At 58.3% G+C, this 227398-nt stretch carries 214 protein-coding genes, 2 tRNA genes, 2 other RNA genes, 7 pseudogenes and 1 other annotated feature (2 of these 226 cut by a window edge); of the genes and pseudogenes, 123 read left to right on the plus strand and 102 right to left on the minus strand.

Features of this window, described 5'->3' with window-relative positions:
• The 7 genes and pseudogenes from KB892_RS25655 to KB892_RS25675 all read left to right on the plus strand — a co-directional run.
• Positions 1–179 carry the 3' portion of an IS5-like element ISKpn26 family transposase gene (locus KB892_RS25655; protein ID WP_000019473.1) on the plus strand. The gene continues 802 nt to the left of window position 1, outside the view, so only the last 179 of its 981 coding nucleotides appear in the window; its start codon lies beyond the left edge, outside the window; its stop codon occupies positions 177–179.
• Positions 161–358, plus strand: a complete 198-nt coding sequence (locus KB892_RS31565; protein WP_309354868.1) for a hypothetical protein — start codon at positions 161–163, stop codon at positions 356–358. The genes KB892_RS25655 and KB892_RS31565 overlap by 19 nt, the downstream gene beginning before the upstream one ends.
• Before the next feature lie 40 nt (positions 359–398).
• Positions 399–1379: an IS5-like element ISKpn26 family transposase gene (locus tag KB892_RS25660; protein WP_000019473.1), complete on the plus strand. Its 981-nt coding sequence runs from the start codon at positions 399–401 to the stop codon at positions 1377–1379.
• Positions 1361–1615 carry a hypothetical protein gene (locus KB892_RS31715; protein ID WP_369776212.1) on the plus strand — a complete coding sequence of 85 codons (255 nt, stop codon included), beginning with the start codon at positions 1361–1363 and terminating at the stop codon, positions 1613–1615. Before KB892_RS25660 ends, KB892_RS31715 begins: the two co-directional genes overlap by 19 nt.
• Positions 1521–2039, plus strand: a pseudogene (locus tag KB892_RS25665) (enolase C-terminal domain-like protein); the annotation flags it as partial. The gene KB892_RS31715 and the pseudogene KB892_RS25665, both read left to right, overlap by 95 nt.
• Positions 2040–2216: 177 nt before the next feature.
• Positions 2217–3554 (plus strand): MFS transporter, encoded by a 1338-nt coding sequence (locus tag KB892_RS25670; protein WP_021440944.1) that lies wholly within the window; start codon positions 2217–2219, stop codon positions 3552–3554.
• 51 nt (positions 3555–3605) lie between these two features.
• Positions 3606–4826 carry a DUF3748 domain-containing protein gene (locus KB892_RS25675; RefSeq protein ID WP_004151525.1) on the plus strand — a complete coding sequence of 407 codons (1221 nt, stop codon included), beginning with the start codon at positions 3606–3608 and terminating at the stop codon, positions 4824–4826.
• A 1-nt stretch (position 4827) separates the two neighbouring features.
• On the opposite strand, the gene KB892_RS25680 is transcribed toward KB892_RS25675, so the two are convergent.
• Positions 4828–5160, minus strand: coding sequence for a YceK/YidQ family lipoprotein (locus tag KB892_RS25680; protein WP_004151524.1), 333 nt, complete (start codon positions 5158–5160; stop codon positions 4828–4830).
• 245 nt (positions 5161–5405) lie between these two features.
• Positions 5406–5481, plus strand: a sequence feature (ROSE (Repression Of Heat Shock gene Expression) occurs in the 5'-region of heat shock genes and acts as an RNA thermometer to modulate expression.).
• On the opposite strand from KB892_RS25680, the gene ibpA reads away from it, so the two are divergent.
• The 4 genes from ibpA (at position 5475) to KB892_RS25700 (ending at position 9157) form a co-directional block, all read left to right on the plus strand.
• Positions 5475–5888: a small heat shock chaperone IbpA gene (ibpA, locus tag KB892_RS25685; RefSeq protein WP_004151523.1), complete on the plus strand. Its 414-nt coding sequence runs from the start codon at positions 5475–5477 to the stop codon at positions 5886–5888. Its footprint overlaps the feature before it by 7 nt.
• Positions 5889–6004: 116 nt before the next feature.
• Positions 6005–6433, plus strand: a complete 429-nt coding sequence (ibpB, locus tag KB892_RS25690; RefSeq protein ID WP_004145074.1) for a small heat shock chaperone IbpB — start codon at positions 6005–6007, stop codon at positions 6431–6433.
• Positions 6434–6569: 136 nt separating this feature from the next.
• Positions 6570–7394, plus strand: a complete 825-nt coding sequence (gene dinD / locus KB892_RS25695) for a DNA damage-inducible protein D (protein WP_004151522.1) — start codon at positions 6570–6572, stop codon at positions 7392–7394.
• Positions 7395–7495: 101 nt separating this feature from the next.
• A complete protein-coding gene (locus tag KB892_RS25700) occupies positions 7496–9157 on the plus strand; it encodes a putative transporter (RefSeq protein WP_004151521.1) in 1662 nt (553 codons plus the stop codon).
• On the opposite strand, the gene KB892_RS25705 is transcribed toward KB892_RS25700, so the two are convergent.
• Positions 9149–9871 (minus strand): GntR family transcriptional regulator, encoded by a 723-nt coding sequence (locus tag KB892_RS25705; protein ID WP_004151520.1) that lies wholly within the window; start codon positions 9869–9871, stop codon positions 9149–9151. The genes KB892_RS25700 and KB892_RS25705 overlap by 9 nt on opposite strands.
• Positions 9872–10169: 298 nt before the next feature.
• On the opposite strand from KB892_RS25705, the gene KB892_RS25710 reads away from it, so the two are divergent.
• The 5 genes from KB892_RS25710 (at position 10170) to KB892_RS25730 (ending at position 14409) form a co-directional block, all read left to right on the plus strand.
• Positions 10170–11792 carry an alpha-glucoside-specific PTS transporter subunit IIBC gene (locus KB892_RS25710; protein WP_002923307.1) on the plus strand — a complete coding sequence of 541 codons (1623 nt, stop codon included), beginning with the start codon at positions 10170–10172 and terminating at the stop codon, positions 11790–11792.
• A complete protein-coding gene (locus tag KB892_RS25715) occupies positions 11789–13111 on the plus strand; it encodes a 6-phospho-alpha-glucosidase (protein WP_002923306.1) in 1323 nt (440 codons plus the stop codon). Before KB892_RS25710 ends, KB892_RS25715 begins: the two co-directional genes overlap by 4 nt.
• A 101-nt stretch (positions 13112–13212) precedes the next feature.
• Positions 13213–13560 carry a YidH family protein gene (locus KB892_RS25720; protein ID WP_002923305.1) on the plus strand — a complete coding sequence of 116 codons (348 nt, stop codon included), beginning with the start codon at positions 13213–13215 and terminating at the stop codon, positions 13558–13560.
• Positions 13550–13912 (plus strand): DUF202 domain-containing protein, encoded by a 363-nt coding sequence (locus KB892_RS25725; RefSeq protein WP_002923304.1) that lies wholly within the window; start codon positions 13550–13552, stop codon positions 13910–13912. The genes KB892_RS25720 and KB892_RS25725 overlap by 11 nt, the downstream gene beginning before the upstream one ends.
• A 74-nt stretch (positions 13913–13986) precedes the next feature.
• Positions 13987–14409, plus strand: a complete 423-nt coding sequence (locus KB892_RS25730; RefSeq protein ID WP_002923302.1) for a radical SAM protein — start codon at positions 13987–13989, stop codon at positions 14407–14409.
• 3 nt (positions 14410–14412) lie between these two features.
• On the opposite strand, the gene dsdA is transcribed toward KB892_RS25730, so the two are convergent.
• A complete protein-coding gene (dsdA, locus tag KB892_RS25735; protein WP_002923300.1) occupies positions 14413–15741 on the minus strand; it encodes a D-serine ammonia-lyase in 1329 nt (442 codons plus the stop codon).
• A 16-nt stretch (positions 15742–15757) separates the two neighbouring features.
• A complete protein-coding gene (dsdX, locus tag KB892_RS25740; protein ID WP_002923299.1) occupies positions 15758–17095 on the minus strand; it encodes a D-serine transporter DsdX in 1338 nt (445 codons plus the stop codon).
• Between the two features lie 91 nt (positions 17096–17186).
• Between dsdX and KB892_RS25745 the strand changes: the two genes are divergently transcribed.
• Positions 17187–17321 carry a hypothetical protein gene (locus KB892_RS25745; protein ID WP_004145063.1) on the plus strand — a complete coding sequence of 45 codons (135 nt, stop codon included), beginning with the start codon at positions 17187–17189 and terminating at the stop codon, positions 17319–17321.
• Positions 17321–18244: a DNA-binding transcriptional regulator DsdC gene (gene dsdC / locus KB892_RS25750; RefSeq protein WP_002923298.1), complete on the plus strand. Its 924-nt coding sequence runs from the start codon at positions 17321–17323 to the stop codon at positions 18242–18244. The genes KB892_RS25745 and dsdC overlap by 1 nt, the downstream gene beginning before the upstream one ends.
• A 159-nt stretch (positions 18245–18403) precedes the next feature.
• Here dsdC and emrD read toward each other — a convergent pair whose 3' ends face one another.
• The 5 genes from emrD to KB892_RS25775 all read right to left on the minus strand — a co-directional run bounded on the left by emrD (position 18404) and on the right by KB892_RS25775 (position 21941).
• The gene (emrD, locus tag KB892_RS25755) at positions 18404–19588 is read right to left on the minus strand and encodes a multidrug efflux MFS transporter EmrD (protein ID WP_002923297.1); all 1185 of its coding nucleotides are present in this window, start codon (positions 19586–19588) and stop codon (positions 18404–18406) included.
• A 175-nt stretch (positions 19589–19763) separates the two neighbouring features.
• Positions 19764–20597 carry a DMT family transporter gene (locus KB892_RS25760; protein WP_002923296.1) on the minus strand — a complete coding sequence of 278 codons (834 nt, stop codon included), beginning with the start codon at positions 20595–20597 and terminating at the stop codon, positions 19764–19766.
• A gap of 67 nt (positions 20598–20664) precedes the next feature.
• On the minus strand, positions 20665–21111 hold the full coding sequence (locus KB892_RS25765; RefSeq protein WP_002923294.1) for a GNAT family N-acetyltransferase: 447 nt from the start codon (positions 21109–21111) through the stop codon (positions 20665–20667).
• Positions 21112–21201: 90 nt separating this feature from the next.
• On the minus strand, positions 21202–21321 hold the full coding sequence (gene tisB, locus KB892_RS25770; RefSeq protein ID WP_004145059.1) for a type I toxin-antitoxin system toxin TisB: 120 nt from the start codon (positions 21319–21321) through the stop codon (positions 21202–21204).
• A gap of 452 nt (positions 21322–21773) precedes the next feature.
• A complete protein-coding gene (locus tag KB892_RS25775; RefSeq protein WP_014343455.1) occupies positions 21774–21941 on the minus strand; it encodes a hypothetical protein in 168 nt (55 codons plus the stop codon).
• A 12-nt stretch (positions 21942–21953) separates the two neighbouring features.
• Between KB892_RS25775 and ivbL the strand changes: the two genes are divergently transcribed.
• The 8 genes from ivbL (at position 21954) to KB892_RS25815 (ending at position 29842) form a co-directional block, all read left to right on the plus strand.
• Positions 21954–22049 carry an ilvB operon leader peptide IvbL gene (gene ivbL / locus KB892_RS25780; RefSeq protein WP_002923286.1) on the plus strand — a complete coding sequence of 32 codons (96 nt, stop codon included), beginning with the start codon at positions 21954–21956 and terminating at the stop codon, positions 22047–22049.
• Positions 22050–22153: 104 nt separating this feature from the next.
• Entirely contained in the window at positions 22154–23842 is a 1689-nt protein-coding gene (gene ilvB, locus KB892_RS25785) for an acetolactate synthase large subunit (protein ID WP_004198592.1), read from the plus strand.
• Between the two features lie 3 nt (positions 23843–23845).
• Positions 23846–24133, plus strand: coding sequence for an acetolactate synthase small subunit (gene ilvN / locus KB892_RS25790; protein WP_002923283.1), 288 nt, complete (start codon positions 23846–23848; stop codon positions 24131–24133).
• Between the two features lie 150 nt (positions 24134–24283).
• Positions 24284–24877, plus strand: coding sequence for a transcriptional regulator UhpA (gene uhpA / locus KB892_RS25795; protein WP_002923282.1), 594 nt, complete (start codon positions 24284–24286; stop codon positions 24875–24877).
• A gap of 17 nt (positions 24878–24894) precedes the next feature.
• Positions 24895–26376, plus strand: a complete 1482-nt coding sequence (gene uhpB, locus KB892_RS25800) for a signal transduction histidine-protein kinase/phosphatase UhpB (RefSeq protein WP_004151519.1) — start codon at positions 24895–24897, stop codon at positions 26374–26376.
• 11 nt (positions 26377–26387) lie between these two features.
• Positions 26388–27716 carry an MFS transporter gene (locus KB892_RS25805; RefSeq protein WP_004145056.1) on the plus strand — a complete coding sequence of 443 codons (1329 nt, stop codon included), beginning with the start codon at positions 26388–26390 and terminating at the stop codon, positions 27714–27716.
• A 145-nt stretch (positions 27717–27861) separates the two neighbouring features.
• Positions 27862–29253 carry a hexose-6-phosphate:phosphate antiporter gene (uhpT, locus tag KB892_RS25810; protein WP_002923280.1) on the plus strand — a complete coding sequence of 464 codons (1392 nt, stop codon included), beginning with the start codon at positions 27862–27864 and terminating at the stop codon, positions 29251–29253.
• Positions 29254–29389: 136 nt separating this feature from the next.
• Entirely contained in the window at positions 29390–29842 is a 453-nt protein-coding gene (locus KB892_RS25815) for a DUF1198 family protein (RefSeq protein ID WP_002923278.1), read from the plus strand.
• A gap of 129 nt (positions 29843–29971) precedes the next feature.
• Here KB892_RS25815 and KB892_RS25820 read toward each other — a convergent pair whose 3' ends face one another.
• Positions 29972–30295, minus strand: coding sequence for a helix-turn-helix domain-containing protein (locus KB892_RS25820; protein WP_002923240.1), 324 nt, complete (start codon positions 30293–30295; stop codon positions 29972–29974).
• Complete coding sequence (locus KB892_RS25825) at positions 30279–30638, minus strand: type II toxin-antitoxin system RelE/ParE family toxin (protein WP_004151518.1); 360 nt, start codon at positions 30636–30638, stop codon at positions 30279–30281. The genes KB892_RS25820 and KB892_RS25825 overlap by 17 nt, the downstream gene beginning before the upstream one ends.
• A 210-nt stretch (positions 30639–30848) precedes the next feature.
• Here KB892_RS25825 and nepI point away from each other — a divergent pair, with 210 nt between their 5' ends.
• Complete coding sequence (nepI, locus tag KB892_RS25830) at positions 30849–32042, plus strand: purine ribonucleoside efflux pump NepI (protein WP_002923205.1); 1194 nt, start codon at positions 30849–30851, stop codon at positions 32040–32042.
• Here the strand turns inward: nepI and phnX are convergent.
• Positions 32039–32848 carry a phosphonoacetaldehyde hydrolase gene (gene phnX / locus KB892_RS25835; RefSeq protein WP_002923203.1) on the minus strand — a complete coding sequence of 270 codons (810 nt, stop codon included), beginning with the start codon at positions 32846–32848 and terminating at the stop codon, positions 32039–32041. The two genes, nepI and phnX, sit on opposite strands and share 4 nt — an antisense overlap.
• Positions 32849–32857: 9 nt before the next feature.
• Positions 32858–33961: a 2-aminoethylphosphonate--pyruvate transaminase gene (gene phnW / locus KB892_RS25840; RefSeq protein ID WP_002923201.1), complete on the minus strand. Its 1104-nt coding sequence runs from the start codon at positions 33959–33961 to the stop codon at positions 32858–32860.
• Between the two features lie 141 nt (positions 33962–34102).
• Here phnW and phnR point away from each other — a divergent pair, with 141 nt between their 5' ends.
• The 5 genes and pseudogenes from phnR (at position 34103) to phnV (ending at position 38792) form a co-directional block, all read left to right on the plus strand.
• Entirely contained in the window at positions 34103–34822 is a 720-nt protein-coding gene (gene phnR / locus KB892_RS25845; protein WP_002923196.1) for a phosphonate utilization transcriptional regulator PhnR, read from the plus strand.
• Between the two features lie 178 nt (positions 34823–35000).
• Entirely contained in the window at positions 35001–36014 is a 1014-nt protein-coding gene (phnS, locus tag KB892_RS25850; protein WP_002923195.1) for a 2-aminoethylphosphonate ABC transporter substrate-binding protein, read from the plus strand.
• Between the two features lie 5 nt (positions 36015–36019).
• Positions 36020–37132, plus strand: a complete 1113-nt coding sequence (phnT, locus tag KB892_RS25855) for a 2-aminoethylphosphonate ABC transport system ATP-binding subunit PhnT (RefSeq protein ID WP_002923193.1) — start codon at positions 36020–36022, stop codon at positions 37130–37132.
• Entirely contained in the window at positions 37132–37992 is an 861-nt protein-coding gene (gene phnU / locus KB892_RS25860; protein ID WP_002923191.1) for a 2-aminoethylphosphonate ABC transporter permease subunit, read from the plus strand. Before phnT ends, phnU begins: the two co-directional genes overlap by 1 nt.
• Positions 37993–37994: 2 nt before the next feature.
• A pseudogene (gene phnV / locus KB892_RS25865) lies at positions 37995–38792 on the plus strand (2-aminoethylphosphonate ABC transport system, membrane component PhnV).
• A gap of 379 nt (positions 38793–39171) precedes the next feature.
• On the opposite strand, the gene KB892_RS25870 reads toward phnV, so the two are convergent.
• From KB892_RS25870 to KB892_RS25885, 4 genes are all read right to left on the minus strand, one after another.
• Positions 39172–40551 (minus strand): carbohydrate porin, encoded by a 1380-nt coding sequence (locus KB892_RS25870; RefSeq protein ID WP_004151517.1) that lies wholly within the window; start codon positions 40549–40551, stop codon positions 39172–39174.
• 144 nt (positions 40552–40695) lie between these two features.
• Positions 40696–40998 (minus strand): PTS lactose/cellobiose transporter subunit IIA, encoded by a 303-nt coding sequence (locus tag KB892_RS25875; protein ID WP_002923158.1) that lies wholly within the window; start codon positions 40996–40998, stop codon positions 40696–40698.
• Between the two features lie 97 nt (positions 40999–41095).
• Positions 41096–42418: a PTS cellobiose transporter subunit IIC gene (locus KB892_RS25880; protein WP_002923156.1), complete on the minus strand. Its 1323-nt coding sequence runs from the start codon at positions 42416–42418 to the stop codon at positions 41096–41098.
• 11 nt (positions 42419–42429) lie between these two features.
• The gene (locus KB892_RS25885; protein WP_002923155.1) at positions 42430–42744 is read right to left on the minus strand and encodes a PTS sugar transporter subunit IIB; all 315 of its coding nucleotides are present in this window, start codon (positions 42742–42744) and stop codon (positions 42430–42432) included.
• Between the two features lie 293 nt (positions 42745–43037).
• Between KB892_RS25885 and KB892_RS25890 the strand changes: the two genes are divergently transcribed.
• The 3 genes from KB892_RS25890 (at position 43038) to KB892_RS25900 (ending at position 46837) form a co-directional block, all read left to right on the plus strand.
• On the plus strand, positions 43038–43979 hold the full coding sequence (locus KB892_RS25890) for a LacI family DNA-binding transcriptional regulator (protein WP_002923154.1): 942 nt from the start codon (positions 43038–43040) through the stop codon (positions 43977–43979).
• Positions 43980–44190: 211 nt separating this feature from the next.
• Complete coding sequence (locus tag KB892_RS25895) at positions 44191–45561, plus strand: MFS transporter (protein WP_002923153.1); 1371 nt, start codon at positions 44191–44193, stop codon at positions 45559–45561.
• 13 nt (positions 45562–45574) lie between these two features.
• A complete protein-coding gene (locus KB892_RS25900) occupies positions 45575–46837 on the plus strand; it encodes a gallate dioxygenase (protein WP_002923152.1) in 1263 nt (420 codons plus the stop codon).
• Here KB892_RS25900 and KB892_RS25905 read toward each other — a convergent pair.
• Complete coding sequence (locus KB892_RS25905) at positions 46834–48060, minus strand: LysR family transcriptional regulator (RefSeq protein WP_002923147.1); 1227 nt, start codon at positions 48058–48060, stop codon at positions 46834–46836. The two genes, KB892_RS25900 and KB892_RS25905, sit on opposite strands and share 4 nt — an antisense overlap.
• Positions 48061–48187: 127 nt before the next feature.
• On the opposite strand from KB892_RS25905, the gene galB reads away from it, so the two are divergent.
• Genes galB through KB892_RS25925 form a run of 4 tightly spaced genes read left to right on the plus strand, consistent with a single transcriptional unit; the run spans position 48188 to position 51590 of the window.
• Complete coding sequence (galB, locus tag KB892_RS25910; RefSeq protein WP_002923146.1) at positions 48188–48928, plus strand: 4-oxalmesaconate hydratase; 741 nt, start codon at positions 48188–48190, stop codon at positions 48926–48928.
• Positions 48925–49638 carry a 4-carboxy-4-hydroxy-2-oxoadipate aldolase/oxaloacetate decarboxylase gene (locus KB892_RS25915; protein WP_002923144.1) on the plus strand — a complete coding sequence of 238 codons (714 nt, stop codon included), beginning with the start codon at positions 48925–48927 and terminating at the stop codon, positions 49636–49638. The genes galB and KB892_RS25915 overlap by 4 nt, the downstream gene beginning before the upstream one ends.
• Complete coding sequence (locus tag KB892_RS25920; RefSeq protein ID WP_002923142.1) at positions 49639–50724, plus strand: 4-oxalomesaconate tautomerase; 1086 nt, start codon at positions 49639–49641, stop codon at positions 50722–50724.
• A 2-nt stretch (positions 50725–50726) separates the two neighbouring features.
• Positions 50727–51590, plus strand: a complete 864-nt coding sequence (locus tag KB892_RS25925; protein WP_004199125.1) for an NAD(P)-dependent oxidoreductase — start codon at positions 50727–50729, stop codon at positions 51588–51590.
• Between the two features lie 3 nt (positions 51591–51593).
• Here the strand turns inward: KB892_RS25925 and KB892_RS25930 are convergent, their stop codons facing one another.
• The 7 genes and pseudogenes from KB892_RS25930 to eefB (KB892_RS25960) all read right to left on the minus strand — a co-directional run.
• Positions 51594–51884, minus strand: coding sequence for a YicS family protein (locus KB892_RS25930; RefSeq protein ID WP_002923120.1), 291 nt, complete (start codon positions 51882–51884; stop codon positions 51594–51596).
• 106 nt (positions 51885–51990) lie between these two features.
• Positions 51991–52893, minus strand: coding sequence for a DMT family transporter (locus tag KB892_RS25935; RefSeq protein ID WP_002923118.1), 903 nt, complete (start codon positions 52891–52893; stop codon positions 51991–51993).
• Positions 52894–53044: 151 nt separating this feature from the next.
• Positions 53045–54478: a PTS N-acetylmuramic acid transporter subunit IIBC gene (gene murP / locus KB892_RS25940; RefSeq protein ID WP_002923111.1), complete on the minus strand. Its 1434-nt coding sequence runs from the start codon at positions 54476–54478 to the stop codon at positions 53045–53047.
• Positions 54479–54502: 24 nt separating this feature from the next.
• Complete coding sequence (murQ, locus tag KB892_RS25945; protein WP_002923109.1) at positions 54503–55405, minus strand: N-acetylmuramic acid 6-phosphate etherase; 903 nt, start codon at positions 55403–55405, stop codon at positions 54503–54505.
• A 162-nt stretch (positions 55406–55567) separates the two neighbouring features.
• Positions 55568–56731 carry a multidrug effflux MFS transporter gene (locus KB892_RS25950; protein ID WP_002923107.1) on the minus strand — a complete coding sequence of 388 codons (1164 nt, stop codon included), beginning with the start codon at positions 56729–56731 and terminating at the stop codon, positions 55568–55570.
• Positions 56732–56776: 45 nt separating this feature from the next.
• Positions 56777–58141, minus strand: coding sequence for a multidrug efflux RND transporter outer membrane subunit EefC (gene eefC, locus KB892_RS25955; protein ID WP_004151515.1), 1365 nt, complete (start codon positions 58139–58141; stop codon positions 56777–56779).
• A 3-nt stretch (positions 58142–58144) separates the two neighbouring features.
• A pseudogene (gene eefB, locus KB892_RS25960) lies at positions 58145–59968 on the minus strand (multidrug efflux RND transporter permease subunit EefB); the annotation flags it as partial.
• A gap of 65 nt (positions 59969–60033) precedes the next feature.
• On the opposite strand from eefB (KB892_RS25960), the gene KB892_RS25965 reads away from it, so the two are divergent.
• The gene (locus KB892_RS25965) at positions 60034–60738 is read left to right on the plus strand and encodes an IS6-like element IS26 family transposase (RefSeq protein ID WP_001067855.1); all 705 of its coding nucleotides are present in this window, start codon (positions 60034–60036) and stop codon (positions 60736–60738) included.
• Positions 60739–60790: 52 nt separating this feature from the next.
• Here KB892_RS25965 and eefB (KB892_RS25970) read toward each other — a convergent pair.
• Positions 60791–61975, minus strand: a pseudogene (eefB, locus tag KB892_RS25970) (multidrug efflux RND transporter permease subunit EefB); the annotation flags it as partial.
• Entirely contained in the window at positions 61975–63099 is a 1125-nt protein-coding gene (eefA, locus tag KB892_RS25975) for a multidrug efflux RND transporter periplasmic adaptor subunit EefA (protein ID WP_002923067.1), read from the minus strand. The pseudogene eefB (KB892_RS25970) and the gene eefA, both read right to left, overlap by 1 nt.
• A gap of 206 nt (positions 63100–63305) precedes the next feature.
• Between eefA and KB892_RS25980 the strand changes: the two genes are divergently transcribed.
• A complete protein-coding gene (locus tag KB892_RS25980; RefSeq protein WP_004150240.1) occupies positions 63306–63428 on the plus strand; it encodes a hypothetical protein in 123 nt (40 codons plus the stop codon).
• On the opposite strand, the gene KB892_RS25985 is transcribed toward KB892_RS25980, so the two are convergent.
• On the minus strand, positions 63388–63504 hold the full coding sequence (locus KB892_RS25985; RefSeq protein ID WP_014343452.1) for a hypothetical protein: 117 nt from the start codon (positions 63502–63504) through the stop codon (positions 63388–63390). The genes KB892_RS25980 and KB892_RS25985 overlap by 41 nt on opposite strands.
• Between KB892_RS25985 and KB892_RS25990 the strand changes: the two genes are divergently transcribed.
• Entirely contained in the window at positions 63479–63895 is a 417-nt protein-coding gene (locus KB892_RS25990) for a GNAT family N-acetyltransferase (RefSeq protein WP_002923062.1), read from the plus strand. The two genes, KB892_RS25985 and KB892_RS25990, sit on opposite strands and share 26 nt — an antisense overlap.
• Positions 63896–64524: 629 nt before the next feature.
• Here KB892_RS25990 and KB892_RS25995 read toward each other — a convergent pair.
• Complete coding sequence (locus KB892_RS25995) at positions 64525–65172, minus strand: TetR/AcrR family transcriptional regulator (RefSeq protein WP_002923038.1); 648 nt, start codon at positions 65170–65172, stop codon at positions 64525–64527.
• A gap of 80 nt (positions 65173–65252) precedes the next feature.
• Between KB892_RS25995 and KB892_RS26000 the strand changes: the two genes are divergently transcribed.
• The gene (locus tag KB892_RS26000) at positions 65253–66746 is read left to right on the plus strand and encodes an MDR family MFS transporter (protein WP_004151512.1); all 1494 of its coding nucleotides are present in this window, start codon (positions 65253–65255) and stop codon (positions 66744–66746) included.
• Here the strand turns inward: KB892_RS26000 and KB892_RS26005 are convergent.
• Entirely contained in the window at positions 66743–67714 is a 972-nt protein-coding gene (locus KB892_RS26005) for a LysR family transcriptional regulator (protein WP_014343450.1), read from the minus strand. The genes KB892_RS26000 and KB892_RS26005 overlap by 4 nt on opposite strands.
• Positions 67715–67752: 38 nt before the next feature.
• Between KB892_RS26005 and KB892_RS26010 the strand changes: the two genes are divergently transcribed.
• Together KB892_RS26010 and KB892_RS26015 are read left to right on the plus strand one after the other, a co-directional pair.
• Positions 67753–68379 (plus strand): pyridoxamine 5'-phosphate oxidase family protein, encoded by a 627-nt coding sequence (locus KB892_RS26010; RefSeq protein WP_002923018.1) that lies wholly within the window; start codon positions 67753–67755, stop codon positions 68377–68379.
• A 2-nt stretch (positions 68380–68381) separates the two neighbouring features.
• Positions 68382–68852, plus strand: coding sequence for a nuclear transport factor 2 family protein (locus tag KB892_RS26015; RefSeq protein WP_002923016.1), 471 nt, complete (start codon positions 68382–68384; stop codon positions 68850–68852).
• A gap of 20 nt (positions 68853–68872) precedes the next feature.
• Here KB892_RS26015 and KB892_RS26020 read toward each other — a convergent pair whose 3' ends face one another.
• The gene (locus tag KB892_RS26020; RefSeq protein WP_004151510.1) at positions 68873–69409 is read right to left on the minus strand and encodes a carboxymuconolactone decarboxylase family protein; all 537 of its coding nucleotides are present in this window, start codon (positions 69407–69409) and stop codon (positions 68873–68875) included.
• 116 nt (positions 69410–69525) lie between these two features.
• Here KB892_RS26020 and KB892_RS26025 point away from each other — a divergent pair, with 116 nt between their 5' ends.
• The 3 genes from KB892_RS26025 (at position 69526) to KB892_RS26035 (ending at position 72248) form a co-directional block, all read left to right on the plus strand.
• A complete protein-coding gene (locus tag KB892_RS26025) occupies positions 69526–70431 on the plus strand; it encodes an AraC family transcriptional regulator (protein WP_004151509.1) in 906 nt (301 codons plus the stop codon).
• A gap of 128 nt (positions 70432–70559) precedes the next feature.
• Complete coding sequence (nlpA, locus tag KB892_RS26030) at positions 70560–71369, plus strand: lipoprotein NlpA (protein ID WP_002922973.1); 810 nt, start codon at positions 70560–70562, stop codon at positions 71367–71369.
• Positions 71370–71393: 24 nt separating this feature from the next.
• Entirely contained in the window at positions 71394–72248 is an 855-nt protein-coding gene (locus KB892_RS26035; protein WP_002922972.1) for a DMT family transporter, read from the plus strand.
• On the opposite strand, the gene KB892_RS26040 is transcribed toward KB892_RS26035, so the two are convergent.
• A complete protein-coding gene (locus tag KB892_RS26040; protein WP_002922970.1) occupies positions 72238–72798 on the minus strand; it encodes an NUDIX domain-containing protein in 561 nt (186 codons plus the stop codon). The two genes, KB892_RS26035 and KB892_RS26040, sit on opposite strands and share 11 nt — an antisense overlap.
• A 165-nt stretch (positions 72799–72963) precedes the next feature.
• Here KB892_RS26040 and KB892_RS26045 point away from each other — a divergent pair, with 165 nt between their 5' ends.
• Both KB892_RS26045 and KB892_RS26050 read left to right on the plus strand, forming a co-directional pair.
• Positions 72964–73743: an MBL fold metallo-hydrolase gene (locus KB892_RS26045; protein ID WP_002922968.1), complete on the plus strand. Its 780-nt coding sequence runs from the start codon at positions 72964–72966 to the stop codon at positions 73741–73743.
• Between the two features lie 21 nt (positions 73744–73764).
• Complete coding sequence (locus KB892_RS26050) at positions 73765–74718, plus strand: GlxA family transcriptional regulator (protein ID WP_004151508.1); 954 nt, start codon at positions 73765–73767, stop codon at positions 74716–74718.
• On the opposite strand, the gene KB892_RS26055 is transcribed toward KB892_RS26050, so the two are convergent.
• Positions 74715–75764: an NAD(P)-dependent alcohol dehydrogenase gene (locus tag KB892_RS26055; RefSeq protein WP_002922967.1), complete on the minus strand. Its 1050-nt coding sequence runs from the start codon at positions 75762–75764 to the stop codon at positions 74715–74717. The genes KB892_RS26050 and KB892_RS26055 overlap by 4 nt on opposite strands.
• Before the next feature lie 372 nt (positions 75765–76136).
• Between KB892_RS26055 and KB892_RS26060 the strand changes: the two genes are divergently transcribed.
• Complete coding sequence (locus KB892_RS26060; RefSeq protein ID WP_004151507.1) at positions 76137–76835, plus strand: winged helix-turn-helix transcriptional regulator; 699 nt, start codon at positions 76137–76139, stop codon at positions 76833–76835.
• A gap of 50 nt (positions 76836–76885) precedes the next feature.
• On the opposite strand, the gene KB892_RS26065 is transcribed toward KB892_RS26060, so the two are convergent.
• The 4 genes from KB892_RS26065 to KB892_RS26080 all read right to left on the minus strand — a co-directional run bounded on the left by KB892_RS26065 (position 76886) and on the right by KB892_RS26080 (position 79026).
• Complete coding sequence (locus KB892_RS26065) at positions 76886–77176, minus strand: putative quinol monooxygenase (protein ID WP_002922965.1); 291 nt, start codon at positions 77174–77176, stop codon at positions 76886–76888.
• 1 nt (position 77177) lies between these two features.
• Complete coding sequence (locus KB892_RS26070; protein WP_002922964.1) at positions 77178–78185, minus strand: zinc-binding alcohol dehydrogenase family protein; 1008 nt, start codon at positions 78183–78185, stop codon at positions 77178–77180.
• A gap of 112 nt (positions 78186–78297) precedes the next feature.
• On the minus strand, positions 78298–78765 hold the full coding sequence (locus KB892_RS26075) for a DUF3237 domain-containing protein (protein ID WP_002922963.1): 468 nt from the start codon (positions 78763–78765) through the stop codon (positions 78298–78300).
• A 166-nt stretch (positions 78766–78931) separates the two neighbouring features.
• A tRNA-Sec gene (locus KB892_RS26080) sits at positions 78932–79026 on the minus strand.
• A gap of 292 nt (positions 79027–79318) precedes the next feature.
• On the opposite strand from KB892_RS26080, the gene KB892_RS26085 reads away from it, so the two are divergent.
• The 3 genes from KB892_RS26085 (at position 79319) to KB892_RS26095 (ending at position 83922) form a co-directional block, all read left to right on the plus strand.
• A complete protein-coding gene (locus KB892_RS26085) occupies positions 79319–80713 on the plus strand; it encodes a glycoside-pentoside-hexuronide family transporter (RefSeq protein ID WP_072354009.1) in 1395 nt (464 codons plus the stop codon).
• Between the two features lie 12 nt (positions 80714–80725).
• Positions 80726–83044 carry an alpha-xylosidase gene (gene yicI, locus KB892_RS26090; RefSeq protein ID WP_002922961.1) on the plus strand — a complete coding sequence of 773 codons (2319 nt, stop codon included), beginning with the start codon at positions 80726–80728 and terminating at the stop codon, positions 83042–83044.
• Between the two features lie 155 nt (positions 83045–83199).
• Positions 83200–83922: a MurR/RpiR family transcriptional regulator gene (locus KB892_RS26095; RefSeq protein WP_002922959.1), complete on the plus strand. Its 723-nt coding sequence runs from the start codon at positions 83200–83202 to the stop codon at positions 83920–83922.
• A 46-nt stretch (positions 83923–83968) separates the two neighbouring features.
• On the opposite strand, the gene KB892_RS26100 is transcribed toward KB892_RS26095, so the two are convergent.
• From KB892_RS26100 to KB892_RS26115, 4 genes are all read right to left on the minus strand, one after another.
• Positions 83969–85348 carry a family 4 glycosyl hydrolase gene (locus KB892_RS26100; RefSeq protein WP_002922956.1) on the minus strand — a complete coding sequence of 460 codons (1380 nt, stop codon included), beginning with the start codon at positions 85346–85348 and terminating at the stop codon, positions 83969–83971.
• A 12-nt stretch (positions 85349–85360) separates the two neighbouring features.
• Positions 85361–86920 carry a PTS transporter subunit EIIC gene (locus KB892_RS26105; RefSeq protein ID WP_002922953.1) on the minus strand — a complete coding sequence of 520 codons (1560 nt, stop codon included), beginning with the start codon at positions 86918–86920 and terminating at the stop codon, positions 85361–85363.
• A 247-nt stretch (positions 86921–87167) separates the two neighbouring features.
• Positions 87168–88883, minus strand: coding sequence for an AsmA family protein (locus KB892_RS26110; protein ID WP_004151506.1), 1716 nt, complete (start codon positions 88881–88883; stop codon positions 87168–87170).
• A gap of 140 nt (positions 88884–89023) precedes the next feature.
• Positions 89024–90415, minus strand: coding sequence for a nucleobase:cation symporter-2 family protein (locus tag KB892_RS26115; protein ID WP_002922950.1), 1392 nt, complete (start codon positions 90413–90415; stop codon positions 89024–89026).
• Positions 90416–90699: 284 nt separating this feature from the next.
• Between KB892_RS26115 and gltS the strand changes: the two genes are divergently transcribed.
• Positions 90700–91902, plus strand: coding sequence for a sodium/glutamate symporter (gene gltS, locus KB892_RS26120; RefSeq protein WP_002922948.1), 1203 nt, complete (start codon positions 90700–90702; stop codon positions 91900–91902).
• Between the two features lie 114 nt (positions 91903–92016).
• On the opposite strand, the gene glpK is transcribed toward gltS, so the two are convergent.
• Positions 92017–93528, minus strand: coding sequence for a glycerol kinase GlpK (gene glpK, locus KB892_RS26125; protein ID WP_002922944.1), 1512 nt, complete (start codon positions 93526–93528; stop codon positions 92017–92019).
• Positions 93529–93549: 21 nt separating this feature from the next.
• The gene (locus KB892_RS26130; protein ID WP_002922941.1) at positions 93550–94401 is read right to left on the minus strand and encodes an MIP/aquaporin family protein; all 852 of its coding nucleotides are present in this window, start codon (positions 94399–94401) and stop codon (positions 93550–93552) included.
• A gap of 442 nt (positions 94402–94843) precedes the next feature.
• Between KB892_RS26130 and zapB the strand changes: the two genes are divergently transcribed.
• From zapB to KB892_RS26150, 4 genes are all read left to right on the plus strand, one after another.
• Positions 94844–95089: a septal ring assembly protein ZapB gene (zapB, locus tag KB892_RS26135; RefSeq protein WP_004150222.1), complete on the plus strand. Its 246-nt coding sequence runs from the start codon at positions 94844–94846 to the stop codon at positions 95087–95089.
• Between the two features lie 151 nt (positions 95090–95240).
• Positions 95241–96230 carry a sulfate ABC transporter substrate-binding protein gene (locus KB892_RS26140; RefSeq protein WP_002922936.1) on the plus strand — a complete coding sequence of 330 codons (990 nt, stop codon included), beginning with the start codon at positions 95241–95243 and terminating at the stop codon, positions 96228–96230.
• Positions 96231–96392: 162 nt separating this feature from the next.
• The gene (locus KB892_RS26145; RefSeq protein WP_004218166.1) at positions 96393–97163 is read left to right on the plus strand and encodes a CDP-diacylglycerol diphosphatase; all 771 of its coding nucleotides are present in this window, start codon (positions 96393–96395) and stop codon (positions 97161–97163) included.
• 64 nt (positions 97164–97227) lie between these two features.
• Positions 97228–98532, plus strand: a complete 1305-nt coding sequence (locus KB892_RS26150; RefSeq protein ID WP_004151505.1) for an SLC13 family permease — start codon at positions 97228–97230, stop codon at positions 98530–98532.
• Positions 98533–98624: 92 nt separating this feature from the next.
• On the opposite strand, the gene tpiA is transcribed toward KB892_RS26150, so the two are convergent.
• The gene (gene tpiA, locus KB892_RS26155; protein WP_002922909.1) at positions 98625–99392 is read right to left on the minus strand and encodes a triose-phosphate isomerase; all 768 of its coding nucleotides are present in this window, start codon (positions 99390–99392) and stop codon (positions 98625–98627) included.
• A gap of 109 nt (positions 99393–99501) precedes the next feature.
• Positions 99502–100104 (minus strand): YiiQ family protein, encoded by a 603-nt coding sequence (locus tag KB892_RS26160; RefSeq protein ID WP_002922908.1) that lies wholly within the window; start codon positions 100102–100104, stop codon positions 99502–99504.
• A gap of 112 nt (positions 100105–100216) precedes the next feature.
• Between KB892_RS26160 and KB892_RS26165 the strand changes: the two genes are divergently transcribed.
• Positions 100217–100645 carry a DUF805 domain-containing protein gene (locus KB892_RS26165; RefSeq protein ID WP_002922907.1) on the plus strand — a complete coding sequence of 143 codons (429 nt, stop codon included), beginning with the start codon at positions 100217–100219 and terminating at the stop codon, positions 100643–100645.
• Here KB892_RS26165 and fpr read toward each other — a convergent pair whose 3' ends face one another.
• The 7 genes from fpr to gmk all read right to left on the minus strand — a co-directional run bounded on the left by fpr (position 100646) and on the right by gmk (position 108475).
• Positions 100646–101392 carry a ferredoxin--NADP(+) reductase gene (fpr, locus tag KB892_RS26170; protein WP_002922904.1) on the minus strand — a complete coding sequence of 249 codons (747 nt, stop codon included), beginning with the start codon at positions 101390–101392 and terminating at the stop codon, positions 100646–100648.
• A gap of 150 nt (positions 101393–101542) precedes the next feature.
• Positions 101543–102553, minus strand: coding sequence for a class II fructose-bisphosphatase (gene glpX / locus KB892_RS26175; RefSeq protein ID WP_002922903.1), 1011 nt, complete (start codon positions 102551–102553; stop codon positions 101543–101545).
• Positions 102554–102601: 48 nt separating this feature from the next.
• The gene (recG, locus tag KB892_RS26180; protein WP_004151504.1) at positions 102602–104683 is read right to left on the minus strand and encodes an ATP-dependent DNA helicase RecG; all 2082 of its coding nucleotides are present in this window, start codon (positions 104681–104683) and stop codon (positions 102602–102604) included.
• A 5-nt stretch (positions 104684–104688) separates the two neighbouring features.
• Complete coding sequence (gene trmH, locus KB892_RS26185; protein ID WP_002922901.1) at positions 104689–105378, minus strand: tRNA (guanosine(18)-2'-O)-methyltransferase TrmH; 690 nt, start codon at positions 105376–105378, stop codon at positions 104689–104691.
• Between the two features lie 4 nt (positions 105379–105382).
• Complete coding sequence (gene spoT, locus KB892_RS26190) at positions 105383–107503, minus strand: bifunctional GTP diphosphokinase/guanosine-3',5'-bis pyrophosphate 3'-pyrophosphohydrolase (protein ID WP_004151503.1); 2121 nt, start codon at positions 107501–107503, stop codon at positions 105383–105385.
• Between the two features lie 18 nt (positions 107504–107521).
• Entirely contained in the window at positions 107522–107797 is a 276-nt protein-coding gene (gene rpoZ, locus KB892_RS26195; RefSeq protein ID WP_000135058.1) for a DNA-directed RNA polymerase subunit omega, read from the minus strand.
• A gap of 54 nt (positions 107798–107851) precedes the next feature.
• A complete protein-coding gene (gmk, locus tag KB892_RS26200; protein WP_002922664.1) occupies positions 107852–108475 on the minus strand; it encodes a guanylate kinase in 624 nt (207 codons plus the stop codon).
• A gap of 258 nt (positions 108476–108733) precedes the next feature.
• On the opposite strand from gmk, the gene ligB reads away from it, so the two are divergent.
• The gene (ligB, locus tag KB892_RS26205; protein WP_002922662.1) at positions 108734–110410 is read left to right on the plus strand and encodes an NAD-dependent DNA ligase LigB; all 1677 of its coding nucleotides are present in this window, start codon (positions 108734–108736) and stop codon (positions 110408–110410) included.
• 5 nt (positions 110411–110415) lie between these two features.
• Here ligB and KB892_RS26210 read toward each other — a convergent pair whose 3' ends face one another.
• Entirely contained in the window at positions 110416–111033 is a 618-nt protein-coding gene (locus KB892_RS26210) for a trimeric intracellular cation channel family protein (protein ID WP_002922654.1), read from the minus strand.
• A gap of 274 nt (positions 111034–111307) precedes the next feature.
• Here KB892_RS26210 and KB892_RS26215 point away from each other — a divergent pair, with 274 nt between their 5' ends.
• Positions 111308–112558 carry a chloride channel protein gene (locus KB892_RS26215; protein ID WP_004151501.1) on the plus strand — a complete coding sequence of 417 codons (1251 nt, stop codon included), beginning with the start codon at positions 111308–111310 and terminating at the stop codon, positions 112556–112558.
• Positions 112559–112613: 55 nt separating this feature from the next.
• Here the strand turns inward: KB892_RS26215 and KB892_RS26220 are convergent, their stop codons facing one another.
• The 3 genes from KB892_RS26220 to KB892_RS26230 form a co-directional block, all read right to left on the minus strand.
• Positions 112614–113672, minus strand: coding sequence for a bifunctional transcriptional activator/DNA repair enzyme AdaA (locus tag KB892_RS26220; RefSeq protein ID WP_004151500.1), 1059 nt, complete (start codon positions 113670–113672; stop codon positions 112614–112616).
• Positions 113673–113674: 2 nt separating this feature from the next.
• Entirely contained in the window at positions 113675–114421 is a 747-nt protein-coding gene (locus tag KB892_RS26225; RefSeq protein WP_004152903.1) for an isocitrate lyase/PEP mutase family protein, read from the minus strand.
• Positions 114422–114603: 182 nt separating this feature from the next.
• The gene (locus KB892_RS26230; RefSeq protein WP_062955110.1) at positions 114604–115467 is read right to left on the minus strand and encodes a YicC/YloC family endoribonuclease; all 864 of its coding nucleotides are present in this window, start codon (positions 115465–115467) and stop codon (positions 114604–114606) included.
• Positions 115468–115966: 499 nt separating this feature from the next.
• Between KB892_RS26230 and KB892_RS31720 the strand changes: the two are divergent.
• The 3 genes and pseudogenes from KB892_RS31720 to KB892_RS26240 all read left to right on the plus strand — a co-directional run.
• Positions 115967–116107, plus strand: a pseudogene (locus tag KB892_RS31720) (hypothetical protein); the annotation flags it as partial.
• A 64-nt stretch (positions 116108–116171) separates the two neighbouring features.
• The gene (locus tag KB892_RS26235) at positions 116172–117152 is read left to right on the plus strand and encodes an IS5-like element ISKpn26 family transposase (RefSeq protein ID WP_073547080.1); all 981 of its coding nucleotides are present in this window, start codon (positions 116172–116174) and stop codon (positions 117150–117152) included.
• A gap of 146 nt (positions 117153–117298) precedes the next feature.
• Positions 117299–118867 (plus strand): annotated as a pseudogene (locus KB892_RS26240) (lysophospholipid acyltransferase family protein); the annotation flags it as partial.
• A 37-nt stretch (positions 118868–118904) separates the two neighbouring features.
• On the opposite strand, the gene KB892_RS26245 reads toward KB892_RS26240, so the two are convergent.
• Complete coding sequence (locus KB892_RS26245; protein ID WP_004216995.1) at positions 118905–119036, minus strand: hypothetical protein; 132 nt, start codon at positions 119034–119036, stop codon at positions 118905–118907.
• Between KB892_RS26245 and KB892_RS26250 the strand changes: the two genes are divergently transcribed.
• The 5 genes from KB892_RS26250 (at position 118996) to pyrE (ending at position 123523) form a co-directional block, all read left to right on the plus strand.
• Positions 118996–119922, plus strand: a complete 927-nt coding sequence (locus KB892_RS26250) for an HlyD family secretion protein (RefSeq protein ID WP_269465041.1) — start codon at positions 118996–118998, stop codon at positions 119920–119922. The genes KB892_RS26245 and KB892_RS26250 overlap by 41 nt on opposite strands.
• The gene (locus tag KB892_RS26255; protein ID WP_004152982.1) at positions 119915–120832 is read left to right on the plus strand and encodes an ABC transporter ATP-binding protein; all 918 of its coding nucleotides are present in this window, start codon (positions 119915–119917) and stop codon (positions 120830–120832) included. The genes KB892_RS26250 and KB892_RS26255 overlap by 8 nt, the downstream gene beginning before the upstream one ends.
• A complete protein-coding gene (locus tag KB892_RS26260) occupies positions 120819–121958 on the plus strand; it encodes an ABC transporter permease (RefSeq protein ID WP_002922603.1) in 1140 nt (379 codons plus the stop codon). The genes KB892_RS26255 and KB892_RS26260 overlap by 14 nt, the downstream gene beginning before the upstream one ends.
• A gap of 96 nt (positions 121959–122054) precedes the next feature.
• Positions 122055–122771 carry a ribonuclease PH gene (rph, locus tag KB892_RS26265; protein WP_002922602.1) on the plus strand — a complete coding sequence of 239 codons (717 nt, stop codon included), beginning with the start codon at positions 122055–122057 and terminating at the stop codon, positions 122769–122771.
• Between the two features lie 110 nt (positions 122772–122881).
• Positions 122882–123523 carry an orotate phosphoribosyltransferase gene (gene pyrE / locus KB892_RS26270; protein WP_002922600.1) on the plus strand — a complete coding sequence of 214 codons (642 nt, stop codon included), beginning with the start codon at positions 122882–122884 and terminating at the stop codon, positions 123521–123523.
• Between the two features lie 47 nt (positions 123524–123570).
• Here the strand turns inward: pyrE and slmA are convergent, their stop codons facing one another.
• From slmA to coaBC, 3 genes are all read right to left on the minus strand, one after another.
• A complete protein-coding gene (gene slmA, locus KB892_RS26275) occupies positions 123571–124167 on the minus strand; it encodes a nucleoid occlusion factor SlmA (RefSeq protein WP_002922598.1) in 597 nt (198 codons plus the stop codon).
• A 124-nt stretch (positions 124168–124291) separates the two neighbouring features.
• On the minus strand, positions 124292–124750 hold the full coding sequence (dut, locus tag KB892_RS26280; RefSeq protein ID WP_004145270.1) for a dUTP diphosphatase: 459 nt from the start codon (positions 124748–124750) through the stop codon (positions 124292–124294).
• Entirely contained in the window at positions 124728–125942 is a 1215-nt protein-coding gene (coaBC, locus tag KB892_RS26285; RefSeq protein WP_002922591.1) for a bifunctional phosphopantothenoylcysteine decarboxylase/phosphopantothenate--cysteine ligase CoaBC, read from the minus strand. The genes dut and coaBC overlap by 23 nt, the downstream gene beginning before the upstream one ends.
• A 172-nt stretch (positions 125943–126114) precedes the next feature.
• Between coaBC and radC the strand changes: the two genes are divergently transcribed.
• The 4 genes from radC (at position 126115) to mutM (ending at position 128366) form a co-directional block, all read left to right on the plus strand.
• Positions 126115–126780: a RadC family protein gene (gene radC / locus KB892_RS26290; RefSeq protein ID WP_002922589.1), complete on the plus strand. Its 666-nt coding sequence runs from the start codon at positions 126115–126117 to the stop codon at positions 126778–126780.
• A 216-nt stretch (positions 126781–126996) separates the two neighbouring features.
• Positions 126997–127233: a 50S ribosomal protein L28 gene (gene rpmB, locus KB892_RS26295; protein WP_000091955.1), complete on the plus strand. Its 237-nt coding sequence runs from the start codon at positions 126997–126999 to the stop codon at positions 127231–127233.
• A gap of 20 nt (positions 127234–127253) precedes the next feature.
• Complete coding sequence (gene rpmG / locus KB892_RS26300; protein ID WP_002922510.1) at positions 127254–127421, plus strand: 50S ribosomal protein L33; 168 nt, start codon at positions 127254–127256, stop codon at positions 127419–127421.
• Between the two features lie 135 nt (positions 127422–127556).
• Positions 127557–128366, plus strand: a complete 810-nt coding sequence (gene mutM, locus KB892_RS26305) for a bifunctional DNA-formamidopyrimidine glycosylase/DNA-(apurinic or apyrimidinic site) lyase (RefSeq protein WP_002922508.1) — start codon at positions 127557–127559, stop codon at positions 128364–128366.
• A 187-nt stretch (positions 128367–128553) separates the two neighbouring features.
• On the opposite strand, the gene coaD is transcribed toward mutM, so the two are convergent.
• The 7 genes from coaD to rfaQ all read right to left on the minus strand — a co-directional run bounded on the left by coaD (position 128554) and on the right by rfaQ (position 135488).
• Positions 128554–129033 carry a pantetheine-phosphate adenylyltransferase gene (gene coaD / locus KB892_RS26310; RefSeq protein WP_002922501.1) on the minus strand — a complete coding sequence of 160 codons (480 nt, stop codon included), beginning with the start codon at positions 129031–129033 and terminating at the stop codon, positions 128554–128556.
• On the minus strand, positions 129030–129806 hold the full coding sequence (locus KB892_RS26315) for a glycosyltransferase family 2 protein (RefSeq protein WP_002922500.1): 777 nt from the start codon (positions 129804–129806) through the stop codon (positions 129030–129032). Before KB892_RS26315 ends, coaD begins: the two co-directional genes overlap by 4 nt.
• Complete coding sequence (gene waaA, locus KB892_RS26320) at positions 129806–131080, minus strand: lipid IV(A) 3-deoxy-D-manno-octulosonic acid transferase (RefSeq protein WP_002922499.1); 1275 nt, start codon at positions 131078–131080, stop codon at positions 129806–129808. The genes KB892_RS26315 and waaA overlap by 1 nt, the downstream gene beginning before the upstream one ends.
• Before the next feature lie 91 nt (positions 131081–131171).
• Entirely contained in the window at positions 131172–132161 is a 990-nt protein-coding gene (locus KB892_RS26325) for a glycosyltransferase (RefSeq protein ID WP_072354000.1), read from the minus strand.
• 29 nt (positions 132162–132190) lie between these two features.
• On the minus strand, positions 132191–133285 hold the full coding sequence (locus KB892_RS26330) for a glycosyltransferase (protein ID WP_004152049.1): 1095 nt from the start codon (positions 133283–133285) through the stop codon (positions 132191–132193).
• A 2-nt stretch (positions 133286–133287) separates the two neighbouring features.
• Positions 133288–134415: a glycosyltransferase family 4 protein gene (locus KB892_RS26335; RefSeq protein WP_002922496.1), complete on the minus strand. Its 1128-nt coding sequence runs from the start codon at positions 134413–134415 to the stop codon at positions 133288–133290.
• Positions 134412–135488, minus strand: a complete 1077-nt coding sequence (rfaQ, locus tag KB892_RS26340; RefSeq protein WP_002922495.1) for a putative lipopolysaccharide heptosyltransferase III — start codon at positions 135486–135488, stop codon at positions 134412–134414. Before rfaQ ends, KB892_RS26335 begins: the two co-directional genes overlap by 4 nt.
• A 111-nt stretch (positions 135489–135599) precedes the next feature.
• Between rfaQ and KB892_RS26345 the strand changes: the two genes are divergently transcribed.
• Both KB892_RS26345 and KB892_RS26350 read left to right on the plus strand, forming a co-directional pair.
• Positions 135600–136562 carry a polysaccharide deacetylase family protein gene (locus tag KB892_RS26345; protein ID WP_002922494.1) on the plus strand — a complete coding sequence of 321 codons (963 nt, stop codon included), beginning with the start codon at positions 135600–135602 and terminating at the stop codon, positions 136560–136562.
• A gap of 18 nt (positions 136563–136580) precedes the next feature.
• The gene (locus tag KB892_RS26350) at positions 136581–137660 is read left to right on the plus strand and encodes a glycosyltransferase family 9 protein (RefSeq protein WP_002922472.1); all 1080 of its coding nucleotides are present in this window, start codon (positions 136581–136583) and stop codon (positions 137658–137660) included.
• Positions 137661–137703: 43 nt separating this feature from the next.
• Here the strand turns inward: KB892_RS26350 and KB892_RS26355 are convergent, their stop codons facing one another.
• From KB892_RS26355 to rfaD, 5 genes are read right to left on the minus strand one after another with little or no spacing between them, the layout of a single operon-like run.
• A complete protein-coding gene (locus KB892_RS26355; protein WP_004164973.1) occupies positions 137704–138873 on the minus strand; it encodes an O-antigen ligase family protein in 1170 nt (389 codons plus the stop codon).
• Positions 138851–139759, minus strand: coding sequence for a sugar glycosyltransferase (locus KB892_RS26360; protein WP_002922468.1), 909 nt, complete (start codon positions 139757–139759; stop codon positions 138851–138853). The genes KB892_RS26355 and KB892_RS26360 overlap by 23 nt, the downstream gene beginning before the upstream one ends.
• On the minus strand, positions 139759–140730 hold the full coding sequence (gene rfaC, locus KB892_RS26365) for a lipopolysaccharide heptosyltransferase RfaC (RefSeq protein ID WP_004152048.1): 972 nt from the start codon (positions 140728–140730) through the stop codon (positions 139759–139761). The genes KB892_RS26360 and rfaC overlap by 1 nt, the downstream gene beginning before the upstream one ends.
• Before the next feature lie 3 nt (positions 140731–140733).
• Complete coding sequence (gene rfaF / locus KB892_RS26370; RefSeq protein WP_002922465.1) at positions 140734–141792, minus strand: ADP-heptose--LPS heptosyltransferase RfaF; 1059 nt, start codon at positions 141790–141792, stop codon at positions 140734–140736.
• Positions 141793–141801: 9 nt separating this feature from the next.
• On the minus strand, positions 141802–142734 hold the full coding sequence (gene rfaD / locus KB892_RS26375; RefSeq protein WP_002922463.1) for an ADP-glyceromanno-heptose 6-epimerase: 933 nt from the start codon (positions 142732–142734) through the stop codon (positions 141802–141804).
• A gap of 213 nt (positions 142735–142947) precedes the next feature.
• Between rfaD and kbl the strand changes: the two genes are divergently transcribed.
• The 3 genes from kbl (at position 142948) to KB892_RS26390 (ending at position 146136) form a co-directional block, all read left to right on the plus strand.
• Positions 142948–144141 carry a glycine C-acetyltransferase gene (kbl, locus tag KB892_RS26380; RefSeq protein WP_002922462.1) on the plus strand — a complete coding sequence of 398 codons (1194 nt, stop codon included), beginning with the start codon at positions 142948–142950 and terminating at the stop codon, positions 144139–144141.
• 12 nt (positions 144142–144153) lie between these two features.
• Positions 144154–145179: an L-threonine 3-dehydrogenase gene (tdh, locus tag KB892_RS26385; protein WP_002922461.1), complete on the plus strand. Its 1026-nt coding sequence runs from the start codon at positions 144154–144156 to the stop codon at positions 145177–145179.
• A 219-nt stretch (positions 145180–145398) separates the two neighbouring features.
• Positions 145399–146136, plus strand: coding sequence for a glycosyltransferase family 2 protein (locus tag KB892_RS26390; RefSeq protein WP_014343446.1), 738 nt, complete (start codon positions 145399–145401; stop codon positions 146134–146136).
• Between the two features lie 5 nt (positions 146137–146141).
• Here the strand turns inward: KB892_RS26390 and KB892_RS26395 are convergent, their stop codons facing one another.
• From KB892_RS26395 to gpmM, 3 genes are read right to left on the minus strand one after another with little or no spacing between them, the layout of a single operon-like run.
• Positions 146142–147089, minus strand: coding sequence for a divergent polysaccharide deacetylase family protein (locus tag KB892_RS26395; RefSeq protein WP_002922459.1), 948 nt, complete (start codon positions 147087–147089; stop codon positions 146142–146144).
• Between the two features lie 3 nt (positions 147090–147092).
• The gene (gene envC, locus KB892_RS26400) at positions 147093–148364 is read right to left on the minus strand and encodes a murein hydrolase activator EnvC (RefSeq protein ID WP_002922458.1); all 1272 of its coding nucleotides are present in this window, start codon (positions 148362–148364) and stop codon (positions 147093–147095) included.
• A 9-nt stretch (positions 148365–148373) separates the two neighbouring features.
• Positions 148374–149918 (minus strand): 2,3-bisphosphoglycerate-independent phosphoglycerate mutase, encoded by a 1545-nt coding sequence (gpmM, locus tag KB892_RS26405; protein ID WP_004152046.1) that lies wholly within the window; start codon positions 149916–149918, stop codon positions 148374–148376.
• A 245-nt stretch (positions 149919–150163) separates the two neighbouring features.
• Here gpmM and KB892_RS26410 point away from each other — a divergent pair, with 245 nt between their 5' ends.
• The 5 genes from KB892_RS26410 to cysE all read left to right on the plus strand — a co-directional run bounded on the left by KB892_RS26410 (position 150164) and on the right by cysE (position 153393).
• Complete coding sequence (locus KB892_RS26410; RefSeq protein ID WP_002922436.1) at positions 150164–150595, plus strand: rhodanese-like domain-containing protein; 432 nt, start codon at positions 150164–150166, stop codon at positions 150593–150595.
• Positions 150596–150699: 104 nt separating this feature from the next.
• Positions 150700–150951: a glutaredoxin 3 gene (gene grxC / locus KB892_RS26415; protein ID WP_002922429.1), complete on the plus strand. Its 252-nt coding sequence runs from the start codon at positions 150700–150702 to the stop codon at positions 150949–150951.
• A gap of 60 nt (positions 150952–151011) precedes the next feature.
• The gene (gene secB / locus KB892_RS26420; protein ID WP_002922428.1) at positions 151012–151479 is read left to right on the plus strand and encodes a protein-export chaperone SecB; all 468 of its coding nucleotides are present in this window, start codon (positions 151012–151014) and stop codon (positions 151477–151479) included.
• On the plus strand, positions 151479–152498 hold the full coding sequence (gpsA, locus tag KB892_RS26425; RefSeq protein ID WP_002922427.1) for an NAD(P)H-dependent glycerol-3-phosphate dehydrogenase: 1020 nt from the start codon (positions 151479–151481) through the stop codon (positions 152496–152498). The genes secB and gpsA overlap by 1 nt, the downstream gene beginning before the upstream one ends.
• Before the next feature lie 73 nt (positions 152499–152571).
• Positions 152572–153393 (plus strand): serine O-acetyltransferase, encoded by an 822-nt coding sequence (gene cysE, locus KB892_RS26430; RefSeq protein ID WP_002922426.1) that lies wholly within the window; start codon positions 152572–152574, stop codon positions 153391–153393.
• Between the two features lie 81 nt (positions 153394–153474).
• Here the strand turns inward: cysE and trmL are convergent, their stop codons facing one another.
• From trmL to KB892_RS26455, 5 genes are all read right to left on the minus strand, one after another.
• Complete coding sequence (gene trmL, locus KB892_RS26435; RefSeq protein WP_002922423.1) at positions 153475–153948, minus strand: tRNA (uridine(34)/cytosine(34)/5-carboxymethylaminomethyluridine(34)-2'-O)-methyltransferase TrmL; 474 nt, start codon at positions 153946–153948, stop codon at positions 153475–153477.
• 92 nt (positions 153949–154040) lie between these two features.
• Complete coding sequence (gene lldD / locus KB892_RS26440; protein WP_002922420.1) at positions 154041–155225, minus strand: FMN-dependent L-lactate dehydrogenase LldD; 1185 nt, start codon at positions 155223–155225, stop codon at positions 154041–154043.
• The gene (gene lldR / locus KB892_RS26445; protein ID WP_002922415.1) at positions 155225–155998 is read right to left on the minus strand and encodes a transcriptional regulator LldR; all 774 of its coding nucleotides are present in this window, start codon (positions 155996–155998) and stop codon (positions 155225–155227) included. The genes lldD and lldR overlap by 1 nt, the downstream gene beginning before the upstream one ends.
• On the minus strand, positions 155995–157650 hold the full coding sequence (gene lldP, locus KB892_RS26450; RefSeq protein WP_002922413.1) for an L-lactate permease: 1656 nt from the start codon (positions 157648–157650) through the stop codon (positions 155995–155997). The genes lldR and lldP overlap by 4 nt, the downstream gene beginning before the upstream one ends.
• 285 nt (positions 157651–157935) lie before the next feature.
• Entirely contained in the window at positions 157936–158298 is a 363-nt protein-coding gene (locus KB892_RS26455) for a YibL family ribosome-associated protein (protein WP_002922410.1), read from the minus strand.
• 272 nt (positions 158299–158570) lie between these two features.
• On the opposite strand from KB892_RS26455, the gene KB892_RS26460 reads away from it, so the two are divergent.
• Complete coding sequence (locus tag KB892_RS26460) at positions 158571–158795, plus strand: hypothetical protein (protein ID WP_002922402.1); 225 nt, start codon at positions 158571–158573, stop codon at positions 158793–158795.
• Here the strand turns inward: KB892_RS26460 and mtlR are convergent.
• The 3 genes from mtlR to mtlA all read right to left on the minus strand — a co-directional run bounded on the left by mtlR (position 158784) and on the right by mtlA (position 162536).
• Positions 158784–159380 carry a mannitol operon repressor MtlR gene (gene mtlR / locus KB892_RS26465; protein WP_002922401.1) on the minus strand — a complete coding sequence of 199 codons (597 nt, stop codon included), beginning with the start codon at positions 159378–159380 and terminating at the stop codon, positions 158784–158786. The genes KB892_RS26460 and mtlR overlap by 12 nt on opposite strands.
• Positions 159380–160528 (minus strand): mannitol-1-phosphate 5-dehydrogenase, encoded by a 1149-nt coding sequence (mtlD, locus tag KB892_RS26470; RefSeq protein WP_004152045.1) that lies wholly within the window; start codon positions 160526–160528, stop codon positions 159380–159382. Before mtlD ends, mtlR begins: the two co-directional genes overlap by 1 nt.
• A gap of 100 nt (positions 160529–160628) precedes the next feature.
• Positions 160629–162536: a PTS mannitol transporter subunit IICBA gene (mtlA, locus tag KB892_RS26475; RefSeq protein ID WP_002922397.1), complete on the minus strand. Its 1908-nt coding sequence runs from the start codon at positions 162534–162536 to the stop codon at positions 160629–160631.
• Positions 162537–163074: 538 nt separating this feature from the next.
• On the opposite strand from mtlA, the gene KB892_RS26480 reads away from it, so the two are divergent.
• The 7 genes and pseudogenes from KB892_RS26480 to KB892_RS26510 all read left to right on the plus strand — a co-directional run bounded on the left by KB892_RS26480 (position 163075) and on the right by KB892_RS26510 (position 169360).
• Positions 163075–163443 carry a DUF3302 domain-containing protein gene (locus KB892_RS26480; RefSeq protein WP_004152044.1) on the plus strand — a complete coding sequence of 123 codons (369 nt, stop codon included), beginning with the start codon at positions 163075–163077 and terminating at the stop codon, positions 163441–163443.
• 3 nt (positions 163444–163446) lie between these two features.
• Positions 163447–164583: an HlyD family secretion protein gene (locus KB892_RS26485; RefSeq protein WP_002922393.1), complete on the plus strand. Its 1137-nt coding sequence runs from the start codon at positions 163447–163449 to the stop codon at positions 164581–164583.
• Positions 164584–164689: 106 nt separating this feature from the next.
• The gene (locus KB892_RS26490) at positions 164690–165298 is read left to right on the plus strand and encodes a glutathione S-transferase (RefSeq protein WP_004152043.1); all 609 of its coding nucleotides are present in this window, start codon (positions 164690–164692) and stop codon (positions 165296–165298) included.
• A 105-nt stretch (positions 165299–165403) separates the two neighbouring features.
• The gene (gene selA, locus KB892_RS26495) at positions 165404–166792 is read left to right on the plus strand and encodes an L-seryl-tRNA(Sec) selenium transferase (RefSeq protein ID WP_004152042.1); all 1389 of its coding nucleotides are present in this window, start codon (positions 165404–165406) and stop codon (positions 166790–166792) included.
• Positions 166789–168630: a selenocysteine-specific translation elongation factor gene (gene selB / locus KB892_RS26500; protein ID WP_002922367.1), complete on the plus strand. Its 1842-nt coding sequence runs from the start codon at positions 166789–166791 to the stop codon at positions 168628–168630. The genes selA and selB overlap by 4 nt, the downstream gene beginning before the upstream one ends.
• A gap of 42 nt (positions 168631–168672) precedes the next feature.
• Positions 168673–168765, plus strand: a pseudogene (locus KB892_RS26505) (IclR family transcriptional regulator); the annotation flags it as partial.
• Positions 168766–168874: 109 nt separating this feature from the next.
• The gene (locus KB892_RS26510) at positions 168875–169360 is read left to right on the plus strand and encodes a 4Fe-4S dicluster domain-containing protein (protein ID WP_002922360.1); all 486 of its coding nucleotides are present in this window, start codon (positions 168875–168877) and stop codon (positions 169358–169360) included.
• A 42-nt stretch (positions 169361–169402) separates the two neighbouring features.
• On the opposite strand, the gene avtA is transcribed toward KB892_RS26510, so the two are convergent.
• Both avtA and KB892_RS26520 read right to left on the minus strand, forming a co-directional pair.
• On the minus strand, positions 169403–170659 hold the full coding sequence (avtA, locus tag KB892_RS26515) for a valine--pyruvate transaminase (protein ID WP_002922359.1): 1257 nt from the start codon (positions 170657–170659) through the stop codon (positions 169403–169405).
• A gap of 170 nt (positions 170660–170829) precedes the next feature.
• The gene (locus KB892_RS26520; RefSeq protein WP_002922358.1) at positions 170830–172863 is read right to left on the minus strand and encodes an alpha-amylase; all 2034 of its coding nucleotides are present in this window, start codon (positions 172861–172863) and stop codon (positions 170830–170832) included.
• Between the two features lie 314 nt (positions 172864–173177).
• Between KB892_RS26520 and KB892_RS26525 the strand changes: the two genes are divergently transcribed.
• Positions 173178–173996 carry a protein bax gene (locus KB892_RS26525; protein ID WP_017896492.1) on the plus strand — a complete coding sequence of 273 codons (819 nt, stop codon included), beginning with the start codon at positions 173178–173180 and terminating at the stop codon, positions 173994–173996.
• A gap of 37 nt (positions 173997–174033) precedes the next feature.
• Here KB892_RS26525 and xylR read toward each other — a convergent pair whose 3' ends face one another.
• The 4 genes from xylR to xylF all read right to left on the minus strand — a co-directional run bounded on the left by xylR (position 174034) and on the right by xylF (position 179205).
• Positions 174034–175212 (minus strand): D-xylose utilization transcriptional activator XylR, encoded by a 1179-nt coding sequence (gene xylR, locus KB892_RS26530; protein ID WP_002922351.1) that lies wholly within the window; start codon positions 175210–175212, stop codon positions 174034–174036.
• 232 nt (positions 175213–175444) lie between these two features.
• The gene (xylH, locus tag KB892_RS26535; protein ID WP_002922349.1) at positions 175445–176626 is read right to left on the minus strand and encodes a xylose ABC transporter permease XylH; all 1182 of its coding nucleotides are present in this window, start codon (positions 176624–176626) and stop codon (positions 175445–175447) included.
• Positions 176604–178145 carry a xylose ABC transporter ATP-binding protein gene (locus KB892_RS26540; RefSeq protein ID WP_002922346.1) on the minus strand — a complete coding sequence of 514 codons (1542 nt, stop codon included), beginning with the start codon at positions 178143–178145 and terminating at the stop codon, positions 176604–176606. Before KB892_RS26540 ends, xylH begins: the two co-directional genes overlap by 23 nt.
• 64 nt (positions 178146–178209) lie before the next feature.
• A complete protein-coding gene (gene xylF, locus KB892_RS26545) occupies positions 178210–179205 on the minus strand; it encodes a D-xylose ABC transporter substrate-binding protein (RefSeq protein WP_004152040.1) in 996 nt (331 codons plus the stop codon).
• 494 nt (positions 179206–179699) lie between these two features.
• Between xylF and xylA the strand changes: the two genes are divergently transcribed.
• From xylA to yiaA, 4 genes are all read left to right on the plus strand, one after another.
• Entirely contained in the window at positions 179700–181022 is a 1323-nt protein-coding gene (xylA, locus tag KB892_RS26550; protein ID WP_002922139.1) for a xylose isomerase, read from the plus strand.
• 92 nt (positions 181023–181114) lie between these two features.
• Entirely contained in the window at positions 181115–182569 is a 1455-nt protein-coding gene (xylB, locus tag KB892_RS26555; RefSeq protein WP_004150156.1) for a xylulokinase, read from the plus strand.
• A 168-nt stretch (positions 182570–182737) separates the two neighbouring features.
• On the plus strand, positions 182738–183109 hold the full coding sequence (gene yiaB / locus KB892_RS26560; RefSeq protein WP_002922133.1) for an inner membrane protein YiaB: 372 nt from the start codon (positions 182738–182740) through the stop codon (positions 183107–183109).
• A gap of 31 nt (positions 183110–183140) precedes the next feature.
• Entirely contained in the window at positions 183141–183587 is a 447-nt protein-coding gene (yiaA, locus tag KB892_RS26565; RefSeq protein WP_004188180.1) for an inner membrane protein YiaA, read from the plus strand.
• 26 nt (positions 183588–183613) lie between these two features.
• On the opposite strand, the gene KB892_RS26570 is transcribed toward yiaA, so the two are convergent.
• Positions 183614–184609, minus strand: a complete 996-nt coding sequence (locus tag KB892_RS26570) for an acyltransferase (protein ID WP_004152039.1) — start codon at positions 184607–184609, stop codon at positions 183614–183616.
• Positions 184610–184788: 179 nt separating this feature from the next.
• On the opposite strand from KB892_RS26570, the gene KB892_RS26575 reads away from it, so the two are divergent.
• The 3 genes from KB892_RS26575 to glyS all read left to right on the plus strand — a co-directional run bounded on the left by KB892_RS26575 (position 184789) and on the right by glyS (position 188206).
• Positions 184789–185088 (plus strand): YsaB family lipoprotein, encoded by a 300-nt coding sequence (locus KB892_RS26575; RefSeq protein ID WP_002922129.1) that lies wholly within the window; start codon positions 184789–184791, stop codon positions 185086–185088.
• A 127-nt stretch (positions 185089–185215) separates the two neighbouring features.
• Positions 185216–186127, plus strand: coding sequence for a glycine--tRNA ligase subunit alpha (gene glyQ / locus KB892_RS26580; protein ID WP_002922128.1), 912 nt, complete (start codon positions 185216–185218; stop codon positions 186125–186127).
• Between the two features lie 9 nt (positions 186128–186136).
• Complete coding sequence (gene glyS, locus KB892_RS26585) at positions 186137–188206, plus strand: glycine--tRNA ligase subunit beta (protein ID WP_002922127.1); 2070 nt, start codon at positions 186137–186139, stop codon at positions 188204–188206.
• Positions 188207–188512: 306 nt separating this feature from the next.
• On the opposite strand, the gene KB892_RS26590 is transcribed toward glyS, so the two are convergent.
• Positions 188513–189559 (minus strand): IS481-like element ISKpn28 family transposase, encoded by a 1047-nt coding sequence (locus tag KB892_RS26590; protein WP_004173931.1) that lies wholly within the window; start codon positions 189557–189559, stop codon positions 188513–188515.
• Between the two features lie 73 nt (positions 189560–189632).
• Here KB892_RS26590 and hokA point away from each other — a divergent pair, with 73 nt between their 5' ends.
• Together hokA and KB892_RS26600 are read left to right on the plus strand one after the other, a co-directional pair.
• Positions 189633–189785: a type I toxin-antitoxin system toxin HokA gene (gene hokA / locus KB892_RS26595; RefSeq protein ID WP_002922102.1), complete on the plus strand. Its 153-nt coding sequence runs from the start codon at positions 189633–189635 to the stop codon at positions 189783–189785.
• 301 nt (positions 189786–190086) lie between these two features.
• Positions 190087–191706: an ATP-binding cassette domain-containing protein gene (locus tag KB892_RS26600; RefSeq protein WP_004152429.1), complete on the plus strand. Its 1620-nt coding sequence runs from the start codon at positions 190087–190089 to the stop codon at positions 191704–191706.
• A 98-nt stretch (positions 191707–191804) separates the two neighbouring features.
• Here the strand turns inward: KB892_RS26600 and cspA are convergent, their stop codons facing one another.
• The 3 genes from cspA to KB892_RS26615 form a co-directional block, all read right to left on the minus strand.
• Positions 191805–192017, minus strand: a complete 213-nt coding sequence (cspA, locus tag KB892_RS26605) for a transcription antiterminator/RNA stability regulator CspE (RefSeq protein WP_000014594.1) — start codon at positions 192015–192017, stop codon at positions 191805–191807.
• Between the two features lie 252 nt (positions 192018–192269).
• Positions 192270–192560, minus strand: a complete 291-nt coding sequence (locus KB892_RS26610; RefSeq protein WP_002921931.1) for an HTH-type transcriptional regulator — start codon at positions 192558–192560, stop codon at positions 192270–192272.
• A 245-nt stretch (positions 192561–192805) separates the two neighbouring features.
• Positions 192806–194161, minus strand: coding sequence for an MFS transporter (locus KB892_RS26615; protein WP_002921930.1), 1356 nt, complete (start codon positions 194159–194161; stop codon positions 192806–192808).
• Positions 194162–194601: 440 nt separating this feature from the next.
• On the opposite strand from KB892_RS26615, the gene KB892_RS26620 reads away from it, so the two are divergent.
• Positions 194602–195312, plus strand: coding sequence for a DUF3053 domain-containing protein (locus KB892_RS26620; protein ID WP_002921929.1), 711 nt, complete (start codon positions 194602–194604; stop codon positions 195310–195312).
• A gap of 108 nt (positions 195313–195420) precedes the next feature.
• On the opposite strand, the gene ghrB is transcribed toward KB892_RS26620, so the two are convergent.
• The 6 genes from ghrB to KB892_RS26650 form a co-directional block, all read right to left on the minus strand.
• A complete protein-coding gene (gene ghrB, locus KB892_RS26625; RefSeq protein ID WP_002921928.1) occupies positions 195421–196392 on the minus strand; it encodes a glyoxylate/hydroxypyruvate reductase GhrB in 972 nt (323 codons plus the stop codon).
• Positions 196393–196416: 24 nt separating this feature from the next.
• Positions 196417–197697 carry an MFS transporter gene (locus KB892_RS26630; RefSeq protein WP_002921927.1) on the minus strand — a complete coding sequence of 427 codons (1281 nt, stop codon included), beginning with the start codon at positions 197695–197697 and terminating at the stop codon, positions 196417–196419.
• Positions 197698–197801: 104 nt separating this feature from the next.
• Positions 197802–198737, minus strand: a complete 936-nt coding sequence (locus KB892_RS26635; RefSeq protein WP_002921921.1) for a sugar kinase — start codon at positions 198735–198737, stop codon at positions 197802–197804.
• A 3-nt stretch (positions 198738–198740) separates the two neighbouring features.
• Positions 198741–199490: a sugar phosphate isomerase/epimerase family protein gene (locus tag KB892_RS26640; protein ID WP_002921919.1), complete on the minus strand. Its 750-nt coding sequence runs from the start codon at positions 199488–199490 to the stop codon at positions 198741–198743.
• A 111-nt stretch (positions 199491–199601) separates the two neighbouring features.
• A complete protein-coding gene (locus KB892_RS26645) occupies positions 199602–200618 on the minus strand; it encodes a LacI family DNA-binding transcriptional regulator (protein WP_002921918.1) in 1017 nt (338 codons plus the stop codon).
• A 103-nt stretch (positions 200619–200721) separates the two neighbouring features.
• Positions 200722–201384, minus strand: a complete 663-nt coding sequence (locus KB892_RS26650; RefSeq protein WP_002921917.1) for an OmpA family lipoprotein — start codon at positions 201382–201384, stop codon at positions 200722–200724.
• A 167-nt stretch (positions 201385–201551) separates the two neighbouring features.
• Between KB892_RS26650 and KB892_RS26655 the strand changes: the two genes are divergently transcribed.
• The gene (locus KB892_RS26655; RefSeq protein ID WP_004152428.1) at positions 201552–203882 is read left to right on the plus strand and encodes a molybdopterin guanine dinucleotide-containing S/N-oxide reductase; all 2331 of its coding nucleotides are present in this window, start codon (positions 201552–201554) and stop codon (positions 203880–203882) included.
• Here KB892_RS26655 and KB892_RS26660 read toward each other — a convergent pair.
• Together KB892_RS26660 and tag are read right to left on the minus strand one after the other, a co-directional pair.
• A complete protein-coding gene (locus KB892_RS26660) occupies positions 203851–204291 on the minus strand; it encodes an N-acetyltransferase (protein ID WP_002921915.1) in 441 nt (146 codons plus the stop codon). The two genes, KB892_RS26655 and KB892_RS26660, sit on opposite strands and share 32 nt — an antisense overlap.
• A complete protein-coding gene (gene tag, locus KB892_RS26665) occupies positions 204269–204850 on the minus strand; it encodes a DNA-3-methyladenine glycosylase I (protein WP_002921914.1) in 582 nt (193 codons plus the stop codon). The genes KB892_RS26660 and tag overlap by 23 nt, the downstream gene beginning before the upstream one ends.
• Before the next feature lie 205 nt (positions 204851–205055).
• Between tag and KB892_RS26670 the strand changes: the two genes are divergently transcribed.
• The 19 genes from KB892_RS26670 to KB892_RS26760 all read left to right on the plus strand — a co-directional run.
• Positions 205056–205637, plus strand: a complete 582-nt coding sequence (locus tag KB892_RS26670) for a lipase (protein WP_004220756.1) — start codon at positions 205056–205058, stop codon at positions 205635–205637.
• Between the two features lie 241 nt (positions 205638–205878).
• On the plus strand, positions 205879–207084 hold the full coding sequence (locus KB892_RS26675) for an L-lactate MFS transporter (RefSeq protein WP_002921907.1): 1206 nt from the start codon (positions 205879–205881) through the stop codon (positions 207082–207084).
• Between the two features lie 242 nt (positions 207085–207326).
• A complete protein-coding gene (eptB, locus tag KB892_RS26680; RefSeq protein WP_004152427.1) occupies positions 207327–209000 on the plus strand; it encodes a kdo(2)-lipid A phosphoethanolamine 7''-transferase in 1674 nt (557 codons plus the stop codon).
• A 191-nt stretch (positions 209001–209191) separates the two neighbouring features.
• Positions 209192–210586 carry an ankyrin repeat domain-containing protein gene (locus KB892_RS26685; RefSeq protein WP_002921896.1) on the plus strand — a complete coding sequence of 465 codons (1395 nt, stop codon included), beginning with the start codon at positions 209192–209194 and terminating at the stop codon, positions 210584–210586.
• A gap of 119 nt (positions 210587–210705) precedes the next feature.
• Positions 210706–210782, plus strand: a tRNA-Pro gene (locus tag KB892_RS26690).
• Positions 210783–210815: 33 nt separating this feature from the next.
• A non-coding RNA gene (locus KB892_RS26695) (RtT sRNA) lies at positions 210816–210949 on the plus strand.
• A gap of 33 nt (positions 210950–210982) precedes the next feature.
• A non-coding RNA gene (locus KB892_RS26700) (RtT sRNA) lies at positions 210983–211116 on the plus strand.
• Between the two features lie 161 nt (positions 211117–211277).
• Positions 211278–212641 (plus strand): IS3-like element ISKpn1 family transposase gene (locus KB892_RS26705; RefSeq protein WP_085955125.1). Its coding sequence is split into 2 segments (ribosomal slippage): positions 211278–211746 and positions 211746–212641, totalling 1365 coding nucleotides; the frame shifts between segments, so codons are not numbered across the junction.
• A gap of 639 nt (positions 212642–213280) precedes the next feature.
• The gene (gene dppA, locus KB892_RS26710; RefSeq protein WP_002921789.1) at positions 213281–214888 is read left to right on the plus strand and encodes a dipeptide ABC transporter periplasmic-binding protein DppA; all 1608 of its coding nucleotides are present in this window, start codon (positions 213281–213283) and stop codon (positions 214886–214888) included.
• A gap of 134 nt (positions 214889–215022) precedes the next feature.
• Positions 215023–216042, plus strand: coding sequence for a dipeptide ABC transporter permease DppB (gene dppB / locus KB892_RS26715; RefSeq protein WP_002921786.1), 1020 nt, complete (start codon positions 215023–215025; stop codon positions 216040–216042).
• 9 nt (positions 216043–216051) lie between these two features.
• Positions 216052–216954: a dipeptide ABC transporter permease DppC gene (gene dppC / locus KB892_RS26720; protein ID WP_004145207.1), complete on the plus strand. Its 903-nt coding sequence runs from the start codon at positions 216052–216054 to the stop codon at positions 216952–216954.
• A 10-nt stretch (positions 216955–216964) separates the two neighbouring features.
• Positions 216965–217948, plus strand: coding sequence for a dipeptide ABC transporter ATP-binding protein (gene dppD, locus KB892_RS26725; protein WP_002921785.1), 984 nt, complete (start codon positions 216965–216967; stop codon positions 217946–217948).
• Positions 217945–218958 (plus strand): dipeptide ABC transporter ATP-binding subunit DppF, encoded by a 1014-nt coding sequence (gene dppF, locus KB892_RS26730; RefSeq protein ID WP_002921784.1) that lies wholly within the window; start codon positions 217945–217947, stop codon positions 218956–218958. Before dppD ends, dppF begins: the two co-directional genes overlap by 4 nt.
• Before the next feature lie 18 nt (positions 218959–218976).
• The gene (locus tag KB892_RS26735) at positions 218977–219156 is read left to right on the plus strand and encodes a hypothetical protein (protein WP_004145206.1); all 180 of its coding nucleotides are present in this window, start codon (positions 218977–218979) and stop codon (positions 219154–219156) included.
• Between the two features lie 317 nt (positions 219157–219473).
• Entirely contained in the window at positions 219474–220013 is a 540-nt protein-coding gene (locus KB892_RS26740; RefSeq protein WP_004151436.1) for a cellulose biosynthesis protein BcsO, read from the plus strand.
• 1 nt (position 220014) lies between these two features.
• On the plus strand, positions 220015–220806 hold the full coding sequence (locus KB892_RS26745; protein WP_002921735.1) for a cellulose synthase operon protein YhjQ/BcsQ: 792 nt from the start codon (positions 220015–220017) through the stop codon (positions 220804–220806).
• A 19-nt stretch (positions 220807–220825) separates the two neighbouring features.
• The gene (gene bcsA / locus KB892_RS26750) at positions 220826–222937 is read left to right on the plus strand and encodes a UDP-forming cellulose synthase catalytic subunit (RefSeq protein WP_002921733.1); all 2112 of its coding nucleotides are present in this window, start codon (positions 220826–220828) and stop codon (positions 222935–222937) included.
• On the plus strand, positions 222934–225369 hold the full coding sequence (gene bcsB, locus KB892_RS26755; RefSeq protein ID WP_004151435.1) for a cellulose biosynthesis cyclic di-GMP-binding regulatory protein BcsB: 2436 nt from the start codon (positions 222934–222936) through the stop codon (positions 225367–225369). Before bcsA ends, bcsB begins: the two co-directional genes overlap by 4 nt.
• A protein-coding gene (locus KB892_RS26760; RefSeq protein WP_004199337.1) for a cellulose biosynthesis protein BcsC crosses the window boundary here: on the plus strand, positions 225366–227398 show its 5' portion. Its footprint extends 2020 nt past the window's final position; 2033 of the gene's 4053 nt are visible here — the first part of the coding sequence; it begins with the start codon at positions 225366–225368; the stop codon falls past the right edge of the window. The genes bcsB and KB892_RS26760 overlap by 4 nt, the downstream gene beginning before the upstream one ends.

Genomic DNA, 227398 nt, shown 5'->3' on the forward strand with positions numbered 1-227398 from the left:
AAGCCAGCATCCGTGCCAGGGTGGAGCACCCGTTTCGCATCATCAAGCGGCAGTTCGGCTTCGTGAAAGCCAGATACAAAGGGCTGCTGAAAAACGATAACCAACTGGCGATGTTATTCACCCTGGCCAACCTGTTTCGGGTGGACCAAATGATACGTCAGTGGGAGAGATCTCAGTAAAAACCGGAAATAACGCCAGAAATGGTGGAAAAAATAGCCTAAATAGGCTGATTCGATGTGTTTGCGGGAAAAAAATCGGCCCAGATCCGCGAAATTTTAATCAGCGAGTCAGCTTGGGAAGAAATGACCTGCTTATTCGCACCTTCCTTAGGGAAGGTGCGAACAAGTTCCTGATATGAGATCATCATATTCATCCGGAGCGCATCCCAGAGGGACATCATGAGCCATCAACTCACCTTCGCCGATAGTGAATTCAGCACTAAGCGCCGTCAGACCCGAAAAGAGATTTTCCTCTCCCGCATGGAGCAGATTCTGCCATGGCAAAACATGGTGGAAGTCATCGAGCCGTTTTATCCCAAGGCGGGCAATGGCCGACGGCCCTATCCGCTGGAGACCATGCTGCGTATTCACTGCATGCAGCATTGGTACAACCTGAGCGACGGTGCCATGGAAGATGCCCTGTACGAAATCGCCTCCATGCGCCTGTTTGCCCGATTATCCCTGGATAGCGCCCTGCCGGATCGCACCACCATCATGAATTTCCGCCACCTGCTCGAGCAGCATCAACTGGCCCGTCAATTGTTCAAGACCATCAATCGCTGGCTGGCCGAAGCAGGCGTCATGATGACCCAAGGCACTTTGGTGGATGCCACCATCATTGAGGCACCCAGCTCTACCAAGAACAAAGAGCAGCAACGCGATCCGGAGATGCATCAGACCAAGAAAGGCAATCAGTGGCACTTTGGCATGAAGGCCCACATTGGTGTCGATGCCAAGAGTGGCCTGACCCACAGCCTAGTCACCACCGCGGCCAACGAGCATGACCTCAATCAGCTGGGTAATCTGCTTCATGGAGAGGAGCAATTTGTCTCAGCCGATGCCGGCTACCAAGGAGCGCCACAGCGCGAGGAGCTGGCCGAGGTGGATGTGGACTGGCTGATCGCCGAGCGTCCCGGCAAGGTAAAAACCTTGAAGCAGCATCCGCGCAAGAACAAAACGGCCATCAACATCGAATACATGAAAGCCAGCATCCGTGCCAGGGTGGAGCACCCGTTTCGCATCATCAAGCGGCAGTTCGGCTTCGTGAAAGCCAGATACAAAGGGCTGCTGAAAAACGATAACCAACTGGCGATGTTATTCACCCTGGCCAACCTGTTTCGGGTGGACCAAATGATACGTCAGTGGGAGAGATCTCAGTAAAAACCGGAAATAACGCCAGAAATGGTGGAAAAAATAGCCTAAATAGGCTGATTCGATGTGTTTGCGGGAAAAAAATCGGCCCAGATCCGCGAAATTTTAATCAGCGAGTCAGCTTGGGAAGAAATGACCTGCTTATTCGCACCTTCCTTAGCCGAGCAGGCGGAATATTATCCGCGGCTGGCGGCGCAAACCCATATTCCCATTGCCGCCGGCGAACGTATGTTTTCGCGCTTTGAATTTAAACGGGTCCTGGAAGCGGGCGGGGTGGCTATTTTACAACCCGATCTGTCGCACGCAGGCGGTATTACCGAATGCTATAAAATTGCCGGCATGGCGGAAGCCTATGACGTTGGGCTGGCGCCGCACTGCCCGCTGGGGCCGATCGCGCTGGCGGCTTGTCTGCACGTTGATTTCGTTTCACATAACGCGGTCTTCCAGGAGCAGAGCATGGGGATCCACTACAACAAAGGCGCCGAACTGCTTGATTTTGTGAAAAACAAAGAAGATTTCAATATGGAAGGCGGCTTCTTTAAACCTCTGATGAAGCCGGGGCTGGGCGTGGAAATTGATGAGGCCCGCGTGATTGAGTTAAGTAAAAACGCGCCGGACTGGCGAAATCCGTTGTGGCGGTATGAGGATGGATCTGTCGCCGAATGGTAAATGCGCGTCATACTTCGCACTGGTGATGCGTTGGCTGCATTTTCTTACCCAGGTCACATACTATTGTATGCTCCCAGGGATGCGAAAATTTGCCGCCTTTCCCCAGCGCGAATTATTTAGCGCATCGCAACATAGTTATTAATAAAAAACAAAAACACCCTCTGTAAATTACCGGGCATGGTGAGCGGCTTCGCTATGCCCAAAATCTGGAGACAGATTGCGATGGATATTTCAGTTACCGCTGTAAAAACCGGGCGCCGCCGTTATCTGACGCTCATCATGATCTTTATTACCGTGGTTATTTGTTATGTTGACCGCGCCAACCTCGCCGTCGCCTCGGCGCATATTCAGGAGGAGTTTGGTATTAGCAAAGCGGAAATGGGCTACGTATTTTCCGCCTTTGCCTGGCTGTATACCCTCTGCCAGATCCCTGGCGGTTGGTTCCTTGACCGCGTGGGATCCCGGCTTACCTACTTTATCGCTATATTTGGCTGGTCGGTGGCGACGTTGCTACAAGGCTTCGCCACCGGTTTAATGTCGCTCATTGGCCTGCGCGCTATCACCGGGATCTTCGAAGCGCCAGCCTTCCCGACCAACAACCGCATGGTGACCAGCTGGTTCCCGGAGCACGAGCGCGCTTCCGCCGTCGGGTTTTATACCTCGGGGCAATTTGTTGGCCTGGCTTTCCTCACGCCGCTGCTGATTTGGATCCAGGAGCTATTGAGCTGGCACTGGGTGTTTATCGTTACCGGCGGTATCGGCATTATCTGGTCGCTGATCTGGTTCAAGGTTTATCAACCGCCGCGCCTGACTAAAAGCATCAGTAAAGCCGAACTCGACTATATCCGCGACGGCGGCGGCCTGGTGGATGGCGATGCGCCGCTGAAGAAAGAGGCGCGTCAACCGTTATCGAAAGCGGACTGGAAGCTGGTTTTTCACCGCAAGCTGGTTGGCGTTTACCTTGGACAGTTCGCGGTAACCTCGACGCTGTGGTTCTTCCTGACCTGGTTTCCGAACTACTTAACCCAGGAAAAAGGCATCACCGCGCTGAAGGCCGGCTTTATGACCACGGTGCCCTTCCTCGCCGCGTTTTTTGGCGTCCTGCTGTCTGGTTGGCTGGCGGATAAGCTGGTGAAAAAAGGCTACTCGCTGGGCGTGGCGCGCAAAACGCCGATCATCTGTGGACTGTTGATCTCCACCTGCATCATGGGGGCAAACTACACCAACGACCCCATCTGGATCATGGCGCTGATGGCGCTGGCGTTCTTCGGTAACGGTTTTGCGTCTATCACCTGGTCGCTGGTCTCCTCCCTGGCGCCGATGCGCCTGATCGGCCTGACCGGCGGGGTGTTTAACTTTGTTGGCGGCCTGGGCGGCATCACCGTCCCGCTGGTGATTGGCTATCTGGCGCAGGATTACGGCTTTGGCCCGGCGCTGGTTTATATCTCCGTGGTGGCGTTGATAGGCGCGCTGTCTTATATCCTGCTGGTCGGCGATGTGAAACGTGTAGGCTAATTTTTTGCGATACGCTACCCTGATGCGTAAGTCTCGCATCAGGGTATCGTCATGAAACAAGTCACTTTTGCTCCCCGTCATCACCAGCTTACCAATATTAATACCTGGACTCCCGACAGCCAGTGGCTGGTATTCGACGTTCGTCCGTCCGGCGCATCGTTTACCGGCGAAACCATTGAGCGAGTGAACGTAAACAGCGGTACTGTGGAGACCATTTATCGTGCCACGCAGGGCGCGCACGTGGGCGTGGTAACCGTGCATCCAACCCAGGAGCGCTATGTGTTTATTCATGGCCCCGAGCGGCCGGATGCGCAGTGGCAGTATGATTTTCATCATCGCCGCGGGGTGGTGGCCTTTCAGGGGGCTGTCGAGAATCTGGACGCCATGGACATTACCCCCCCCTACACGCCCGGCGCACTGCGCGGCGGCAGCCACGTCCATGTCTATAGCCCCAACGGTCAGTTTGTCAGTTTTACCTACAACGATCACGTGCTGCACGAGCGCGATCCGGCGCTGGATCTGCGCAACGTCGGCGTGGCGGCGCCCTATGGACCGGTGACGCCGCAGGGACAGCATCCGCGCGAATATGGCGGCAGCCACTGGTGCGTGCTGGTAAGCCGCACGACGCCGGCACCCGCGCCGGGCAGCGATGAGATTAATCGCGCCTATGAGGAGGGCTGGGTCGGGAACCATACTCTGGCGTTTATTGGCGATACGCTGGCGGAAAATGGCGATAAAGTGCCTGAGCTGTTTATTGTCGATCTGCCGCAGGATGAAGCCGGCTGGAAGCAGCCTGGCGGGGCGCCGCTGGCCGGTACCGCAACCACAATGCTGGCGCCGCCGGCGGGCGTCAGCCAGCGTCGTTTGACCTTCACCCACCATCGCCGCTACTCGGGACTGGTGAACGTCCCGCGCCACTGGGTGCGCGCCAATCCCCAGGCGACGGCGATAGCCTTTCTGATGCGCGACGACGCCGGCGTAGTGCAGCTGTGGCTTATTTCCCCGCAGGGGGGCGAGCCGCGGCAGTTGACGCATCACGCGTCGGGTATCCAGTCGGCGTTTAACTGGCATCCGTCGGGAGAGTGGCTGGGTTTTGCGCTGGAGGATCGGATTGCCTGCTGCCATGCCGGTACGGGAGATATCACCTTTTTAACCGATACGCATGCGCCCTCGGCGGACGCGATCGTCTTTTCGCCAGACGGTAAACAGATTGCCTGGATGGAGGAGGTGGACGGTTATCGTCAGCTGTGGGTTACGCAGACCGGACGATAACTTACTGGGCAGGCATCGGCGCTGGCGGGATCACCGAGTTGGTCGCCAGCGTAGCCTTCTCGCTCTTTTCGACCCGAGATTTGATTGAGCTGTCGGTGCGGAACATATCCCACGGCAGCAGCAGGGTATCCATGACGGCGGTGAACGGCATGTCCAGCGCCACCAGCGATTTCACACCCCAGTTGGTATCGCTGTCCCCCAGCGTTTGCGCACTGGATCGCGTGCCCGGATAGGTTCCCTCTTTGCCACCGGTATGTGACATTACGCTGGAGCAACCGCTCAGGCTTATTATCCCGCTGAACAGGACCAGCTTTAACAGTCGTCTGCTTTTCATTGTTCTTCCATTGTCGTTTCGGGCGTTGAGATAACCTTTCAGCGGTTATATCGGGCCATCCCGTGAATGCATAGTGTTATTGCGCCGCACTGTGGCGGGCATCGCACTTTGCTTTTTGTGCTCCTCCACCCAGTCTAAGCAATCATCGATAAACTGCAAAAAAAATTGCCCTCAATCCCTTGAAAAGCACGGGGAGAAACCCATTTTATAGGTGTAACCCACTGAGAATACGCCTGAGGGGTATTCCGGATTACCGCGGCCTGTCCACGATGGAAGGTCATTTGATTCTCGCTGATTTTCAGGAGCTATTTACTATGCGTAACTTCGATCTTTCCCCGCTATATCGTTCAGCCATTGGTTTCGACCGCCTGTTCAACCTACTGGAAAACAATCAAAGCCAGAGCAACGGCGGCTACCCTCCGTATAACGTCGAGCTGGTAGACGAAAACCACTATCGCATCGCTATCGCGGTGGCTGGCTTTGCTGAAAGCGAGCTGGAGATCACTGCCCAGGACAATCTGCTGATCGTCAAAGGCGCCCACGCCGCCGAGCAGAAAGAGCGGACCTACCTGTATCAGGGGATCGCCGAGCGCAACTTCGAGCGCAAATTCCAGCTGGCGGAAAACATTCACGTCCGCGGCGCCAATCTGGTGAACGGCCTGCTGTATATCGATCTGGAACGGGTGATCCCGGAAGCGAACAAGCCGCGCCGCATCGAAATCAACTAATTGTCCGTTTCAGGCCGCGTGGCGGCCTGATGTAACAACCTGCTCGCCGTCAGGGAGCAGATGCGAATTTACAGAATTCGCAGGTATTCACTCGCTTCTTAGAAGGAGAAAACAGTATGCGTAACTACGATTTATCCCCCCTGCTGCGTCAATGGATCGGTTTTGACAAACTGGCCAGCGCCCTGCAAACCGCCGGTGAAAGCCAAAGCTTCCCGCCCTATAACATCGAAAAAAGCGACGATAACCACTACCGCATTACCCTTGCGCTGGCCGGTTTCCGTCAGGAAGATCTGGATATTCAACTGGAAGGCACCCGTCTGGTGGTGAAAGGCACGCCGCAGCAGCCGGAAAAAGAGACCACATGGCTGCACCAGGGGTTGGTGAGCCAGGCCTTCAGCCTGAGCTTCACCCTCGCCGACAACATGGAGGTCTCTGGCGCGACCTTCACCAATGGCCTGCTGCATATCGATCTGACCCGCAATGAGCCTGAGCAGATCGCCCCGCAGCGTATCGCCATCAGCGAACGACCGGCATTAAATAGTTAATTAAGCGAATAACTTATAAGGCCCCGATTTTCGGGGCTTTTTTGTGTGCGAGAGCACAATAAACTTCCTTGCTGCAACGGGTGTTTCAGTTTAAAAAACAATCATACTTTGGGACTCACTCAAACAAGGATACGTTATGAACGAACAGCAGCCATTTGAAGCGATTAGAAAGAGCGATGAGGCGGGGCGGGAGTATTGGTCTGCCCGCAACCTTGGTCCCCTGCTTGACTATAAAGAGTGGCGGAATTTTTATAAGGTCATTGCAAAAGCGATAATTTCATGTGAGGCGAGTGGTCATCCCTCGGCAGACCATTTTGTTGAAACCAACAAAATGGTCGAATTAGGTTCTGGCGCCAGCAGGAATCTTGAAGATTTCCACCTCTCACGCTACGCCTGCTATCTGGTAGTGCAAAATGGCGATCCGTCGAAACCGGTGATTGCTGCGGGGCAAACGTACTTTGCCTTGCAAACCCGGCGCCAGGAATTGCAAGATGATCAAATATTTAAGTCTCTACGAGAGGATGAAAAGCGACTGTTCCTGCACAATGAGCTCAAAGAGCATAATAAACATCTGGTTGAAACGGCCCAACGTGCTGGTGTTGAGACGACTCTTGATTTTGCTGTCTTTCAAAACCATGGTTATAAAGGTCTCTATGGTGGTCTTGACCAAAAAGCAATCCATGAGCGTAAGGGCCTAAAGAAAAGCCAAAAAATACTCGACTATATGGGATCGACTGAGCTCGCGGCCAACCTGTTTCGTGCTACCCAAACGGAAGAAAAACTACGTCGGGACGCGGTTGATTCGAAGCAACTCGCCAACAAAACGCATTATGACGTAGGGCAAAAAGTACGCCAGACTATTAAAGACCTGGGTGGCACTATGCCTGAAGCACTTCCTTCCCCGGAGAAAAGTATTCAGCAACTCACTATCGCAGCGAAAAATAAGAACGCGCCTGAGTAGCGTATCTTACTCCATGATTATTGTGCGCCAGGCGGCATACAATCCACCTGGCAGCGGTCATAATCCCTGTAGTTAATGGTGTTATTCACAGGGACGGTACCATGAGTGAGATAGCATTGACGGTCAGCGTGCTGGCGCTGGTGGCGGTAGTGGGGTTGTGGATCGGCAATGTCAAAATCCGCGGCGTCGGCTTTGGCATTGGCGGCGTCCTGTTTGGCGGGATTATTGTCGGCCACTTTGTCGATCAGGCAGGGGTCACCCTCAGCAGCCCGATGCTGCATTTTATTCAGGAATTCGGCTTGATCCTGTTTGTCTACACCATCGGTATTCAGGTGGGGCCGGGCTTTTTCGCCTCGCTGCGGGTCTCTGGCCTGCGGCTCAATCTGTTCGCTATTCTTATCGTTATCCTCGGCGGCCTGGTGACCGCGGTGCTGCATAAACTGTTCAATATTCCTCTCCCGGTGGTGCTCGGTATCTTCTCCGGTGCGGTGACCAACACGCCAGCGCTGGGGGCCGGGCAGCAAATTCTGCGCGATCTCGGCGTACCGTTCGAGGTGGTCGATCAAATGGGGATGAGCTACGCGATGGCGTATCCGTTCGGCATCTGCGGCATTCTGCTGACCATGTGGCTGGTGCGTCTGTTCTTTCGCATCAATGTCGAGAAAGAGGCCCAGCGGTTTGAGGAGAGCAGCGGTAACGGCCACGCCCATTTACACACCATCAACGTGCGGGTGGAAAACCCCAACCTCAACCAGATGGCGATTCAGGATGTGCCGATGCTCAACAACGACAACATCGTCTGTTCGCGGCTGAAACGCGGTGAGCTGTTGATGGTGCCTGCGCCGGGCACCCTTATCCAGGCTGGCGACCTGCTGCACCTGGTGGGGCGACCTGAGGATTTGCACAATGCGCAGCTGGTGATAGGCCAGGAGGTGGCGACCTCGCTGTCGACGCGCGGCACCGATCTGAAAGTGGAGCGGGTGGTGGTCACTAACGAAAAAGTGCTGGGAAAGAAAATACGCGATCTGCACGTCAAACAGCGCTATGACGTAGTGATCTCCCGGCTTAACCGGGCAGGCGTCGAGCTGGTAGCCAGCAGCAGCGCCAGCCTGCAGTTTGGTGACATCCTCAACCTGGTCGGCCGTCCGGAGGCAATTGACGCCGTGGCCGCCGAACTGGGTAACGCTCAGCAGAAGCTGCAGCAGGTCCAGATGCTGCCGGTGTTTATCGGCATCGGACTCGGGGTACTGCTGGGATCTATCCCGTTGTTTATTCCCGGCTTCCCTGCAGCATTGAAGCTGGGACTGGCCGGTGGGCCGCTGATTATGGCGCTGATCCTTGGGCGTATCGGCAGTATCGGCAAGCTGTACTGGTTTATGCCGCCGAGCGCCAACCTGGCGCTGCGCGAGCTGGGGATCGTGCTGTTTCTGGCGGTGGTCGGGCTAAAATCGGGGGGTGACTTTGTCGCCACCCTGACCCAGGGCGATGGTCTGAGCTGGATCGCTTACGGTATTTTCATCACCGCCATCCCGCTGCTGACGGTGGGCGTCCTCGCGCGCATGCTGGCGAAAATGAACTATCTGACGCTGTGCGGCATGCTGGCCGGCTCCATGACCGACCCGCCGGCGCTGGCCTTCGCCAACAACCTGCACGCCACCAGCGGCGCAGCGGCGCTCTCGTATGCCACCGTCTATCCGCTGGTGATGTTCCTGCGCATTATCACCCCGCAGCTACTCGCCGTGCTGTTCTGGGGGCTAAGCTAGCGGGCTTTGCGCCTGGACGCGGCGCAGGTGATAGTCCACCTGATACTCGCTGGCGTTGCGGAACATGACCGAATAGTTAAGAAACTCGCCGCTGTCGCTGTAGGAAAGGGAGGTAATACGCAGCAGCGGCGTCTGCTCCGGGACGTTCATTGAGCGCGCCAACTGCTTGTCCGCCAGCACCGGCGTCAGCGTTTCATAGTTCCCGCTGATGATGATCCCGCACTCTTTCTCAATATAATCAAATTTCGACCCTTCCAGATGACTCAGCGACAGGTTGCGGAACAGCTTCACCGGCATATAGCTATCCTCCAGCATCAGCGGCTTGCCGTCGACGTAGCGCACCCGCCGTGAGAAGTAGATCCGTTCATCAATTTTAATCCGCAGCAGACTGGCGATGGCCGGCGGGGCGGGCATCACCTCGAAGGCCAGCACCTGACTCACCACCTCTTTACCCTGCTTGCGCAGCACTTCCGCCAGGCCGGTCAGATTGCTGGTTTCATGATGGACGTCTTTACGCGCCACGTAAGTTCCCGAGCCGTGGCGACGCACAACCAATCCCCAGTCCACCAGCAGATCGATGGCTTTGCGAATAGTCATGCGCGCCACCCCGAACTCCTCGGCCAGTTTTTTCTCTCCTGGTAGCGGGCTGCCGATGGCGAAGTCGGCGGAATTCAGCCGCAGCCGCAGGCGGTCAGCAATGGATTTATAGATCACCAGTAGTCCTCTTGTGCAGGAAAAGGGGATGTCGCTTTGTGCTCTTTTTTCTAAAAAAATAGATTAATTACAATCAATTAAGACACATTCATTTAGTTAATTTCGCTGCCTGACTTATCGATGTCTAACTTTTGTTACCGAAGTAGACAACTTTGGCCAAATTAAAACCATGAATGGGATCACGAATCGCAACGGCGCGGCATGTTGTCGGACGGGCAAATTTTTATTCTCCAGTCAGGCCGGTAATCAAGAAAAAGAAGGCCACTCACCCTACGAGTTGTTACATGAGGATTTCCCAATGCTCAGTCAAATACAACGCTTTGGCGGCGCCATGTTTACCCCGGTTTTGTTGTTTCCTTTTGCCGGGATCGTGGTCGGTATCGCCATCATGCTGCGCAACCCGATGTTCGTCGGCGAAGCGCTGACCGCACCCGACAGCCTGTTTGCCCAGATCGTTCACATCATTGAGGAGGGCGGCTGGACCGTCTTTCGTAATATGCCGCTGATTTTCGCCGTCGGTCTGCCGATCGGCCTGGCGAAACAGGCCCAGGGCCGGGCCTGTCTGGCGGTGCTGGTGAGCTTTCTCACCTGGAACTACTTTATCAACGCCATGGGGATGACTTGGGGCCACTTCTTCGGCGTCGATTTTTCCGCTGAACCCACGGCCGGCAGCGGCCTGACGATGATTGCCGGGATTAAAACCCTCGACACCAGCATTATCGGCGCCATCGTCATCTCCGGTCTGGTGACGGCCCTGCACAATCGCTATTTCGATAAACCCCTGCCGGTATTCCTCGGCATCTTTCAGGGTTCATCGTTTGTGGTCATTGTCGCCTTCCTCGCGATGATCCCTTGCGCCTGGCTGACCCTGCTCGGCTGGCCAAAGGTCCAGCTGGGCATTGAATCACTGCAGGCCTTCCTGCGCTCAGCCGGGGCGCTTGGGGTGTGGGTTTACATCTTCCTTGAGCGCATCCTGATCCCCACCGGCCTGCACCACTTCGTCTATGGCCCGTTCATCTTTGGCCCGGCGGTGGTGGAGGGCGGACTGCAGGTCTACTGGGCAGAGCATCTGCAGGCGTTCAGTCAGAGTACGGAACCGCTGAAGACGCTGTTCCCGGAGGGCGGCTTTGCCCTGCACGGTAACTCGAAAGTGTTTGGGTCGGTGGGGATTGCGCTGGCGCTCTACTTCACCGCCGCGCCGGAAAACCGCGTCAAGGTCGCCGGTCTGCTCATCCCCGCCACCCTGACCGCGATGCTGGTCGGGATCACTGAGCCGCTGGAGTTCACCTTCCTGTTCATCTCGCCGCTGTTGTTCGCCGTTCACGCGGTGCTGGCGGCGACCATGGCGACGGTGATGTACATCTGCGGCGTGGTGGGCAACTTCGGCGGCGGCCTGCTCGATCAATTCTTGCCGCAAAACTGGATCCCGATGTTCCATCACCACGCTTCGATGATGTTCATTCAGATAGGCATCGGCCTCTGTTTCACCGCCCTCTACTTCGTAGTCTTCCGTACCCTGATCCTGCGTCTGAACCTGAAGACGCCTGGCAGGGAAGAGAGCGAAATCAAGCTCTACAGCAAGGCCGATTACCAGGCGGCACGAGGTAAAACCACGGCCGCCGCCGCGCCAGAGACCCGGCTGGGTCAGGCCGCTGGCTTCCTGCAGGCCCTCGGCGGCGCCGACAACATTGAAAGCATCAACAACTGCGCCACCCGACTGCGCATCGCGCTGGTCGATATGGCGAAAACGCAAAGTGACGACGTCTTTAAAGCGCTGGGCGCCCACGGGGTAGTACGCCGCGGCAACGGGATTCAGGTCATCGTCGGCCTGCACGTTCCCCAGGTGCGCGACCAGCTGGAAAACCTGATGAAAGATTCTCTTTCGACCGAACATACCACCATGACGGAGGCAGTATCATGAAAAAATTCTCAGTTGTTATCGCAGGCGGCGGCAGCACCTTCACCCCGGGCATTGTCCTGATGCTGCTGGCAAACCAGGATCGTTTTCCGCTGCGGTCGCTGAAATTTTATGACAACGACGGCGCGCGCCAGGAGACCATCGCCGAGGCGTGCAAAGTGATCCTCAAAGAGCAGGCGCCGGAGATTGAGTTCAGCTATACCACCGATCCGCAGGCGGCGTTTACCGATGTTGATTTTGTCATGGCGCATATCCGCGTCGGGAAATATCCGATGCGTGAACAGGATGAGAAAATCCCGCTTCGCCACGGCGTGCTGGGCCAGGAGACCTGCGGACCGGGCGGGATCGCCTACGGTATGCGCTCTATCGGCGGCGTGCTGGAGCTGGTGGATTATATGGAAAAATATTCGCCGAACGCCTGGATGCTTAACTACTCCAACCCGGCGGCGATTGTGGCGGAAGCCACTCGTCGTCTGCGGCCGAACGCCAAAATCCTCAACATCTGCGATATGCCGATCGGCATTGAAGGGCGGATGGCGCAGATTGTCGGCCTCAAAGACCGTAAACAGATGCGCGTGCGCTACTACGGCCTCAACCACTTCGGCTGGTGGACGTCGATTGAGGACCTCGACGGCAATGATTTGATGCCGAAACTGCGCGAATATGTGGCGAAATACGGCTATGTGCCGCCCTCGAACGATCCGCACACCGAGGCCAGCTGGAACGACACCTTTGCCAAAGCGAAAGATGTGCAGGCGCTGGATCCGCAGACCATGCCGAACACCTACCTGAAATATTATCTGTTCCCGGACTATGTGGTAGCCCACTCCAACCCGGAACGCACCCGCGCCAATGAGGTGATGGATCATCGGGAGAAAAACGTCTTCAGCGCCTGCCGGGCGATCATCGCCGCCGGGAAATCCACCGCCGGCGATCTGGAGATTGACGAGCATGCCTCCTATATCGTCGATCTGGCGACGGCTATCGCCTTTAACACGCAGGAAAGGATGCTGCTGATTGTGCCGAACAATGGCGCGATCCATAACTTTGACGCCGACGCGATGGTGGAGATCCCTTGTCTGGTAGGCCACAACGGACCGGAGCCGCTGACGGTAGGCGACATCCCGCATTTCCAGAAAGGGCTGATGAGCCAGCAGGTGGCAGTGGAAAAACTGGTGGTCGATGCCTGGGAACAGCGCTCTTACCACAAGCTGTGGCAGGCGATTACCCTGTCGAAAACCGTGCCGAGCGCCTCGGTGGCGAAAGCGATCCTCGACGACCTCATTGCCGCCAACAAAGATTATTGGCCTGAGCTGCATTAATCCCCGTTGTACTACCGGCGCCCTGCGGGGCGCCGGTTCTTCTCCCCGGTTCCTGATTTACGCTATGCTGAAGCCTGCAGCGCGATGAACAAGGAACTGTAATGAAAATCTCCCGCCTCGGCGAAGCGCCGGATTACCGCTTTTCGCTGGCTAACGAACGCACCTTTCTGGCATGGATCCGCACGGCGCTCGGTTTTCTCGCCGCCGGCGTCGGCCTTGACCAGTTAGCGCCGGACTTTGCCACGCCGCTGATCCGTGAAATTCTCGCCCTGCTGCTGTGTCTCTTTGCCGGCGGCATGGCCATCTATGGCTATCTGCGCTGGCTGAATAACGAGAAGGCGATGCGTCTCAAGCAGGACCTTCCCTATACCCGCACGCTGCTGGTGATTAGCATTCTGCTGCTGGCGGTGGTGGCCGCGGTGATGCTGCTGGTGGTGTATGGCGGATAAACGCCGGGCGCGGCGGGAAAGCGATCCCGGTCTTCAGCCAGAGCGCACCTCGCTGGCCTGGTTTCGCACCCTGTTGGGCTACGGCGCGCTGATGGCGCTGGCGATTAAGCACAGCTGGCACCGCGCCGGCCTGCCGTTCTGGCTGTCGATCGGCGTGCTGGCGATTGTGGCGGTGATCCTCTGGGGCTATACCCGCCGTCGTCATCTGATGGATGTCGACGATAGCGATTTTTTACAGCCGCGGGCGGTTCGTGACAAATTTTTGATCGCACTCGCAGTACTTTCTCTGGCATTCCTGTTTGCTGTTACTCACCTTCAACCGATCGTTTTATTCATTAGGGATATGTCATGACAGGATGTCCGGCGAATTTGCCTCTCACTCATGCCCCCGGCCAGCAACATGACACTCCCTTTCAGGCTGTCGTGGTGGAGGCGCATCATTGCCATCAACCGCAGGCGTTCTATGCACAGCTTCGTCAACAGGGGCTCACCGCTATCCATTTTATTCCGCAGCTGGCGGCCGGCGACGCCGCGCTTTGGGGAGAGTTTCTCTGCGCAGTCTTTCACCGCTGGGTGCGGGAAGATATTGGGCGCATCAATATTTTACTGTTTAGCGAGACGCTGAGCGCCTGGTGTGGGGAGACGCTGACCCAGCCAGGCGCGCCGGCGGCCAACAGCACCTGCTACGGCTGCCCGTGGCTGCGCCTGTGCCGCTGTGGCGAACAGGAAGACCCGCTGTGCGCGGGTTACCGGCAGTTCTACGATTTTAGCGGGCCCTATATGCGAGTGATGCGGGACCTGCGACGACAGCAGCGGCCACCAGAGGCGCTGATGCCGCTGCTGCGCTAAAGATTAGCGCCCCTTCGCCAGGTACTGCGCCATCTCCTCTTCCGGCACCATGCCGCCGCCGGTGGCCCACACCAGGTGGGTGGCCTGCTGCAGCTGTTGCTCACTCAGCCCCTGCAGCTGATGGTACGCTTTGCTGGCGCAGACCCGCTGCGCTCCGGCCATCCCGGCCAGCGCGGAGGGTTCAAGGCGGATATTTTCCGCTGCCGCCAGCCAGCCCAGCATGTCATACATCGTCTGGTCGTCAAGGGTATAGAACCCGTCGAGCAGGCGCTCCATTGCCCGGCCAACGAACCCGGACGCCCTGCCGACCGCCAGACCGTCGGCCGCGGTCAGGTTATCAATACCTAAATCCTGCACCGCTATCTGGTCGTGGAGCCCGGTATAGACGCCGAGCAGCATGCATGGCGAATGGGTCGGTTCGGCGAACAGGCAGTGAACGTGGTCGCCGAAGGCCAGCTTCAGGCCAAATGCCACGCCGCCGGGGCCGCCGCCGACGCCGCACGGCAGATAGACGAACAGCGGGTGATCGGCATCGACCACGCGCCCTGCTTTGGCAAACTGCGCCTTCAGGCGCTCGCCGGCTACGGCATAGCCGAGGAACAGCGTGCGTGAGTTTTCATCATCAATGAAAAAGCAGTTCGGATCGGATTCCGCTGCCTTGCGCCCCTGTTCGACCGCCACGCCATAGTCCTCTTCATACTCAACCACCGTTACGCCGTGGCTGCGCAGTTTGGCTTTTTTCCACGCCCTGGCATCGGCGGACATATGCACCGTGACTTGAAAACCAATGCGCGCGCTCATGATGCCTATCGACATCCCAAGGTTGCCGGTGGAGCCGACGGCGATGCTGAACTGGCTAAAGAACTGTTTAAACTCCGGCGTCAGCAATTTGCGATAATCGTCTGCGGTCGTCAGCAGCCCGGCTTCCAGCGCCAGCTTTTCCGCATGGGTCAGCACTTCATAAATCCCACCGCGCGCTTTGATTGAGCCGGAGATTGGCAGATGGCTGTCTTTTTTCAGCAGCAGTTCGCCGCTAATTGGCTGGCCGAATTTTTGCTCAAGGCTGCGTTTCATTGCCGGAATGGCAACCACTTCTGATTCGATAATCCCGCAGCTCGCGGCGGTTTCCGGGAAGGCTGCCGCCAGATAGGGCGCGAAGCGCTGAAGGCGGGCATGGGCGTCTTGCACATCGTCGGCGGTCAGACCGACGTAAGGCAACCCCTCCGCCAGGGTGGTGGTTGCCGGGTTAAACCAGGTAGTTTCTTTCAGGGCGATCAGATCCTGCACAAGCGGGAAGGTCGCGGTTAAGGTGGTCAGGTCAGCGTTTTTCATATTACGTCTCGTTCGCTTAGATGATGAAAGAAAGCAGGAAGGTGGCGGCCAGTGCAAGTAGCGACGCGATAAATGTCGCTGTCGTGTAGTACTTGAACGTTTCACTGAGGCTGGCGCCGCAGTACTGTTTTACCAGCCAGAACAGGGAATCGGTGACGATCGTGCAGCCAATGGCGCCGGAACCGATGGCAATGGCGATGATCTCCGGGCTTACGCCGGGATAAAGCGGCAGCATCGGGGCAACGATGGCGGTAGCGCCCATCATCGCCACGGTGGCGGAGCCAACGGCGGCGTGCAGGATAAGCGCCACCAGCCAGGCCAGCAAAATCGGGTGCATATCAAGGTTCGACAGGATCACCGCGAGGCTATCGGCCAGGCCGCTGGATTTCAAAATCGCGTTGAATGCGCCGCCGGCGCCGATAATCAGCAGGATGTTGGCGATGGACCCAAAGCCGTTTTCGGTATGAGTCAGCAGAACGCCCATCCCCATTTGCCGACGGATGCCGAGCATGTAATAGGCGACAAAGACGGCGATAAACATCGCGGTGATGGGGTTGCCGATAAATTCCAGCACTGTATACAGCGTGCCGCCTTTCGCCATATTCAGTTCAGCGACGGTTTTCACCAGCATCAGGCCAATCGGTAACAGCACGGTAAACAGCGTAGCGCCGAGCGACGGCAGCGTCGATTCTTCGCGAACGTCGAGGTTGGAAAACTCGGCTGGCACTGGTTTAAACGGCAGGCGGTTGCCGAGCAGCCTGAGGAACAGCGGGCCGCCGACCAGCGAGGCGATCAGACCGACCAGCAGGCCATAGACGATAACCGTCCCGATATCAGCCCCCAGTTTATTCGCCACGAACAGCGCGGCCGGATGCGGCGGTACCACGCAGTGCACCACCATCAGCGCGGAACACAGCGGAATAGCCAGCTTCAGCAGCGAAGTATTGGTTTTTTTGGCGATGGAGAATGCCAGCGGGATCAGCAGCACCACCCCGACTTCGACAAACAGGGTAATGCCGCAGATCAGGCCGACCAGCACCATAATCACGTCCGCCGACAGCCAGCGGCAGCGCTGGAGCGTCAGGCCGATGCGCTCCGCCGCGCCGGAGACCTCCATCATCTTGCCGAGAATGGTGCCGAGACCGATCACCGCCGCCAGGAAGCCCAGCGTACCGCCGATCCCGCTCTCAATGGCGTTGACCATCTCCAGCGGGCCCATTCCCATCATCGCCCCGACGAAAAAGCTCGCCAGCAGCAGCGCCAGAAACGGATGAAACTTCAGTTTGACGATGGTTAATACAATTAACACGATGCTAATCAGCAATGTGCTCACAACCCAAATTTGCGATTCCATACCCCACCTCGCCGTAAGTAACGTGTGGTTATTGAACAGAAACTCGGCATGGGCTGACAAACGATATAAATAACCTTTCAGATGAGCCAAATTGAATCAAAAAGGTGATTTAGCTCTAAAAGTGACCTCTAAATATGCTATGGGTCAAATTAACTCATCCTTTAGCGGAAGTTCCGGCGTTATTTTTTTATCATCCAGACTCCCTTTTATCGCCAGGAGCGCATAGTGGATGTGCTAATAACCTTAGGTACCCGGTTGCTGAACGGCTGGCAACTCTCCAGGCTGTCGACGTTTGAGGTGGCGGCGCGGCACGAGTCGTTCGCCCTTGCCGCCGACGAGCTGGCGCTCACCCCAAGCGCCGTCAGTCACCGGATTAATCAGCTGGAAGAGGAGCTGGGGATCCAGCTCTTTGTCCGCTCGCACCGCAAAGTGGAGCTGACGCGTGAAGGGAAGCGCGTTTACTGGGCGCTGAAGGCGTCGCTGGATGGTCTCAATCAGGAGATTCTGGACATCAAAAACCAGGAGCTCTCCGGCAGTCTGACGGTCTACTCGCGGCCCTCTATCGCCCAGTGCTGGCTGGTGCCGGCGCTGGGGGATTTCAGTCGCCGCTACCCGGCCATCTCGCTGACCGTGCTGACCGGCAACGATAACGTCAACCTGCAGCGGGCGGGTATCGATCTGGCAATCTATTTTGATGACGCGCCGTCGTCGCAGCTAAGCCACCATTTTCTGATGGATGAGGCGATCGTGCCGGTATGTACGCCGTATTACGCCCGCCAGCTGCAGTTAACGTCAAATCCTGCCAGTCTGCGCCACTGTACGCTGCTTCACGATCGCCAGGCATGGAGCAATGATTCCGGCACCGATGAATGGTTCAGTTGGGCACAACAATTTGGGATTGAACTGCCGCAATCGTCGGGCATCGGCTTCGATCGTTCTGATTTAGCGGTGATTGCGGCGATGAATCATGTCGGGGTAGCGATGGGGCGTAAGCGGCTGGTGCAGAAGCGGCTGGAGAGTGGGGAGTTGATCGCCCCGTTCGGCGATATGACGCTGAAATGCCACCAGCACTACTATGTGACCACCCTGCCGGGCCGCCAGTGGCCGAAAATCGACGCCTTTATCGAGTGGCTGCATAGCCTGACCTGAAAAAGAGCCGGGCTATCCCTCGGAGTTGTTAGGGAGGCCGGGTAGGGCGTGCGCCGCCACCCGGCAAAATGACGGCACTGCGCTTGCGCGGGCCGGCAGACGACCAGTCCGGTAGCCCGGATAAGGCGTCAGCCGCCATCCGGGGAACGGCCGCCGCGCTTATACCGGCTGCTGATGGTGGGTAAAGCGCGAGGCCAGCGGCAGCCAGCACAGCAGAATCAACAGGCCCATCAGCATCATCAGCAGGCCGAGGCTGCCCTGACCGGTTTGCGGCATCATCGCCGACAGCCAGGCCAGCACGCCGGAGCCGATATTCTGCAAGCCGCCCACCAGCGCCCCGGCGGTTCCGGCGAGGAACGGGAACGGCTCCATCGCGCCGCTGGTGGCCAGCGGGAACAACATCCCGGCGCCGAAGAAGAACAGCGCCGCAGGCACCAGCAGGGTCCAGACGGTCATGATGCCCAGCAGCCCTGGGATCCACATCATCAGACCCGCCAGCAGGCAGCAGATCACCGACTGCCACATCAGGGTCGGGAAACGCTTGTTGGGGCGGCCGGCAAACCACGCCCCGAAGAACGCCGCCGGGATCGGCAGAATAAACAGAATACTCACCGCCATGCTGCTCAGGCCGAGCACCGCGCCCATCAGCACCCCGGAGCAGGCTTCGAATACCGCAATCCCCGACAGGCCGCCGATCAGCATCAGCAGATAGCAGTTAAAGGCGCCGGTGCCGAACAGCGTTTTGTAGCTGGCCAGAAGTTTGGTGCGCGGCGCCCCTTCCGGGCGCGTTTCCGGCATCCACTTCGCCATGCTGAAGGTCACCCCGGCGCACAGGACCAGCAGGAAAGCGTAGCAGGCGCGCCAGCTCCACAGGGTGTCGAGGATGCCGCCGAGCAGCGGGGCAATCAGCGGGCTGACCAGAATACCCATATTTAACAGGCTATTGGCATGACGCAGCTGAGCGCCTTCGTACAGGTCGCGGGGCAGGGTGCGCGCCATCACGCCGCCGACCCCGGTGCCCATCCCCTGCATGGCGCTGGCGGCGATCAGCACCGGCAGGCTATGGGTGGTAATAGCTACCAGCGTCGCCAGCATAAAAATCGACATCCCGACGAGGATCACCGGGCGGCGACCGACGCGGTCAGAGAGCGGGCCGTAGAATAGCTGTGAAATACCGTAGGTCAGCAGGTAGGCCGCCATCACGCTTTGTACCGCCCCTTCGCGGACGTTCAGCGCGACCGCCATGTCGGCGATGGCCGGAATATAAATGGTCTGCGCCATCTGGCCGACGGCCACCAGCAGTACCAGCATCAACAACAAATTGAAGTTCTTATGCCGTTTCATGTCGATGAATACTTTGTGAGTAAAGAGAAATGAAGAATATGTGACTACCACATCCCGTAAACGATGGAGGAATCTACCATATTAAAATGACAGAACAACTGCAAAGTGCCGATTGTTGAGGGAATTCCAGGCAGATTATGTAAACAGGAACGGCAACTAATGTTGCCATCTCAGGCTACGCCAGGCGCAGGAGGATCGCCCCGGCGGCAATCCCGCAGGCGGCCACGATGCGCAGCGGCATCAGTTGCTCTTTCAGGACGATAAAGGCGATCAGCGCGCCGAAGAGAATGGAGGTTTCACGCAGCGCGGCGACCACCGCCAGCGGGGCCTGGGTCATCGCCCATAGCGCCAGGCCGTAGGAGCCCATGGTGCCGATCCCGCCGAGGATGCCTTTTTTCCAGTGCTGACGTAAATAACGACTGGCCTCACGCCGTCGCGCCACCATCGCCCAGCACAGCAGGCAGAAGCCGTTCATAAAAAAGGTCCACAGGGTGTAGCCCAGCGCCGAGCCCGCCAGCCGGACGCCGGTGCCGTCCACCAGCGTATAACCGGCGATAAAGCAGGCGTTGATCAGCGCCAGCACGATGCCTTTGCGCGAGCTGGCGCGGCCGTTAAAGGCCATCGCCAGAATCGCCAGGCAGATGACGCCTATGCCCAGCCAGGCCAGCGGCGACAGACGATCGCCGAGGAACAGCACGCTTATCGCCGCCACCAGCAGCGGCGCAGTGCCGCGCATCAGCGGATAGGTCTGGCTCATATCCGATACCTGGTAGGTCTTCGCCACCAGCACCGTATACACCACCTGTAACGCGCACGACGCCAGCAGATAGGGGGCGCTGACCAGCGCGGGCTGCGGGGCAAAGGGGAGCATCACCAGGGCGATCAGCGCGGCCGAGCCGCTGACGCCGATCGCCGCGTACATTTTATCGCCGCTGGCTTTGACGATAGCGTTCCAGCTGGCGTGCAGCAGGGCGGCGAACAGCAAAATGCAGAATACGGTGAGGGTCATCGCAGACAGGTTCAACAGTGAAGGTCACCGGAATGTAACACGCGCCCGCGCTGCCTGCCAGCGGGGGTTAAAGCGAACAAAACAGGCGATGCGTCACCCGCGGTTCATCGTACACCGGGCGAAAACCAAGCCTTTCATAAAAGGGCCAGGCCTGCGCCGGGGCATGGGTGTTGAGAAAGTCGAACCAGGCGCTGGAGTGGGTGATAACCGAGACCAGCAGCTGCTGGCCGATGCCCCGGCGACGATAGCGTTCGCTGATGTAGAGGTGGCGAATGCGCCCGGCCCGCGGCTGCGGACTGAAGGGATCGCTATTGATGCCGCATACCCCTACCAGCTGGTGGTTGACGAAGGCGCCCAGCAGCGTTTCGCCCGGCGCGTTAAAGCGGTTTTTGCCGCTCTGCCAGTTTTCCGCCAGGCGGCGCAGCATATTGAAATGCTGTTCAAGGCTTTCAATTCGTAGCGCCGCGAACCCCGGGGCATCCGGCGTCGTGGCGGCAATTAACAGGGGTGGCATAGCTTCCTCCATCAAGTCATCCCGGGACGCCCGGCGGGCGCCTGCAGGGGGGCGGTTTCCCGCCCCCCTCAGGTGCGACTTGAACCTGAATCAGCGGAACTGTTTCAGGACTGCATCAAGTAGTTGCAACACAGCAACCATGAGTTTCAGGATCAAAATAATAATATCCATTCCGCCCATACGCGCGTCTCCTGTGGTTAAGGAGCACAATAAGCTGACGTACCTTTCCGCTGCCCGTTGCCAGCTTATCCCTGCCTGTCGCCGGCGGCGTCTGCCCTGGCCGATAGTTCGTCCTTTCCATGAACGGCTTCCCGGCCCGCCGCCTGCAACGACAGGGGTGCGCAGCGCTGAACCACGCGTTGCCGCGCGGGCCAGTGACTGCACGTTGTTGACGTAACACAGTGTGCTCTCTCGGGGTTAAGGCACTGACGGCACCACCCGTTTCAGCCAGGACTTCGTTGCGCCGGTCAAACTTGCGGCCCCCGAATGGCACAAAGTGAACACACCCAGTATAAATAAATACTGTATGGATGAACAGTATTTTTTGGACAAATCCGCCCCTCTCATCCATACTCTATGACAGAGAAAAACCGACCTTAAATTGCGCGAACTGCAGCGATCGCGTATACTTTTGGCGTTGACGTAATACAGTGTGCTTGCGGCTACCACCTGTAACCATGCTGATAAAAACCTCGCTCCGGCGGGGTTTTTTGTTTTCTGCCCTTTTGCGCCGAACTGTGATCTTTCGCGCAAATTTTCGTGGATGAAAATAAATCCATTGTGAAAACGTAAAACCTGTGTTTGTATAAATTCAGCTTATTTTTCGACACAACAGGTCCCTAATGAACGCAACCCTGATCGCTTCGACCCTACTAAAAACCGCGCCAGCCGCGGTGGTCGTCGTGTCTGTGGTGGTCGTCGTCGGCAATGCGCCGTAGGGTCCGGAACAACACGAATTCCAAACCCCGCCGGCGCAAACCGAGCGGGGTTTTTTGTTGGCGAGCCCCCCGGTAAAGTCGGCCCAGAAGAAAAGGACTGGAGCATGGCAAGTTCGGGCACCACATCAAACACAATGCGCTTTACCGGCGCGCAGCTGGTTGTTCATTTACTGGAGCGCCAGGGTATCACTATGGTCAGCGGCATTCCGGGCGGCTCCATCCTGCCTATCTACGATGCCTTAAGCCAGAGCACGCAGATCCGCCACATCCTGGCGCGCCATGAGCAGGGCGCGGGCTTTATCGCCCAGGGGATGGCGCGTACCGAAGGCAAGCCGGCGGTCTGTATGGCCTGCAGCGGCCCGGGGGCGACGAACCTGGTGACGGCGATCGCCGATGCCCGCCTGGATTCGATTCCGCTGGTCTGCATCACCGGCCAGGTACCGGCCTCGATGATCGGTACCGACGCCTTCCAGGAAGTGGACACCTACGGCATCTCTATCCCCATCACCAAACATAACTATCTGGTGCGCGACATTGCCGAGCTGCCGCAGGTGATCAGCGACGCCTTCCGTATTGCCCAGTCCGGGCGTCCCGGGCCGGTGTGGATAGACATTCCTAAAGACGTACAGTCGGCGACCATTGAGCTGGAAGCGCTGCCTGAGCCTGGCGAGCGCGCCCCGGCACCGGCATTCGCGCCTGAAAGCGTGCGTGAAGCGGCGGCAATGATCAACGCGGCGAAACGCCCGGTACTGTATCTGGGCGGCGGGGTGATTAACGCGCCGCAGGCGATCCGTGAGCTGGCGGAAAAAGCCAACCTGCCGACCACCATGACCTTAATGGCGCTGGGCATGCTGCCGAAGGCGCACCCGCTGTCGCTGGGGATGCTGGGGATGCACGGCGCGCGCAGCACCAACTTTATTCTGCAGGAGGCGGATTTACTGATTGTTTTAGGCGCCCGTTTTGATGACCGGGCGATTGGCAAGACCGAGCAGTTCTGCCCGAACGCGAAGATTATCCACGTCGATATCGACCGCGCCGAACTGGGCAAAATCAAGCAACCGCACGTGGCGATTCAGGGCGATGTGGCGGAAGTCTTAGCCCAGCTGAACCCGCATATTGAGGCGCAGCCGCGCGAGGAATGGCGCCAGCTGGTGGCCGACTTGCAGCGCGAATTCCCCTGCGCCATCCCGCAGGAAAGCGACCCGCTCTCCCATTACGGCCTGATTAACGCCGTGGCCGCCTGCGTGGATGATGAAGCGATCATCACTACCGACGTTGGCCAGCACCAGATGTGGACGGCGCAGGCCTACCCGCTCAATCGTCCGCGCCAGTGGCTGACCTCCGGCGGCCTCGGCACCATGGGCTTCGGCCTGCCGGCAGCCATCGGCGCGGCGCTGGCGAATCCGCAGCGCAAGGTTATCTGCTTCTCCGGCGACGGCAGCCTGATGATGAATATTCAGGAGATGGCCACCGCCGCCGAAAATCAGCTGGATGTAAAAATTATCCTGCTGAACAACGAAGCGCTGGGGCTGGTGCATCAGCAGCAGAGCCTGTTCTATCAGCAGGGCGTTTTTGCCGCCACCTATCCGGGGATGATTAACTTTATGCAGATTGCCGCCGGTTTTGGCCTGCAAACCTGTGATTTAAATAATGAAGTCGATCCGCAGGCGGCGCTGCAGGCGATCATCGACCGTCCGGGGCCGGCGCTGATCCACGTGCGCATCGACGCACAGCAGAAAGTGTATCCGATGGTACCGCCGGGTGCGGCCAATACTGAAATGGTGGGGGAATAAGCCATGCAAAAACAATGTGATAACGTCATTCTGGAACTCACCGTCCGCAACCATCCCGGCGTCATGACCCACGTGTGCGGGCTTTTTGCCCGTCGCGCGTTTAACGTCGAAGGCATTCTCTGTCTGCCAATTCAGGGCAGCGAACACAGCCGCATCTGGCTGCTGGTAAATGATGACCAGCGACTGGGGCAGATGATTAGCCAGATTGAAAAGCTGGAAGATGTCACCAAAGTGGCGCGTAACCAGTCCGATCCCACCATGTTTAACAAAATTGCGGTGTTCTTCGAATAGCGCTCAAGGCTTGAACAGCCACGCGCTTATCGCTAAGGTAAGCGCCTTTACCGGATGACGCTGCGCTTATCCGGCCTACAAGCAGTGAATCCGTAGGCCGGATAAGGCGTTTACGCCGCCATCCGGCGTTTTCAGGCACCAGGACACACCATGACCACCATCGCCCTTATTGACGATCATTTGATTGTCCGCTCCGGCTTTGCTCAGCTGCTGGGGCTGGAAGCTGATTTTCAGGTTGTCGCCGAATTTGGTAGCGGCCGCGAGGCGCTGACGGGGCTACCGGGGCGCGGCGTGCAGGTCTGTATCTGCGATATCTCAATGCCGGATATTTCCGGGCTGGAGCTGCTCAGCCAGCTGCCGAAGGGGATGGCGACCATCATGCTGTCGGTACACGATAGCCCGGCGCTGATCGAGCAAGCGTTGAATGCCGGCGCGCGCGGCTTCCTGTCGAAACGCTGCAGCCCCGATGAACTTATCGCCGCGGTACGCACGGTGGCGGCGGGCGGTTGCTATCTCACGCCGGATATCGCCATGAAGTTGGCCGCCGGGCGCCAGGATCCGCTCACCAAACGCGAGCGTCAGGTGGCGGAAAAGCTGGCGCAGGGCATGGCGGTGAAAGAGATTGCCGCCGAGCTCGGTCTGTCGCCGAAAACCGTCCACGTACACCGCGCCAACCTGCTGGAAAAGCTGGGCGTCAGCAACGACGTTGAGCTGGCGCGCCGCATGTTCGATAGCTGGCAATGAAGGCCGTCGTCTCACGATTGCTGTCGGTCATCGGCTGCGCCTTTATCTTCGCGGCCGCCTGGTTCTGCCTGTGGAGCATCAGTCTGCATTTGGTGGAACGCGCGGATTTAGCGGTGCTGCTGTTTCCCTTTGGCCTGCGGCTGGGGTTAATGCTGCAATGCCCCCGCGGCTACTGGCCAGTGCTGCTGGGAACCGAGTGGCTGCTTATCTTATGGCTGGCGCAGGAGGTGGCGCTGGCGCACCCGATAATTTTGATGACCGGAAGCCTGCTGACTCTGCTGCCGGTGGCGTTGATCTCGCGCTACCGGCAGCAGCGCGACTGGCTGACGCTGCTGCGTCAGGGCGGGGCGTTAATGGCCGCCGCGCTGCTGCAATCGCTGCCGTGGCTGGCGGAGGGGGACGAGGGGCTTAACGCCCTGCTGTTGACGCTGACCGGCGGCCTGACGCTGGCGCCGACCTGCCTGGTTTTCTGGCACTATCTTACCAGCACCGTCTGGCGGCCGCTGGGGCCGGCGCTGGTGGCGCAGCCGGTTAACTGGCGCGGGCGGCATCTGATCTGGTATCTGCTGTTATTCACCATTAGCCTGTGGCTGCAGCTTGGCCTGCCCGCCGAGCTCTCCCGCTTTACCCCGTTTTGTCTGGCGCTGCCGATTATCGCCCTCGCCTGGCACTACGGCTGGCAGGGAGCGCTGATCGCCACCCTGATGAACGCTATCGCCTTGATTGCCAGCCAGACCTGGCACGATCACCCGGTCGATTTATTGCTTTCCCTGCTGGCACAGAGCCTCACCGGGCTGCTGTTGGGGGCGGGGATCCAGCGGCTACGCGAGCTGAACCAGTCATTACAAAGCGAGCTGGCGCGTAATCGTCGGCTGGCGGAACGCCTGCTGGAGACCGAAGAGAGCGTGCGGCGAGACGTCGCCCGCGAGCTCCATGATGATATCGGCCAGACCATCACCGCGATCCGCACCCAGGCCGGGATCGTACAGCGGCTGGCGCCGGACAACGCCAGCGTGCGCCAGAGCGGTCAGCTGATAGAACAGCTGTCGCTGGGAGTTTACGACTCGGTGCGTAGACTGCTGGGCCGTCTGCGTCCGCGTCAGCTCGACGACCTGCCGCTGGAGCAGGCGGTACGTTCGTTGATGCGCGAGATGGAGCTGGAGGACCGCGGCATTGTCAGCCATCTCGACTGGCGGATTAACGAGGCGGGACTGAGCGAGAACCAGCGCGTGACCCTGTTTCGCGTTTGCCAGGAGGGGCTGAATAATATCGTCAAGCACGCCAGCGCCAGCGCTGTCACTCTGCAGGGCTGGCAGCAGGATGAGCGACTAATGCTGGTGCTGGAAGATGACGGTTGCGGCCTGCCGCCGGGGTCGAATCTGCAGGGGTTCGGCCTGACCGGCATGCGCGAGCGCGTGACCGCCCTGGGCGGCACACTGACGATCTCCTGCACCCATGGTACACGGGTGTGCGTCAATCTACCGCTGCGTTACGCCTGAGAGGATCGCCGATGTTCGCCTTTTTAAAAGCCCCGCCGGACGCTGCGCCGATTAGCGATAAACGCGAACTTGATGCGCGTTATCGCTACTGGCGTCGCCATATCCTGTTGACCATCTGGCTGGGCTACGCGCTGTTCTATTTCACCCGCAAAAGCTTTAACGCCGCGGTCCCGGAAATTCTCGCCAGCAACGTCCTGACCCGCAGCGATATTGGCCTGCTGGCCACGCTGTTCTATATCACCTACGGGCTGTCGAAATTTTTCTCCGGTATCGTCAGCGACCGCTCCGACGCCCGCTATTTTATGGGGCTGGGGCTTATCGCCACCGGGGTGGTGAATATTCTGTTCGGTTTTTCTTCCTCACTATGGGCTTTCGCGCTGCTGTGGGCGCTGAATGCCTTCTTCCAGGGCTGGGGCTCGCCGGTCTGCGCCCGACTGCTGACGGCCTGGTATTCGCGGACCGAGCGCGGCGGCTGGTGGGCGCTATGGAATACGGCGCATAACGTCGGCGGCGCGCTGATCCCGATGGTGGTGGGAGCGGCGGCGTTGCACTACGGCTGGCGTGCCGGGATGACCATTGCCGGCTGTCTGGCGATCCTCGCCGGACTGTATCTGTGCTGGCGGCTGCGCGATCGCCCGCAGGCGGTGGGGTTACCCGCCGTGGGCGACTGGCGTCACGATGCGCTGGAAATCGCCCAGCAGCAGGAAGGCGCTGGGATGTCTCGTAAAGCGATCCTGACCCGCTACGTGCTGGCCAATCCCTACATCTGGCTGCTGTCGTTGTGCTATGTGCTGGTGTACGTGGTGCGGGCGGCGATTAACGACTGGGGCAATCTGTATATGTCGGAGACGCTAGGCGTCGATCTGGTGACCGCTAACTCGGCGGTGACCATGTTTGAGCTGGGCGGTTTTATCGGTGCGCTGGTGGCGGGGTGGGGCTCGGATAAGCTGTTTAACGGCAACCGTGGGCCGATGAACCTGATTTTCGCCGCCGGAATTTTGCTGTCGGTTGGCGGCCTGTGGCTGATGCCGTTCGCCAGCTATGTCATGCAGGCGGCCTGCTTCTTCACTACCGGTTTCTTCGTTTTCGGCCCGCAGATGCTGATCGGCATGGCGGCGGCGGAATGTTCGCATAAAGAAGCCGCCGGGGCGGCAACCGGGTTTGTCGGCCTGTTCGCTTATCTTGGCGCCTCGCTTTCCGGTTGGCCGCTGGCGCAGGTGATGGATATCTGGCACTGGACCGGATTCTTCGTGGTGATTGCGATTGCCGCCGGCATTTCCGCGCTGCTGCTGCTGCCGTTTTTAAACGCGCAGGCGCCGCGTACCGCCAGCGAAGCGTGATGTAGCTCACCCTTTCGCCGCGAACGGGGCAAAACTAAGAAATTTTCCCGGTTTTACCTGGACGCCGTCTCAGGCCAGACGGCGCGCTGGTTTTTACAATGCCTGGTTATTACGCAGGCATAAAAAATCAGCTCAGGAGATACCCATGCTGGCCTTTCTGAATCAGGTGCGCAAGCCGACCTTGGATCTGCCGCTCGATGTGCGGCGCAAAATGTGGTTCAAACCTTTCATGCAGTCCTATCTGGTGGTTTTCATCGGCTACCTGACCATGTACTTGATCCGCAAGAACTTTAACATCGCGCAGAACGACATGATCTCCACCTACGGGCTGAGCATGACCCAGCTGGGGATGATTGGCCTGGGCTTCTCCATCACCTACGGCGTGGGCAAGACGCTGGTCTCTTATTATGCCGACGGCAAAAACACCAAGCAGTTCCTGCCGTTTATGCTGATCCTCTCCGCCATCTGTATGCTGGGCTTTAGCGCCAGCATGGGGGCGGGTTCTACCAGCCTGTTCCTGATGATCGCCTTCTATGCGCTGAGCGGTTTCTTCCAGAGCACCGGCGGCTCGTGCAGCTATTCCACCATCACCAAGTGGACGCCCAGACGCAAACGCGGCACTTTCCTCGGCTTCTGGAATATCTCCCACAACCTCGGCGGCGCGGGCGCGGCGGGCGTGGCGCTGTTTGGCGCCAACTATCTGTTCGACGGCCATGTGATCGGCATGTTTATCTTCCCGTCGATTATTGCGCTGATCGTTGGCTTTATCGGCCTGCGCTACGGTAGCGACTCTCCGGAATCCTACGGCCTCGGCACGGCGGAAGAGCTGTTTGGCGAAGCGATCAGCGAAGAGGACAAAGAGACCGAAGAAAATGCGATGACCAAGTGGCAGATCTTTGTTGAGTACGTGCTGAAAAACAAAGTGATCTGGCTGCTGTGCTTCTCCAACATCTTCCTCTACGTGGTGCGTATCGGTATCGATCAGTGGTCCACCGTGTACGCCTTCCAGGAGCTGAAGCTGTCGAAAGAGGTGGCGATTCAGGGCTTTACCCTGTTTGAGGTCGGCGCGCTGGTCGGCACGCTGCTGTGGGGCTGGCTGTCGGATCTGGCCAACGGCCGCCGCGCGCTGGTGGCCTGCATCGCGCTGGCGCTGATTATCGCCACCCTCGGGGTTTACCAACACGCCAGCAACCAGTACGTCTATCTGGCCTCGTTATTTGCGCTGGGCTTCCTGGTGTTTGGTCCGCAGCTGTTGATCGGCGTCGCCGCCGTCGGTTTCGTACCGAAAAAAGCGATCGGCGCCGCCGATGGGATCAAGGGCACCTTCGCCTATCTGATCGGCGATAGCTTCGCCAAACTGGGTCTCGGGATGATCGCCGACGGCACCCCGGTCTTCGGCCTGACCGGCTGGGCCGGCACCTTTGCGGCGCTGGACGCCGCCGCCGTCGGCTGTATCTGCCTGATGGCCATCGTGGCTATCTTTGAAGAGCGTAAAATTCGCCGCGAGAAAAAGAACCGTATTTTGCAGACCGCCTGATTCACCAGGTATTTGGTAACCTTGCCCGGCCTTCGCGCCGGGCTTTTTTATTTCTTGCGCATTATGCCAGGTCCGACAGTCGACAGCAGGCAAATTCCCATTATGATAGTCAGGCTGCGATTGGATGAGAGGATGCATGATCTGGATAGGACTGGCCACCCTGGTAGTGGTGTTTGTTGTGGGATTTCGGGTGCTTACCTCTGATTCACGCCGCGCGATCCGCCGCCTGAGCGAACGCCTCGGCATCACGCCTGTCCCGCTGGAATCGATGATCGATCAGCTGGGAAAAACCGCCGGTAATGAGTATTTGCGTTACCTGGAGCGGCCGAATGAAGCGCATCTGCAGAACGCCGCCCAGGTGCTGCTCATCTGGCAGGTCGCGATTGTCGACGCCAGCGAAAAAAACCTGCATTACTGGTATCGCCTGATGCAAAAAGCGCGTTTAGCGGCGCCGATTACCGAGGCGCAGATCCGCCTGGCGCAAGGGTTTCTGCGCGAGCTGGACCCGGATGTGAGCGATTTACATAACCTACAGCAGCGCTACAACGACCTGTTTCTCCCGGAAGACGGCGTGCACTGGCTGCACTGATCTCATTGTTATCCGGCCTGTGGTTCATCGCTTTTGTGTGCCGGATGGCGGCTGCGCCTTATCCGGCCTACGGTTTCCGCACTCGTCACTTGCAGGCCGGATAAGCGTAAGCGCCATCCGGCAGGATAACTACAGTAGGATTTTCAGGCCGTGTTTTTGTACGACGCTAAGCAATTTTAATGACATTCCGCTCGGTCGTTTAGCGCCAGTCTCCCATTTTTGCACGGTAGACACGCTGGTATTCAGATAACGAGCGAACACGGGTTGGCTAACATTGAGTTGTTCACGTAGCGCTTTAATTTCAATGGGTTGAAGTGTGGCTACGCTACCGAGACATGATTCATCAAAATGGCGCATTGTTTCCTGTGGGATTGCGCCAACGCTGAATAGCCCCGACGCAGCGCTATGGATCGCTTCGAAAGCCGGGCTTTTGTATTTATTTTTTGCTGTCATCGCAAATCTCCACCAGTTCTTTACTTTTAACTAAGACCGTCGTTTTCTCTTCAGAGAGATTGGCATAGTGTTTTGCTAACTCACGAAACCCCATTAATTCGCGATGGTTGATATTGGCCATATCCTGTTTGGCATATAGAAAGGTATAAAACCAATACTCTGCGCTTTTGGTAAGGATGATTGCGCGATCGCGATTCTTGTTGAGTCGCTTTTTATAAACCCCTCCTCCTAAATCAACCACTTTGCCCTGAAGCGCAGATTGAATTGCCTGATAGAGCTCGTCGTCGGAAATGCCATGAGAGCTAGCCTCTCTGGCGAACCATTTGGTTTTAAAGATACGCATTGCTGACATCCTGTCGTTAAAAGTATAGCACATAGTGCTATATTAAATTCTCCTGAGATTTGTTAAAGCGATAGCAAGCATCGTTTTTTAAACATGCGAGCAGCTACGCACCCTCTTATGAAAAGCGAGAAGAGTTGCGAAAACGTTAAGTACGTCACATACAAAATGTTACACTGCGCAGCTTTCCGCCACTTTCTTCGCAGGTCACTCATGAGTCATTCAAATGAAACCAAACCCCATGCACGCGATCTCGCGCGGCCAAACTGGTCGGCGGTTTTCGCGGTTGCTTTCTGCGTCGCCTGCCTGATTACCGTTGAGTTTTTGCCGGTCAGCCTGCTGACGCCGATGGCGCTGGATTTAGGCATCTCCGAAGGGATGGCCGGGCAGTCGGTGACGACGACGGCATTCGTCGCGATGTTTTCCAGCCTGTTTATCACCACGGTGATAGGTAAAACCGATCGCCGCTACGTGGTTATCCTGTTTTCACTGCTGCTGACCCTTTCTTGCCTGCTGGTATCTTTCGCTGATAGCTTCACCCTGCTACTGCTGGGGCGCGCCTGTCTGGGCCTGGCGCTCGGCGGTTTCTGGGCGATGTCCGCATCGCTGACCATGCGTCTGGTGCCGATGCGCGTGGTGCCGAAAGCGCTATCGATTATCTTCGGCGCGGTATCAATCGCGCTGGTGATCGCCGCCCCGTTGGGCAGTTTCCTTGGCGGGCTTATCGGCTGGCGCAACGTCTTTAACGGCGCGGCGGTAATGGGCGTGCTGTGTACGCTCTGGGTGCTGAAAGCGCTGCCGTCGCTGCCCGGTGAATCGGCTTCTCAGCAGCAAAATATGTTTGGTCTGCTGAAGCGTCCGGGGGTGATGGCCGGAATGTGCGCCATTTTCATGGCCTTTGCCGGACAGTTCGCCTTCTTTACCTATATTCGCCCGGTGTACATGACCCTCGCCGGGTTTGATGTCGACGGCCTGACGCTGGTGCTGCTGAGCTTTGGTATCGCCAGCTTTATCGGTACCTCGCTCTCCTCGGTGCTGCTCAAGCGTTCGGTAAAAGCGGCGCTGGCGATCGCGCCGCTGGTGCTGACCGCCTGCGCGGTGGCGCTGGTGCTGTGGGGAGAGAGCAAAATCATCGCCTCGACGGTGGCGATTATCTGGGGCTTCGCGTTTGCGCTGATCCCGGTGGGGTGGTCAACGTGGATCACCCGTTCCCTCTCCGATCAGGCGGAAAAAGCCGGGTCGATTCAGGTGGCGGTGATCCAGCTGGCCAACACCTGCGGCGCCGCGGTCGGCGGCATTGCGCTTGACCACTTAGGGCTGCTGTCGCCGCTGGTGTTGTCAGGGATATTGATGCTGTTTACCGGCCTGCTGGTGGCGGCCAAAGTGAAGGTGAATTCACCCGCTTAAGGCCGCTCGCCTTTTGCCAGCCGGGCATTGATGTCGGCAATCACTTCCGGCAGGTCCGCCAGGGTATCAACCACATAATGCGCCCCGGCGGCATACAGTTTGCCTGCCGCCCGCTCGCGGCGGGTGGCGATTTCCGCTTTCGACATCGCCTGGTACTCCTCCCAGGTTGCGCCGAATTCGTTACCGGACACCGCCAGCCCGACGCTCCACATCCCGGCATGTAACCCTTCGCTGATGCCCGGCGCGGCGTCGTCGACCTTCACGCAGTGGGCCACATCGTCTATGCCCAGGGTAATCACGTTCTGCAGCGCCATCCACGGGCCCGGACGACCGCCGGCGGCAAGGTCATCGGTGGCGACCCAGTGGTCCGGGGCGTAGCCCTGGGCGGCGGCGGCCGGTACCAGCTTTTCCATCACCGGGCGCGGATAACCCGAGCAGGAGCCGATCTTCAGGCCCTCGGCGCGAAACGTGGCGATGGTGTCGACCACGCCGGCTATTGGTGCGGAAAAATCGACAACCTTAGCGATTTGCAGCGGCATAAACGCGGCGTAGATCGCATCGATATCCGCGGCCGTCATCGCGCGGCCGAATTTGGCCTGCCAGCGGCTGTCGACAGAAGGGAGTTTGCCCAGCGCCTCAATGTGCTGCCATTTGCCAAGCCCCATCGGCACGCGGGCCTCTTCAAGGGTTATCTCAATATCGAAGGCCTGGCGGAAGGCCTCGACGAAGATTTGCGTCGGGGCGAAAGAGCCGAAGTCTACGGTGGTGCCTGCCCAGTCAAGGATCAGTGCGCTAATACGGTTCATGGCGGTTCCTTATTGTTTCCAGTACATGGCGTTGTCGATAGCCGCCAGCAGGGCGGTGATATCGGCGTCGTAGACTTCGCCAATGTTGCCGATGCGGAAGCAGTCGCTTTGCGATACTTTGCCCGGATAGATAACGAAGCCCTGATCTTTCAGCTTCTGGTAGAAGGTGTGAAAGCGATACTGCGGCGCATCCGGTGAATAAAAGGCGGTAATGATCGGCGAGTGCAGGCTATCGTCGAGCAGCGGCCGGAAGCCGAGCGCGCGCATCCCGGCGACCAGCCGGCGCTGATTGTTGCGGTAGCGCTGATAGCGGGCGCTGACGCCGCCCTCCTGCGCCAGCTCTTTCAGCGCCTGGGCGAAGGCCAGCACGGTATGCGTCGGCGAGGTGAAGCGCCACTTGCCGTGGTTGTCCTCCATGCAGCGCCACTGGGCGTACAGATCCAGCGACAGCGAGCGCGAACGGCCTTTGCAGGCGGCCAGCTCCGCTTCGCGGGCAATCACGAAGGCAAAGCCCGGCACGCCCTGAATGCATTTGTTGGCGGAGCTTATCAGGTAATCAATATTCAGCGCGGCGATATCCAGTGGAATGCCGCCGAAGCTGCTCATCGCATCGACGATATAGCGTTTATCGTACCGTTTCGCCAGTTCGGCCACCTCTTCGATCGGATTCAGCATACCGGTGGTGGTTTCGCTGTGTACCATCGCGATATGGGTGATCGCCGGGTCGTTCTGCAGGATCTGTTCGATCGCGGCCGCGTCCGGACGGGAGACTTCGCCGCAGTCGTAAGGGTGGCAGGCGATGCCCATCAGCTGCGCCATCTCAATCATACGCGCGCCATAGGCGCCATTGCTGACGATCAACACTTTGCCCTGTTCGCCGATGACGCTGCCGAGCACCGCTTCGACCGCGTAGCTGCCGCTACCCTGCAGTAGCACCGCCGTATAACCGTCGGCCGGGGTAGCCAACTGCACTAGCTGCTGGCGAATGGTCTGTACCACGCCGAGATTGTAATCATCATCCCAGGTGCAGCTATCGAACAACATTGCCTCTTTCACCGTACGGGTGGTGGTTAACGGGCCGGGGGTCAGCAGCAGGTAATTTCGTGAAGTCATTTGTCTCACCATTTGGTCTATACCAGATTTATAGTTATCATGGAGACAAAGCCGGGACAGGGTCAAAGGAAATGTGGCGCTGCAACAAAAAATTCATCTGGCTATGTATAATGAGCGCACGAAAAGTGGCAGTGAGTAAACATGAAATCACCCTCTGGCGAGATGCCGCAATACCTGATGATTAAGGCGCAGCTGCAGGCGCGTATTCAAAACGGCGCCCTCAAAAGCGGCGACAAGCTGCCTTCCGAGCGCGAGCTGTGCGCGCTGTTCAACACGACGCGGATTACGGTGCGTGAGAGCCTGGCGCAGCTGGAGGCCAGCGGCGTGATTTACCGCGCCGACCGCCGCGGCTGGTTTGTGACGCCGGAGCGTCTGTGGCTGGATCCGACGCAAAATACCAACTTCCACAAGCTGTGTCTCGAACAGGGGCGCGAACCGAAAACGGTGCTGCTTGATGGCCGCCTGGCTGCCGTGCCGCTGGATGTGATGGCGCCTCTGGCGCTGCAGCCCTTCGATCAGGTCTACCTGCTGACCCGGCTGCGCTATGCCGACGGGCGGCCGGTATGCTACTGCGAAAACCACTGTCTGCCCGCGCGGGTGCCTGAGCTGCTGCGCCACGATCTCAACGGCAGTCTGACCGAGATTTATCAAACTCACTACGAACTGATCTATACCAGTATGCATCTGTCGTTTTATCCCACCTCAATGCCGCCGCAGGCCGCCGAGGCGCTGGGGGTGATGGAGGGGCGCCCGGCGCTGCTGTTGCGCAGGCTGAATTACGATCAGCACGGGCGTATTCTCGATTACGATATTGAATACTGGCGGCATGATAGCCTGCGGATCGAAGTCGATACCCATTGATTTTATTAGTTAAATTTTTTGATCTCCCCGGTGGCGCTAGCGCGTGCCGGGGCTACGCATCCCGTTCGTTTTAACTCCTTCGACACACTTTTTTCATCGTTTTGTCATATACCCCCGGTAGCGTGAAGCTAAATCTGGTCTACACCAGAATAACTGACTATTCGATGAGGCTTACACGATGAAACTCTCCCGATTTGCTCTGCTGTCCCTGTTCGCGCTGACCAGCTCTCCGGTTTGGGCGGACGGCGTCGTCACGGTTTACTCCGCCGACGGCCTGCATGACGGCGATAACAGCTGGTATCAGAGCCAGTTCGCTGCCTTCACCAAAGCGACGGGCATCAAAGTGCAGTATGTGGAAGGCGGCTCCGGCGCGATCGTCGAGCGTCTGGCGAAGGAGCGCACCAATCCACAGGCTGACGTGTTGGTCACGGTGCCGCCGTTTATCCAGCGCGCCGCGAAAGAGCAATTGCTGGCAACCTTTACCCCGCAAGGTAGCGCGCAGATCCCCGGCGCTAACGACCGCTACGCGCCGCTGGTGAATAACTATCTGACCTTCATCTATAACAGTCAGTTGCTGAAAAGCGCGCCGGCCAGCTGGCAGGATCTGCTGGATAGCCGCTACAAGAACAAGTTGCAGTACTCCACGCCGGGTCAGGCGGGCGACGGTACCGCGGTGATGCTGCAGGCGTTCCATAGCCTCGGCGGTAAAGACGCCGGTTTTGCGTATCTGGGTAAGCTGCAGGCCAATAACGTTGGCCCATCGGCCTCGACCGGTAAGCTGACGGCGCTGGTCAACAAAGGCGAGCTGTACGTCGCCAACGGCGATCTGCAGATGAACCTGTCGCAGATGGCGCGTAACCCGAACGTTAAAATTTTCTGGCCGGCGGATGACAAAGGCGAGCGCAGCGCGCTGGCGCTGCCCTACACCATCGGGCTGGTGCAGAACGGACCGAACAGCGAAAACGGCAAAAAGCTGATCAATTTCCTGCTGGATAAACCGGCGCAATCCAGCGTCAGCGCGCGCTCCTGGGGCCTGCCGGTACGCAGCGATGTAGCGCCGGATGATGCTAACTTTAAGGCGGCGAAAGCGGCGCTCGACGGCGTGAAGAGCTGGGAACCTAACTGGGACGATGTCGCGGTATCGCTGTCGGCTGACATTGCCCGCTGGCATAAAGTGACCGATAGCGAGTAAGCCTGATGTTGATGAAAGCCACCGTCACTTCTTCCCCGTCGCTGGCGGGGACTTCCGGGATCACCCTGGACTCGCTGCGCGTTTCATACCACGGCAACGTGGTCTTAAAACCGCTGTCATTGACCATTGAACCCGGTGAGGTGCTGGCGCTGATAGGCCCTTCCGGTTCCGGGAAAACCACGGTGCTGCGGGCGATTGCCGGTTTTGTGCAACCGGCTGGCGGGCGGATCCTGATCGGCGATACTGACGTCACCCAGCTGCCGCCGTACAAACGCGGGCTGGCGATGGTGGTGCAGAACTACGCGCTGTTTCCGCATATGAAGGTGGAAGATAACGTCGCCTTCGGCCTGCGGGCGCAAAAGCAGTCCAGGGGGCTTATCGCCGAGCGGGTGACTGAAGCCTTAAAAATCGTCGGCATGGCGGATTACGCCACCCGCTACCCGCATCAGCTTTCCGGCGGCCAGCAGCAGCGCGTGGCGATAGCCCGCGCGATTGCCGTGCGTCCTCGGGTGCTGTTGCTTGATGAACCGCTGTCGGCGCTGGATGCGCAAATTCGCCATAACATGGTGGAAGAGATTGCCCGTCTGCATCGCGAACTGCCGGAACTGACCATTCTCTACGTCACCCACGATCAGACCGAAGCGCTGACCCTGGCGGACAAAATCGGCATCATGAAAGATGGCTCGCTGATCGCCCACGGCGAAACGCACGAGCTGTACCACTATCCGCCGAACCGCTTTAGCGCCGAATTCCTCGGCCGTGCCAATATCCTGCAGGCGACGGCGCTGAAAGACAGCCCCGAGCCGGGGCTGGTTAGCGTGAGCTGTGGCGGCGGCCTGATTAACGCCTTCAGCCGGGGCGGCCTGCATGGCAACAACAAACTGTTATGCATTCGCCCGCAGCACATGAGCCTGGCGCCGCGATCGGCAACTAGTAATCGTCTCAACGCCACCCTGACGTCGGTGCACTGGCAGGGCGATCTGACGCATCTGCTGTGCGATGTTGCCGGCGAAGCGGTGCGGATTGTGATGACCCACGTGAACCCGCTGCCGCGCGCGGGGGACAAGCTGGCGCTCTACTTCGAACCTGGCGATGCGGTTCTGATCGAGGTGCAATGATGGCGCAAACCCTCACGCTTGCGCGTCCGGCGCGAAATTTACGGCCTTACCTGTGGCTGGCATTGCCGCTGCTGGTGCTGGCGACGCTATTTTTCTATCCGCTACTGCTGATCGCCGAACAGGCATTACGTGACGCCAGCGGCAACCTGAGCCTCGAGACTTTCTGGCAGGTGATCGACTCAAAACGCTTTATTGGCGCGCTGCTCAATACCTTACAGATTGCGGTGTTCGCTACCCTTGGCTGCCTGGTACTCGGCAGCGTGCTGGCGCTGATTCTGGTGTTTATTCCGTTCCCCGGCAGCCAACTGGTGAGCCGGGTCATTGATACTTTTATTGCGCTGCCGACCTTTCTTATCACTCTCGCGTTCACCTTTATTTACGGCTCGGCGGGGCTGCTCAACGGCACCCTGATGGCGCTGTTTGCTTTTGAACTGCCGCCGGTAGACTTCCTCTATTCGATTAACGGCGTGATTCTGGCGGAGATTACCGTCTTTACGCCGCTGGTGATGCGTCCGCTGATGGCGGGATTGCGGCAGATAGATAAGAGCCAGCTGGAAGCGGCGAGTATTCTCGGCGCTCATCCGTTACGGGTGATTACCCAGGTTATCTTCCCGGCGGCGCTCCCGGCGCTGATGGCGGGCGGCAGCCTGTGCCTGCTATTGACCACTAACGAGTTCGGGATCGTGCTGTTTATTGGCGCCAAAGGGGTCAATACCCTGCCGATGATGGTCTACAGCAAGGCGATTCTGGAGTCGGATTACAGCGTGGCCTGCATGATTGCGCTGATCAATATTCTGCTGTCGCTGGGGCTGTTTATGCTCTATCGGCTGGCGGCGGCGCGCACTGGCGTAAGGAGTTAACGATGTTGATTTGGTCGCGTAAAGGCCGCGCGGCGGCGGGCGCGCTGGCGGTGACGCTTTTTGCCGGCGTTTTCCTGCTGCCGCTGGCGGTGATTTTACTCTCCAGCCTGAGTAAACAATGGAACGGCCTGCTGCCCACCGGCTTTACCTTTGCCCACTTTGTTAACGCCTTTCGCGGCGCGGCGTGGGATTCGCTGTTTTCGAGCCTGATGGTGGGCTTCTGCGCCAGCCTGCTGGCGCTGCTGTGCGGGATGTGGGCGGCGCTGGCGCTGCGCCAGCATGGCGCGACGCTACAGAAATATCTTGGCCTGGCGTTTTATCTGCCCAGCGCCATCCCCTCGGTTTCCGTCGGGCTGGGCATTCTGGTGGCGTTCAGCTAGGGGCCGCTGCAGATGAACGGCACCTTCTTTATCGTTCTGGCGGCGCACTTCGTGCTGATCTCCGCCTTTACCTTCAGCAACGTAACGACCGGGCTGGCGCGTATTTCCGCTGATATTGAAAACGTCGCCTCCAGCCTGGGCGCTTCGCCGTGGTATCGCCTGCGCCATGTGACGCTGCCGCTGATGACGCCGTGGATGATCTCGGCGCTGGCGCTGAGCCTGTCGTTGTCGATGGGAGAGCTAGGGGCGACGGTGATGATGTATCCGCCGGGCTGGACGACGCTGCCGGTGACCATTTTCAGCCTCACCGATCGCGGCAATATCGCCGATGGCTCGGCGCTGACCATTGTGCTGGTGGGCGTCACGCTGCTGTTGATGATGAAGCTTGAGCGTATCGCCCGCCGATTAAGCCAGAGATAAAGAATTGATGACGCCACCAGGGCACGGGGCTGACTGCCCGGCGGAGCTGTTGCTTGCCGGTCCTGGGGGGAAGGCGATTTTCTGTAGGCCGGATAAGGCATGTATGCCGCCATCCGGCACAGCCGCGGGTACAGCGCCTGACCGCCCGGCGGCGCTGCGCTTGCCGGGCCTACGGGGTGGGGTCCCGCAGGCTTCCTCAGGAACGTAGGCCGGATAAGGCATGTATGCCGCCATCCGGCACAACCGCGGGTACGGTGCCTGACCGCCCGGCGGCGCTGCGCTTGCGCGGGCCTGGGGGTGGAATCCCGCAGGCCTCCTCAGTTGTAGCCCGGCTAAGCGTAGCGCCAGCCGGGAACGCTCCTTCGACAACGCTATCGCATCAGAACCACGCCTCAAACATCCCGCCGACGTTCAGCGAATCCAGCTGCTGGTCCTGGGTGCCGTTTACCTTCGCGGTGTGCTCGTTATCCACTTGGCCGCCGGTCACGTAGAAGCGCAGCATCGGACGGAACTCCGGCCCCATGCCGATGGCGATGTTCTGCGACAGCGTCAGCTTCCAGCCGTGGTTATCCCCGCCCTGGTCGTAATCCACGCGCTGGTAGCCCGCTTCCAGCCAGGTGGAGTGCACATCGTTCCAGAAATACATCGGCCGGACGATGGCGCCGTAGTTTTTACGGTTGTCGGTATTATCCTTGCCGTTGTCGTAGTCGTGGAAGGCCAGCAGATATTCCACCTGCGCCTGCTGGGTGAACTTATGGCTGCCCTCGAAGCTGGCGTAGACCGTGGTCAGGTCGTCGGTCTTGTTGTAGACGCTGTTATCCGAGTTGTCGGAGTAGCGCAGGATCACCTTGTTCACCCCGCTGTCGTTGGTGTGGCTCAGCACCAGGCCGCCCTGCCAGGCTTCGAGACGCGCGTCGCTGTCCACCGCCTTTGAGTCAAAGCCGTAGTTGGCGTACACCTCGACGTCGATCGGCCCGGCCTTGATGTTGTGGGTTTTGGTGGTCAGCGCGTAGTGGCCGTTGTCGCCGGTGTCGGAGCTGCCGGTACAGGTGATGCGCGACGGGTTGGTCTCGTCGGCCATCACTTCCGGACTACAGGATTTCACCTGCGACACCGCCGCCACGTCGAACTGCACGCCGCCGATATCAAAGTTCTTCACCCCGGCGCCCTGGCCGTCGTGGTTCATCCAGAAGTAGTCGTTGATCCCCTGTTGCGGACGCTGGTGGAAGTCGCGGCCGGCCCACAGATAGGCGTTGGGGTTGGATTCCAGCACGTTGGTAACGCCGACGTAGGCCTTCTTCAGGTTAACTTCGTCGCTCCAGTGGTCGAACATCACGTTGAGATCCCAGATAGCCCCCTGCGCGCTTTTGAAGGCCTTGCTGATCTGGAATTCGCCGCCGTTGCTTTCGTTGCCCAGACGGCCGATCGCCGAGGCGCCGTTATAGGAGCCGTCGACGCCGACATATTTCTGGTCGCCGGTCTGGAAGTGGGCGCCATAGCGGGCGTAGCCGCTGAACTTGAGGCCGAACGGAATGGCCATATCCGGCGAGGCGGCGGTGGTTTCCGGGTTAGTAATCACGTCGACCTTTTTGTTGGCCGCGGCGTCGATTTTTGCCTGGCGGTCGGCCAGCGCTTTATCAACGGCTTTGGCGACGATGGCGTCGATCTGTTCCTGCGTAAATTCTTGCGCCATGACAGAAATTGGGCACAGCGCGGCGACCACCGCCATGGCTAAAGGCAGTTTTTTTACAGTATTCATGGTTATCTCGCTTTAATAATTAATATATTTCAGATAATAACCATCCCATTCTGGCTAGAATAAATAGCCAAAATAAGCTGATTTGTTTTTTAGGGTACAGCGACGCCGGAGAATAATATTCTCGCTAACGTTATTCCATATTAATTAACGCTGGTACAGATGGATTAATTCTTCTGAGAACTCGCGGGCCAGCAGCGAATTCATCAAATGATCCTGGGCATGTACCATAATCAGCGTCATGGGCTGACGCGCTTCACCGGCATCCTGCCCGATGAGCTGGGTCTGCATCTGATGCGCCCGGCGGGCGTAGCCGTCGGCCTCGTTTAAGAGTAAACGCGCTTCGTCGATATTTCCGGTTCGGGCCGCATGCAGCGCTTCAAAACATAATGAGCGTGACTGTCCCGCATTAACGATAATTTCCATTACCGCATCTTCTAATTCAATCATGTGTATTCCTGAGGTATTTATTATTTAATAATGCAGTGAAAGCCCATTTTCTGCATTATTACGCTGTCATCTTATTATCTCTCCGGAAGGAGAGGGATTAGCTAACGGTTTCTGCTACCGGAACGCTATTTTTGGCTTTCTCAACTTCGGTTTTCATTAAGGAACGTTCATAAGCGCGCAGGAACGGCAGATAAATGACCGCCGACATCACCATGCAGATGAGACACATCACCACCGGGCTCAGGGTCCAGTTAGCCGCCCACGACGCGCCAATTGGGGCCGGCGTAGTCCACGGCGTCAGCGACACCACCTGGCTCAGCCAGCCAAGACGCGTCGCGCCGTAAGCCAGCACCGCGTTGACCATCGGTACGCAGACGAAGGGGATAAACATCATCGGGTTCATGATGATCGGCGCCCCGAACAGAATCGGCTCGTTGATATTAAAGAAGCTCGGCACGATGCCCATCTTGCCGATGGTGCGCAGATGGGTGGCCCGGCTACGCAGCAGCAGGAAGGCCAGCGGCAGGGTAGAACCGACGCCGCCAATCAGCAGATAGTGATCCCAGAAGCCTTGCAGGTAGACGTGCGGCAGTACCGTGCCAGCCGCCAGCGCCGCCTGGTTTGCCGACAGGTTGGCCATCCAGAACGGGTTCATAATGCCGGTAACAATCAGCGAGCCGTGGATACCGGCGAACCAGAAAATCTGGCACATCAGAACAGAGAGCAAAATCGCCGGCAGCGAGTCGGAGGCGGAAACCAGCGGCTCCAGCAGATGCATGATCGCCTGCGGCAGGATCATCCCGGTCTGCGCTTCGATAAACAGATTCAGCGGATGCAGAGTCGCAATAACCACCAGCACCGGGATCAGGATTTCAAACGAACGGGCGACGCCGGTGGGGACCTCTTTCGGCAGACGAATCGTAATGTTGTTTTGCTTCAGCCACGCGTAAACGCGGGTGGAGTAGATGGCGGTGATCAGCGCGGTGAAAATGCCCTGACCGGACAGATACTGAGTGGAAATTTTGCCATCGGCATAGGGTGCGGCGACCAGCAGGAAAGCCATAAACGCCAGCAGACCGGACATCACCGGATCGAGCTGAAACTGACGACCGAGGCTGGCGCCAATGCCGACCGAGATAAAGAAGGTCATCACGCCCATGCTGAGGTTAAACGGCAGCATCAGCTGTTCGCGGTAGTGCTGGGAGAAATCAAGCCAGCCGCGGGCAAAGCCGTTGGTGGTATCGGGTGAAAACGGCGGAAAGATAAATACCAGCATGAAAGAGCCGATGATCATAAACGGCAAGGCGGCAGTGAAGCCATCGCGGATAGCGATAACGTATTTCTGCTGCCCAAGGCGTCCTGCCAGCGGAGTAATAGATTGCTCGATCACGGCAATCATGGACTGATACAGAGAACTCATTTCAACACCTCTCAGTGCGCCGCTGGGATCAGCGACAGAGCATAATTCAGGACGTTGTCTCCCCGCTGCATACCGTAGTCCATCGTATCGATGGGCTGAACGGGAATGTTCAGGGAAGCCGCTTTGTCAGACAGGGTTTTCAACATGTATTTCACCTGGGGGCCAAGCAACACCACCTGATACTGCGGAAACTGCATGTCAAATTCGGAAACGCCATAGGCGTCAATCTGCACCGGCAGGTCACGTTCATTCGCCGCCTCAACCATCTTTCTGACCAGCAGACTGGTGGACATCCCGACAGAGCAGCACAGCATAATCTTGTACATCGACGACCATCCTCAAAATGTAAAAAGTTATTGCGTGGGTGATTTGATATCAGACGGAAACCGGTTTCCATTTATAAAAAGCAGAACTGTGATAGTGGTCAAGATCTCCTGCTTATAGGGCGGATTTATTGGATTTCGCTCACATTATTCTGTCGATTTGGCGATGTTTTGCGCTGAAATGGAAAATCGGTTTCCAAACAAATGGCGAAATGGATATACTGCGCTGGTCATAATTGAAGCGATTCAGGTTTACAGGATTTTGGCGGGACGCGGCGCCCGCGCAGGGGAAAATGATGTCGACAATCAATGATGTTTCACGACTTGCCGGGGTTTCCAAAGCCACGGTGTCGCGAGTGTTGAGCGGCTCACGTGGCGTGAAGGAAGCCAGTCGTCAGGCGGTGCTGCAGGCGGCGGAAGCGCTCAATTACCGGCCAAACATGATAGCCCAGTCGTTGCTCAGCCAGTCCACCGGCTGCATCGGCGTCATCTGCGCCCAGGACAACATCAACCAAACCACCAGCTATCTCTACGCCCTGGAAAAACAGCTCAGCCAGCACCAGAAACACCTGCTGCTGCGCTTCGCCAACACCAGCCACGGCGTGATGAACTCTCTGGAGGAGTTGACCTGCGGGCTGTGCGATAACGTGCTAATCATCGGCGCGCGTTTTCCTCTGAATATTAACCGCCCGGACGTGGTGCTGGTGGACTGCCTCGATAGCGAAGGCGACAACAGTATTCAGTTCGATCATGCTTTCGCCGCCGAAACCGCCTGTCACTATCTGATTAGCCAGGGGAGACGGCAGATTGCGCTGATTCATCCGCAGAGCAGCGGCTTTGCCGACCAGGTGCTGCTGGGCTACAAGCACGCGCTGGAAAAAAACTTTTTGCCGTTTAATCGCAACCTGGTGTTTCTGGATAATACCTCGCCGTCGGTGGCGGTGCAGGAGCTGGTCAATAACGCCACGACGCTGAACTTTAACGCGCTGCTGGTGAGCGATGAACAGCAGGCGCAGCGCGTGGTGCCGCAGCTGCAGGCGTTTAACCGCGCCGTTCCGCAAAATGTCATGGTGTTTAGCCTCGCCGGATCGTTACAGCTGCCCGGTATCCCGACTATCCCGGCGATTGAATATTCCATGGACGCGATGGCATCGCGGATCGTCAACTGGCTGACCGAGAAAACGGACAACCCGGGCGGCAGCCCGCTGCGCGGCGATTTAATTATTCCGAAGCACTAAACGCTGCTCTTGCCCTGACCCGCCGCCGTTGGCTGCGGGTTTTTTGCTGGCTGGTTTTTGTCGTATCCCTCACATTATAAATAAAACTCATATCTGACGCCGGATTTTCGAACCGGACAGCCTGCGTGACCTGCCTTAAGTTGAGTACGAAAGTTCCACTCAAAAAACACTAACCAGAACATTCGTACCGCCTGCTTGAGGAAGTCACCCTATGAATCACACGAACGTTGTCGATGTGAAAGCGTGGATAGATACCCGCCCGGTCTCGCGCTTTCAATGGAACGTGCTGCTGCTCTGTTTCATCATCATTATGCTGGATGGGTATGACGCCGCGGTGATGGGCTTTGTCGCCCCGGCGCTCATCGAAGACTGGGGCATCAGCCGGGCCGAAATGGGGCCGATTCTTGGGGCGGCCATGTTCGGCGTCGCCATTGGCGCCCTGGTAGCGGGTCCGCTTTCTGACCGCTACGGCCGAAAGCGAATTTTACTCTGGTCGGTGGCGCTGTTTGCGCTGTTCAGCCTGGCCGGCGCCGTGGCGCAAAGCCCGACGCAGTTGGCGCTGATGCGTTTTCTCACCGGCCTTGGCCTTGGCGCCGTAATGCCCAACTGCGTCACGCTGGTGGCGGAATATATGCCGGAGCGGCGTAAAGGGGTGATGATCACCCTGATGTACAGCGGTTTTAACGTGGGTTCCGGCCTCGGCGGCTTTATCGCCGCCGGTTTGTTATCGCATTACAGCTGGCACTCGGCGCTGGTTTTTGGCGGCGTGCTGCCGCTCGTGGTGCTCCCCTTTATGATCGTGATGTTGCCAGAGTCGGCGATGAACATGGTGGCGCGCCGACTACCGGGCGAGCAGATCGCCAGGGCGCTTAACCGGCTTGGGGGCCAGTTTACGGCTGAAACCGTTTTCCAGCTGAATGCGCCGCCCATCACGCGGAGCAGCAAAGTGGCGCAGCTGTTCCGGCATGGCTATGCCCGCGGCACGATAGCGCTGTGGTTAACCTATTTTATGGGGCTGTTCGTGATTTACCTGCTGAACGGCTGGCTGCCAACCATTCTCCGCTCCGGCGGCCTGTCGCTGCAGCAGGCGGCGATGATGACCGGCTTGTTCCAGCTCGGCGGCCCGCTGGGCGGGATCCTTGTCGGTATGCTGATGGATCGCGCTTCGGCGAAAGCCGTGATTGCGGCAACCTATTTCCTCGGCTGTCTGTGCCTGTTGTCCCAGGGGGTGATGGATTTCGGTTCGGCGGCGCTGTCGGTGCTGATTTTTATCAGCGGGATGTGCATTAACGGCGCGCAGAACGGTCTGCAGGCCTATTCGCCCGCCTATTATCAAACCGAGATCCGCGCTACCGGCGTCAGCTGGATGCATGGTATCGGCCGTACCGGGGCTATCCTCAGCTCCACGCTGGGCGGGATGCTGATGCTGGCCGTGCCGGGACACTCGTCGATCTTTTTGGTGCTTGCGCTGCCGGCCTGCCTGGCGGGGATCTGTATTTTGTTGCACCGTATGAATCACGCTAAGCCTCGACTCACAGAGGCAGAACTTGACGCTTTGTCATCCCCCCTCGAACACCGATAAGTGGAGTTATCTGATGGCTAACATTCTCGGCGGTATCGCCGTCTCTCATACCCCGACTATCGGCTTCGCGGTCGATCATCATAAACAGCAGGATCCGGCGTGGGCGCCGATCTTCCAGAGCTTCGAACCGCTGCAGCGCTGGCTGGAGGAGAAAAAACCGGATGCGCTGGTATACATCTTTAATGACCATGTGACCGCCTTTTTCTTCGATCACTATTCGACTTTTACGCTGGGAATCGATAGTCAATATGACGTTGCCGATGAGGGAGGCGGACCGCGCTGCCTGCCGCCGGTCCAGGGCAACGCGGCGCTCTCAAGGCACATTGGCGCCAGCCTGATGGCCGACGAGTTTGATATGTCGTTCTTTATGGATAAAAAGCTCGACCACGGCCTTTTCTCGCCGCTTTCGGCGCTGTTGCCCTGGGATGAAGCGCAGGGGTGGCCGACGGCGGTGATCCCGTTACAGATCGGCGTGCTGCAATTTCCGGTACCAAGCGCGCGCCGTTGTTACAAACTCGGCCAGGCGCTGCGCCGGGCGATTGAAAGCTTCCCGGAAGATATCAATGTGGCGATTGTCGCGACCGGCGGGCTCTCGCATCAGGTTCATGGCGAGCGCTGCGGATTTAATAATCCCGACTGGGATGCCCAGTTTGTTGATATGCTGGTTAATGACCCGGAAAAGCTTACCGAAATGACCCTTGGCGAATATGCCGAGCTGGGGGGGATGGAGGGGTCCGAAGTAATCATGTGGCTGGTGATGCGCGGCGCGCTATCAGCCAATGTCACCGAAACCTGGCGCGACTATTACCTGCCCTCGATGACCGGTATCGCCACGCTGATCCTTGAGAACAATGCGCGCCTGCCCCCCGTCGATACCCTGACGCGCCATCGCCAGCATATGGCGCAGCAGCTGGCCGGGGTGGAGAAACTGCCGGGAACCTATCCTTTTACCCACGAGCGCAGCCTGAATGGCTTGCGGCTTAACCGTTTCCTGCATCGGCTGATTGAGCCTGCCTGGCGTGAACGTTTTCTGCAGTCGCCTCAGTCGCTTTATGCCGAAGCCGGACTGAGTGAGGAGGAACAGCAGTTGCTCAACGCGCGCGACTGGCGGGGATTAATTCAATATGGCGCCAGCTTCTTCCTGCTGGAGAAAATGGGCGCGGTGGTCGGCGTATCCAACCTGCATATTTACGCCGCGATGCGCGGGCAGACGCTGGAGGCGTTTCAGCAAACGCGCAACCAGCAGGTAACCTATTCGGTGGCGGGTAAACGTTAAACGGCCCCGTCCTGAACCTGCTGATAAATAAAACGCAACAGCGCCTGCGTCGCCGGGGAGGGCAGGCTGCCGGCGCGAAACGTCAGCCCGATACGCCGGGTGGTATCGGGCAGGGGAACCGGCAACACGCTGAGCAGCCCATTGTCAGTTTCAAAACGCATCTGGCTGGCGGAGACCGCCGCCAGCATGTCGGAGCCCTGCAGCAATCCTCGCACCATCGCCGCATCCCCGGTCTCCACCGTCGGCTGGGGCAGCGGCAGCCCCAGGGTGACAAACGCCTTATCCAGCAAATTGCGCGCCGGCGCGTTGGCGCGCGGCAGCACCCATTGCGCTGTCGCCAGCTGGCTGCGCGGGTCCGGATGGCGCAGCAGCGGGTGGTTATTACGCAGTAAAATCAACATATCCTCTTCGAATAACGCTTCGCTACAGAGGTCCGGAAGATCTTCATCCTGGCGCAGGGCGCCGATAATAAAATCGATATTACCTGCCCGCATATCGGCGACCAGCGACTCATACGGGCTTTCATTGGTCATGAGGGTGATGCCCGGGTGCTGGGCCAGAAAGGCGGCGATGGCGGAGGGCAGTAGCCGGGTCCGGCTCAGCGGCAGGGCGCCAATGCGCACGGTGCCCTCCAGCACCCCGCGACGGGCAGCGAGATCGCTCCAGATGTTTTCCAGCTCGTTGAGCGCTCTGCTCACCGGGGGATAGAGTAGCTCCGCGGCAGGCGTGGGACGCACCCCCTCTGGCGTCCGGCGAAATAGCGCCGAATCCGCTCCTTTTTCCAGGACCTTAAGCGCGGCACTGACCGCCGGCTGAGTGATCCCCAACTGTTGCGCGACGGTTTGGGTATGGTTGACGTGATAGAGCTGAATAAAAATGGCTAAGCGGCGGGTATTGAACAGCCAGCCGGCGTCCGCCAGCGGGCCGCTGCTGCGGGTATGGTGCTTCTGCAGCAGCGCCGGAATGGCCTGCAGGTCGTCAATCGCCCGCCGGGCGCGCGGCAGGATGCACTTACCATACTCGGTGGGCACCATGCCGCTGTAATGGCGTTCGAACAGCGTGACGTTCAACGCGGCTTCAAGATCGCGAATAGCCCGGGTTATCGCTGACTGCGTGCGGAATAAGTCATCGGCCGCGCGTGAGACGCTACCGCGCAGCGCGACCTGACAGAAAAAGCGCAGCTGCATGATATTTATAATTTTATCGTGCTTTCTCTTTAGCATTGTTCGTCAGGCCTGAAAAAGTGAGTGAGACGACAACATAAATAAAAATCATAGCCTTCGCAAGTTAACGAATTACCTCCCCACGACGGGACATGACAAGCTGAAAAAAACAACAGAGGAAGCCATCATGTCTCATCCGGTTAGCGAAAAAAGTGCCCTTGTCGTCAGCGCCCACTCGGCCGATTTCGTCTGGCGCGCGGGCGGTGCGATAGCGCTGCATGCCCTGCAGGGCTATCAGGTCCATGTGGTCTGTTTATCCTTTGGCGAGCGCGGCGAGTCCGCCAAACTGTGGCGTAAAGGCAACATGACCGAGGAGGCGGTGAAGCAGGTGCGTCGCGAAGAGGCGCAGGCCGCCGCCGCGATCCTGGGCGCCAGCGTCGAATTCTTTGATATCGGTGACTATCCGCTGCGCGCCGATAAAGAGACGCTATTTCGTCTGGCGGATGTGTATCGCCGTATCCAGCCCCACTTTGTCCTGACGCACTCCCTGCACGATCCCTATAACTACGATCATCCGCTGGCCTCCCATCTGGCGCAGGAAGCACGGATTATCGCCCAGGCAGAGGGCTATCGCCCCGGTGAGAAAATTGTCGCTGCTCCCCCGGTTTACTGTTTCGAACCGCACCAGCCGGAGCAGTGCAACTGGAAACCCGATGTGTTACTGGACATCACCGCCGTCTGGGAGAAAAAGTATCAGGCCATTCAGTGCATGCAGGGTCAGGAGCATCTGTGGGAATACTACACCCGCGTGGCGCTGCAGCGCGGGGTGCAGGCCAAGCGCAATATCGGCATCACGGCCGCGCGCGATATCGTTCACGGCGAAGCCTTCCAGAGCATCTTCCCCCGCGTAACGGAGAACCTGGCATGAACCTGATAAATAAAAAAGGCCTTGTGATCCGCCATCTGCCGCGTCATGACGAGGCGGTTTTGCGCCGCTGTGAGGCGGCCGGGGTGGCGACGCTCCATGAAGCCTGGGATCGTCAGGGGCTGATGGGGCCGGCAATCCGTCCGATTCAGCAGGGCGTCAGCCGGGCGGGCAACGCGGTAACCGTGCTGGTGACGCCTGGCGACAACTGGATGTTTCATGTGGCGGTCGAGCAGTGCCGCGCCGGCGATATTCTGGTGGTGGCCCCGACCTCGCCGTGCGGCGATGGCTTCTTCGGCGATCTACTGGCGACGTCTCTCCAATCGCGCGGCGTGGTCGGGCTGGTGGGCGATATCGGCATTCGTGATTCGCAAACGTTGCGGGAAATGGGATTCGCCGTCTGGTCCCGTCAGGTTTATGCCCAGGGGACGGTGAAAGAGAGCCTCGGTTCGGTTAACGTCCCGGTGATATGCGCAGGTCAGCTTGTACAGCCGGGCGATGTCGTAGTGGCCGACGACGATGGCGTCGTGGTGCTGCCTCACGCCCGGGTCCGTGATGTGCTCCATAAAGCGGAAGCCCGCATGAGCAATGAGCTTGCGAAGCGTGAGCGGATGCGCAATGGCGAGCTGGGGCTGGATATTTACGCTATGCGTCCGCGTCTGGCGGAAAAGGGCCTGCGGTATTACGACCGCGCAGACGAGGTGGAGGAATAAATGGCGCAACGCGGAATCCCCTGTCTATGGATGCGTGGCGGCACCTCTAAAGCGGCCTGTTTTCTGGCCGACGATCTGCCTGCCGATCCGGTGCGACGTGATGCGGTGCTGCTGGCGGTGATGGGCTCGCCTGATCCCCGGCAAATTGACGGGATCGGCGGCGCCGATCCGCTGACCAGCAAAGTGGCGATTATCCGCCGCTCCGCACGGCCTGACGCCGATGTGGACTATCTGTTTGCCCAGGTGAACGTGGCGGCGGCTACCGTGGATTATGGCCAAAACTGCGGCAATATTCTCGCCGCCGTTGGCCCTTTCGCCATCGAGCGCGGTCTGGTTCGCTACGATGCGCCGCTCACTCGGGTGCGTATTTTTATGGAGAACACGGGGCAACTGGCGGTGGCAGAGATCCCCTGCGATGCCGACGGGGTCGACTACGTCGGCGAGAGTCGTATCGATGGCGTGCCGGGCAGCGCCAGCCCGATCCTGCTCCATTTTCTTGATGTCGCCGGCTCCAGCTGCGGGGCCCTGCTGCCGACCGGCCGGGTTCGTGATCGTTTTGACGGCGTCGAGGTGACCTGCATCGATAACGGTATGCCGGTGATCCTGCTGCGCGCGTGCGACCTCGGTTGCACCGGCTATGAGACGCGCGAACAGCTGGATAATGACGACGCGCTTAAACGTCGCCTGGAGTCGATTCGCCTGCAGGCCGGGCCGCTGATGCAGCTTGGCGACGTCAGCCAGCGCACGGTGCCCAAGATGACCCTGATCGCCGAGCCGCGACACGGCGGCGCCATCAGCAGCCGCACCTTTATCCCCCACCGCTGCCACGCGTCGATCGGCGTATTTGGCGCGGTGAGCGTGGCCAGCGCTTGTCTGCTCCCCGGCTCTGTCGCGCAGGGCCTGGCGCAGGTAGCGCCAGGCGATACGCCGCTGCTCAGCGTCGAGCATCCGACAGGCGAATTTAGCGTGACGCTTCAGCTTGATGCTGACGGCGCCCTGGCTGGCTGCGGCCTGTTACGCACAGCGCGACTGCTGTTTGCTGGCGAGGTTTTTATTCCGGCCCGCGTCTGGCCGCGTGAGGAGTGATGATGACAATCGCGTTTATTGGTTTTGGCGAGGCGGGTGGCATTCTGGCGGCGGATCTGGCCCGTGAGCATGCGGTGACCATGTGGGATTGCAAGCTCAATGGCCCGGAGCGAGAGGCAATGCTCAGGAAAGCCCGTGATTCGCGCGTTCAGGTGGGAAATTCGCTGGCGCAGGCGCTGGAGGGGGCCACGCTGGTTTTTTCTACTGTGACCGCCGGTGAGGCGCTAAAGGTGGCGCAGCAGGCGGCCGCGCTGCTGCAGCCGGGACAATATTTCCTCGATCTCAACTCCGTGGCGCCGGAGACGAAACGGCAGGCGGCTGAACATTTTCTGCCGGGCGCCTACATCGATGTCGCGGTGATGGCGCCGGTACCGCCGGCCCGATTGCAGACACCGTTATTGATCGGCGGGCCGCAGGCGGAGGCGATCGCGCCGCGTCTGCAGGGGCTGGGGCTGAATGCCCGCTATGGCGCCAGTACGGTGGGCCAGGTGTCGGCGATAAAAATGTGCCGTAGCGTGATGATCAAAGGTCTTGAAGCGCTTACCACAGAATGCCTGTTCGCGGCTCGTGAATACGGCGTTGAGGAGGAGGTGCTTAGCTCCTTGCATCATAGTTTCCCCTCTCTGGGCTGGACAGGCGCGTTCCCCGACTATCTGATCAGCCGGGTGGCGGAACATGGCATTCGGCGCAGCGAAGAGATGGAAGAGGTGGTGAAAACCCTGCGTGACGTGGGGAGCGCCGGGATAATGAGCGAGGCGATCGCGAAAAGCCAGCGCCAGCTGCCGGAGCAGATGGCCGCCCGTAGCCTGAGCTACAGGCAGCTTACGCCGTTTGACTGGAAAACGCTGGTCGCGAGGCTGAAATAACCGCTATTTGGCCGGACAGACGATTTTGTCGATTGCGGCTTGGTAGCTTTTCTGGTTATTGCGCTCCTTCGCCAGCGTTGCTTCGCGGACCGCGTTCTTGTTACCGTCGGTCGCCAGCACTTTATTGGCAAAATCGTTGTCGCTGAGGTGGCTTGCTGGCGCGCATTTTTCCTTCACCGCTTTGAGCACCTGCTGTTTTTGCTGCTCGAACTGCAGGCTTTGCAGCGGTGATTCGGCCCACGCCGACGTGGCGCTCAGGGCGGTGACCAGGCATACCATCCAACATGCTTTCATCAGGCTTCTCCTTCCGTAATCGCTTCCGTCAACTATATGCGCAGGCGGGAAAACACGCAAATAGTGGTCAGTTTAACTTATTGAAAATGCGCTTTTTATCGCCTGCTCAGGCGGCTCTCACCCGCCGCCGCGAGTCGATGGCGATCAGCACCACCGACGCGAGGATCAGCAGAGTGCCCAGCCAGTCCGGCAGCGTGAAGGTGATCCCCAGCAGCAGGAGCGACAGCAGGGCGCTGCTCAGCGGTTCGGCGCAGCTTAGGATCCCGGCCTTTGCGCCGCCAATCTTCTGCGCGCCGTTGAGATAGAGGCTGAAGGTCAGCGAAGTACCGATCACCACCAGGTAGAAAAAAGCTAACAGCAGGCTGCCGTTAACCACAAAATCGGTGCCCTGGCCGCCGTAAAACGGCAATAGCATCGCGCCGCCGAACAGCATGCTCCAGCCGACGATGGGCAGCGTCCCGTAGCGGGCAATCAGCGTTGAAGGATAGGTGGTATAAAAGGCGGCGGCAAACGCCGAGGCGATCCCCCAGAACAGCGCCGCCGGCGAAATCGACAGCGTCGTTGGGTTGCCGTGGGTCACCAGCAGAAAGGTGCCCGCCAGCGAGGTGCAGATAGCCCCCAGCACCAGCGGAGTGGGACGCGCTTTGCGGGCGAGGGCGAACCAGGCGACGATGATCGTCGGCGACAGAAACTGCAGCACCGTGGCCGTGGCGGCATTGGACTTTTCAATGGTCATCAGAAAGGTGAACTGCACGGTTAGCGCGCCAAACAGCGAGAAAAACAGCAGGCTGAGGGCGTCGCGGCGGTTTTGCAGCACGCGGAAAATGCGGTCGCCGTGAACAAAGCCGAGCATCAGCAGGATCAGCCCGGCGAACAGCAGACGCGTCATGGTCAGAAACGGCGACGACATCTGGCTTTCCTGCATAATAAATTGCGCACACACCCCGGAACTGCCCCACAGCACGGCGGCAATCAGTACGTTCAGCATCCCTTTTTTGCTGGAGCCCATCTTTTCCTCAAGCGAAATATGACAAAGGGGAATCATAGCATGCGCGCGCCCGGGCGGCGGGGCAGGAAATGGTAGTCGGGCGCGGCGGCGTAACTATTTTGCAGGCCCGGTAAGGCGAAGCCGCCGCCGGGCATTAACCGATAGTCGCGTTCTAGCTTAAATCGACATTTTTACTGCCGAACAGCCAGGTGAGGACAAAACCGCACAGGTAGGAGACCGCCAGCCCGCCGGCGTAGACCGCCATCCCGGCGTAAATTCCGCTGCCGGAGGTCATCAGCGGCAGCGCCACCAGACCGGACGGACCGAACACCGTGTTCAGGCCGACCGGCAGCCCCAGCCAGGCGATCAGTCCGACGAAGAACCCGCCGCAGGCGCCGCCGAGGCAGGCGGTGACAAACGGCTTCATCCGCGGCAGGGTGACGCCGTAGATCAGCGGCTCGCCAATCCCGAGGAAGCCCGGAATAATCGCCCCTTTAATCTGGGTTCGCAGCAGCGAATCGCGCTTCGCCCGCCAGAACAGCGCCAGCGCCGCCCCCACCTGCCCGGCCCCGGCCATCGCCAGGATCGGGAACAGCGAGTTAAAGCCCTGGGCGTCCACCAGCGCAAAATAGACCGGGACAAACCCCTGATGGACGCCGAACATCACCGCCAGCAGGAACAGGCCGGCCAGCACCGCCGAGCCAAACGGGTTGCCGTTAAGATGCAGGAACAGCCACGACATGCCGGTAAACAACCAGCCGCCAATCGGCATGATCACCGTAAAGGTCACCGCGCCCATGATCAGCAGCGTCACCGCCGAAGTGAGGATCATATCGAGGTTGGCCGGCATCACCCGCCGCACCTGGCGTTCAACCCACGCGCCAAGGATAGCGGCGATCAGTACGCCGATGATATTGCCGCGCGGATCGATGCCATGGCCGAAGAAGGTGGAAATGCCGGCGTAGAAGCCGCTGGTTGCCTCCGGGTTGTAGCCCAGCACGAACAGCGAGGCGATAATCGCGCCGTTCACGCCGGAGCCGCCGAACGCCTTCTGCGCGTTATAGCCAATCAGGATACTCAGAAAGGTGAACATCCCTTTGCTGAAGACCTTCATATAGCCAATCAGCGCCACCAGGCTGGCGTTCGGATGGGCGTTCTCCAGTACGAAAACCTGTTCCGCCAGGGTGGCGAAGCCCAGCAGCAGCCCAACGGCGATAAAGCCGGGGATCAGCGGCGTAAAGATGGTGGCGAATTTGGCGAGAAACTTCTGCACCGCGCTGGTCTGCTTGCCCTTCAGCGCCTGCTTTTTCTCCGCCGCGACGTCGGCCAGCGTCGGCGCGGCGGCGGGCGCTGCCTCCAGCAGGCCGTTCATCATTTCGGCGGCGGTTTGCGCCTTGCCGGGGCCGAGCACCACCTGGAACTGCTCGTCGCTGACGATCACCCCCATCACGCCGTCAATCTGGCGGATGGCGGCGCTGTCGGCCAGACTTTCATCGCGCAGGGTCAAGCGCAGGCGCGTCATGCAGTTGCCCGCCTGCGCGACGTTTGCGGCGCCGCCCACGTGGGCGAGGATCCGCGCTATCATCTCTTTCGTTATTTTTGCCATTGCCCGTTACCTGTCTGTCGGCGCTCAGGTGTTGCTGAGCGCCTTGCGGATATAGCCGTTGTTTTTCGCCAGCAGCGACTGCGCCTCTGCGGCGCTTAAGTCCGCCAGCACCATCACGATCGCCGTTTTACAGTGGCGGCCGCAGGCCTCCAGCGCCTTCTGGGCGGTGGCGCGATCGCAGTCGGTAGCCTCCATCACGATAGAGACCTGGCGCTCAATCAGCTTGGCGTTGGTCGCTTCGACGTCGACCATCAGGTTGCTGTACACCTTGCCGACGCGGATCATCGCCCCGGTGGAGATCATGTTCAGCACCAGCTTCTGCGCGGTGCCGGCTTTCAGGCGGGTAGAGCCAGTGACCACTTCCGGGCCGACCACCGGGGTGATCGCCACGTCCGCCAGCTGGGCCATTTCGCCATGCGGGTTACAGCTGACGATGGCGACAAAGGCATTCTGACTATGGGCGTATTCCATGGCGCCAATGACGTACGGCGTGCGTCCGCTGGCCGCCAGCCCCACCAGCACATCGCGGTTGCTGAAGTTCAGGTTCTGCAGATCCATCGCCCCCTGCGCTTTGTTGTCTTCCACGTTTTCCACGGCGCTGAGAATCGCTTTATGTCCGCCGGCGATGATCCCCACCACCTGCTCCGGGCGGGTGCCGAAGGTCGGTGGGCATTCGCTGGCATCGAGGATCCCCAGACGCCCTGAGGTACCCGCGCCAATGTAAATCAAGCGGCCACCGGCCTGCAGCGCTGCCGCGACCTTATCCACCACCTCGGCAATCTGCGGCAGATAGGGCGTTATCGCCTGGGCTACCTGCTGGTCTTCCTGGTTTATCACCGTCAGCATCTCGAGGGTGGAGAGGGTGTCAATGTTGGCGCTGTTGGCGTTACGTCGCTCGGTCAGCAGTTTGCTCAGGTCGATACTCATAGAAACCTCGTTATTCTCAGTGGCGCGCAGTATAAGGAATTATTTATTCCTTGCCTGTGAAGAGTATCACGATTAGTACGTGGAGAATAATAGGAGAATGGTAGGTATGGCGGGAAATAGTGCGGTAATAAATCTGGAATATTTTATTACCGCAGCAGGAGATTAGCGTGCGTCGCGCGGTTTGCTGAGGCCCAGCAGCAGCGCCAGCAGGTAGCAGATGGCCATCGCGAGGCTCATTTTCAGCATTGTTTCGCCGCCGAGACCCGCCAGCGGCGCGGCGATGCCGCCGAAGACAAACATCAGGGTGCCCATCAGCGCGGACGCGGTCCCGGACTGCGCGGCGTCGACCGCGCTCATCGCCTCCGCGCCGGCGACGGTGCTGATGCCGCTCATCAGCGACACGGTAAAGAACAGGCCGACCAGCGCCAGCACCGGCAGATGCAGCCAGGCAAACAGCAGCATGATCGCCGCACAGCTCACCGCCAGCGTCAGGCCGCCGCGCAGCAGGCTTTCGGCGCTAAAGCGGCGCGCCAGACGGGAAAAGATCATCGCGGCGATGATCAGCCCGATACCGTTCAGACCGAACAGCAGACTGAACTGCATGGCGCTCATGCCGTATTCGCTCTGCATCACGAAGGAAGAAGAGCCGATGTAGGAGAACAGCCCGGCCATCATAAAGGCCTGGATCAGGCAGAAGCGCAGAAAGCGGCGATTTTTCAGCACCGGCTGGCCGGGCCGTTGGCGGCTGGCATGCGCCGCTGTGGCCGGGCGCGTTTCCCGCAGGATCGCCAGGCTCATCACCAGCAGCACGCCGCCAATGGCGGCCATCGTCCAGAAGAGAATTCGCCAGTCGAAGGCGGTGATAACGTAGCCGCCCAGCACCGGGGACAGCACCGGCGCAATGCCGTTCACGGTCATCAGCAGGGCGAAAAACTGGGTCAGCAGGGTGCCCTGGTATTTATCGCGGGCGATGGATCGCGACAGCACCGAGCCGCCGGCGCCGGCAAAGCCTTGTAAAAAGCGCCAGACAATCAGCATGTTGATATCGCGGGTCAGGGCGCACATCGCCGAAGAGAAGATAAACAGCAGCAGAGACAGCGCCAGCGGTTTCAGGCGGCCAATGCGGTCGCTCAGCGGGCCGAAAAACAGCTGACCCAGGCCGAGACCAATCAGCGCGGCGGTCAACGACAGCTGGGTCTGGGTGCTGGTGGCCTGCAGCTGCTGAGTGATCTCCGGCAGCGCCGGCAGATAAAAATCCGTGCACAGCGGGCCGATACCCGACAGCAGGCCGAGGATCAGCGCCCAGGAGAGGGAAACACGTGCCATAACGATTCCTTGTAGAGGCCGGGCTCGGTCGCCCGGCGGGTAAGTTTAACTGGCGCCGCCGCCCAGCGACTGCCAGAGGGTGATCCGGTTATTGAGGTCGGTCTGCTGCAGGGACAGCAGCGTCGTTTTCGCCGACCACAGCGTGCGCTGAGCGGTGAGCACCGACAGATAATCGCCGACCCCGGCCTGATAGCTCTTCATGGCGATATCCAGCGATGTCTGCTCGGCGGCGACATACTGCCGCTGAGCATCAAGCTCTTCGCTCAGCGTTTCCCGGCGCGCCAGCGCATCGGCAACGTCCTTAAACGCGCTCTGAATCGATTTCTCGTAGGTGGCGATCAGCCCCTTTTTCTCCGCTTCCGCATAGCGCAGCTGCGACAGGTTGCTGCCGCCGGTGAACAGCGGCAGGCTGATGGAGGGGGCGAACGACCACACCTGCATCCCGTGGCTGAACAGCGACGACAGCGAGTCGCTGCCGACCCCGGCGCTGGCGGTCAGGGAAATCGACGGGAAGAAGTTCGCCCGCGCCGCGCCGATATCGGCATTGGCGCTCTTCAAATTGTGCTCCGCTTCCTGAATGTCCGGCCGACGCAGCAGCACCGACGACGACACGCCCGCCGGCACCAGCGCGATGCTGTTATCCCCGAGACTCTCGAGAGTGCCGGGCAGCAGGCTCTCCGGCACGGTTTCCCCCGCCAGCAGGTTAATGGCGTTTTTATCCTGCGCCACCAGCGTGCGATAGCTGGTGACGCTGGCGCGCGCCTGCTGATAGACGCTTTCCGCCGAGCTTACATCGCCGGCTGAGGCGGTGCCAACCGCCATCTGGCGGGCGACGATGTTGCGCGAGTTTGCCGCGCTGTCCATGGTCTGCTGCGCCAGCGCCAGATTGCTGTTATCCGTCGCCAGCGTCACCCAGGCGGTGGTCAAATCGGCAATCATCGTCAGCCGGGTATTCTGCGCGGTGAATTCGCTGGCAAGCCAGGTTTCGCGCGCCGCGCGCGACAGGCTCTGGTTCTTGCCGAACAAGTCCAGTTCGAAGCTGGAGACCGCGCCGTCGGCCTGCGAAGCGGAACTCAGGCCGCTGGCCACCGTTTTGCTGCGGGTGTGGCTCAGTTCGGCATCAACGGTGGGAAACAGCGATGCCCGCGTTTCGCCATACTGGGCGCGCGCGGCCTCGATATCGGCCAGCGCCTTTTGCACATCGCGGTTGCTGTTAAGCGCGATGCTGACCACTTTTTTCAGCCGCGCGTCATTGACCACTTTCTGCCAGTCGCCGACCACCGCCGTCGATTCGCCGTGCGCCCCGGGCAGGGTGGCCGGCACCGGCGCGGCCGGGCGATCATAATGCGGGTCAAGCGAGACGCAGCCCGCGGTCAGGAGCGCGATAAACATAAAACTTAAACGAAACATACCTTACTCCTGAGAAGGACGTTGGCGGGTGAAGAGACGTTTCACCAGCACGAAGAACAGCGGTACGAAGAACACCGCCAGCAGGGTGGCCGTCAGGGTGCCGCCGATAATCCCGGTGCCGATCGCCACGCGGCTGTTGGCTCCGGCGCCGGTGGCGATGGCCAGCGGCAGCACCCCGGCGATAAACGCCAGCGAGGTCATGACAATCGGGCGCAGACGAGTCTGCGCGGCGCGGATCGCCGCCCGGGAGAGCGAATACCCCTCATCCACGGCGGATTCAGCGAACTCCACGATCAGGATGGCGTTTTTCGACGACAGGCCGATGGTGGTCAGCAGCGCCACCTGGAAGTAGACGTCGTTGCTTAAGCCGCGCAGCGTCGCCGCCAGCGCCGCGCCAAGCAGGCCGAGCGGGATGACCATGATCACCGAGAACGGCACCGACCAGCTCTCATACAGCGCCGCCAGGCACAGGAACACCACCAGAATCGAGATGGCGTACAGGCTCATCGCCTGGCCGCTGGCCAGCTTTTCCTGCAGCGAAATGCCGCTCCACGCCCAGGTGGAGCCCGCCGGCAGGCTGTCGGCCAGCTTTTCCATCTTGTCCATCGCCGCGCCGGAGCTGAAGCCGGCGGCGTTTTCGCCCTGGATCTCAAAGGCGGCGGAGCCGTTGTAGCGCACCAGGCTTTCCGGGCCGTATTGCCAGTGGGTGGTGGCGAAGGCGGAGAACGGCGTCATGCTGTTATCGCTGCCGCGAACGAACCATTTGCCGAGGTCCGACGGCACCGCGCGCGCGTCGCTTTCGCCCTGGATATAGACCTTCTTCACCCGGCCGCGATCGATAAAGTCATTCACGTAGGTACCGCCCCAGGCGCTGGAGAGCGTATCGGTCACGTCGCTCAGCGACAGCCCCAGCGAGACGGCTTTGTTGTTATCGATATCCACCTGCAGCTGCGGCATCTGCGGCAGGTCGTTAGCGCGCACCGACTGCAGTTCGCTGCTCTGGTTGGCCGCCGCCAGCAGCTGGCTGCGCAGCTTCATCAGGCTGTCACGGTCGGTACCGCCGCTGGCCATCAGTTCGAAGGTGAAGCCGTTGCTCTGCCCGAGACCGTCTACCGACGGCGGGGTCATGGCGAAGAGGGTGGCGTCGCGGATCGTCCCCAGCTCTTTGGTGGCGCGCAGGGCGATGGCCTGGGCGGTGTTGTCGTCCCCTTTGCGCTGCGACCAGTTTTTCAGCGACACGAAGGCCATCCCGGCGTTCTGCCCGCTGCCGCTAAAGCTGAAGCCGTCGACGGTGAAAATGACATCGGTATTGGCTTTCTCTTTGGTGAGGAACCAGTCGGTCACCTGGCGGCGCACCTCGGCGGTACGCACCGCCGTCGCCCCGGCGGGCAGGGTGTACTGGACCATGATCTCCCCCTGGTCCTCCACCGGCAGGAAGCTGCCCGGCAGCTTCCACATCGCCAGCGCCATCGCCCCGCAAATCAGCGCGTAAGCGCCCATCATCACTGCGCCCCGGCGCAGGCCGCCGAGCACCCGGCGCTGGTAGCCTGCCTCCGTGCGCCCCCACAGGCGGTTAAAGGCGCCGAAGAACCCTTTGGTGTGCGGTTTGGAGTGGCTGAGCAGCGCGCCGCACAGCGCCGGGGTGAGGGTCAGCGCTACCACCACCGACAGCATCATCGCCGAGATAATGGTTACCGAGAACTGGCGATAGATGACCCCGGTCGAACCGCCGAAGAAGGCCATCGGCAGGAACACCGCCGACAGCACCAGGGCAATCGCCACCAGCGCGCCGGAGATTTCGCCCATCGATTTTTCGGTGGCTTCGCGAGGGCACTGTTGCAAATAGTCGGTGGTGATAAACTTATCATCCCCTTTTGCTGATGGAGCTGCACATGAACCCATTCAAAGGCCGGCATTTTCAGCGTGACATCATTCTGTGGGCCGTACGCTGGTACTGCAAATACGGCATCAGTTACCGTGAGCTGCAGGAGATGCTGGCTGAACGCGGAGTGAATGTCGATCACTCCACGATTTACCGCTGGGTTCAGCGTTATGCGCCTGAAATGGAAAAACGGCTGCGCTGGTACTGGCGTAACCCTTCCGATCTTTGCCCGTGGCACATGGATGAAACCTACGTGAAGGTCAATGGCCGCTGGGCGTATCTGTACCGGGCCGTCGACAGCCGGGGCCGCACTGTCGATTTTTATCTCTCCTCCCGTCGTAACAGCAAAGCTGCATACCGGTTTCTGGGTAAAATCCTCAACAACGTGAAGAAGTGGCAGATCCCGCGATTCATCAACACGGATAAAGCGCCCGCCTATGGTCGCGCGCTTGCTCTGCTCAAACGCGAAGGCCGGTGCCCGTCTGACGTTGAACACCGACAGATTAAGTACCGGAACAACGTGATTGAATGCGATCATGGCAAACTGAAACGGATAATCGGCGCCACGCTGGGATTTAAATCCATGAAGACGGCTTACGCCACCATCAAAGGTATTGAGGTGATGCGTGCACTACGCAAAGGCCAGGCCTCAGCATTTTATTATGGTGATCCCCTGGGCGAAATGCGCCTGGTAAGCAGAGTTTTTGAAATGTAAGGCCTTTGAATAAGACAAAAGGCTGCCTCATCGCTAACTTTGCAACAGTGCCCGTCAGGGTGTTAATCGAGTAGCCGAACAGCGCCAGCACGCCGAAGGTGCCAAGCAGCACCACCGGCACCGCCACCGCCGGAATGAGCGTCGCGCGGAAGTTCTGCAGGAACAGATACATCACGCAGACGACGAGGATAATCGCTTCGAACAGGGTCTGAATCACGTCCTCGACCGAGATTTTGATGAACTCGGTGCTGTCCTTCGGATAGGCAATATCGTAACCCTGCGGCATCTGACGCTGGAATTCGGCGATTTTGCTTTTCACCAGCGTCGCGGTGTCCAGCGCGTTGGCGCCGGGGGCCATCATCACCGCGATCCCGGCGGCCGGGTGGCCGTTCAGATTGGCGGTGGCGGTGTAATCCTCGCTACCCATCTCCACCCGCGCGACATCGCTCAGGCGCACCACCGAGCCGTCGGCCTGGCTTTTCACGATGATCGCTTTGAACTGGTCAGGGGTTTGCAGCCGGGACTGCGCGCGCACGGTGGCGGTTAATTGCTGGGCATTGGACGACGGTAGCGCGCCGATTTTACCGGCGGAAACCTGCACGTTCTGCGCCTCAATCGCCGACTGAACGTCGGAAGGCATCAGCGAGTAGGAGGCGAGTTTGGTCGGGTCCATCCAGACGCGCATCGCGTATTCGGCGCCGAATACCTGCAGGCTGCCGACGCCCTCCACGCGCGCCAGCGGGTCCTGCATATTGCTGACCAGCCAGTCGGAGATATCGGAGCTGGTGGCGCGGTTGGTTTTGTCATACACCGCGAGGATCAGCAGAAAGCTGCTCTGCGATTTTTCCACCGTTACGCCGGACTGCTGGACTTCGCTCGGCAGCCGCGATTCCGCCTGCTGCACTTTGTTTTGCACCTGCACCTGGGCGGTGTCCGGGTCGGTCCCCTGCTCAAAGGTGACGGTGATGCTGACCGAGCCGTCGGAGCTGCTGGTGGAGCTGAAGTAGAGCAGATGGTCGAGGCCGGTGAGCTGCTGCTCGATGACCTGGGTGACGCTGTTCTCCAGGGTTTCGGCGGACGCCCCGGTATAGGTGGCGGAGATTTTCACCGCCGGCGGGGCGACGTCCGGGTACTGGCCTACCGGCAGCGTGCGGATCGCCAGCACCCCGGCGAGCATAATCAGAATGGCGATCACCCAGGCAAAGACCGGGCGACGCACGAAGAAACGGGAGAACATCAGGCGTTGCCTCCGTTATTGTTGACGGCGACGGCCTTCACTGTCTGTCCGGGGGCCACTTTACCGGTGCCTTCGACAATCAGCTTGTCGCCCGCTTTCAGGCCGCTCAGCACCAGCCATTTATCGCCGTAGGTGTCGCCGGTTTCCACGGTACGCTGCTCAACTTTGTTGGCGGCATCGACCACCAGCGCCGTGGCGTCGCCTTTGGCATCGCGGGTGATCCCCTGCTGCGGGGCGAGGATCGCGTCGTTCATGATGCCTTCATCGATGCGCGCGCGGACGAACATCCCCGGCAGCAGGACGTGCTGCGGGTTGGGGAAGATAGCGCGCAGGGTCACCGAGCCGGTAGATTCATCGACGGCGACTTCGGTGAGCGCCAGACGCCCTTTTTCGGGATAGGTACTGCCATCTTCCAGGGTTAACGTCACGCTGAGGGTGTCGCTGTTGCTGGCCAGGCTTTGCTTGCGTAAACGCAGGAGATCGACGCTGGATCGCGTCAGATCAACATACATGGTGTCGAGCCCGCGGATCGTCGCCAGCGCGGTATCCTGATCGGCGGAGACCAGCGCCCCCGGCGTAACCGACGAGATGCCGATGCGCCCGGCAATCGGCGCGGTGACGGTGGTCCAGTTCAGGTTAATGCGCGCGCTCTCCAGCGCCGCTTTCTTCGATTCCACGCTGGCCTTGTCCTGGGCGCAGGTGGAGGCGGCGTCGTCAGCATCCTGGCGGGAAACGCCGTTATCCCTGACCAGCGACGCGTAGCGCTGGGCCTTCTGGCAATCGGAGGCCACCAGCGCCTGGGCCTGTTTCAGCGCCGCCGCCGCTTCGTTCCAGGTCGCGCGATAGCTGGAGGGATCGATCTGGTAAAGGGCCTGCCCGGCCTTCACCATATCGCCTTCGGTAAACAGGCGTTTCTGGATGATGCCGCCCACCTGCGGGCGAACTTCGGCGCTGAGCGAGGCGGTGGTGCGGCCGGTGAGCTGGCTGACTACCGGCACCGGCTGGCTTTGCAGGGTGACCACGCCCACTTCCGGCGTGGGTTGCTGCGGAGCAGATGTCTGCGCATTATCGCATCCGCTAAGGAGAAATAATGCTGTCGCGATGGGAGCTATGATGTATTTCATTATATTTTCTCAAGATATAAGACGTCCGCCCCGTTTATTTAAAAACGAGGGAATAGGTTGGGCGCTGAGGCATTTTCGGGTGAGCGAAAATGACAAAAAAGGAACACAGATGTTCCTGAACGTGATTGTTATTGTGTCTCCGCTGAAGCCAACCTCTTCGGTCTTCAGGAGGTGAAAAGCGCATCTCCTCTGGTTTTGTGGTGAGAATGATCATTCTCATTTTTCCCCATTATACGATCCGTCGCGATAATGGAAAGGTTTTTTTGCTTACTTTTAGAACGCAAAAAATTAAGGCAAATAATCATGGAGAAAATAAGAATATTTTGTGAAAGTGGAGAGGGAAAATAACCATTCGGCAGCGCGATACTGGAGATAGTTAATGACACTAATCATTACAAAAAGCATTAATCCCAACGATCAACAAGAATTATTTTCCGGTCTGCGGCAGTATAATCAGCAGTATCTCGATGCGGCGCAGTTTGGCGATCTGGGGATTTACTCGCGCGATGCGCAAGGGGTAATGCAGGGCGGGCTGATTGCCAAACGCAAGGGCAACTGGCTGTGCATTGAGTATCTGTGGGTTAGCGAGACGACGCGCGGGCGCGGGCTGGGGAGCGAACTGATGCAGGAGGCGGAACAGCAGGCGCAGGCGCAAGGCTGCAGCCATCTGCTGGTGGATACCTTTAGCTTCCAGGCGCTGCCGTTTTATCAGAAATTAGGCTATCAGCTGCAGATGTCGCTGCCCGACTTCCCGCACGCAGGCATGCAGCGCCACTATTTGTCGAAGGCGCTGTAACGATCCTGGTATCCCCGGGCGGTCAGGTACCGCACCTGTGGTTGTGCCGGATGGCGGCATAAATGCCTTATCCGGCCTACACAGTCCTCCCGTAGTTTCGCCCCACCCAGGACCGGCAAGCGCAGCGCCGCCGGGCAGGATATCAGGCACGGCACCTGTATTCTTGCCGGGTGGCGGCTGTTGCCTTACCCGTCCTGGGGGTCGTGCGACCAGTTGTTGATATACCCACTTGCGCGACTGAAACTGCCGGTGCTGGCGGCCTCAAAATCGCTGAGACGTTCCCGGAAGGCCGGGGCAGCCCGCATGGATGCGGGCTGAGGGCCGTGTTTTGCACGGACGCTGCCTCGGCCCGACCCGAAGCCTGCAGGGATAAGTCGAAGGGACCGCGTAGCGGCGATTTTGCTGGCCGGAGCCCGGGGGTACAGGGGGCGGCGGCGACTGGCCGCCCCCTGTGCGCTCCCTGCGCCATAAGAGACATAGCGCAGAAGAAATATCGGGAGCGCAATCTGCCGGGAATTAACATAGAAGTTGTAGCCCTGCTAAGCGTAGCGCGAGCAGGGAAAATCCCGGATGGCGGCGCGTGGCGCCTTATCCGGGCTACAAAAGCATTTGCCGGGCGGCGGCTGCGCTTAACCCCCGACGCCGTGGCCCATCAACGCCAGCGCGTGGCTGACGATGGTCTGGCGGTTGACCGCCTGTAAACGCGGATCGCTGTGGATGCGCGAAAACGGCACCAGCACCAGGCTAATCACCGTGGTAAACAGCAGCTCCGGCGCCAGCGCCGGATTGATCTTGCCTTCCTGCTGCCAGCGACGCACCGTCCCCAGCATCACCTGAAAACGCTCCTCGCCGAAGCGGGCATCCATATGCTGGCGCAGAATCGGCATCTCGCCGATGATCTCCTGCATCCACAGCGGCGCGAACCAGGCGTTTTTCTCCGCCATATGCCCCAGCGTCTCGACCATCATCGTCAGCGCCAGCACCGGGTCCTGTGGATGATCGACAAAGATGCGGCTGATGTGATTGCGCAGCGGCATAAAGCGCTCCTCAATCAGCTGAGTCACCAGCGCATCCCGCGAGCTGAAGTAGTAATGCAGCATCGCCGGCGTCACCCCGGCCTCTTTGGCGATGGCGTTCAACGATACGCGGCCCGCCCCGTCGCGGGCAAACAGCGTCAGGGCGATGTCCATCAACTGTTCGCGGTTGGCGGTACCCGGTTTTTTACCGCGCGGCCGACCCGGGCGGCGGGGAGCATCCTGATCCTTTTGTGCTGTCATGATATGGCGATCTCTTGACCCGACTCATTCTTTCACTAAATATTAATTATGCATTTAATTAATTTCAAGCGAGCGTTGCAATGACTTCTCAAGTTGCTAACCCACCGGTGCAGTCGATACGCCTGCTGTTCAGCGCATTGCTGCTGGTGATGCTGCTTTCAGCGCTGGATCAGACCATTGTCTCCACCGCGCTGCCGACGATTGTCGGCGAACTGGGCGGGCTGGACAAGCTTTCCTGGGTGGTCACCGCCTATATCCTCAGCTCCACCATCGCGGTGCCGCTGTACGGTAAATTTGGCGATCTGTTCGGCCGCAAAATTGTGCTGCAGGTGGCGATTGGGCTGTTTCTCGTCGGCTCCGCGCTCTGCGGGCTGGCGCAGAATATGACCCAGCTGGTGCTGATGCGCGGCCTGCAGGGGCTCGGCGGCGGCGGCCTGATGGTGATCAGCATGGCGGCGGTCGCCGACGTCATCCCGCCCGCCAACCGCGGCCGCTATCAGGGGCTGTTCGGCGGCGTTTTCGGCCTGGCGACGGTGATCGGCCCGCTGATCGGCGGTTTTCTGGTGCAGCACGCCTCCTGGCGCTGGATCTTCTATATCAACCTGCCGCTCGGCCTGTTCGCGCTGCTGGTGATCGGCGCGGTATTCCACAGCAGCAATAAACGCAGCCAGCATCAGATTGACTGGCTGGGGGCGATTTATCTCAGCATGGCGCTGCTGTGCATCATCCTGTTTACCTCGGAAGGAGGCAGCGTCCATGCGTGGAATGACCCGCAGCTGTGGTGCATTCTGGCCTTCGGCATCGTGGGGATCATCGGCTTTATTTACGAAGAACGGATGGCCGCCGAGCCGATTATTCCGCTGGCGCTGTTCCGCAACCGCAGCTTCCTACTGTGCAGCCTGATCGGCTTCGTCATCGGCATGTCGCTGTTCGGGTCAGTCACCTTCCTGCCGCTCTATCTGCAGGTGGTGAAGGAGGCGACGCCCACCGAAGCCGGGCTGCAGCTGATCCCTCTGATGGGCGGCCTGCTGCTGACCTCGATTATCAGCGGGCGGATTATCAGCCGTACCGGTAAATATCGCCTGTTTCCGATCCTCGGCACCCTGCTCGGCGTGACCGGCATGGTACTGCTGACCCGCATCACCATTCACTCGCCGCTGTGGCAGCTGTACCTGTTTACCGGCGTGCTGGGAGCGGGTCTGGGGCTGGTGATGCAGGTGCTGGTCCTGGCGGTGCAGAATGCGATGCCGGCGCAGATGTACGGCGTCGCCACCTCCGGCGCGACCCTGTTCCGCTCGATTGGCGGCTCCATCGGCGTGGCGCTGTTTGGCGCGGTGTTCACGCACGTGCTGCAGAGCAACCTGCAACAACTGCTGCCGGAAGGCGCGGTGCTGCCGCCGGGAATGAATCCGGTGGCGGTCCAGCACCTGCCCGCGGATATCCGCCTCGACTACCTCGACGCCTTCGGCGCGGCGATCCACGCGGCGTTTCTGATGGCGGCCGGCATTATGGCGGTGGCGTTTGTCCTCTCATGGCTGTTAAAGGAGGCGCCGCTGAAGACCGCGACGCATTAAGCGGCCCCGGCGATGCGCAGCAGTGCCTGACGCAGCGCCGGTGCGGCAAAATCGATAAATTTGCGCAGCTTAAGCGGCGCCAGATCCCGAGCGGTATACAGCAAATGGACCGGCGCCGGATCCGGCTCGACGTTTTCCAGCAGCAGACGGAGCTCCCCGTGGCGCAGGCCATCCAGCGCCTGATAATGCAGTAAGCGGGCCACCCCCACCCCCAGCCGCGCGGCATCGGCGGCGCTCTCCGGCGTGGTAACGGATAGCACCGGCGGCAGGTTAATCAGCTGGTCCTCGCGCTCAGCGGCGCGAAAGCGCCAGCCGCGATAGGGCATCGGCGATTCAATGCGGATGATCGGCAGCGCCGCCAGATCGCGCGGCCGCTGCGGCTCGCCGTATTTCGCCAGCAGCGCCGGATGGGCGCAGGCCACAATCCGCATGGTGCCGAGGCGGGTGGCCACCATGCTGCTGTCCGCCAGGTCGCCAATCCGCACCGCCAGATCGACATGGTCGCTCACCAGGTCGGCATTGCGATCGCTGAGCAGCAAACGGACGCGAATTAGCGGGTAGCGGGCGATAAATTCACTGATTACCGGAAGAACGTGCTGGCGTCCAAACATCGTCGGCGCGGAGATCACCAGCTCGCCCTTCGGTTCCTGATATTCGCCCGTCGCCTGGCGTTCGGCGTTTTCCACCTCCTCAAGGATCCGCCGCGCGGCGGCAACATAATCGACCCCGGCGTCGGTGAGCGTCAGTTTGCGGGTGGTTCGCGCCAGCAGGCGTACGCCCAGCGCGCTCTCCAGTTCGCCAATATGGCGGCTGACGGTGGTCAACGGCATATTCAGCGCCCGCGCCGCCGCCGACATGCTCCCCAGCTCGGTCACTTTCACCAACAGCGCCATCGCGCTTAATCGATCCATTATTCTCCCGTTTTGCGGAAAGATGATTGCCACTTTACCCGTATTATCATTCTTCACAGTACAGTCCATGATGGCGCCAGACAACAGGAGGCGCTATGGCAGCAACCTTTCTCGATATCGCTATCACCCCGGACGTGATGGATGTGCAGCATGAAATGGGCAGCGACTCGCTGTGGCAAACGCCGCGCAGTCGCCGCCAGGCCGACCGCTTCGGCGACAGCGAAGCGGGGATGATCGCCACCCGCGACAGCTTTTATCTGGCGACGGTGTCGCAGAGCGGCTGGCCCTACATTCAGCATCGCGGCGGCCCGCCGGGGTTTCTGCATCTGCTGGATGACACCACCCTGGCGATGGCCGATTTCGGTGGTAACCGCCAGTACATTACTACCGGCAATCTGCGCGGCAGCGACCGGGCCTGCCTGTTTTTGATGGATTATCCGCGCCGTGCCAGGCTGAAAATCTACGCCACCGTCGAGGTCCTGGCGGCAGAGGACCACCCGCAGCTGCTGGCGCAGGTGGCGCCGGCCAACTATCGCGCCCGCATTGAACGTCTGTTTCTTTTTCATTTGCAGGCGTTTGACTGGAACTGCCCGCAGCACATTACGCCGCGCTACAGCGCGCAGCAGGTGGCGGAGTACAGCCAGAACCTGCAGCAACGTATTCATGACCTGGAGCAGGAGAATCAGCGCCTGCAGCAGCAATTAGCCCGTAGAGGAGAGTAAGCATGACCGAACAACGTCCTCCGTTACCGCCGTTTACCCGCGACAGCGCTATCCAGAAGGTCCGCGCCGCGGAAGATGGCTGGAACAGCCGCGATGCGGAAAAAGTCGCCCTGGCCTACACCGTGGATAGCGAATGGCGCAACCGCAGCGAATTTGTCCACGGTCGGGGGCAAATTGTTGAGTTCCTGCAGCGAAAATGGCGCAAGGAGCAGCAATACCGGCTGATTAAGGAGCTGTGGGCATGGCAGGAGAATCGCATTGCCGTGCGCTTCGCCTATGAGTGGTGCGACGACAGCGGCAACTGGTTTCGCTCGTATGGCAATGAGAACTGGGAGTTTGATAAGCATGGACTGATGCAGACGCGCTACGCCTGCATCAACGATCTGCCAATTAGCGAAAGCGAGCGCCTGTTCCACTGGCCGCAGGGGCGCCGCCCGGACGATCATCCGGGGCTCAGCGATCTGGGGCTGTAAAACCGGCGCTGCGCGACGGATTAATCGGCTTTCGGGAAGTCGACTACCGTGTCGTTAACCCGGTTCACCATGTTGGTGAACAGGATGGCGCTGATGGCGCTGATAATCTCAATCACCTGCTGGTCGCTAAAACCGGCGTTGCGCAGCGCGGCGACGTCGGCTTCCGGCAGCGTACCGGTGGTGGTCACCAGGGTCTGCGCGAATTTCACCAGCGCATCAAGCTGCGTCTCTTCCGCATACTCCCCGCGGCGCAGGGCGTGGATCTGCTCGCTGCTGAAGCCAGCTTTTTTCGCCATCAGGGTGTGCGCGGCCAGGCAGTAGTCACAGCCGGTGGCTTCGCTGACCGACAGATTAATCGCTTCCAGCTGCTGGGCGCTGAGGCTGCCTTTATGGAGCATCGCATTGTGCGCCAGCGCCTGCTGCAGCGCCGCCGGCGAGTGGCCGCCGATGGTCAGGTAGGCGTTCGGCACTTTGCCCATCGCTTTTTTGATCCCGGCGAAAATATCGGCGGCTTTGCCGGTGGCGTCTTGTTCACGGATATCTGCTAAACGGCTCATGGTTAACTCCTGTTGTTATCGAGGGTGTGTTGGCAATGGGGTCATCTTAGGCGCTTGCCGCATGCTAGACTGGCGGTCTTCGTCTCACCTTTTTGTCTTATCGTCTCAGGAGAAGCATGGACAGTCTCAGTCATCTGCTGGCGCTGCTGGCGCCGCGCTGCGAAGTGAACCTGCACTGTCGCTTCGGCGGCCGCTGGCAGGCCGGGCACCAGCAAATGCGCAGCGGCGTGGTGCCCTGGCACGTGGTGCTGCGCGGCGAGGGGCGGCTCAACGTCGGCGGCCAGACCCATCACCTGCGCGCGGGAGATGTCGTCCTCCTGCCCCACGGTTCGCCGCACCTGATGGAGAGCCTGGTGGAGTGGGGCCAGGTGCTGCCGGTGGCGCACCGGTTTAACGGCACGGTGACGGAAATGCGCGCCGGCCCGGCGGAGGGGGCGCTGGAGATGCTGTGCGGCGAATTCTATTTTGGTCCGCACGTCAGCTGGCTGTTCAGTGAAGCATCGACGCTGATCCATCTCCATACCGATGCGCGTGAAGACTGCCCGGAGCTGGACGCGCTGCTTAATATACTGGTGCGCGAGAGCCTGGCGCAGCGTCCCGGCGGCAGCGCTATCGTGCGCAGCCTCGGCGATACGCTGCTGGTGCTCCTGCTGCGCATGCTGCTTGGCGAGCAACAGCCGCCCGGCGGGCTGCTGCGCCTGATGAGCGATGAACGCCTGATGCCGGCGGTGCTGGCGGTGATGGCGACCCCGGAGCAACCGTGGACGCTGGAGAGTATGGCCGCCCGCGCGTTTTTATCACGGGCCACCTTTGCCCGTCATTTTGCCCGCGTCTATCACCTGACGCCGCAGGCGTGGCTGTCGCAGTTGCGAATGGCGCTGGCCGCCCGGCTGCTGCGCCTGGAGCGTCAGACCAACCTCGAGGTCATTGCCGAACGCTGCGGCTTTCAGTCGCAGGCTTCCTTCTCGAAGCGCTTCAAAATGCGCTATGGCGTGACGCCGGGCGAGTGGCGACGGGGCTAGCGCCTCGCGTTTCGCGAAGATGATTTTATTTCCAGTTGCGTGGTTTGCTGTTTATTACCCGACCCGAAAGTCGTTATAGTTTTGTACGAAAAAAAACAATGACATTCAGGACAGACAGGGTGAAGAGGATGAGATTACGTTTACAGGCCGCCGCCGCGGTAATGCTGGCGGGTCTGGCGCTGGTCGGCTGCGACCAAAAGGGTAATGAAGCGAAGCACATTAAGGTCGGTGTGATTAACGGCGCCGAGCAGGATGTGGCGGAAGTGGCGAAGAAGGTGGCCAAAGAGAAGTACGGTCTGGAGGTCGAGCTGGTGGGGTTCAGCGGCTCACTGCTGCCCAACGAGTCGACCAACGCCGGGGATCTGGACGCCAACGTCTTCCAGCATCGGCCTTTCCTTGAGCAGGACAACAAAGCGCATAATTATCATCTGGTGGCGGTCGGGAATACCTTCGTCTTCCCGATGGCCGGCTATTCGCGCAAGATCAAGTCAGTCGCCGAACTGAAAGACGGCGCGACGATCGCTATCCCCAACGATCCGACCAACCTCGGGCGGGCGCTACTGCTGCTGCAAAAAGAGAAGCTGATTACCCTCAAAGCCGGGACCGGCCTGCTGCCGACGGCGGTGGATATCACCGACAACCCGCGTAACCTGAAGATCATGGAGCTGGAAGGGGCGCAACTGCCGCGCGTACTCGACGATCCCAAAGTCGACGTGGCTATCATCAGCACCACCTACCTGCAGCAAACCGGGCTGTCGCCGGTTCGTGACGGCATCTTTATCGAAGATAAAAACTCGCCCTACGTGAACATCATCGTGACCCGGGAAGACAATAAAGACGCGCAAAACGTGAAGGAGTTTATGCAGTCGTACCAGTCGCCGGAGGTGGCGAAGGCGGCAGAGACTATCTTCAACGGCGGCGCGGTGCCTGGCTGGTAAGCCAACACACAGGGAGAGGCGCGTATGGTACGCCAACGGCAGGCTGACCTGCTGCTGATTGCCGCGACGGTGATTGCCGCCTGCGGCTGGATATTTTCCCGCGAGGCGATCGCCGGCATGCCGGTGTTCGCGTTTCTTGGGCTGCGTTTTTTCTTCGCCGCGCTGCTTCTGCTGCCGTTCTGCCGCGGTTTTCGCCCGCAAAAGCAGCACTGGCCAAAACTCATCATCAGCGGACTCTGGTTTGCGCTCAACCTCTGCCTGTGGATCTATTCGGTCTCCACGACGGCGTCGCTCGGCGAAGGGGCGTTTATCATGAGCCTGTCGATGATGTTCGTCCCGCTGACCGCATGGGTGATGATGAAGGTGCGCCCGCCGCGCGCCTGGTGGGAGTGCCTGCCGATTGCGGTGGTTGGCCTGGGGCTGCTCAGTCTGCATATGCCGATAGCCTTCCACCCCAGCCAGGGCTGGTTTTTGCTGACGGCGCTGGTGCAGTCGATCTGGTTCTGTTACACCAGCCGCTGCGCGCGTGAAGTACCGCTGATCCCCCTGACCACCGTGCAGCTGGCGATCACCGGTATCGTCGGGTTGACCATCTCCGCTGCCGTTGAACGCTGGGACCAGCCGATGACCCTGCCGACTCTCGGCTGGTTGGTGGCCAGCATTGTCATCGCTACCAGCCTGCGCTTCGGTCTGCAGATGAAGGGGCAGAAGTACGCGGCGGTGGCCAGCGCGGCGATCATCATGGTGCTTGAACCGCTGCTGACGGTCATTGCCGCCGCGCTGTGGTACGGCGAACAGCTGCCGCTGCAGAAGATTATAGGCGGCGTGCTGATCCTCGTGGCCCAGCTGTGGTTCCGCTGGCGGATGCTTAAGCCGTAAGCGAGCCGCTTCGCCGCTGCGCCATCAGCTGCAGCAGCGGCACCAGCGACAGCCCGTCCGGCATCTCGCCGCGGGCGATCAGCTGGTTTATCTCGTCGAAGGTAAACCAGCCGGTCTCCATCACCTCATCCTGATCTGCATCCATCCCCACCCAGCGTAAACCGGTGGCCAGCCAGGTGATAAACAGCTGATCGCTGCTGCCGTAGGAGGGGTTAAAGCGAATGATCTCCTCAACGCGTTGCGCCTGCCATCCGGTCTCTTCCCGCAGCTCGCGCAGCGCGGCGACCGCCGGGTCTTCCTCTTCATCGACGCCGCCAGAAGGGATCGCCCACACCACCTTATCGATCAGGTAGCGGTAGTGGCGAATCAGCAGCACCTTCTCATCCTGGATGGCCACAATCCCCACCGCCGGGCGCGGGTAATGAATGGAATAAAAGTCGCGGCGCTCGCCGGGGGCGACATCAATACCCACCTTACGCATGCTGAACCACGGCGTCTCGGCGATGACCTGCGGGTCGTGCATATCGGCGGCGGTCAGTTTCTTTTTCATCCTGCCACTCCTGTCAAAAATTGAGCCTTAAGAACAACATAGCCGGAGGCGGATGGCAACCGCCGCAGGTTGGCCCGATTTCATCGATCATTGCCCAAACGCCCCTGTTGAGCCAGGCGGGGACTCAGTACGATGTTCGTCAGATGACCTCAGAGGAACGCCAACATGAACATCACCCACATCCGTAATGCGACCCAGATTATTCACTACGCCGGGAAAAGATTTCTCATCGATCCGATGCTGGCGGACAAAGGCGCCTGGCCGGGTTTTCCGGGCACCGCGCGCAGCGAACTGCGCAATCCGCTGGTTGAGCTGCCGTTTTCCCGCGATAAAATTGTCGACGTTGACGCGGTGATCGTCACCCACACCCATGACGATCACTGGGACGCGGCGGCGATCGCCGCGATCCCGAAAACCCTGCCGGTGTTCGCCCAGCATGAGGCCGACGCCGCGCTGCTGCGCAGCCAGGGATTTCAGGATCTGCGCCTGCTGTCGGCAGACAGCGAATTTGCCGGCGTGCGCCTGCAGAAAACCACCTCCGGCCAACACGGCAGCGACCGGACCTACGCGGTGCCGGCGATGGCTGAACGCCTGGGCGAGGCCTGCGGCGTGGTGTTTCGCCATCCGCAGGAGAAGACGCTGTGGCTGGTGGGGGATACTATCTGGCGCGATGACATTGCAGCCGACCTGCTGAAGCTGCGCCCGGACGTGGTGGTCCTCAACGCCGGCTACGCCCACGTCATCGGCTTTGGCCCGATTATCATGGGCAAGGAAGATCTCCTGAACGTGCACTTCACCCTACCGGAAGCAAAAATCATGGCTATCCACCTCGAGGCGGTCAACCACTGCCTGGTGAGCCGGGAAGAGATGCGCCAGTATGCGCTGGATAATCAGATTGCCGATGTGGTTTCTATTCCGCAGGATGGAGAAACCGTCGTTTATTAACATGCGTAAGGGGAAGGGACGATGAAACTCACCGACGTGGCGATTGTCGCTGTAGAGGGCTTTAGCCCGTTTCACTACGCCGTCCCCTGCATGCTGTTTGGCGATTCGGTTTCGGAAATCAAACGCTTTAATCTGCACATTTGCGCCGAGCGGCCGGGGCTGCTGAGCGCCCGCGATGGTTTTGCGCTGTACGCCACCGGCGATTATGCCGCGCTGGAACAGGCGGATATCGTGGTGGTGCCTTACTGGGGCGAGGTCGATCGACGTCCGCCGCAGGCGCTGCTTGATAGCCTGGTGCGGGCCCGGGATAACGGCGCGGAGATTGTCGGCCTGTGCCTCGGCGCGTTCGTCCTCGGCTACGCCGGGCTGCTGGACGGCAGGCGAGCGGCGACTCACTGGGAGTTCGAGCAGGATTTCCAGCGCCGGTTTCCGCAGGTGCAGCTGGATATCAACGCCCTGTACGTCGACGACCAGCGGATCATTACTTCGGCGGGCACCGCGGCGGCGCTGGACTGTTGCCTCTACATCATCCGCCAGCGTTTCGGCAGCCTCGCGGCCAACCAGATCGCCCGGCGGATGATTGTTTCGCCGCACCGCGAGGGCGGCCAGGCGCAGTTTATCGCCCAGCCGGTGCCGAAAAACACCCGCGATGCGCGAATCAACTGCCTGCTGGATTATCTGCAGCAGCATATTGCCGAGCCGCACAGTCTCGATTCGCTGGCCCGGGTGGTGGCGATGAGCCGCCGTACCCTGACCCGCCACTTCGCCCGGGCAACCGGGATGAGCATTACCGACTGGCTGACCGCCGAACGTCTGCGCCGCAGCCAGGCTCTGCTTGAGGCGGGCGATCTGCCGGTCGAGCAGGTGGCGGAGGCGGTGGGCTATCTTTCAGCGGTCACCTGGCGCCAGCAGTTTAAAGCGCGCTTTGGCGTCAGCCCGACGGAATGGCGGCGTACCTTTCGTCGCGGCGCTTAGCCGGCGAGGGTCGCACTGTCGATCACGAAGCGGTATTTCACGTCACCCTTGACCATTCTTTCCCAGGCTTCGTTGATCTCATCGCCGCGGATCAATTCGATATCGGCGACGATGCCGTGTTCGGCGCAGAAGTCGAGCATCTCCTGAGTTTCCGGAATACCGCCGATCATCGAGCCGGCAATCGACCGGCGGCGGAAGATCAGATTGAACACTTCCGGCGACGGATGCGGCGTGGCCGGGGCGCCAACCAGCGTCATGGTGCCATCACGTTTCAGCAGCGTGGTGAAGGCATCGAGATTGTGCGGCGCCGCCACGGTGTTGAGGATGAAATCGAAGCTTTTGACGTGGGCCGCCATTTCGTCTTCATTGCGCGACACCACTACGTCATCGGCGCCCAGCGCTCTGGCCGCATTACGCTTGGATTCGGAGGTGGTAAAAGCCACCACGTGGGCCCCCATGGCGTGGGCCAACTTGATCCCCATATGCCCGAGGCCGCCGATGCCGACCACGCCGACTTTTTTACCCGGCCCGACGTGCCAGTGGCGCAGCGGCGAGTATGTCGTGATCCCGGCGCACAGCAGCGGCGCGACGGCGGCCAGCTGCGCTTCGGGATGGGTTATCCGCAGCACGTAGCGTTCATTGACCACTATCTGCTGTGAATAACCGCCAAGCGTGTGTCCCGGCGCGTCCTGGGTCGGCCCGTTATAGGTCAGCACCATGTGGTCGCAGTAGTTTTCCAGCCCCTCGGCGCACTCTTCGCACTGTTGACAGCTATCGACCATACAGCCGACGCCCACCAGATCGCCGACGGCGTAGCGCGAGACGGCGTTGCCGACCGCGGTCACCCGACCCACAATTTCATGCCCCGGCACGCAGGGATACAGCGTTCCTGCCCATTCCGATCGCGCCTGGTGGAGATCGGAGTGGCAGACGCCGCAGTAAGCGATGGCGATCTGTACATCCTGCGGCCCCGGGTCGCGGCGGGTGATGGCCATTGATTCCAGCGGCTGGCTGGCGGAGTAGGTACCAATAGCGTTGATCAGCATAGCGAAACCTCTTCTTGATGAATGGACTCAATAGAACGGGAGGGGAATGCGGGTGGTCAGTGGCATCGATAAGCGTAGCCTGGACTGGCCGAGATGCGAGGGGGAAAGCGGTAGAGAAACCCTCAGGCGCGGCGTTAGCCAGCGCAGTAAATAATAAGGTGGCCTTATCTTTATCGCCGCTAAGCCTTATAGGTAATTAAGGCTCATCGTATTTTTTATTCCTGTAAAATAGAGATAAATAGTTATTGCAGATAATGATGCTTACACTCTTTTTATCCTCGTAACGTCTTGTCTTTTATTCGTTAATTCACCTGTTGATACTATGATTCTCAACGAATCACTTTTTCAACCTGACCTGATGGCATAAAAACCATGTCGATCCCTGCAGCCAGCCTCTCTACTGACCAGGCGTTACCGTCTTTTTACTACGGAAGACAGACAAAGCCGTTATTCGCGGTGGAATCCCTGTTATCTGCGTTCCTGCCCGCCAGCTCACCCTTTGCGCTGCCGCGATCGACCTATTATCGTTTTCCGCCGACCCAGGCTGAATCCGGATTAATTCTGCTCGAAGAGGGGATTGCCTCGCTATGCCATGCGGAAAACAACATGGTGATATCAACGATATTTGCCCCTTCGCTATTGGGATTAATCGATGGTTACGGCGTCTTTAACGGTATTCCGGAAAAACACCACTGCTCTCTGTTTGCTGAGACAGATTTGCGCGGACGCTGGATAGGACACCAGGCCGCGGTCGAGATCCTCAATGCGCAAAACCTGTGGCAGGAGATGGCCCATGTTCTGGCGCAGCGGCTGATGGTGTTGAGCATGCGTTCGCAGGAGATGGTGGGGGTGGATTCTTATCCGATGGTGCGAACCCTGCTAACAGAGCTGGCGGACTACCCGGAGGAGTATCGTCGCCAAATTAATGCGTTAAGCTTTATACAGCGCCGCACCAACCTGTCGCGCAGCCGTGTTATGTCGATTCTGGCAGAGCTGCGCAAAGGTGGTTACATTACGGTCCATCGCGGGGTGCTGGAAAAGATAACCCGCACGCTTCCCGCCCACTTTTAAACCCGCGCGGCGGAGGGGCGTGATTTTCCCACCCCTCGTCAGCCGGTGGGCTAAGGCTCAACCGGCGTCAGAAAGTCCAGCCGCAGCGGCTCAGCCAGCAGAGACTCCATCTGCGTCATAAACGCCTGAAAATAGGGCATCGCGACATGGGCATCGAGGGCGTCCTGTCCCTGCCACGCCTCGCGCATATAGAAGGTGTCCGGCGCGTCGCGCAGCTGAAACAGGGCATAGTCGAGGTTGCCCGGCTCCTGTCTCGTCGGCAGGAGCAGCGCCTGCAGGGCCTGACGCAGGGCGTCCGTTTGGCCCGGTTTCGCCTTGAGCACGGCGATAAGCGATATCATCTTAAAACCCCTCCAGCACGATCTTGCCGACGGCGCGTCCGGTTTCCAGCTGGCGATGCGCTTTCTGCAGATTGGCGGCGGTGATGGCGCCGTAGTGTTCGCCAAGGGTGGTTTTGATAGTGTGGTTGTCGATCAGCGCCGCCACGCGGGTGAGCAGCTGATGCTGGGCGATCATATCATCCGTCTCAAACATTGAACGGGTGAACATAAATTCCCAGTGCAGGGACAGGCTTTTCGCTTTCAGCGGCACCACGTCCAGGGTCTCCGGGTCATCAATCAGCGCCAGCTTGCCCTGCGGGGCGAGGGCGTCGATCAGCGCGTTGAAGTGCTGCTCGGTATTGGTCAGGCTGGCGACATGGGTTACCGACGTGATACCAATGCGCGCCAGCTCGTCGGCGAGCGGCTTGCTGTGATCGATCACATGGTGCGCGCCCGCCTCGCGGACCCACTGCTGGCTCTCGGGACGCGAGGCGGTGCCGATCACCGTCATGGCGGTCAGTTTACTGGCCAGCTGGGTCAGGATAGACCCCACGCCGCCCGCCGCGCCGACGATTAGCAGCGTGTCGCCCGCATTGCCGCCTTCCTCAACGCCGAGACGGTGAAACAGCAGCTCCCAGGCGGTGATCGCCGTCAGCGGCAGCGCGGCGGCGGAGGCATTATCGAGGGTGCGCGGTTTGTGCGCCACCAGGCGCTCATCCACCAGCTGATATTCACTGTTGCTGCCGGCCCGGCCCAGCGCGCCGGCGTACCAGACCTCGTCCCCGGGCGCGAACAGCGTCACTTCCTCACCGACGGACTGCACCACGCCAACGGCGTCCCAGCCCAGCACCCGCGGCGTGTCGCCCTGAAAGCCGGCGCGCACTTTGGTGTCTACCGGATTGACCGAGATAGCCTTCACAGCGACCAGTAGATCACGCCCGTGGGCGGTGGGGATCGGCAGGTCGATCTCGGTTAAAGAAGGGATGTTGTTGCCGTCAGCGGCGGCTTGAGTAATGGCGATAGCTTTCATAACTGCTCCGGTCTGTGATTCGGGTGAATGAAAAGATGGAGCCATCGTAGACCGCTGCCGGGAGGGGAAAAACGGGCTAACGGCAATAACAGTTATATGCAGAAAGTGAAAATCAGCCCACCTGATAGAAGTCGAGCATCACCCCATCCTGGGTCCGGCCACCGGCGCAGATAAACAGCGAGGTGGTTAGCCAGCTGAGCGCGGGAGCATCCACCTCAAAGGTGGGCACGGTGCGAAAATAGATGGCTTCTGGCGGAATATCGCTAAAAAAGCGCATATCGTCGGCGAAAAGCTGGTCATGATACTGGGCCGGCACCCGGCGGATGCCATTGTTTTCCACATAGACCGTGCCTTCCGCCACCTGCAGGGCATAGCGGGCGGACAGCCTGCAGGTGCCGTCGGGTTCGATTATCTGGCTGTCGACGCCGCCGGGTAATACGTGGCCGCGAAGTTGACCCGAGACGCTGCCGCCGACAATCGGGATCAGCTGGCGCTTACCGGTCTGCGGGCTGCGGGAGACGATTATCGGTTTATCAACCTGGATGGTAATGGAAAAACAGTGTCTGAGTTCGGGGGTCATTATGGATCTCCTGTTTCGGTTGCTAACGGCACGCGGCCACCGCGCCAGTGTAACGGGTTTGCGAGAGACAAAATAACGCAGGGTTTGGATAAAAATGATTGGCTGGGATGATGAGTTTGGGGGGCTCAGGTTGGTAGGGAGTGGCTGTGGGGGAGCAGGGGCAAACTGGCGGAAGATCACAGGAGTTGAACCTGCCCGGGACCGCTGGCGGCCCCAACTGGATTTGAAGTCCAGCCACCTCACCGGAGATGACGATCTTCCGCGCCTCGATTGCTACATGGAGGCGGGGCGCATTATAGCTACTTTCAGCCGTTTACCACATACCTAAACGCACTTTTTTACTGTTAAAACTGGACTTTACAGAACAGTCCTGGACAAATCCTCACAAAATCCGTGAGTTACACTTTTTCACTCCCTGATTCCCTACCGCGATCACAGAAAACAAGAAACGTAATCTGATAACGAGATATCGCAATTCATCTTAGTGCGGCAAAGGTTTACAAAAACCGTAACCGGTACCAACCCTCGGTGCCGCTAAGGGAATAGTGCGCATATGAAAGATCACATTTTGTCCGTCAAAGAGAAAATTGGTTATGGCATGGGTGATGCCGCCAGCCACATTATTTTTGATAACGTCATGTTGTACATGATGTTTTTTTACACCGATATTTTTGGTATCCCCGCCGGCTTTGTCGGCACCATGTTCCTGCTGGCGCGCGCGCTGGACGCGATTTCCGACCCGTGTTTGGGTCTGCTTGCCGACCGTACCCGCAGCCGCTGGGGTAAGTTCCGCCCATGGATCCTCTTCGGCGCTATCCCGTTCGGCCTCGTCTGCGTGCTGGCCTACAGCTCGCCGGATTTAAGCCACAACGGCAAGCTGATCTACGCCGCCGTGACCTACACGCTGCTGACCCTGCTCTACACCGTGGTGAATATCCCTTACTGCGCGCTGGGCGGCGTGATCACCGACAACCCGACGCAGCGCATTTCGCTGCAGTCCTGGCGCTTCGTGCTGGCGACGGCGGGGGGCATGCTCTCCACCGTGCTGATGATGCCGCTGGTCAACTTTATCGGCGGCGAAGACAAAGCGCTCGGCTTCCAGGGGGGCATCGCGGTGCTGTCGGTGATTGCCTTCCTGATGCTGGCCTTCTGCTTCTTTACCACCAAAGAGCGTGTCGAAGCGCCGCCGAGCAGTACCTCGATGCGTGAAGACCTGCGCGATATCTGGCGCAATGACCAGTGGCGGGTGGTCGGCGTGCTCACCATCCTCAATATCCTCGCGGTCTGCGTTCGCGGCGGCGCGATGATGTATTACACCACCTGGATCATGGGCTCGGCGGCGCTGTTCACCGCCTTCCTCACGACCTACTGCGTCGGCAACCTGATTGGCTCGGCGCTGGCGAAACCGCTGACCGACTGGAAATGCAAAGTCAGCGTCTTCTGGTGGACCAACGCCCTCCTGGCGGTGCTCAGCGTGGCGATGTTCTTCGTACCGATGGACGCCGAAATCACCATGTTTGTCTTTATCTTCGTCATTGGCGTACTGCACCAGCTGGTGACGCCAATCCAGTGGGTAATGATGTCCGACACCGTCGACTACGGCGAATGGTGTAACGGCAAACGCCTGACCGGCATCAGCTTCGCCGGTACCCTGTTTGTGCTCAAGTTAGGGCTGGCGCTGGGCGGCGCGCTGATCGGCTGGATGCTGGCCGGCGGCGGCTATGACGCCGCCGCTAAAACCCAGAACAGCGCCACCCTCACCATCATTATCGCCTTGTTCACCCTCGTTCCGGCGGTGTGCTACCTGCTGAGCGCGGTGATCGCCAAACGCTACTACACGCTGAAAACGCCGTTCCTGAAAAAAATGATGGCCGAGCTGGCCGAGGGCGCGCGTCGCAACGAACAAGATTTCACCGCCGCCCCGATCGACAAAGAATGGCAAAACTAAGAGGACGTTTTAATGAAAATCAGTGATGGAAACTGGCTCATTCAACCAGGGCTCAACCTGATCCAACCCGTACAGGTTTACGAGGTGGAGCAGCAGGGGAATGAAATGGTGGTCTATGCCGCGCCGCGCGATGTCCGCGAACGCGCCTGGCAGCTGGATACGCCATTGTTCACCCTGCGCTTTTTCTCGCCGCAGGAAGGGATAATCGGCGTGCGTATGGAGCACTTCCAGGGCGCGCTGGATAACGGCCCGCACTATCCGCTGAACGTGCAGAAAGACGTCCATGTCGAAATAGAAAATACGGCCGGGTTCGCCGAGCTGAAAAGCGGCAGCCTCAGCGTGCGGGTGACTAAAGGCGAATTCTGGGCGCTGGATTTTCTGCGCGACGGCCTGCGTATCACCGGTAGCCAGCTAAAAAACAACGGCTACGTGCAGGATAGTAAGACCCAGCGCAACTACATGTTTGAGCGCCTCGACCTCGGCGTCGGCGAAACCGTCTACGGCCTCGGCGAGCGCTTTACCGCCCTGGTGCGCAACGGCCAGACGGTAGAAACCTGGAACGAGGACGGCGGCACCAGCACCGAGCAATCCTACAAAAATATCCCGTTCTATCTGACCAACCGCGGCTACGGCGTGCTGGTCAACCATCCGCAGCGCGTCTCCTTCGAGGTGGGCTCGGAGAAAGTCTCTAAAGTCCAGTTCAGCGTTGAAGGCGAATACCTCGAGTACTTCGTCATCGACGGCCCGACGCCGAAAGCGGTGCTTAACCGCTATACGCAGTTCACCGGCCGCCCGGCGCTGCCGCCGGCATGGTCGTTTGGTCTGTGGCTGACGACCTCGTTCACCACTAACTATGACGAAGCGACGGTGAATAGCTTTATCGACGGCATGGCTGAGCGCCATCTGCCGCTGCACGTCTTCCACTTCGACTGCTTCTGGATGAAGGCCTTCCAGTGGTGCGATTTTGAATGGGATCCGCTAACTTTCCCGGACCCGGAAGGGATGATCAAGCGCCTGAAGGCGAAAGGGCTGAAGGTCTGCGTGTGGATCAACCCGTACATCGGTCAGCGCTCGCCGGTGTTCAAAGAGCTGAAAGAGAAGGGTTATCTGCTGAAGCGTCCGGACGGTTCGCTGTGGCAGTGGGATAAGTGGCAGCCGGGGCTGGCGATTTATGACTTCACCAATCCGGAAGCCCGCCAGTGGTACGCTGACAAACTAAAAGGCCTGGTGGCGATGGGGGTCGATTGCTTCAAGACCGACTTTGGCGAGCGTATCCCGACCGACGTCCAGTGGTTTGACGGTTCCGATCCGCAGAAAATGCACAACCACTACGCCTTCATCTATAACGAGCTGGTGTGGAAGGTGCTGAAAGAGACCGTCGGCGAGCAGGAGGCGGTGCTGTTCGCCCGCTCCGCCTCGGTGGGCGCGCAGCAGTTCCCGGTGCACTGGGGCGGCGACTGCTACGCCAACTACGAATCGATGGCGGAAAGCCTGCGCGGCGGGCTGTCGATCGGCATGTCCGGCTTCGGTTTCTGGAGTCACGATATCGGCGGTTTCGAAAACACCGCGCCGGCCCACGTCTACAAGCGCTGGTGCGCCTTCGGCCTGCTCTCCAGCCACAGCCGGCTGCACGGCAGCAAATCCTATCGGGTGCCATGGGCCTACGATGACGAGTCCTGCGACGTGGTGCGCCACTTCACGCAGCTGAAATGCCGCATGATGCCGTATCTCTATCGTCAGGCGGCGCTGGCCAACGAGTGCGGCACGCCGATGCTGCGCGCGATGATGCTCGAGTTTCCGGACGATCCGGCCTGCGACTATCTCGACCGCCAGTATATGCTGGGCGATTCGGTCCTGGTGGCGCCGGTGTTCTCCGAGGCCGGCGAAGTGCAGTTTTATCTGCCGGAAGGGCACTGGACGCATCTGTGGCATAACGATGAATTGCCGGGTAGCCGCTGGCATAAGCAGCATCACGATGCGCTGAGCCTGCCGGTCTACGTTCGCGACAACAGCCTGCTGGCGCTGGGCAACAATGACCAGAAGCCGGATTACGCCTGGCATGAGGGCACCGCCTTCCAGCTGTTCCACCTTGAGGATGGACGCGAGGCACGCTGTGACGTTCCGGCGGCAGACGGCTCGACGATCTTCACCCTGAAGGCCAGGCGCCAGGGCAACGCCATCGCTGTGAGCGGCGAAGGCGAGGCCCGCGGCTGGACGCTGTGCCTGCGCAATATCCCGCAGGTCGCGGGCGTGCAGGGCGGTACGCAGACCGGTAGCGAACTGGGCGTGGTGGTGAGCGCCGAGGGCAATACGCTGACGATTACGTTGTAAATAGGTTAACAGCAGCAGCCCTCTTCGCCAGGCGGAGAGGGTTTTTTTATTCCATTTTTGTACAAAAAGTAACATTCATTTCATTGTGGTGACTCAGGCCGCAGACGCGGTTGTCGAACGGTGTTAGCGTATTCTGCCGCTGAGAGGAGCCCGCCATGGACGTAGAAAATATCTTTCGTGACGTGAAGCTAAGCAAAACGGAAATGACCGTGCTGCGCTTTATTCAGAACGACCCGGAGCAGTGTATCCGCCAGGGAGTTCGCGCTGTGGCCGAACAGTGCTACAGCAACCCCTCTTCCCTGGTCCGGCTGGCAAAGAAACTGAAGTTCAGCGGCTGGCTGGAGCTGGTTTACTTTATCAAGTTCAATATCACCATGCCGAAGCTCGATGTCACCAACGATATCGACTACATGAGCGTTCAGCCGGAAGAAGCGCTGACGCCGCTGCTGGCAAGCCTTAAACAGCAGCGCATCCTGATCCACGGCAGCGGCTTTTCACAGCTGATCGCCCAGTATATTTACAACAAGTTTCTCGTCACCGGCGTGAATGCCAGCCTGGCGCTGTGGCCCGATTACGAAATCCTCGAACAGAAAAACGCCGCCTGCTTCGACTCCATCTGGATCATTTCTAAATCCGGGCGCAGCAGCTCGGCGCTCAACTGGATTAAGGCCCTGGAGGGGAAGGAGATTAATCTGGTCTGCTTTACCGGCGACTACCAAAGCCCGCTGGCGCAGGCCGCGGATACGGCGTTTATTATTCACGACCCGCAGAAGTTCGATGATGATATTTACTGGAGCAACCCGTTTTTCGGCTACTGCATCTTAGGCTTTGAGCGACTATTGAAGATGTGGTTTACCAGCCTACGTAGCAATAGTTAGCCCCCGCTAAGCGCGGTGCGAGCGGGGGAATCCCATCGGCAGCGGATTACCGCCAGGCGGCGAACTGCTCATCGTCAAGATAGGCTTCGACCAGGGTTTTCGCCAGCGAATAGGAACCGATCAGCGGGTGCGCCATCAGCGCCCGCACCGCCAGCGATTTATCCTGCTGCAGGATCGCCGCCACCGCCAGCCGCTCATACTCCTTCACGCAGGCAATCATATTCTTCTGCGCCGTCGGTACCTTCACCGGCGTCACCGGCTTGAGGCCATCCCGGCTCAGGTCGCAGCTGATCTCGATCACGTCGTCCGGGCGTAAAAAATCGAGCGTGTCGTGATTCTGGATCGACACCACGATCCGCTTGGTGGTGGTGCTGTTCACCGCTTCCAAGATATCCAGCGCCACTCCGGCATAGCCGCCGGTGTCCGGCTCTTCGATAAACTGGCGCAGCGTCAGCGGTTCGCGGGTGTGGAATTTCTCCTGCCGGGATTCGTTCTGCATATAGCTGTTTTCCCGGCGTAGGTAATGCTGCATCCAGATGGTGAAGGCGGCCTCCGGTTGCGTTCTGGCATCCACGGTGCGCAGCGCCTCGCGCATCTCCTGATTGATGCGGGCGATCTGCTCTCCGCGCGTCTCGCCGGCCCCCTGAATCGCCTTCAGCGCCTCGTCGCGATAGTAGTAATAATAGAGATATTCATTGAGGAGTTGATTATCGCAAAGCCGTACCAGCTCCGGGGAGAAGTACTGCATCGCCGTCTTCTGGTACAGTTCCGGGCTGGCGATCAGCCGTTCGGTCACTTCTTCCCCACGGACGGTGAAGTGGGTAAACCAGGAGAAATGGTTCAGCCCATAGCATTCCACGCTGAGGTCGCGCTCCTCACAGCCAAGGATCGCCGGCAGTTCACGAATCAGCTCGGAGGGGGCATCGCAGATCCCATAGACCCGGCGCTTAAAGCCGGACTTAATAATCGCTTCCGTCACCAGACCTGACGGGTTGGTAAAGTTAAACAGAATGGCGTCTTCGGCGGCATGTTCTTCGATCAGCCGGCAATAGCGAAGGATCGCCGGGATCGAGCGCATGGCCATCGCGAAACCGCCGGCGCCGGTGGTCTCCTGGCCGAGAGTGTTATGCTCAAGCGCAATACGTTCGTCGCGAATGCGGCTTTCATCGCCGCCAACCCGCAGGGTGGTAATGATATAGTTGGCGTCCTGCAGCGCTGCGACCGGGTCGGTGGTGGTACTAAACTGAATATCCGGGCGAATGGTATTAAATACATAGCGGGCAATTTCGCCAAATATCGCCAGATTATCAGCAGAGTTATCGAGAAAAACGACTTCTGTTAAACCAATGCGGTGAGCGTTATAGGCCAGAGATTTCGCTAAAAATGCAGAGCGAACGCCGCCCCCGCCTAATACGGTTAATTTCATAAATACTCCTCATTAATTTTCTGCTAACCAGTTATCAACCCGGGAACGTACCTGTCCCACTTTGACGCCATAAATAACCTGAACTTCATTTCGATTGCGTACGACGCCGTTGGCGCCGGTATTTTTTAATTGCGTGTCATCAACCCGCGCCATATCGCGCACGGCCACGCGCAGGCGAGTAAAACAATTATCGACGGAGAGAATATTCTCCTTGCCCCCGAGGCCGCGGATAATGTCATCGGTGACCGACTGCGGTTGCGCGACTTTCTGGCGGTACTCTGCTTTGCTGTAGAGCTTCACGTTCTCGTCATCTTCCCGGCCCGGCGTTTTCAGGTTCAGCTTCACCACCAGGGTGCGGAAAATCACGTAGTAGACGGCGAACTGGCCGATACCGATAAGGACATAGCCCGGCCAGCGCGTTAAGGAGACCGGCAGCGGCAGGTTATAGATCAGAAACTCGATCAGGCCCGATGCTCCCCAGGGACGTACGGTGAATATGTCGCAAATGGCCTGCGAGGCGGCGGTTAACGTCGCGTGGATCACCCACAGCAGCGGTGAGACAAATAAGAAGGTGAACTCAATCGGCTCGGTGATGCCGGTCAGCATCGAGGTGATAATCGCCGGTAGCAGAATCGCCTTCGCCATCGCTTTCTTCTCCGGTTTCGCGGTGTGGTAGAACGCCAGCGAGGCGCCCGCCAGGCCAAAGATAGTGGTCATCCCTTGCTGCGAAAAACGTAATGCGTCGTTCATGACCGGCGTCAGGTCGGGATGGCGCATATAGGCGAGGAATATGGCCTGGGTGCCGGAGACCACCTGACCATCCACGTTCAGCGTGCCGCCAATCTGGGTGAGCTGGAAGGGGGACCAGACGAAATGGTGCAGGCCGGTGGGGATAAGGAATTTTTCAAAGAAACCATAGACGAAGACCCCGGCGACCCCGGCATTTTTCATAAAACCGGTGAGGGCGGAGATGCCGTGGGTCATAAAGGGCCAAATCCAGGTAAAGGCGATGGCGTAGAAGATAACCACCGGCGTCATCGCCACCAGCGTCAGCTTGGCGCCGCCGTACATCGACAGCGCGCCAGGCAGCTCAATGGCAGAGACTTTATTGTGCACCCACGCAATCGTGCAGCCGAGAATAATGCCCAGGAAAACGCCCATATCCACCACCACAAAGCCCAGCAGCTGGGTTTGCCCGGTGCCATAATATTCACCGTTAATTTTTTCGGCGAGTCCATGGGTGTGTTCCAGCCAGGAGTGGTTGGCGCCAAGAAACATAATAAAGCACATCACTGAAACCAGTGCGACTTCGGTTTTTTTATCCTTTGCCAGGCCATAGCTTATGCCGACGCAAAATAATAAGCCGAGGTTGCCAAATAAAGGCCAAAAGGTGTCGCCGAGCATTTGCCCAAGCTGATGTAAGAAACTGGTTTCAGCAATTAATGTCGGATTAGTTAATACTGAACTGAGGGCCAGAATTAAGCCAATGACCGGCAAGAACAATACGGCGCCGATCATGGCCCGGGAGAATTTTTGCATATTCTCCAGAATACGCTGACGTATTTCAGGCATGATTGATCCTTTTATATTTTTGTAGGTACAGGGAGCGGTTTTTTATCGACTTCCAGTGATTTGGTTATAGCAACTCTGATATTTGAAAGGAACCTGTTGCGCTAAATAGGTACAGATAGCCGCGTATTGCGCACAGGTTTCAGGACTCGCACCCCAACTCTCTCCCTGAAAGGGAGAGAGTTGTCAGAGTGGAGTTTTGCCGGGAAGCAATCCCTCTCCCCATAGAGGAGAGGGGAATGGGGCATCGCTATGGGGTGACGGGAGCGGGCGCTGGCGCGGCGGGGGCGGGGCTGACCTCGCCGTTGCGCATGATTTGCGCCACCTGCTGTTTCTCCATATTCACGGCGCTGAGCTGCCCGTTGACCGTCGGTTTGAGCGGGGCATCGGCCTGCACGCTGCCGCTGGCGGTCAGCTGGAGATTGCCATCCCCGCTTATAGGTAGCGACGGCCAGCCCCAGGCCTGCAGAATATTCAGCGGCACGCCGCGGCCGCTGAAGCTCAGATTGACCTGGCGCTGCGGCAGTTGGGATACCGCGGCGGTGGCCTGCAAAATGCCGCGCTCGGTGAAGGCGCTAAGCTCAGTGATATTGACCGTCGAGGCTGTGGCGTTCAGTTTGAGTGATGGGCGGCGCACGTCGATCCGGTTGAAAGTCGCCGCCGCGGCGTTCAGCGTCGCGCTGCCGTTCCATACTCCCCAGCTGCCGTTTTTCACCAGCTGTAGCTCGCCGCCATAGCCATCGAGGGCGGTAATTTGCCACGGGAAAGCAGGGTCCACATCGATGATCAGATTGCGGCTGGCGCTGAATTTTTTCAGCGTCAGGCTTTGCAGCCAGGCTGGCAGCGGCGTCATCCACAGCTGTTTCCAGTTCGCCGGCAGCGTGTACTCCAGTCCGGCGAAAGCGGTATCGTCGAGCACCAGGGCGTTCCCGGCGCGCAGCCAGTTGCCGGAGGTGCGCACCATGCCGCCCTCCCAGCGCGAGGAGAACTGGCGCAGCGCAATGCCCTGGGGAGAGAATTCGGCATTGAGGATCGGGTCGAAAAGATGCAGCGAACCGTAGATAAATTCGCTGGCGTTCATCGACAGCGTGCCGTCCTCGCTCTGCCAGCCGCCGTGGCTAAGGGTCAGGTTGCGCAGGCTCAGGTCGAGGTCGGTTACCGCCCAGTCCGGTCCCTGCAGGCGGGCGTCGGTGATGTCCAGGCGGCCAATCTGCAGAGAGGGGACCGTGGTTAACGGCGCGAAAAACTCGGCCAGCGAGGCGGGGCTCTGCAGTCGAATCTCGTTGAGCTGGAGGTTATCCACCCGCCAGCTGCCATCGGCGCTGCGTTTGGCATTGCCGGTTAAGGTGCCGCGGGCGACATCGGCGCCGAGGGTGGAGAGGGTGACCTCGCCCTGATCAATCTTACCCTGAATCAGAACGTTGCTGGCTTCGACGCCATTGAGCGTCATCGAGCCCGCGCTCATCTGGATCTGCGCCGTTTTCCCCAGCACATTGCCCGCCTCCGGCGTCCATGGGCTGACGCCGCCGGTGACGCGCTGCGCGCTGAGCGCCCAGCCGGTTTCCGGGCTGTTGAAAGCCATATTGCGCAACATCAGCCGGTCGGCAGCGAACGGCAGGTCTGCAGAGTGGGGTGACAGATTCAGAGTGCCGTCGTTAAGGACTATCTCATCCGCATGCAGCGGATCGCTAAACTGGCGGGTGCTGAAGCCAATGTCGACCGTTTTTGCCACCAAAGTGGCAGGCTTGCCTTCCCGACCAAAGGTGACGTTTCGCAACTGCACATGATGGGGGGAGGAGAAATCGTGCTCCATCTCATCGAAGGAGACCTGCCAGCCGGTGCCATTGCTGAGCCAGGCGCTGGCCTGGCGGGCGCCCCAGTGGGTTTGCAGCAGGAACCACGCGCCAATAATGACGAGCAGCAGAGCGACTAGCAGCCAGAGAATCAGCTTTCCAAGAAATTTCATGGTCTTCCATTCTGTGAGATGCACATCACCGTGTTATGCCCGATTTAGGCGCACTTCTCAAGGCAGGCGTGGTTTATTTCCGTGATGGGGCAGGTGGTTGGAGGACGTCCCGGCCGATGCGCGACCGGGAACGCATGAGATCACGCCTTTTCTGGCGGGAAAATTAAATTCAGAACAATCGCCGTGATACCGCCGGCGGCAATCCCGGAGGAAAGCAGGTTTTTCAGCCAGTCCGGGGCGAACTGCAGGATCAGCGGCTGCTGCGACACGCCGAGGCCTACCGCCAGCGACAGAGCGATAATCAGGATCGCTCGACGGTTCAGCGGTTCACGGGAGACGATGCGCACGCCGGACGCGGCGATGGTGCCGAACATCACCAGCGTGGCGCCGCCGAGCACTGGCTCAGGGATATGCTGGACAAAGCCGCTCACCGCCGGGAACAGGCCGAGGACGATCAGCATCAGGGCGACCACAAAGCCGACGTAGCGGCTGGCGACCCCGGTCAGTTGGATCACGCCGTTGTTCTGGCCGAAGCAGGAGTTCGGGAAGGTGTTGAAGACCGCGGAAACGAAGGAGTTCAGGCCGTTAGCCAGCACGCCGCCTTTCAGGCGCTTCATATACAGCGGACCCGAGACCGGCTGTTCGGAGACGTCGGAGGTGGCGGTGATATCGCCGATGGTTTCCAGGGAGGTGATCATAAACACCAGCATCAGGGGCAGCAGCAGACTCCAGTCGATGCCGAGGCCATAATAGAGCGGCGTCGGGACGGTGATGAGGCTGCTGTTGGTCGGGGCGGTGTTGGCTGGCAGCATATCGAGGAACCACGCCGCCAGATAACCGGCAGCCATGGCAATCACTAGCGAGGCGATGCGCAGGTACGGGTTGCGCTGGCGGTTGAGGATAATAATCAGCGCCAGCACGATACCCGCCAGCAGCAGATTTTTCGGCGCACCAAAGGTGTGGTCAGCCATCGCCGCGTAGCCGCCGCCGATGGAGGTCAGTCCGACCTGAATCAGCGACAGGCCGATAATCATCACCACCACGCCGGAAACCAGCGGGGTAATGATACGGCGCGCCAGGTGCAGGATCCGGGAGAGGACCATTTCGGTGCAGCTGGCCAGCATCAGGGTGCCGAAGAGGGCGGCCATCATGGTGGGGACGTCGGCGCCGCCGGTTTTCAAGGCGGTACCGCCCATGATCAGCGGGGCGACAAAGTTGAAGCTGGTGCCCTGGATGGAGAGCAGTCCGGAGCCGACCGGGCCCCAGGCTTTGATCTGAATAATAGAGGCGACGCCGGAGGCGAACAGCGACATGCTGATGATATGTTGGGTATCTTGCGCCGGGAGACCGAGAGCCTGGCAGATTAACAGCGCCGGGGTGATCACCGCGACAAACATCGCCAGCAGGTGCTGGAAGGCGGCGAACAGGGTTTGCGGTAGCGGCGGGCGATCTTCGAGGCGGTAGATTAATTCGCTGGCTGGTTTATGCGCAACCGGTTGCGCATTTTCTGACTCTGCGGTGTTAACGGACATCACAAGCAATCCCAAGGTGGCAAAGCGGGAATTTTATCGGACTGTAGACCAAAAGCAAACGTTTGCCAGCGTTTGCTCATAAAAATTTATACCGTGAATATGCGCAACGAGATAATTAACATTTTGTATGCTAAATCGCATCATTCAGGATACAAAATATCTTTTTCTGTCAATTTTTCCGCCGTTCTGCGTAAAATCCCCCTCTGACTCCTCATGATGAGAAGCTAAAGACACCAGGAATATCGTCGCGTGTGAATGGATCATGCGCCCATAAGGAGCTTTTTATGTTTCATCTCGATACCTTATCGACGCTCGTTGCCGCAACGCTCGTGCTGTTACTCGGCAGAAAACTCGTACAAACCGTTCCCTTCCTTAAGAAATACACTATTCCTGAACCCGTTGCCGGCGGTCTGCTGGTGGCGCTGGCGCTGCTGGCGCTGAAAAAAAGCATGGATATCGAAATTGATTTCGATATGAGTCTGAAAGATCCGCTGATGCTGGCGTTCTTCGCCACCATCGGTCTTAACGCCAACCTCGCCAGCCTGCGGGCCGGCGGCAAGGTGCTGGGCACTTTCCTGATCGTGGTGGTTGGCCTGCTGCTGCTGCAGAACGCCCTCGGTATCGGCATGGCGACGCTGCTGGGGCTGGATCCGCTAATGGGTCTGCTGGCCGGGTCGATTACCTTATCCGGCGGCCACGGCACCGGGGCGGCGTGGAGTAAGCTGTTCGTTGAGCGCTACGGTTTTGCCAACGCCACCGAGGTGGCGATGGCCTGCGCGACTTTCGGCCTGGTGCTGGGCGGCCTGATCGGCGGCCCGGTGGCGCGTTATCTGGTGAAGCACTCTTCCTCACCGGACGGGACACCGGACGATCAGGTGGCGCCAACCGCCTTTGAAAAGCCGGACGTGGGGCGGGTGATCACCTCGCTGGTGCTGATCGAAAGTATCGCCCTGATCGCCATCTGTCTGACGCTGGGCAAGGTGGTTGCGCAACTGCTGGCGGGGAGCGTCTTCGAGCTGCCGACCTTCGTCTGCGTGCTGTTTATCGGCGTGATCCTCAGCAACAGCCTGGCGCTGGCGGGGTTGTATCGGGTGTTCGATCGCGCGGTATCGGTGTTGGGCAACGTCAGCCTGTCGCTGTTCCTCGCCATGGCGCTGATGAGCCTCAAGCTGTGGGAGTTGGCCTCGCTGGCGCTGCCGATGATTATTATCCTGGCGGTGCAGGCGCTGGCGATGGCGCTGTATGCGGTGTTCGTCACCTATCGGATGATGGGCAAAAACTACGATGCCGCGGTGCTGGCAGCCGGGCATTGCGGGTTTGGCCTGGGGGCAACGCCGACGGCGATCGCCAATATGCAGGCGATTACCGACCGTTTCGGGCCATCGCATATGGCCTTCCTGGTAGTGCCGATGGTGGGGGCGTTCTTTATCGATATCGTCAACGCGCTGGTGATTAAGCTGTACCTGCTGCTGCCGATGTTTGGTTGATAAAAAACCCGGAAGCGGTGCTGCGCACCTGTCCGGGCTACAAGATCGTGCTGTTTGGGGTTTTGTAGCCCGGCTCAGGCGTTTACGCCGCAAGCCGGGAATAACTTCACAATCTTACGCTTCGTCGTGCTCTTCCCACGCTAACGCGCGTTTCACCGCTTTCTTCCAGCCGCTGTAACGATAGTTACGCTCAGTAGTTTCAATCCCCGGGCGGAATTCGCGCTCAATCACCGCTTTCTCCTGCAGTTCATCCAGATTCTGCCAGAAACCGACCGCCAGACCGGCCAGATAGGCCGCGCCCAGCGCCGTCACTTCGCGTACTTCCGGACGCTCGACACGGGTGCCGAGGATATCGGACTGGAACTGCATCAGGAAGTTGTTAGCCACCGCGCCGCCGTCTACGCGCAGGGCGTGCAGACGAATGCCGGAGTCAGCCTGCATCGCTTCCAGCACGTCGCGGGTCTGAAAGGCGATGGACTCCAGCGTCGCACGGATAATGTGGTTGGAGTTCACGCCGCGGGTGAGGCCGAAAATCGCGCCGCGGGCATACGGGTCCCAGTACGGTGCGCCAAGACCGGTGAACGCGGGTACCACGTATACGCCGTTGGTATCCTTCACTTTGGTGGCGAAGTACTCGGAGTCGAAGGCATCGCTGATGAGCTTCATCTCGTCGCGCAGCCACTGAATAGACGCGCCGGCCATAAACACCGCCCCTTCCAGAGCGTAGTTCACCTCGCCGCGCGGGCCGCAGGCGATGGTGGTCAGCAGACCGTGGGTGGAGGTGACCGCTTTTTCGCCGGTATTCATCAGCATAAAGCAGCCGGTGCCGTAGGTGTTTTTCGCCATCCCTTCTTTGACGCACAGCTGGCCGAACAGGGCCGCCTGCTGGTCACCGGCGATCCCGGCGATAGGAATACGGGTCCCGCCTTTACCACCGATGTTGGTCTGGCCGTACACTTCGGAAGACTTGCGCACTTCCGGCAGCATGGCGCGCGGAATGTCCAGCGCGTCGAGCATCTTGTCGTCCCAGTCGAGGTCGTGAATGTTGAACAGCATGGTACGCGAGGCGTTGGTGTAGTCGGTGACGTGCACGCGGCCCTGGGTCATCTTCCAGATAAGCCAGGTGTCAACGGTGCCGAACAGCAGCTCGCCGCGCTTCGCACGCTCACGGGAACCTTCGACATGGTCGAGGATCCATTTCACCTTGGTGCCGGAGAAGTACGGGTCCACCACCAGGCCTGTGGCCTTGCGGATATACTCTTCCATCCCGTCACGCTTGAGCTGCTCGCAGATCTCCGCGGTACGGCGGCACTGCCAGACGATAGCGTTGTAGATGGGTTTACCGGTCTCTCGCTCCCACACCACCACGGTCTCACGCTGATTGGTGATGCCGATGGCCGCGATCTGATCGGAGTTGATATCCGCTTTGGCCAGCGCTTCGACCAGCGTCGAGCTTTGGGAAGCCCAGATTTCCATCGGGTCGTGTTCGACCCAGCCTGGCTTAGGATAAATTTGTTCAAATTCTCGCTGGGAGACGCTGACGATATTGGCATCATGATCCATCACAACGGCCCGGGAGCTGGTAGTGCCCTGGTCAAGCGCAACGATATATTTTTTGTCGGTCATAGTCGGTGTCCCGTAGTCAGATTACAGCGAAGCTTTATGTTGAGCGGTGGAAGAGGAGGGGCTCTGTTGCTCTTCCTCCACGCAGGTGTCGCAAGGCAGGTGACGGCCAATCAGCTTACGATAGCTGAATGCGCCCAGCGCCGCGCCGACCACCGGTGCGCACAGCGGCACCAGGAAATAAGGAATATCTTTGCCGCCGGTGAAGGCGACGTCACCCCACCCCGCCAGCCAGGCGAAGGCTTTCGGGCCGATGTCACGCGCCGGGTTCATGGCGAAGCCGGTCAGCGGTCCCATGGAGGCGCCAATCACCGCAATCAGCAGGCCAATCAGCAGAGGGGCCAGCGGGCCGCGCGGTATGCCGTTGCCATCGTCGGTCAGCGCCAGGATGACGCCCATCAGGATAGCGGTAATCACCATCTCTACCGCGAAGGCCTGCACAAAATTGATGTGCGGGTTCGGGTAAGTGGAGAAAATGCCGGCCAGATCGAGGCTTTCCACGCTGCCGCGAATCATATGGTGGGTGGTTTCATAATCGAGGAAAAGATTGTAGTAAAGCCCGTAAACTAATGCCGCAGCGCAAAAGGCGCCAGCGAATTGCGAAATAATAAAAGGAACCACTTTGCGGCCTTCGAAGCAGGCGAACAGCCACAGCGCGATAGTCACCGCTGGGTTAAGGTGCGCACCGGAGACCCCGGCGGTCAGGTAGATCGCCATGGCGACGCCCAGACCCCAGATGATGCTGATTTCCCATTGTCCGAAGCTGGCTCCCGCGACCTTGAGCGCAGCCACGCACCCAACGCCGAAAAAGATCAACAACCCGGTACCGAGGAACTCTGCGATGCACTGGCCTTTTAAGGTTGATGTTTGGCTCATAATCGAATCCTGAAGCGTGGTGATGATTATTGTATGTAGGGTGGTCACAGACGACCATATTGCCATGTAGGCATAGTGTTAATTTATCGTTAACGAGCAAAAACGAGAAATATCGAACTTCAAATGTGTGTACCTCGTCAAGAAAATGAGCGTTTTCGCGCCATTTGCGCGCATCGAGAGCGCTGCCGGAGCGTTTCACCACGCATTTTGTTAACCATAAAATTAACATTGACCCATGAACTACGAGCGAACTGCGCTGAAAGCACCAGGTAAAGACTGAAAAGTGTTGCAAACCGCAATCTACGCGGCTTGCCGCTGGACAGGGGCGGCGGGGATTCATACAATCGACGATAACACCGCTATGTGCGCTAATTTTCGTTAAGGCGGGACCGCGTATACGAAACACGAGTTTCTATCAACGCCTTGCAAGTTCAGGAGAGGTATGACGATGTCATTAGAAGTGTTTGAGAAATTAGAATCTAAGGTTCAGCAGGCGATTGATACCATCACTCTGTTGCAGATGGAAATCGAAGAGCTGAAAGAAAAGAACAACACCCTGGTGCAGGAAGTTCAGAGCGCGCAGCATGGTCGTGAAGAGCTGGAGCGCGAAAACAGCCAGCTGAAAGAGCAGCAGCAGGGCTGGCAGGAACGTCTGCAGGCGCTGCTGGGTCGCATGGAAGAAGTCTAATCGCTTCGCGCCCTCTCCCGCCCGGGAGGGGGTCATCCTTACTCGCGTCTTTATATCCGCAAGTTATAGCCAATCTTTTTTTATTCTTTAATCATTGAATCGCTTTCTGGCACGCTTAACCCATCACAACACACATAAAGAGAGCGGTGCGATGAATAAGTGGGGCGTAGGGTTAACTCTGTTGCTGGCATCCGCCAGCGTTCTGGCAAAAGACATTCAGCTATTAAACGTATCTTATGATCCAACGCGCGAGCTGTACGAACAGTACAACAAAGCGTTTAGCGCACACTGGAAGCAGGAGACCGGCGACAACGTGGTGATCCGCCAGTCGCATGGTGGCTCTGGCAAACAGGCGACCTCGGTGATTAACGGTATTGAAGCGGATGTGGTCACGCTGGCGCTGGCCTACGATGTCGACGCTATTGCCGAACGCGGCCGCATCGATAAAAACTGGCTGAAACGCCTGCCGGATAACTCTGCGCCGTATACCTCCACCATCGTGTTCCTCGTCCGCAAGGGCAATCCGAAACAGATCCATGACTGGAACGATCTGATCAAACCGGGCGTGTCGGTCATTACCCCGAACCCGAAAAGCTCCGGCGGCGCCCGCTGGAACTACCTGGCGGCCTGGGGCTATGCCCTGCATCAGAATCACGGCGACCAGGCGAAAGCCCAGGAATTCGTCAAGGCGCTGTATAAAAACGTGGAAGTGCTGGACTCCGGCGCGCGCGGTTCGACCAATACCTTCGTAGAACGCGGCATCGGCGACGTACTGATCGCCTGGGAAAACGAAGCGCTGCTGGCGACCAACGAACTGGGCAAAGACAAGTTTGAAATCGTGACCCCAAGTGAGTCGATTCTGGCTGAGCCGACCGTCTCGGTGGTCGACAAAGTGGTGGATAAGAAAGGCACGCGCCAGGTGGCGGAAGCGTACCTGAAGTATCTCTACTCGCCGGAAGGCCAGGAGATTGCGGCGAAGAACTTCTACCGCCCGCGCGATCCGAATGTGGCGAAGAAATATGCTAACGAATTCCCGAAACTGAAGCTGTTTACCATCGATCAGGAGTTCGGCGGCTGGACGAAAGCGCAGAAAGAGCACTTCTCCAACGGCGGCACCTTCGACCAGATTAGCCAGCGTTAATTCTCTTGTCCCTGCTTGCGCTACGCTTAGCAGGGCTATAGTTTTGCGCGGTGCGTAGCCCGGGTAAGGCGTCAGCCGCCACCCGGGACAACGCCCCGTCCACCATCTGTTTTCATTTAGTCATCAAATTACGCTACTCTTCCGCTTCAGGCTTAACAGGGAATGAAAATGAGAAGAGTAAGATACTTTTTGCTGGCGCTGCTGGTGGCGATCCTCGCGGCGCTGGCGGGCGGCTACTACTGGCTGCACTCTGGCAACCCGGACGCATTACGCAAGATTGTCCTGCAGCAGTGCGTACCCCATCAGCAACAGCAGCAAAACCCGTCGCCGTGCGCGGAAGTGAACCTCAAGGGCGGCTATGTGCTGTTTAAAGACCGTAACGGCCCGCTGCAGTATTTGCTGATGCCGACCTACCGCATCAACGGCACCGAAAGCCCGCTGCTGCTGGATCCGTTGACGCCGAACTTTTTCTGGCAGGCCTGGCAGGGGCGTGAAATCATGAGCCAGCGCCACGGCGCGCCGGTTCCTGATAACGCGGTATCGCTGGCGATCAACTCGCGCAGTGGACGTACGCAAAACCATTTCCATATTCATATCTCCTGCCTGCGCCCCGATGTGCGCGTGCAGTTAGATAAGGATGCCGCAGCGATCAGCAGCCGCTGGCTGCCGTTACCGGGCGGGCTTCAGGGCCACGAATACCTGGCGCGCCGGGTGACGGAGGCGGAGCTGGCCCAGCGTAGCCCGTTCCTGATGCTGGCGGAAGAGGTGCCGGAGGCGCGCCAGCATATGGGACGCTTCGCGCTGGCAATGGCGCAACAGAGCGACGGCTCGCTGGTGCTGCTGGCGACGGAGCGTAACCTGCTGACCCTGAACCGGGCTTCAGCGGAAGAAATTCAGGATCATCGCTGCGCCATCCTTAACGCAAACCACTAGTTCTGGCGTTTACCTGTCTTACCTGTCGTCGTATTCTTGCTGAAAAAAACGACAGGAGACAGGCATGTCGCTCTGGCTTACCCACCCGCTGTTCCTTCCTTCATTGATTGTCGGCGTCACCATCGTGCTCTGGGCGACGTCGCTGCTGCCGGAATTTATCACCGCGCTGCTGTTCTTCGCAGCGGCAATGATGGCGAAAATCGCTCCGCCGGAGGTGATCTTCGGCGGCTTTGCCTCTTCGGCGTTCTGGCTGGTGTTCAGCGGCTTTGTGCTCGGCATCGCCATCCGTAAAACCGGACTGGCGGACCGGGCGGCGCAGGCGCTGTCGGCCAGGCTCACCGACTCCTGGCCGCGGATGGTCGCCAGCGTGGTACTCCTGAGCTACGCCCTGGCGTTCGTGATGCCCTCCAACATGGGGCGCATCGCGCTGCTGATGCCGATCGTGGCGGCGATGGCCCGCCGCGCGGGCATTGCCGACGGCAGCCGCGGCTGGTTCGGCCTGGCGCTGGCGGTGGGGTTCGGCACCTTTCAGCTGTCAGCGACGATTTTGCCCGCCAACGTGCCGAATCTGGTGATGAGTGGCGCGGCGGAAGGCTCGTACGGTATCCATCTGAATTATGTTCCCTATTTACTGCTGCATACGCCGGTGCTTGGCTGGCTGAAAGGGGCGGTGCTGGTGGCGCTGATTTGCTGGCTTTTTCCCGGCAAGCCGCATCCACCGCGCGACCTGGCGCCGCTGCCGCCGATGAGCCGCGACGAGAAACGTCTGGCGTGGCTGCTGGCGGTGGTCCTCTCGCTATGGGTGACCGAGAGCTGGCACGGCGTCGGCCCGGCGTGGACCGGCCTGGCGGCGGCTGTGATCACGCTGCTGCCGCGGGTGGGCTTTATCAACGGCGAGGAGTTTGCCAGCGGGGTGAATATGCGCACCTGCATTTACGTCGCCGGGATTCTGGGGCTAGCGATCGCCGTCACCCAAACCGGGATTGGCGGCGCAGTGGGCAATGCGCTGCTGCAGGTGATGCCCCTGGATAAAGACAATCCTTTCACCAGCTTTCTCGCCCTGACCGGGATAACCAGCGCGCTGAACTTTATTATGACCGCCAACGGCGTGCCGGCGCTGTATACCACCTTTGCCCAGAGCTTTGCCGACGCCACCGGTTTTCCGCTGCTAAGCGTGATTATGATTCAGGTGCTGGGCTATTCCACGCCGCTGCTGCCCTATCAGGCGTCGCCGATCGTGGTGGCGATGGGGTTAGGCAAGGTCCCGGCGAGGGCGGGGATGCAACTGTGTCTGGCGCTGGCGGCGGTGAGTTATCTGATTTTACTGCCGCTGGACTACGCCTGGTATCAGCTGTTGGGGAAACTGTAACGGCAAAAGAAAGCCCGGCTTGCGCTGTGCTAGGCCGGGCTCCCACGTTTTGTCAGTCAACCCGGTCGCGTGTCGCCACCGGGAAAAGCGAATTACGCTTTTTTCGCTGCTTCTGCTGCTTTAACGATCACCGCGAAAGCGTCAGCTTTCAGGGAGGCGCCGCCAACCAGCGCGCCGTCGATGTCCGGCTGGGTGAACAGCTCTGCGGCGTTGCCAGCGTTAACGGAACCGCCGTACTGGATGATCACTTGCTCAGCGATTTTGGCGTCAGCTTTAGCAATGTGGTCACGGATGAATTTGTGCACCGCCTGCGCCTGAGCCGGGGTCGCTGATTTGCCGGTACCGATAGCCCATACTGGTTCGTAAGCGATAACCACGCCTTCGAAAGCGGCAGCGCCCTGGGTTTTCAGCACGGCGTCGATCTGACGTGCGCAAACTTCTTCCGTTTTGCCCGCTTCGTTTTCGGCTTCGGTTTCACCGATGCACAGAACCGGGGTCAGACCCTGCTCTTTCAGCACGGCGAATTTCTTCGCGATCAGCTCGTCGGATTCTTTGTGGTAGGTACGACGCTCGGAGTGGCCGATGATGATGTACTGCGCGCCGATATCTTTCAGCATTTCGGCGGAGGTTTCACCGGTGAATGCGCCGGACAGGTTCACGTCAACGTTCTGCGCGCCCAGGTGAATGTGGCTGCCTTCTGCCGCGCGCTTAGCCAGGTCCAGATACATTTCCGGCGGGGCGATGGCAACTGCACAGCCGCTTACGCCAGCCAGCTCGGTACGCAGGTTCGCAACCAGTTCGTTTACCATGTGGCGGCTGCCGTTCAGTTTCCAGTTACCCATCACTAAAGGATGTCGCATTTTAATTCTCCACGCTACTTAAGCGAATTAAGGAATATAGCCGCCCCAGAGGGCAGCATGGTCTGTGAAACAGTATAGAGACTCGTCACTGGAAAGGCTTTGCTTTTTGTCATTTATTGTTACCTTCCAGCGTTTCAGATAGCGCCAGCTTAATCGGTTCAATGGCGAAGGTCAGGCCCTTTTCCCCATGATCTGCCACCACATAGCGCACGGCGCCTTCGGTATCGGCGAAGTAGCGCTTGCCCTTGCCGGCGGCCAGCAGTTTCTGCAGTTTTTGCTGGCTTTGCGCCTGGCTAAAAGTCGGCACGAAGGCGCGGATCATGGCGCTCATATACTCCAGCGCTTTGGTCCTGGCCGCCTTTTGCTCCGGCCCCTGGATCGGCAGCCAGGTGATCTGCATGGATTTGATCTTCAGCGTGCCGCGCTCCAGCGCGGTGGAGGCATAGAGATTTTCGTTAATTTTGCTGGCGGCGCGGGTCAGGTTAGCCCGATCGCGACTGGTGGCGATGGAACGGAATTCGTTCAGAGGCAGCTTTGGGTTATCGGCGTTGAATTTCTCGCGGAACTGACTGATCGACTGGTCAAAGCTCGGCGCGCCGGCGAGCAGGTAGGGCGCTGCCGCGGTCGTCGATTCGCTCTCTGCGGACAACGCGTGCGGGCCGACGGCAAGGCCCATCAGCCCACTTAACCACAAAATTGTCCACTTCTTCATGCCCGTCGTTCCTTTTTTTGCCTGCTGACGATTAAATCGGGAAGCGCGGCGCTTGTCAAAAAGTCACGACGCCAGGGTAAACTACGCAGACGATGATGATAAGGAAAAACGCATGACCCTACAGCAGTGGTTATTCTCAATTAAAGGGCGCATTGGCCGCCGCGATTTCTGGATCTGGATTGCCATCTGGCTGGTGACCATGAGCGCCTTGTTTACCCTGGCAGGCAGCAATCTGCTCAACCTGCAGACGGCGGCGTTTATTATCGTCTGCCTGCTGTGGCCGACGGCGGCGGTGGTGGTCAAGCGACTGCACGATCGCGGCAAATCCGGGCTGTGGGCGCTGCTGATGGTTCTGGCGTGGATGCTGCTGGCGGGGAACTGGGCGATGTTGCCGCAGGTCTGGCAGTGGGGCGTCGGGCGCTTTGTGCCAACGCTGATTATCGTCATGATGCTGATCGACCTGGGGGCGTTTGTCGGCACCCAGGGCGAGAATAAGTTCGGCAAGGAGACCCAGGACGTGCGCTGGAAAGCGGACGCCTGATTACCAGTAGTGCTCCGCCGTCATATGGCCCGGCCGGCGACGCAGATGTTTGGTCATCTGCCGGGTCTCTTTTAACAGCTGTTGGGTATCGCGCACCATTTGCGGGTTGCCGCACAGCATCACATGGCTGGTGTCGGTGGTCATCGGCAGGCCGACGGCCTCTTCCAGCGCGCCGGTTTCAATCAGAAACGGCACCCGGCCGGTCAGCGAGCCTTCCACGGTTTCGCGGCTGACCACCGTCTGAATACGGAGTTTGCCGGCATAGCGCTGCTCCAGTTCGCGCATTAGCGGCAGATAGCTCAGGTCCGCGGCGTAGCGGACGGCGTGGACCAGCACCAGGTTATTAAAGCGCTCAAGGTCCTTGCCTTCCTGCAAAATTGACAGGTACGGCCCCAGCGCAGTGCCGGTCGCCAGCATCCACAGGGTATCGCAATCCGGTACCTCCTCGAGGACGAAGAAACCTGCCGCTTCACTCACCACCAGGACTTCATCGCCCGGCTTCAGCGACGCCAGACGCGGGCTCAGCTTGCCTTCCGGGACGGTGACCAAATAGAACTCGAGGTCGGGATTGCCGGGGGCGTTGACGTAGGAGTAGGCGCGCTGCACGCGTTCGCCGTCGATTTCCAGCCCGAGCTTGGTAAATTGCCCGGCGGTAAACGGATGAACAGGCGCCCGCACGTATAAACTGAACAAGGCGTCCGTCCAGTACTCCACTTTTGTCACTTTGCCGCTAACCCAGTCCGCCATCGTCTTCTCCTGTTGCCAAGCGATGCCTTATCTTCGGTCCAGACGAGCCAGATTTCCACCCCGAAGGCGCAAGAAAGCTCTATTGATCAAATATAAACGAAGAACAGGGCAACCGCCTGCGGACGGTTGCCTGGGAGAGAAAAAGCGGTATTACAGGATGTGCTGCTGGATGTCTGGATCTTTACGGTCGAGGTAATGAATCGACTGGATACGACGGATAGTGCGCGACTTGCCGCGGATCAGCAGCGTCTCGGTGGTGGCCATGTTGCCCTTGCGGGTGATGCCGTCCAGCAGATCGCCTTTGGTGATCCCGGTGGCGGAGAAGACGACGTTATCGCTGCGCGCCATTTCATCCAGACGCAGCACTTTGCCCGCTTCAATGCCCATGGTTTTGCAGCGCGCCAGCTCATTTTCACCGATGCGGCGGTTCTCTTCGTTATCGCCCTTCACGTGGTGGCGAGCCAGCAGGCGCCCCTGCATATCCCCGTCGAGGGCGCGGATCACCGCGGCGGAAACCACCCCTTCCGGCGCGCCGCCGATGCCGTACAGTACGTCGACTTCGCTATCCGGCATGCAGGTGAGAATAGAGGCCGCGACGTCGCCATCGGGAATAGCGAACACGCGCACGCCCAGCTGCTGCAGCTGGGCAATGACCGCGTCGTGGCGCGGTTTCGCCAGCACGGTGACGGTCAGCTCGCCCAGCGGCTTGTTCAGGGCGCGGGCGATATTGTGCAGGTTCTCTTCCAGCGGCAGATTGAGATCGATAGCGCCTTTAGCGCCCGGGCCGACGATCAGCTTTTCCATATACATATCCGGCGCGTTGAGGAAGCAGCCCTTATCGCCGACCGCCATCACCGCCAGGGCGTTGGCCTGGCCCATCGCCGTCATGCGGGTGCCTTCGATGGGATCGACGGCGATATCTACCGCATCGCCCTTGCCGGTACCCACTTTTTCGCCGATATAAAGCATCGGCGCTTCATCGATTTCGCCCTCGCCGATGACGATGGTGCCGTCGATATTGACGAGGTTAAGCATAATGCGCATGGCGTTAACCGCTGCGCCGTCGGCGGTATTCTTATCGCCGCGGCCCAGCCATTTATAGCCCGCCAGCGCGGCGGCTTCGGTGACACGCGAAAATTCGATGGCCAGTTCTCGTTTCATAATCCACTCGTTGTGTAGAAAAGTTGCCCGCAGCGCGGCAAAAGCGCGCTACGCGTTGGAATAGCGTTCGGTTTCCGGCATCCAGCGCTCGATAAGCGCCTGGGCCTGCAGCGGATAGCGTTCATGAATGTGGCGAGCAATGCGCTGGACATCGGGGATCATCGCCTGATCGCGCAGTAAGTCCGCCACTTTAAATTCGGCGTTGCCGGTCTGGCGGGTGCCGAGCAGCTCGCCGGGACCGCGAATTTCGAGGTCTTTCTGGGCAATGACGAAACCATCGTTGCTGTCGCGCAGGACCTGCAGACGTTTCTGCGCCGTTTTGGAGAGCGGCGATTTATAGAGTAGCACGCAGTGGGAAGCGACCGCGCCGCGCCCGACGCGCCCTCTGAGCTGGTGCAGCTGCGCCAGACCCAGACGTTCCGGGTTTTCGATAATCATCAGGCTTGAGTTAGGCACGTCGACACCGACTTCAATCACCGTGGTGGCTACCAGCAGATGCATCTCGCCCTGCTTGAAGGCCTGCATCACCGCCTGCTTCTCCGCCGGTTTCATCCGCCCGTGGACGAGGCCGATATTGAGCTCCGGCAGCGCCAGTTTGAGCTCTTCCCAGGTGGCTTCCGCCGCCTGGGCTTCCAGCAGATCGGACTCTTCAATCAGCGTACAGACCCAATAGGCCTGGCGACCTTCATGGGTACAGGCGTTGCGCACGCGGTCGATAATATCGCTGCGCCGGGTGTCGGGGATGGCGACGGTGGTCACCGGAGTTCGGCCTGGCGGCAGCTCGTCGATAATCGAGGTGTCCAGATCGGCGTAGGCGGTCATCGCCAGGGTGCGGGGGATCGGCGTGGCGGTCATGATCAGCTGATGCGGGTGGAATCCCTGCTGCTGACCTTTCTCCCACAGCGCCAGCCGCTGATGCACGCCGAAGCGGTGCTGTTCGTCAATAATCACCAGCGCCAGGCCGTTAAACTGCACCTGCTCCTGGAAGATGGCGTGGGTGCCGACAATCATCTGCACCTCGCCGCTGGCGATAGCCTCCTGCTGCGCCTGGCGGGCTTTGCCTTTCTGTTTGCCCGCCAGCCAGCCGACTTCAATACCCAGCGGTTCGAACCAGTTGCGGAAGTTATTGGCATGCTGCTCGGCAAGCAGTTCGGTGGGCGCCATCAGCGCCACCTGTTTGCCGTGGACGATAGCGCGCAAGGCGGCCAGGGCAGCGACCAGCGTTTTACCGGAGCCAACGTCGCCCTGCACCAGGCGCATCATCGGCACGTCCAGCGCCATATCGTGTTCAATCTCGGCGGTAACCCGCGCCTGCGCGCCGGTGGGCTTAAAGGGCAGGGAGGCCAGCAGTTGGTTTTTCAGGGTATCGTTGGCGCCGAGCGGCAGGGCGTGATAGCGCTGGGCGCCTGCCCGCAGCGCCAGCATGCTGAGGTTATGCGCCAGCAGCTCTTCCAGAATCAGACGCTGCTGCGCCGGGTGCTTGCCGCTTTCCAGCTCGCTAAGTTGCAAGGAGGGAGGCGGGCGGTGCAGCGTACGCAGCGCCTCCGGCAGGCTCATCATCCCCTGCGCCAGCTCCGGCGGCAGGAGTTCGCTAATCGCGCAGGTTTCCAGGAGCTCAAGCGCCTGATCGGTGAGCTTGCGCAGGGTCGCCTGCTTGATGCCTTCGGTGGTCGGATAGACTGGGGTTAACGTTTCCTGCAGCTCCGGGGTGCTCATATCGCCCTGGACGCGATATTCCGGGTGGATCATCTCGGCGCCGTACTTCCCGCGTTTGGCTTCACCGTAGGCCAGCACCCGACGACCGGTCGCGAGGCTGTTTTTCATCGCCGCGTTGAAGTTGAAAAAGCGCATGGTGAGGATGCCGGTGCCATCGCTGATCTGGCAGGTCATCATCCGCCGGCCGCCGAAGGTGATATTGCTGTTGAGCACTTCACCTTCCACGGTGGCATAAACTCCGGGAAGCAGCTCGGCTATCGGGTAAAGATGGGTGCGATCTTCGTAGCGTAAAGGCAGGTGCAGCAGCAGATCCTGTACCGTATGCAGGCCAATCTTCGCCAGTTTGCTGCTCTGCGCAGCGCCCACACCGGTGAGTGAACTGAGCGGAACGGCATCTAACAGGCGGCCTGACATTGGGTTTACCTCGCAGCCTGCATGGTGGCCCACCACGCGGCATCGGCTTCCACTTCGCCCTGCTCGTTAACGTGGGGGTAAGGCAGACCTTTTTGTCTGGCGACGCGGGCCAGCACCGGATAGCCGCCTTCGAACAGCAGGCGCTGCTGCTCTTGTGGCGGCAGCATGCTGTTGGCGCGTTGGTACATCCCGGCATTCTGCCGCTGGCGCTGCGCCTCGTAGAGGATCAGCGCCGAGGCGACGGAGACGTTCAGCGACTGCACCATGCCGATCATCGGGATAATGATGTCCTGATCGGCCAGCGCCAGCGCTTCCTGGGTGATGCCGGTTTTCTCCTGGCCCATCAGGATGCAGGTTGGACGCGTATAGTCGATTTCACGAAAATCGATGGCTTTGTCGGAAAGGTGAGTGGCGAGAATTTGCATGCCCTGGCCTTTCAGGTGGCTGACGGCATCTGCGATAGTGCGGTGGGTTTTAACCTGCACCCAGCTGTTGCTGCCCGCGGCGGCGGAGGCCATGGTACGCATCCGGCTGCTCGGCCAGACGGCATGCACTTCGTGTACGCCAACGGCATCTGCGGTCCGGATGACCGCAGAGACGTTATGAGGCTTATGGACCTGCTCCATGCAGACCGTCAGGTCAGGCTGACGCCTGGCGAGCATCTCGCAGATACGCTCGTAGCGCTTTGAGTTCATAAAGCTAGTTTCGGTTACGGGTGACTTTAATCACGTCCGGCATGATGCGGATTTTGCGCATGATATTCGCCAGATGCACGCGGTCGCGCGCGGTCAGGCGGATAAAGGCGCTGTATACGCGGCCATCTTTCTCTTCCGTATTCAGGCTCTGGATATTGGAAGACGCGGTGTTGATCGCCGCCGTCAGGTTAGCCAGCGCGCCCTGGTGGTTAAACATGTCCACCTTGATTTCGGTGATGAACTCCTGAGCGGTCTCTTTATCCCACTCAACCGCCATAAATTTCTCCGGCTCTTTCTGGTAGCCGCGAATGTTACGACAGGATTCATGGTGGATAACCAACCCTTTACCCGGACTGACGTGGGCGATAATCGGGTCACCTGGGATCGGGCGACAGCACTTGGCGAAGGTGATCAACACGCCATCGGCGCCTTTGATTGGCAGATGACCGTGGTTCGACGCGTTAGCCGGCACCGGCGCCGCAGCGGCTTCGCCCTGCTGCAGGTTTTTTGCCACCACGACGCTCATCGCGTTGCCCAGACCGATTTCCGCCAGCAGATCGTCAAGCGAGGCCAGCTTCATGCGATCGAGTTCGCGCTGGATATTCTCCGGTGGGATCTCGGCGAGTTTGCGGCTTCCGCCCAGCGCGTGATTGAGCAGACGACGGCCAAGGCTGACCGAATCGTCGCGCTTAAGGTTTTTCAGCAGCTGACGGATCTTGGCGCGCGCTTTCGAGCTGACGACAAAGTTCAGCCAGGCGGCGTTCGGGCGAGCGCCCGGCGCGGTGATAATTTCGACAGTCTGACCGCTGGAGAGCGGCTGCGACAGCGGATAGGGCTGACGGTCGACGCGCGCGCCGACGCAGGCATGACCGATATCGGTATGCACCGCGTAGGCGAAGTCCACCGGCGTGGCGCCGGCAGGCAGTTCGACAATGCGCCCTTCCGGGGTGAAAACGTAAATCTCATCGGGGAACAGATCGGATTTTACGCTCTCGATAAATTCAAACGAGCTACCGGCGCTCTGCTGCAGCTCCAGCAGGCTTTGCATCCAGCGCTGAGCGCGGATTTGCGCGGTGGTGCTGCTTTCGCCGCCGTGCTCTTTATAAGCCCAGTGCGCCGCTACCCCCATCTCCGCCATCTGGTCCATGTCTTCGGTACGAATTTGTACCTCGACCGGGACGCCGTGGGGGCCGATCATCGAGGTGTGCAAAGACTGATAGCCGTTAGCTTTCGGAATGGCGATGTAGTCTTTAAAACGACCCGGACGCGGTTTGTAGAGGCTGTGCATCTGGCCGAGCACGCGATAGCAGATATCGGCATCATGGACGATAACGCGGAAGGCGTAGATATCCATGATCGAGTGAAAACGTTGCTCTTTGAGCACCATTTTACAGTAGATGGAGTATAGATGCTTCTCGCGACCGCTGACGCGGCAGGGGATCCCTGCTTCCTGCAAACGCCCTTCGATTTCGGAGAGGATCTTTTGAATCATCTCCTTACGGTTGCCGCGCGCCGCTTTGACCACCTCTTTAATGACGCGGTAGCGATTAGGGTACAGTGCTTCAAAGCCCAGCTCTTCGAGCTCGGTTTTGATGTGATGGATGCCTAAACGGTGCGCCAGCGGGCTGTAAATTTCCAGGGTTTCGCGGGCGATGCGGCGGCGTTTATCCGGGCGCAGCGAGCCCAGAGTACGCATGTTGTGGGTGCGGTCGGCAAGCTTGATGAGGATGACGCGGATGTCCTGCACCATCGCCATGATCATTTTGCGAAAGTTTTCGGCCTGCGCCTCTTTCTTATCGCGGAACTTGAGCTTATCAAGTTTCGACACCCCCTCTACCAGCTCGGCGACGCTTTTACCAAAAAGCTGTTCCATGTCCTGGTAGGTGGCGGGGGTATCTTCAATCACATCATGCAGCAGCGCGGCCATCAGCGTTTCATAGTCGAGCTTCATCTCGGCCAGAATGCAGGCTACCGCGACCGGGTGCGTGATATAGGGTTCACCGCTTGAACGTGTCTGACCCTCGTGAGCGTCACGTGCAACGAGATACGCCTGCCGCAGACGCTTAATCTGGTCTTCCGGCAGGTAGTTTTGAATCAGCTGATTCAGGCTTTCAAACAGATACAAGGGCGACCCGCTGTGTGATTAACGACGACCTTCAGCAATCGCGGTAACGGCTTGTAATTCAGCGGCTTCCTGCTCTTGCTGTTCCTGGCGCTCACGTACGTCGAGGATCTGGTTGTTGATCAGACCTTCTTCGATTTCGCGCAGTGCGATAACGGTGGTTTTATCGTTTTCTTCCGGTACCAGCGGATCCTTTCCGCCAACCTGCATCTGACGAGCGCGACGCGCGGCGACCAGTACCAGGTCAAAACGGTTACCAATTTTCTCTACAGCGTCCTGAACAGTTACGCGTGCCATACTTAAAATGCTCCACAGGTGAAGAAATGACTGGGCATGATACTGAATGTGGGTTCAGTCTGCCAATAGTTTGGTGATTAAAGCGCCATGTCGCTGCTTTTGGCGGCTCATGCGCAGACGTTCAGCGCGGATGATATTTTTCAGGTCGCTCAGGGCGGTGTCAAAATCATCGTTCACAATCAGGTAATCATATTCCGCGTAATGGCTCATTTCCGCAACGGCCTGGGCCATCCGTTTCGCGATCACCTCTTCGCTGTCCTGGCCGCGGCCGCGCAGGCGACGGTCCAGTTCATCTTTTGACGGCGGCAGAATAAAAATACTGCGCGCGCCGGGCATGCTTTTACGGATCTGCTGCGCGCCTTGCCAGTCGATATCGAGGAAGACATCGACGCCGGTCGCCAGCACCTGCTCGATCGCTTTACGCGACGTGCCGTAATAGTTGCCAAAGACCTCTGCATGTTCCAGAAACGCGTTTTCGCCAATCATCGAGCGGAATTCGTCGTGATTCACGAAGAAATAGTGTTCGCCGTGCACTTCACCCGGACGCGGCGCCCGCGTGGTATGGGAGACCGATACCTGGGTGTCATACAACGGTTGGGTTTTTAATAAAGCCTGAATCAGGCTGGATTTACCCGCGCCGCTAGGGGCGGAAACAATATAAAGCGTGCCTTGAGCCATGAGTGTCTTTTGTATGTGGTTATCGAAAGAGGTCCTACATACGAGCCTATTATACACGTCGCCGCGGCGTGACGCAGTCATTGTCACACTTTTTGCCGCTGTTTCTTTCATTTTGCCTGCCGTTTTCCTGAATTCGCCAGCCGTTGCCGCAAAGAGGCGTAAATCCTGGAAGGCGCTTCGCAAGGCGAAAAAGCTTCCGTCGCGGCTCGCGGCATTCTGCAGCAGACTCTCCGCCAGGTGATGGAGGAGGGGACTGCAATGCGTAAAGGAGGGTGGTGGCTGGCGTTAGGGATGTTCTCTGCCAGCGCGCTGGCGACGTGTCCGGACTGGCCGCCGGCCAGAGGAAGGCAGGAGACATCACGCCTTCATCAGCAAATTGTCGCCTGGAAAGAGGCTTACTGGCGGCAGGGCGCCAGCGGAGTGAGCGATGACGTTTACGACCAGCTCACCCTGCGCCTGGCGCAGTGGCGACAATGCTTTCCGGGCGCGACGCCTGAGGATGACGATCTGCCTCCGCCCACCGGCGATGCGCGTCATCCGGTGGCCCATACCGGCGTGCGCAAGCTGGCGGATGAGGACAGCGTTGCCCGCTGGATGAAAAATAAATCCGACCTGTGGATACAGCCTAAAGTGGACGGCGTGGCGGTGACTCTCGTTTATCGCCAGGGGCGTCTGGTTCAGGCCATTAGCCGCGGCGATGGTCTGCGCGGTGAGGCATGGACCGCCCGAGCCCGGCAGATCCCAGCGCTGGAGAAAGTGATGACCGGTGAACTGGCCGACAGCGTACTGCAGGGGGAGCTGTTTCTGCGCCGGGGCGGCCATGTTCAGCAGCAGGCTGGGGGGATGAACGCGCGGGCGAAAGTCGCCGGGTTGATGATGCGAGCCGACGCGGCGGCGGCGCTCAGTCAACTGGACGTTTTTATCTGGGCCTGGCCAGACGGCCCGTCGGATATGCGCCGTCGACAGCAGCTGCTGACGCAGGCGGGGTTTAAGTACAGCGGGCAATATACCCACCCGGTGTCGAGCATCGAGCAGGTGGCGCAGTGGCGCCAGCGCTGGTATCGCTCGCCGCTGCCCTTCGTCAGCGACGGTGTGATTGTGCGCGAAGGACGCGAGCCGCCAGGGCGAGTCTGGTCGCCCGGAAAGGGCGAGTGGCTGGCTGCCTGGAAATATCCTCCGGCATCGCGGGTGATGCAGGTACGGGCGATCCGTTTCAGTACCGGCCGCAGCGGCAGACTCAACGTGGTGGCCGAGCTTGAGCCCCAGCGGCTGGATGATAAACGCGTGCAGCGGGTTAACGTTGGCTCTGTGTCCCGCTGGCAGATGCTGGATATTGGGGTTGGCGATCAGCTGCAGATCAGTCTGGCAGGGCAGGGTATTCCTCGGGTCGACGCCGTCGTCTGGCGGACGGCCGAGCGCCATAAACCGACGCCGCCGCCGGCGAAATTTAATGCGCTAACCTGCTATTTCGCCACCCCTGAGTGCAGCGAACAGTTTCTTTCCAGGCTGATCTGGTTGTCATCAAAGTCCGCCCTGAATGTCGATGGCGTGGGGGAAAATTTATGGCGCGTCATTCAGCAGCAAAACCCGATGACGCATATCTTTTCCTGGCTGGCGCTTACCGTTGAGCAGCTGCAGGCGGTGCCAGGGATTTCCGCCGCCCGCGGGCAGCACCTCTGGCATCAGTTTGATCTTGTTCGCAAACGACCTTTTATCCGCTGGGTGCTGGCGATGGGGATCCCGGTGCCGCAGGGGGCGCTGGCGCAGCTCGAAAGCGAGAACTGGCATTTGCTGGCGGCAAAAAGTGAAGCGCAATGGCGCACGCTGCCGGGCGTGGGGGAGATCAGAGCCCGCCAGCTGGTGGCTTTCCTGCACCATCCGGACGTGGTGGCGCTGGCGCAATGGCTTAGCGGGCAGCGCATCCCCGGATTTTAAGGCGGTTAGTGGGCGTCATGGGTGTAGTGGAAGACCGGTAGCCCCAGTTTCCAGCGTAGCGCCAGCATGCGGGCGGTAAAGCCGAACAGCAGTGTAGCCAGCACCACCACATCGTGGCTGCTGACGTAATGTTGCAGAGCAATATAGAGTACGGCTGCGGCAAAGGAGATCCCGGCATACAGCTCTTTCTGGAAGACCAGCGGAATGCGTTTGCAGAACATATCGCGCAGTACGCCGCCGAAGACACCGGTGATCACGGCGGCAATAGAGGCGATAACCGGGCCTTCGCCCATGTCCAGGGCGATCTGCGCGCCGATGATGGAAAACACGATTAGCCCCAGCGCGTCCAGCACCAGAAACAGCCGACGAAGGTGCGGCATCACCGGAGCGGCAATGGTCGTGAGAACGGCGGCGACGGCGACAATGATGACATATTCGGGATGCTTCACCCAACCAAGAGGATAGTGCCCCAGCAGGATATCGCGAACGGAACCCCCGCCCAGCGCGGTCGCTGTGGCGATAATAATGACGCCAAACGTATCCATCCGCCGGCGCCCGGCAGCCAGTGCGCCGGTCATGGCTTCCGCGGTGATACCGATTAAATACAGAACATGAAGCAGCATAGATCCCCCCAGGTAATGGCGGGCAGGTTAACGATTTGTGCGCAGGATCACGATTGAGATTTTCTAAAGCGAATCATTTACGCCAGGAAAAATTAATGGAAGTAGTATCTGTGATGGCTTGATTTAAAGGTTTATTGATTTTTAGGGATTTTTATTGATTAGAAAAAGTAATGCTAAGTGAAGCGATGGGTATCACTATCGAAAACACTATGATTACGCAATGTTTAAGTCTCGTCCTTTATTCTTTTATTTTTCCTTTTCAAGGCCTGAGAAAATGAGCGTCGCCGCCGGGAATAAAAATCATCTGATCCGCCTGATAGCCGTGGTATTAACCGGGATTCTGGCCGGTCTGTCCGGCATGGTTTTGGCACTAATTTTACACGCGATTCAGCACCTGGCTTTTGGTTACAGTTACGGGCAGATCGTCGGTTCGGTGTCATTTTTACAGGGCGTCACGGAGTCGTCCTGGCCACGCCGCATCGTGGCAATCGTGGCCGGCGGCGCCGTCGCCGGATTTGGCTGGTGGCTGCTTGGTCGCTATGGGCAGAGGCGGGTTTCCATTGCGGCGGCGGTGGCCAACCCCTGCGTACCCATGCCCGCGGGCACCACGACGATCCACGCGCTGCTGCAGATCGTCACAGTAGCGCTGGGCTCCCCGCTTGGCCGCGAAGTGGCGCCCCGGGAAATGGGCGCGCTGGGGGCGGGGATGGTGGCGCGTAAGCTGCGCCTGCTGGAAGATGAAACCCGCACGCTGATTGCCTGTGGGGCGGGCGCGGGTCTGGCGGCGGTCTATAACGTCCCGCTGGCCGGGGCGTTGTTCAGCCTTGAGGTCATGCTGCTGTCGTTTAGCTGGGAAAAAACGCTGGCGGCGATGATGACCTCGGCGATTGCCGCCTGGACGGCCACCCTGGGGTTAGGGGATGAATCGCAATACCATTTTGTTTCCAGCGCACTTCCGCACACCTTTCTCTGGTGGGCGATTCTGGCGGGCCCGATTCTTGGCACCGGCGCCTGGCTCTTTCGCAAAGCGACCAGCGCGGCGCGTTCACGCGCGCGAAGTAACTGGCAGATGCCGGTGTTCTGTCTGCTGGGGTTTTCTCTTCTTGCCATCCTGAGTCTTTATTTCCCCGAGCTTCCGGGCAATGGCAAGGGTCCAATGCAGCTGGCGCTCAGCGACGGGCTGCCTCTCTCCATGGTCGCTGTCCTGTTAGTATTGAAGATGGTGGTGATTCTGGCGGTGCTGCGCGGCGGCGCGGAGGGTGGATTGTTAACCCCAGGGCTGGCGGTGGGCGGATTGGTCAGCCTGCTGCTCTGCGCGCTCTGGCAGCTCGGCTTCCCTGGCGGTGATAAAAGCAGCTTCGCTGTGGTGGGGGCGGCCGCGTTTCTCGCCGCCTCCATGCAGATGCCGTTGACCGCAGTGGCGCTGGTGATGGAGTTTACCCACATGGATCACAGCTATCTGGCTCCGGCGCTGCTGTGCGCGGCAGGGGCGTTTTTAACCTGCCGGGTGCTGGATAAAAAATAGGCTTACCGAGCCGCGGTGAAAGTCAGGGAGGGGCCCGTTGATCCTGAAAGTAAAATCAGCCGCGTTTTTCCCTGATGGTTGCCTCATGGTTAATAAGCCATATTTTTCGTGCAATGCCGCCGCCGTAACCGGTCATCGAACCATCTTTGCCGATAATTCGATGGCACGGGATGATAATCGCGACGCGGTTAGCGCCGTTTGCAGCAGCCACCGCGCGCGTGGCCGTTGGTTTACCTATCTCCATCGCAATCGATTGATAATGCGTCGTCTCACCGAAGCTAACGTGCTGTAAACGGCGCCAGACCGCTCGCTGGAATTCGCTGCCTGGGGTATCAAGCGCCACCTCGAACGATTGACGCTGTCCGGCGAAATACTCCGTTATTTCCTGTTGCGCCTGCCTGGTGTGGGCATTTTCACCTGCGATGATGCTGGCGTTGAACCGCCGCTGCAGGTCGCTGAATTCTGACTCCAGCGCTCGTCTGTCGACAAACTCCAGCAGACAAATTCCCCGTTGCGTTGCACAAACAAACATTGGCCCTAACGGGGTGGTAAAACGATGAATTAAAACAACCTGGCGTTGCGCGCTGGGTGCGAAACCGGTCAATTTTTTGCAGGTATAGCCGAAGCCGCTTAAGGACTCGTAACCGCTATCGAAAGCGACATCGGTAGTTGAGCGGCCTGCTTTTAATTCCTGAAGCGCCATATTCAAACGCTGCATCCGTTGAAAAGCCTGAAAGGTGATCCCGTGGTTTTGCAGGAACCAGCGGCGAACGCGTTCCGGGCTAATATCGTGCTGACGTAGCTCGCTATCGCTGAGGCGGACCTTTGGAGCTTCTCGCAGCAGGCGGAGCGCTTGTTCAACAAAGGCGGGGGCCGTCCGGGCATTCTCCGTCGGGCGACAGACTTTGCATGGCCGGAAGCCGGCATCCAGCGCGGATTTAAAGTCATTATAAAATTCGACGTTTTCCCGCCGGGGTTTTCGCGCCCGACAGACCGAGATACAAAATACGCCGGTGGTTTTCACGCCGACGAAAAAAACGCCGGTGAATTCCACCGCGCGTTCAAGCAGCGCCTGATACCAGATATCGCACTGCATGCTGTCGGTAATTTTCATGGTCAAAAAACACCTGAGAAAGAGTGTTGGGTTTGCACCTGACATAATAAGTCTTTCAGTCTGGCCTGCGTCGCAGCATAAATAAAATTGCCCATCGAAATTCGTTTTACGCCCAGTGTCGATAAGGTGCTGAAGTCAGCCAGCTCAGGCATACACATTACGTTTAAGGGTAAAGGCACGTGGTGAACGATGGCGGTAATATCCTCCGCGCGGGTGACGCAAGGCACAAAAAAACCGCATGCGCCGTGTTTGGCGTAGAGTTGACCGCGATAGAGCGTTTGAACCAGCGCATCTTGTACGTTGAGAAGAAAGGTATCGGTGCGGACATTAACAAACAGACCGGGACAGGCGCGGGTTATTTCCTGCAGTTTGACGGCAAAGCGCTCCGCATCGTCAAGACGACGCGTACCATCCACCACATGACTATCCTCGAGATTTATTCCACTCACGCCGAGATGCGCTAGACGCCGGATATTGTCAATGATGTGGCTGGTTGTCGCGCCGTAGCCCGCCTCTAAATCGACGCTTAACGGCAGTTCGCTAACGGTTTTGATGCGTGAGACGACATAAAACAGCTCGTCAAAACTCATCTCTTCGCCATCTTCATACCCTAACATTGCGGCGATAGCAGCGCTGGAGGATCCCAGCGCCTGATAACCAGCCTGCTGAGCAGCCTGAGCGCTGCTGGCATCCCAGACATTGGCAAGCAACAAAGGTTGGTTTTGCTGGTGAAGTGCATTAAAGTCCATTCTTTTCTCTCGCGGTAGTGTTTTCCTGACTGTGCCGCGTTGTGCTTATTTGCCACAACCGAAAACTGGACGACTATTTTTTATAAGTAGATTCTTATCATTCGCCCGTGAGAGAGATAAATAAAAAGGCCATGATTTATCATGGCCCTGGATACCGAAATACATTAACAAACGAGAAAGCGTTACTCGATATTCTGGATTTGCTCGCGCATTTGCTCGATGAGTACCTTCAGCTCAATCGCGGAGTTGGTCACCTCGGCGTTAATCGATTTTGACGCCAGGGTGTTCGATTCACGGTTGAACTCCTGCATCATAAAGTCGAGACGGCGACCCACAGCTTCTTTCTTCTTCAGAATGTTATAGGTCTCTTTAACGTGCGCTTCGAGACGGTCCAGTTCTTCGGCAACGTCGATACGCTGCGCCATCAGCACCAGCTCTTGCTCAAGGCGGTTATTTTCCAGCTGTACTTCCGCATCTTCCAGCTTGGCGACCAGGCGCTCGCGCTGCCACTGGAGAATTTCCGGCATATGAGCGCGAACTTTCGCCACTTCGCCGCTCACGCCTTCAAGCCGCTGCTCGATAAGCGCTTTCAGGGCCTGGCCTTCCGTTTCGCGGGCGACGATGAAGTCGTCCAGCGCGCCGTCAAGAGCGGCCAGAATGTCGGCGGCGATGGCGTCGAGATCCTGCTCTTTGGCGGCCATCACGCCCGGCCAGCGCAGGATATCAACCGGGTTGATTTCCCCTTCATCGCTCTGCATTTTCACCCAGTTGGCAGCGTTTACCAGCTGTTTAGCCAGCTTTTCGTTGAGGATGAGTTCACCCTGAGCGCTGGGATCTTGTTCAAAACGCAAGGTGCATTCGACTTTACCGCGAGTCAGGCGGGCGCGAATGCGCTCGCGTACCACGGGCTCCAGACTACGGAACTGCTCCGGCAGGCGGAAGTACGTTTCCAGATAGCGCTGGTTTACCGAGCGCAGCTCCCATGCGGCGCTACCCCAGTCACCCTTGATTTCACGGCAGGCATAGGCGGTCATACTGCGGATCATAGACGTTCCTGTTTTCGTAATAATGAATGCAAGGATTATAGCCGTGCGGGCGGTGACTTAACAGGAATAGTGATGAAATACTTCAAGGACGATTGTTTTAACGGATATAGCCGCAAAGTTATTTTCGCCAGGGGCTGTAGGTGGGGTTATATATTATGGAAATCCGTAGTTAATATTTTCTGATATTAGATACGGGCATGGAATTCGGATGCCTTTGTACAAATGCATATACCGCCAGAAAAGCTATTCTGTGAGTTGTAGGAAGTATAACCACCAGAAATGAGATAGGGTATTACCTTTAAGCATTATGTATGTTTTTTTTGCATTGATTACTATAAATTTATTAAAACTTTGGTGATTGTATTTATGGTGAGAATACTGTTGTATTAATTATATCTAATTGTTTTGTTTTGGCCTTTTTAAGTTTTATGCGGTATTGTCCGACTGAAAGAACGCTAGTATAGTCGTTTAAGATGAGTTCTATAAAAAGGATTTTAATATGGACGCTATCTTTGACAGAGTCGTAAGGGAATTTTTTCCAAATACAACCATACCTTTTTGGAAAAAATGGCTGTTCAGGACGGCATTTGGCAATAAGGTATTTTCTCGCTTAATATATAACGAGCGACTTGTTAAGGAAGGTGCGAACAAGTTCCTGATATGAGATCATCATATTCATCCGGAGCGCATCCCAGAGGGACATCATGAGCCATCAACTCACCTTCGCCGATAGTGAATTCAGCACTAAGCGCCGTCAGACCCGAAAAGAGATTTTCCTCTCCCGCATGGAGCAGATTCTGCCATGGCAGAATATGACCGCTGTCATCGAGCCGTTTTATCCCAAGGCGGGCAATGGCCGACGGCCCTATCCGCTGGAGACCATGCTGCGTATTCACTGCATGCAGCATTGGTACAACATGAGCGACGGTGCCATGGAAGATGCCCTGTACGAAATCGCCTCCATGCGCCTGTTTGCCCGATTATCCCTGGATAGCGCCCTGCCGGATCGCACCACCATCATGAATTTCCGCCACCTGCTCGAGCAGCATCAACTGGCCCGTCAATTGTTCAAGACCATCAATCGCTGGCTGGCCGAAGCAGGCGTCATGATGACCCAAGGCACTTTGGTGGATGCCACCATCATTGAGGCACCCAGCTCTACCAAGAACAATGAGCAGCAACGCGATCCGGAGATGCATCAGACCAAGAAAGGCAATCAGTGGCACTTTGGCATGAAGGCCCACATTGGTGTCGATGCCAAGAGTGGCCTGACCCACAGCCTGGTCACCACCGCGGCCAACGAGCATGACCTCAATCAGCTGGGTAATCTGCTTCATGGAGAGGAGCAATTTGTCTCAGCCGATGCCGGCTACCAAGGAGCGCCACAGCGCGAGGAGCTGGCCGAGGTGGATGTGGACTGGCTGATCGCCGAGCGTCCCGGCAGGGTAAAAACCTTGAAGCAGCATCCGCGCAAGAACAAAACGGCCATCAACATCGAATACATGAAAGCCAGCATCCGTGCCAGGGTGGAGCACCCGTTTCGCATCATCAAGCGGCAGTTCGGCTTCGTGAAAGCCAGATACAAGGGGCTGCTGAAAAACGATAACCAACTGGCGATGTTATTCACCCTGGCCAACCTGTTTCGGGTGGACCAAATGATACGTCAGTGGGAGAGATCTCAGTAAAAACCGGAAATAACGCCAGAAATGGTGGAAAAAATAGCCTAAATAGGCTGATTCGATGTGTTTGCGGGAAAAAAATCGGCCCAGATCCGCGAAATTTTAATCAGCGAGTCAGCTTGGGAAGAAATGACCTGCTTATTCGCACCTTCCTTAATAAAAATGGGGTCGAGTGGGTTAATGCAGTTGTTGAACTCCTTGAGTTGAAATGTGAAAGCGAACACCACCAATTTAACAACATACCTGAGCATGGGGCTACGGTTGTTATTTCAAATCATCCGACGGTTATCGATGGACTTAGCTTAATACATACGGTCTCCCGAGTCAGGAATGATATAAAAATAATAGCCAATCACGTTTTGCCAATTATATTCCCCCAGGTATCGGAACTTACCATTGGAATTGAGAATATGGCCGGTAAGATGAGCCATAAAAAATTCCGCGAGATGAACGATCACCTGCGAAAAGGAGGCGTATTGATTATATGTCCTGCGGGTAAGCTGGCTAACTGGTCTCTTTCCGGGTTACAGGAGCATAAGTGGAACCCCGGTTTTTTACAGCTTGCTATGAGAAATAATGCAGCATTGGTACCAATTCATATTACGGGAGCAAACAGTAAGATTTATTATCTTACTGCAACATTCTGGCGGCAACTGTCGAATATGATGGTTATTCGTGAAGCTCTCCGCCATCATGGCAAGACCATGAAAATCAATATAGGACAGCAAATAGCCTTATCCTCGTTTAAAGAATACAATAAAGATCTTTCTGCCGCGGCAAATGTATGTTTGACGCACCTCCAGAGTATAGCGAAGAATGGCCCGGCTATGTTAGATACGATTGCGCCGCAAGAATTAGAACCAGGTAAAAAGGAGCTAATTAGCGCAATAGAGGAGTGCGAAATATTAAGGCAGTTTGAAGACGGTAGAAAACTAGTGATATATCGCTGTAATACTAACCGAACCTCACCTATTATTGATGAGTTAGGGCGCTTACGCGAACGCTGTTATCGCGATATTGGTGCCGGAACTGGTAACGACCGAGATAACGATGTTTTTGATGAAAGTTATTATCATATCATTTTGTGGGATCCTTCTGATGTGGAAATCCTGGGAGCATATCGTGTTATGCCCGTTGGCGAGCAGCTGGCCCAACATGGTGTAACAGGCCTCTATAGCAACAGCTTGTTTAAATACCATGATAATGCCTATTCCTGTTTAGAGAAGTGTGTGGAAATTGGCCGCGGCTTTATTCAGAAACCTTATCAAAAAAGTAAGGTGCTTGATTATTTATGGCAAGGGATATTTGACTTTATAAAAAGATATCCGGACTATAAATACTTGCTGGGTGTGCTGACCATTCCTGGAACTTTTCCTGAAAAAGTACAGAAACTCATCATCAGTTTCTATAATATATACTTTTCCTCGACAGCTGATTTTTGTACGCCGATAGCATTGTTCACTGCCGAAAATGTACAGGATGATACTCCATTTTGTGGCGAAGATTTTAGAGCAGACTGGAGCATGCTTAATCACCTGCTGAGAGAAGAAGGTTATGAACTTCCCTGGCCTTTTAAACAGAGTGCTAAATGGTTCTCCCCGGGCGGATCGTCGATTCTTGCATTCACAAAAGATTATTCTTTTAATTCGATAGCTGGGTTAAATCTGAGCTCTATAGATAAATTGAATGAAAGCTACGTTAAGCATTATTTAAGAGATTAAACTGACGATGATTGTCCGGTCCTGGAGCGAGCGTGCCTCAATCCAGACCGTAGTGATAAGGGAAATGATATGCGTATGGATGCGTTTTAATGCGAAAGCCAATAAATGTATTTATTATACTGATATCGGTGCTGATACTCACCGGGTGTGATAACAAACCAGATAACATGTTATCCGGTTATTCACATGGAGAATTTGTATACCTTTCATATTCTGGTAATGAAAAAATAGAACGGATCTTGATCAATAAAGGAGATAACGTCGCCGCAGGACAGGAGTTAGTGAAGATTGAGTCCTTCGATGCGCAAAATATTTTCCTGCGCGCTGAGGAAAAACTATCAGCAGAGAGCGCTCTATTACGAAATCTGGAATCTGGAGAACGGCCTGAAGAGCTGGATATTATACGTTCGCAGATTAAAAAAGCACAATCGGCAGAATCCCAGGTAAAGCGGCAGCTTGGGCGATATCGTAATCTTTACGCCAATCATGCCATATCGCTTGCGGAATGGGAGGATATCCGGGATGAATTAACTCAAAAAGGCGCACAGGTTGAAGAGTTAATTAATCAACTCAAAGCACGGCAACTCCCTGCCCGGCAGGATGAGATTAGCAAGCAGCGCTCAATGGTGGCCGCGGCAAAACTCGAACGGGATAAGGCGCTGTGGGATGTCCAGCAAACGACGATTGTTTCTCCGGTCAATGCTAAAGTCTTCGATATTATTTATCGTGCCGGGGAGCGCCCTTCTGCTGGTAAACCAATAATCAGTCTGTTACCTCCTGAGAATATAAAAGTACGCTTCTTTATACCCGAAGCGAAGCTCGGTAAATTTAAAATCGGATCTAAGGTAAAACTTATATGCGATGGTTGCGCTGAGCCCATTGCTGGCGTTATTAACTATATCAGCCCTGAGGCCGAGTTTACGCCTCCAGTTATTTATAGTACGAAACGTCGTGAGAAGCTCATTTTTATGGCGGAGGCTATCCCTGCGCTGCAGCAGGCAGGGCGGATGAAAATCGGCCAACCGTTTGATGTGGAGATTATTGGCGATGAATAATCTTTGTATTGATGTAAAAAATCTCAATAAACATTTTGGCGAGCATCACGTCGTAAAGGATTTCTCTTTACAGGTGGCAAAAGGCGAGATCTATGGTTTTCTCGGTCCGAACGGTAGCGGAAAAACGACATCGATTCGAATGATGTGTGGTTTGATTACGCCGGATTCCGGTGAAGGTACTTGTCTGGGTATGGATATCTTTACGCAGCGGGAAAAAATAAAAAAAAAGATAGGCTACATGACCCAGTATTTCTCAATGTGGGGAAATTTAACTATTCGGGAAAACTTACTTTTTATTGCGCGGTTATATAGCCTCGATCGGCGTAGAGATCGGGTTGAACGTGCGCTTTCTGAGTTAGGCCTCACTGCCCGACAGCACCAGCTGGCTAAGGAGCTTTCTGGGGGCTGGAAGCAAAGAATGGCCCTCGCCGCCTGTATGTTGCATGAACCTGTTTTGCTATTTCTGGATGAGCCGACTGCTGGCGTGGATCCCAAGGCGCGGCGAGAGTTCTGGCAAATGCTGCACCAGCTCTCTGACCGGGGGATCTCGATACTGGTGAGCACGCATTATATGGATGAGGCTGAGCGCTGCCATAAGGTTGCCTATCTCTCATATGGTCGGCTGCTGGCGAATGGCACTATTGCGTCGATTATAGCCTCCCAGAATTTGATCACCATGCGAACCAGCGGCGCCGGTCTGACGCTGCTTGAAAGCCAGCTACAGCGCTTGCCGGATATTGAGCAAACGGTCATTTTTGGCAATCAGCTTTATATTACATCCAGAGATGAAGCGAAGTTAAAATCCGCGCTTTTTGCCTTTACGCAACAGGGTTATGAGTTCTGTAAGGTGGATACCAATCTGGAAGATGCATTTACCTACTTGATGAAAAATAATTGTGAAAAAAATTAATTTTAGCTTCTCCGTTACGCGGTGGATTGGCGTGGTTATTAAGGAAATTCACGAGCTACGCCGTGATAAAGTCAGCATCAGTATGGTGCTCCTGACACCTCTTTTTCAGCTGATCATTCTTGGCTATGCCATCAATATGGATCCGCATAATCTTCCGACCGCCTTACTAAATTATGATACCGAACGCATGAGTCAAATCTTTGTGACGGAAGCGCAAAATACCGGGTATTTTTCGATGATTCCTGTCGATTCAGAAGAGGCGGCGCAGAAAGCCTTTGTGCGGGGGGATGTCACTTTTATCGTGACGATCCCTGAGGGGTTTACGCGCAAGTTACTGCGTGGAGAAAAGCCACAACTATTAATTCAGGGGGATGCCATCGATCCGATCACCACGGGGAATGCGCTCAGCGCCCTTGTGCAGGTGGCGAAGTCGATGTTTCAGCACGATTTGCCGGGCGACATGCGTGTGGTGCAAAAAGAGGATGATTTCGAGCTTATCATTCATCGCATGTTTAACCCTGAGGGGATAACCCAGTTTAATACTATTCCCGGTATTATGGGGTCTATACTCAGTACAACGTTAATCCTGATGACCGCCCTGTCTATTACCCGCGAGCGAGAAAACGGGGCGTTAGAAAATTTACTGGTCTCTCCGTTGTCCGGGCTTGAGGTCATTATTGGGAAAATAACGCCTTTTGTTATCATTGGTCTGTTTCAGGCGACGTTAATCCTGATTGCCGCCGTTTTGTTGTTCGATATCCCCCTTCACGGTAGCGTCTTCCTACTATTTTTTGTGCTGTTAATTTATGTCTTTCTTTGTCTGTCAATTGGTATCGGTATTTCTGGCTTAGCACAAAACCAGCTGCAGGCGCTGCAAATGTCCTCTTTTTACTTTATCCCTTCCATTATGCTGTCCGGCTTTATTAGCCCCTTTATTAGTATGCCTGACTGGGCGAAAGCCATTGGCTCCTGTTTACCGCTGACCTACTTCATCCGCCTGGTTAAGGGCATTATGCTGAAAGGCTATTCAGCAACGGCATTGTTGCCTGACCTCTTGCCGCTGATAGGCCTGGCGGTGATTGTCATTGGCGTGGGGTTGAAATCTTATCGTAAAACGCTGGACTGACATTATCGGCGCGTCCGGCTGGAGTGGGCATAGGCTTTTTGCCATGAAATTCGTATAATGCGCCCTCACATTCGTTTCAAGCCGGAGATTTCTATCATGCGTCCAGCAGGCCGTAGCGCTAATCAGGTGCGTCCCGTCACCCTGACCCGTAATTACACAAAACACGCTGAAGGCTCCGTGCTGGTCGAATTCGGTGATACCAAAGTGCTGTGCACTGCCTCTATTGACGAAGGCGTTCCGCGTTTCCTGAAAGGCCAGGGCCAGGGCTGGATCACCGCTGAATACGGCATGCTGCCGCGTTCTACGCACACGCGTAACGCGCGTGAAGCGGCAAAAGGCAAGCAGGGCGGCCGGACGATGGAAATTCAGCGCCTGATTGCCCGTGCGCTGCGCGCAGCGGTTGACCTGAAAGCGCTGGGCGAATTCACGATTACTCTCGACTGCGATGTACTGCAGGCCGACGGCGGCACCCGCACTGCCTCCATTACCGGTGCCTGCGTGGCGCTGGCCGATGCGCTGAATAAGCTGGTCGCCGCCGGCAAGCTGAAAACCAATCCGATGAAAGGGATGGTGGCCGCGGTCTCCGTCGGTATCGTAAATGGCGAAGCCATCTGCGATCTGGAGTACATCGAAGACTCCGCCGCGGAGACCGACATGAACGTGGTGATGACCGAAGATGGCCGTATTATTGAGGTGCAGGGCACTGCGGAAGGTGAGCCGTTTACCCATGAAGAACTCCTCACTCTCCTGGCGTTAGCCCGAGGGGGGATCGAGTCCATTATCACGACGCAGAAGGCGGCGTTAGAAAATTAATGATTAAGGCGACTGAGAAGTCGCCTTTTTTTTGCGCTTTATCCTTCATCACACCTGCGAAGGGGAGCGCGCAGTCTGACAATGATGAAAAGTACCAAAGGAGCGAATCCATGAAGCCGTATCAGCGCCAGTTTATTGAGTTTGCGCTTAGCAAGCAGGTTCTTAAGTTTGGCGAATTCACGCTGAAATCCGGGCGCAAGAGCCCCTATTTCTTCAACGCCGGCCTGTTTAACACCGGGCGCGATCTGGCTCTGCTGGGCCGTTTTTATGCCGAGGCGCTGGTGGATTCCGGAATTGAGTTTGACCTGCTGTTTGGCCCGGCCTACAAAGGAATCCCAATCGCCACCACCACCGCGGTGGCGTTAGCCGAGCATCATGACCGCGATCTGCCTTACTGCTTTAACCGCAAAGAGGCAAAAACCCATGGCGAAGGCGGCAATCTGGTCGGTAGCCCGCTGCAGGGCCGGGTAATGCTGGTGGATGACGTGATCACCGCCGGTACGGCGATTCGCGAATCCATGGAGATTATCCAGGCCCAGGGCGCGCAGCTGGCGGGCGTTCTGATCTCCCTGGATCGTCAGGAACGCGGCCGCGGCGAGATCTCCGCCATTCAGGAAGTGGAGCGGGATTACGGCTGCCAGGTTATCTCAATCATCACTCTGAAAGAGCTGATTACTTATCTGGAAGAGAAACCCGAGATGGCGGAACACCTGGCGTCAGTTCGCGCCTATCGTGAAGCCTACGGCGTCTAAGACATACGCCCGGTAAGCGTCACGCTACCGGGCATCTCAGAAGAAGATTACTGCAGCTGTGCGGCAACCAGCGGCCAGCGGGCGTCGAAATCATCCGTCGGACGATATTTGAACTCGCTGCGCACAAAGCGCGACAGCATGCCCTCGCAGAAAGCCAGCAGCTGGCTGGCCAGCAGGGTTTCGTCGAGGGTGTAGCCTTCGCCTTCGCGCATTTTTTTCTCGCGCATCACCTGGCGTAGCTGCGCTTCGATGCGCTCAAAAAGCTGGTTGATGCGACCCTGAAGCCGGTCCTGTTCGAACATCAGCGCGTGCCCGGTGAGGATACGCGTCAGCCCAGGATTACGCTCGCCAAAGCCAAGAATCAACAGAACGATCAGGCGCAGGCGCGCGGTGGTGTCCTTTTCATCTTTCAAAATCAAATTGATGCGCGTAATCAGACTGTCTTCAATGAACTCGATCAGGCTGTCAAACATGCGGGTTTTGCTGGGAAAATGGCGATACAGCGCGGCTTCAGAGACGCCGACGGAAGCCGCCAGTTTCGCGGTGGTAATACGCTGACTACCATCGCTGGATTCCAGCATCAGCGCCAGAGATTGAAGTATTTCTTCGCGACGATTCCGTTTCGCAGTTTGCTTTTCTGCCATGTTTTAAAATACCCCTGAAAATAAGCACTTGTCAGGCAGACATCCACAACGCGACCGCAAACCAGGGCTTGCGGTAATGTTATTGCGTTATGCGCGTTGGGATGCAGATTCCGTGTTGCTGGGCTTATTTACGCCCTGAGTGACCGAAGCCGCCTTCGCCGCGGTCGGTGGCATCGAAGGATTCCACCAGGTTAAATTCCGCCTGAACGACCGGCACAAAGACCATCTGTGCGATACGTTCGCCCGGCTCGATAATAAAGCTCTGCTGACCGCGGTTCCAGACGGACACCATCAGCTGCCCCTGGTAATCGGAGTCGATAAGGCCCACCAGGTTGCCCAGGACTACGCCATGCTTATGACCCAGGCCGGAGCGCGGCAGGATCACCGCCGCCAGAGAGGGATCGGCGATATGAATCGCAAGGCCGGTCGGCAACAGCGTGGTTGCGCCCGGCGCCAGCTCTACGGCGTCGTCGAGACAGGCTCGCAGGTCAAGTCCGGCGGAGCCGGAGGTGGCATAGGTCGGCAGCGGAAATTGCTGGCCGACACGCGGGTCCAGAATCTTAACGTCGATTTTTTTCATCATAACGGGTCACGATCTCGTCGAGTAATAATTGGCCCAGGAGTTCCTTGCGCTCAAGTGGTAAGCGCTTTTCCCCATCCTGCCAGAAAAGGTGTAGTGCGTTGCTGTCGCTGTTAAAGCCCTGATTAGGCTGGGAAACATCGTTGGCGCAAATCAGGTCGAGGTTCTTGCGGGCACGTTTTTGCCGCGCATATTCTTCCACATAATTCGTTTCGGCGGCAAACCCAACGACGTAGGGGCGATGTGATTTTAGCGCCGCGACCCCGGCCACTATATCCGGGTTTTTAACCATTTTTATTGTTAATTCATCACCTTGTTTTTTTATTTTATCTTCGGCGATGACGGCGGCGCGGTAATCCGCTACTGCGGCGCAGCCAATAAAAATGTGCTGCTGCTGGGCGCCAGCCTGGACGGCCGCTTCCATCTCCAGCGCGGTAGTGACATCAATGCGCTGCACAAACGGCGGGGTCGGTAGCGATACCGGCCCGCTGATCAAGGTCACGTTCGCGCCCCGCTGCGCTGCGGCGGCGGCAATCGCGAAGCCCATCTTGCCAGAGCTGTGGTTGGTGATATAACGCACCGGATCCAATGGCTCACGGGTCGGGCCCGCGGTAATCATGAGGTTGAGATGTTGCAAATCTTTGACAGGGGAGGCGAAATGCTGCGCGGCCATGTCTACGATAGTTAGCGGATCGAGCATTCTCCCCGGGCCGACGTCGCCGCAGGCCTGGCTACCGCTGTCTGGTCCCCATAGCAGCAGCCCGCGAGTAGCGAGCGTCTGCAGATTATGCTGGGTGGCCTGCGCGCGATACATCTGCTGGTTCATGGCGGGCACCACGGCAACCGGGGATGGAGTGGCAAGACAGATCGTCGACACCAGATCGTTGGCCATGCCGGCCGCCACGCGAGCGATTAAATCGGCGGTCGCTGGGGCGAGGATCACCAGGTCGGCCCATTTACCGAGCTCAATATGGCCCATTGCCGCTTCCGCCGCCGGATCGAGCAGGCTGTCGGAAACCGGATAGCCGGATACCGCCTGCAGGCTGAGTGGGGTGATGAACGCTTTTGCCGCCTCCGTCATCGCGACACGCACTTCCGCGCCGCGTTCACGCAGCCGGCGCACCAGTTCCGGGGTTTTATACGCCGCGATGCCGCCGCTGACGCCCAGGACGATTTTTTTACCCGCCAGAGTCATCATGATGTCTTCCTGTTGCCGTAGACCAGAATCCGCGCATCTTATCACAATCCTGCCGCCGTCGTGCCTCTGCCGGGCATTCACTTTGCGAGCGGCTACGCAGGGTGAAAATCGGCGGGTCGGCAGCGCCGTCAGGCTGTGCCAGGATAGGCTGATTCACCCAGGAGGGCGCATGGACGGAATGGAAAATCTGATGCCACGGGAGAAGATGCTGCAATACGGCATCGAAACGCTAACGGATGTTGAGCTGCTGGCGCTGTTTCTGCGCGTCGGCACGCGTCGTCAGGATGTGCTCAGCTATGCCCAGGCGTTACTGCAGCGTTTTGGCTCACTCTACGCTCTGCTTTCCGCTGATAAAGCGCAACTGATTGCTGTAGACGGACTGGGGCTGGCGAAATATGCCCAACTGAAGGGCATTGCCGAGCTGGCGCGACGCTATTTTAGCTCGCAGCTGGTCGAGGAGGCCGCGCTGGTCACGCCCTCGATGACGCGCGAGTTTTTACAAAGCCAGCTGACGGAAGAGGAGCGCGAGATCTTTATGGTGATCTTTTTAGATAATCAGAACCGGGTGTTGAAACATAGTCGTCTTTTTTCTGGTACTCTTAGCCACGTTGAGGTGCATCCGCGAGAAATTGTACGCGAAGCCATCAAAGTGAACGCCGCCGCCGTGATCCTTGCGCATAATCATCCCTCCGGTAGCCCGGAGCCAAGTCAGGCCGACAGACTGATTACCGAAAGGGTGATAAAATGTTGTAGATTCATGGAGATACGCGTGCTTGATCATCTGGTTATCGGCCGCGGTGCGTATGTATCTTTTGCCGAACGTGGCTGGATTTAGCCCCGAACTGGCGATCCTTCGGGATCTTTGTCTGTTCGGGACTTGAGCACATCGCCGAGTCAGCGTATACTACGCCACCTTTGAGAATCTCGGGTTTGGCATTTGGGCCTGGCAGTCGAGAGTTCACATTGAACTGCGATGACCAGGCTGTAAAGCCTGACGAGGCGCCAATACCCCATACGAAGCTCGAGCTAATTTGATTTTTGGAGAATAGACATGTCCCGAGTCTGCCAAGTTACTGGCAAGCGTCCGGTGACCGGTAACAACCGTTCCCACGCACTGAACGCGACTAAACGCCGTTTCCTGCCGAACCTGCACTCTCACCGTTTCTGGGTTGAGAGCGAGAAGCGTTTTGTCACCCTGCGCGTATCTGCTAAAGGTATGCGTGTAATCGATAAGAAAGGCATCGATACAGTTCTGGCTGAACTGCGTGCCCGTGGCGAAAAGTACTAAGTACTTAGAGGAAATAAATCATGGCTAAAGGTATTCGTGAGAAAATCAAGCTGGTTTCTTCCGCTGGTACTGGTCACTTCTACACCACCACGAAGAACAAACGTACCAAACCGGAAAAAATGGAACTGAAAAAGTACGATCCGGTTGTACGTCAGCACGTTATCTACAAAGAAGCTAAAATCAAATAATTTTAGCCTCCTTGTATAAAAACCCCGCTTCGGCGGGGTTTTTTGTTTTTAAAACTCCCCCATATTGCTTTCACATACTCCCTTTTCAGTCACCTGTCCGTGAAGCACAATACGTCGGGTAAACGGAGGAAAATCATGCCTGAATTACCAGAGGTTGAAACCAGCCGTCGCGGCATCGAGCCGCACCTGGTTGGCGCAACCATTCTGCACGCCGTCGTGCGCAACGGACGGCTGCGCTGGCCGGTTTCCGAAGAGATTTATCGCCTGAGCGACGTTCCGGTTCTCAGCGTGCGTCGCCGCGCCAAATACCTGCTTCTGGAGCTGTCGGACGGCTGGATCATCGTCCATCTTGGGATGTCGGGGAGCCTGCGCATCCTGAGCGAAGAGCTGCCTGCTGAAAAACACGATCACGTTGACCTGGTCATGAGTAACGGCAAGGTGCTGCGCTACACCGATCCACGCCGCTTTGGCGCCTGGTTGTGGACCAGAACGCTGGAAGGCCATCCGGTACTGGCTCATCTTGGCCCGGAGCCGCTCAGCGACGCGTTCAACGCCGACTATCTCCAGCAAAAATGCGCGAAGAAGAAAACCGCGATCAAACCCTGGCTGATGGATAACAAGCTGGTGGTGGGCGTGGGGAATATCTACGCCAGTGAATCGCTGTTCTCCGCCGGGATCCATCCTGACCGGCTGGCGTCCTCGCTGTCGCGGGAAGAGTGTGAGCAGCTGGTGAAGGTGATTAAGCTGGTCCTGCTGCGTTCGATAGAGCAGGGCGGCACCACGTTAAAGGATTTCCTGCAAAGCGATGGCAAGCCGGGCTATTTCGCCCAGGAGCTACAGGTCTATGGCCGCAAGGGCGAACCCTGCCGGATCTGCGGCACGCCGGTCGTCGGGACCAAACATGCCCAGCGGGCGACCTTTTATTGCCGTCAGTGCCAGAAGTAGTCTCAGGAACAGGAATGTTTGTCGGCCAGGTCAGCGGGCCTGCGGGTGCGCATCTGGTGGGCCGGGGGCGTTTGTAGGCCAGGTCAGCGTAGCGCCATCTGGCACAAAGACCGGGACAGAGCCGGTGTGAATGGCCCAGCGGCGTAGTGCTGCGCCAGCCGACGTGGCTCATGTCCCGGCAGATGCGTTACTTCAGCTTATTCAACAGCGCCTGATGCACATTAGCTGGCAGAAAGTGAGAAACGTCGCCCTGGTGGCGCGCCACTTCCTTCACCAGTGAGGAAGAGATAAACGACCACTCTTTGCACGGCATCAGAAACACGCTCTCAAGGGTGGGCATCAGGTGGCGGTTCATATGGGCCAGCTGCATCTCATACTCGAAATCCGCCACCGCCCGCAGGCCGCGGATCAGGATATTGGCCTGCTGCGCGCGCGCGAAATTGGCCATCAAATCACTGAAGCCGATAACCTCCACGTTCACCAGGTGGGCCGTCGCCTGCTCTGCCAGCGCAATGCGCTCATCAAGGCTGAACATCGGCTTTTTACTCGGGCTGGCGGCGATAGCCAGCACCACTTTATCGAACATACTTGCCGCGCGGGTGACAATATCGATATGACCGTTGGTGATGGGGTCGAAGGTACCCGGATAGATCGCTTTTGTGCTCATGATGACTCTTTCTCCGAGTAGCCGTGGCTCAGCGCCCACAGCTCGGTATATTTCGTAAACGTATACTGCGCGTTGACCATCGCCAGTAACCATCCCTGTTTACCGTCCAGCACCCCACCGCGCAATAGCAACGTCTTGAGGAACGCGCCCAGCGTATGGCTGAAAATCCCTGCCATCGAGGTCTTCTTGCCCTTCTGGTGACGCTCAAGCGCCCACGCGGCGGCATACGCCAGCTGTTTTTGCTGGAAGCCAGCGAAGTCGCGGCAGGTCAGGTGCAGGAGATCGCCGGTCAGCGGAATAACCTCAGCGCCCAGGCTATCCAGCGATTCATGGACCAGATTATCGTTATAGCGGTAACGGGCGCGTTCGTACAGGCGCAGGACGCGATCGGGATACCAACCGCTGTGGCGCATAAAGCGTCCGAGAAAATAGTTACGGCGGGCGATGCTGTAGATGGCGCCGCGCTGGGGGGCGTCCAGTACCTTAAGAATAGCCTGCCTGAGTTCTGGCGTGACGCGCTCATCGGTATCGATCATCAACACCCAGTCGCCGGTGGCGTAATCCTGCGCGCGCTGGCGCTGAATGCCATAGCCTCGCCAGTCGGTATGGGTATAGACCTGGGCGCCGAGGCCGCGGGCCAGCTCAACGGTGTTGTCGGTGCTGCCGGAGTCGAGGACGATAATTTCATCCGCCCAGCTAACGGAGCCCAGACAATCCGGCAGCAGGTCGGCGGCGTTTTTAGCGATCATCACCACGGAAAGCCGGTTCGACATTAATGACTCCGCTGCGGCAGGTAAGGTTGCAGTAACTGTAGCAGACGCGACAGCGCGCCCTGGTTCTGATGCAGCACTTCCACCGCGTGACGGCCATACCACAGACGGTAATCTTCATCGGTCAGGAGCGTGGACACCTCCCTGACCAGCGAATCGGCATCGGTAACGGTGATCAGGCCATCGTCCTGCTGCAGCTTGGCGCAGATATCTTTGAAGTTGAAGGTATGCGGACCCATCAGCACCGGAATGGCGTGCGCCGCCGGCTCTAGCGGGTTATGGCCGCCGCGCTCCACCAGGCTGCCGCCGACGAAGGCGAGGTCGGCAATGCCGTAGAGCAGCATCAGCTCGCCCATGGTATCGCCAATGACTACCTGGGTACTGGAGGAGGGGATCTCGCCCGTGCTGCGCAGAGTAAAGCTCATCCCAGCCTTTTGTACCATCTCACGGGCGTCAGGGAAGCGCTCCGGATGGCGGGGAACAAGGATCAGCAGCAGGTTCGGGAAAGCCTCCAGCAGTTTTTTATGCGCCTGGAGGATGATTTGTTCTTCACCGTCGTGGGTGCTGGTGGCAATCCAGACCTTGCGGTGTGGTGCCCATTGCCGACGCAGCGTCACCGCCCGGGCCGCCAGCTCTGGCGTGACGGAGATATCGAATTTCAGGCTGCCGGTGACCGCCAGCTGGTTGCGCTTCAGCCCCAGGGAGAGGAAGCGGTTACCATCTTCTTCATTCTGCGCGGCGATAAGCGTAATGCGGCTCAACAGGCGGCGCATAAAGCCGCCCAGTTTGGCATAGCCTTTGGCGGAACGTTCGGACAGGCGCGCGTTGGCGATCACCAGCGGGATCTTACGCTTATGCAGCGCGGCCACCATATTCGGCCACAGCTCGGTCTCCATAACGATCACCAGCTTCGGCTGAACGGTGTTCAGGAAGCGGTTCATGGCGCCGGGCAGATCGTAGGGCAGATAGACGTGATGAACATCTTTGCCAAACGCCGACATGGCGCGCTCGGAGCCGGTCGGCGTCATGGTGGTGACGGTGATCGGCAGAGAAGGGTAGCGATGGCGCAGGGCGCGGACCAGCGGAATGGCGGCTAAGGTCTCGCCGACGGAAACGGAGTGCAGCAGAATGCCATCCGGCTCTACCTTGTTCTGACAGAAGCCATAGCGTTCCGCCCAGCGTTTGCGATAGGCAGGAGCCTTACGACTGCGCAGCAGCAGCCGCAGCCACACCAGCGGCTGAATAAGGTAAAGTAGGGTGGTATAAAGCAATTCCAAACTATTTATCCGTTCTCTGTTTTGGCGGGCAAATTCTAAGCATTTAGCCCGCGTAAAGCTATCTCTTTGGCGGAAACAGCGGGTTTTTGGTCTATCCCGCGTGGCGATAACGCTTAATACGCAGATAACGGCGTCCCAGGCGCCAGCGTAAACGGAAAGTACAGGCGTTTTTCCAGATTAACCGCCAGATACCGCGGTCGAAGAATTCGTTAATAATAACATGCTTTTTGGACTCATCTTTCATGCTATCGAAGGTATGGATGATCCCCAGGCCTTCTTTGGCGATCTGCCAGCGACAGGCGGCGATATGGCGTACTTTATCCGGGTAGCGCTGGTTAATCGCCTCCAGCATCTCCAGAATCTTCATATAGTGGCGCGCCGAACGCATCAGCGTGTCGTCGTTGTCCGGCTTATGCGACACCGACTCAGAGTGAATGTAGTAATCATAGAACTGCTGACTGGTGTACTGCACGCGCTCCGCGGCCAGCAGGGCTTCTGTGGTCCATGGGATATCCTGATGGCGCAGGCCAGGCTCGAAATGGAAGTGATGCTGGCGGATAAAGTCGTGACGATAAATATTAAGCCAGGTGACGTGCAGAAACTTCCGCGAGTCCAGGGCCTGCTTAAGCCAGACATGGCCCGGCAGCACACCCGTCGAGGGCAGGCGATCCAGTGGGAAGATCGGGTGGCTCTCGCGGCGCTTTTCGTACACATAGGTGCCGTTGCAGGTGGCGATATCGAGATGTTCTTTCTCGGCCATCTCCAGCAGCGTGCGATACATGCCCGGATAGAGTTTGTCGTCGATATCCGGAAACGCGAGATATTTGCCGCTGGCGGCGGCGAGGCCGGTATTGCGCGCGACCGAGACGCCCTGGTTTTCCTGCTCCAGCACCTGGACGTTCTGCAGCCGCTCCTGCCATTCGGCGATCACCGCCAGGCTGTTGTCTGTCGAACCATCGTTCACCAGGATCAGTTCATAGCTGTCCAGCTGCTGCTGTTCAATGCACTCAAAGAATTGCGCTAGAAATATCTCACCGTTGTAGACGGCAGCCACGATGCTCAATAAAGGCGTTTGACTCATAAATCTTCGATCCTGGTTAACTAACGGCGTCAGGTGCGCTGCAGCTGACGGTACTGCTGACAAATGGATACGACGCTGAATTTTTCCAGCGCGGCATCGTCGATGGCCGGCGGGTTATGGTAAATGCTTTGCATCGTCTGAGCCAGCGCCGGACTGGTCAGATCCGCCAGACCGCGGGCAAGTTCGCCGGTGAGGATCTCGGTGACGCCGCCGGGGCAGCGGGTGCTGGCGACAGGAGTATGTAACAGCAGCGCCTCCACCACCACATTGCCGAATCCTTCGCTATCGGAGCTCAAAACCAGCATCCGTGCGCCTTTGATCCACGGTAAGGGGTTTTTCTGAAAGCCTTTGAACCACACCCGATCGTCAATGTGCAGCGTTTTTGCCAGCTGGCGCAGGCGCTGCTCTTGCTCCGGTTTTCCCTGGCCTAGCAGCACCAGTGGTGCGTCGATGCCGCTCTGCGCATAGGCTTCAAGCAGGCGGTCATGGCGTTTGCCCGGATGGAAGCGACCGACGTGAATCAGGTAGTCACCGTCCGGGCGCTCGCTATCGGCTTCCGCCTCGGCGCGCAGGGCGGCGATATCGAAGGGATTGTAGATGGTTTTCAGCTGTGCCGGGCGCAGGGCAAACTCTTCCACCAGATCTCGCCCCACCGCGTCGGAAACCGTCACCACGTTGCGACCCTGATAAATTCGCTTAATTTTCTGCTGCTTCATCCAGCGGTCAAAGCCGGTGCGGTGCCCGAGATAGGAGGCAGAGAATACGCCGTGCAGACAGAACCAGACGTTACGCTCGCGCAGCGCCCGGCTGCGGGCGACGATGCGGTCGGTTTTGTGCAGGTTGGAGAGCACAAGGTCAAATTGCCCCTGCTGTTCGGCCCGCACGACTGCGGCATCCAGCTGGCGGGCGCGGCGGGACAGCTCGGTCAGCTTGCGCCACGGTTTACGGCAGCGATCGGCAACTACCTGGTAGTCGAGCCCCTCGGGCAATGGGTACTCGCAGACATCGCGCAGCGAAATGAGCGACACCCGATCGCCGTCGCGCAGGAACTGTGCCGCCAGGGTCAGGACCACTTTTTCCGCGCCGCCGCCGGGTAAACCGTCAATCACAAATAAGATGCGCATCGTTATTTCACCAGATCCTGATAAAGAGAAAGCAGCTGGGTTGAGAGTCGCTCGCTGGTGCAGGCCATAATGCGCTCGCGGGCGTGACCGCCTTGCGCGGAGCCCAGCGCGCGCGCGGGCAGGGCCATTACCGCCTGCTGTAGCGCCGGGATATCCAGAGCGTCGCAGACGTAACCATTGTGGCCGTCGACGATAAACTCCGCCCCGCCGCAGCCGGTAGTGGTGATCACCGGCAGACCGCAGGCCATTGCCTCGAGGATGACGTTGGGGAACGGATCGTAGAGGGTGGGCAGCAGCAGACCATCGGCCATTTGATAGAAGGGCAATGTCTCCGACTGCATGCCGAAGAAGCGCACCCGCGCTTCACAGTTCAGGCTCTTCGCCAGCGCCTGATAGCGCGGCTGATCCTTATCTTTGCCGACCACCAGCAGGTAGCGATCGGTGGGAGCGATGGCGCGGATCGCCGCCGCCAGCCCTTTACGTTCAAAGCCGGAGCCGACGTAGATCAGGCAGGTCGCCTGCAGCGGCAGCTGCCATTTGGCGCGTAAGGCGGCAAAGGTCTCTTCGTCTGGCGGCAGGAAGCGCTGGTTGTCAATGGCGTTGTAAATAACGTGGATCTTCTCCGCCGGCAGGCCAAAGTCTTCGATAATCTCGCGCTTGATCATCTCGGCGTTGCAGATCACCCCGCGCAGGTGTGAGTCTTCATACATCTCGCGTTCCGCCTGCATGACGTAGCGGTGGTAACGGTCGGCGAACAGCAGGCGGCTTTTCCAGGCCGGTAAAATGCGCGAGCGCTGCTGCAGCCAGCGGCGATGAACGCCATCGCCAGCGCGGTAGAGATCGCAGCCGGGAATACGTTCATGGCTCTGCACCAGGTCGAAGGACTCGCGCTGCCAGAGCGCGCGCGCGGCGTTGGCAAAGCCGCGCTCGCGGCTGATGCGCCCCCATTTACGTGGGTTACAGATATGGATCTGCCAGTCCGGTTTCACCGGCCCCTGCCATTCGCGGGTGATGACGTTCAGTTGCAGATGACTGCTGTCGAGGGCTTCCAGCGCGCGGGAGACAAACCGTTCTGCGCCGCCGTCCGGGCGGTACTTCTGCCGCACCAGAGCCAGCCTGAATTTACTCATGCCAGTACCTTTTTCGCCGCCGCGATCACGGCGTCGGTAGGAATTAAATCAAGATAACGTTCGTCGGTGTTGGTGTTGATAGCGTCCGGATCGGGCAGCGGACCGAAGTCGCCGGCCCAGATCACCTCGCCTTTCGCCTGCCACGGACGCCAGAAGGTCAGCTTCGAGGGGCCGAACAGGGCGACCAGCGGAGTGCCAAGGGCTGCAGCCATATGCATCGGCACCGAGTCGACGCCGATAAACAACCGGGCATGATCGATCACCGCCGCCAGCTGGCGCAGCGTTAACTGGCCGGCTAAAGAGTGTAGTCGCGCCTGCGGGCAGCCGGCGATGATGGTATCCACCATCTTCTTCTCTCTAGCATCGGGGCCGGAGGTGAGCACCACCGCGTATCCTTCGGCGGACAGCGCGTTGATCAGGGCGCTCATCCGATCTTCGCGCCAGCATTTAAAGAACCAGCGCGACGTCGGCTGGATGACGATGTAGTGTTCCCGGAAGTCCTCCGGCAGCAGGGCGCGGCTGGCGGCCCAGTCTGCTTCGCTGTAGCCCATCCGCGCCGGCGCTTCGTTCAACTGGAGACCGAGCGGAGCGAGAATAGAGAGATTCTGCTGTACCGTATGCAGCTGGTTGTGCTGTTGGGTGGAGGCCAGCGCGGTGTGGCAATAGCGCCAGACCGGGTGGCGGCGCTTCGGAAAATCAAAACCAATCCGCGTCGCGGCGCCGGTCAGTTTGCTGATAACCGCGCTCGGCCACTGGTCGGCCAGGTTAAGCACCATATCGTACCGCTGCTGGCGCAGCGTCTGAATGAGCTGCCATTGCATCTTCAGCTGATACCTTTTTCCCTGCTTTTTCCAGCGGCGATCGAGACCATAAATATGGTGGATATCGGGGTTGGCTGCGAGCATATCCCGGGTCTCTTCATACAACAGGACATCCACGCTGGCGGCGGGGTACTGCTGTTTCAGCGCGTGAATAAGCGGGGTGATCAGCAGCATGTCGCCATGATGGCGCAGCTTAATGACCAGGATCCGCGCCGGGTTCAACGGGCCGCGGGAGAGGGTTTCAGGCGTCATACTCTGTTCTTCATCCAGGATAAGGGTTCCGATTCTAGGGGATCAGACAGATTGAGAGAAGCGTTGTATTGCTCTACCATGACCCGATACGTATGGCCTGAGGACGTTTTCGTGCACAATCCCGCATTTCTCATTACGATTGATACAGAGGGCGATAACCTCTGGCAAAAACATGACAGCATCACCACCGAGAATGCGCGTTATCTTCCGCGTTTTCAGCAGCTTTGCGAAAAGTATGGCTTTAAACCGGTCTATTTGACCAACTATGAAATGGCCATCGACCCCTTTTATATCGAATTCGCCAGAGACGTGATTGCCCGCGGCACCGCGGAAGTCGGCATGCATCTGCATGCGTGGAACAGCCCGCCGACCGAGCCGCTGACTGCAGATGACTGGCGCCATAAGCCTTATCTTATTGAATACAGCGACGCTATGATGCGTGAGAAGGTCGACTATATGACGCGTCTGCTGGAGGATACCTTCCAGACCAAAATGGTTAGCCATCGCGCCGGGCGCTGGGCTTTTGACGAGCGCTATGCGCGTCTGCTGGTGGAATACGGGTATCAGGTGGATTGCTCGGTGACCCCGCGGGTGAACTGGAAGACCGCCAAGGGGGCGCCGCAGGGCGATGGCGGGACCGATTATCGCCGCTTTCCGCAGCATGCCTATTTCCTCGATGAAAATGACATCAGCCGCGAGGGCCACTCGCCGCTGCTGGAAGTGCCGATGAGCATCCAGTACAAGCACTCAGCGTGGATGAACAGCGTGAAGCAGGGCTACGACCGCCTGCGCGGCAAAGTGCGATCCCCCTCCGTACACTGGCTGCGACCGATGGGCGGCAATGTGGAGACGATGAAAAAAGTCGTCGAACAAACGTTGACGCAGGGCAATGACTACGTGGAATATATGCTCCACTCTTCAGAGTATATGCCCGGCGGCAGCCCCACGTTCCAGAATGAACGGGATATTGAGCGTTTATACGCTGACCTCGAAGCCTTTTTTAGCTGGCTGGCGCCGCAGGTGAAGGGCATGACGCTGGCAGAATATTACCAGCGGAAAATTACACAGCGCTAACACAGCTCAAGGTACCGTATGCGTATCCTTAAACAATTAACGCGGAAAAAGAATGCTTTTTTCCGCGGCATTAAATTTAATTTAATTAACTATCGATACAGAAATAAGCCGGCGCGTAAAGCCTTCGACCCAGCGGCTGTGCGCCGCGTGCTGCTATTGCGTCTGGATGATAAAGTCGGTGATATGGTGGTCACGACCGGCTGCGCCAGAATACTGGCCGAACGGGGATATCAGGTTTCGGTGTTAACCGGACCAATATGCAGCGAAATATTAGCAGGCTCAGAATTCATTCAGCAAGTATATTTATATCGGCCTCGCATGTCCTTAAATACGTTGCGGGCGGCGGGTTTTGATGCGGTTATCGATTTTGATGACGTGACCAGCTATGAACGCTTTAAATTACTCGCCGATTTACGGGCGACCAGCGTGATTGGTTTTAATAAAGAGCCCTATAAACTTTACGATCACTCAATCGCTTTTTTTGACGGCAACAGCCATATTTCCCTGCGCTATAAGCAGGTGGTGAAGCTGTTTGGCATCGTTGACGACCGCCCGTATCACTATCATCTCCCCGGCTGCCGCCATGAGCGGGAGAAAGTGGCCCGCTTGCTTTCTCAGGCCGGAGAGGTCGAACTGCGTATCGCCATTAACCCTTTTACCGCCTCCGAGGATAAAGACTTCTGTCGTCACCAGGTGGCGACCCTGGTCGAGCGGCTACATGCTCTGCCTTACCGGGTCTGTATCGTGATGGTGGGGCGCAGTGAAAAAATCCGCCAGCTGGGGCTGGATATGGCGCTGTACATCGCCGACAGCACCATCAACTCCGCCGTAGAAGTGATCCGCAGCTGTGATTTAGTCATTACGCCGGACACCTCGATCGTGCATATTGCCCGGGCTTTCGATAAGCCGATGGTGGCGGTCTATAACAAACGCAAACTCAAGAATACCGGGCTGCCCGGCTATCACATCTGGGCGCCGGGCTATGACAAGGCGAAGCAGATAGTCTGTGAAGAAGCGAATGTCGCCGATGTGGCGATTGAGTCGGTGTGGCCCGTGATTAAAGAGCAGGCCGACCGGCTGGTCGCCGCCCGCAGTTGATTTAAAAAGTTAATATAAAAAGGGCCGCTGACGGCCCTTTTTGTTAGCGTTTTTCCGCCAACCCTTTGCTGAGCGCAATGCCCAGCGGCAGCCAGAACAGCACCCAGGTTTCCCGGGGATTGCTGATGATAAACATCCCCTGCGAGGCCATAAACACCAGCGCGTAAAACAGGATCGCCAGACTGTAGCGGCTGTCGGTATGGCGCTTGCGCCACGCCTGCCATAGCCCGCAGGCAATGATCGCCAACAGCAGCAGTAACCCCACGATGCCGCCTTTCAGCAGGGCGCCCATATACACACTGTGGGTGGTGGTGATGTGCTCGCCGCTGTAGTTGATGAAATCCAGTTCATAGCTGAAACCGCGCCCCAGCCACGGCTGGCTGGCCATCTCCGACAGCGTATGGTGCCAGATGCTCAGGCGCAGCCCGCTTTGGGTGCCCAGCTCCTCGAAACGGGCGAGCAGCATGTCGCCCACCGGCGTCATGACCAAAAGCAGCGCTACCAGCACGGCCAGCGCCGCGGCGATCAGCAGGTTGCGGCGGGTGAAGACGTGCAGGTGCAGCGTACAGCCGACCGCCAGCACCAGGGCGATGATCGGCCCGCGGCTTTGGGTGAGCAGCAGCATCACCAGCATGATGACCACCGGCAGATAGAGCCAGTGGCTGGCTTTTTCTTTCAGTAGCATGCCGCAAATTAAAATGCCGATGCCGCAGTAACCGGCAAGGTCGATAACGTTCGTTGGTCCGGGGTTCTCGGGGGAGACCGCTCGTTCGGTGAGAACCAGCGTATGGTCGATAATCAGCGTCCACAGGGAGAGCACGGTGATCCCACCGACCACCGCCAGCATCGCCAGTCGGCGGGTTCGTCCGTCCCTGAGCAGCATCGTCATCAGCAACAGATACCCGGTCAGATACACGCCGTGGGTGATCGGCGAGTCAATATGCTGCGGCGTATGGCCCCACACATTACTGAGGGCGTAATAGATAAAGAAAGCCGCCAGCAGCGTCCAGGTCTGCCACTGCTCGCGTAACACCCCGGCCAGCGCCTGGCGGTTTTCCTGGCGTACCAGCGACAGCAATAGCAGCAGGATCGATAAATGCAGCAGATTATTGGTCCGGGTGGACATGCAAAAAATCGCGCTGAAAAATAAAAACAAAGGAAAGACAATCGAGTAACCCTGTCTGGCGAAGTTACTCACTTTTAAAGTACTCATTAAACGCAACCTTTTCGAAGATAGTATCCGGCACAGCGCTTTCTGGGGAAAAATTAATCACCCGAATCTGGCGTTGCTGCAGTACCTGCGCGGCATGCGCAAAGGAGGGCATGACGAGGGTATCCACTTTTGTTGCCAGGTAAGAAGGCAATTTTTCTTGTTGTGTTTCGTAGAATCGCGGCTGGTTAAAGTTGGTCATATCCAGGCCGCTCACCAGGATAGTATTGAAGCCCAGCCAGGCGAGAATTTGCAGCGCCCAGTAGACCACCGTGCCGGCATCAAAGATGCCCTGGCGAATATCGGTGCTAAAACAGATATCCGGGCGCTGAGGATGAAAGCACATCGCCGCATTCTGCTGGTAAGTGCGCTTTATCGCTTCGCTGGCGACTTTCGGCTGGTAAATCTTATAGCAACCGTCCTCAATCAACGCCAAACGGCAGCGCAGCGCGTCCCCATAGCGATCGACGATTTTGGCGATCCCGTGCATGGTGGTGAACAGCAAAATATCCGGCTGGCTGACAATGGCGCGGATAATGTCCGGCTTCTTATCGAAAAATTCCATGTCGACGATGGTATAGAGTGAAAAGTGCAGCCGGTCGGCAAGATGCCAGGCGCCATTGACGCCCATCACCGGGATCGTTTTCGACAACAGGGAAAAATCGATATTGCGGGTTGAGGGGCCGGTGGCGGTCAGCAGGACTTCGCCCTGCATACTGTTTTTCAGCGCGCTCAGGCTGACCAGCGGCACCGTTTTCCCTTTATAGCGTAACGCGCTGATTTCGCCGCTTGGCGCGCGCGTAATACGGGTAAAAGGCCACAGATTTTCATTGTGGCGATACGCGCGAGGGCGCGTATAGCGGTAGATCTGCTTAAACAGGGATCCCATCAGAGCAGCCCCTGATTTTGCAGGAGAAGATGAATCCGGCTGGCCGCAATATCGCCGGTGCTGGCGCTGTTTTCCGGCCGCACGATATGCTGGTTTTTACCGTATCCGCCAATCAGCCCCGGGTCGGTCGGGCCGTAGAGCGTAAAGTTCGGTTTATCCAGCGCGGCGGTCAGATGGCTCAGCCCGGTATCGACCGAGACGACGGCCCGGGCGCCGGCCAGAACCTGCGCCACCTGCTCAAGGCTCATGCGCGGCAGCACTTCGACATACTCCCGGCCTTCCGCCAGCCGCTTCGCCCGCGCCTCTTCGTGCGGGGCCCCCCACGGCAGCTTAATGTGGACGCCGCTGTCGGCCAGCAGATCGAGAAGCTCCTGCCAGCGGGTTTCCGGCCAGTGCTTATCGTCGCGGGTGGTGGCGTGCAGAAACACCAGATAGGGCGCGGCAGCGCTAGCCTCGTGCTGCAGGAAATGGCGCGCAATGGCGTAATCCCCCTGGGTCTGGGGTTTCGCGTAGCCAAGGCTTTTGGCGAACAGCTCACGGGTACGCTCCACCGCGTGCTGCTGTTTCGCGATATGGTGGCGGCGGTTGTAAAACAGGCTCGCCAGCGGCTCGCGGGCCGTTTGCCAGTCCATACCGTGCTTGACGCCGTGCGCCAGGCGAGTAACCAGCGCGGCGCTTTTTACCAGCCCTTGGGCATCGATGATGGCGTCATACTTTACCGCCTGAACGGCCTCGCGAAAGGCTTGACGCTCGGCTTTGATCGGCGCGGAAAACCAGGCTTTGCGCCAGCGGCGGATCGCCACCGGGATAACCCGCTCGACGCTTTCATGCCAGGAGGGGATCTGCGCGAAACCCTCTTCAACCACCCAGTCGAAGCGGATGCCGGGGATAGCCTGCGCGGCGTCGGTTAGCGCGGGCAGCGTGTGCAGCACGTCGCCCATGGAGGAGGTTTTAACGATCAATACCCGCATCCGTTACGCTTCCTCGTGCTCGGTTTTTTCCGCTAACAGTTCGTTCAGCTCTTGCAGGACGCGTTCTGGGGTGATGTCGATCAGGCTCTGATGATAGCCTTCGGCGGCATCGCCTTTGCGCACCTTGTGGTAGCCGGTAATCAGACGGATAACCCGCGCTTTATGCGACAGCGGCGGGGTAAAGTCCGGACTGCTCGGGCCATACAGCGCCACCAGCGGGCGGTCCAGCGCTGCGGCGACGTGCATCAGCCCCGAATCGTTAGTCACTACAGCTTTACAGGCGGCGATCAGAATGACCGCCTGCTCCAGCTGGGTTTCACCCGCCAGATTACGGCACCAGGCCTGCTGCTCGCTGCTGAGGGCGGCGATGATCTCTTTGCCGGCCTCGTTATCTTTCGCCGAGCCGAAAAGCGCAATCTGATAGCCATCGTCGATAAGCTTTTTCGCCAGCGCAGCATAATGATAGTGCGGCCAGCGTTTGGCCGGGCCGAACTCCGCGCCGGGGCAGAAGCCGACGATCGGCCGATCGTTGGACAGGTTAAAGGCGCTGCAGGCCTGCGACTTTTCCCCTTCGTTGACCTGCAGCTGCGGCCACAGCAGCGGCTGCGGCAGATCTTTGGCGCAGCGCATCACGCCGTTGTCGTAGGCCAGCGCCACGTAGCGTTCCACCATCAGCGGCCAGGCGTCTTTGTCCAGCACTCGGGCGTCGTTGAGCAGGCCGTAGCGCATCTCGCCGCGCCAGCCGGTGCGCAGCGGGATATTGGCAAAGAAAGGGACTAATGCCGATTTAAACGAGTTCGGCAGCACGTAAGCGCGATCGTAGCGACGCTCGCGCAGGCTGTGGCCGAGCTTGCGGCGTTCGCCGATAGCCAGCGCGCCGTGACCCAGCGGCATCGGGATCGCTTCGTTCACTTCCGGCATGCGCGAAAGCAACGGACGGCACCAGGCTGGCGCCATCACGTCGATAATCGCCTGGGGATAGCGCGCCCTGAGCGTACGATAAAGACTTTGCGACATCATCATGTCGCCCACCCAAGACGGGCCTACCACCAATATTTTCATGCTTGTTTCTTACGCGTCGCGGTTTAGCCAGGCCATATATTCCGTTACGCCTTCGGCAACGGTTTTGAACGGTTTGTCATAGCCCGCTTTGCGCAGGTTAGTCAGATCCGCCTGAGTGAACGCCTGGTAGCGGCCTTTCAGTTTGTCCGGGAACGGGATGTACTCGATGCTGCCTTTTTTGTGGTACGCCAGGGTCGCATCGGCGACGGCCTGGAAGGATTCCGCACGGCCGGTGCCGAGGTTAAAGATGCCGGAAACGCCGTTTTCCCAGAACCACAGGTTGACGTCAGCCACGTCGCCCACGTAGACGAAGTCGCGCTTGAAGCCGTCGCTGCCTTCAAACAGTTTCGGGCTTTCGCCATTATTCAGCTGGGTATTGAGGTGGAAAGCGACGCTCGCCATGCTGCCTTTGTGGCCTTCGCGCGGCCCGTAGACGTTAAAGTAGCGGAAGCCGACGATCTGCGAATTGGCTTCCGGCAGGATCTGGCGGACGTATTCGTCGAACAGGAATTTGGAGTAGCCGTAAACGTTCAGCGGCTGTTCGTACTCGCGGGACTCGATGAAGTCGCTGGTGCGTCCGCCATAGGTGGCCGCGGAGGAGGCGTACAGGAACGGGATTTCGCGCTCCAGGCAGTAGTGCAGCAGCTCTTTGGAGTACTGATAGTTGTTGTCCATCATGTACTTGCCATCCCACTCGGTAGTGGAAGAGCACGCGCCTTCGTGGAAGATTGCTTCGATTTCACCGAACTCTTCACCCGCCATAATCTGGATCAGAAAGTCTTCTTTATCCATGTAGTCAGCGATGTTCAGGTCAACCAGGTTTACAAACTTGGTGCCGTCTTTCAGATTGTCGACAACCAGAATGTCGGTGATGCCTTTGTCATTCAGCGCTTTAACGATGTTGCTGCCGATAAAGCCTGCGCCGCCGGTAACGATGATCATAACTGTACCTTTGAAGTTGAGAGCCCGGAGACAATCCGGACATGAATGCTCTTATCATATCACCACATGAGCAAGCCTACAGCCATTCGCAGAATAAGGTGCTGGGCTGACGTGATTTATGCTGCAAATAATTCATTCAAGCCTGCATCATCTCGTATCAGCGTATAGCTTTGGGTAATATGTGCCAAATTTTGCCGAATCTGGAGAGTTGCAATGCGTGGTGATTTCTACAAACAGTTAACTAGCAATCTGGAGACCGCTCGGGCCGAAGGGTTGTTCAAAGAAGAGCGCATCATCACCTCGGCGCAGCAGGCGGACATTACCGTCGGCGACAGCCACGTGATTAACTTCTGCGCCAATAACTATCTGGGTCTGGCGAACCACCCGGAACTGATTGCCGCGGCGAAATCCGGCATGGACAGCCACGGTTTCGGGATGGCCTCGGTACGCTTCATCTGCGGCACCCAGGATACGCATAAGCAGCTGGAGAAGAAGCTGGCCGATTTCCTCGGTATGGAAGACGCGATCCTCTACTCCTCCTGCTTCGACGCCAACGGCGGCCTGTTTGAAACGCTGCTCGGCCCGGAAGACGCCATTATCTCCGACGCCCTGAACCATGCCTCGATCATCGACGGCGTGCGTCTGTGTAAAGCGAAGCGCTTCCGCTATGCCAACAACGATATGCAAGAGCTGGAGGCGCGTCTGAAAGAAGCTCGCGAGGCCGGCGCGCGTCACGTGCTGATCGCCACCGACGGCGTGTTCTCGATGGATGGCGTGATCGCCAACCTGCAAGGCGTTTGCGACCTGGCGGATAAATACGATGCGCTGGTGATGGTCGATGACTCCCACGCCGTCGGCTTCGTCGGCGAAAACGGCCGCGGCTCCCACGAATACTGCGATGTGATGGGGCGCGTCGATATCATCACCGGCACGTTGGGTAAAGCGCTGGGCGGCGCCTCCGGCGGCTACACCGCCGCGCGCAAAGAGGTGGTTGAGTGGCTGCGCCAGCGCTCCCGTCCGTATCTGTTCTCCAACTCTCTGGCGCCGGCCATCGTGGCCGCCTCCATCAAAGTGCTGGAGATGGTTGAAGAGGGGGCAGACCTGCGCGATCGCCTGTGGGCTAACGCGCGTCTGTTCCGCGAAAAAATGACCGCGGCAGGCTTCACGCTGGCCGGCGCCGACCACGCCATCATTCCGGTGATGCTGGGCGAGGCGGTGGTGGCGCAGAACTTTGCCCGCGAGCTGCAGAAAGAAGGGATCTATGTCACCGGCTTCTTCTATCCGGTGGTACCGAAAGGCCAGGCGCGTATTCGCACCCAGATGTCGGCGGCGCATACTCCTGAACAAATTGAGCGTGCGGTGGAAGCCTTTACCCGCATCGGCAAACAACTGGGCGTCATCGCCTAATAAGGGTATGAGATGAAAGCGTTATCCAAACTGAAAGCGGAAGAAGGCATCTGGATGACCGACGTACCGGAACCGGAAGTCGGCCATAACGATCTGCTGATTAAAATCCGCAAGACCGCCATTTGCGGGACCGACGTGCACATCTACAACTGGGATGAGTGGTCGCAGAAGACCATTCCGGTGCCGATGGTGGTCGGTCACGAATATGTCGGCGAAGTGGTGGGGATTGGTCAGGAAGTGCGCGGCTTTAAGATTGGCGACCGCGTCTCCGGCGAAGGGCATATCACCTGCGGCCACTGCCGTAACTGCCGCGCGGGCCGCACCCATCTGTGCCGCAACACCATCGGCGTGGGCGTCAACCGCCCGGGCTGCTTTGCTGAGTATCTGGTGATCCCGGCCTTTAACGCCTTTAAAATCCCCGACAATATCTCTGATGACCTGGCGTCTATCTTCGACCCGTTCGGCAACGCGGTGCACACCGCGCTCTCCTTCGATCTGGTCGGGGAAGACGTGCTGGTTTCCGGTGCCGGTCCGATCGGCGTGATGGCGGCGGCGGTAGCGAAACACGTCGGCGCGCGTAACGTGGTGATCACCGACGTCAACGAGTACCGTCTTGAGCTGGCGCGCAAAATGGGCGTTACCCGCGCGGTGAACGTGGCCAAAGAGAACCTTAATGACGTGATGGCCGAGCTGGGGATGACCGAAGGTTTCGATGTGGGTCTGGAGATGTCCGGCGCGCCGCCGGCGTTTCGCAGCATGCTTGATACCATGAACCACGGCGGCCGTATCGCGATGCTGGGTATCCCGCCGTCGGATATGTCCATCGACTGGACCAAGGTCATCTTCAAAGGGCTGTTTATCAAAGGTATCTATGGTCGCGAAATGTTCGAAACCTGGTACAAGATGGCGGCGCTGATCCAGTCTGGTCTGGATCTCTCACCGATCATCACCCACCGCTTCGGCATTGATGACTTCCAGAAAGGTTTTGACGCGATGCGCTCCGGCCAGTCCGGTAAAGTGGTTTTGAGCTGGGACTAATCCCCCATGCTGGCGTAAAAATCAGCAAAAAAGGCGCCTGCGGGCGCCTTAATTTAGATTTGGATAACATTTTTAGCCTGCTTAATATTAAGCGCACAATTTCTACATCGATTTTACGGTTATTCGCTTATACAGTGTGTTTAGTCGCAGTTTAACTTTGTAACTATCATGCTTAAACTCTCCGTATGCTTACTGACCTGTAACTCTGCGCGCCTGCTGATGGAGGTGCTGCCGCCTCTGCTGAAGGTGGCCGATGAATGTATCGTCGTCGACTCCGGCAGTACCGACGAAACCGTCGCTATTTGTCAGCAGTTTGGTCTCACCGTCCATCACCATGCCTATAAAGCCCACGGCGCGCAGATGAACTATGCCATCGGGCTGGCCAGCCATGACTGGGTGCTGTGCATGGACAGCGACGAAATTCTTGATAATGACGTGGTGACGGCCATTCAGGCGCTAAAAGCGGGGGAGGAGCCTGACCCGACCTGCGCCTGGCGTCTGCCGCGCTACTGGTTTGTGCTAGGCAAACAGGTACGGACGATCTACCCCATTTCCTCACCGGATTATCCGGTGCGCCTCTTTAACCGCCAGCAGGCGCGGTTTAACGATCGGCCGGTGGATGACCAGGTGGTCGGACACGCGAGCTCCGTCAGGCTGCCGGGCTTCGTTCGCCACGATACCTTTTATTCGCTGCATGAAGTGTTTAATAAGCTGAACAGCTATACCACCCGGCTGGTGAAGTACCAGCAGATCAAACCTTCGCTGACGCGGGGGATCGTCAGCGCCATTGGCGCTTTCTTTAAGTGGTATCTGTTTAGCGGGGCGTGGCGCTATGGCAAGGTCGGCGTGGTGACCGGCCTGTACGCGACGTTTTACAGCTTTCTGAAATATTTTAAGGCGTGGTACGCCCACGAAGATAACCAGGCGCCCGTCGCGCAAAAGCGAACGGACCCCTGAGTAGTCTAGTTGCCGGGGTTGTCCCAGCCCTGCCATTTGAGGCGATAGTACTGGATCAGCGCGCTCTGGCTGATGCTATCGCTGAGGATAGTGAAGAAGCGGCTGGCGTTCACAGGCTCCAGCGGGCGCTTCGGTTTGCAAGACTTCACGCCATGGAACGGATTACGCGGCTTCTGCTGCGTTTGTTGCGCAGGCGGCTGGGCGTAGTTTGGCGTCGAGTTGTCGACCTGCGGCTCGTTCAGCAGGCTGCTCGGGCGCACCAGCGTGATATCCGGCGGCAGGTTATAGACCATCTGCTGCAGCACCCGCACCGTCGTCGGATGCGGATGGCCAATGGCTATCGCCGAACCGTTGCGCCGCGCCAGGGCGATGGCGCGATTGAACTGGTTGCGGATATCGGCTTCATTCTGCGTATCGTCGAGAAACACTTTGCGCTTAATCACCTTCACGCCGGTACCCTGCGCGGCGCGCATGGCCTGGGTGTTGCCGATGGTGACGCTGTCGAGAAAATAGAGATTGTAGCGCTCCAGGGCCTGCATCACCTTCTGCATGCCAAACAGGTTGGAGGTCATCGCGCTGCCCATATGGTTATTCAGCCCGACGGCGTAAGGGACTTTGCCGTAAGCCTCGCGAATAATGCGCTCGATCTCCTCGCTGCTCATTTCGGGACGCAGGGTGTCTTTTTCCAGCGGCTGTTTGCTGAGCGGCGCCATTGGCAGATGGATGAGCACTTCATGGCCCTGATTATGCGCTTTAGTGGCCATTTCCCGGGCGTGCGGCGCGTTCGGCAGCACGGCGACGGAGATAGTTGCCGGCAGCGCCAGCACCTGATTCTCGGTCTGCGGGCGGTAGCCAAAATCGTCAATAACGATGGAGAGTTTGCCAGCGAACGCTGGCGCCGCCAGAGCCAGCGAACCGGCTACGGCAAGAGCAATTGCGCGAAATTGAAGCAAAACTTATCTTCCCAACCACGGCTGTGGATTGACCGCCTGACCCTGGCGGCGAATTTCGAAATAGAGCGACGGACGGCCCTGACCGCCGCTGCTGCCTACGAGCGCGATAGGCTGGCCGGCACGCACCTGGGTGCCAACGCTGACCAGCGCGCTTTGGTTATAGCCATACAGGCTCATGTCGCCTTTGCCATGTTCGACCACCACCACCAGTCCATAGCCCTGCAGCCAGTCGGCCAGAATGACCCGACCATCGGCAATGGCTCTGACTTCGGTGCCTTCAGACGCGGCGATAACCATCCCTTTCCAACGTAGTTCACCTTGCAGCTGTTCGCCATATCGATGAAGGAGCGGACCGCGAACCGGCCAGAACGCCTGACCGCGCGGCGAGCCCAGCCCGCCGGTGCGTGACATCAGCGAACGCTCGCTTTCCGTTGGTTTATAGGTAGTGCCTTTGCGCGATGCTTCCTGCTGGCGGTCGCGCACCGCCTGCGCGTCGCGTGCTTCCCGATCGGCGCGGGCTTTGGCGGCAGCCTCCGCCTGGGCGATACGACCGCGTAGGCGCGATTCGTTAGCCCGTAATTCACTTAATTGTTGCTGACCCTGCTGAATGGAAGACTCCAGGCCGGAAAGGGTCTTTTTCCGTTCGTTACGCGCCTGCTCCAGCTTCGCCTGCTGGGCCTTTTGCTCGTAGACCAGCGTTTGCTGCTGGCTCTGTTTTTCTTCGAGCATCGACTTTTGCACCGCCATCTCTTCGCGCGTTTTCTTCAACTCCGCGATAGTCTCCTGGCGGGCCTGGTTGAAATAGCTGAAATAGACCTGCATCCGCTGATTGCGCTGGCCCTCTTCACCGCTGAGCACCATCTGGATGCCGGTATGCGGCCCCTGGCGGAAAGCGGCATCGAGCTGCGCGGCGAGGTTCCGCTCCTGAGACGCGCGCTGGCGCTCCAGCTTCGCGAGAGCGGCGTTCATCTCGTCAATCTGCTTATTGAGCTGGTTCAGGCTATCCTGGGTTTCGCGCAGTTTGCGGGCCGCGGCGGCGATCGCCTCTTCCTGCGCTTTGAGCTGGGCGAGCAGGCTTGCGCGCTGCTGCTGCTGTTGCTTAATCGCCCGCTGCCTGGCGGCGATGTCGGCCTGGATGGACTTTAGCTGATCGCGATCGTCGGCATGCGCAGATGACGCGCACAGCAATACGCCAGCGCTGAGCGCGCTGGCGTAAAGGACGGATCGAACTGCCGCTGCGATCCATGTAGTTGAATACATCGCCTTTCCCCTCATGGGGAAGGATTATTCCACGATGAACAGCGGCTTGCCAGTCATCTCTTGCGGGATTTCCATTCCCATCAGCGACAGCATGGTCGGGGCGATGTCGGAAAGTTTGCCGCCGTTGACCGCTTTGACCGCTTTATTACCGACGTAGATCAGCGGAACCGGCAGATTGGTATGGGCGGTGTGCGCCTGGCCGGTGGCCGGGTCGCGCATCTGCTCGGCGTTGCCGTGGTCGGCGGTGATCAGCAGCTGGCCGCCAACGGATTCCACCGCCTGAGCCACCTGGTCGATGCAGCGATCCAGCGCTTCAACCGCTTTTACGGCAGCTTCCATCACCCCGGTATGGCCAACCATATCGCCGTTCGGGTAGTTACAGATGATGGTATCGTATTTTCCGCCTTTGATGGCGGCGACCAGTTTCTCGGTCAGCTCGGCGGAGCTCATTTCCGGCTGCAGATCGTAGGTCGCCACTTTCGGCGAGTTAATCAGGATCCGCTCTTCGCCTTTAAACGGCTCTTCTACGCCGCCGTTGAAGAAGAAGGTGACGTGAGCGTATTTTTCAGTTTCGGAGATACGCAGCTGGGTTTTATCGTGCTTCGCCATCCACTCGCCGAAGGTATTGGCCAGCGAGGCGGGCGGGTAGGCGCAGGCGACTTTGATGTCGGCGGCGTATTCGGTGAGCATCACGAAATCGAGATTAACCACTTTCTTACGCGCAAAGCCGTCGAAGTCGGCGTTGACGAAGGCGCGGGTGATTTCACGCGCGCGGTCGGCACGGAAGTTCATGAAGATCAGCGCGTCGCCGTCTTCCATCGCGGCATCGGCCTGGCCGGCGGCGCGGATAACGGTGGCTTTCACGAATTCGTCGTTTTCGTCACGGGCGTAGGCGGCCTGCAGACCCGCGACGGCGGTATCGGCCTGGAATTCGCCTTTGGCCAGGGTCAGCAGATCATAAGCTTGTTCCACGCGATCCCAGCGGTTGTCGCGGTCCATGGCGTAATAGCGGCCGATGAGCGACGCGATGCGACCTTTGCCCAGCGCGGCAAATTTGGCTTCGAATGTCGCCAGCGTTTTTTCCGCACTGCGCGGCGGCGTATCACGGCCGTCGAGGAAGGCGTGCAGGTAGATCTTCTCAGCGCCGCGCTCTGCCGCCAGCTCCACCATCGCCATGATGTGATCTTCGTGGCTGTGGACGCCGCCTGGCGACATCAGGCCCATGATATGTACTGCTTTGCCGGCGGCAACCGCTTTATCGACCGCGGCGGTCAGTACCGGGTTGGCGAAGAAGGTGCGTTCTTTAATTTCCACATCGAGACGGGTCAGGTCCTGATAGACGATACGACCGGCGCCCAGGTTGACGTGGCCTACTTCGGAGTTCCCCATCTGACGGTCCGGCAGGCCGACTTCGAGGCCGGATGCATCGATCAGGGTATGTGGACGTTTGGCCCACAGCGCGTCCATTACCGGCGTTTTAGCGCTATAAATGGCGTTATCCTGTTGGTCTTCGCGATAGCCGTAGCCATCCAGAATCACCAGTACCATAGGTTTTTTAGAAACCGACATTGCGACAACCTCATGCTCAAAGACAGAAATTTTGCGTAATTTTACTACAGCTGAATCGTTTAAATCCCCGTGAAAGATCAAAGAAAGGGAGCGGCCGGGCCGCGCCGGGTCAGCGAGAGCGGCTTTTTTTCGCCACCGCCCGCAGAAAATACATTACATCGCGCTCACTGGCTGTAATTGCCGCAAGGCACAGGTATACTCCTTTCCTGGTTTTTTTCTCACTTAGTCGGGAGTTGTAACCCCCCATGCAAGAAATTATGCAATTCATCGGCCGTCACCCGGTCCTGAGCATCGCGTGGATCGCGCTGCTGGGTGCGGTAGTGTTCACCACCTTCAAGGGGCTGATGTCGAAAGTTAAAGTCATCACCCGTGGTGAAGCGACGCGTCTTATCAATAAAGAAGATGCGGTGGTGGTCGACCTGCGTCAGCGTGACGATTTCCGTAAAGGCCATATTGCCGGCGCTATTAACCTGCTGCCCAGCGATATCAAAGCCAATAACGTCGGCGAGTTGGAAAAACACAAATCGCAACCCATTATTGTGGTAGACGGTTCCGGCATGCAGGCGCAAGAGCCCGCCAGCGCGCTGAACAAAGCCGGGTTTGAAAAAGTCTTTGTACTGAAAGAGGGCATTGCTGGCTGGAGCGGCGAAAACCTCCCTCTGGTACGCGGCAAATAACTTACCTCGCGTGGTGATGCCGCCGCGTTTTCTCCTTCACGCCTGACGTGAAGGGAACACAGGCTGCGGCGTAAAACCCTCAGGGTAACAACAGGAGTGAAGTCATGGCCAATATTGAGATCTACACCAAAGCGACCTGCCCGTTCTGCATCCGCGCGAAAGCGCTGCTGAACAGCAAAGGCGTAACGTTCCATGAGTTGCCGATCGATGGCGATGCCGCGAAGCGTGAGGAGATGATCCAGCGCAGCGGACGGACGACGGTTCCGCAGATTTTTATTGATGCGCAGCACATTGGCGGCTGTGACGACTTGTATGCGCTTGATTCACGTGGTGGACTTGATCCCCTCTTGCGCTAATTTTTGCGCGCTTTCCCTGGCGGAAGCGCGTATTTAAGGACAACACGAAAGGGTTTTACTATGTCAGAACAAAACAGCACCGAAATGACCTTCCAGATCCAGCGTATCTATACCAAAGATATCTCTTTTGAAGCGCCGAACGCGCCGCAAGTTTTCCAGAAAGACTGGCAGCCGGAAGTTAAACTTGATCTGGATACCGCCTCCACCCAGCTGGCTGAAGGCGTTTATGAAGTGGTGCTGCGTGTGACCGTGACCGCTGCGCTGGGCGAAGAAACCGCGTTCCTCTGTGAAGTACAGCAGGGCGGTATTTTCTCCATCGACGGCATCGAAGGCACCCAGATGGCGCACTGCCTCGGCGCATACTGCCCGAACATTCTGTTCCCGTACGCGCGCGAGTGCATCACCAGCCTGGTTTCCCGCGGCACCTTCCCGCAACTTAACCTTGCGCCAGTGAACTTCGACGCGCTGTTCATGAACTATCTGCAGCAGCAGGCTGGCGAAGGTGCTGAACAACATCAGGATGCCTGATGAACGCACTTAATGCTGCAATGACTGTGATCGGTGCCGGCTCTTACGGCACCGCTCTTGCCATCACCCTGGCAAGAAATGGCCACCACGTTGTGCTGTGGGGCCATGACCCGAAACATATCGCGACGCTGCAACACGATCGCTGCAACGCCGCGTTCCTTCCCGATGTGCCTTTCCCGGATACGCTGCATCTTGAGAGCGACCTGGCCACCGCGCTGGCCGCCAGCCGCGACATCCTTGTCGTGGTGCCGAGCCATGTATTCGGTCAGGTGTTACGCCAGATTAAACCGCTGATGCGTTCCGACGCGCGGCTGGTGTGGGCCACCAAAGGCCTGGAGGCCGAAACCGGCCGTCTGCTGCAGGACGTGGCGCGTGAAGCGCTGGGCGATGATATTCCGCTGGCGGTGATCTCGGGGCCAACCTTCGCCAAAGAGCTGGCCGCCGGCCTGCCGACGGCGATTTCGCTGGCGGCCACGGATCCGCAGTTTGCGGAAGACCTTCAGCGCCTACTGCACTGCGGCAAAAGCTTCCGCGTCTACATCAACCCGGACTTTATCGGCGTGCAGCTCGGCGGCGCGGTGAAAAACGTCATTGCCATCGGGGCAGGTATGTCGGATGGCATCGGCTTCGGCGCCAATGCGCGTACGGCGCTGATTACCCGTGGGCTGGTGGAAATGTCCCGCCTCGGCGCGGCGCTGGGCGCCGATCCGGAAACCTTTATGGGCATGGCCGGCCTCGGTGACCTGGTGCTCACCTGCACCGACAACCAGTCCCGTAACCGTCGCTTCGGCATGATGCTCGGCCAGGGTATGGACGTGCAGAGCGCCCAGGACAAGATTGGCCAGGTGGTTGAAGGCTACCGCAATACCAAGGAAGTTCGCGTTCTGGCACAGCGTTTAGGTGTCGAAATGCCAATAACCGAGGAAATTTATCAGGTATTGTATTGCGGAAAAATTGCGCGCGAGGCAGCATTGACCTTATTGGGTCGCGCCCGCAAGGACGAGCGCAGCAGCAATTAGCTTTCCTTTGTCACCTGAATGACCCTGCCAGCGCAGAACTGGCAGGTCATTACTATATCGCCTGGAGTATGCAATGCCGTGTGAAGAACTGGATATCGTCTGGAATAATATTAAAGCCGAAGCCCGGGCTTTGGCTGACTGTGAGCCGATGCTCGCCAGTTTTTACCACGCAACGCTACTCAAGCATGAAAATCTCGGCAGCGCGCTGAGCTATATGCTGGCCAACAAGCTGGCTTCCCCGATTATGCCGGCGATCGCCATTCGCGAAGTGGTGGAAGAGGCCTACGCCGCCGATCCGGAAATGATCGCCTCCGCCGCCTGCGATATTCAGGCGGTGCGCACGCGCGACCCGGCGGTGGATAAATACTCCACGCCGTTGCTCTATCTGAAGGGTTTCCATGCCTTGCAAGCCTATCGTATCGGCCACTGGCTGTGGACTCAGGGGCGACGCGCGCTGGCGATTTTCCTGCAAAATCAGGTCTCCGTCTCTTTCCAGGTGGATATCCACCCGGCGGCGAAAATCGGCCGCGGGATCATGCTCGACCATGCCACCGGCATTGTGGTCGGCGAAACGGCGGTGATTGAAGATGACGTCTCTATTCTGCAGTCGGTCACCCTCGGCGGGACCGGTAAAACCAGCGGCGACCGTCATCCGAAAATTCGCGAAGGCGTAATGATTGGCGCCGGGGCGAAGATCCTCGGCAATATTGAAGTCGGGCGTGGCGCGAAGATTGGCGCCGGTTCGGTGGTATTGCAGCCGGTTCCGCCGCACACCACCGCGGCGGGCGTACCGGCGCGTATCGTCGGCAAGCCGGAGAGCGACAAGCCGGCGATGGATATGGATCAGCATTTCAATGGCATCCACCACACCTTCGAGTACGGCGATGGGATTTGATGTATTGCCATTTGCCGCTGCTAAGCACAGAAATGTAGCCCGGATAAGGCGCAACGCGCCGTAATCCGGGAACCGCTCAGGTTAGCTGCGCAAGACCGCGCCAGGATACCCCAGCTGGCGCCAGGCTTCATACACCACCACCGACACCGCGTTTGACAGGTTCATACTGCGGCTGTCCGGCATCATCGGAATACGGATTTTCTGCTCCGGCGGCAGGGCATCGAGGATGCTGGCCGGCAGACCGCGGGTTTCCGGGCCAAACATCAAGAAATCGCCGTCCTGATAGCTCACTGCGCTGTGCGCAGGCGTGCCTTTGGTGGTCAGGGCGAACAGACGCTGCGGCTGCGCGCTGGCGACAAACGCCGCGTAATCCGCATGGCGCTGCACGGCAGTGAACTCGTGATAGTCCAGTCCGGCGCGTCTCAGGCGTTTATCGTCCCAGGTGAAGCCCATCGGCTCAATGATATGCAGACTGAAGCCCGTGTTGGCGCACAGGCGGATAATATTCCCGGTGTTCGGCGGGATCTCTGGTTCGAATAACACGATGTTCAGCATACTGCCCCCTTAATTGCGGGGGGCAGAATAGCAGATATTTGGCGAACCCTCACCCTGAGGGAGAGGGGCGGCGTAAGGGAAAACGTGGAGAATTACGCGGCGTTATTCTGCTTCAGCGCATCGAAGGTCTGCAGCGCTTCGGCGTTCTGCACCAGCGAATCACGGCTGATTTCACGGATACTTTTCGCCCCGGTGAGGGTCATCGCCACTTTCATCTCTTTCTCGATGAGGTTCAGCAGATTCGCCACGCCCTGCTTACCGTGGGTCGCCAGGGCGTACAGGTAAGCGCGGCCCAGCAGTACGCTGTCGGCGCCCAGGGCGATCATCCGCACCACGTCGAGCCCGTTGCGGATGCCGCTGTCTGCGAGAATAGTGATGTCGCCTTTCACCGCGTCGGCAATTGCCGGCAGGGCGCGGGCCGAGGAGAGCACGCCATCGAGCTGGCGGCCGCCGTGGTTGGAGACGACAATGCCGTCAGCGCCGAAGCGCACCGCGTCGCGGGCGTCCTCCGGATCGAGGATCCCTTTGATCACCATCGGACCGTCCCAGAAATCGCGGATCCACTCCAGGTCTTTCCATGAAATCGACGGATCGAAGTTATTCGCCAGCCAGCCAATGTAATCCTCAAGCCCGGTCGGTTTGCCGAGATAGGCGGAGATATTGCCCAGATCGTGCGGGCGACCGTTAAGGCCGACGTCCCACGCCCACTGCGGATGGGTGACGGCCTGCCAGTAGCGGCGCAGGGCGGCGTTCGGGCCGCTCATGCCGGAATGGGCGTCGCGGTAGCGGGCGCCGGGAGTCGGCATATCGACGGTAAAGACCAGCGTCGAGCAGCCGGCGGCTTTGGCGCGCTCCAGCGCATTGCGCATAAAGCCGCGGTCGCGCAGGACATACAGCTGGAACCACATCGGGCGCTTGATGGTCGGGGCGACCTCTTCGATCGGGCAGACGGAAACGGTAGAGAGGGTGAACGGAATGCCTTTGTCGTCCGCCGCGCCGGCGGCCTGCACTTCGCCGCGGCGGGCGTACATCCCGCACAGCCCGACCGGCGCCAACGCCGTCGGCATCGCCAGCTTCTCGTTGAATAACGTCGTTTCCAGACTCAGGTCCGACATATTGCGCAAAATACGCTGGCGCAAGGCTACATCGGAAAGGTCCTCGACGTTGCGGCGCAGGGTATGTTCGGCGTAGGCGCCGCCGTCAATATAGTGGAACAGAAACGGCGGCAGGATACGCTGTGCGGCGGCGCGATAGTCGCTGGCGGCGGAAATAATCATCACGAGTTCTCCCTGGAATTTTCATTGTGGTCACCGGGCAGGCGGGTAATTCGCGCCTGGCGGGCCTGGTCTTCATCAAAACGTTTGATGGTGGCGTGGACAAAGCCTAAGTGGCCCATCATCGCCTGGCGCGCCGCCTCGGCGTCGCCGGCGACAATCGCCTCCATGACGGCCTGGTGCTGTTCGGTCAGGCGGGCAAACACCGGCGGCACCTGATACATGCGCTGGCGGCTCTGCTTAACGGAGGAGTGCAGCAGGTCGAAAAAGCCGCGCATGGTTTGCAGGAGCACCACGTTATGCGAGGCTTCGGCGATCGCCAGGTGAAAGCGGACATCCGCCTGCGAGGCGATATCCGGGTCTTCACTCTGGGTCGCTTCAAAGCACAGACGAATTTTTTCTTTATCGGCGTCGGTGGCGCGCATCGCCGCGTGCCACGCGGTGCTGGCTTCGATGGCGTGGCGAGCTTCGAGGATATCGAAGCTGTAGTCCGGGTCATCGGCCAGCAGCGTCTTCAGCGGCTGGACGATGTTTTGCTCTGACCACGGCTCATGCTGAAAGCGGACGAAGGTGCCGCCGCCGCGACGGCTCAACAGCACCCCTTCATTGACCAGCATCGCCAGCGCTTCGCGCAGGGAATTGCGTGAGACGCCGAGCTGGGCGGCGAGCTGGCGCTCGGCGGGCAGTCGCATGCCCGCCTCCAGCTGTTGTTCTTCAATCAGCGCCCGGACGCGACGCGCCACGTCGTCGGCCAGGCGTTTAGGCATCACTATCACGGGATCATCCAGGTTAAAACGTAGGCCTGCAGCGTGGTGATCAGCCCCACCATGCAGGTGAAGATCAGGCTATGTTTGACGGTAAAGCGGAACAGATCCGACTCTTTGCCCACCAGGCCTACCGCGGCGCAGGCGATGGCGATCGACTGCGGGGAAATCATCTTGCCGGTAACGCCGCCGGTGGTATTGGCCGCGACCAGCAGAATATCGGAGACGCCAATCTGCTGCGCCGCCGTTGCCTGCAGCGCGGCGAACAGGGCGTTAGACGAGGTGTCCGAACCGGTCAGGAATACCCCCAGCCAGCCAAGGAACGGCGAGAAGAAGGTAAACGCGTGGCCGGTATGGGCCAGCGCCAGGGCCAGGGTCGACGACAGCCCGGAATAGTTAGAGATAAAGGCGAACGCCAGCACCATGCCGATAGAGTAGATCGGCAGCGCCAGATCCTTCAGCGTCCCGGCGAAGGTGGTCAGCGCATCTTTCGGCTTCATGCGCAGCCAGACGATGGACAGCAGGGCGGCGAACAGAATGGCGGTGCCGGTTGCCGACAGCCAGTCGAATTTATACACCGCGGCGTAGGGCGTCGCGGCGCTAACCACCGGCGGCATACGGGCAACCATTTTGTCGAGGAATGGTACCGAAATATTGATAACGAAGTCATACATCGCGCCGCCAGGAGCGAACAGCGCTTTGAATGGCGGCACGCTCCACAGGGTCACGGTGGCGGTCAGGAACAGGAACGGCGACCAGGCGCGGATCACTTGTCCCGCCGTGTAGCGTGTGCGGGCCAGCGTCATATCCACCTGCGAGGCGCCGAGATCGCCGAAGCGGAAGATGCGTACCGGCTGCCAGCGTTTGAGGAACAGGGTCAGACAGACCAGGGAGACCAGCGACGAGATGATATCCGGCAGCTCCGGGCCAAGGAAGTTAGAGCTGAGGTACTGGGCAATAGCGAACGAACCGCCTGCGACTATCACCGCCGGCCAGGTCTCTTTAATGCCGCGCCAGCCGTCCATAATCGCCATGATCCAGAACAGCACGATAATGGTCAGGAACGGCAGCTGGCGGCCCACCATCTGGCCGATGGCGAAGCTATCGATACCGGTCACCTGGCCGGCGACCAGAATCGGGATGCCCATCGCGCCGAAGGCCACCGGCGCGGTGTTGACGATCAGGCACAGGCCAGCCGCATACAGCGGGTTAAACCCGAGACCAACCAGCAGCGCGGCGGTAATCGCCACCGGTGCGCCGAAACCCGCCGCCCCTTCGAGAAAGGCGCCGAACGAGAAGCCGACGATCAGCATCTGCAGGCGCTGGTCCGGCGTAATCGACAGAATCGATGAGCGGATGATGTCGAACTGTCCGGTCTTCACCGAGATTTTATAGACGAAGACCGCGGCGATAATAATCCACGCGATAGGCCACAGGCCGTAGAAGAAGCCGTAGACCACCGAGGCTAAGGCGCGGTCCACCGGCATTTTATAGAACAGTAAGGCAACGACCAGCGCGATTGCGACGGTCCAGGTGGCAGCGATGTAGCCTTTCAGTTTGAGCTTAATCAGCGCAAAAAAGAAAAACAGAATCGGTAGCGATGCGATAAGACTGGATAGCCAGATATTACCGGCGGGATCGTAGTTTTGTTGCCAGAGATTCATGCAGGGTCTCCATCGGGCCGCCAGGAGAGGAGGGCTGAGTCTGCGCTCATTGCCGATCCCACCAAAAGTAAAATTGGCCCGGCCAATTAAGGGTATCAGGGTTGATGACAATGAATGGTTAATCAGATGTTACTCTTAAGCAACGTGTTTGTGATGGGTTTTGACGGATTTGTGAACTGCCAGGGGGTGGATGAAATTATTGGTTGGACCAATCGACCCGGCTGAAGGTAAAAATGTGGGGGAGTGAAGACAGAATAGCCCTCTCCGTACGGAGAGGACTGGGGATCAAAATTCGCTGCGGGCGAAACCGGTCATCTCTTTCAGACCCATTTCCCGGCCCAGGGCGGTCATCGGATGGACAACCACCAAGCCGCGAACGCTTTTCTTCAGCTTGCCCATATCGGCCTGCTCTTTTTTGGTAATCGCGCGGCGGAACGGCAGGCTCATCAGTTTCTGCGCCTCTTTGCTCAGCTTCTGGCTCTGGACGGAACGCAGACGTTCAATCTCCGTTTCCAGAGTGGCTTTTTCTTTTTCCAGTTCAGCATATTTATCGGCGGCTTCCACCAGCGACAGCTCGGCCTGCTGGTGGCGGATGGCGTCGAGACGATCGCTCAGACGCTTGATTTCATTCTTTTCGACTTCTTTCATGGTGATTTGATCTGTTAATAAAGGGGCTTCATTCGCCTATAGTATGTGCCGTGACCGCTATTGTTGATAGCTATTTATCAAAAATTCGCCGTTTGTCGCCCGCGGAATGCAATATCATTTATCGCTAATAATTTGAATTTTATTAATATTCCGCCTAATACCCGTTCTAATTTCATTTCTGTGAAGCCTGTCGGCAGATAAGCACGTTTTCCTTAACCCACGCTGGTGAATTGGCTAATGCTTAATCAGATTATTCCCAAAAGGAGGACGTGATGGCAAAGATCGGCGACGGCGTACCACGTTTAATCGACAAAGCGGTTGATTTTATGGCTTCCAGTCAGGCGTTTATGGAGTATTTGAAAAAGTCTCCGCGTCTGCAGCATGTACCGCGAGACATTCCTCAGGATAAGGAAGCGTTGTTCCTGCAGCGTCTGGAATATTATCGTCAGCTTTACCGGCCGACCTGCGACCAGACGGAACCGGAATCAGAGCGTTGATTTCTGAAAGGCTTTTTTTAAGCTGATTCGTGAAATCAGCTCAGTCAGGGACAGCACCATCGTTGAGCGCACCATCTGCTGGTAACGCAGTTTCTGCATTGCCAGCAGTTCGGCATCGCTGTCATCAAATTGCGGCGTTGGCGGCAGGGCGGCGACGCAGTGCAGCTCGCCGAACGGACCGATAATTTCGTCGTCGGTAAAGCTGTACTCATTGCCGTCGTGGTTAAGCTCTTCGCGCAGGGCCATCAGCAGCTCAGCGTCTTCATATTCGGCACGACTTATCACCCCAAGGCCATAAATCAGCTTCAGGCGTACAGAGAGATCGCCGAGCGGCCCGCTGCCCTCCAGCAAGGGCTCGACGGCGTATTTCACCGCGTAGTCGTCTTTACGGAACACCTGAAGCACCAGAATATTGACCGCTTCCGTTAACAGCTCGACGGTGGCGATCAGGAAGCTTCGTACGGTTTTGCCAGCATTCAGACGCTCAAGCACACGGTTTTCAAATGCTTGTGTTTCTTCCATCATTGCCTGCATATCTGACAGGAGTCGTAATGGGCGCGACGTCGGCCGCGCCAGGTTGTGCATCATTTTTCCGCGTTGTAGTCGTTAACGGCCTCCGCGACGACATCACTTGCGGCATCCAGGCCGGAAATCTGCGCCAGCGCGGCCTGCGGCCCCTTGTCGGCGATCAGTGCCGCCAGCTCCTGCGCCTGCGGATCGTCTTCGCTACGGAAATGCATCGCCGCCGCAATCCCTTTCACCAGGTTGCGGTGCGGCAGCCCGTATTCCAGTGTACCCAGCAGCGGCTTAATTAAACGGTCGCCAGCGCTCAGTTTGCGCAGCGGCTGACGGCCAACGCGCTCAACATCGTCTTTCAGGTACGGGTTCTCGAAACGGCCAAGTATTTTCTGGATATAAGCCGCGTGCTTCTGCGGGTCAAAGGCGTAACGTTTGATCAGCACCGCGCCGCTCTCTTCCATCGCGCCCTGCACGACGGCACGAATTTTCTGGTCGAGGATCGCGTCGCGAATCGTCTGATGGCCCGCCAGTTTTCCGAGGTAGGCGGTTATAGCATGCCCGGTGTTCAAGGTGAAGAGCTTGCGTTCGACAAATGCCATCAGGTTATCAGTTAATTCCATTCCCGGGATAGTCGGCAGCGCGCCCTTGAACTGAGTCTTATCGACAATCCATTCGCTAAAGGTTTCCACGGTGACTTCCAGCGGGTCATGAGTGGCGGAAGCCGATGGCGGCACAATACGGTCAACGGCAGAGTCGACAAAGCCGATATGCGCTTCCACCCACGCTTTATCTTCTTCCGCCAGCGCGTTAAACACGTGGCCTTTTAACTGCGTGGTGCCGCGCACCATATTTTCGCAGGCGATGATGTTCAGGGGGCGTTCGGTGCCCTGCGCTTTGCGCTGCGCCAGCCCTTTGGCGATCGCTGGCGCGATGCGCTCGAGCACGACGGGACCGACGGCGGTGGTGACCAGATCCACTTCAGCGATCAGGTCCACAACCTCATCGCCGATGCTGCTGACGGCATTGACGCCGGAGACGGTGTCCACCTGCTCATTCTCACCGACGACGTGAACCTGATAGCTATGACGGGCATTCAGGGCATCAAGTACGGTCTGATTGACATCGGCAAACGTCAGTTCGATGCCCGCGTCGGCCAGCAATTTACCGATAAAGCCACGTCCGATATTACCTGCGCCAAAATGTAATGCTTTCATAGTATTAACCTTCAATTAATGTTTTCACCTGAGAGGGCTGGGGTGAGGCCTTTCCCCTCACCCCAACCCTCTCCCAAAGGAGAGGGGTGGATAGCGCTGATTATTTATTTAACAGTGCCAGAACTTCGTCGACGCTGGTGGTTTTCGCCAGGCGCTCAATCACGGTTTCGTCATCCAGGGCGTTAGTCAGACTGGTGATAACCTGAATGTGCTCGTTATTACGAGCGGCGATGCCGATGACCAGACGCGCGACTTCATCTTCTTCTTCACCGAAGCGCACGCCTTCCGGGTACTGGCAGAAGACGACGCCGGTTTTCAGCACGCGGTCCTTCGCTTCGATGGTGCCGTGCGGTACCGCAATGGACTCGCCGAGATAGGTCGAGGTCAGTTTTTCGCGGTCCAGCATCGCCTGCACATATTCCGGCTCAACGTAACCGCCTTTCACCAGCTGCTCACCGGCGAAGCGAATCGCTTCTTCTTTGGTGGCTGCTTTGCGACCGAGGAAGATGTTATCCGCGCCCAGCTGGAACAGGTTGTTGTTAGTATCGTCAAAGCTGTCTTTCAGGCTATCGGTGACTTTGACTTCGTTGTCGATGTGGCGCTGGGCCGCGACCAGGCGCTCGGTCAGGCTGGTGTACAGACCGCTGTCGAGGAAGTTGGTCAGCGAAATATGCTGCGCCTGCGGCACCTGGCGCATGGCGCGCTCGGTAAGGTCGCGGTGGGTGATGACCAGGTCAACATCCGGCGGCAGGTTATTGATTGCGCTGTTGGTGACCGAGATGTTGCTCAGCCCGGCATCCTGCACTTTCTTGCGCAGTACCCCGGCGCCCATAGCGCTGGAACCCATCCCGGCGTCGCAGGCGACGATGATTTTACGCACATGGCTCAGGTCGTTGGTGACATTACCGGCCGCCAGCGGGCTGGCGCCTTTGGATTCCGCTTTCATGTCATGCATACGACGCGTTGCGGCTTCGATATCGTCTTCTTCTTTAACTTTGCTGGTCTTGAGCAGAACCGCAGAGACCACGAAGGAGACCGCCATCGCTGCGATAATCGCGGCGATGTTAGCGAAGTAGGCGCCTTTCGGCGTCATCGCCAGTACCGCCAGGATAGAGCCTGGGGAAGCCGGGGAAACCAGACCGCCATTGAGGATAGTCAGGGTGAAGACACCGGTCATCCCGCCGAGGATAACGGCCAGGATCAGGCGCGGGTTCATCAGTACGTACGGGAAGTAGATTTCATGGATACCACCCAGGAAGTGGATGATAGCAGCCCCGCCTGCAGACTGTTTTGCGCTGCCGCGGCCAAAGAACATGTACGCCAGCAGAACGCCCATCCCTGGACCCGGGTTAGCTTCAATCAGGAAGAAGATGGATTTACCCAGCTCGTGGGACTGCTGAATACCCAGCGGCGAGAAGATACCGTGGTTGATGGCGTTGTTAAGGAACAGGATTTTTGCCGGTTCGACGAAGATAGACGCCAGCGGTAGCATGTCGTGCGCCACCATAAAGTTAACGCCAGCCGCCAGAATTTTCGACAGAACTTCGACCGCCGGGCCAATGCCGAGGAAGGCCAGAATGGCGAGGATCATCCCGATGATGCCGGCGGAGAAGTTATTCACCAGCATTTCAAAACCGGATTTGATCTTACCGTCTACCCAGTTATCGAACTTCTTGATGCAGTAGCCGCCCAGCGGGCCGGCAATCATTGAGCCGAGGAACATCGGCATATCCGCGCCGACGATAACGCCCATGGTGGTGATCGCCCCGACCACGCCACCACGTTCGCCGCCGACTAATTTACCGCCGGTGTAACCGATCAGCAGCGGCAGCAGGTAGGTGATCATCGGACCGACCAGCTTCGCCAGCGTTTCGTTTGGCAACCACCCTGTCGGAATGAAAAGCGCGGTGATGATACCCCACGCGATAAACGCGCCGATATTCGGCATCACCATATTGCTGAGGAAACGACCAAAGCTTTGCACTTTGATCTTGATATCGGATGACATAAAACACCCCTTCTTCTGTTTTGCGTAGCGCGCAGGCTTAAAGCCCGAGGTTTGTTGTTAATGTGGCGGCAGAGGTAGCCGGGCCCTGATTGATAGTGCGAAATCTGGCACTGAATCGTTTAGCTGTCCAGCCAGCGCCCTTTTATGTGATTTGGATCACATGAATATAGGTGGCTAAGAGGGTTTTTTAGTGATGATGATCACAAAATTACTGTGTAAAAAAACAACACAGCGCCTTTTTAGCCGCTGATCTGCCTTTTTGTGTGATATTTGTCACATTTTTGTTTCGTGTTTTTGTTGTTTGTTTGTGATTTTGATCACAAAGAATTTCGCGGGGGGTTTACGCCGCTGTGATCTCGGCCCGGTTTTGCGGCCAGGGCGAGATGGCTCTGTAACTAAGCAACCTTAACTGCCGAATAACTTTTTTACGCCGGATGGCAAAAATGAAAGGCGTGAATTATGCTCAAAATAGCGGCCCGAATGTCAGTGGGTCGTGAATAAAATTCATATAAATTATTAGCGTAAAGCCGAGGGAATTATGTTTCTCAATTATTTTGCGCTGGGCGTTCTGATCTTCGTTTTTCTGGTCATTTTTTATGGGATTATCATTATTCACGATATTCCTTATTTGATCGCCAAAAAACGCAACCACCCTCATTCCGATGCTATTCATGTCGCCGGATGGGTCAGTCTTTTTACTCTCCACGTCATCTGGCCGTTTTTATGGATTTGGGCCACGTTGTACCAGCCTGAGCGCGGCTGGGGCATGCAGCATAAGGCGAATACGGCCCCTGACGAACCTGAAAAAGAGACCGATATACAACAGCTTCGCCAACGACTGAGCGACCTTGAACACCAGGTGGCGGCCATCCAGCGGCCGCAGTCCACCTCTGCGGCGGAGAAATAATCTATGGATCTGTTGATAATTTTGACCTACGTGGCCATCGCCTGGTCGATATTTAAAATCTTCAAAATACCGGTAAATAAATGGACGGTACCTACCGCGGCGCTGGGGGGCGTATTTATTGTTAGCGCGCTTATTTTATTAATGAACTATAACCACCCTTACACCTTTCTGGCGCAAAAGGCGGTGATATCTATTCCTATTACGCCGCAGGTTACCGGAGTGGTTAACAGCGTCACCGACAAAGCGAATCAGCGCGTCAAAAAGGGTGAGGTGCTTTTTACTATTGACCCGGCGCGCTATCAGGCGCGGGTCGACCGTCTGCAGGCCGACCTGGTGACGGCGCTGCACAGTATTAACACCCTCAAAGCGCAGCTCTCTGAAGCCCAGGCCAACACCACCCGCGTGTCGGCGGAACGCGATCGCTTATACAAGGACTATCAGCGCTACCTGAAAGGGAGCCAGGCGCGGGTGAACCCGTTCTCGGAAAGCGACATCGATAACGCCAGGCAGAATTACCTTGCCCAGGACGCGCTGGTCAAGGCGTCGGTGGCGGAGCAGGCGCAGATCCAGAGCCAGCTGGACAGCATGATCAACGGCGAGCAGTCGCAAGTGGCCAGCCTGCGCGCCCAGCTGGCGGAGGCGAAATATAATCTCGATCAGACCACCGTGCGGGCGCCAAGCGATGGGTATATCACCCAGGTGCTGATCCGTCCGGGGACCTATGCCGCCTCGCTGCCGCTGCGTCCGGTGATGGTGTTTATCCCCGAGCAAAAACGGCTGATCGTCGCCCAGTTTCGGCAAAATTCCCTGTTAAGGCTGGAGAAAGGCGACGACGCGGAAGCGGTGTTTAACGCCCTGCCCGGACAGGTATTCCACGGCAAACTGGTGAGCATTTTACCGGTGGTGCCGGGGGGAACCTATCAGGCGCAGGGGGCGTTGCAGTCGCTGACCGTGACGCCGGGCAGCGATGGCGTGCTGGCGACCATTGAGCTCGATCCGAATGCCGAAATCGATGCACTACCCGATGGCATCTATGCGCAGGTGGCGGTCTACTCCGACCATTTCGCCCACGTTTCGGTGATGCGTAAAGTGCTGCTGCGGATGACCAGCTGGATGCACTACCTCTATCTCGACCATTAATGCGATCGGCGGCAGGTTGAGCGGGATGCTCACCTGCCTTTTACCTCGCCCTGAGCCATACTCATATCTTTGTTGGCGATAATTTGTTGGCGATAAGGAGCAGGCTATGAAACTGATCGGCAGCTACACCAGTCCCTTTGTGCGCAAAATATCGGTGATCCTGCTGGAAAAGCGCATCCCTTTTGAGTTTGTCAACGAATCCCCCTACAGCGAAAGCAACGGTGTGGCGCGCTATAACCCGCTGGGCAAGGTACCGGCGCTGGTGACGGACGACGGTGAGTGCTGGTTTGACTCCCCGGTCATCGCCCAGTATCTGGAGCTGCTGGGCGTGGCGCCGCCGATGATCCCCGCCGACCCCAGAGCCGCTCTCAGGATGCGCCAGCTTGAGGCGCTGGCAGATGGGGTGATGGAGGCCGCCCAGGCGCTGGTGCGCGAAAAAGCTCGCCCTGCGGCCCAACAGTCAGAGCAAGAGCTGCTCCGCCAGCGGGAGAAAGTGGCGCGCGGCCTCGACAGGCTGGAAGCCTGCGCGGCGGACGGAACGCTACGCGGTGACGAGGTCAATCTGGCGACCATCTCTACGGCCTGCGCCATTGCCTACCTGAACTTTCGCCGGGTGGCGCCGGGCTGGTGCGCCACCCGGCCGCAGTTGGTGAAGTTGGTGGATGCGCTGTTCCAGCGCGCCAGCTTTGCGCGCACCGAACCGCCGCGGACTTGACCCAGGCAGGTAACAGTTTGCGCAAGGAGGCGTTACAATCGCCGCTGATTGTTGACTCCCTCTCCCGTCGGGAGGGGGGAAAATAACTTACCGCCAGGCCCATTCATGACTACCGAAATTCGTGCGCTTTATACCCGGCTTCCGGCCATTGACCGCTTACTCCGCGACCCCGCTTTTTCCTCCCTGCTGGCGCAGCACGGCCATTCGCAGGTGGTGACGCAGCTGCGCCAGATGCTGGACGAGGCGCGGGAACAGATCCGCCAGTGTCAGACACTGCCTGACTGGAGCCATGACTGGCTGCACGCCTGTGAGCAGCGGCTCACCGCCGGCCAGCGGAGCGCCCTGCGTCCGGTGTTTAATCTCACCGGTACGGTATTGCATACCAATCTGGGGCGCGCCATCCAGGCGGAGTCGGCCGTGGAGGCGGTTGCCAGCGCGATGCGCGCGCCGGTGACGCTCGAATATGATCTCGACGACGCCGGGCGCGGCCATCGCGATCGCGCCATTGCCGATCTGCTGTGCCAGATCACCGGCGCGGAAGATGCCTGTATCGTGAACAACAACGCGGCGGCCGTTCTGCTGATGCTGGCGGCCACCGCCAGCGGCCGCGAAGTGGTGGTTTCCCGCGGCGAACTGGTGGAGATCGGCGGCGCATTTCGCATTCCTGATGTGATGCGTCAGGCGGGTTGTCAGCTGCACGAAGTGGGTACCACCAACCGCACCCATGCCAAAGATTATCGCCAGGCGGTGAATGACAATACCGCGCTGCTGATGAAGGTCCACACCAGCAACTACAGCATTGAGGGCTTTACCAAAGCCGTCGACGAAGCGGAGCTGGCGGCCATTGGTCGCGAACTGGATGTTCCGGTGGTAGCCGACCTGGGCAGCGGGTCGCTGGTGGATCTCAGTCAGTATGGCCTGCCAAAGGAGCCGATGCCGCAGGAGATGATCGCCGCCGGGGTGAGCCTGGTCAGTTTCTCCGGCGACAAGCTGCTCGGTGGCCCGCAGGCCGGGATTATCGTCGGCAAACGCGCGCTGATTGCCCAGCTGCAAAGCCACCCGCTGAAGCGGGCCCTGCGCGCCGATAAAATGACCCTCGCGGCGCTGGAGGCTACGCTGCGCCTCTATCAGCACCCGGAGGCGCTGAGGGAGAAATTGCCGACGCTGCGCCTGCTCACCCGTCCGGCGGAGGAGATCCGCCGGCTGGCTGAACGCCTGCAGCCTGACCTGGCGGCACACTATGCTGATTTTGCCGTCAGCGTGGCAGCCTGCCAGTCGCAGATTGGCAGCGGCTCGTTACCCGTCGACCGCCTGCCCAGCGCGGCGTTGACCTTTACCCCGCATGACGGCCGCGGTAGCCGGCTGGAGGCGCTGGCGGCCCGCTGGCGCGCGCTGCCGTGTCCGGTGATTGGCCGCATTTATGACGGTCGGCTCTGGCTGGACCTGCGCTGTCTGGAAGATGAAACCCGCTTTATGGAGATGTTGTTACGATGATTATTGCCACCGCTGGACATGTTGACCACGGCAAAACGACGCTGCTGCAGGCGATAACCGGCGTGAATGCCGATCGTTTGCCGGAAGAGAAAGCGCGGGGAATGACGATCGATCTCGGCTATGCCTACTGGCCGCAGCCGGACGGGCGGGTGCTGGGATTTATTGACGTTCCCGGGCACGAAAAGTTTTTGTCCAACATGCTGGCGGGGGTGGGGGGTATTGACCATGCGCTGCTGGTGGTGGCCTGCGATGACGGGGTGATGGCGCAAACCCGCGAACACCTGGCGATCCTGCAGTTGACCGGAAAGCCGACGCTGACCGTGGCGCTGACCAAAACGGACCGCGTGGCGGCCGCCAGGGTGGCGGAGGTTCAGGCTGAGGTCGAGCAGACCCTGGGCGAGCTGGGCTTTGACGCCGTCGCTTTCTTTCCCACCGCGGCGGCGGAAAACATCGGTATTGCGGAACTGCGCAGCCATCTGCTGCAGCTTGCGGAGCGCCCCCGCCCGCAGCAGCAGCGGTTTCGCCTGGCGCTGGATCGCGCTTTTACCGTCAAAGGCGCGGGGCTGGTGGTCACCGGGACGGCGCTCTCCGGCGAAGTACGGGTCGGGGATACCCTGTGGCTTACCGGCGTCAACACGCCGATGCGCGTCCGCGGCCTGCATGCCCAGAATCAAGCGGTTGAGCAGGCGCACGCCGGACAGCGCATTGCGCTGAATATTGTCGGCGATGCGCAAAAAGAGGCCGTGCACCGCGGCGACTGGCTGCTCTCCTCACCACCGCCGGAGCCAGCAGAACGGGTGATTGTCGAGCTGCAGTGCCATACGCCGCTCAGCCAGTGGCAGCCGCTGCATATTCACCATGCTGCCAGCCACATTACCGGCCGGGTGTCGCTTCTTGAGGGCAACCTGGCGGAGCTGGTGCTGGATACTCCGCTGTGGCTGGCGGATAACGACCGGCTGGTGCTCCGCGATATCTCTGCTCGCTTGACGCTGGCGGGCGCACGGGTGGTGACGCTGGATCCTCCGCGTCGCGGCAAACGTAAACCGGAATATCTGCAGTGGCTGCACGCCCTGGCAGCGGTCGGCGCTGACGATGCGCAGGCGCTGGAGTTACATCTGCAGCGGGATGCCGTCCGGCTTGAGCACTTCGCCTGGGCGCGGCAGCTCAGCGAAGCCGGAATGGCGGCCCTGATCCAGCGACCGGACTATCTGCAGGCCGGACAGCGCCTGCTTAGCGCGCCGCTTGCCGCCCGCTGGCAGCGAAAATTGCTGGATGCCCTTGCGCGCTACCATGAGCAGCATCGAGACGAGCCGGGCCCTGGCCGGGAGCGCCTGCGCCGCATCGCGCTGCCGATGGAAGATGAAGCGCTGGTGCTGCTGCTGATTGAGCAGATGCGCGAGAGCGGCTTAGTCCACAGCCATCACGGCTGGCTGCATTTGCCGGAGCATAAAGCCGGGTTTACCGACGAGCAGCAGGCGGTCTGGCATAAGGTGGAGACTCTGTTCGGCGACGATCCGTGGTGGGTGCGCGATCTTGCGCGCGAAGTCCATGTTGAAGAGTCACTGATGCGCGCGGTGCTGCGCCAGGCGGCGCAGCAGGGGATGATTACTGCGATCGTCAAGGATCGTTACTACCGCAACGATCGCATTGTGCAGTTCGCCCAGCGGGTGCGCGAGCTGGATCGGCTGCGCGGTTCAACCTGCGCGGCGGATTTCCGCGATACCTTAAACGTAGGGCGGAAGCTGGCGATCCAGATCCTGGAGTATTTCGATCGGATTGGCTTCACCCGCCGTCGCGGCAACGATCATATCCTGCGCGATAAGGCATTGTTCCGGTAATCATTAACGTCGGCTCCCCGGCGGACTTCGTGCCGGGGAGCTGGCGAAAAGAACTTGTTAAAACCACTACGTGAGACCGCCGAAGCAATTTCGCGTGAGCTGGGTTTCACGGTGCGTGAAGCGTCAGGCAAATGACCACATCCTGCAGGCCATCTGACAAAAAACAGCGCTGATTCCATTCAGGATCAAAGCGCGGGCAGGGACTATTCTGGCACCCTGCGGTTTTATCCCCAGGGAGCAGAGGATGAACCAGTTTCTTATTGCCAATGCCCAGCGGTGCATCGGCTGTCGTACCTGCGAAGTGGCCTGCGCGGTGGCGCACCAGCAGGCGCAGGATGTCGCCGCCCTGTCGACGAACCATTTCGCGCCGCGTATCCGGGTGGTGAAAAGCGGTGACATATCGACGGCGATGGCCTGTCGGCAGTGCGAGGATGCGCCCTGCGCCAGCGTTTGCCCACAGGGGGCGATTCAGCGCGACAATGACGTCTGGTGGGTCGACCAGCGGCGCTGCATCGGCTGCAAAAGCTGCATGGTGGCCTGCCCGTACGGCGCGATGACCGTTACGGTAATGAACCAGCAGGCGCAGGCGTTGAAATGCGATCTATGCCATCACCGCGCCGAAGGACCGGCCTGCGTGGCCGCCTGCCCGACGCAGGCGCTGCGGGTGATGGTTCCCGCAGAGCTGGAAGCGCTATGCGCGCAAAAACGCCAGCGGCTGGCGCTGGCATGAATGGGGTCGCTGACGAACGTTACCCGCCCGCGGCGTCCGAGACTATGCTTCCTGTTCGCGCCAGGCAAATTCTACCTCTTCGGCGAGGATTTTCACTCCGGCTTCGATTTTTTGCGGGTCCGGTACATAGTTCATGCGCATACACTGGTGGGTGTGCGGCCACGGTTTATCCAGACCAGGGAAGAAGTAATCCCCCGGCACCATCAGCACGCCGCGCTTTTTCAGCCGCTGATACAGCAGCTCGGTGGAGATCGGCAGATCCTTAAACCACAGCCAGAGGAAGATTGCCCCCTCCGGTTTGTGAATAAGGCAGCGCTCCTCCGGCAGATAGCGGCGAATAATGGCGATGGTTTCCTGCACCCGCTGGTAATAGAAGGGCTTGATCACCGTCTCTGACAGGCGCAGCAGATCCTGTCGTTTAATCATTTCGCACATCATTGCCGGCCCGATGCCGCCAGGGGCGAGGCTGATAATGCCGTTCATGTTGCTGATGGCGGTGATGATTTTTTCGTTGGCGATGATAATCCCGCAGCGGCTGCCCGGCAGGCCCAGCTTGGACAGGCTCATACACAGCACGATGTTCGGATTCCACAGCGGTCGGGCGTCGCTAAAGATAATGCCCGGGAACGGCACGCCGTAGGCGTTATCAATCACCAGCGGGACCCCGTGCTGATTCGCCAGCGCATCCAGTTTGATCAGCTCTTCATCAGTGATGACGTTGCCGGTCGGGTTGGTGGGGCGCGAGACGCAGATCATCCCGGTCTCTTCCGTCACCTGCAGATGCTCAAAATCAACATGGTACTTAAACTGGCCTTCCGGCAGCAGTTCGATGTTCGGCCGGGTGGCAACGAACAGATCCTCTTCCAGACCGGCATCGGCGTAGCCGATATATTCCGGCGTCAGTGGGAACAGTACCTTACGGGTGGTGCCATCTGCCCGACGGCCTGCAAACAGATTAAATAAGTAGAAAAATGCGCTCTGACTGCCGTTTGTTAGCGCAATATTCTGTGGTTCGATCTCCCAGCCCAGCTCGTCGCGCAGCATATTCGCCAGCAGAGCCAGCAGCTCGCTTTTGCCCTGTGGACCATCATAATTACAAAGCGCATCAAGGGCTTTGCCATTATCCAGCATGTCGGCCAGCAGCTGCTGGAAGTAGTCATTCATTTCCGGGATCTGAGCGGGGTTGCCGCCGCCCAGCATAATAGCGCCCGGCGTGCGCAGACCGTCATTAAGGTCTTCCATCAAGCGGGTGATGCCTGAATGACGGGTGAATTTGTCGCCGAAAAGGGAAAATGTCATCGCGAATAGTCTATCGGTGGTTCTGGAAAGTGGCTAACCATAACGCCAGCGCTGGCGTGGTGCAAATCGGCGGGAGGAGGCGGGTTTTTATCTTTATCCTGTATATTGCTATTTTGTTAGCATTTTGTTCTAAATGGTGGCTCCCCGCAGGGCGGAGAGCCACATGTGGATTACTGCTGCTGGCCGGCCCAGATGACCATCACTTTGTCTTCACCGCTCTCACGCACGAACCCGTAACCACGCGACATCGACAGCGTTGTCTGTTTGCCCATGCCGATTGCCGGATGGCGAGCGCGGAACTGGCCGATCTTCTGCCAGTGGGTAACGCTGCGGGCCGCCTTGCCGTTGACATCCTGCCAGTTCATCTCCGAGCGGGTACCCTGCAGCGGGTCCGAGCCGGTGGGGCCGAACGGGCGCGATGATTCGTCGCCATAGAAAATCTGCACGGCGCCAGGGGCCAGCAGCAGTAGCTCCGCCGCGGTGGTGCCGCCTTCGCGGAACAGCCGCGTATCGTGCGAGGAGAGGTAGCTCAGGACGTTAAAGCTCTGCAGCTTGTCCGCCATTTGCTGCCAGGTGAGGTCAATATTGGCCATACAGGTCGCCGCTTTCGCCGCCTGGTCCTGGTAGTCGAAATTGATCATCGCATCAAAACCGTGGCGATAATAATCGCTCTGCATCACTCCATGTCCCCAGGCTTCGCCAGTCATCCAGAACGGCGCCGCATCCAGCGCTTTATCCGGATTGGCTTTCTTCCACTCCGCCAGCGCGGCGGTGGCCTGGGTTTTTAACTGCTGCCAGGCGTCCATCTCCACATGTTTGGCGGTATCGACGCGGAAGCCATCGATGCCGTAGTCACGTACCCACTGGCTCAGCCAGTGTGTCAGATAGTCGCGCGGCGTATAGCCCGGGATCGCTTTCGCTGCGGTGTCTGGTTTATGGCTATAGAAGTTCGGCAGGCCTGAGACCTCCTTCGATTCGGTTTTCAGGTCCGGCAGGAAGGCCAGCGACATGGTGAGATCGTCATAGCCCGGATTGTCGTAATCGCCGATATCGGTGCGGATCCACTTCTTACCCCACCATTTCTCCCACCCGGCTTTGTCGCTGAAGTTGATATAGTCGTTAAAGCTGTGCCAGGTCTGTCCCGCGCCCGGCTTCCAGTCCGTCCAGCGCTCGCCGAGAGTTTTTTTCAGCTCATCTCCTTGCAGATACAGGGAGCCGAACTGGAACTCCTGCATGTCGGCCAGGGTAGCGTAGCCGGCATGGTTCATCACCACGTCGAACAGAATACGTATTCCGCGCTTATGCGCTTCATCCACCAGTCGGCGGAGATCCGCTTCGGTCCCCATGTTGGCGTCCAGTTTCGACCAGTCCTGGGTGTAATAGCCGTGATAAGCGTAGTGAGGGAAATCGCCCTTCGTGCCGCCGCCGACCCAGCCGTGGATCTGCTCGAGCGGGGAGCTGATCCACAGGGCGTTAACTCCCATCTGCTGCAGATAATCCAGCTTGCTGGTTAATCCCTGCAGGTCGCCGCCGTGGAAGGTGCCGATCTCCTGCATGCCGTCTTTATGGCGACCATAGCTGTTGTCGTTGGCCGGGTTACCGTTTACGAAGCGATCGGTCAGGACGAAGTAGACGGTGGCATTGTGCCAGTCAAACGGCGCCGGGGCGGCCGTCTCGGCGCGCTCAAGCAGCAGCAGGCCATTGCTGCCGAAGGCGGGCTGCAGGGTGATTTTGCCGCCGCTGACGGTCGCGACATTGCCGCTGTAGAAATCGCGGACCTTGCTGCCCTCGGCGAAGGTTTTGCTGACGTCGATGGTCAGAGGTTTTCCGTCCCACTTCGGACACTGGCGGATCTGCGGCGCCGCGGCGCTGGTCTCTTTTTCCTCCAGCGAAATCATCATCGTTGGCGTGCCGGAACGGGTATCCACCTCCAGGGTATACAGACCCTGGCGGAAGATGCGCCATTGCGGCGGTGTGCCGCGACAGGGCTCCATGGACAGCATCTGGTTGAGCTTAATGCCGCCGGAAGGCTGCCAGCACTGCTGGTCAAAATTTAGCTGCAGGGGACGTGTACCCTTCTCAACCACTTTCTGGCTGATGAATCGGCCGGTCCCTTCTTCGGTAAAAGCAGGAAAGTCGGTGGTAGTCCAGGCGGCAAAGGCCATCCCAGGCACGAATAACGTGGCAAGCGCAGCGAGTTTCATTGCGAGATCCTGTGAGCGGTTTTTATCTAGTGTGCCTTGTCGCCGCGCGGGTGAACTCCTCCTGACGCGCGTTTTACCAGGAGGATGAAAAGGGGTGAGTGACACCGCTCAAAAAATAGGCTAAAAATGAGACGAAGCTAGCATTTTCGCGCTGGCGATGCGCCGCAGAAACCGATTTCAGATGACAGCAATTAGGAATTGGACTATTTCTGTTGATGCCCTCAGTGCGTATTTTTGATACTATTAGCGATTCAGCTATCGTTTTTTTGTGAAAAACAAGGTGTTGGAATGCATATATCCGACCAGGAGACCTGATGATATCGAATCCCATACGACGATATGGGGCCGCCATACTTATGTTACTAACCTGCATCTTTTCAGGTAGTGTGTTGGCGACAACGCACACAGCGACAAAGAGTCATAAAGCCCCAACGGTAAAGAAGATAAGTAGTACTAAGGTAAGCAGTAAACAAGAGTATTCTCGCAATAGTGTAAAGAGCAGTTCACTTCCTGACTTGCGAAAATACCCTTCCGGAACACCAAGGAAAAAAGCGTTTCTCCGGACGGTCATGCCTTATATTACCAAGCAGAATCAGGCGATTACTGCGGATCGTAACTGGCTTATTTCCAAGCAGTACGATGCTCGCTGGTCACCGACTGAGAAGGTGCGCCTGAAGGATATCGCTTCCCGTTATAAGGTGAAGTGGTCAGGCAATACGCGTCATGTGCCCTGGAACGCGCTGCTTGAGCGTGTCGACATTATTCCGAACAGCATGGTGGCGACCATGGCGGCGGCGGAAAGTGGCTGGGGTACCTCCAGGCTGGCGCGCGAGAATAACAACCTGTTCGGCATGAAGTGCGGCGCCGGTCGCTGCCGCGGCGCGATGAAAGGTTACTCGCAGTTTGAGTCGGTAGAGCAGTCGGTGCAGGCTTACGTAACAAACCTGAACACCCACCCGGCCTATTCTTCTTTCCGCAAGTCGCGCCTGCAGCTGCGCAAGGCGGATCAGGAAGTAACCGCCAGCACCATGATTCATAAGCTGAAGGGGTATTCGACCAAAGGGTCGAGCTACAACAACTATCTCTTCGCGATGTATCAGGACAATCAGCGGCTCATCGCCGCCCATCTGTAATCCGGATGCCCGGCCTTGTCGCCGGGCATTTTTTACCCTACAGCATCACCTCGCTGTGCCGATCGCGGTACTCTTTCGGCGTCACGTCGTACTCCTTCTTAAACACCGAATAGAAATATTGCAGCGACGGATAGCCGCACATCTGCGAAATCTCATTGATCGACAGACTAGTGGACACCAGCAGGCTGCGCGCCTTTTCCAGTTTTTCGCTGTGGATCACCGTGTGGATGGTCTCCCCGACCTCCTCTTTGAAGCGTTTTTCCAGATTAGAGCGAGAGATGCCCACGGCGTCGAGCACCTGTTCCACCTTGATGCCTTTGCAGGCATTGTTGCGAATGTAATGCATCGCCTGTATCACGGAGGGATCGTTTAACGACCGGTAGTCGGTGGAGCGTCGCTCAACGACGCGCATCGGCGGGATCAGCTGGCGCTGCAGCGGGAGGGCCTCGTTATTCAACAGCCGGTGGAGTAATTTTGCCGCCTGATAACCCATCTGGCGGGTGCCCTGGGCGACAGAGGAGAGGGCGACGCGAGAGAGATAGCGGGTTAGCTCCTCGTTATCGATGCCGATAACGCACAGTTTCTCTGGCACCGGGATATGCAGCAGCTCGCAGGCCTGCAGGACGTGGCGGGCACGGGCGTCGGTGACGGCGATGATGCCGGTTTGCGGCGGCAGGGTTTGCAGCCAGTCGGCGAGCCGGTTTTGCGCGTGCTGCCAGTTCTCCGGCGCTGTCTCCAGCCCCTGGTAGACCACGCCGCGATACTTCTCCTTCGCGACCAGCTGGCAGAAGGCATACTCGCGCTCTACCGCCCAGCGTTTACCGCTGGAGGCGGGGAGTCCGTAAAACGCGAAGCGGTGCACCCCTTTTTCCTTTAAATGGAGAAAAGCGCTTTCCACCAGCGCGGCGTTGTCGGTGGCGATATAGTGGACCGGCGGGTACTGCTCTGGCTGATGATAAGATCCGCCGACGCCGACGATGGGCACGTGGACATCGGCCAGCAGCTTTTCGATTTCGGGATCGTCATAGTCGGCGATGACGCCATCGCCCAACCACTCTTTGATGTTTTCGATGCGTGCCCGAAAGTCCTCTTCAATAAAGATATCCCACTCCAACTGGGAGGCCTGCAGATACTCGCCGACACCTTCAACTACCTGGCGGTCATAAGCTTTGTTGGCGTTAAATAACAGCGTAATACGGTGACGCTTTTCAAACATAGATAATGTTCCTGCTCTAACCCCGGTCATACCCCTTCATTCAAGATGTTGCCGATGGCCTGACTTACCACTCATCCCGGCCACGTACGCCGGTACGCGGCCGGGGGCGCCGTCTGCAACCCGAATGATGTTGGGTATACACTACCGGCTAATGCCCGAGATATTTCAAGCGCCTTATGGCGAAGTTTGGCGGTAGCGCAAAGAATTCAGACATTCTTCAGAGAGTCTCTCCTTATGCGCGCCGCTTGGTGGCAGAGTCCATCCACACCGCCAGCAGCAAAATGGCGCCTTTAACGATATATTGCCAGAAGGTGGCGACGTCCATCATGCTCATGCCGTTATCCAGGGCCGACATAATAAACGCCCCCATTACCGCCCCGGCGACGCTGCCGATGCCGCCCGCCAGGCTGGTGCCGCCGATGACGCAGGCGGCGATGGCGTCCAGTTCGGCGATATTGCCCGCCGAAGGCGACCCCGCGCCGAGCCGTGAGCTGAGGATTAGCCCGGCAATGGCGACCATCAGGCCGTTAATGGCAAACACCGCCAGCTTGGTACGCTCGACGTTAATCCCGGACAGACGGGCCGCCTCCAGGTTGCCGCCGATGGCGTAGATGCGGCGACCAAAGGCGGTGCGGGTGGCCATAAACAGGCCCGCCAGCAGCAGGGCGGCGAGGATCAGCACCGGGGTCGGTACGCCGCGATAGTCATTGAGCAGCCAGATTGCGCCCAGCACAATCACCGCGGTAATGGCCTGGCGGCCGACGGCGGCGGTGGAGGACGAGGTCGCCAGACCTAACGCCTGCCGGCGCATCCGCCCGCGCCACTGCCAGACGATAAACACCGCCATGCCGACAACGCCGATGCCGAAGCCGATGCCGTCTGGCAGGTAGCTTTGGCCGATCTGCGACATCGCCGGACTGGTGGGCGAGACGGTGGTCCCGTTGGTGATGCCGATCAGAATGCCGCGAAACGCCAGCATCCCGGCAAGGGTGACGATAAACGAGGGCACCTTGCGATAGGCTACCCACCATCCGTTCCACGCGCCGAGCAGCAGGCCCATCACCAGCGTCACCAGAATGGTGAGCGGCAGCGGCCAGCCGAGCCAGACGTCAAAGATCGCCGCAGCGCCGCCCAGCAGCCCCATCATCGAGCCAACGGACAAGTCGATTTCTGCCGAAATAATCACAAACACCATGCCGACGGCGAGGATGCCGGTGATGGCCGTCTGCCGCAGCAGGTTGGAGATATTGCGTGCGCTCAGGTAGGCGCCATCGGTAACCCAGGTGAAAAACAGCATAATGACGACGATGGCGGCGATCATCACGAAGACCTGGAGATTCAGCCCTTTTAGCGCCGGCAGGGCCGCGGGGGCGGTTGGGGTGAGTTTGATTTCAGACGACGTGTTCTTCGACATGGCGTTCGCTCCTCAGCGCGGCTTCCATCACCTGTTCCTGGGTCAGATGTTGATTAACCAAATTGGCTTTTAGTCTGCCTTCGTGCATGACCAGCACCCGATCGCTGAGACCGAGCACCTCGGGCAGTTCGGATGAAATGACAATGACCGCGATGCCCTGCTGCACCAGCTGGTTAATCAGTTTATAAATTTCATACTTCGCCCCGATATCGATGCCACGGGTGGGTTCGTCGAGGATCAGAATGCGCGGATTGAGCAGCAGACAGCGCGCCAGAATCGCCTTTTGCTGGTTGCCGCCGCTCAGACGGCCAATCGCCAACTCCGGCGAGGAGGTTTTAATTTTCAAACGCTGAATGGACTGCTGAATGCAGTGCTGCTCGGCGGCGTCGTCCAGGCTACTCATTGCGCCGGTGAACTGGTTGAGCGCCGCGAGGGTAATGTTTTTGCCCACCGCCATCACCGGCACGATGCCGTCTTTTTTGCGGTCTTCCGGCACCATGGCGATGCCGTGGGCAATGGCCTGCTGGCAGTTAGAGATGCTCACCGGCTGGCCATCAATAAAGATCTCCCCTTGCCAGCGCCCCGGCCAGACGCCGAACAGGCACTGTACCGCCTCGGTACGTCCGGCGCCGACCAGCCCGGCGATGCCGAGGATTTCTCCGCGACGCAGGGAAAATGAGACGTCATTGACCCGTTTAATATGGCGGTTTACCGGGTGCCAGGCGGTTAAATGTTCAACCCGCAGGATCTCCTCGCCGTGGGCGTGCGGCTCGCTGGGATAGAGCGCGGTGAGCTCGCGGCCGACCATCATGGTGATGATATCGTCTTCGCTCATGCCGCTGGCATCGCGGGTGCCGATGTGCTGGCCGTCGCGGATCACGCAGATCGTATCGGAGATCGCTTTGACCTCATTGAGCTTATGCGAGATATAGATGCAGGCGATATCGTGGTTTTGCAGATCGCGAACGATCGCCAGCAGCGTCGCGGTTTCTTGTTCGGTTAAGGAGGCGGTCGGTTCGTCGAGGATCAGCAGGCGAACCTGTTTATTCAGCGCCTTGGCGATCTCCACCAACTGCTGCTGACCAAGGCCGAGGTCGCCGACGCGGGTATCGGGGGAAATGGGCAGATTGACCTGCGCCAACAGCTTCTGACAGCGCAGCGTCATGGTTTCATAATCCAGCAGACCATGGCGGGATATCTCGGCGCCGAGGAAAATATTCTCCAGCACGGTGAGATGTTTCACCAGCGCCAGCTCCTGATGAATAATGGCGATGCCTTTGCGTTCGGTATCGCGAATATGGTTTGCCTGCAGCGTTTCGCCGGCAAAAATAATCTCGCCCTCATAGCTTCCGTGCGGATAGATACCGCACAGCACCTTCATCAGCGTCGATTTCCCCGACCCATTTTCACCGCATAACGAGACCACCTCGCCTGCGTTCAGGCGCAGGCTGACGTTATCCACGGCTTTAACAGCGCCGAAGGTTTTGGTGATGTTCTTCATTTCGAGTAGCCAGGTCATAAAGACTCCGCAACAGTGATATCCGGCGGGATGAAAATGACGCCCCGCAGCGGGGCGTCAGCCATTACAGTTCACTCTTTTTATGGAAACCGTCTTTAATCACCGTGGCGTCGATATTCTCTTTATTTACCTCAATTGGCGTTAACAGGCGCGAAGGGACGTCTTTTAAGCCGTTATTCAGCGTGGTATCGGCCTTCGGCTGCTTATCGTTACCCAGCTCAACGGCGATTTCAGCGGCGTTGGTGGCCAGGGTGGTAATCGGTTTATAGACGGTCATCGTCTGGGTACCGGAAATAATGCGCTTCACGCCCGCCAGGTCGGCATCCTGACCGGAGATCGCCACTTTGCCGGCCAGCCCCTGGGCGGTTAAGGCCTGGATGGCGCCGCCGGCGGTGGCGTCATTGGAGGCGACCACGGCATCGATCTTGTTATTATTCGCCGTTAGCGCGTTTTCCATTATTTTCAGCGCGTTCTCCGGCAGCCAGCCGTCAACCCACTGATCGCCGACAATCTTAATTTTGCCATCATCGACATACGGCTTGAGAACCTTCATCTGTCCGGCGCGGAACAGTTTAGCGTTATTATCCACCGGCGAACCGCCCATCAGGAAATAATTACCCTGCGGCACTTTGTCGACCAGACTTTGCGCCTGCATTTCACCAACTTTTTCATTATCGAAAGATATATAGAAATCAATGTCGGCATTATTAATCATACGGTCATAGGCCAGGACTTTAATACCTTCCTGCTTGGCTTCTTTAATAACGTTACTGAGTACCTGGCCGTTATAAGGAATAATGACTAACACATCGACGCCGCGGTTGATCATGTTTTCAATTTGCGACATCTGCGTTTCTTCATTGCCATTAGCGGACTGGACAAAAACTTTGGCGCCTAAGGATTCCGCTTTATTGACGAAAATATCACGGTCTTTCTGCCAGCGCTCCAGACGCAGATCGTCGATGGCCATGCCAATCTTCACTTCTTTCGCCATCCCCGCCATGCTGGCGAGCAGGAGGGAGCTGGCGCAAAGCGTAAGGCAAAGGTTCTTTATCTTCATAATAACGATACCTTTTTTGTAAGGGTAGGTAAGCCGAACGGAAAATAATGTTTGATACATGAGGTTGCGGATACGTTACAGATTCTTAACGCGGAAAGCAGGGCTGGCAATTACCGGTTCTTATTTTGCCGTTATGAAATTTCGTTTAATGTGCAAATTATGACGGCGATCGTATTTTATTCATGCACGCTCTTATTATTGCACTGGACTGTCTCTGACAAAGCGGCGCAACGGTGACTGGATATTATTTTTGCGAGCTGGCGCACGTTTGTGGATTCTCTCAATGGCGGTGTGAAATAACGTAATTGAGGAAAATGAAAGCGAAATTCTATATTGGCTTAAACCCGTCATACTTCAAGTTGTAGGTGGGTTGGTGACATTCGTTGCTCCGCCCCCGGTTACCGGGGACTCGCGCTCCTGCCGCCTTCCTGCAACTCGAATTATTTAGGGTATCTGATTGGTTATTCGCCGCATCTCTGAATATGGAGTTCTCTATGCAGACCTATTTCGATCAACTCGATCGCGTTCGTTACGAAGGCCCGAAATCCACTAACCCGCTGGCTTTCCGTCATTACAACCCGGATGAACTGGTGCTGGGCAAACGGATGGAAGATCATCTGCGTTTTGCGGCCTGTTACTGGCACACCTTCTGCTGGAATGGCGCCGATATGTTTGGCGTGGGCTCCTTTGATCGTCCCTGGCAGCAGCCTGGCGACGCCCTGGAGATGGCCAAACGCAAAGCCGATGTGGCGTTCGAATTCTTCCATAAACTCAACGTGCCTTACTACTGCTTCCACGACGTTGACGTCTCGCCGGAAGGCGCTTCGCTCAAGGAGTACAGCAATAACTTCGCCCGGATGGTCGAGGTGCTGGCTGAGAAACAGCAGCAGAGCGGCGTGAAGCTTCTGTGGGGGACCGCAAACTGCTTTACCAACCCGCGCTACGGCGCCGGCGCGGCCACCAACCCGGATCCGGAAGTATTTAGCTGGGCGGCCACCCAGGTGGTCACCGCCATGAATGCCACCCATCAACTGGGCGGTGAAAACTATGTGCTGTGGGGCGGTCGCGAGGGCTATGAAACCCTGCTGAATACCGACCTGCGCCAGGAGCGTGAGCAGATTGGCCGCTTTATGCAGCTGGTGGTGGAGCATAAGCATAAAATCGGCTTTAAAGGCACGCTGCTGATTGAGCCCAAACCGCAGGAGCCGACCAAGCATCAGTATGACTATGATGCCTCTACCGTTTACGGCTTCCTCAAACAGTTTGGTCTGGAAAAAGAGATTAAACTGAATATTGAAGCTAACCATGCCACGCTCGCCGGCCATTCGTTCCATCATGAAATTGCGACGGCCATTGCGCTGGGGCTGTTCGGCTCCGTTGACGCCAACCGCGGCGATCCGCAGCTGGGCTGGGATACCGACCAGTTCCCGAACAGCGTCGAAGAGAACGCGCTGGTGATGTATGAAATCCTCAAAGCGGGCGGCTTCACCACCGGCGGGCTCAACTTTGATGCGAAAGTGCGCCGGCAGAGCACCGACAAATACGATCTGTTCTATGGTCATATTGGCGCGATGGATACCATGGCGCTATCGCTGAAGGTCGCGGCGCGGATGATTGAGGACGGCGAACTGGATAAGCGCGTGGCCAGACGCTACGCCGGCTGGAACGGTGAGCTGGGGCAGCAGATCCTTAACGGGCAGATGACCCTGAGCGATATTGCCCAGTATGCCGCTCAGCATCAGCTGGCGCCGCAGCATCGCAGCGGCCAGCAGGAACAACTGGAAAACCTGGTCAACCATTATCTGTTTGACAAGTAATCATACGGCGGCGCCCGGGGTGACCGGCGCCGCAACCAGGATGCTCTGTTCGCGCCACGCTCAGCCGTGGCGCGCGTTTAAGGAGAGGGAGTATGTATATCGGCATCGATCTGGGGACGTCGGGCGTCAAAGCCATTCTGCTCAATGAGCAGGGTGAGGTAGTGGCATCGCATACCGAAAAACTCACCGTCTCGCGTCCGCATCCGCTGTGGTCGGAGCAAGATCCCGAACAGTGGTGGCTGGCGACGGACACGGCGATGAAAGCCCTGGGCGCGCAGCATAGCCTGCGCGACGTGAAGGCGCTGGGCATTGCCGGGCAGATGCACGGCGCCACCCTACTGGATAAATCGTTACAGGTGTTGCGTCCGGCCATTTTATGGAATGACGGCCGCTGCGCCGAAGAGTGCCAGCTGCTGGAAGACAAAGTCAGCGCTTCCCGGCAGATCACCGGCAACCTGATGATGCCGGGCTTTACGGCGCCGAAGCTCTTATGGGTACAGCGCCACGAGGCGGCAGTGTTCAGCCAGGTCGATAAAGTGCTGCTGCCCAAGGATTATCTGCGCCTGCGCATGACCGGCGAGCTCGCCAGCGATATGTCTGACGCCGCCGGCACGATGTGGCTGGACGTCGCCCGGCGCGACTGGAGCGACGAGATGCTCGCCGCCTGCGATCTCAGTCGGGATGCGATGCCGGCGCTGTTCGAAGGCAGCGACGTCACCGGGCAACTGCGACCTGAGGTGGCGCAGGCGTGGAATATGCCGCCGGCGCTGGTGGTGGGCGGCGGGGGCGACAACGCCGCGGGCGCGGTCGGGGTCGGCATGGCCGATGCCGGTCAGGCGATGCTGTCGCTGGGTACGTCAGGCGTCTACTTCGCCGTCAGTGAAGGGTTTCTTAGCAAACCCGAAAGCGCGGTGCACAGCTTCTGCCATGCCCTGCCGGGCCGCTGGCATTTGATGTCGGTGATGCTCAGCGCGGCCTCCTGTCTGGACTGGGCGGCAAAATTAACCGGTCTCGCCAGCGTGCCGGCGCTGATCGCGGCGGCGCAGACGGCGGATGAAAGCGCCGGTCCGGTGTGGTTCCTGCCCTATCTGTCTGGCGAACGCACGCCGCACAACAACCCGCAGGCTAAGGGCGTCTTTTTTGGCCTGACGCATCAGCATGGGCCGGCAGAGCTGGCGCGGGCGGTGCTGGAGGGGGTGGGCTATGCGCTGGCGGATGGTATGGACGTGGTGCACGCCTGCGGCATCAAGCCGCAGAGCATCACGCTTATCGGCGGCGGGGCGCGCAGCGCTTACTGGCGGCAAATGCTGGCGGATATCAGCGGCCTGCAGCTCGATTACCGTACCGGGGGCGATGTCGGCCCGGCGCTGGGGGCGGCCAGGCTGGCGCAGCTGGCGGTTCACGACGAGGCAGACCGCCCCGGGCTGCTGAAGCCGCTGCCGCTTGAACAAGCCCATCGCCCGGACGATCGCCGTGTGGCCCACTATGCGCCGCAGCGGGAAACCTTCCGCCAGATTTATCAGCAACTGAAACCGCTGATGTCTTAGCCTCAGTCCGTCCGGCAGCGCCGGGCGGATTCCCTTCCTGAATGTCCCGGCTACATCCATCCATAAATGCGTATTTATTTATTCCGAAATCTCCGCTTTGTCGTACGTAATCTGAGGCATCGCCGAGGGAGTCGGTCATAATCAGCCCCTGTCGACCAGGGAGGTGAGATGATCACAAAACGCAATATTGCCAGGGGGATGATGGCGACAGGATCGCTGGTTTATCTGCTCGGTATCTGGCGGACCTGCCCGCTGTTCAGCGGCAAAGGGTATTTTCTCGGCGTGCTGGTGATGGGGATGTTTGCTGTTCTCGCCCATCAGCGCGCCAGTCAGTGGCAGGAACAGGACGACGGTTTTATTGCCTTATGCCGGCTGGTGCTGCTGCTATCGGTCGGCCTGCTGCTGGTCGGCGCCTGGTATGTACCGGCAGACTGGCATGAAAAAGCCGTCTATATCGCGGCATGGTTTGTCTGCTTATATGGCGCATCGGCAACCCCCGAACGGACCCGCATCGCCCGCGCGATGCAAAAAACGGAATAAGCGCCGCCCCGAGGCGCGTAAAAGGTAAAAAATGATGGAAAACAAGCACGCGACGTATTCTCCTGCGTTTCATTTGATCTCCTGGATTGCCCTGATCGGCGGCATCGTCACCTATCTGGTGGGGCTGTGGAATGCCGATATGCAGTTGAATGAGAAAGGCTATTATTTTGCCGTCCTGGTACTGGGGCTGTTTGCCGCGGCATCTTATCAAAAGACGGTGCGCGATAAGTATGAAGCCATTCCGACCACCGCGCTGTACTACACCACCTGTCTGGTGGTCTTCGTTATCGCTGTAGGTCTGCTGGTTATCGGACTGTGGAATGCCACTCTGCTGCTCAGCGAGAAAGGGTTCTATGGGCTGGCGTATTTTTTGAGCCTGTTTGGCGCTGTTGCGGTACAGAAAAACGTGCGTGATGTCTGGGACCCGACGCGCTTACGGGAACCTCTCAGCGTGACGGAAGAGGGGCCTGAGACGTAAGTCGGGCCCCTCCGGGCGGCGGACCGTTAGCTGACCAGCCGGCGGCTATCAATCCGCTGCACCAGGCCTGACAGCAGCAGGCTGCCGAGCAGGGCGGCGCTAAATATCCACACAATATCCAGCAGCGGCCAGCGGGATAGCTCCAGATGGCTGGCGCGCAGCGCATGCACTATCAGGGCATGAAAGCCGTAGATCCCCAGCGAATGTCGCGCAATGCAGGCGATACCGGGCAGGGGACGCGCGTTAAGCCAGTTTTTGGCCAGCGTCAGCAGGGTGACCGCGCAAACAAACACCGCCGGTCCGCAGTAGAGATACCAGGTGTCGCCGAAGTCTCCGCGCCAGCGCAGCTCATGCAGCGTGCCGCGGGAAATGACCCACACGGCGGCGATGAACAGCGCGGCGCAGAGCGGTGTTAGCCATTTTTTATCGGTGTCCAGGGTGCCAATGGCTCTGCCCAGCACGCCGTAGAGCACGTAGTAGAAGGTGTCGCCGTTGATATAGAGGTTGACTGGCAGCCACTCAATCCCGACGGCTTTAACGCTGACCATATTGGGGTTGGCCAGAATGCCGAGGATCGCCATCAGCGCCAGCAGCATTGTGCTACTGGTGGACTTAACCTGAATCAGCGGCGAGAGCAGGTAGATGACGGCGATAGCAAAGAAAAACCACAGGTGGTAGAAGACAGGCTTCTGCAGCAAATTCTTTAACGACAGCTCGACGTTGATATGGGTAAACAGCGTGATATACAGCAGAGATAGCGCGCTATAGAACGCAATGCACAGGCCAATCCGCCAGAAATGGCGCGGCTGGGCGCTGCGTTCCCCAAAAAAGAGGTAGCCCGAGATCATAAAAAACAGCGGCACGCTGACGCGGGAGGCGGAATTGAGCAGATTGGCGATATCCCATTGCAGCAGGGTAATCGCATGGGGGTGAGTGATATACCAGCTGGTGCTGTGGATCATCACCACCATCATGCAGGCGATGCCGCGCAGGTTGGTGATCCAGTGTATCTTTTCTTGCATCAGTCCCTCAATGTCTGCTGGCGAAATAAGATATGACCTGCCCGGTTTCCCGGTGTCGCAATAGATTAGTCTGAGTTTTCGGTCACAGACTTGTCGCAGTTTCATGATATTCGCAAAATACCTGTAATACTGAATCTTTAAGATAACAACTTGCTAACAAGGCGGTGGAGGAGAACGTGGTGAAAGGTGTTGTTTCCGTCATGCTGGTGCTGCTCCTCGCGGGCTGCAGCGAGACCGTCTCCCCGCCGACGCAAAAAGCGCAGCGCGCTCGTATTACGCCGCAAACCACGCTCAATATGGCGCAGCTTTGCAAGGATCAGGCGGCTATCCGCTATAACACGCAAACGCAGCTCGTTGACGTGAACCACTTTGAACAATTCCAGGCGAGCTATGAGCTTTCTGGCCGTACCGGCAAGAATGAGCGTTTCATCTGTTCCTTTGACCCGGACGGCCAGTTTATGCATCTTTCGATGCGCTGAATCGACCCCGCCTGGCGTAAATTTCGTCCGTTTTCCTGAAACAACGCCGTTTCGTACTGTATATCTCGCAGCCAGCGGGTATACTGACTCCTTCCTTTAAATCCACACGTATCCAGCACGAAATCATATGCAAAAGTTTGATACCAGGACCTTCCAGGGCCTGATCCTGACCTTACAGGATTACTGGGCTCGTCAGGGCTGCACCATTGTTCAACCACTGGACATGGAAGTCGGCGCCGGCACCTCTCACCCGATGACCTGCCTGCGCGCGTTAGGACCGGAGCCGATGGCGACCGCCTACGTGCAGCCTTCCCGTCGTCCAACCGATGGCCGCTATGGCGAAAACCCGAACCGTTTACAGCACTACTATCAGTTCCAGGTGGTGATTAAACCCTCTCCGGACAACATCCAGGAGCTGTACCTCGGGTCGCTGAAAGAGCTGGGTATGGACCCGACTATCCACGACATTCGCTTTGTCGAAGACAACTGGGAAAACCCGACGCTGGGCGCCTGGGGTCTGGGCTGGGAAGTGTGGCTCAACGGCATGGAAGTGACGCAGTTCACCTACTTCCAGCAGGTCGGCGGCCTCGAGTGTAAGCCGGTGACCGGCGAGATCACCTACGGTCTGGAGCGTCTGGCGATGTACATCCAGGGTGTGGACAGCGTCTATGACCTGGTCTGGAGCGATGGCCCGTTGGGGAAAACCACCTACGGCGACGTGTTCCACCAGAACGAAGTGGAGCAGTCCACCTATAACTTCGAATATGCCGACGTCGACTTCCTGTTCACCTGCTTCGAACAGTATGAGAAAGAGGCCCAGCAGCTGCTGGCGCTGGAGACCCCGCTGCCGCTGCCGGCCTACGAGCGTATTCTGAAAGCGGCTCACAGCTTCAACCTGCTGGATGCGCGTAAAGCCATCTCCGTCACCGAGCGTCAGCGCTATATCCTGCGCATTCGCACCCTGACTAAAGCAGTGGCGGAAGCGTACTACGCTTCCCGTGAAGCGCTCGGCTTCCCGATGTGCAACAAGAATAAATAAGAGGCGGCCATGTCTGAGAATACTTTTCTGGTGGAAATCGGCACTGAAGAGCTGCCACCAAAAGCGCTGCGCAGCCTGGCGGAATCTTTTGCTGCGAATGTGACCGCGGAGCTGGATAACGCTGGCCTTGCGCACGGTAAAGTGGAATGGTTTGCCGCCCCGCGTCGTCTGGCGCTGAAGGTGGCCAACCTGGCGGCGGCGCAAGCCGATCGCGAAGTGGAAAAACGCGGCCCGGCTATTGCCCAGGCGTTCGATGCCGAAGGCAAGCCAAGCAAAGCGGCCGAAGGCTGGGCGCGCGGCTGCGGTATCACCGTCGATCAGGCCGAACGTCTGACCACGGACAAAGGCGAGTGGTTGCTGTATCGCGCCCATGTGAAGGGCGAAAGCACCGAAGCGCTGCTGCCGAACATGATTGCCAGCTCGCTGGCGAAGCTACCGATCCCGAAACTGATGCGCTGGGGCGCGTCTGACGTCCACTTCGTGCGTCCGGTACACACGGTGACTTTGCTGCTGGGTGACAAAGTGATCCCGGCCACTATCCTCGGTATTCCGTCCGATCGCGTGATTCGCGGCCATCGCTTTATGGGCGAGCCGGAGTTCACCATCGACCATGCCGACCAGTACCCGCAGATCCTGCTGGAGCGCGGTAAAGTCATCGCCGATTACGAACAGCGTAAAGCCAAAATCAAAGCTGATGCGCAAGAGGCGGCGCGTAAGATCGGCGGTCAAGCCGATCTGAGCGAAAGCCTGCTGGAAGAGGTCACCTCGCTGGTGGAATGGCCGGTGGTGCTGACGGCGAAGTTCGAAGAAAAATTCCTCGCGGTGCCGTCTGAAGCGCTGGTTTACACCATGAAGGGCGACCAGAAGTACTTCCCGGTCTACGACAACGCCGGCAAACTGCTGCCGAACTTTATCTTCGTGGCCAACATCGAGTCCAAAGATCCGCAGCAGATCATCTCCGGTAACGAGAAGGTGGTCCGTCCGCGTCTGGCCGATGCCGAGTTCTTCTTCAATACCGACCGTAAAAAACGTCTGGAAGATAACCTGCCGCGTCTGGAAACCGTGCTGTTCCAGCAGCAGCTGGGCACCCTGCGCGACAAGACCGATCGCATCCAGGCGCTGGCGGGCTGGATTGCCGAACAGATTGGCGCTGACGTGAACCACGCAACCCGCGCGGGCCTGCTGTCCAAGTGCGACCTGATGACCAACATGGTCTTCGAGTTCACCGACACCCAGGGCGTGATGGGGATGCACTACGCGCGCCATGACGGCGAAGCGGAAGACGTGGCCGTGGCGCTGAACGAGCAGTATCAGCCGCGATTTGCTGGCGACGCGCTGCCGTCTAATCCGGTGGCCTGCGCGGTAGCGATTGCCGATAAGATGGACACCCTGGCGGGTATCTTTGGTATCGGTCAGCATCCGAAAGGCGATAAAGACCCGTTTGCGCTGCGTCGCGCCGCGCTGGGCGTGCTGCGTATCATCGTTGAGAAGAACCTGGATCTCGATCTGCAGACGCTGACCGAAGAAGCGGTTCGTCTGTACGGTGAGAAGCTGACCAACGCCAACGTGGTTGATGATGTGATCGACTTTATGCTGGGCCGCTTCCGTGCCTGGTATCAGGACGAAGGCTACGGCGTCGACACGATCCAGGCGGTACTGGCGCGTCGTCCAACCCGCCCGGCGGATTTCGATGCGCGTATGAAGGCGGTATCGCACTTCCGTACTCTGGAAGAGTCCTCCGCGCTGGCGGCGGCAAACAAACGTGTCTCTAACATCCTCGCGAAATCCGATGAGACGCTGAACGACATCGTTCACGCTTCGGTGCTGAAAGAAGCGGCGGAAATTAAGCTGGCGGGTAATCTGGTGGTGCTGCGCGACAAGCTGCAGCCGTATTTCGCCGCAGGCCGTTATCAGGATGCGCTGATCGAGCTGGCCGCGCTGCGCGAGCCGGTGGATGAGTTCTTCGAGAACGTGATGGTTAACGCTGAAGACAAAGATGTTCGCATCAACCGTCTGACGCTGCTGTCCAAACTGCGTGAACTGTTCCTGCAGGTGGCGGATATTTCTCTGCTGCAGTAAGCGTATCGGTAATAATAAAGACCTGCCTCAGGGCAGGTTTTTTTATACGTGAAATATAAATAGGTGAACCGTTAATAATTCTGCCATTGATATCTTCATTATTTGCATTCATCGAGAAGAAAAGTTTTAGGAATATATAAACATAATTCCGAGAGGTATTTACGCTAGAATGGCGGCGGGTGCTTGAGACTATGTGTCTCAGGTATTCAGCGGGAGACAGACAGAGAAAAGCCCCACCTGATAGTAATCAAAGTGAGGCTCCCCTATGCATGAACACCATAAGAGTAGCCTCTTACTTGTTGAAAATCAACACTGTGTATGGGTCCACCACATATTGCAATTTTTACTCTCACGTAAAATATAGTCCACTGGCGTCATCAGTTCGAGTGATTTATGTGGCCTTTTGCTGTTATACAGCACCAGATATTCAGCCATTCTTTGATTAAACAAATTCAGGTCCTCAAAAAGCAACAATTCATTGAATTCAATAAATTGTTCTCTAAGTGTCCGGTTAAATCGCTCACAGGTCGCATTCATTTTCGGTGTGTACGGATAGGTCCAGATGTGTTTAATCGAGGCTTCCTGTAGCGTTTTATCAAAGTTACCGAGGAACTCCTTACCGTTGTCAGTGACAACTTGTCTGATAGCGACAGGAAAGAGCTTTGTGGCCTTGCTGAAGAAATGGCTGGTAATATCGCTGTTGAGTGAAGGGACCGCCAGGGCCAGCGCATAGTCGCTGTGCTCGTCGATCATGGTAATGATATAGCGGCGTAGGTCCCCCATCCTGAGTTCAATCGCGTCCATCCCTATGAGTTCGCCTGTTTTTACCGGGCGGTATTGTTTTGGTCTTCTGGGCTTCACTGAGCGTTTTTTTATCAACCGGGCTTTGCCCCTGGCGCTGAGGCGTACGGGGATCATCCGCATTTTATCGTGAGCACCAGCAATGATTCTTCCAATGGTTGACGTGCTGGGACAGGTAAAATGCCGCGCTTCACACCATGGTTTCAGCCTGACAAAAATCTGCTCTTTGCCGAGATTGGGTAACTCAGTTCTCAGACGCCTGATCTCCTTGAGTACATCAGGATGCCAGTGCCTTGAACGGCGAACCAGAGGGGCTTTGCTTCTTGGAATTAGTGCTTCTGGACCACCGGTGCGCAGTAACCGGCGCCACCAGTAGAGTGTTCGCGTTGATACGTCAAAAGCATCAGCTGCGGCACGGATCCCGTGCTTATCCCAGAAGTTCAGAGCCTTCATTCTTAACTTCGCAATCTCGGGCATAAGAGAGTGTTTCATCGCATAAGCAGTTGCTCGGTAATACCCAAAATAGCCGACACCGATATGCTGCATCAACATCTGGCAATCCCTCCTTTAGTGTTCTGAGGCAATTGCAATATCTGTGTGAACTTACACACACTGGAGGCGTGGAATGCCGCAAAAGTATCTGTTGTTTGGCTTAGTAGTGATTTGCTTCACTATTTTATTATTGACCTGGATGGTTCGTGATTCGCTATGTGAATTACAGCGCAGGCAGGGAAATATTGAGCTGGTGGCATTCTTAGCCTGTGATATTAAACAGTAAGAGCATCTGGTGGGGATCTATCCCCACCATGCTTGCGGTGTCAGGCATTCTCAATGCACCCTTTCATTGTTCACCAAATAAATCATTTGCCTCCTGATATCAGGAGGCCTTTTTATTTTTACAAGATCGTTGAATAAAACAGGCTTGCAACGCATACCGGAGTGTGGCTATCCTATGTCCCGACGAATCCCTCGTCTCACCGGAGCGCGCCCCACAAATGAACAAACACGACTGATGAATTTCACGCCTTACCTCGCAGACGTTGCGGGTAGGGGAGTATTGATTTCATTCAGGAGTGCTTATGGCTCATTGCGCCCACATCCCCGCTTTTGTTTTACATCAGGTCACCTGTCAGTTTGCGACGGGACAGACCCTGTTTGGTCCGCTCAGCGTCTCGCTGGAACCGTCCCTTTGCGGCCTGGTCGGCCGGAACGGCGTCGGCAAGACTCGTCTGCTGCGTCTGCTGGCGGGCCTTGATTCTCCTGCCGGCGGCCATATTGAGCGCGCCGCCGCCGTTGCCTGGGTAGCGCAGCAGCCGACGCTCACGCCGGAGACCACCCTCGCTACGCTGCTGGGCTATGCGTCGGTTTTTGCCGCCTTGTCTCGCCTTGAACAGGGCCAAGGGCTGGCCGACGATTTCGATCTGTTAGATGGTCACTGGGATCTCACCGATCGCCTGAGTTTAGCGTTCCGTGAAGCCGATCTCCCGCCGTTCTCTGCCGATCGCCCCGCGTTTTCACTCAGCGGCGGCGAGCGGATGAAGGCTCTGCTGTGCGGCGCCTTCGTCTCGGGCGCCGATTATCTGCTGCTGGATGAGCCTACCAACCATCTGGACCGCCAGGGGCGGGAGTGGCTCTATCACCAACTGGAAAGCTGGCAGGGCGGGGCTCTGATCGCCAGCCACGACCGCGAGCTGCTGACGCGGATGCCGAGGATTATTGAGCTGACGCCGACGGCGCTGCGCAGCTACGGCGGCAACTATGATGAATATCAGCGCCAGCGTATGGCGGAGCAGCAGGCTGCGCGCGCGGCGCTGGAGCATGCCGTGACCGACCGACGGCGCACCCGCGCGCGAATGCAAAAGGAGCATGACGCCGCCCAGCGGCGCTCGGCTCAGACGCTGCGTACCGTTGATACGCTAAATATCGCCTCCTTCGAGCGCGTGAAGTACAAAGGCGCGGCAAAAGAGCGCCCGGGAGCGCTGCGCCGTCAGCATCGTGAACAGAACAGCAGTCTGAATGCCGCCGTGCAGCAGGCGCGGGAGCGGGTTGAGGAAGAGACCCCAGTGATGTTTACCCTGCCGGGTAGCGAAGTGGCCGCCGGCAAGCAGGTTCTGGTGGTGGAGTCATTGCAGCTCGACCATGCGCCGGCTGCGCCGCTGAACTGGCGTATCGATGGTCCGATGCGCATCGCGCTAAAGGGGCCAAACGGCTGTGGCAAAACCACTTTGCTGAAAACGCTGTTGGGGCTGGAGCAGGCCGCGTCAGGCGATGTTCGGCTTTCGGTGAGCGCCGCTTACCTCGATCAACATCTGACGCAGCTGGATTTATCCCTGTCGGTAATGGCGCACCTGAGCCTGGAAGATACCCCACTGGATGAGGGCCTCCTGCGCACCCGCCTGGCGCAGCTCCAGCTGGGCGCGGATAAGGTCACTCTGCCGCTGTCGGCGCTCAGCGGCGGCGAGCGCCTGAAAGCGGCGCTGGCGTGCGTGCTCTGGCGACGCGAGCCTGCCCAGCTGCTTTTGTTGGATGAGCCAACCAACCATCTCGATTTAGCATCGACGCAGGCTATTGAAAGCGCGCTGGCGGCGTTTCCCGGCGCGATGCTGGTGGTGTCGCATGATGAGGCGTTTTTACAAGGTCTGAAGCTGACCCATAGTCTGGCGTGGCGGGAGACGAGCTGGCACTTTTCCCTGCTTTGAATGCCCGGTAGCCGCCATCTTATGCTGGCGGCTACTGGCGACAGATAAAAAAAATCCCCGCCATCAGGCAGGGATTCTCGATTCTTAGCGGCTTGAACTTACAGAGAAGTTACGTTGCCAGCTGCCGGGCCTTTAGCGCCGCTTTCGATGGTGAAGGATACTTTCTGACCTTCGTCCAGGGATTTGTAGCCATCGTTCTGGATAGCAGAGAAGTGTACGAACACGTCTTTAGAGCCATCGTCAGGAGTGATGAAGCCGAAGCCTTTGTCAGCGTTGAACCATTTTACGATACCAGTCATTTTACCGGACATAGTGAATTACCTTTAAAAAAATAAGTGAGCCTTGCGGCGTAGGGGTCTGGACTACAGATTTAAAGCGATAAAGGGAAAGTTCACTACGGGGGTATCTTTGGATAACCTTTGAAGGACTGCTCTATTCGACTGCTCTGTGGTCTGTACATCAAACCTGCGAGCATTAACGCACGTTCAGCACCTGATAGCAAACTTTTTTTTACGGTGCAGCGGCAAAAGCTCCCTTACTGGCCTTTGCCGCTGCGCGCGAGATTAATCGAGTAATTGTCGTGAAAGCTGTGGATTGGCCTGAATCAGGCGCATCAATTTCAGCTCGGTGGGAGACGGTCTGACCCGTCTCGACTCCCACTCTCTTACCATGGCGACGCTCACGCCCATGACGTTGGCAAAGTCGTCAATCTTAAGTCCAGTGCCTTTACGCAGCTGTTCAAATTCACTAAATACAGTGGACTTACGGTTTGAGGTAAGTTTCTGATTATCATCCTTAAAAACGATGTGTTCCAGGCTGCTCAGCAGTTCAAACACGGGATCTTTATATTCCATTGAGAACTCCTTTTATCACACAGCGGAAAAGATTTTTCTATAGCTCATTAAGAATAGTCAGAAAATGGCGCAAGGGATGGTAACGTCGGTGATTATTTGCCAACAGGCTATCGAATCTGCCCCGACAGCCAAACGGCAGCGTAGCCTAAAAGAATGATTATTAACGCGATGAGGTGGCTTCGAAAATTTTTGTAAACGGATAAGAAAAAAGCGGCAAAGCCGGCGCGGGGCGCCGGCTTATAGGGTTAGGCTTTCTGCAGGCTTCTCGCCTCATCTGTCGTCGCCGGCACGGATTTACTGACCCGGTACTTGATCAGCAGCGCAAAGGCTGACAGGAACGCCGGGATGGCCAGCAGGGTGAAAATGGTCTCAAAGGAGAGCTGAGCCTGCATCAGGAAGGCGCCGCTGAACGCGCCGAGGATGCCGCCGAAGCGGCCGATACCCAGCATCCAGGCGACGCCGGTGGCGCGCCCCTGCGTCGGATAGAAGCCAGCCGCCAGCGCCGGCATCGACGACTGCGCGCCGTTCATAATGCTGCCGGCGATAAAGACCATCACTCCCATTAGCGCCAGGCTGCTGGTGGAGAAACCCACCAGGCAGACAAAAACGCCGGTCAGCAGCCAGCCGACGGCCACCACTTTATTGGGGTTGATCTTGTCCATCAGGGCGCCGAGGATCAGCACGCCAATCCCGCCGCCGAGCGGGAACAGGGCGGTGATAATTGAGGCCTGACTCATCGAGGCGCCGGTTTCACGGATGAGCAGCGGCAGCCAGCTGGTCAGCAGATAGAAAATCAGCAGGCCCATAAAGTAGGTCAGGCACAGCATCACGGTACCCACCGCGTAGCGAGGAGAGAAAATGACGCCGATCGCGGATTTCTCTTTCACCTGGCCTGCTTCGCGTAGTACAAATTCCACTGTCTTCGGCAGCGGCGCGATATGGCGCAGGATAGCAGCAATGCGCTGCGCCGGGTGCTGCTTCACTACCAGATAGCGGACGGACTCTGGCAGCAGGAATATTAATGCCACCGCCAGCAGGAGGGGCATCACGCCGCCCAGCACCAGCACGCTCTGCCAGCCATAGTGCGGGATCATCCAGGCGGATAAAAAGCCGCCCAGCGAAGATCCCATCGGAAAGCCGACAAACATCAGGTTCACCAGCAGCGCCCGACGGCGCTCCGGCGCATATTCACTCATTAGCGTTGCGGCATTCGGCATCGCCGCGCCAAGGCCCAGACCGGTCAGGAAGCGCAGCAGCGTCAGCTGATTAAGGCTGGTGGCGAAGGCGGTGAGCAGGCTGAATCCGCCGAACACCACGATCGACATGATCAGCACTTTTTTGCGGCCGATGCGGTCAGCCAGCGGCCCTGCGGTTAAGGCGCCGACCGCCAGGCCCACCAGCGCGGCGCTCATCACCGGGCCGAGGGCCGATTTTTCCACGCCCCACTCTTGCACCAGGTCGGAGGCGATGAACCCGATAATTGCGGTATCGAACCCGTCCATCGCGACGGTGATAAAGCAGAGCGCAAGGATCATCCACTGGTAGCGGGTGAAGGGGTGCTCGTTGATAAAGGCCTGAATGTCGATGGTTGTCTTAGTCATACGGCTTTCCTGGCAGACTGAGCGAGGGACAGAGGTTTATTATTATCGTCGCCTTCGCGTCGTTGAGTTTGATTTGTGCGATAATCGAACATGTCGCCGTTAATCGCTCATTCATCAAATCATTGAAGTGCGAGGCAGGCAATCCAGACGCGTGCCAAAGCGTGCGATTATCGTCCGCTTTAAGGCGCAGTGCCGGGTTGTGGCTTTTTATTTATATTAATATCAATGGTTTATGAGGTTCTGGCCCACCTGATCTTAAGACCATATTTGTGATGCGCATAACAGACGTTCTACAGCGCGACGATGGCGTGCAAAATGGTGTTTTTCCCGCGTAAGATTAGCAGGAAAGGGTATCCTGCGAGGCCGAGCTGGACTATCCTTGTCAGCGTCTGGCACGTGTGTGCCGTTGTGCGCTTTTTTTGGCTGAAAGGAGTAAAAAAATGGCGACAGGAAAGTCCTGCTCTCGCTGGTTTGCGGCTATGGCGGCCTTATTGATGGTGGTTAGCCTGAGTGGGTGTTTTGATAAAGAGGGCGATCAGCGCAAAGCGTTTATCGACTTCCTGCAGAATACGGCGATGCGTAGCGGTGAACGTCTGCCGACGCTGACCGCCGATCAGAAAAAACAGTTTGGGCCTTTTGTCTCTGACTACGCGGTGATCTACGGTTACTCGCAGCAGGTGAGCCAGGCGATGGACGCTGGTCTGCGCCCGGTGGTGGACAGCGTCAATGCGATCCGCGTCCCGCAGGATTATATGACCCAGCGTGAGCCGCTGCGTCAGGCGAACGGCGCGCTGGGCGTGCTCAGCCAGCAGCTGCAGAATGCGAAAATGCAGGCCGATGCCGCGCATGGCGCGCTGAAGCAGGCTGACGATCTCAAGCCGGTCTTCGATCAGGTTTACGCCAAGGTGGTGACGGCGCCAGCCGACGCGCTGCAGCCGCTGATCCCGGCCGCGCAGATCTTTACCCAGCAGCTGGTTCAGGTTGGGGATTTTGTCGCTCAGCAGGGGACGCAGGTGAGCTTTGTCGCCAACGGCATTCAGTTCCCAACCTCCCAGCAGGCCAGCCAGTACAATGCGCTGATTGGGCCGCTGGCGGCGCAGCATCAGGCGTTTAATCAGGCATGGACGGCGGCGGTGAACGCCACCCGTTAATGCTTCATCTGGCTGACGTTGGCTGCGGCGAACGGGCAGGATGATGGACAGGATGCAAAAAGAACCCGGGGAGGGCGGTTGCCGCCGTTACCCGGGTTTTTTTATGGCTTATTTTACCTGCGGATTGACGCAGTTTTTCTCTACGTTGCCGTTCAGGGCGTCGATCAGGTTGTCCACCGCGCAGGCCGCCATATTGTAGCGCGTCTCATGGGTGGCGGAGCCGATATGCGGCAGCGCGACGACGTTCGGCAGGCTCAGCAGCGGTGAGTCCTTGGCCAGCGGTTCGTGTTCGAACACATCGAGACCGGCAGCGTGGATCTCACCGTTCTGCAGGGCGGCGATCAGCGCCTGCTCGTCCACTACCGGGCCACGCCCGGCGTTAATGAAGATGGCGGAAGATTTCATTTTTGCAAACTGCGCCTGACCGAACAGATGGTGAGTCTCTTCGCTCAGGGGCAGGATCAGGCAGACAAAGTCAGCCTCCTGCAGCAGGGTATCGAGATCGCAATAGCGGGCATTGAAGCGTTCTTCCGCCTGCGGATGCTGGCGACGCGCGTTATACAGGATTGGCATGCCGAACCCGAAGTGGGCGCGCTGCGCCAGCGCCATACCGATGCGGCCCATGCCGACGATGCCTAAGGTTTTATGGTGAACATCCGTGCCGAACCAGTCCGGACCAATGCTCTTCGTCCATTCACCCGCTTTGACGCGCTCCGCCACTTCCACCACCCGGCGCGCGGTACTCAGCACCAGCGCCATGACCGTATCGGCGACGGTCTCGGTCAGCACGGTCGGGGTATGCATCAGCAGCACCCGGCGGGCGTTCAGCGCCTCGACGTCGAAGTTGTCATAGCCAACGGAAACGGTGGAGGTCGCACGCAGCTTCGGCATCTTCTCCAGCAGCGCGGCGTCAACCTTTTCGCTGGAGCCCAGCAGGCCTTCAGCCTGGGCGAAGGCCTCAGCGTGCTGCGAAACGGTCTCCGGCCGCAGGTTTTTCACCTGAGTGACGGAAAAGTGCTCCTCCAGATGCTGTAGCAGGTCGTCGGGAAGCGTTTTATAGAGAATGACAGACGGCTTCATGCGAATCTCCGTAGTATGAGTCGTTCAGGCGTGATGAGCGCCAAGTGGAAGGTTTTGATTATTAGCAGGCTTAACAATCAAAGTCAGCCATACTGAGGCGAAAAGCGCTACCCCCATAAAAATATAGGACGCTGCGGGGCTGCCGGTGGCGCCGTTCAGGTAGCCGACAAACCACGAGCCGCAGAAGGAGCCCAGGGCGCCCATGCTGTTGATCAGCGCCATGGCGCCCCCGGCGACGTTGCGCGGCAGCATTTCCGGAATAATGGCGAAGAAGGGGCCGTAAGGCGCATACATTGCCGCCCCGGCCACCACCAGCAGGGTGTAGGAGACCCAGAAGTGGTTGGCGCCGACCGCCCAGGAACCGATGAAGGCCAGTCCGCCAATCAGCAGCAGCGGCCAGACGAACAGCTTACGGTTTTGCAGTTTATCCGAGGCCCAGGAGACGACGATCATGGCGATGGTGGCCGCCAGGTACGGGACAGAAGAGAGCCAGCCCACTTCCACCATCCCCATATTTTCACCGCCGCTGCGGATAATCGACGGCAGCCACAGTACAAAGCCGTATACGCCGATACTCCAGGCAAAATACTGCGCGCAGAGCAGGATCACGTTGCGGGAGCGGAAGGCTTCGCCATAGTTACGCACCGCTTTGATGCCTTGCTGTTCACGATCCAGTTGTTCCTGCAGCGCCGCTTTTTCACTCTCCGCCAGCCAGGACACCTGCGACGGCTTATCTTTCACCAGCACCCACCAGCAGAAGGCCCAGATCACCGCCGGCACCCCTTCGATGATGAACATTTCCCGCCAGCCGAAGGCCTGAATCAGGTAGCCGGAGACTACCGACATCCACAGGACCGTCACCGGGTTACCGAGGATCAGGAAGGTGTTGGCGCGAGAGCGCTCTGATTTGGTGAACCAGTTGCTGATATAGATAAGCATCGCCGGCATCACCGCGGCTTCGACGACGCCGAGGATAAAGCGGATCGCCGCCAGCGCCGGGATATTATGCACAATACCGGTCAGGGAGGCGCAACCGCCCCACAGGATCAGGCAGATAAAGATCAGTTTGCGAACGCTGCGGCGCTCCGCATAGATAGCGCCGGGGATCTGGAAGAAGAAGTAGCCGAGGAAGAACAGCGCCCCCAGAAGGGAGGAGATCCCCTTGGTGATGCCCAGGTCTTCGGTAATGCCTGCCGCGGAGGCGAAGCTGAAGTTGGCGCGGTCGAGGTACGCCAGGCTATACGTGATAAACACGATAGGCATGATGTACCACCAGCGTTTCGTTGCATTTGTTGAGCTATTCATAGGCTTGCCTCTGTCAATGAGGAGACATACGTCCGTCGAAACGGACGCTGCTGTGCCGCGCTGCAGGTAGGGTACAGGACGGCTGTTATCGTTGCGTAGAAAAGTTACTCGCCCAGCGCGTCGCGAGTGGGCAGCCCCTCGCTGTCGCCCTGGACCTGAATCGCCAGCGAACCGATTTTATTGCCGCGGTTCACCGCCTGAAGCAGGGTTTTGCCTTCCAGCAGGGCGCTAATCACCCCGACGGCAAAGCCGTCGCCGGCGCCGACGGTATCGACGACGTTATCGACTTTAATGGCATCGACCGTTCCCTGTTCGCCGCTGGCGCTCTTGAACCAGGCGCCGTCGCAGCCGGTTTTAATGACTACCGCCTTGACGCCGCGGGAGAGATAGAAATCGGCAATCCCTTCCGGGGTCTGCTGGCCGGTAAGAATCACGCCCTCTTTTAAGCCTGGCAAAACCCAGTCAGCCTGGAAGGCGAGACGGTTGAGTTTCTCCACCATCTCGGCTTCGCTTTTCCACAGCACCGGGCGCAGATTGGGGTCGAAAGAGAGGGTTTTTCCTTCGGCTTTCATTACCTTCGCCGCATGCTCCAGCAACGCGTAAGAGCTCTCAGAAAGGGCCGCCGCGACGCCGCTCAGGTGCAGATGGCGGGCGCTGGTGAAGTAGTCGGCGCGAAAATCGTCCGGCGAAAGATGGCTGGCTGCGGATCCTTTGCGGAAATACTCCACAATGGGATCGGTTCCATTTTCGACTTTCGATTTCATCTGGAAACCGGTAGCGAAGCGGTTGTCGATGGCCACAGCGTGGCTATCGATCCCCTCTTTCGCCAGCGATTGCAGTACGAAGCGGCCAAAGCTGTCGTTGCCGACGCGGCTCACCCAGCCGACTTTCAGACCCAGGCGCGCCAGGCCGGTGGCGACGTTCAGCTCGGCGCCGGCGACACGTTTCATGAAATGCTCCACCTCGGCCAGATCCCCGGTTTCGGTGGCGACAAACATGGCCATAGCTTCGCCGATGGTGATGACATCTAAATTTTCCACGACTTAATCCTCGCGTAACAGGTTGACGTAGCGGCGGGTCACGGCCGTCAGGTCATGGCCAGTCAGCGGAAACTCGATTCCACGCGGCGCGTCGGCGGGAAGATTATCGAGCAGGGCCAGCCAGCGTTCGGCGGCCTGATCCGGCGGTACAGCGCGGAATTTCTCATGATGAGGCTCCGCCGCTTTAACATGAATATAGCTGACCGCCGGCGCAAGATGACGTGCCGCCTCTTCCGGCGAATCGCCAACCCACAGCCAGTTGCCCATATCAAACGTTAAGGTGATCGGCAGCTGATGGACCCGGCAGGCGGCTTTGAAGCGCTGCATCGGCGCCAGCTGGCCGCAGTCGGTCTGGTCATTCTCTACCACCAACGCCATGCCGCTGTCGCTGAGGATATCGCGCAGTTCATCCAACTGCTGATTGTGGAGGAAATGGCCAAGGGAGAGCTTCAGCCACAGAGCGTTCAGGGTTTGCGCTTCCGCGAGCAGCGTCGGGAGATCCGGGTTAAGCTCGCCGTTGTCGGTGAACAGCGCCTGCGGCGCGGAGTAGCAGGCCAGCAGGCCGTGGCGCTCAATGGTGGCCGCCAGCGAGGGCAGAGCGTTGAGCTCTTCCGCGCTGCACAGCTCGCGGCGGATTTCGACGCCGTCCGCGCCGGCGTTGGCGATAAACGGCAGGACGGCGGCCTGCCCGCCTAAGGATTTAACATGGTCATTACCATACGCAGCGGTAACGACAATAATTTTTCTGGCCATCGCGCTCTTACTCCCGGCGTTTGTTGCTTAATCTCCTTAATACGCTAGATGGTATCGGTTCCATAAGAAAGGGCGAGATGTTTAATTTATGATCGGCATCACGAAGGATCGTTAACGGGAGGTTGATCCGCGGACGATAAGCTCGCCGGAAAATACCCGTTCGCGGATGGGGTCGTTAGTGCCGGCAATGCGCCGAATAACCTGTTCGACCGCCGCGTAGCCGATCTGCCACGTCGGCTGTTTGAGGGTGGTAATACCGACGCCGGCCAGCTCCGCCCACTCCAGTTCGTCGAAGCCCAGCAGGCCGATATCGCTCCCCCAGATCAGGCCGACGCGCTTCAGGGCGCGGGCTACCTGCAGCGTCAGCGCGCCGTTGGCGGAGATGACCGCTTTGCGCATCCCGCGGTGGCGGGCATGGAACTGACGCAGGACGTTGTCCAGCATCGCGCCGTCGTTAAGCTGCACCTCGGCGTTTTCGGCCACCACGCCGTGGTGGCGGGCAAGCGTGGCGCGAAAGGCGCTCAGGCGCTCGCGACGGGTATTCACCGAGCCCAGCGGTTCGCTGAGAAACAGGATGGCCTCGAATCCTTTTTCCACCAGATGTTCGGTGGCGGTGGTGGCGGCCTGGGCGTTATCAAGCCCGACCACATCGCAGGCGAAGTCGGGGATTTTACGGTCAATCAGCACCATCGGCAGGGCCGACTGCTGCAGGCGGTTCAGGCCATCCTCCCGCATACCGACTGCGTTGACGACAATACCCTCCACCTGGTAGCTGCGCAGCAGGTCCAGGTAGTGCAGCTCCTGATCGAGCTCGTTATTGGTATTACACACCAGCAGGGTGAAGCCCTTTTCCCGGCAGGCTGCTTCAATGCCGCTCATGACGTTGACCGAGTAGGGGTTGGTGATATCGGCGATGATCAGGCCGATGAGGCGGGTCCGGCCGTGCTTGAGGCCGCGGGCCATCAGGCTGGGGCGGTAGTCGAGTTCGGCAATGGCTTTTTCAATACGTGATAACAGGTCGTCGGAAAGCAGATGCTTCTCGCCGTTAAGATAACGTGAAATGCTGGTTTTGCCGGTCTTTGCGGCTTTCGCCACATCGCTGATAGTTGCACGCGCCGCTTTCGCCATGGTGGCTTCCTTTGCTGAAAATCTGCCAACACCTTAGCGCGAAAAATAGCGATATCAAGCATTTTGCCCGGCAGAACGGCTGCCGGGCGATATGAAGATGCGCTTACTGCAGCGGGCTGAGGGTGATTTCCACGCGACGGTTCTGCGCTTTGCCTTCCGCCGTGCTGTTGCTGGCGATCGGGTTTGCCGGGCCCATGCCGGTGGTGCGAATGCGATTGGCCGCCACGCCCTGGGTGATGAGCGCGCTGGCGACGCTGTCCGCACGCTGTTGCGACAGACGCATATTCAGATCCTTGCTGCCGGTGCTGTCGGTGTAGCCGACCACGTTAACAGCGGTTTTCTCATACTCTTTCAGCACCATGGCCACGCCGGTCAGGGTGTTGGCGCCGGCCGGCTTCAGGTTGGCGCTATTGCTGTCGAAGGTGACGTTATTCGGCATGTTCAGCACGATATTGTCGCCATTTCGCGTCACGCTGACCCCGGTTCCCTGCATTTTGTCGCGCAGCTTCGCTTCCTGCACGTCCATGTAGTAACCAATGCCGCCGCCGAGCGCCGCGCCGGCCGCTGCGCCAATCAGCGCGCCTTTGCCGCGGTCATGTTTGGAAGAGGAGAGCGCGCCGACGCCAGCGCCCACTAAGGAGCCAATACCTGCGCCAATACCGGATTTGCCTGCTTCACGTTCACCGGTATAGGGGTTGGTGGTGCAGCCAGAAATGGCCAGAGTGCCGCTGACCAGCGCCGCAATCATAAGTACGCGTTTTTTCATTTAATATCCTTAATCCTTTTTATTCTTTGTCACAGCGAACGTGACGGTTGATTATGACGCGCGATTACGGAGAAAATTCCCCGGATACCATCTCTTTTTGTAAATAACATTGAACGGTTGCCCATCACGCCGTCATGACACCTGCATTCGCTGACCAGGAGCCGCCCTTGCCAACCTCATCTGCAACCAAAACCATCTTAACCGCCGCCCACTGGGGACCGATGCTGGTGGAAACGGACGGGGAAAACGTCCTCTCTTCCCGCGGCGCGCTGGCGACACCGTTTGCCAACTCGCTGCAAACGGCAGTGCGCGATCAGGTGCACAGCAAAACCCGCGTGCGCTATCCAATGGTGCGTAAAGGCTTCCTTGCTTCACCGGACAAGCCCCAGGGGGTCCGCGGTCAGGATGAATTCGTGCGGGTGAGCTGGGAGCAGGCGCTGGATCTGATCGATGCCCAGCATCGGCGGATCCGCGACAGCTACGGTCCGGCCTCCATTTTTGCCGGCTCCTACGGCTGGCGCTCTAACGGCGTATTGCATAAGGCGGCGACGCTGCTGCAGCGCTATATGAGCCTGGCGGGCGGCTATACCGGCCATCTTGGCGATTACTCCACCGGCGCGGCGCAGGCGATCATGCCTTATGTCGTTGGCGGCAATGAGGTGTATCAGCAGCAGACCAGTTGGCCGCTGGTGCTCGAGCACAGCGAAGTGGTGGTGCTGTGGAGCGCCAACCCGCTGAACACGCTGAAAATTGCCTGGAATGCCTCCGACGAGCAAGGGATCCCGTGGTTTGATCGGCTGCGCCAGAGCGGTAAGCGGCTGATCTGCATCGATCCGATGCGATCGGAAACCGTCGATTTCTTTGGCGATTCGATGGAGTGGATCGCGCCGCATATGGGCACCGACGTCGCGCTGATGCTGGGGATCGCCCATACGCTGGTGGAAAATGACTGGCAGGATGATGCGTTTCTTACCCGCTGCACCAGCGGCTACGATATTTTTGCCCGCTATCTGACCGGCGAAAGCGACGGCGTAGCGAAAACCGCTGAGTGGGCAGCAGCGATCTGCGGCGTTAAAGCAGATAAAATCCGCGAACTGGCGCAACTTTTCCACGAAAATACCACTATGCTGATGGCCGGCTGGGGCATGCAGCGTCAGCAGTATGGCGAGCAGAAACACTGGATGCTGGTCACTCTGGCCGCCATGCTGGGACAGATCGGCACCCCCGGTGGCGGGTTTGGTCTTTCCTATCATTTTGCCAACGGCGGCAACCCGACCCGCCGCGCGGCGGTGCTGGGCTCGATGCAGGGGAGCGTGGCCGGAGGCGTGGACGCGGTGGAGAAGATCCCGGTCGCACGAATTGTCGAGGCGCTGGAGAATCCGGGGGCGGAGTATCAGCACAACGGCATGGCGCGGCGCTTTCCCGATATTCGCTTTATCTGGTGGGCCGGCGGCGCCAACTTTACTCATCATCAGGACACCAACCGACTGATTCAGGCGTGGCAGAAACCGGAGCTTATCGTCATTTCCGAATGCTTCTGGACCGCCGCCGCGCGCCATGCCGATATCGTCCTGCCGGCGACCACCTCGTTTGAGCGCAACGATCTGACCATGACCGGGGACTACAGTAACCAGCATCTGGTGCCGATGAAGCAGGTGGTTGCTCCGCGAGATGAAGCGCGCGACGATTTCGCGGTCTTTGCCGACCTCAGCGAACGCTGGGAGGCGGGTGGCCGCGAACGCTTCACCGAAGGGAAGAGTGATTTGCAGTGGCTGGAGACTTTCTATCAGATGGCCGCCCGGCGCGGCGCCCAGCAGCAGGTGACGCTGCCGCCATTTGCCGAATTCTGGCAGGCTAACCAGCTGATTGAGATGCCGGAGGAGCCGGAGAATGCCCGTTTTGCGCGTTTCGCCGCCTTCCGCGCCGATCCCCAGGCCAACCCGCTGAAAACGGCGAGCGGTAAAATAGAGATCCACTCGCCGACCATCGCCGCTTTTGGTTACGCCGACTGTCCGCCGCATCCGATGTGGCTGGAGCCCGACGAGTGGCATGGCAACGCAGAGGCGGGGCAGCTGCAGCTGCTGTCGGCCCATCCGGCCCACCGTCTGCACAGTCAACTGAACCACACCGCGCTGCGCGAGCGCTATGCCGTCGCCGGGCGCGAACCGGTGACTATTCATCCGCAGGATGCGCAGGCGCGCGGGATTGTCGATGGCGATTTGGTGCGGGTATGGAACGCCCGCGGTCAGGTGCTGGCCGGCGCCGTGGTGACGGAGGGGATCCGCCCGGGGGTGATTTGCCTGCATGAAGGAGCGTGGCCCGACCTGGATCCGCAGGTCGGCATCTGCAAAAACGGGGCGGTGAACGTCTTAACCAAAGATATTCCGACATCCCGGCTGGGCAACGGCTGTGCCGGGAACACCGCCCTGGCGTGGCTGGAGAAATATACCGGCCCGGCGCTGCCGCTTACGGCATTTGATCCGCCGGCCAACGCATAATCCACGTCGGGTGCTGAGTATCGTCCTGCCATGCGCAGTCTTCAATCCGGAAGCCCTGCGCATGGTAGAAACTGACCGCCGATTCGTTCTTCTGATAAACCTCAAGGCTCAGCCAGGCGTAGTGCTGTTTGATTTCATCCAGCAGCGCCCGGCCAATGCCCTGGCGGGTGGCGCCCGGCGCGACAAACAGCGCGCCGACGAAACGGGAGTCCAGCACGCTGACAAAGCCTTTTAACTCGCCATCCTGCTCCCAGACCCAGGTGCTGGCGGCGGGAAGATAGACATCCCGTACTACCGCGACGCTGTCGCGCCAGTAGCTTTCGCTGATAAAAGGATGGGCATGAATCGTGCTGTCCAGCCACAGCGCCAGCAGCGGCGCGGTATCTTCAGTGTCCCACTTGCGGATCATCCTGACCTCCAGGGTGACAGAAGCAGCCGGTGACATGGTCGTTGACCAGCCCACAGGCCTGCATAAAGGAATAACAGATTGTCGAGCCGACAAACTTAAAGCCGCGTTTTTTCAATGCCTTCGACAGCGCATCGGAGGCCGGCGTCGTGGTGGGAATTTCCGCCAGCGTCGCAGCGCGGGTCACCTGTGGCGCATTGTCGACGAAGGACCAGACAAAATCAGTGAACGACTCGCCATTTTCTTCCATCGCCAGATAGGCGCGGGCGTTGCCGATAATGGCCTGGATTTTTCCCCGATGGCGAATGATGCCGGTATCCTGCAGGAGTCGCTCGATATCGTCATCACCCATCGCCGCCACGCGCACCGGATCGAACTGGTGAAAAGCCTGGCGGTAGTTCTGCCGTTTTTTTAACACCGTGATCCACGATAAACCGGCCTGCTGGCCCTCAAGGCAGATCATTTCAAACAGCTGGCGACCCTCTTTTTGCGCCACACCCCATTCGGTATCGTGATACTCGATGTATAACGGATCCTGACTCACCCATCCGCAACGCTGCATAGCTGTTTCTCCCTCTGCGCTAAAAAAGTGGACGCCCGCCTTGACGGCTGAAAGATAAAGATAATAGTTAATACAGGGAAATCGTATCCCCACTAAAAACACAGCAATATTGCCGATTCGGCTCTTTTCTGGAGTCGCATTAATGATAATAAAGAAATGCAATGGCCTCCGGGGGTTCTTGATCCCGGCGAGCGTATCCGTCTGGGTGTCATGTGTCTCTGGAGCGAATGCCTGGCAACAGGAATATATCGCTATCGATACAAAAAGTAATACGTCGGAACGCTATACATGGGATAGCGATCACCAACCACGTTATGAAGATATTCTCGCCGAGCGGATGAAGTCCTCTGAGACGCCCGGGGGGCTGGCGTTAAACCAGGGGCTGGCGCCGCCGGACAGCGGCCGCGGCCTGAGCATTGGCTGGAATTATCCGCTGGCAAACGGCGTAACCTCCGGGCCGGTGGCCAGCCTGCGCAGCGACGTCACCGCGCCGACGGTGAGAAGCGCAGGCGAGGCGGGCTACGTTAACACGCTCGGCTGGCGCATGGATTATCAGGCGCTGTGGGGCGTGCATCCCTGGGCGCAGGTGAGCTATAACCAGTCGCTCGCCAGCGATGTCTGGGCGCCGATGTCCCGTGCCAGGGAGGGAGGCTGGAGCGATGTCACCCTGGGCGCTGATATGCGGTTGGGATCCCACGTGGCGGCATGGGCAACGCTGTCGCAGGCGGATAACCTGCCGTCAGGGGAAAATACGCTCTATTTGATGGGGGTCAGCGCCAATTTTTAATCGGGAATTGTTACGCATTTGAAACGATGTGGTTATTGTTAAATCTCAGCAATGGCGCATTTCTGTGAGATAGCGCACACTAACTTTTTGCCTGTAATTTACGGAATGAATGTTATGCAATGCCATTCATTCCAACATTAATGCATTTCATTCCCCGCTGATGGCAGTTCATGCCTTTTTCCCCCACTGGATGAGGGGCCTTCGCTATTGTGGCGGCAGTTAATTTATCAGGACAACTGCTATGAACGCTGCAAACCGTCAATCGACCCGCTGGCTGACACTGATCGGCACCATCATCACCCAATTCGCTCTCGGTTCGGTTTATACCTGGAGCCTGTTTAACAGTTCGCTGTCTGACAAACTGGGCGAGCCGGTCAGTCAGGTGGCTTTTTCCTTTGGTCTGCTGAGCCTCGGGCTGGCACTCTCTTCGTCGGTCGCCGGCAAGCTGCAGGAGCGCTTTGGCGTGAAGCGCGTCACCATGGCCTCCGGGATCCTGCTCGGCCTGGGCTTCTTCCTGACCGCGCACTCCAGCAGCCTGATGATGCTGTGGCTGAGCGCGGGCGTGCTGGTGGGGCTGGCGGACGGCGCCGGTTACCTGCTGACCCTGTCGAACTGCGTGAAATGGTTCCCGGAGCGTAAAGGGTTGATCTCCGCCTTCTCCATTGGCTCCTATGGTCTCGGCAGCCTGGGGTTCAAATTCATTGATTCCCACCTGCTGGCCACCGTTGGCCTGGAAAAAACCTTCGTTATCTGGGGCGCTATCGTGCTGGTGATGATCGTCTTTGGCGCGACCCTGATGAAAGATGCGCCAAATCACCCGGCAGCCACCGCGGCCAACGGCGTCGTGGAAAACGACTTCACCCTCGCCGAATCGATGCGTAAACCGCAGTACTGGATGCTGGCGGTGATGTTCCTGACGGCCTGCATGAGCGGTCTGTACGTAATTGGCGTAGCGAAAGATATTGCCCAGGGAATGGTCCACCTGGATGTCGCCACGGCGGCCAACGCGGTAACGGTTATCTCGATTGCGAACCTCAGCGGTCGCCTGGTGTTAGGTATCCTGTCTGATAAAATCTCCCGCATTCGCGTGATTACCATCGGTCAGGTCGTGTCGCTGGTGGGGATGGCCGCGCTGCTGTTCGCCCCGCTGAATGCCTTGACCTTCTTCGCCGCCATCGCCTGCGTCGCCTTTAACTTCGGCGGCACCATTACCGTCTTCCCGTCGCTGGTGAGTGAGTTCTTTGGTCTGAACAATCTGGCGAAAAACTATGGCGTGATTTATCTGGGCTTCGGTATCGGCAGCATCTGCGGCTCTCTCATCGCTTCGCTGTTCGGCGGTTTCTACGTGACCTTCTGCGTGATCTTCGCCCTGCTGATCCTCTCGCTGGCGTTATCCACCACCATTCGTCAGCCGAAAAGCACGGTATATAACGAGGCGCACGCCTGAAACCTGCAGCGTGAAACGTGCCCCTGGTTATTTCCCTAAGCAAATAGTGCCAATCCAGCCAAATGTTTTGTAAATGTTTGGCTGGATCACATTCCCTCCTGATACTTTTCTCGTTCCCTGTGGTCTACTTATCGCGGTTTGTAGAGGTTTCTGATAACCAACCCTAACGCACCCTATTAGCCTACTGACTCGTGCCACAGCGTCAGGCGGTGTTTTATTCTTCTTTTTCCAGGTTTGCTTGCATGAAATATATTAGAACGATGACGCAGCAGAAGCTTAGTTTTTGGCTGGCGCTGTACATCGGCTGGTTTATGAACGTCGCCGTTTTTTTCCGGCGTTTCGATGGTTATGCTCAAGAGTTCACTTTCTGGAAAGGGCTTTCCGGTGTTGTTGAACTGGTTGCCACGGTATTTGTCACCTTCTTCCTGTTACGTCTTCTGTCGCTGTTCGGCCGCCGTATCTGGCGCATTCTGGCGACGCTGATTGTCCTGTTTTCCGCCGCGGCGAGTTACTACATGACGTTCCTCAATGTGGTGATTGGCTACGGGATCATCGCTTCGGTGATGACCACCGATATCGACCTGTCGAAAGAGGTCATCGGCTGGCACCTGATCCTCTGGCTGGTGGCGGTGAGCGCGCCGCCGTTGCTGTTCATCTGGAGCAACCGCTGCCGCCATACGCTGCTGCGCCAGCTGCGCACCCCGGGCCAGCGGGTTAAAAACGTGCTGATCGTGGTGCTGGCCGGACTGATTGTCTGGGGACCCATCCGCCTGCTAGAGCTGCGCCAGCATGATGTGGAGCGCCATTCGGAAGTGGATATGCCGAGCTATGGCGGGGTGATCGCCAACTCTTACCTGCCGTCGAACTGGTTGTCGGCGCTGGGTCTGTACGCCTGGGCGCAGGTGGATGAATCCTCAGACAACAAATCGCTGATTAACCCGGCGAAGAAGTTCACCTACGTCGCGCCGGAAGGTCTGGATGATACCTACGTGGTGTTTATCATTGGCGAAACGACCCGCTGGGACCATATGGGCATCCTCGGCTATAGCCGCAATACCACGCCAGAGCTGGAGAAAGAGAAGAATCTCGTCGCCTTCCGCGGTTACTCGTGCGATACCGCTACCAAACTGTCGTTACGCTGCATGTTTGTGCGCGAGGGCGGGGCGGAAGATAACCCACAGCGGACGCTCAAAGAGCAGAATGTCTTTGCCGTGCTGCATCAGCTGGGCTTCAGCGGCAATCTGTACGCCATGCAGAGCGAGATGTGGTTCTACAGCAACACGATGGCCAACAATATCGCCTACCGCGAGCAGATTGGCGCCGAGCCGCGCAACCGCGGTAAGAGCGTTGACGATATGCTGCTGGTGGATGAGATGAAGCGCGGTATGGCGCAGGGCAACGCCTCCGGTAAGCATCTGATCATTCTCCACACCAAAGGCTCCCACTTTAACTACACCCAACGCTACCCGCGCAGCTTCGCCCAGTGGAAACCGGAGTGCGTCGGCGTCGACAACAAGTGCTCGAAAGCGGAACTGATCAATTCCTACGACAATAGCGTGACCTATGTCGATCACTTTATCGTCAGCGTCCTCGACCAGCTGCGGGATAAGAAAGCGATTGTGTTCTATGCCGCCGACCACGGGGAGTCGATTAACGAGCGTGAACACCTGCACGGTACGCCGCGCAAGATGGCGCCGCCGGAGCAGTTCCGCGTGCCGATGATGGTGTGGATGTCGGATAAGTACCTGGAAAATCCCGATCACGCCGCCGCGTTTGCCCATCTGCAGCAGCAGGCTGCGATGAAGGTGCCGCGCCGTCACGTCGAGCTGTACGACACCATTATGGGCTGCCTCGGCTATACCTCGCCGGATGGCGGGATCAATGAGAACAACAACTGGTGCCGGTGGAAAAAGTAAGGCCCGATAGTTTTCAGATTCTCGGGTCTGTTTTCCTTTCCTGAGCCCAGGATAAGCTAATCCCTCGCCGGCTGACGCCGCGCGAGGGATTTTTTTCGCACAGTGGACGTGTCTGGCAGGTGACCTCTTCTTCTTTGATTACCCCTGTTTCCTCGCTTCCCCTGTGCATGAACTTTTCATGGAGAGAAAGGATGAAGGTGATAAAGGGGTTGGTCCTACTGTGCCTGATGATGCTCGCGGGCTGCCAGTCTGAGGAAGAGACCAGCCAGTTCCTGCTGGCCTGTAAATACGATGCGCCAGCGACGATCGCAGCCATGCTGGATAACGGCATTGATGTGGATGGTCAGGATAAAACCGGCTTAAGCGGCCTGATGGTCGCTGCTGCGGAAAATCGACGCGATGTGGTGGAATTGCTGCTTAAGCGTCGGGCGAAGCCGAACCTCCAGACGCGCCAGGGCGTCACGGCGCTGATGCTGGCGGCGGCGCGTGGCAGCGATACCGCGATTATCGGCGATCTTCTCCAGGCGGGAGCGTCGGTGAATCAGACCTCCATCGACAAGAGTACGGCATTGATGTCCGCCATCTCCGACGGCGGGGACATCAGAAACGACTATCAGCATATTCTGGCGATGAAAAAGCCCGATGCGCCTGTCGAAGAGGAGAGTACGCTGGACAAGATAGTTGGCGCAACGGCGGCGAAATCGCTGGCGACGGGCAATCGCGCGCTGATGACCGAAGACATGGCGTTACAACTGGCGCCCGGCGCGTTTAAGAAGAACGTCGACGAGATAGTGGCGCTGCTCCTCAAGCACGGCGCGGACGTGAAGGCTGTCAACGCGTCCGGGGAATCGGCCTTTTTCCTCGCTGTCGATCACGCGCGATCGGCGGAAACCATCACGACGTTGGCCAACGCCGGGGCGGACACCAGCCTGGCGGATAAATCCGGCACCACACCGCTGATGCTGGCGGCGGCGGGGGATGATCCCGATCTGGTGCTGGCGCTGTCGGCCTCCGGGGTGGAAGTGGATCAGCCGAACCGTGAAGGACTCACGGCGCTGCAGGTGGCGGCGGGTCAGGGGGCGCCTGCGGTGATCGCGGCGCTGGCGCAGCGCGGCGCAAAGGTGGACCAGCTTTCCGCCAACGATCTCAGCCCGCTGATGCTGGCGGTCAAAATGAATAATAAAGCCAATGTCGAGGCGCTGCTTGCGGCTGGCGCCAGCGTCAACCTCAGCAATAAGGCCGGCTATACGGCGATTGGCTACAGCCGGGCCGGCGAGGTTCGCCAGCTGCTGCTGGCACAGCATGCCGAGCTGAAGGGGCAGGCCGCGCATATGGCGCAAAGCGAACTGCAGTTTTGTGCTAATGCCTTTGCTGACAAGCTGGCATACAGCGACATCGCCCGGGCGGTGAATAACGATACCCGCCCGGATATTATGCGTCATCAGCAATCCTGCCCGGAGCTGGGGGAGCTGACGATGCTACTGGGAGAGTTTACATTCACCCCGGCGGGCGCAACCTATCTCGGCGAGCCGGTGACATGTAAGGTATCCGAGTATCGCAAAACGTTTGAGGTCAACTGCCGCTAAAAACGTTGAGCAACCGGCGATTCGCTGCTCAGGCTGCTGAGTTTCTCGCCGGTTGAGCGATTTTTTGAAAATAAGGCATTGACGGGTAGGCATCCCAGCAGTAAGATGCGCCCCGCATTCGGTGATTGGCGCAGCCTGGTAGCGCACTTCGTTCGGGACGAAGGGGTCGGAGGTTCGAATCCTCTATCACCGACCAAATTCGAAAAGCCTGCTCAATGAGCAGGCTTTTTTGCATCTGAGGCCAGTGAGGATGAGAACCTCCGGGGGCAGGAGGTTCGACTCGAGCGAAGCGAGAGAACGTTGCGTCAGCAACGGCCCGCAGGGCGAGCCACGAAGTGGTGAGTCATCCTCTATCACCGACCAAATTCGAAAAGCCTGCTCAATGAGCAGGCTTTTTTGCATCTGAGGCCAGTGAGGATGAGAACCTCCGGGGGCAGGAGGTTCGACTCGAGCGAAGCGAGAGAACGTTGCGTCAGCAACGGCCCGCAGGGCGAGCCACGAAGTGGTGAGTCATCCTCTATCACCGACCAAATTCGAAAAGCCTGCTCAATGAGCAGGCTTTTTTGCATCTGAGGCCAGTGAGGATGAGAACCTCCGGGGGCAGGAGGTTCGACTCGCGTTTCGTAGGCCCGCGCAAGCGCATGGACTGCACCCCAAAAGTTGGACACCCAACTGAGTAAGGTGCAATTTTATGGCTAAACCAAAGTATTCCCCTGAAACAAAACTGGCTGTGGTTAATCATTATTTGTCCGGTAAAGACGGAGAACAGAGTACAGCCGACCTTTTTGGTATTGAAAGAACATCTGTCCGTCGCTGGGTCAGGGCATGGCAGTTCCACGGTGCAGAAGGCCTGACTGCAAAAAATAATCATTATTCCGATGAATTTAAACTCGTGGTCGTCCGGGCGGTTATCAGTGACCGCCTGACGATGCGTGAAGCGGCTGCCCGGTTTAATCTCTCCGCAGAAATACTTGTCCGGCGCTGGCTCGACGTGTACAACGATGCCGGAGCGGAAGGTCTTTTAAACATACAATGCGGACGGCCCGGAAAAATGACAAAGCCAAAAAATATCCCACCACTAACAGATAAAGAGCTGGAAAAACTCTCCCCCGAAGAACTCAGGGCCGAACTGCGTTATCTGCGGGCAGAGAATGCCTATCTAAAAAAGTTGAAAGCCTTGGTTCAGAGCGAAAAAAATGGCAAAAAGCCCTGATAATCAGTGAACTAAGGCATGAACACGCTCTGCGGGACCTTCTGCGGGCGGCCGGTATGTCCCGTAGCACGTGGTATTACAATATGAATGCACTGAAGCAAGGGGACAGGTATGCGGGTCTTAAAGAGAACATCAGGAAGATATACCACTATCACAAAGGTCGTTATGGCTACCGCAGGATCACGCTCGCACTGAGAAAACAGGGGCTGCGGATAAACCATAAAACAGTGCAGCGGCTGATGGCAGAACTGTCACTCCGGTCTGTGATAAGGGCGAAAAAATATCGTGCCTGGAAAGGGAGAACGGGCGAGGCCGCGCCCAATATCCTGAGCCGGAACTTCGGTGCGTCAAAAGCCAACGAAAAATGGGTAACAGATGTGACAGAGTTCCCGGTACAGGGAAAAAAGCTTTACCTGTCGTCAGTTCTCGATCTGTTTAACCGGGAGGTTATCGCCTACAGCCTGTCGGAAAGGCCGGTGATGGAGATGGTGAATACGATGCTGGACGGTGCGTTCCCAAAGCTCAGACCGGGAGATGCTCCGCTGCTGCACTCGGATCAGGGCTGGCATTACAGGATGAGGAGCTATCAGGAACGTTTAAAGGCGCATGGGATGACGCAGAGTATGTCGCGTAAAGGAAACTGCCTGGATAATGCAGTGATGGAAAACTTCTTCGGGACCCTGAAATCGGAGTGTTTTTATCTGAGGGAGTTCAGGAGTGTCAGTGCGCTAAGAAAAGCCGTAGAGGACTATATCCATTACTACAACAACGAGCGGATAAGCCTGAAATTAAAAGGCCTGAGTCCGGTAGAGTACCGAACCCAGGCTCTGAGAGCCGCTTAATATGAACCATCCAACTTTATGGGGTCAGTCCAGCAGCGCCGCCGGGCATCATCAGTGCACAACTGGCCAAAAATACCACCAAAATCACAATAAACGTCTTTACTCACGTTTTCAGCCGGCTATTCGCTATTTTGTGATATCTTCCATTGCATTTTTTTATCGATGAACAGATCTTTTTTCGCGAAGCTTATGGCTGAATGCAGCATTTTCCGCTGTGCGTTTTAACGTTCACGCTATTAATCGCTCACATATTGGTCACACAGCAAGAAATTTTTCTCATTTGCTGGCATTGTTTCCCACTGGGTGTTGCAAATTAATAAGGTCTTTATTCTGCTGAATTGCCAGTAGCATAAATTTCTCTGCTGAAAATAGCGTCCTGAAGTTTTTTTAATCTTTGCCTGCCGTTTCTCACGCTGGATGTAAAACCCGGCTGGCTGTATTGACGTTTCCCCATTCTGTTGACAGATTGTAGGGCATGAGGGGCATTTCATGGAGAATCCGTACTGCAACTCAGTCGTTTTTGCGAAAGGAATCCCCATCTCTCTCTACGCCTTCGGGCACCACCGACCGGACCGGGTAAAAAATAAATAAAGGTCCGGCGGATATATGCAAACAACATCACAATTTTGGAGCAGAATAATGAGTATTTCCTTGAAGAAATCAGGGATGCTGAAGCTTGGTCTGAGCCTGGTCGCCATGACCGTCGCCGCCAGCGTGCAAGCGAAAACCCTGGTTTATTGTTCTGAAGGCTCGCCGGAAGGATTTAACCCACAGCTCTTCACCTCTGGCACCACCTATGATGCCAGCTCCGTACCGATCTATAACCGCCTGGTCGAATTTAAAACCGGTACGACGGAAGTTATTCCAGGACTTGCTGAGAAATGGGAAGTCAGTGCGGATGGCAAAACCTATACTTTCCACCTCCGTCAGGGTGTGAAGTGGCAGGATAATAAAGACTTTAAACCAACCCGTGACCTGAACGCCGATGACGTGGTGTTCTCCTTCGATCGCCAGAAGAATACTAATAACCCGTACCATAAAGTTTCTGGCGGCAGCTATGAATACTTTGAAGGGATGGGCTTACCGGACCTGATTAGCGAAGTGAAGAAAGTGGACGATAATACCGTCCAGTTCGTCCTGACCCGTCCGGAAGCGCCGTTCCTCGCTGATCTGGCCATGGACTTCGCCTCCATTCTTTCGAAAGAGTATGCTGACAACATGCTGAAAGCCGGCACGCCGGAAAAAGTGGATCTCAATCCTATCGGTACCGGCCCATTCCAGCTGCTGCAATACCAGAAAGATTCCCGCATTCTGTATAAAGCCTTCCCGGGCTACTGGGGTACCAAGCCGAAGATCGATCGTCTGGTCTTCTCCATCACCCCGGACGCTTCCGTGCGCTATGCCAAGCTGCAGAAAAACGAGTGCCAGGTGATGCCGTACCCGAACCCGGCCGACATCGCGCGCATGAAGGAAGATAAGAACATTACCCTGCTAGAACAGCCGGGTCTGAACGTTGGTTATCTCTCCTTTAACACCGAGAAGAAACCGCTGGACGACGTCAAAGTACGTCAGGCGCTGACCTACGCGGTCAACAAAGAAGCGATCATCAAAGCGGTTTACCAGGGCGCAGGCCAGGCGGCGAAGAACCTGATCCCGCCGACCATGTGGGGCTATAACGACGACGTTAAGGACTACACCTACGATCCGGAGAAGGCGAAGCAGCTGCTGAAAGAAGCGGGCCTGGAAAAAGGCTTCACCATCGATCTGTGGGCGATGCCGGTACAGCGTCCGTACAACCCGAACGCCCGCCGCATGGCGGAGATGATTCAGGCTGACTGGGCCAAGATTGGCGTCCAGGCCAAGATCGTCACCTACGAGTGGGGCGAGTATCTGAAGCGGGCGAAAGCGGGCGAGCACCAGAGCGTGATGATGGGCTGGACCGGCGACAACGGGGATCCGGATAACTTCTTCGCGACCCTGTTCAGCTGCGCCGCGGCGAAAGACGGCTCCAACTACTCGCGCTGGTGCTATAAGCCGTTTGAAGATCTTATTCAGCCGGCCCGCGCTACCGACGACCACAACAAGCGTATTGAACTGTACAAACAGGCTCAGGTAGTGATGCATGACCAGGCTCCGGCGCTGATCATTGCTCACTCCACCGTCTATGAGCCGGTGCGTAAAGAAGTCAAAGGCTATGTGGTGGACCCGCTGGGCAAACACCACTTCGATAACGTCTCTGTCGAATAATAAGCACGATGCCTGACCCCCTCTCCCCGCGTGGGAGAGGCGGGGGGCGTATTCCCGCTATTCCGGGGAATGCTTTTGTGAGCAATACAGACGCCCTGTCGCCAGGCGGGGCGTCACTAGAGAGAATCCGGGTTATGTTGCAGTTTATTCTCCGACGTCTGGGACTAGTCATCCCGACATTTATCGGTATCACCCTTCTCACCTTTGCTTTCGTCCATATGATCCCCGGCGATCCGGTGATGATTATGGCGGGCGAACGTGGTATTTCCCCCGAACGTCACGCGCAGCTGCTGGCCGAAATGGGCCTTGATAAGCCGCTGTGGCAGCAATATGCCCACTATATCTGGGGCGTGCTGCACGGCGATTTAGGCATCTCGCTGAAAAGCCGCATTCCCGTGTGGCAGGAGTTTGTCCCGCGCTTTAAAGCCACTCTTGAGCTGGGCGTCTGCGCGATGATCTTCGCCGTCGCCGTCGGCATTCCGGTGGGCGTGCTGGCTGCGGTAAAACGCGGCTCCATCTTTGACCACACCGCGGTGGGCCTGGCGCTGACCGGCTACTCAATGCCTATCTTCTGGTGGGGCATGATGCTGATTATGCTGGTTTCGGTACAGCTGAACCTGACGCCGGTCTCCGGGCGCATCAGCGATACGGTATTCCTTGACGATACCCTGCCGCTGACCGGCTTTATGCTGATCGACACCGCCATCTGGGGCGAGCAGGGCGACTTTATTGACGCCTTAATGCATATGATCCTGCCCGCTATCGTGCTGGGCACCATCCCGCTGGCGGTGATCGTGCGTATGACCCGTTCGTCGATGCTGGAAGTGCTTGGCGAAGACTATATCCGTACCGCGCGCGCCAAAGGCCTGACCCGGATGCGGGTGATCGTGATCCACGCGCTGCGTAACGCGATGCTGCCGGTGGTCACGGTGATTGGTCTGCAGGTGGGCACCCTGCTGGCGGGCGCCATCCTGACCGAAACCATTTTCTCATGGCCTGGTTTAGGTCGCTGGCTGATCGACGCGCTGCAGCGTCGCGATTATCCGGTGGTGCAGGGCGGGGTGCTGCTGGTGGCGACGATGATTATCCTCGTCAACCTGCTGGTCGACCTGCTGTACGGCGTGGTGAACCCGCGTATCCGGCATAAGAAGTAAGGGGCCATCATGTCACAAGTTACTGAAAATAAAGTTATCGCTGCGCCGGTACCCATGACTCCGCTGCAGGAGTTCTGGCACTATTTCAAACGCAACAAAGGGGCAGTCGTCGGGCTGGTATACGTGGTGGTGATGATCGTCATCGCGGTATTCGCCAACTTCCTCGCCCCCTATAACCCGGCGGATCAGTTCCGTGATTCGCTGCTGGCGCCGCCGTTCTGGCAGGACGGCGGCAGCATGGCGCATCTGCTCGGCACCGACGACGTGGGCCGCGATATTCTGTCGCGCCTGATGTACGGCGCCCGCCTGTCGCTGCTGGTGGGCTGCCTGGTGGTGGTTCTGTCGCTGATCCTCGGCGTGGTGCTCGGCCTGGTGGCGGGCTATTTCGGCGGAGTGGTGGACTCAATCATCATGCGCGTCGTCGATATTATGCTGGCGCTGCCGAGTCTGCTGCTGGCGCTGGTGCTGGTGGCAATCTTCGGGCCCTCCATCGTCAACGCCTCGCTGGCGCTAACCTTCGTGGCGCTCCCGCACTATGTGCGTCTCACGCGCGCTGCGGTGCTGGTGGAGGTCAACCGTGACTACGTGACCGCCTCCCGCGTAGCGGGCGCCGGCGCGATGCGCCAGATGTTCGTTAATATTCTGCCTAACTGTCTCGCGCCGCTGATCGTTCAGGCGTCGCTGGGCTTTTCCAACGCCATTCTCGACATGGCAGCGCTGGGGTTCCTCGGCATGGGCGCGCAGCCGCCGACGCCGGAGTGGGGCACCATGCTTTCCGACGTGTTGCAGTTCGCGCAGAGCGCCTGGTGGGTAGTCACCTTCCCGGGCGTGGCGATCCTGCTGACGGTGCTGGCATTTAACCTGATGGGTGACGGTCTGCGTGACGCGCTCGATCCCAAACTGAAGCAGTAAGAGGTTCGAGATGGCGTTATTGAATGTAGATAAATTATCGGTGCATTTCGGCGATGAAAACGCGCCGTTCCGCGCCGTAGACCGCATCAGCTATAGCGTGAAGCAGGGTGAAGTGGTCGGTATCGTCGGGGAGTCCGGCTCCGGTAAATCCGTCAGCTCGCTGGCGATTATGGGGCTGATTGACTATCCCGGCCGGGTGATGGCGGATAAACTGGAATTTAACGGCCGCGATCTGCAGCGCATCTCTGAAAAAGAGCGGCGCCAGCTGGTGGGGGCGGAAGTGGCGATGATCTTCCAGGATCCAATGACCAGCCTCAACCCGTGCTTTACCGTCGGCTACCAGATTATGGAAGCGATTAAGGTCCATCAGGGTGGTAATAAGCAAACCCGCCGCCAGCGGGCCATCGACCTGCTGAACCTGGTGGGCATTCCCGATCCGGCCTCGCGGCTGGACGTCTATCCGCATCAGCTTTCCGGCGGCATGAGCCAGCGCGTGATGATCGCGATGGCGATTGCCTGTCGGCCAAAACTACTGATTGCCGATGAACCGACCACCGCGCTGGACGTGACCATTCAGGCGCAAATCATTGAGCTACTGCTGGATCTGCAGCAGCAGGAGAATATGGCGCTGGTGCTGATCACCCACGACCTGGCGTTGGTGGCGGAAGCCGCGCATAAAATTATCGTTATGTACGCGGGTCAGGTGGTGGAGACCGGTGACGCGAAAGATATCTTCCGCGCGCCGCGCCATCCTTATACCCAGGCGCTGCTGCGCGCGCTGCCGGAATTCGCCCAGGATAAAGCGCGTCTGGCCTCGCTGCCGGGCGTGGTGCCGGGGAAATATGACCGTCCCAACGGCTGCCTGCTTAATCCGCGCTGCCCCTACGCCACGGATAAATGCCGTAGCGAAGAGCCGGCGCTCGCGGATCTGACCGGCGGCCGCCAGTCTAAATGTCACTACCCACTCGATGATGCCGGGAGGCCTGGATTATGAGTACGCAAAAGGCCGCCACGCCACAACCGCTGTTGCAGGCCATTGATCTGAAAAAACACTATCCGGTGAAGAAGGGGTTATTCGCCCCGGAACGGCTGGTGAAGGCGCTGGACGGCGTCTCCTTTACCCTTGAGCGCGGTAAAACGCTGGCGGTAGTGGGGGAGTCGGGCTGCGGCAAATCGACCCTCGGTCGTCTGCTGACGATGATTGAGATCCCCACCGGCGGCGAGCTCTATTATCAGGGGCAGGATCTGCTTAAGCACGACCCGCAGGCGCAGAAGCTGCGGCGGCAAAAAATCCAGATTGTGTTCCAGAACCCGTATGGTTCGCTGAACCCGCGTAAAAAAGTGGGGCAGATTCTGGAGGAGCCGCTGCTGATTAACAGCAGCCTGAGCAAAGAGCAGCGGCGTGAAAAAGCGCTGGCGATGATGGCGAAAGTGGGCCTGAAAACCGAGCATTACGATCGCTACCCGCATATGTTCTCCGGCGGTCAGCGTCAGCGTATCGCTATTGCTCGCGGGCTAATGCTGGATCCAGATGTGGTGATTGCCGATGAGCCGGTCTCCGCGCTGGACGTTTCGGTACGAGCTCAGGTGCTGAACCTGATGATGGATCTGCAGCAGGATTTAGGGCTGTCCTACGTGTTTATCTCCCACGATCTGTCGGTCGTTGAGCACATCGCCGATGAAGTGATGGTGATGTATCTCGGCCGCTGCGTGGAGAAGGGCACCAAAGACCAGATCTTCAACAATCCGCGTCATCCGTACACCCAGGCGCTGCTGTCGGCGACGCCGCGTCTGAACCCAGACGACCGGCGCGAGCGAATCAAGCTGACCGGCGAACTGCCGAGCCCGCTAAATCCGCCACCGGGCTGCGCCTTTAACGCGCGCTGTCGCCGTCGCTTTGGCCCCTGCACTCAGCTCCAGCCGCAGCTGAAGGATTACGGCGGCCAGCTGGTGGCCTGCTTTGCCGTCGACCAGGATGAGAATCCGCAAAAGTCCCACGCCTGATGGCGCGCTCCCGGTCCCATGGCCGGGAGCTTCTCTCCCGCCGTGGATAAAACCTGGCGCTTACGCATATTGCCGCAGTTTATGTCACGCTCTCAGAGCATTCTTCGTAGATTATCCGAAAAAATAAGCCTTTCAGTCCATTTTTATAGAATTAAAGAGAAATTAAAATGGTTCAGGTTTATTCTTTCGCTGATCTGACGCTATGATTTCATCATGACCTAATACTTTTATATAAAAACGACTGGGAAGCGTGGTGATTGCGGGAAGTTAAGGATGTACGCATACCTAAAAAATGGGGCTACCCTTCTGCAAGGGAAATGTTAGTGTAGCGATACTTCTGCCGTGGAATCATCCCGAAAATCAAATTCTAAACTATTATAACCCTGTCAATCGTGTGTATTGGTACGTCACCATCGGCGCGTTATCTGCCATCCCAGAAGCGTCACGATATTTTTAATATACCCAGAAAATAACAACAAACTTAATATGAAATTTTTAAAATCATGAGGTTATCAATGAACCATTATGATGATCTGCAGCGCTTTCAAGAAAAATCGCGGACGCAAAACCTCAACTTTCAGGATCTTTCTTCGCAAGCCGCCACGCGGGAACACGGCGACTGGGCGATCCTCAATCAGCTAAATCCCGGCGCCGAGAAATCCTCTTCTCTGGCGCTGGGAGGCTCGGTCTCCGCGCCGTTGCCGCAGTCGGTGCCTGCGGATCTGTTCCGCCAGGTAGAGGCGGCCGTAGCAGCGGCGCCAACCTCTGATCCTGTTGTGTCTGCCGCTTCGGCCGCGCCTGCTACTTCCCAGCCGGTCGTGGAGACCGCCGCAGCCGCACCGGAGCCGGTCAGGCAGGAGCCTGCGCCGACCCCTGCGCCTTCAATTCCGGCGTCGGAACCGGCCATGGCGCCGCCGCCGAGAATGGCCCCCCGACCCGCGCCCGCCGCCGAGAACTATGCCCACCTGTTCGCCGCGAAAAGCGCGGAGCCGGTGGCGAAAAATAAAGACCAGCCTTTGAAATCACTTCTGGAAAGGATCGCGACATGCCGTTGATTTGCGTCTGTTCACCGAAAGGCGGCGTAGGGAAAACGACCCTGGCGGCCATTTAGCCTATTCGCTGGCGCGGACGGGCAGCAAAGTTCTGGCGCTGGATTTTGATGTCCAGAACGCGCTGCGTTTGCATTTTGGCGTACCGCTGAACGATGAGCGGGGCTATGTGGCGAAGGCGCTGGAGCTGCACGACTGGAGCCAGTGCGTGTTGAGCGCCGGCAGTAATATTTTCGTCCTGCCATATGGCGAAGTGAGCGAGGCGCAGCGTCAGGCGTTTGATGAGCAACTGACCCATAATGACCATTTCCTCCAGCGCGGTCTGTCCGCGCTGCTTAATTATCCCGGGCTTATCACCATCGCCGATATGCCCCCTGGACCTTCGCCCGCGCTAAAGGCGCTGACGGGGCTGGCGGACCTGCATCTTATCCCGCTGCTGGCGGATACCGCCTCGATGTCGACCCTGGCGCACGTAGAAAAGCAGCGCCTGACCGGCGCGGCGCTGAATCATAAGCACGGGCACTATTTCGTCATTAACCAAAGCGATAGCCGTCGCCAGGTCAGCCGGGACGTCACCAGCCTGATGGAAGAGAAACTGGGCGAGCGACTGCTTGGCGTGATCCATCGTGATGAAAGCGTGGTGGAGGCCAATGCCTCGCAGAAGTCGATCCTGGACTTTAACGCTTCCTCGGCAGCGGCCTTCGATATTGAAATCATGGCTAAAAAAATATCTTCGCTGTTGGGTATTCATATTGGCGATGGCACGGTGCACAGCCAGCCACGCATGTCAGGGCGTTAACTTTTTGCAGGGCTGCTGAATGAAAAAATCTCTTTTTTGGTTGCTGGCGCTGGTGCTGTCACCCGTCGCCGTGCTGGTGGTGATCACGCCGATGGACAGCCAAAAGCAGTATATTTTTGGTCTGTTAAGTATCGGTATTCTCTTTCTGATGGGCTTCAGCAAGCGCCGCAGCGTATCGGTCATTATGGTCGTCACGTCGCTGCTGATGTCCACCCGTTACATGTATTTTCGCCTCACGCAGACCCTGCACTTCAACTCGTCCATTGAAGCTATTCTCGGCATGGGACTCTTTCTGGCGGAAGTCTATATCTGGGTGATGCTACTGCTTAACTATCTGCAGACGGTCTGGCCGCTGAAGCGCGGCATTGTTCCGCTGCCGGATGATATGAGTAAGTGGCCGACGGTCGATATCTATATTCCGAGCTATAACGAACCGCTGGAGGTGGTGCGCGATACCGTCCTGGCGGCACAATGCATTGATTATCCAAAAGATAAAATGAAAATCTATCTTCTGGATGACGGTAAGCGCAGCGAGTTTGCCGTCTTCGCCGCCGACGTCGGCGTGGGCTATATCACCCGCAATGACAACAAGCACGCCAAAGCGGGGAACCTTAACCATGCGCTGACCCTGACTCAGGGGGAGCTTATCTGCGTTTTCGACTGCGACCACGTCGCCACGCGCGTCTTCCTGCAGGCCACCGTCGGCGGTTTCCTGAAAGACCCGATGCTGGCTCTGGTGCAGACGCCGCACTACTTCTATTCCCCGGACCCGTTTGAACGTAACCTCTCCGTCGGACGCAACATTCCCAACGAAGGGATGTTGTTCTATGGCCCGATTCAGCAGGGGAACGACAACTGGAACGCCACCTTTTTCTGCGGCTCCTGCGCGGTGATCCGTCGCGAGGCGCTGGCGCAGATCGGCGGTTTCGCCGTCGAAACGGTGACCGAAGATGCTCATACGGCGCTGAAGTTTCAGCGTCTGGGGTGGAAGTCGGCCTTTCTCGATATCCCGCTGGCCGCAGGCCTCGCTACTGAACGCCTGGTGGTGCACGTCATCCAGCGTACCCGCTGGGCGCGCGGGATGACGCAGATTTTCCGCGTCGATAATCCGCTGTTTGGCCGCGGGCTTACTTTTCAGCAGCGCTTGTGCTATCTCAGCGCCATGCTCTACTACCAGTTCGCGCTGCCCAGGGTGGTGTTTGTCACTGCCCCGCTGGCTTACCTGCTGTTTAACCTCAATATTATTTACTCGTCGGCGAGCCTGATTGTCTCCTATGCCCTGCCGCACCTGTTCCTCGCTATTTACGTTGGTTCGCGAATGAACGGCCGCTATCGCTACAGCTTCTGGGGGGAGATCTACGATATTGTGCTGGCCTTCCACCTGGTGCTGCCGACCCTGGTGACGATGATTTTCCCCAAACGCGGCAAGTTTAACGTTACCGATAAGGGGGGGCTGCTGGACGTCGGCTACTTCGATTTCACCGTGGTGCGCCCGCACCTGGTGGTGGCCTGCCTGCTGGCCCTGGGGGTGATCGTCGGCATCGTCCGGGCGATTGGCCATGACTATTTTGGCTCGGATCCCAACGTTATCGCCCTCAACGTCGGGTGGGGGATCTACAGTCTGATCTTCCTGCTGGCGGCGATTGCCGTGGCGCGCGAAACGCGGCAGGTGCGAAAAACCATTCGTATCGATGTCGATATTCCGGTGGTGATCCATTACGCCAGCGGCATCGTCTCGCGCAGCCATACCGCGGACCTGTCGATGGGCGGCTGCCGCGTGGTCGCGCCTGATAATCGCCATCTGGAGGATGACATCGAAGAGATTGAGCTGATCCTGCAGTCCGGGGCTATCTCGATCCCGGCCCAGCTGGTCACCTCTGACGAGCGCTTCCTGCGCCTCAAGTTTGATGAAGATATTCCGCTTTCGCGCCGCCGTGAACTGGTGCGCGTGGTGCTGGCCCGCGCGGATGCGCGGATTAATCCGCCGCGCCCGCAGGATAACCCGTTCCGCTCCTTCTTCACCATTTTACGCTGCGTGTTCGAACTGTTCTGGCTGACGTGGAAAACCCGTCGCAGCCAGCGCAATCGGGCAACAGTGGCGAAAACGGCGCAGGAGGATGGGACGTTATGAAGCGATTAACCACGCTGGCGCTGCTGGCAGGGATGCTCTCTGCGCCTGCGCTACACAGTGAAGAACCGGGCTCCGGCGCCGCTGCCCCGCTGAGCTTCCCGCAGCTCAACGACGCGGCGGACAGCGAGCCCGGCGACGAACCTCCGGCTGCCTCGCCGGAGGAGGGCGCCTCTCCGGCAGCCCCCGCCACCGCCGGCGATGCGGCGGCGACGGCCCCTGCGCCGGTTATGCCGGACTTACCCCCGCCGGTGAGCGGCACGGCCGCGCCGGAGGTCATTCCTGTCGCTCCGGTCTGGGGAGGCGATCTGAATCTGGCGCAGATGGGGATGCCGGACGGGATTATCCTCAGCGGCGGCCAGCGACAGGGTGGGGTCAGCTTTACCCTGCCTGCCGATCAGGTGGTGATCCATTCGCAGCTCAGCCTTGCCGTTCGCGTATCGCCGGAGATGGCGAGCCGCAACGCCACCCTGCAGCTGATGCTCAACGGTCAACCGCTCGGCACGCTGCCGCTGGGCGCCGATGGCGAGGATGTCTCCCATTATCAGCTGGATATTCCGCCCGCGCTGATGGTCTCCAGCAATAACCTGAGCGTGAAGATCAACGATGGCGATACCCTGCAGTGCCAGCGTGACATTCATGATACGTCGCGGGTGACGGTGCTGCCCACGTCGCATTTCAGCTGGGAAAGCCAGCAGCTGAACATCAGCGACGACCTGAGCCACTTCCCGCGGCCCTTCTTTGACAGCATGCAGATGACCCCGGCGGACATTGCGGTCGCCTATGGGGCCAAGCCGTCGGCGGACGTCTTCAGCGCCGCGGCGCTGATCTCCTCCTGGCTGGGTATCCAGGCGGACTATCGCGGCATTGCCTTCAGCGCTCTGCGCGACCGTCTGCCGGAACGCCACGGCATCGTGATTGGCCATCCGGGGGAGCAGGTGGGCGGCATGATGCTGCCGGAAACCGATAAGCCGCTGCTGCGCATCATCGCCAACCCCGCCAATCCGGCCTATAAACTGCTGCTGATTGTCGGTAAAAACGATACGGCGCTGCGCATGGCCGCCTGGCGGTTAACCCGCGGCAACTTTGCGCCGCAAACCGCGACGCTGGATGTCGAACCGCAGACCATCCCGGTTGGCAAAGCATATGATGCCCCGCGCTGGATCCCCACCGATCGTCCGGTCAAGCTCAGCGAGCTGCTGCGTAAGGACCAAAGCCCGACCGTCAGCGGCGTCTGGCACGAACCTTTACGTATCGCCTTCCGCGCCGCGCCCGATCTCTATCTGTGGGATGGGGAGACCATTCCGCTACAGGTTGGCTACCGCTTCCCGTCGGAAAGCTGGATTAATGAGGACAAGTCCTTGCTGAGCGTCACGCTCAATGGCACCTTCCTCAACAACCTGCCGATGAACAAGCAGGGGCCGCTGGAGAAAGTCTGGCGCTACCTCGGGGGCGATGCGCGCCAGGAGCGCTTTACCATCCCGCTGGCGCCTTACCTGATTTACGGCGATAACCAGCTGTCGATGTACTTCAATGTGGTGCCAAAGGACGATGTTCCGTGTTCGGTGCTGCTGAATAACAATATCAAGAGCCGGATCACTGACGACTCCTGGATCGATTTGAGCAAGACGCGTCACTTCTCGCTGTTGCCCAATCTCTCCTACTTTGTCGGCGCCTCGTTCCCCTTCTCGCGGCTGGCGGACTATTCGCAGACGACCCTCCTGCTGCCGGCGGACCCGTCTGAAACCCAGGTGGCGACCCTGCTGAATCTGGCGGCACGCTCCGGGAACGCGACCGGCACCGCGCTGGCGAATAACCGCGTCGTGCTCGGGATGCCCACCGGCGGGGGGGATTTGCAGTCGCTGCGTGAACGTGACGTGCTGGCGGTCACCGCTCTCGATCAGCAGGCCTTTAACCAGAGCCTGCTGGCCGACTCACCCTATCGCCCGGTAGATAATGTGCTGAGCGTCCGCGAGCCAGACCTGTGGCAAAAAGTCCAGCGCCGGCTCACCGGCGACTGGACTTCCGCCAGCCTCGACGCCGATCGCTACTTTTCGTCGAGCAGCGCCTGGCGCGGGTTCATCAGCTATCGCTCGCCGTGGAATTCCACCCGCCTGGTGGTGGTGGCGCTGGCCAGCAATGATGACCAGCTGGCGCGACTGAAGACCGATCTGGAATCGCCGCGCATTAACGCCGGGATCCGCGGCGATACCGCGGTGATCACCAGCGATAACGGGGTGCGCAGCTTCCAGGTGAGTACGCCGTTCCCCAGCGGTCAGATGCCGTGGTACATGATGGCGGTCTGGTATGCCAGCCAGCACTCAGGTTTCCTGGCGGTGCTGGGGCTGATTGCCACCTCGATAATGGGACTGGCGCTGACCGCGATGTTTAAACGTCACGCCCGTAAGCGTCTGGGTTCGGGGGATAACCAATGAAAAGAAAGATAATAATAACGATGAAGACCTCCCGTCGGCTTACCACGTTCTGCCTCACCGGCGCGTTGACTCTCGCTGCCTCGGGCGGCGCGCTGGCGGCGGGGAACGACGCGGCGCTACAGGCGCTGTTCGCTCAGGCCAACTACTGGCATGAGAAATCTCATGACGAGCTGGCGATGGAGTCCCTGCAGAAGGTGCTCTCGGTGGATGCCAACAACACCCAGGCGCTGTATCTGATGGCGCTCTGGTCGCAGCAGGGCGGCGATATGCAGGCGGCGGCGCAGTGGCGCGCGCGTCTGGCGAAAGCGGCCCCTGACAGCCCGGGACTACAGGATCTGGACAACGCCAAAAAGATGTCGCAGGTGCCGCAGGGCCAGCTCAGCCTGGCCCGCCAGCAGGCGCGCGGAGGCAATATCCCCGGGGCGCTGGCGACCTGGCGCAGCATGTTCAATGGCAATACGCCGCCTGCCGAGCTGGCGGCGGAATATTACCTGACCATGGCCAGCGACAAATCGCTCTATCCGCAGGCTATCAGCGAGCTGCGCCAGTACGTGGCGCAGCATCCGCAGGAGAACGCCCCGCGGGTGGCGTTGGGCAAAGCGTTAACCTGGCGGGAAGAGACTCGCCGGGAAGGGATCGCCCTGCTCGAGCCGATGGCCAGCGGCAATAAAGAGGCGGACAGCGGCTTGCGCCAGGCGCTGCTCTGGCTGGGCCCGCAGGCCGGGGATGAGCAGTATTACGACACCTGGATGCAGCGGCATCCCCAGGACAGCGAAGTTCAGAATTACTTTCGCGAACGGCGCAGCGGTCAGGCGCGCGGCCAGGGCTACGCCAACCTCAACAGCGGCAATACCGCCGCCGCGAAGCAGCAGTTTGAAGAGGTATTGCAGACTAACCCCCAGGATGCCGATGCGCTGGCGGGCATGGGCTATATCGCCCAGCGCAGCGGCGACTACCAGGCCGCGTCGCAGTATCTGAGCCGGGCCGCGGACCTCGGCGGCGACGCCTCGGCGACCCGTCGTCAGCAGGCGGCCGATGCGCTGTTCTACGGCCAGCTGGCGCAGGCCCAGCAGGCCTATAAGCAGGGCAATATCAGCCAGGCGCTGGCGCTCTCCGCGCCGTTGGCGCAGCAGAGCGGGGCGCAGGGCGCCTCGGCGAAGCTGTTCCGCGCCGATGTGCTGCGGCACAACAAAGATTTGCCCCAGGCGGAGCAAACGCTGCGCTCACTGTTAAATGACGATCCGCAGAACGCGGCGGCGCGGGAAAACCTCTATTACGTGCTGCGCGAGCAGAATAAATCCGCCGAGGCGCAGGCGATGCTGCAGACGCTCCCGCAGAGCCTGCGGCAAAAACTGCAGCCGCGGGTGGTGGCCGGTATGCCGGGCGATGCCCTGCGCCGTCAGGCCCAGGCGCAGGTCAGCAGCGGTAACCCAGCCGGCGCCATTGCCACCCTGCGCGAAGGCGTCGCCCGCTATCCGGACGATCCCTGGCTGCGCCTCGACCTGGCCCGGCTGCTGCAAAAATCGGGTAACGGCAGCGAGGCCTCTTCGCTGATGTCGGCGGCCTATCGCCCCGGCGCCAGCAACAGTGCGCTGTATGCCGCCGCCCTGTTTGCCAGCGAAAACGGCGCCTGGCAGCAGGCGCAGACGCTGCTGGCGCGCGTTCCCGGCGGCAGCCAGACCAGCGATATGCGCGATTTGCGCCAGCGGGTGAACTACAACCTGCAGTTGGTGACGGCCGAAAACTACCTGGCGCAGGGCAATACCATCGCCGCCAGCAATACCCTGCGGGCGATGGCCTCCACGCCGCCAAAAGCCCCGGCGGACGCCGGCAAGCTGGCGCGTCTGCTGGCCGAGAGCGGCGACCTGACCACCGCGGTCTCGCTGGTGCGCAACAATATCAGCAGCGGCGTATCCGGCAATGCCGGGGATTACGCCGATCAGATCGCCGTCCTGAATCAGGCCGGGCTAACCGGCGAGGCGCAGAACCTGATCAGCAATCCGCAGCTGCAGGCCAGCAGTACGCCGAC

It is taken from the genome of Klebsiella sp. P1927, from assembly GCF_018204675.1.
GTDB lineage: Bacteria > Pseudomonadota > Gammaproteobacteria > Enterobacterales > Enterobacteriaceae > Klebsiella > Klebsiella pneumoniae.

Bases quoted from the DNA above. Each gene is read 5' to 3' on its own strand.
- coaBC (WP_002922591.1), bottom strand. From the start codon at position 125,942: ATGACTCTGGCGGGTAAAAAAATCGTCCTGGGCGTCAGCGGCGGCATC.
- phnW (WP_002923201.1), bottom strand. From the start codon at position 33,961: ATGACTTCACGAAATTACCTGCTGCTGACCCCCGGCCCGTTAACCACC.
- yiaB (WP_002922133.1), top strand. From the start codon at position 182,738: ATGATCACAAAACGCAATATTGCCAGGGGGATGATGGCGACAGGATCG.
- KB892_RS26570 (WP_004152039.1), bottom strand. From the start codon at position 184,609: ATGCAAGAAAAGATACACTGGATCACCAACCTGCGCGGCATCGCCTGC.
- phnR (WP_002923196.1), top strand. From the start codon at position 34,103: ATGAAATCACCCTCTGGCGAGATGCCGCAATACCTGATGATTAAGGCG.
- KB892_RS25990 (WP_002923062.1), top strand. From the start codon at position 63,479: ATGACACTAATCATTACAAAAAGCATTAATCCCAACGATCAACAAGAA.
- uhpT (WP_002923280.1), top strand. From the start codon at position 27,862: ATGCTGGCCTTTCTGAATCAGGTGCGCAAGCCGACCTTGGATCTGCCG.
- KB892_RS26455 (WP_002922410.1), bottom strand. From the start codon at position 158,298: ATGAAAGAAGTCGAAAAGAATGAAATCAAGCGTCTGAGCGATCGTCTC.
- KB892_RS26360 (WP_002922468.1), bottom strand. From the start codon at position 139,759: ATGGGATCCCTGTTTAAGCAGATCTACCGCTATACGCGCCCTCGCGCG.
- KB892_RS26330 (WP_004152049.1), bottom strand. From the start codon at position 133,285: ATGCGCATCTTATTTGTGATTGACGGTTTACCCGGCGGCGGCGCGGAA.
- radC (WP_002922589.1), top strand. From the start codon at position 126,115: ATGGACGGAATGGAAAATCTGATGCCACGGGAGAAGATGCTGCAATAC.
- mtlA (WP_002922397.1), bottom strand. From the start codon at position 162,536: ATGTCATCCGATATCAAGATCAAAGTGCAAAGCTTTGGTCGTTTCCTC.
- KB892_RS25995 (WP_002923038.1), bottom strand. From the start codon at position 65,172: ATGACAGCACAAAAGGATCAGGATGCTCCCCGCCGCCCGGGTCGGCCG.
- eefA (WP_002923067.1), bottom strand. From the start codon at position 63,099: ATGAAATACATCATAGCTCCCATCGCGACAGCATTATTTCTCCTTAGC.
- galB (WP_002923146.1), top strand. From the start codon at position 48,188: ATGTCTCATCCGGTTAGCGAAAAAAGTGCCCTTGTCGTCAGCGCCCAC.
- KB892_RS25765 (WP_002923294.1), bottom strand. From the start codon at position 21,111: ATGCCACCCCTGTTAATTGCCGCCACGACGCCGGATGCCCCGGGGTTC.
- KB892_RS26325 (WP_072354000.1), bottom strand. From the start codon at position 132,161: ATGAGTCAAACGCCTTTATTGAGCATCGTGGCTGCCGTCTACAACGGT.
- tdh (WP_002922461.1), top strand. From the start codon at position 144,154: ATGAAAGCGTTATCCAAACTGAAAGCGGAAGAAGGCATCTGGATGACC.
- KB892_RS26540 (WP_002922346.1), bottom strand. From the start codon at position 178,145: ATGACCTGGCTACTCGAAATGAAGAACATCACCAAAACCTTCGGCGCT.
- KB892_RS26130 (WP_002922941.1), bottom strand. From the start codon at position 94,401: ATGAGCCAAACATCAACCTTAAAAGGCCAGTGCATCGCAGAGTTCCTC.
- dut (WP_004145270.1), bottom strand. From the start codon at position 124,750: ATGATGAAAAAAATCGACGTTAAGATTCTGGACCCGCGTGTCGGCCAG.
- rph (WP_002922602.1), top strand. From the start codon at position 122,055: ATGCGTCCAGCAGGCCGTAGCGCTAATCAGGTGCGTCCCGTCACCCTG.
- recG (WP_004151504.1), bottom strand. From the start codon at position 104,683: ATGTCAGGCCGCCTGTTAGATGCCGTTCCGCTCAGTTCACTCACCGGT.
- grxC (WP_002922429.1), top strand. From the start codon at position 150,700: ATGGCCAATATTGAGATCTACACCAAAGCGACCTGCCCGTTCTGCATC.
- ilvB (WP_004198592.1), top strand. From the start codon at position 22,154: ATGGCAAGTTCGGGCACCACATCAAACACAATGCGCTTTACCGGCGCG.
- lldP (WP_002922413.1), bottom strand. From the start codon at position 157,650: ATGAATCTCTGGCAACAAAACTACGATCCCGCCGGTAATATCTGGCTA.
- KB892_RS25760 (WP_002923296.1), bottom strand. From the start codon at position 20,597: ATGACCCTCACCGTATTCTGCATTTTGCTGTTCGCCGCCCTGCTGCAC.
- cysE (WP_002922426.1), top strand. From the start codon at position 152,572: ATGCCGTGTGAAGAACTGGATATCGTCTGGAATAATATTAAAGCCGAA.
- KB892_RS26615 (WP_002921930.1), bottom strand. From the start codon at position 194,161: ATGACTAAGACAACCATCGACATTCAGGCCTTTATCAACGAGCACCCC.
- KB892_RS26640 (WP_002921919.1), bottom strand. From the start codon at position 199,490: ATGGCCAGAAAAATTATTGTCGTTACCGCTGCGTATGGTAATGACCAT.
- ibpA (WP_004151523.1), top strand. From the start codon at position 5,475: ATGCGTAACTTCGATCTTTCCCCGCTATATCGTTCAGCCATTGGTTTC.
- KB892_RS26740 (WP_004151436.1), top strand. From the start codon at position 219,474: ATGAACCATTATGATGATCTGCAGCGCTTTCAAGAAAAATCGCGGACG.
- gmk (WP_002922664.1), bottom strand. From the start codon at position 108,475: ATGGCTCAAGGCACGCTTTATATTGTTTCCGCCCCTAGCGGCGCGGGT.
- KB892_RS25900 (WP_002923152.1), top strand. From the start codon at position 45,575: ATGGCTAACATTCTCGGCGGTATCGCCGTCTCTCATACCCCGACTATC.
- KB892_RS25965 (WP_001067855.1), top strand. From the start codon at position 60,034: ATGAACCCATTCAAAGGCCGGCATTTTCAGCGTGACATCATTCTGTGG.
- KB892_RS25875 (WP_002923158.1), bottom strand. From the start codon at position 40,998: ATGATTGAATTAGAAGATGCGGTAATGGAAATTATCGTTAATGCGGGA.
- KB892_RS25925 (WP_004199125.1), top strand. From the start codon at position 50,727: ATGACAATCGCGTTTATTGGTTTTGGCGAGGCGGGTGGCATTCTGGCG.
- dppA (WP_002921789.1), top strand. From the start codon at position 213,281: ATGAGTATTTCCTTGAAGAAATCAGGGATGCTGAAGCTTGGTCTGAGC.
- trmL (WP_002922423.1), bottom strand. From the start codon at position 153,948: ATGCTGAACATCGTGTTATTCGAACCAGAGATCCCGCCGAACACCGGG.
- KB892_RS26390 (WP_014343446.1), top strand. From the start codon at position 145,399: ATGGAGGTGCTGCCGCCTCTGCTGAAGGTGGCCGATGAATGTATCGTC.
- KB892_RS26645 (WP_002921918.1), bottom strand. From the start codon at position 200,618: ATGGCGAAAGCGGCGCGTGCAACTATCAGCGATGTGGCGAAAGCCGCA.
- ligB (WP_002922662.1), top strand. From the start codon at position 108,734: ATGCGTAAAGGAGGGTGGTGGCTGGCGTTAGGGATGTTCTCTGCCAGC.
- tpiA (WP_002922909.1), bottom strand. From the start codon at position 99,392: ATGCGACATCCTTTAGTGATGGGTAACTGGAAACTGAACGGCAGCCGC.
- xylB (WP_004150156.1), top strand. From the start codon at position 181,115: ATGTATATCGGCATCGATCTGGGGACGTCGGGCGTCAAAGCCATTCTG.
- secB (WP_002922428.1), top strand. From the start codon at position 151,012: ATGTCAGAACAAAACAGCACCGAAATGACCTTCCAGATCCAGCGTATC.
- pyrE (WP_002922600.1), top strand. From the start codon at position 122,882: ATGAAGCCGTATCAGCGCCAGTTTATTGAGTTTGCGCTTAGCAAGCAG.
- KB892_RS26140 (WP_002922936.1), top strand. From the start codon at position 95,241: ATGAATAAGTGGGGCGTAGGGTTAACTCTGTTGCTGGCATCCGCCAGC.
- KB892_RS26480 (WP_004152044.1), top strand. From the start codon at position 163,075: ATGTTTCTCAATTATTTTGCGCTGGGCGTTCTGATCTTCGTTTTTCTG.
- KB892_RS25935 (WP_002923118.1), bottom strand. From the start codon at position 52,893: ATGGGCTCCAGCAAAAAAGGGATGCTGAACGTACTGATTGCCGCCGTG.
- KB892_RS25820 (WP_002923240.1), bottom strand. From the start codon at position 30,295: ATGACAGCAAAAAATAAATACAAAAGCCCGGCTTTCGAAGCGATCCAT.
- KB892_RS26520 (WP_002922358.1), bottom strand. From the start codon at position 172,863: ATGAAACTCGCTGCGCTTGCCACGTTATTCGTGCCTGGGATGGCCTTT.
- cspA (WP_000014594.1), bottom strand. From the start codon at position 192,017: ATGTCCGGTAAAATGACTGGTATCGTAAAATGGTTCAACGCTGACAAA.
- gltS (WP_002922948.1), top strand. From the start codon at position 90,700: ATGTTTCATCTCGATACCTTATCGACGCTCGTTGCCGCAACGCTCGTG.
- eptB (WP_004152427.1), top strand. From the start codon at position 207,327: ATGAAATATATTAGAACGATGACGCAGCAGAAGCTTAGTTTTTGGCTG.
- KB892_RS26060 (WP_004151507.1), top strand. From the start codon at position 76,137: ATGTCGATCCCTGCAGCCAGCCTCTCTACTGACCAGGCGTTACCGTCT.
- KB892_RS26210 (WP_002922654.1), bottom strand. From the start codon at position 111,033: ATGCTGCTTCATGTTCTGTATTTAATCGGTATCACCGCGGAAGCCATG.
- KB892_RS26245 (WP_004216995.1), bottom strand. From the start codon at position 119,036: ATGTTATCTGGTTTGTTATCACACCCGGTGAGTATCAGCACCGATATC.
- hokA (WP_002922102.1), top strand. From the start codon at position 189,633: ATGCCGCAAAAGTATCTGTTGTTTGGCTTAGTAGTGATTTGCTTCACT.
- bcsB (WP_004151435.1), top strand. From the start codon at position 222,934: ATGAAGCGATTAACCACGCTGGCGCTGCTGGCAGGGATGCTCTCTGCG.
- KB892_RS26105 (WP_002922953.1), bottom strand. From the start codon at position 86,920: ATGCCTGAAATACGTCAGCGTATTCTGGAGAATATGCAAAAATTCTCC.
- KB892_RS26355 (WP_004164973.1), bottom strand. From the start codon at position 138,873: ATGAGTACTTTAAAAGTGAGTAACTTCGCCAGACAGGGTTACTCGATT.
- phnX (WP_002923203.1), bottom strand. From the start codon at position 32,848: ATGAACCGTATTAGCGCACTGATCCTTGACTGGGCAGGCACCACCGTA.
- KB892_RS26165 (WP_002922907.1), top strand. From the start codon at position 100,217: ATGACCCTACAGCAGTGGTTATTCTCAATTAAAGGGCGCATTGGCCGC.
- selB (WP_002922367.1), top strand. From the start codon at position 166,789: ATGATTATTGCCACCGCTGGACATGTTGACCACGGCAAAACGACGCTG.
- KB892_RS26070 (WP_002922964.1), bottom strand. From the start codon at position 78,185: ATGAAAGCTATCGCCATTACTCAAGCCGCCGCTGACGGCAACAACATC.
- KB892_RS26050 (WP_004151508.1), top strand. From the start codon at position 73,765: ATGAAACTCACCGACGTGGCGATTGTCGCTGTAGAGGGCTTTAGCCCG.
- dppD (WP_002921785.1), top strand. From the start codon at position 216,965: ATGGCGTTATTGAATGTAGATAAATTATCGGTGCATTTCGGCGATGAA.
- KB892_RS26045 (WP_002922968.1), top strand. From the start codon at position 72,964: ATGAACATCACCCACATCCGTAATGCGACCCAGATTATTCACTACGCC.
- dppC (WP_004145207.1), top strand. From the start codon at position 216,052: ATGTCACAAGTTACTGAAAATAAAGTTATCGCTGCGCCGGTACCCATG.
- KB892_RS26630 (WP_002921927.1), bottom strand. From the start codon at position 197,697: ATGAATAGCTCAACAAATGCAACGAAACGCTGGTGGTACATCATGCCT.
- xylF (WP_004152040.1), bottom strand. From the start codon at position 179,205: ATGAAGATAAAGAACCTTTGCCTTACGCTTTGCGCCAGCTCCCTCCTG.
- KB892_RS26160 (WP_002922908.1), bottom strand. From the start codon at position 100,104: ATGAAGAAGTGGACAATTTTGTGGTTAAGTGGGCTGATGGGCCTTGCC.
- KB892_RS26100 (WP_002922956.1), bottom strand. From the start codon at position 85,348: ATGAAATTAACCGTATTAGGCGGGGGCGGCGTTCGCTCTGCATTTTTA.
- KB892_RS25660 (WP_000019473.1), top strand. From the start codon at position 399: ATGAGCCATCAACTCACCTTCGCCGATAGTGAATTCAGCACTAAGCGC.
- mtlD (WP_004152045.1), bottom strand. From the start codon at position 160,528: ATGAAAGCATTACATTTTGGCGCAGGTAATATCGGACGTGGCTTTATC.
- KB892_RS25870 (WP_004151517.1), bottom strand. From the start codon at position 40,551: ATGAATACTGTAAAAAAACTGCCTTTAGCCATGGCGGTGGTCGCCGCG.
- dsdX (WP_002923299.1), bottom strand. From the start codon at position 17,095: ATGGAATCGCAAATTTGGGTTGTGAGCACATTGCTGATTAGCATCGTG.
- KB892_RS26600 (WP_004152429.1), top strand. From the start codon at position 190,087: ATGGCTCATTGCGCCCACATCCCCGCTTTTGTTTTACATCAGGTCACC.
- envC (WP_002922458.1), bottom strand. From the start codon at position 148,364: ATGAGGGGAAAGGCGATGTATTCAACTACATGGATCGCAGCGGCAGTT.
- fpr (WP_002922904.1), bottom strand. From the start codon at position 101,392: ATGGCGGACTGGGTTAGCGGCAAAGTGACAAAAGTGGAGTACTGGACG.
- glyS (WP_002922127.1), top strand. From the start codon at position 186,137: ATGTCTGAGAATACTTTTCTGGTGGAAATCGGCACTGAAGAGCTGCCA.
- KB892_RS26590 (WP_004173931.1), bottom strand. From the start codon at position 189,559: ATGTTGATGCAGCATATCGGTGTCGGCTATTTTGGGTATTACCGAGCA.
- KB892_RS26685 (WP_002921896.1), top strand. From the start codon at position 209,192: ATGAAGGTGATAAAGGGGTTGGTCCTACTGTGCCTGATGATGCTCGCG.
- KB892_RS26015 (WP_002923016.1), top strand. From the start codon at position 68,382: ATGACCGAACAACGTCCTCCGTTACCGCCGTTTACCCGCGACAGCGCT.
- rpmG (WP_002922510.1), top strand. From the start codon at position 127,254: ATGGCTAAAGGTATTCGTGAGAAAATCAAGCTGGTTTCTTCCGCTGGT.
- KB892_RS26255 (WP_004152982.1), top strand. From the start codon at position 119,915: ATGAATAATCTTTGTATTGATGTAAAAAATCTCAATAAACATTTTGGC.
- slmA (WP_002922598.1), bottom strand. From the start codon at position 124,167: ATGGCAGAAAAGCAAACTGCGAAACGGAATCGTCGCGAAGAAATACTT.
- murP (WP_002923111.1), bottom strand. From the start codon at position 54,478: ATGGCAAAAATAACGAAAGAGATGATAGCGCGGATCCTCGCCCACGTG.
- KB892_RS26095 (WP_002922959.1), top strand. From the start codon at position 83,200: ATGGACGTAGAAAATATCTTTCGTGACGTGAAGCTAAGCAAAACGGAA.
- nlpA (WP_002922973.1), top strand. From the start codon at position 70,560: ATGAGATTACGTTTACAGGCCGCCGCCGCGGTAATGCTGGCGGGTCTG.
- KB892_RS26650 (WP_002921917.1), bottom strand. From the start codon at position 201,384: ATGAAAAAACGCGTACTTATGATTGCGGCGCTGGTCAGCGGCACTCTG.
- KB892_RS26350 (WP_002922472.1), top strand. From the start codon at position 136,581: ATGCGTATCCTTAAACAATTAACGCGGAAAAAGAATGCTTTTTTCCGC.
- KB892_RS26485 (WP_002922393.1), top strand. From the start codon at position 163,447: ATGGATCTGTTGATAATTTTGACCTACGTGGCCATCGCCTGGTCGATA.
- dinD (WP_004151522.1), top strand. From the start codon at position 6,570: ATGAACGAACAGCAGCCATTTGAAGCGATTAGAAAGAGCGATGAGGCG.
- mtlR (WP_002922401.1), bottom strand. From the start codon at position 159,380: ATGCACAACCTGGCGCGGCCGACGTCGCGCCCATTACGACTCCTGTCA.
- KB892_RS25715 (WP_002923306.1), top strand. From the start codon at position 11,789: ATGAAAAAATTCTCAGTTGTTATCGCAGGCGGCGGCAGCACCTTCACC.
- KB892_RS26065 (WP_002922965.1), bottom strand. From the start codon at position 77,176: ATGATATCGCTTATCGCCGTGCTCAAGGCGAAACCGGGCCAAACGGAC.
- KB892_RS26675 (WP_002921907.1), top strand. From the start codon at position 205,879: ATGAACGCTGCAAACCGTCAATCGACCCGCTGGCTGACACTGATCGGC.
- rfaC (WP_004152048.1), bottom strand. From the start codon at position 140,730: ATGCGGGTATTGATCGTTAAAACCTCCTCCATGGGCGACGTGCTGCAC.
- KB892_RS26215 (WP_004151501.1), top strand. From the start codon at position 111,308: ATGAGCGTCGCCGCCGGGAATAAAAATCATCTGATCCGCCTGATAGCC.
- bcsA (WP_002921733.1), top strand. From the start codon at position 220,826: ATGAAAAAATCTCTTTTTTGGTTGCTGGCGCTGGTGCTGTCACCCGTC.
- KB892_RS26110 (WP_004151506.1), bottom strand. From the start codon at position 88,883: ATGAAATTTCTTGGAAAGCTGATTCTCTGGCTGCTAGTCGCTCTGCTG.
- KB892_RS25675 (WP_004151525.1), top strand. From the start codon at position 3,606: ATGAAACAAGTCACTTTTGCTCCCCGTCATCACCAGCTTACCAATATT.
- KB892_RS26010 (WP_002923018.1), top strand. From the start codon at position 67,753: ATGGCAGCAACCTTTCTCGATATCGCTATCACCCCGGACGTGATGGAT.
- KB892_RS26410 (WP_002922436.1), top strand. From the start codon at position 150,164: ATGCAAGAAATTATGCAATTCATCGGCCGTCACCCGGTCCTGAGCATC.
- KB892_RS25725 (WP_002923304.1), top strand. From the start codon at position 13,550: ATGGCGGATAAACGCCGGGCGCGGCGGGAAAGCGATCCCGGTCTTCAG.
- xylA (WP_002922139.1), top strand. From the start codon at position 179,700: ATGCAGACCTATTTCGATCAACTCGATCGCGTTCGTTACGAAGGCCCG.
- KB892_RS26145 (WP_004218166.1), top strand. From the start codon at position 96,393: ATGAAAATGAGAAGAGTAAGATACTTTTTGCTGGCGCTGCTGGTGGCG.
- KB892_RS26115 (WP_002922950.1), bottom strand. From the start codon at position 90,415: ATGTCCGTTAACACCGCAGAGTCAGAAAATGCGCAACCGGTTGCGCAT.
- KB892_RS26490 (WP_004152043.1), top strand. From the start codon at position 164,690: ATGAAACTGATCGGCAGCTACACCAGTCCCTTTGTGCGCAAAATATCG.
- KB892_RS25985 (WP_014343452.1), bottom strand. From the start codon at position 63,504: ATGCTTTTTGTAATGATTAGTGTCATTAACTATCTCCAGTATCGCGCT.
- phnS (WP_002923195.1), top strand. From the start codon at position 35,001: ATGAAACTCTCCCGATTTGCTCTGCTGTCCCTGTTCGCGCTGACCAGC.
- KB892_RS26510 (WP_002922360.1), top strand. From the start codon at position 168,875: ATGAACCAGTTTCTTATTGCCAATGCCCAGCGGTGCATCGGCTGTCGT.
- KB892_RS26220 (WP_004151500.1), bottom strand. From the start codon at position 113,672: ATGAAAATTACCGACAGCATGCAGTGCGATATCTGGTATCAGGCGCTG.
- uhpA (WP_002923282.1), top strand. From the start codon at position 24,284: ATGACCACCATCGCCCTTATTGACGATCATTTGATTGTCCGCTCCGGC.
- glpX (WP_002922903.1), bottom strand. From the start codon at position 102,553: ATGAAACGAGAACTGGCCATCGAATTTTCGCGTGTCACCGAAGCCGCC.
- mutM (WP_002922508.1), top strand. From the start codon at position 127,557: ATGCCTGAATTACCAGAGGTTGAAACCAGCCGTCGCGGCATCGAGCCG.
- coaD (WP_002922501.1), bottom strand. From the start codon at position 129,033: ATGAGCACAAAAGCGATCTATCCGGGTACCTTCGACCCCATCACCAAC.
- KB892_RS26235 (WP_073547080.1), top strand. From the start codon at position 116,172: ATGAGCCATCAACTCACCTTCGCCGATAGTGAATTCAGCACTAAGCGC.
- KB892_RS26335 (WP_002922496.1), bottom strand. From the start codon at position 134,415: ATGAGTAAATTCAGGCTGGCTCTGGTGCGGCAGAAGTACCGCCCGGAC.
- phnT (WP_002923193.1), top strand. From the start codon at position 36,020: ATGTTGATGAAAGCCACCGTCACTTCTTCCCCGTCGCTGGCGGGGACT.
- xylR (WP_002922351.1), bottom strand. From the start codon at position 175,212: ATGTTTGAAAAGCGTCACCGTATTACGCTGTTATTTAACGCCAACAAA.
- KB892_RS25720 (WP_002923305.1), top strand. From the start codon at position 13,213: ATGAAAATCTCCCGCCTCGGCGAAGCGCCGGATTACCGCTTTTCGCTG.
- KB892_RS25885 (WP_002923155.1), bottom strand. From the start codon at position 42,744: ATGTACAAGATTATGCTGTGCTGCTCTGTCGGGATGTCCACCAGTCTG.
- avtA (WP_002922359.1), bottom strand. From the start codon at position 170,659: ATGACATTTTCCCTTTTCGGCGACAAATTCACCCGTCATTCAGGCATC.
- KB892_RS26230 (WP_062955110.1), bottom strand. From the start codon at position 115,467: ATGATCCGCAGTATGACCGCCTATGCCTGCCGTGAAATCAAGGGTGAC.
- KB892_RS26735 (WP_004145206.1), top strand. From the start codon at position 218,977: ATGGCCGGGAGCTTCTCTCCCGCCGTGGATAAAACCTGGCGCTTACGC.
- KB892_RS25930 (WP_002923120.1), bottom strand. From the start codon at position 51,884: ATGAAAGCATGTTGGATGGTATGCCTGGTCACCGCCCTGAGCGCCACG.
- KB892_RS26085 (WP_072354009.1), top strand. From the start codon at position 79,319: ATGAAAGATCACATTTTGTCCGTCAAAGAGAAAATTGGTTATGGCATG.
- murQ (WP_002923109.1), bottom strand. From the start codon at position 55,405: ATGAGTATCGACCTGAGCAAACTGCTGACCGAGCGACGTAACGCCAAC.
- KB892_RS26035 (WP_002922972.1), top strand. From the start codon at position 71,394: ATGGTACGCCAACGGCAGGCTGACCTGCTGCTGATTGCCGCGACGGTG.
- KB892_RS25815 (WP_002923278.1), top strand. From the start codon at position 29,390: ATGATCTGGATAGGACTGGCCACCCTGGTAGTGGTGTTTGTTGTGGGA.
- KB892_RS25700 (WP_004151521.1), top strand. From the start codon at position 7,496: ATGAGTGAGATAGCATTGACGGTCAGCGTGCTGGCGCTGGTGGCGGTA.
- dsdA (WP_002923300.1), bottom strand. From the start codon at position 15,741: ATGAAAAACGCTGACCTGACCACCTTAACCGCGACCTTCCCGCTTGTG.
- KB892_RS26055 (WP_002922967.1), bottom strand. From the start codon at position 75,764: ATGCTGATCAACGCTATTGGTACCTACTCCGCCAGCCAGCCGCTGGAA.
- emrD (WP_002923297.1), bottom strand. From the start codon at position 19,588: ATGAAACGGCATAAGAACTTCAATTTGTTGTTGATGCTGGTACTGCTG.
- trmH (WP_002922901.1), bottom strand. From the start codon at position 105,378: ATGAACTCAAAGCGCTACGAGCGTATCTGCGAGATGCTCGCCAGGCGT.
- dppB (WP_002921786.1), top strand. From the start codon at position 215,023: ATGTTGCAGTTTATTCTCCGACGTCTGGGACTAGTCATCCCGACATTT.
- phnU (WP_002923191.1), top strand. From the start codon at position 37,132: ATGGCGCAAACCCTCACGCTTGCGCGTCCGGCGCGAAATTTACGGCCT.
- KB892_RS25890 (WP_002923154.1), top strand. From the start codon at position 43,038: ATGTCGACAATCAATGATGTTTCACGACTTGCCGGGGTTTCCAAAGCC.
- KB892_RS25950 (WP_002923107.1), bottom strand. From the start codon at position 56,731: ATGGCACGTGTTTCCCTCTCCTGGGCGCTGATCCTCGGCCTGCTGTCG.
- rpoZ (WP_000135058.1), bottom strand. From the start codon at position 107,797: ATGGCACGCGTAACTGTTCAGGACGCTGTAGAGAAAATTGGTAACCGT.
- zapB (WP_004150222.1), top strand. From the start codon at position 94,844: ATGACGATGTCATTAGAAGTGTTTGAGAAATTAGAATCTAAGGTTCAG.
- kbl (WP_002922462.1), top strand. From the start codon at position 142,948: ATGCGTGGTGATTTCTACAAACAGTTAACTAGCAATCTGGAGACCGCT.
- gpsA (WP_002922427.1), top strand. From the start codon at position 151,479: ATGAACGCACTTAATGCTGCAATGACTGTGATCGGTGCCGGCTCTTAC.
- KB892_RS26610 (WP_002921931.1), bottom strand. From the start codon at position 192,560: ATGGAATATAAAGATCCCGTGTTTGAACTGCTGAGCAGCCTGGAACAC.
- KB892_RS25920 (WP_002923142.1), top strand. From the start codon at position 49,639: ATGGCGCAACGCGGAATCCCCTGTCTATGGATGCGTGGCGGCACCTCT.
- KB892_RS26660 (WP_002921915.1), bottom strand. From the start codon at position 204,291: ATGATCCGCAAGTGGGACACTGAAGATACCGCGCCGCTGCTGGCGCTG.
- KB892_RS26620 (WP_002921929.1), top strand. From the start codon at position 194,602: ATGGCGACAGGAAAGTCCTGCTCTCGCTGGTTTGCGGCTATGGCGGCC.
- dppF (WP_002921784.1), top strand. From the start codon at position 217,945: ATGAGTACGCAAAAGGCCGCCACGCCACAACCGCTGTTGCAGGCCATT.
- ilvN (WP_002923283.1), top strand. From the start codon at position 23,846: ATGCAAAAACAATGTGATAACGTCATTCTGGAACTCACCGTCCGCAAC.
- ibpB (WP_004145074.1), top strand. From the start codon at position 6,005: ATGCGTAACTACGATTTATCCCCCCTGCTGCGTCAATGGATCGGTTTT.
- rpmB (WP_000091955.1), top strand. From the start codon at position 126,997: ATGTCCCGAGTCTGCCAAGTTACTGGCAAGCGTCCGGTGACCGGTAAC.
- KB892_RS26000 (WP_004151512.1), top strand. From the start codon at position 65,253: ATGACTTCTCAAGTTGCTAACCCACCGGTGCAGTCGATACGCCTGCTG.
- KB892_RS26040 (WP_002922970.1), bottom strand. From the start codon at position 72,798: ATGAAAAAGAAACTGACCGCCGCCGATATGCACGACCCGCAGGTCATC.
- KB892_RS26525 (WP_017896492.1), top strand. From the start codon at position 173,178: ATGATATCGAATCCCATACGACGATATGGGGCCGCCATACTTATGTTA.
- ivbL (WP_002923286.1), top strand. From the start codon at position 21,954: ATGAACGCAACCCTGATCGCTTCGACCCTACTAAAAACCGCGCCAGCC.
- glyQ (WP_002922128.1), top strand. From the start codon at position 185,216: ATGCAAAAGTTTGATACCAGGACCTTCCAGGGCCTGATCCTGACCTTA.
- nepI (WP_002923205.1), top strand. From the start codon at position 30,849: ATGAGTCATTCAAATGAAACCAAACCCCATGCACGCGATCTCGCGCGG.
- KB892_RS25825 (WP_004151518.1), bottom strand. From the start codon at position 30,638: ATGCGTATCTTTAAAACCAAATGGTTCGCCAGAGAGGCTAGCTCTCAT.
- KB892_RS26025 (WP_004151509.1), top strand. From the start codon at position 69,526: ATGGACAGTCTCAGTCATCTGCTGGCGCTGCTGGCGCCGCGCTGCGAA.
- tag (WP_002921914.1), bottom strand. From the start codon at position 204,850: ATGCAGCGTTGCGGATGGGTGAGTCAGGATCCGTTATACATCGAGTAT.
- xylH (WP_002922349.1), bottom strand. From the start codon at position 176,626: ATGTCGAAGAACACGTCGTCTGAAATCAAACTCACCCCAACCGCCCCC.
- KB892_RS26315 (WP_002922500.1), bottom strand. From the start codon at position 129,806: ATGTCGAACCGGCTTTCCGTGGTGATGATCGCTAAAAACGCCGCCGAC.
- ghrB (WP_002921928.1), bottom strand. From the start codon at position 196,392: ATGAAGCCGTCTGTCATTCTCTATAAAACGCTTCCCGACGACCTGCTA.
- gpmM (WP_004152046.1), bottom strand. From the start codon at position 149,918: ATGTCGGTTTCTAAAAAACCTATGGTACTGGTGATTCTGGATGGCTAC.
- KB892_RS25915 (WP_002923144.1), top strand. From the start codon at position 48,925: ATGAACCTGATAAATAAAAAAGGCCTTGTGATCCGCCATCTGCCGCGT.
- glpK (WP_002922944.1), bottom strand. From the start codon at position 93,528: ATGACCGACAAAAAATATATCGTTGCGCTTGACCAGGGCACTACCAGC.
- rfaF (WP_002922465.1), bottom strand. From the start codon at position 141,792: ATGAAAATATTGGTGGTAGGCCCGTCTTGGGTGGGCGACATGATGATG.
- yiaA (WP_004188180.1), top strand. From the start codon at position 183,141: ATGATGGAAAACAAGCACGCGACGTATTCTCCTGCGTTTCATTTGATC.
- KB892_RS26150 (WP_004151505.1), top strand. From the start codon at position 97,228: ATGTCGCTCTGGCTTACCCACCCGCTGTTCCTTCCTTCATTGATTGTC.
- rfaD (WP_002922463.1), bottom strand. From the start codon at position 142,734: ATGATCATCGTTACCGGCGGCGCAGGCTTTATCGGCAGCAACATCGTT.
- KB892_RS25905 (WP_002923147.1), bottom strand. From the start codon at position 48,060: ATGCTAAAGAGAAAGCACGATAAAATTATAAATATCATGCAGCTGCGC.
- KB892_RS25895 (WP_002923153.1), top strand. From the start codon at position 44,191: ATGAATCACACGAACGTTGTCGATGTGAAAGCGTGGATAGATACCCGC.
- KB892_RS26075 (WP_002922963.1), bottom strand. From the start codon at position 78,765: ATGACCCCCGAACTCAGACACTGTTTTTCCATTACCATCCAGGTTGAT.
- KB892_RS25980 (WP_004150240.1), top strand. From the start codon at position 63,306: ATGATCATTCTCATTTTTCCCCATTATACGATCCGTCGCGATAATGGA.
- lldD (WP_002922420.1), bottom strand. From the start codon at position 155,225: ATGATTATTTCCGCCGCCAGCGACTATCGCGCCGCCGCACAGCGTATC.
- yicI (WP_002922961.1), top strand. From the start codon at position 80,726: ATGAAAATCAGTGATGGAAACTGGCTCATTCAACCAGGGCTCAACCTG.
- KB892_RS26460 (WP_002922402.1), top strand. From the start codon at position 158,571: ATGGCAAAGATCGGCGACGGCGTACCACGTTTAATCGACAAAGCGGTT.
- KB892_RS25680 (WP_004151524.1), bottom strand. From the start codon at position 5,160: ATGAAAAGCAGACGACTGTTAAAGCTGGTCCTGTTCAGCGGGATAATA.
- rfaQ (WP_002922495.1), bottom strand. From the start codon at position 135,488: ATGACGCCTGAAACCCTCTCCCGCGGCCCGTTGAACCCGGCGCGGATC.
- KB892_RS25805 (WP_004145056.1), top strand. From the start codon at position 26,388: ATGTTCGCCTTTTTAAAAGCCCCGCCGGACGCTGCGCCGATTAGCGAT.
- eefC (WP_004151515.1), bottom strand. From the start codon at position 58,141: ATGTTTCGTTTAAGTTTTATGTTTATCGCGCTCCTGACCGCGGGCTGC.
- KB892_RS25880 (WP_002923156.1), bottom strand. From the start codon at position 42,418: ATGAGTTCTCTGTATCAGTCCATGATTGCCGTGATCGAGCAATCTATT.
- KB892_RS26020 (WP_004151510.1), bottom strand. From the start codon at position 69,409: ATGAGCCGTTTAGCAGATATCCGTGAACAAGACGCCACCGGCAAAGCC.
- selA (WP_004152042.1), top strand. From the start codon at position 165,404: ATGACTACCGAAATTCGTGCGCTTTATACCCGGCTTCCGGCCATTGAC.
- KB892_RS25670 (WP_021440944.1), top strand. From the start codon at position 2,217: ATGGTGAGCGGCTTCGCTATGCCCAAAATCTGGAGACAGATTGCGATG.
- KB892_RS25710 (WP_002923307.1), top strand. From the start codon at position 10,170: ATGCTCAGTCAAATACAACGCTTTGGCGGCGCCATGTTTACCCCGGTT.
- KB892_RS26225 (WP_004152903.1), bottom strand. From the start codon at position 114,421: ATGGACTTTAATGCACTTCACCAGCAAAACCAACCTTTGTTGCTTGCC.